The following is a 228123-nucleotide window of genomic DNA, read 5'->3' on the forward strand; positions in this document are numbered from 1 at the left end:
AGCCCCGATAACTCACCGACGTCCGCAGACACCCGCACCACCCCCGGGAAGCACTACGCAGCAGCGTACGCCCGCGAGCTATTGCAACGGCATTGCCTTTAGGGGGTGTTGCGAAAGTCCCGCACAGCACCCCCTGGGCCCTGTCCGGCGGACCCGCCCTAGTCCTTCACCGCCGCCCGGTCCGCCGGGCCCGCCGGTGCCGGGACGGAGACCGCCGCGGAGCCGTCGCCGTCCGTGTTGATCTTCTCGATGACCGCGAGCCGCTCCGGGGTGTCCTCGGGCCGGACGAAGCCGATGAGGATGTAGAGGACCAGCGAGACGGCCAGCGGGATCGAGACCTGGTACTGGAGCGGGACGCCGCCCTCGACGTTCCAGTTGATCGGGTAGTTGACCAGCCAGAAGGCCAGCAGACCCATCGACCAGCTGGTGAGCGCCGCGGTCGGGCCGGAGCGGCGGAACGGGCGCAGCAGGCCCAGCATCATCGGGATGGCGATGGGACCCATGAGCCCGGCCACCCACTTGATGACGACGGTGATGATGTCCTTGAACGTGGGGGAGTTGACCTGCGTGGCCACGGCCATGGACAGCCCGAGGAAGACGACCGTGGTGACCCGCGCGGCGATCAGCCCGCTGCGCTCGCCCCAGGCCCGCGCCCGCTGCGACACCACCGGTGCCACGTCCCGGGTGAAGACGGCGGCGATGGCGTTGGCGTCGGAGGAGCACATGGCCATGGTGTGCGAGAAGAAGCCGACGATCACGAGGCCCAGCAGGCCGTGCGGCAGCAGCTGTTCGGTCATCAGGCCGTAGGAGTCGGACCCGTCCGGCTTCTGCGCCTCGACCAGCAGCGGCGACATCCACATCGGGAAGAACAGGACCACCGGCCAGACCAGCCACAGCACCGCCGACAGCCGCGCGGAGCGCTCCGCCTCGCGCGGGGTGGCCGTCGCCATGTAGCGCTGGGCCTGGTTGAGCATGCCGCCGTTGTACTCGAAGAGCTTGATGAAGAGGAAGGCGAGCAGGAAGACCGTGCCGTAGGGCCCGACGAGCGCCTTGTCGTGGCCCTGGAGGGCCGGTTCGTCCCAGGCGCCGAAGAAGCCGATGCCCTTGTCGTTCAGCTCCAGGACCACCGCGACGAACATCGCGACGCCCGCCAGGAGCTGGATGACGAACTGGCCCAGCTCGGTCAGGGCGTCCGCCCACAGGCCGCCGATCGTGCAGTAGACCGCCGTGATGCAGCCGGTGATGAGGATGCCCTGGTTCAGGGAGACGCCGGTGAAGACGGACAGCAGGGTGGCGATCGCCGCCCACTTGGCGCCCACGTCGACGATCTTCAGCAGCATCCCGGACCAGGCGAGCGCCTGCTGGGTCTTCAGGTCGTAGCGGTTCTTCAGGTACTCCAGCGGGGAGGCCACATGGAGCCGGGAGCGCAGCCGGTTGATGCGCGGCGCGAACAGCTTCGACCCGATCGCGATACCGATCGCGATGGGGAAGGACCAGGTCACGAAGGACGTGACGCCGTAGGTGTAGGCGATGCCGGCGTAGCCGGTGAACATCACCGCGCTGTAGCCCGACATGTGGTGCGAGATACCGGAGAGCCACCAGGGCATCTTGCCGCCGGCGGTGAAGAAGTCGCTCACGTTGTCCACGCGCTTGTGCGACCAGATGCCGATGGCCACCATCACACCGAAATAGCCGATGAGCACGGCCCAGTCGAGCCCGTTCATGTGCGCCCTCCCTGACGTCGACCCGGCGCTCATCGTGGGTGCGTGCACATGGACACGACAAGGCGGCGTAAGGTCAAGGGGACGTAAAATCATTCGGGATGATGGCCTGAGTTCATGTACTTGAACTCATCGCATCAGCTCCCCCGCGTTGACCAGCAACGACTGTCCGGTGATCGCCCGCGCCCTGTCCGAGGCGAGGAACACCGCCGCGTCCGCCACGTCCCCGTCCGTCGCGAGATCGGGCAGCGCCATCCGCTCGGTGAGCCGCCGGAGCACCTCCGGCTCGCCCACCTGCTCGGTGTGCGCCGTGAACTGCACGTACGCCTGCACCGGCGGCCCCCACATCCAGCCCGGCAGTACCGTGTTCACCCGGATCCGGTGCGGGCCCAGCTCGCGCGCCAGCGAGTACATCGCGCTCGTCAGCGCCCCCTTGGACGCCGCGTACGCCGCCTGCCGCACCTGCGAGGGCGCGGCCACGGCCGACTGCGTCCCGATGAACACCACCGAGCCGCCACCCCCCTCCTTCAGCGCCGGCAGGCACGCCCGCGTCATCCTGAGCGTGCCCAGCAGATTGACGTCGAGCACCCCCTGCCAGGTGTCGAAGTCGGCGTCCTCCAGCCCGCCGAAGTAGCTGTCCCAGGCGGCCACATGGACGACCGCGTCCACCCCGCCGAACCGCTCCACCGCCAGCTCCGCCAGCGCCGCGCACTGGTGCTCGTCGGTGATGTCGGTCGCCTGGTACGCCGTGCGCGCCCCCGACGGGTCCACCTCCTCGGCGCTCTTGGCCAGGTTGGCCTCCGTGCGGGCCCCGAGCACCGCGTTCCCCCCGTCGCGCACGACCGCCGCCGCGACCTGGTGCCCCAGCCCCGCGCCGACCCCCGAGACGACGACCGTCCTTCCCGCGAGCAATGACATCTGTGACGGCATCCCGACCCCTCCCGGCTCTGGCGCTCCATCTGACGGAGCGTCAGAGTATGGGCGACCGCAGGAAAGGGGAACAGCGTGAGCGACGACACCACCGCCCGCACCGCCACGAGCGACACCTACGCCGAACTGGCCGCCGTGGGGCCCTACGGGGTCCGCCCCGGCCACGCCCTGATCACCATGGTCGAGCCCCACCCGGGCCACGAGTACGCCTACAACCGCTGGTACGAGGACGACCACTACTACGCCGGCGCCATGGCCATGCCCTGGATGTACGCCGGACGCCGCTGGGTGGCCACCCGGGACCTCCAGCTCCTGCGCTACCCCGAGAAGTCGGCCGTCGCCCAGCCCGTCACCGCGGGGTGCTACATCTCGACGTACTGGATCACCGACGGCCGCTACGCCGAGCACATGAAATGGACCGTGGGGATCAACAAGCGGCTCAACCGGGACGCCCGCGTCTACCAGGACCGCACGCACGTCTTCACCGCGTTCCAGGACCACGAGGTCACCGTCTACCGCGACGGCGCCGCCGGGCCCCGCGACTTCCACGCCCTCGACCACCCCTACGCCGGGCTCGTGGTGGAGGTGATCGACGCCGGATCCGCCGAGCAGCGGCCCGAGTTGCTGGAATGGCTGCGCTCGCGGCAGCTGCCCAAGCGGCTCGCCGGGTCACCGGCCGCGATGGTCACCGTCTTCCGGCCCACCCCGCTGCCGGGGGACCGGATGACGTACGTGAAGCAGGTCGAGGGGGTCGACACCCGGCTGACCCTGCTGTGGTTCCTGGAGAGCGACCCGCGCGAGTGCTGGGAGCGGTACTTCACCGGCCTGGACGCCGCCGTCGACGAAACCGGCCTGGGCCGTACCGAGTTGGTGGCGCCCTTCGTCCCGACGGTCCCGGGGACGGACCGGTACGTGGACCGGCTGCGGTGAGCCCGCTCCCGGTGGAACCGGTCCGCCCCTGGGCCGGACGCGGTCAGCGCTTGGTGTAGATGAAGCCGATCTTGTCGACCTCGTCCCCGGTCCGGCCGTGGAAACCGGCGATCTGCCAGCCGCTCGGCGCGGTCCGGGTCACACAGTCCGAGGTCGTGGTGCCACCGGCGAGGGTGCGGCCCAGACTGGTCGTGAACTTGGCGTAGAACACCCGGGTGTGGTCGTCCTTCACGCCCTGGCACAGGTAGGCCGTCGTCACGTACTCCGTGCTGCCCAGTGTCAGCGAGGACGCGGTGCCGCCGGTCCCGCCGTGGGCGAGCGTGGTGCCGTTCGAGAGCGTCACGTTCAGCTGGTCCACGCGGGATCCGGCGCGCAGCCCGATCGTGGTGGCGCGGGCGGCGGCGGGCACGCTGTCGATGTCGTTGAAGTAGTCGCCGTGCGGCCCGCCGAACTGGTCGCTGAGCTGGAAGGCGGAGTTGCGCGACCAGGTGAAGCCGACGGTCAGCGGGTCGTGGTCGGAGAGCATCAGCCCGTCCGAGGTGAGGAACTTGGCGTGCTCGTTGTTGTACGACGTGGCCGCCAGCGACACCAGCTTGCTGCCCCGGTACAGGACCTTGTCGACGACCTCGCAGGTGTTCGGCACGGTCGTCCCCGTCTGGTCGCAGACCAGTGCGTCACTGCCCTTGGCGGGCGCGCTGCCGCCGCGGATCAGCTGCACCCAGGCGTCGGTCAGCCCGTTGGCCGTGGCGAACTCCGCGATGGTGTCGCCGGAGCGGGTGTAGCGGGTGTTCGTGTCGCCCATGACGACCACCGCGTTGCCCGCGGAGTGGGTCGCGATGAAGTCCGTGAGCTGGCTCAGGTTGTCCGCGCGGGCGGCCAGATCGTCGGCGTTCGTCCCGGCGTTGGTGTGCAGGTTGTAGAAGTCGACGTACACGCCCTCGGCGAGCCGCTCCCGCATGAACGTGAAGCCCTTGGGCGTCAGGCAGTCGCCCGAGCCGTAGGTGCAGGTGTCCCAGCCGGACCGCTCGAAGTCGTCCGTGTCGTAGGCGATCTTCGACAGCGTGTTGAGCCCGCTGCCGATGCCCGCGCCGCCGCTGGTCGCGGTGCGGTAGGCGTGCGCGGTGTCGGCGGCGTAGAGGTAGGCGTGGTAGTTGAAGTCCTCCTGGACGTTGACCACGTCGTACGACGAGATGCGCTCACCGATGGTGGTGGTGCTGGACTCGCGCGGGGTCGGGGCGCTGGAGATGGCCTCGGGCAGGCCCGCGACGTTGTACGTCAGGACGTTGAAGGTGCCCGAGTCGGCGGCCGAGGCGGCGGGGGCCGTCGCGACGAGTCCGCCGAAGGTCGCGGTGACGGCCGCGAGAGCGGCGATGAGTCTGCGCATGGGGAGTTCTCCCGAGGAGAGAGAGGGACGGGGAGCACACGGGGGAAAGCGGTTGCTGGGCAAACCGCTTCAAGTTACCGCCGGTTAGCTTTACTTGTCGTGTCCTCGGCAGAACTTCACAGTGAACGCTGCTCGCCGTGCGGTGGGCCGGACGCGGGCATGGCCGAGCCCCCTCGGCTAGGACGGCGAGCTGGACGAGAGGGCTCTTGGCTGATGCGTGTGAAGTTGTATGACGCTCAGGTCACTTCGGTGGGATCGGTCAGTCCTTCACGGTGGTGACGAAGGCGTTCCACGCGTTCGCGGGGAAAGCCAGGGTGGGTCCGTCCGTCACCTTCGAGTCCCGGACGGCCATCGCGGCCGGAACGGGGGACTTGATCTCGACGCACGCGCCGTTGCCGGTGGAGTACGAGGACTTGGTCCACGTGTCCGTGCTGCCCTGACGAATTGCCATTTCTGCTCCGTATTGCCTGTGATGAGTTGCTCGGTTTGCGCCAACTCTGTTGCTCGATGGCGTGATCGACGCTACTCGCCAACTTGCTCGTACGGAGCAGCCATTCACTCTTCTGGATGGCATATTCCAGGTGGGACTTCCCACTTGACCGTGCAGGGGTGTACGGTTCGCCCCTTACTGACGAGGAACCCTCAACGGGCGTAGTCCTTGGCCACATCCGCGATGAACTGACGCGACTGGTCCACGTTCAACGCCTGTGCCCTCAGGTGCTCGTACATCACGCTGTACTTCTGCACGTCGTTCGGCTTCTCCAGGTACAGGTCGCTGGTCACGCCCTCGATGTAGACCACGCTGGAGTCGGCCGCGTCGGGGAACTCCAGGATCGCGTACTGGCCGTTGATGCCGGGGTGGGCGCCCATCTCGAACGGGATCACCTGCATCGTGACGTGCGGCAGCTGCGACTGCTCGACCAGATGCTCCAACTGGTCCCGCATCATCGACCTGTTGCCGACCATCCGCCGCAGCGCCGCCTCGTCCATCACGGTCCACAACCGGAGCGGGTTCTCCTCGGCGGCGATTCGTTCCTGCCGGCGCATCCGTACCTGGACGCGCTTCTCGATCTCGGCCGGCGGGGTCTCCGGCAGGGCGCCCGCGATCAGCGTCTCGGCATACTGCCGGGTCTGGAGCAGACCGGGGACGACCTGGGGGTCGTAGATCCGCAGACTCGCCGCGTCCGTCTCCAGACCGATGTACACGCTGTACGGCACATCGCCGAACGCGTGCCACCAGCCCTGCTGGCGCGAGTCCTTGGCCATCTGCATCAGCGAGTCGACGATGCGGTGGTCCTCCACCTCGTACACCCCGCACAGGTCGCGGACGTCGCGCTGGCTGATGCTGCGCCGTCCGTTCTCCAGGCGGCTGATCTTCGACTGCGACACCAGCAACCGCTCGGCGACCTCTTCGGCCGTCATGCCCTTGAGCTCGCGGAGCCTGCGCAGCTCCTGGCCCAGCCGACGCCGCCGGACGGTGGGATTGACATTGGTCGCCACGGGAACGTGCACCTCCGGCTGCGGGCCTTCACTGATCTGCCACTTTGCGTATCTGCTGTTGAGCAGATTGCCACCAAGGGGGTTTCTACCGCTGGGAAACGGTGGATATGCGCTGCGCAGACGCAAGTTCGCCATGATCGCGCGGTGTTGGGGCGGTTGTGGGGACCTGTGCGGCGCGCGGGCACGAAAAAACCGCGCGGGGCGACGAGGCCGTGGTGTCGTCCGGACACACGGTCCCGTCGCCCCGCGCGGACCAGCGGCTCCCGATTCCGGGTCTGGGACGCGCCGGGCGGTGCGAGGGGTCGCGGCTCCTCTCGCGCGGTCGTGGAACTGCGGCTCAGTGAGCCACGACACGCGCCATCGGGCTGCGATGAGGCTGTGCCGGAACACCGCGCGCGGGTTCCGCCACCGCCCTGCCGCCGGGGGCGGCCTGACGGCCGGCCGGGGCCGGGTTACGGCGTGGTTGCACGGCCACACCGTTCTGGACGTCCATCACCGCGTGCGCGACGAGGCCGCCCATGGGGTCGTGCCTGATCAGGTCCCGCAGCCGGGACCGAGAGGACCTGCCCTCGTTGCCCGGATACAGGTGCTTGCCGAGGCCGACCGCGTGCGCCAGGGCGGCGAGTGCCGCGGTCCGCGGGTCCGGCGGGACGCCGGTGCGGATCGCGGAATCCAGCCGGGACCTGATCTCCCTGCTGATCGCCGTGTCCGTCGCCTGGTAGCGAGTCGTCGGCAGTACCCCGCACATCTGACCCGGCACGGCGGCGACCATGCCGCACCGCTCCAGATGCGAGAGATACGTCTGGCGCAGCCCGAGACGCGGCCCGCCAATCCAGTGGACCGCCCGCACGGGAGCGCCACGCCTTCGCAGCAACTCCAGTGCGCAGTCCAGTGTCGGATCTCCTGTCGGCCGTGGGGCCACCACGGCGATACGATCCCCGTCAGGGGCTATCCGTCCGGCCAGCGCCAGCTCCACTAGCTGTGCTCCGGCCAGACCGAGGTCGAGCGACTGCGGCTGTGCGGTGGTACCCGTGGTCGGGTCCAACGCCAGCAGCAGAAGCTCCTCCGGAATTGTTCTGCGGCTCCTGCCCATCCATGCCTCCCCGCGTGGATGACAGACAGGGTGACCCCTCTCACATTGGTCTGTCGAGGGTGCGTGACCTCTTTGTAAGGGAACCGGTAGGTATGTCGTTCTCGTCTACCGCAGGAGCCAAGCCCTCACACAGGACACTGGTACATGGTTCGGACAGCGCGGGGGAGCGGTGTCCTGGGCAGGCTGTCGAGACGGGTACACGGGTTTCACGGGTTTAGGAGGCATCGGTGGCGGGCGAGTCCCCCGACAGGTCGAAGCAGCGCGAGTCGTCGGAAGAAGCGACGCCGGGGAGCGCGAGTCCGGTTCCCGAGTCCCGGGACCCCCGCCTCGCGGTGGCCCGCGGAGGCGTGGACACCGCGACGCGCGTCTTCTCGACGCGGGATGCCGCACAGGCGAGGAAGCCGGCGGAACCGGCGGACGGCGACGAGTCCGCCGAGGGCGCCGCCGCCGAGGGCGCCGCCCCCCAGGGGGACACGCGGCTGCGGGCCGCGGCTGCGGCGTGGGTGCGGCCCGGTGACGGCTCGTCCACGGACGCGGCGGACGGCGAGTCCGCCGAGAGCCCCGAGACGGCCGCGGACGGGCCCTCCGGCGGCTCCGGAGCCGGACGGGGTGCCGAGCCCGCCGAGACGCCCGAGGAGGCCGTGACCGACCCGTCGAACACCGACGCGACCGACGGGCCGGGCGACGACTCCGACGCGAGCGACGACGCCGCCGAGGACGCCGGTACGGCGACGGACGGCGAGGCGGCCGGGTCCGACGAGGAGCCGGGCGACGGCGACGACGACCGGACTCCCGCCGCCGGCACGCCCGTTGACGTTCCCGGCGACGCCGGGGAGGCGACGGGCGCCCGGTCCGCCGCTTCCGGCGACACCGAGGCGACCGACGAGCGGCGCGACACCCCCGCCGAGGCCGACGCCGAGGCCGACGACTCCGGCGACGACGCCGACGGCACCGCGACGGACGACCAGGCCGCCACCGCCGCCACCACGGCCGGTGACGGGTCGGGTACGAAGCTCGCCACCGCCACCGCTGCCGCTGCCGCCGAGGACGACGAGCCCGCCGACGGCGCCTCTGCCCCCGACGAGTCTTCCGCCGGTACCCCCGGCACCGGCGACTCGCCCGCCGGCAAGGCCTCCGCGGCCGACGACGAGCCCGCGGACGGCGCTTCCGCCGATGACGCGTCCTCCGCCGGCACCCCGGGTGCCGACGGCGAGCCCGCCGACAGCGCTCCCGACCGTTCCGACCGCACCATGGCGCTCGTCCTCCCGAAGGCGAAGCCCTCCGTGGGAGACGCCCCGCGGACGCCCGATCCGCGGAAGGCCGGCGACGGCGAGGCCGGCGGCGGTCAGGACGCGGCGCCGAAGGCGAAGCCCGGTGAGCGGGTCGACCAGCCGACCACGATGCTCAAGCTGCCGACCCCGGCGGCGGCCCCGGTGCAGCCCCCGGCCGCCGCCCCGAACAGCAAGTTCGTGCCGCTCAAGCCCGACGTCACGCGGGCCGTCCCGCAGGTGGGCCCCGAGCGCACGACGCAGCAGCCGCTGCCGCCGAAGCCCCCGCTCGACCTGCTGGCGGAGCTGACGAACACGCCGCCGCCCGCGGAAACGACCCTGCGGACCACGGTCCGGCGCATCAAGATCTGGACCCCGCTGGTCGTCCTGCTCGCGATCGTGTTTGCGATCGTGCAGGCCGTACGCCCGCTGCCGACCCCCACCCTGAAGCTCACCGCCGCCGACACCTACGCCTTCGACGGCGGCAAGGTCGACATCCCCTGGCCCGCCGACGGCCAGGCCGCGCTCGACGTCCAGGGCATCGGCACCTTCGGTTCCTCCGGCGACCAGAAGCCGGTCCCGATCGCCAGTGTCGCCAAGGTGATGACCGCCTACGTCATCCTCCGCGACCACGAGCTGAAGAGCGGCGCCGCGGGCCCGAAGATCAAGATCGACCAGACCGCCGAGGACCAGTCCGACGCCGGCCAGGAGTCCACCGTCGACGTCACCGCGGGCGACACCATCAGCCAGCGCGAGGCGGTCGAGAGCATCCTCATCGCGTCCGCGAACAACGTGGCCCGGCTCCTGGCCCGCTGGGACGCCGGCTCGGAGAAGGCGTTCGTCGAGAAGATGAACGCCGCCGCCGAGGACCTCGGGATGAAGAACACGACGTACACCGACCCCTCCGGCCTGAACGACACCACCGTCTCCACCGCCGTGGACCAGGTGAAGCTCGCGAAGAAGGCGATGGAGTTCCCGGCGTTCCGCGAGGTCGCCGCGATGATGTCGTACGACGACTACAAGGGCGTCAACCACTCCAACTGGAACCAGCTGGTCGGCAAGAACGACGTCGTCGGCATCAAGACCGGCACCACCAGCTCCGCCCTCGGCAACCTCGTCTTCGCGGCGAAGAAGGACGCGGGCGGTGAGACGAAGACGATCGTCGGCGCCGTGCTGCGCCAGCCCGCGGGCGGCGTGGACAACACGATCCTCAGCGCCGCCCTCACCGCGGGCGACGACCTCATCCGCGCCGCCCAGGACGCGCTGACGTCGGCGACCATCATCAAGAAGGGCGAGGTCGTCGGTTACGTCGACGACGGTCTGGGCAACCACACCGCCGTCGTCGCCACGAAGGACGTCACGGCGGTCGGCTGGTCCGGCCTGACCGTGAAGCTGACCTTCGCCGGTGACGACGTACCGCACACCGCGAAGGCCGGCACCCAGGTCGGCACCCTCACGGTCGGCGACACGGGCGCCGGCGCGGTGAAGGTCCCGGTCGCCCTCCAGACGGACCTGGTCGAGCCGGGCTTCACGGACAAGCTGACCCGCATCGCCTGACCCGCACCGACGCGGAACCGAGCCGCACCCCGCCTACGCCGCCCCACCCGGGCGCCTGTGGGCGGGGTGCGTGCTAGCGTCGCGAATCGGGGCAGGTCACCGGTCGCCCACGACGCGACCGTGAACAGGGCCGGAACAACGAGCGGCCCGCAGAAGAAGACGGGACACGGGGAGTTGCCTTCAGGTGGCCACTGCGGAGCCGACACGCGCAGACGACGCCGACCCGGGCCCGGACACGGGCCCGCCGCCACGCGTGCCCGCGCCGCGTAGCGAGAGCGGGCGGCCGACCGCACCCTCCGAGGCCGAGGCCGAGGCCGAAGCCGGGACCGGGAGCGGTTCGGCGATGCCCGCCGTGCTCCTCGCGCTCCGCGAGCGGCTGCTGCGCCATCCCGTCCTGTCGATGACCGTGCTCTCCGGGGTCCTGCACGTCGTCTGGTTCTTCACCTTCGCCAACAGCGGCGGCGACCTCGCCGCCCAGGACGCGTGGGCGGAGTTCGTCGGACGGCACCCCGACTCGGCGTACAACCTGGCCTGGTACGGCGGGATGCACCCGGTGTCGTACAGCGTGGTGTCGCCGTATCTGATGTCGGTGCTGGGCGTCCGGACGACGATGATGATCGCCGGGACGGTCTCCGCGGGCCTGCTCACCATGGTCCTCATCCGCAGCAGGTCGGTGCGCAACCCGCTGTGGGCGGCGTGCGCCGGGGTCTTCGCGTTCCTGTGCAACGCCGCCTCCGGGCGGGTGACCTTCGGCCTCGGCACGGTCTTCGCGCTGGGCGCGGTCGCGGTGGTGTTCTGCTGGCCGTACAAGTGGCGCTACAAGCGGTGGGCGAAGGCGCTGTGCGCGGCGCCGCTGGCCGCGCTCGCGACGATGGCGTCCCCGGTGGCCGGCCTGTTCGTCGGGCTGGTGGCGGTCGCGCTGTTCCTCCAGAAACGGCGGCCCGGCGCCTGGGCGCTCGGTGTCGCCCCGGCCGCGGTCGTCGCCGTGTCGGCGTGGCTGTTCCCGTTCTCCGGCACCCAGCCGATGGCGTTCGGCTCGGTGATCCTGCCGTTCGCGTACGGCGTGCTGGTGTGCTTCCTGGTGCCCAGGGACTGGCTGACGGTCCGCCTGACGTCGGCCGTGTACGCCCTCGGCGTCCTGCTGGTCTGGCTGATCAGTTCCCAGATCGGCACGAACATCTCCCGGCTGCCCATGCTGTTCGCGGGCGTGGCCCTGGTGGCGGCGCTGCCGTTCGCCGTCCCGCGCAGCCGCCGCTGGTACGCGATCGTGCTGTCCGTCGCCGTCTTCTGCGGCTGGATCGGCTTCAAGTCGGTGGACGACGTCGTCCACACCACCCCGGCCGCCTCCTGGGCCCGCGAGCTGGCCCCCCTGGTCAACGAGCTCCAGCAGGTCGGCGCCGAGAAGGGCCGCGTCGAGGTCGTCCCGGCCCGCTCCCACCGCGAGGCGTCCGCGCTCGCGCCGTACGTCAACCTGGCCCGCGGCTGGAACCGCCAGGCGGACATGGAGCGCAACCCGCTCTTCTACGACGACACCCTCAACTCGGCCAACTACCACGAGTGGCTCAAGCGCTGGGCCGTGCACTTCGTGGTGCTGCCCAAGGACGACCCGGACGGCGACGGCGGCGAACGCGAGCGGGCCCTCGTCCAGCGCGGCATGCCCTATCTGAAGCAGATCTGGGGCGACGCGAACTGGCAGCTCTTCCGGGTCACCGACCCGACCCCGCTCGCCGAGCCCGACGCGGTCGTGGAACGCGCCGAGCAGGGCGAGATGACCCTCCAGGTCAAGAAGGCGGGCCGGGTCCTCATCCGCATCCCCTACTCGCCCTGGCTGAGCATCGTCGACGCCGACGGCAAGAGCCTCAAGGCTCCGGAGGAGACCGACGCCTCCAAGGACCGCCCCGAGGGCGAGCCGAAGACGTACGACAACGTCAACGGCTGCCTGACGGAGACGGAGGAGGACGCCGACGGCGACAAGTGGACCGAACTCCTCGCCCCGACCCCCGGCACCTACCGCCTGGCGGCCCCCTACCAACTCCCCCGGGGCACCCCCTGCCCGGACGAACTCAAGTAACCCCCACCCCCTGCCCCGGCCAAGGGCAGCCGAGCCACCCCCCGCTCACCGGCCTGCCTGCGAGCAGCCGCACCACCCCAGCCCCCCTGCCCCAGCTACAGGCAGCAGTACCGTCCCGGCCGCCCCCACCCCCTGCCCCAGCGGCGGGCAGCCGCGCAGCCCCTCGCCGTCCCCGGCCCACTGGCCTGGCTGCGGGCGGGCGTGCCGCCCCAGCCGCACGCTCCCCCCTGCCCCAGCTGCGGGCAGTCGTGCCGCTAGGGGCGGCACGGGTGGGCGCAGCGGCACCCGGCAGGCGCCGGATGAGCCTCCCCGGCCTCAGCCCTCCCGTGGCTCAGCCTCCCCCGGGGCCTCAGCCCCCTCCGGCCTCAGCCTCCGGTCACCCCGTCACCCCGTCACCCCGTCACCGGGAACGCGATGTCGCACACCGGGTCGTCCGGTCCCGCCGCGTCCCAGTCCGCGAAGTAGATCTCCCGGCAGGGCCCCGCGACCTCCAGTCCCCGCTCCCGCACCCACCGCTCGACCGCCTCGAACGCGGCCAGGATCTGCGGATGCGCGACCTGCGCCTTGCTGATCCGCGTGTACGCGATCCGCAGCGCGGGCTCGACCCGCACCGCGCTCTCCCAGGCCCGCCCGCGCCCGGCCGCCCACGCCCGCGCCGCACCCTCGTCGGCGACCGGCACGCACGACTCGGCGGGCCCGTCGCTCTCCATGCTCACCTCGGAGTGGTAGACGACGAACGGCGCCGCCGTGACACCCCCGCACTCCCGTGAGGCCGCCTCCAGGCGCCCCAGCGAGGCCCCGATCCAGGCGGGCAGCTCGTCCGCCAGCGTGTGCCGGGTCTCGGTGATCACCACCTGGCTCGGCAGATCCGCCGTCCCGACCTCGAACGTCCCGTACATCTCGGAGCTCCTCCCCGACAGTCGTCCACGGAGGTACCCCGCGAGCGCGCGCTGCGAGGCGAACCGGACCTCGGCCGCGTCCCAGTACGCGGCGAGCAGCCCCGCACCCCGCTCGGGCCCGGCCTCCACCAGTTCGGCGATCCGCGCGAGCGGCATGTCGAGCTGGCGCAGCAGGGCCACGAGCCGGGCCCGTTCGGCCTGGTCGGCGCGGTAGTAGCGGTATCCGCTGGCCGCGTCGACGTACGCCGGCGCGAGCAGCCCGAGCCGGTCGTACAGCCGGAGCGCCTTCGCCGAGAGCCGGGCCCGCGCGGCGAACGCGCCGATCGTGAGCAGGCCCTCGGCCGGACGGTCTTCGGTCACCGGATCATCCTCCGTCACCGGGCGGACCGTTTCCGCCCGGTGCGCAGCACGCTCCGCCCTGCCCCAGGGGCAAGGTCAAGCGGCGAGCTGGCCCTCGACGGCGGCCACGAGCTCGGCGGCCTCCGGCTCGGTCTGCGGGGAGAAGCGGGCGACGACGGTCCCGTCCCGGCCGATGAGGAACTTCTCGAAGTTCCAGCGGATGTCCCCGGTGTGCCCCTCGGCGTCGGCGAACGGCACGAGACGCTCGTAGAGCGGGTGCCGGCCCTCCCCGTTGACCTCGACCTTCTCGGTCATCGGGAAGGACACGCCGTACGTGGCCGAGCAGAACTCCGCGATCTCCTCGGCGCTGCCGGGCTCCTGCCCGAGGAACTGGTTGCAGGGCACGCCGAGCACGGTGAAGCCGCGCTGCGCGTACTGGGCGTGCAGCTTCTCCAGGCCGGTGTACTGCGGGGTCAGGCCGCACTTGGAGGCCACGTTCACCACGAGCACGGCCTGGCCGGCGTACTGGGAGAGGTCGGCGGAACCGCCGGTGAGGGCGGCGATGTCGACGGCGAGGGGGCTGTTGCTGTCAGAAGTGGTCATCAACGGATGCTAACGCCGTCACGTCACGCGCTCCCCGGCCGCCCGGACGACCGCCCCCGCGAGGTCGCCGCCCGCCGCCCGGACCAGGACGTCCCCGGCCTCCGTCCGCTCGTACAGCACCGACCGTCCCGACCGCCGCCGCTCCACCAGCCCCGCGTCCAGCAGCACCCGCAGATGGCGGCCCACGGAACCGAGCGCCTGCCCGGTCACGGCGACGAGATGGCTGGTGCTGAGCGGGGAGCCGAGCAGGACCAGCAGCCGGGCCCGGGCGCCGCCGAGCAGCGCCCCGAGCCCCGCGGGGACCGGCGTACGCTCCCGTCCGGCGAGCGCGCCGTCACAGGCGTAGACGACGGCGTACCGCTCGGGCGCCTCCCAGGACACCCAGCCCGCCTTCGGCGTCACCGGCACGAAGACCAGCTCGGCGCCGGAGATCTCGCGCGGCGGGTACTCGTGCAGGTTCACCTGGAGCCGGTTCTCGCCGAGCCACCGCATCGCCCCCGGCCGGATCGCGTCCAGCACCTCCGCCCACCCGCCCCGGGCGACCCGCGCGGTACGGGCGACGACATCCGCCTCCAGCACCCTGCGCCGCCGCTCCCAGTCCGGCTCCACGGTCTCCCGCCACACCCACTCCAGGAGCCGGGCCGCCCGCTCCGGCAGGTCGTCGCGGCCGGCGAGCCGGGCGGGCGGCGGACCGGCGGCGGAGACCGCGAGATGGGCGAGGGCGTCCGCGGGCGCGACGGCACGGACCCGGGCGACCTCCTCCTCGAAGGTCTCGCCCTCGCGCGGGGCGGGCGTCAGGAAGTCCGCGATCCAGTCCCGGCCGAGCCCGGCGCGCACCAGCCGCGCGGTGACGGGATCGGCGGCGAGCCGCGCGCGGTAGGCCGGGAGAGCGCCGTCCAGCCAGGCCCGCTCACCGGGGTGCGCGGCCCGGCCCGCGTGCAGCAGCTTCAGGCTCGCGAAGGTCTCGGCGAGCGGCGAGAGAACGAACCGGCTCCGGGCGAGGGTGTCCGCGTTGACCTGCCACCAGCCCATGCCCCCACCCCACCTTTCGCCTGTGTGCGAAACAGTACGACGGCCGGGCGCGCCCTCGCAGACTCCGGTCCATGCGCAGCTACCGAGCCCTCCTCCGCACCCCCGAGTTCACGCCCTTCTTCCTCTCCTCGGCGCTCCACGTCGCCGCCCAGACGATCGGCGGCCTGGCCCTGGGCGTCCTGGTGTACCGGGCGACGCAGTCCCCGCTGCTCTCGGCGGTGAGCATGTTCGGACCCCAGCTCGCCCAGGTGCTGGGCGCGACCCTCCTCCTGTCCGGCTCGGACCGCCTGCCCCCGCGCGCCGCCCTCACCGGCATCGGCCTGGCCTTCGCCGCCGGTACGGCGCTGCTGGCCCTGCCGGGGCTGCCGCTGCCCGGCGTCTTCGGCGTCCTCTTCCTGCTCGGCCTGGTCGCCTCGCTGGGCGGCGGCGTGCGCTGGGGCCTGCTGACCGAGATCCTCCCCAAGGACGGCTATCTGCTGGGCCGTTCGGTCTTCAACATGAGCGCGGGCCTGATGCAGATCACCGGGTACGCGCTCGGCGGCGCCCTGGTCGCGGCGCTCTCCCCGCGGGCCTGTCTGTTCCTGGCCGCCGCCCTGTACGTCCTGTCCTCCGCCGGTGTCCGCCTCGGCCTCACCGCGCGCCCGCCCCGCGCCCAGGGCCGTCCCTCGGTCCGCGCCACCTGGCGCACCAATGCCGTCCTGTGGTCCCACCGCGAACGCCGCCTCACCTACCTCGGCCTCTGGGTCCCCAACGGCCTCGTCGTCGGCTGCGAGTCCCTCTTCGTCTCCTACGACCCCTCCGGCGTGGGCGTCCTGTTCGCCTGCGCCGCCTTCGGGATGCTCGCCGGGGACGTGACCGTCGGCCGCCTCCTGCCGCCCCGGGTGCGCGCGGGACTGGCGACGCCCCTGCTCCTGCTGCTCGCGGCGCCCTACCCGGTCCTGGCGTCCCGTCCGCCCTTGGCGGTGGGCGGGCTGCTGGTCGCCGTCGCCTCGGTGGGGTTCGCCGCGAGCCTGGTGCAGCAGGAGCGGCTGATGGCCCTGACGCCGGAGGAACTGAGCGGCCACGCACTGGGGTTGCACTCGACGGGGATGCTCACGATGCAGGGGGTGGGGGCGGCGGTGGCCGGGTCCGTGGGGCAGATGTGGTCGCCCGCGGTGGGGATGGCGGTGATGGGCGCGGCCTCGGTGGCGGTGACCGTGGGACTGGGAGCGGCCGGACGGCGTAGGCCGGCCACGGCCCCTGAGCAGGGCGCTCCCGTGGGCACGGCGTCCTGACGTACGGGAAGCGCCCAATCCGCACACTTCCGTTACGACAGGCACCCTTGACAGTGTGCGTACTGTTTCGCGACGTTTGAGCCTCACCGTGCTCACCGCATGCCGAGCGCGGGGCAGGGGCGCGCCCGGTCGGCGTGTCCATGGGGGGAAACCGGGGGGAACTGGGGGCAGCGCCCATGCGGTCCATGAGCAACTCCACGAGCAGTGAGATATCGATCCACAGACCCGAGGAACTGAGCGCGGACCTCCTCGCGGCCTGGCACCGGGTGATGGACGAGTCGCCCGACTTCGGAAACCCGTTCCTTGCCCCGGAGTTCGCGGCCGGCGTGGGCGGACATCGCGGCGGAGCCCGGGTGGCGGTCCTGCACGAGGGCCGGGAACCCGTGGGCTTCTTCCCGTACGAGCGCAACGCGTTCGGCGTCGGCACCGCCATCGGGCTCGGGCTCTCCGACTGCCAGGCGCTCGTCCACCGGTCCGGGGTCACCTGGGACACCGGTGAACTGCTGAGAGCCTGCGGTCTGTCCGTCTTCGAGTTCGATCATCTCGTCGACGAGCAGAAGCCGTTCGGCCGGTTCGTCACCGGGACGTTCGCCTCCCCGGTGGTCGACCTGAGGGGCAACGACGGCACGTATCCCGAGTGGCTGCGCTCCACGTACCCGGGGCTGGCCAAGACCGTCCTGAAGAAGGAGCGCCGGCTCGCCCGCGATCACGGCGAGCTGAGATTCGTCTTCGACGAACGCGACCCCCGGATGCTGCGCCGGCTCATGCACTGGAAGTCCGCGCAGTACCGCCGCACCGGCCGGATGGACCGGTTCGCCCGCCCCTGGATCGTCGAGCTCACCGACCACCTCTTCCAGGTCCGCGAGCCCCACTTCACCGGCGTCCTGTCCGTCGTCTACGCCGGTGACCGTCCCGTCGCCGCCCACTTCGGGCCGACCTCGCGGACCGTGTTCGCCGCCTGGTTCACCGCCTACGACCCCGAACTCCGCTACTACTCACCGGGGTTGATCATGCACCTGCGGATGGCGGAGGCCGCCGGCCGCGACGGGGTCCGGGTGATGGACCTGGGGCGCGGCGACAAGGAGTACAAGGACTGGCTCAAGACCCGTGAGCTGCGCGTCGGCGAGGGCTTCGCGGTCCGTCCGCACCCGGTCGCGGCGGCGCACCGCCTGTGGCGCAGACCGGTGCGCGGACTGCGCAACACGGTCCTGGCCCATCCGCGGCTGCGGGAACCGGCCGACCGGCTGCTGAAGACGGTCGGCGGCCTGCGCTCCCCGGCCACCGCCCCGGTCCGGGCCGAACGCCGCTGACCCGCCACGGCCCCCTCCGCTCCTCCCGGCTCTTCTCTTCACTTCTCTTCTCTTCTCTCCTTGCTCCTCCGCATCCTTCTGCCCGGAAGAGGTGACGATGCCGTACGGATCGCGGCTCGCCGCGACGATGACACGGCGGCTCGGACGGGAGTGCGTCTACACGCCCTCGGCACGCCTTGCCCTGTACCTCGCCCTGCGACGCTGGTGCCGCCCCGGCGGGCGCGTCCTGATGTCGCCCGTCAACGACGACGTCATCCTGTTCGTCGTCCTCGCCGCCGGACTGCGCCCGGTCATGGCCCCGGTGTCCCCGTGGGACGGCAACATCGACCCGGCGGCCGTACCGGAGACCACCTGGCGCGGCCTGGACGCCGTCCTGACCACCAACCTCTACGGCCTGCCCGACCGGCTCGACGAGATCCGGTCCCGCTGCGACCAGTCGGGCATCCCGCTCATCGAGGACGCGGCGCACGCCATCGGCTCCCACGTCGACGGCCGCCCCGTCGGCACCTTCGGGGAGGCGGCGGCCTTCAGCCTCTCCAAGCACGTCGCGGCGATGGCGGGCGGCTTCCTCGCCGTGCCCGACGCCCGCACCCGCCGCGAGCTGGAACGGCTGCGGGACGACCTGCTCACCCCCGGCCGCCTGCGCGCCGACCTGGAGGCGACCCTGCGCCCGCTGGCCCGCTCCACGGTCAAGGCCCTCGGCCTGGTCCGCCCGGCCTGGCGCACCATGCAGCGCCTGGGGCTGCTGGAGCGCGACGCCTTCCGGATGCCGCTGCACGCCCCGCGGCTCGCCCTGAGCGCCCGCCAGGCGCCCGCCCTGCCGCCGTACGACCCCTGGATCCGCGTCGACCTCCACGACTACCGGACCCGCCACGGCAGGCTCGTACGCGCCCAACTAGGGCTTCGCATGGCCCACTTGGACACCGACCTGACCCACCGCCGGGCGGGCGTGACCCTGCTGACCGGTACGCCCTGGGCCTCCCCGGCGCTGCGCGAGCGCTCCGCCCACGACGGCCCGCTCCCGCTGTTCCGGGTGCCGCTCCTGGTCGACGACCGGGACGCGCTCGTGGAACGCCTGGTCACCCATGGCGTGGTGGCCGGCTACCTCTACGACCCGCCCCTGGACGACTACGCGGGCGCCGAGTTCGCCGACCCGTCGCCGGACCCGGCCCCGGCCCGCTGGTTCGCCTCCCACGCGCTGCCCGCGGACCCGCTGCTGGCCCGCAAGATCACCAAGGCGCTGACGAAGGAACGGACGGCCCCGGCGCCCCTGCTCCAGGGAGTCACCGGCCAGGGCGAGGGCGACTCGACGGAGTTCGCACGGCTGTGAGGGGCCCGGAGCCCGCACGGCTGTGGATGTCCGGGGTCCGCACGGACGCGGGGGTCCGGAGGGCATGCGCGCCCTCCGGACCCCCACCGGCTCACCCGCTGCTGCAACTCACGGTGGGCCAGGTGTAGTTGCCGTTGTGCTGGATGGTGACGCCCCAGTTGTTGCCGCTGCCGTTGGGAGTGGCGTTCAGCACCTGGGAGCTGGGGTAGCTGGCGTTGATGTTCCAGGTGGAGAGGACCTTCGCCGGTGACGGCACGTTCATGGTCACCGTCCAGCTGCTCGCTCCGCTGACGGCGACGTTGAGGTTGTACCGGTCGCTCCACGAGGACCCGGCGGACAGCGTCGCCGTGCACCCCGTGGTGCTCGTGCCCGGGGCGACGGCCCGGCCGGTCACCGGAGAGATCGCCCCGGCGCACAGCCCGCGCGAGGCGAGCCCCTGGGCGATGCGGGGGATCGCGGCCAGCGTGTTGGCGGACCAGTCGTGCATCAGGATGATCTGCCCGTTGGTCAGCCGTCCGGCCGCCGCGACGATGGCGTCCGTACTGGCGCCGTTCCAGTCCTGCGAGTCCACGTCCCAGATGATCTCCCTGAGCCCGTAGGCCGCCTCGACCGCCTTCACGGTCGCGTTGGTCTCGCCGTACGGAGGCCGGAACAGCTGGGGTGTTCCTCCTCCCGCGGCGGCGATCGCGGACTGGGTCCGGGAGATCTCCGAGTCGATCTGGGCCTGGGAGAGCGTGGTCAGATGCGGATGGGTGTAGCTGTGATTGCCCACCCACATACCGGCGTCGACCTGCGCCCGCACCCGCGCCGGGTCGGCGGCGGCGTACTGGCCCTGGTTGAACATGGTGGCCCGCAGCCCGTTCTGGGTGAGCGCGGAGAGCAGGGCCGGGGTGCCGGCGGAGGGCCCGTCGTCGAAGGTGAGGCCGACATAGCCGGTGCAGGCGGCGGCCTCGGCGGCGGGCGGGGGAGCGAAGGTGAGGGAACCGGCTACGGCCATGGCGACGACGGCGGCTTTCGCGAGCAGGGGTCGGATGCTCATCGGCGGCCTCAACTCGCCGCACAACTGACGGTGGGCCAGGTGTAGTTGCCGTTGTGCTGGATGGTGACGCCCCAGTTGTTGCCGCTGCCGTTGGGAGTGGCGGTCAGCACCTGGGAGCTGGGGTAGCTGGCGTTGATGTTCCAGGTCGAGAGGACCTTCGCCGGTGACGGCACGTTCATCGTCACCGTCCAGCTGCTCGCTCCGCTGACGGCGACGTTGAGGTTGTACCGGTCGCTCCACGAGGACCCGGCGGAGAGAGTGGCGGAGCAGCTGCTGCCACCCGAACTGCCTTCCCCGACGGTGATGTTGGAGCTGCCGCTGCTCTGGTAGCCCTCGGTCGCCATGATCATGTAGTAGCTGAAGCTGCCCAGGGTCATCCCGGCCCGCGCCCACGCGTCGAAGTGGTTCCCGGTCGTGATCGTCCCGCCGGTCCGCTTCGACTGCCGCACGCTCCAGTACTGGTCGAAGGTCTTGGTGCCCTCGACGGACGGGGCGTTGTAGCGGGTCGTCTTGTAGATGTCGTACGTGCCGCCGTCGCTGGTGACGGTCCCCATGAAGGTGCCCGTGGGCCGGTAGGTGCCCCAGTTGTCGACGATGTAGTACTCGACGAGCGGGTTGGACGTCCAGCCGTAGAGCGCGAGATAGGCGTTCCCGGACGGGTTGAAGGAGCCGGAGTAGGTCACCGACTTCCGCCCGCCGTTGGCCCACCCCTTCCCGGCCACGAAGTTGCCGGTGTTGCTCCAGGCCGTGCTGTAACCGCCCCCGGAGCCGAGGGTCATGGAGACGGTGCCGGGCGCGTCCGTCCAGAACGAGTAGTAGTACCCGTTGTTCGTCCCGGTCTGGTTGGTGGTGACGGTCGTGTCGGCGTGAGCGGTGCCGGGGAGCGCGAGGGCGACCAGGGCGGCCACCAGCAGGGTGAGGAACAGGCGTGCGCGGCTCGGCGGTGAGGTGACTCTGCGTGCTGGTGCGAGGGGGCGTGCGGGTGCGGGTGCGACGTTCATATGGGTCTTTCCTCCTCGTCCTCGATGAGGCCGGTGGGGGCCGGAGGGGGGAGCCCCGTCAACGCCAGCAGTGTTGGCCTGTCCGCGTCAAGTGTCAATGGTTTCGGCGCGGCGGACGAAACGTTCGCAGGTCATTGAAGTGCGACGGCGGACGGCGGGGCCGTGGGGACGGATGATCGACTTTCGATCGTCCGCGTCGAATGTTTCGCAGAATTACCGGTCGAACTTCCTTGCTGCCAGGGGCAGTTGACTCACGCACCATCAACCCTGCGCCGCCGCAAATGGTTCACACCTTTCTGTGACCATTCCTGTTCGCAGAGTTGACGCCCTTCACAACTCCCCCTACTCTCCCCCTACTTTCCGAACATGCGACGGCATTCCGAACGTTTGAGAGGCGAGTGTCGTGTGCATCCTCGGAACCGGCGCGCATGTGGCGTTCAGACCCGCGCGCCGAGCCGAACCGCTCCGGCCGGTCCCTGCCGGGGGCCCCGCCCGTCGCGGGCGCCCGCAGACCGCGGCGGCTCCGGCTCCAGCCACGGCCTCACGGCTGTGCCGTCACCACCTGATGACCCTCACCCCCCTCAATGACGAGAAGAACAGGGAACAATCACCGTGCTCAATCGAAGAGCTGTCCTCACCGGAGTCGCCTCACTCGCCGTTACCCTGTCCGCCTGCGGCAAGGGCGACGGCGGCAGTTCCGCGAGTGATTCCGAGGGTGGTGTCGTCGGCATCGCGATGCCGACCCGCTCCTCAGAGCGCTGGCTCCTCGACGGCAAGAGCATCGTCGAAGGCCTGGAGGACCGGAAGTACAAGGCCCAGCTCGTCTACGGCGACGACGACCCGAAGGCCCAGGTCGCCCAGATCGGGAAGCTGATCACCGCGGGCGTCGAGGCGCTGATCATCGCGGCCATCGACAACAAGTCGCTGAACGGCGTGCTGAAGAAGGCCGCCGCCGCGGGCATCCCCGTGATCGCCTACGACCGCCTCATCCTCGGCACCAAGGACGTCGACTACTACGTCTCGTTCGACAACGAGATGGTCGGCCGTATGCAGGCCCACTACATCATCACGAAGCTCGGCCTGGAGGACGGCGAGAAGGGCCCCTTCAACATCGAGCTGTTCGCCGGATCTCCCGACGACAACAACACCAGGTACTTCTTCGACGGCTCGATGGCCCTCCTCCAGCCGTACCTGGACAACGGGCAGCTGGTCGTCCCGTCCGGCCAGACCGACTTCGAGAAGGTCACCACCCTGCGCTGGGACGGCCCCACCGCCCAGAAGCGCATGGACGGCATCCTCGCCGACACCTACGGCGCCAAGCAGGTCGACGCGGTCCTGTCGCCGTACGACGGCATCTCCCGGGGCGTGCTGGCCGCCCTGTTCTCGGACGGCTACGACACGGCCGCCAAGCCCCTCCCGATCGTCACCGGCCAGGACGCCGAACTGCCCTCCGTGAAGTCGATCATCGCGGGCGACCAGGCGCAGACGGTCTACAAGGACGTCCGCCAACTCGCCTACGCCGCCGTCCTCATGGTCGAGGAGATACTCAACGACCGCGTGGTCTCCGTCGACGACTCCCAGACCTACAAGAACGGCGTCAAGCCCGTCCCCGCGGTCCTCCTCCAGCCCACCAGCATCGACAAGTCCAACTACGTCACCCTGATCAACGACGGCTACTTCACCGAGAAGGAACTCAAGTAGCCGGTCCCCCCGAAGGAAGGCCCCCGCCCGCCGGCCGGGGCCTTCGCCCGCGCGAACCCGCCGCGCTGCCCGGGGCGTCGCGCTCGGCGAGGGGGATCCGTGCGGCATCCACGTGGCATCAGAACGTGCAAGAGGCTCCTCGTCCGACCGGAACGAGGAGCCTCTTCCACGCTGACCTGCTGCATGAGCTGTGCCCCCGGCAGGATTCGAACCTGCGACACCCGCTTTAGGAGAGCGGTGCTCTATCCCCTGAGCTACGAAGGCGGGGGGATCTCGGTGAGACCCGGCGACTAGCGTAGCGGATAAGGGATCGGCGGTGGGTGCGTTCCTGTTCGCGCAGGTCAGGGGCAGGGGCTGGGTCAGGGGCAGGGTCTGGGCGGGGGTGGTGGGCCGGCCGGGTGTGGGTCCCGTGGGTCATGCCGTGGGCACGCGGGTGAACCTTCCCGCTGCGTGGAAGTCCCGTTCGATCGCGTCCGCCGCGGCGCGCAGGTGGGGGAGGAGGGCGGTCACGCATTCCTCCGGGGTCCGGCGCGTGGTGTGCATCGCCGTGTTGAGCGCCGCCACGACCCGGCCCGAGCGGTCGCGCACCGGGACGGCGATGGAGCGCAGGCCGGCCTCCAGTTCCTCGTCGACGAGGGCGTACCCCTGGGCGCGGACGTCGGTGAGGAGCCGGGCCAGCCGCGTCGGGTCGGTGATCGTCCGGGCGGTGAGCGGGGTCAGCGGGCCCAGGGTGCGTGCGGTCACCGGTACGTCGGCGAGGAGCACCCGGCCCATGGACGTGGCGTACGCCGGGAGCCGGGTTCCGACGGTCAGGTTCACGCTCATCACGCGGTTGGTGGCGACGCGGGCCGTGTACTGGATCTCGTCGCCCGCCGGGGTGAGCACCGCCAGGGACGCCGATTCGTGGATGCCGGCCGAGAGCCCGACCAGGTGGGGCGTGGCGATGTCGGCGAGGGAGGTGCGGGCCAGCGGCGGGAAGCCGAGGGAGAGGACCCGGGGGGTCAGGGTGAACGTGCGGTGCTCCGTGGCCCTGACCAGGCCCAGGTGCTCGTAGGTGATCAGGGCCCGGCGGGCGGTGGCCCGGGCGAGGCCGGTGGCCTTGGCGACCTCCGTGAGGGTCAGGGCGGCCCGGCCCTCGCCGAAGGCGGTAAGGACCGTCAGTCCCCGGGCGAGGGACTCGATGAACTCACGGCCCAGTTCCTGCTTGGAGGCGCCCGTCCAGGTCGCCAGGCCGGAGGGGCCCGCGCCCGTGTCGGGAGCGGGGGTGCGCCGCAGTTCCCGTTCCATGTCGGCGACCGCCGCCCGCAGCCGGGGCAGCAGGGTGTCGCGCAGGCCCGCCGCGGTGTGCCGGCTGGTGTGGCTGACGACGCTCGCCGCGCACACGATCCGTCCGGTGCGCGGATCGCGTACCGGTACCGACACCGCGACCAGGCCCGGTTCGATCAGCTGGTCGTCCAACGACCAGCCGTCCGTGCCCGCTTGCTCCGCGCGCCGCTCGAACTCCTCGTCAGGGCCCGCGTGTTCGCGCGGCGGTACGGCGGGAAAGCCGCGGTCCTCGGGGTCCGCCGCCCGGCGCTCGCGCCAGGCCCGCCACTCCCGCTCCGTCCACTCCGTCGCGAACAGGGCGCCGGGCGCGGTGCGTTCGGCGGGCAGCAGGTCGCCGATGCGGAAGCTGAGGGACATCGCGCGGCGGCGCGTGGCCTGGTGGATGAAGCGGATGCCGTCCCGGTCGGCGACGGCCAGCGACACCGACTCGTCGAGTTCGTCGGCCAGTTCGTCGGCGCGGGCGTCGAGCAGCGAGGGCAGCCGCAGCGCGGCGAGATAGGCGTTGCCCAGGTCCATCAGGCCCGGCGTGAGGACCACGTCCCGGCCGTCCAGCCGGACGTATCCCATGCGGGCCAGGGTGGCGGTGATGCGGTCGACCGTGGAGCGGGCCAGGCCGGTCGCCCGTTCCAGGGCGCTCGGGCTGAGGGTGCCGCCCGCCTCGGTCAGCTCCCGCAGCACCGTGATCCCGCGGATCAGCGGGGTGACGGCCTCCGCGGGCACGACGCCGGCCGAACCCCGCTCATCCATGGTGTCCACGGGGTCGACTGCGTCCATGGTCGTCTTGGTCGGCATCGGGTCTCCGGTACGGCGGTACGGCGGTCGCGGGAGCCCTACGGTAATCCGGGAAGCGGGTGATCAGCGCCGCGTCACCCGGACCCGGTGGTCGCCGACGGCGTCCGCCTCCGCCACCGCGATACGGATGCCCTCCTTCCGGTCGACGAACTCCTCGCCCACCGTGAACGGCGCGTCCGACAGCTCGGCGTGGACGTTCGGGCTGCGCGTGCACCCCCCGCTGTCGCGCCGCGAGTCGTAGACCGTCACCGGTCCCATGCCGGTGTCCACGTCCGCGTCGACCTTGTAGATCAGCACCCCGGGGCGGCACACCGCCGCGTCGTTGCCCTCGTGCGTGCGCAGCTCGACGGCGTACCCGGTACGGCCCGACACGGGCACGAACAGGAGCTTCGCGCCGCCCGCGCGGGCCAGCGGGGTCAGCACGTGGTCGGTGGTGCCCGCGCCCGAGACACAGGCGACCTGCGTGGCGTCCAGCCAGCCCAGCTTCCACTTGTGCCAGCCCAGGAGGTCGTTGTCGGCGCCCCAGTCCTCGCTCATGATGTCCCAGTGCCCGACCGCACCGCCGCCCTCCTGGGTGTAGAGGTCGGGCAGCCCGAAGACATGCCCGTTCTCGTGCGGCAGCACCCGGTAGCCGGTCTGCGCGTAGGAGCCGGAGCCGTCGTCCTGACGGGAGTAGACGAAGGACGCGTTGGCCACGGGGACCCCGTCGGCGACCGGGGCGTCCGGATTGCCCGCGAAGGTCACCGACAGGACGGTGTCCAGCGCGGACGGCCCGGCGTTCGGCGTGACGAGCACGTTCAGGAAGTCGTACGACCGGAAGTCCACCTTCGGGTCGGCGGCGGACACGATGTCCTGGACCAGTTCCCGGTAACCGGGGTCGAAGGGCGCACCGCGCTCTATGCCGTACGACGTGAAGGGCTTCGGCATGCGCAGCCAGCCCGGGATGGGGGTCTCGGGGCGGTAGTCGAGACGGCCGTAGGAGCTGGTGCGGAACCAGTCCTGGGTCTGCGGGAAGAACTCGCGGAACCGGTCGAGGGCGTCGCCGGGTCCCTTCGCGTCGGAGAAGTCGATCATCAGGGTGAGGGCGCGGACCGTGCCGGTGGAGCGGGAGTAGCCGCCGGAGGTGGGGACGCCCTCCGACATCTGGATCGCCGAGCCGCCGCGGATCAGACAGGGGCCGTGGGCGGCGGTGCGGGCCAGCGCGACCGGACCGGCGCCCGCCGGCGCCGGCGCCGTGACCAGCCGGCCCGTGCCCGCCGAGGTGCTGACGGCCAGGGTCAGTGCGGTCATGGAGGCGAGGGCGGCGACCCGGCGCGGGCGTATCCGACGGCTGGTCTGCTCCATGCACGGCCCTCTCCGCCACGGCAGCCCCGGTCCACTGGCTGCGCCCTTTCGATCACCCTGGGTCGCGGGGTGCGGGGGCGCGCGCTGGAGCGGCCGAACGTGGGGTTCTGGGATCGGCGGCAGTGATTCAGGTCACATGAAATCTTCCCCTCAACCCGAAATAACCGGGGAGCGTCTCCCCGTTTAGAAGGGTGTTCACCTGAAACGGGGAGTCCCTCCCCGGATCAACCGGCCGACTGATCAAGGAGTACGCCGTGCAGACCGCGACCCCCGTGCAGCGAAAGGTGACCCGGCCGCGCGCCGACGCCCTGCGCAACCGGGAGCGGATCGTCACCGCCGCCCGGGAGATGTTCGTCGAGTTCGGGCCTGACGTGCCGCTCGACGAGGTCGCCCGCCGGGCCGGCGTCGGCAATGCCACGGTGTACCGCAACTTCCCCGACCGCGACGCCCTCGTCCGCGAGGTCGTCTGCTCCGTGATGGACCGCACGGCCGAGGCGGCCGAGGTGGCCGTCGCGGAGAGCGGGGACGCCTTCGAGGCCCTGGAACGCTTCGTGCACATCTCCGCCGACGAGCGGGTCAGCGCGCTGTGCCCGATGATCCAGACCACCTTCGACCAGAACCACCCCGACCTGATGGCGTCGCGTGAACGCGTCGAGCAGCTCGTCGAGGAGCTCATGGAGCGGGCCCGTGCCGCGGGGCAGCTGCGGCCGGACGTCAGCGTCGGCGACCTGATGGTCGTCGTGGCCCAGCTCTCCCGGCCCCCGGCCGGCACCGGCTGCCTCATCGGCGACCGCTTCGTGCACCGCACCCTTCAGCTGTTCCTGGACGGACTGCGGGCCCCGGCCCGCTCCACCCTGCCCGGCACGGCCCTGAGCATGGAGGACCTGCGCCAGTCCTGACAGACCGTTCCCGACTCGACCTCGACCTCGACCTCGACCTGACTCGACCTCGACCTCGACCTGACCTGACTCGACCTGGCTCGACGTGACCTGTCCCGCCGGACCTGATCCATCCGTCCGCGCGCACCGGTCCCGACCGATGATTCCGGTCCCACTCCGCAGTCCCTGCTGAAGGTCCGCACCGATCGCCATCGGCGCCGATCCGTCCCTTTTCACGCCCTTTTTCCGTCACGAAGTCCCGAAGTGGGTATCCCCATGTCTCAAACAGCCTCCAAGGCTCCCGGCGCACCGGCACCGTCCGGTGACGCCAACCGCTGGAAGGCGCTCGTCTTCATCGCGCTCGCCCAGCTGATGGTCGTCCTCGACGCGACCATCGTGAACATCGCCCTGCCCTCCGCCCAGCAGGACCTGGGCATCTCCGACGGCAACAAGCAGTGGGTCATCACGGCCTACGCGCTCGCCTTCGGCGGTCTGCTCCTGTTCGGCGGCCGGATCGCCGACCTGTGGGGCCGCAAGCGCGCCTTCGTCATCGGCCTGGTCGGCTTCGCCGCGGCCTCCGCGCTCGGCGGCGCCGCCACCAACGAGGCGATGATGTTCGGCGCCCGCGCCCTCCAGGGCGTCTTCGGCGCGCTGCTCGCGCCCGCCGCGCTCTCCCTGCTCGCCGTGATGTTCACGGACGCCAAGGAGCGCGCCAAGGCGTTCGGCATCTACGGTGCCATCGCCGGTGGCGGCGGCGCGGTCGGCTTCATCCTCGGCGGTGTGCTGACCGAGTACATGGACTGGCGCTGGACGTTCTTCGTCAACATCCCGTTCGCGGTCATCGCCGCGCTCGGCGCGTACTTCGTCATCCGTGAGCCCGAGGGCGGGCGCAACCGCAACCCGCTCGACATCCCCGGCGTCCTGCTCTCCACCCTGGGCCTGGTCGCGCTGGTCTACGGCTTCACCCGCGCCGAGTCCGAGGGCTGGGGCGACACCACCACCGTCGGCCTGTTCATCGCCTCGGCCGTCCTGCTGATCGCGTTCGTCGTCACCGAGGCCAAGGTCAAGGCCCCGCTGCTGCCGCTGCGCGTGGTCACCGACCGCAACCGCGGCGGCATCTACCTCTCGCTCGGCATCGCCATCATCGCGATGTTCGGCACGTTCCTCTTCCTGACCTACTACCTCCAGGTCATCAAGGGCTACACCCCGATCAAGACCGGCTTCGCCTTCCTGCCCATGATCGCGGGCATGATGGTCGGCTCCACCCAGATCGGCACCCGGCTGATGACCCGCGTCCCGGCGCGGGCGCTGATGGGCCCCGGCTTCCTGGTCGCGGCGGGCGGCATGCTCTTCCTGACCCGGATGGAGATCGGCTCGTCGTACGCCTCGGTCATCCTGCCGTCGATGCTGCTGCTCGGCCTCGGCATGGGTACCGCGTTCATGCCGGCCATGTCGCTGGCCACCCTGGGCGTCGAGCCCCGGGACGCCGGTGTCGCCTCCGCGATGGTCAACACCTCGCAGCAGGTGGGCGGCGCGATCGGCACGGCCCTGCTGAACACGATCGCCGCGTCCGCCACGACCAGCTACATCTCGGACCACATCGCCGGTGCGGGCTCCCGCTCGCAGCAGCAGCTGGTCCAGCTGGAGGGCATGGTCCACGGCTACACGGCCGCCGTCTGGCTCGCCGTCGGCATGCTGGTCCTTGCCGCGGTCATCGTGGTGACCCTGGTCAACGCCGGCCGCCCCGGCTCGACCACGGTCACCGGGTCCGAGGAGGGCGCCGTGGACGAGCTGGCGGTCCCGGTCGTCGCCCACTGACGACGACCGTCCGGTCGTCCCCCTTCGGACGACCTACGGCTGTCCGGTCGTACCCCTTCGGGCCCCGTGCGTACGGGGACGGGGACGCTCCGTACGCACCGCGGCGGACACGACGGTGACGTATCGGGATCTGCCCTGGCTCAGCGGAGCCAGGGCAGATCCGCACCCGCTTCGCTCGGCTGAAGTCCCTCGGCGACGATCTGCATGATCTCGCCGAGGGACTTCTGCTGTTCCGGGGTGAGCCGGTCGAACATGGCCTGGCGCACGGCGCTGACATGACCGGGGGCGGTGCGGCGCAGCACCTCGTGGCCCTCGTCGGTGAGGATCGCGAACTGGCCGCGCTTGTCGGAGGGGCAGTCCTCGCGGCGCACCCAGCCGTTCTTCTCCAGACGCGCGATCGCGTGCGAGAGACGGGACCGGGTGATCTTCGCCTTCATCGCCAGCTCGGTCATCCGCAGTTGCCGCCCGGGTGCCTCGGCGAGGCCGACGAGCAGTCCGTAGTAGATGTGCGGCATACCCGCGTCGCGCTGCAACTGGCGATCGAGGTGGTCCTCGAGAAGGGTGGTGGCATGCATGTAGGAACGCCAGACGAGCTGTTCCTCGGCGGTGAGCCATACGGGGTCTTCGGCCATGTCTCCCACTGTACGAGAAGTCTCCTTGAATCTTAAACAACTCGGGCGTACGGTTGCCTGTGACTGGAAGTTTTAGACTTCAAGTAACTGTCCCTGTCTCGCAGAACACCCTCCGAGGGGAGTCGCGCCATGTCCGCCGCCACTCAGGAACGCATGCCCGCTCTCTATCTCAGTCATGGCGCCCCGCCCCTCGCCGACGACCCGGTCTGGCCCGGCCAGCTCGCGGCCTGGTCCGCCGACCTGCCCCGCCCCAAGGCGATCCTCATGGTCTCCGCCCACTGGGAGGAGGCCCCCCTGGCCATCGGCGCGGTCGACCCCGTCCCGCTCGTCTACGACTTCTGGGGCTTCCCCGAGCACTACTACCGCGTCCGGTACGACGCTCCCGGCGCACCCGGGCTGGCGGAATCCGTACGCAAGCTGCTCCGCACACCCGGCACCCCCGTCCAGGACATCCCCGACCGCGGACTCGACCACGGCGCCTACGTCCCGCTCGTCGAGATGTTCCCGGACGCCGACATCCCCGTCCTGCAGATCTCCATGCCGACCCTCGACCCGGTGAAGCTGATGGAGATCGGGCGGCGCCTGGCACCCCTGCGCGACGAGGGCGTGCTGATCGTCGGCTCCGGCTTCTTCACCCACAACCTCGCCGCCCTGCGGCACACCGGCGGGGGAGTGCCCACCTGGTCCTCGGAGTTCGACGACTGGGGCCGCAAGGCGCTGGAGGCGCGGGACGTGGACGCGCTGCTCGACTTCCTCCACAAGGCCCCCGCCGGCCGCTACGCCCACCCGCGCACCGAGCACTTCGCCCCGCTCTTCGTGACCATGGGGGCGGCCGACGTCTCCGGCGAGCTGGACGCCCAGAAGTCGGTGATCGACGGGTTCTGGATGGGGATGGCGAAGCGGTCGGTGCAGTTCGGCTGAGAATCCGCTGTGAGCAGGGACGGTTCGGCAACCTTCCGGCGGCGCGAACCGTCTTGCTGGGTGTGAGAACGGCCGAAGGCGGCACTCGTCGAGTGTGACGGACCTCTCGAAGGTGCGATGTCCGCAGGGCCGGGGTACCCGCGCCCCAGGGTCTGACCTGCGCCTCCGGGCGCGGCGCCGACGCCGTTCCCGCCATGCGGCCGGACAGGGTACTGCAAGATCAGAAAAATAGGGGGACGGGTTGGGAATTCTGTCCTGATTCCAGTCGTTGTTTCCATCGGATGCAGGGCACCCGAGGAGAGTCCGGAGAGCACCGGACCATCGAGGACCAGGCGTCCAGGACCACCGCCAGCCCACATCGCAAGGGAGCACACGCATGGCAACCCGTGCCGTCGCCCGTCGTCAGTCCGCCTCCGGCGAGGCCGTCGGCAAGGCACGCAGTGTTCGCGCCCACGCCGGCGAGATCGCCGACCGCGACCTGGTCGGCATGTACCTCGACGAGATCGCGCGCACCCCGCTGCTCGACGCCGCCAGGGAGGTCGAGCTCTCCCAGACCATCGAGGCGGGCGTGTTCGCGCGGCAGGTCCTGGACGGAACCGAGGAGTCCAAGGCGGACGCGAGCCGCGAGGAGCTCCAGGCCCTGATCGACGAGGGCGAACGCGCCAAGGACGTCTTCATCCGCTCCAACCTCCGTCTCGTCGTCGCCGTCGCCCGCCGCTACCCGCGTGCCGGGCTGCCCCTCCTCGACCTCATCCAGGAGGGCAACGCGGGCCTGGTGCGCGCCGTCGAGAAGTTCGACTACCGCAAGGGCTTCAAGTTCTCGACGTACGCGACCTGGTGGATCCGTCAGGCCATCACCCGCTCGATAGCCGACCAGTCCCGCACGATCCGGCTGCCCGTCCACCTCGTCGAGGAACTGGGCCGGATCCGCCGCGTCCAGCGCGAGTTCAACCGCGAGCACGGCCGCGAGCCGGAGCCCGCCGAGATCGCGCAGGAGCTGGGCTCCACCCCCGAGCGCGTCACGGACGTCCTCGACTGGGCCCGCGACCCGGTCTCCCTGAACATGCCGGTGGACGACGAGGGCGAGACCCAGTTCGGCGACCTCCTGGAGGACACCTCCGCGGTGTCGCCCGAGCAGTCGGTGCTCACCCTGCTGCGCAGCGAGGAGCTCGACGACCTCATCGGCCGCCTCGACCAGCGCACGGCGTCGATCATCAAGATGCGCTACGGCATCGTCGACGGCCGGGAACGTACCCTCACCGAGGTCGGCAAGGAGCACGGTCTGACCCGTGAACGCATCCGCCAGATCGAGAAGCATGCCCTGCTGGAGCTGAAGAAGCTGGCCCGCGACACCGGGTTCGACGCGGTCGCGTAACCCCTCTCCGGGGTTGTGCGCCGGGTCGCGAAAGCAGGCGCAAACACGGCGGTCCTCCGCCGCTTCAAAAGGCAAGGGCCAGGGAACAAGACTTCAGGGCCCAAGAGTTCGGGTCCCGGACACCGGTCCGGGGCCCACCACGGACCACGTCCCGACGCACTACCCCCCCGGTGCCGGGACCTTCCCCGAGCCGGGCTTCGGCGCCCTCTCCCCCCCCTGGGCGCCGGAGTCCGGCTCTTGCCTTGTCCGGAGACGGGAAGGGGTCCAGGGCCGCGCCGATGAGGGTTCGGGGCCGTGCCGCGGGCGTTTCGGGCACGCTGAAAGGCGGGGCACCCCGTACCTGAACCCCGGGGTGGCCCGCCGAATGGCAGATTGTGTCACAGGGGCATAGCCTGCCGGTGTGAGCAGCCCCACCCCCGCACCGAAACCGACCCCGCCGGTCTCCCTCACGGAGCGGCGCAAGGCGGAGACCCGGATGGAGATCGCCCGGGCGGCGGCAGGGCTCTTCGCCCGGCGAGGACTGCGCGCCACCCGCGCCGAGGACATCGCCCAGGCCGCCGGTGTCGCCCCGCGCACGTTCTACCGCTACTTCGCGACGAAGGAAGAGGCCGTCGCGCCCCTGTACGCCGCGGGCGCCCAGCGCTGGATGGAGGCGGTACGGCAGGCCCCGGCCGGCCTCTCCGTGCCCGAGGCGCTCGAACACGCCGTACGCCGCACCCTGGACCCGGGCGCCGGGGTCTCCGCGGCCTCCTGGGAGTGGGTCCGCACCCTGATCCGCCTGGCGGAGAGCAGCCCCGCGCTCGGCAAGGTGTGGGCGGAGGTGTGCCTGGGGTCGGAGCGGACGCTGGCGGAGGTGCTGCGGGAGCGGGTGGACGCGACCGGGGCCGGGGCCGGGGCCGAGGTCGAGGTCGAGGTCGAGGTCGTGGCTGGGACCGGGGCCGCGACTGCGACTGCGACCGGGGCTGGGACCGGGGCTGGGACTGGGGGCGTCGACAACGTTGCCGATCTGCGGTTCGCCGCCGCCGTGGCGAGCGCGGCCGTGCGGACGGCGGTGGAGGCGTGGGTGGCCGGCGACGCACCGGCCGCCGGGCCACAGGGCCCGGCGCGGCTGGCGGTGCGCAACCTGGGGGCGCTGAAGGGGTTCGCCTGGGAGGGGTCCGCGGAGGAGGCGTCCGCGTAGGGGGTGTGTAGGCGGGGTCCGCGCAGGGCGGTCGTAGGGCCTACGGGGTCGGAGGGGTTCCGGCCCGTACCAGCCGCGACCCCACCTCCCGTACGCACGAGACGAGTTCCGCGGGCTCCTCGACCGTGAAGTCCAGGCCCGTCATGGCGAGCCGGATCGCCATCCAGTCCAGCGCGTCCCCGGTGGTCCCGCTCAGCCGGCACCGCCGCGCGTCCAGCGCCTCGGGCGTCCCCAGCCACGCGGGCACCCGGGCGGCGACGGTCTCGGCGGGCGCGGCGAACGTGACGGCGAAGCGGTACGTCTCCTGCCGCTGGTACATCGACCGACGCAGATACTCGGCCGCGCTCCCGGTGGGCAGCTCGCGCGGGGCGAACCGCGCGCCCGTGGCGAACGGCTCGCTCACCCGGTCGACCCGGAAGGTCCGCCAGTCGGCACGGTCCAGGTCGTACGCCACCAGGTACCAGCGGCGTCCGGTCGAGACGAGCCGGTAGGGCTCCGTCGAGCGGCGCGACTCCGTGCCGTCCTTCGCGCGGTAGGCGAAGCGCAGCCGTTCGTTCCCGGCGATGGCGGAGGCCATGACGGTGAGCGTCTCGGGGGCGATGCTCGCGCCGTCGCCGCTGGTCAGCGGGGTCGTCGCGGCCTGGAGCGTGGAGACGCGGTGGCGCAGCCGGGACGGCAGCACCTGCTCCAGCTTGGCCAGGGCGCGCACGGACGCCTCGTCGACACCGGCGACCGCGTGCCCGGCCCCGGCGCGCAGGCCGACCGCGATGGCGACGGCCTCCTCGTCGTCGAGGACGAGCGGCGGCATCGCCTTGCCCGCGACGAGCCGGTAACCGCCGTCGGCCCCCTTGGTGGCCTGCACGGGATAGCCGAGTTCACGCAGCCGGTCGATGTCCCGCCGGACCGTGCGGCGGGAGACGTCGAGCCGGGCGGCGAGCTCGCCGCCCGGCCATTCGCGGGGCGTCTGGAGGAGGGAGAGGAGCTGGAGCAGCCGTGCCGGGGTGTCCGTCGTCATGGTGCAGAGAATGCCGCAGAACTAGGACACGATCTGGCCTAGTGGGGTTCTAGCTTCTGGGTATGACCTCCACCGAAACCTCAGTGAGCAGGCCGATCGGCTCCGACCGGCGTCGCTGGATCGCCCTCGCGATCGTGATGACCGCGGCGTTCATGGACCTCGTCGACGTCACGATCGTCAACATCGCCATCCCGTCCATCCAGGCCGAGGCGGGCGCCTCCGTCAGCCAGATCCAGTGGATCACGGCCGGCTACGCCCTCGCCTTCGCCGCCGGTCTGATCACCGGTGGACGGCTCGGCGACATCCACGGCCGCAAGCGGCTGTTCCTCCTCGGCGTCGGCGGCTTCACCCTCGCCTCCGCGCTGTGCGGCTTCGCGGCGAACCCGGAGATGCTGGTCGCGGCGCGGCTCCTGCAGGGCGGCATGGCGGCGCTGATGGTCCCGCAGGTCCTGTCGATCGTCCACGCGACGTTCCCGGCGGAGGAACGCGGCAAGGTGTTCGGCCTGTTCGGCGCGATCGTCGGGCTGGGCGCGGTGTCCGGGCCGCTGCTCGGGGCCCTGCTGACCCAGTGGGACATCCTGGGCCTGGAGTGGCGCCCGATCTTCCTCATCAACCTGCCGGTCGGCATCGCCGCGCTGTTCCTCGGCAGCCGCTACATCGACGAGTCCAGGGCCCCGCGGGCCATGAAGCTGGACCTGGTCGGCGTCGCCCTGGTGACCCTGGGCCTGCTCATGCTGCTCTACCCGCTCACCCGTGGCCGCGAGCTGGGCTGGCCGCTGTGGGGGTACGCCTCGATGGCGGGCGCGCTGGTGGTGTTCTCGGCGCTGGTCGCCTACGAGAAGCACAAGACCGCGCGGGACGGCTCGCCCCTCATCGAGCTCTCCCTGTTCCGGGTGAAGAGCTTCGCGGCCGGCGTCGCCGTGCAGACCGTCTTCGGGATCGGCCTCGGCATCTTCTTCCTGGTGTGGACGCTCTACATGCAGGTCGGACTCGGCTGGCGTCCGCTCAAGGCGGGCCTGACCGGCGTGCCGTTCTCCATCGCCGTCTCCACGGCCGCCGGACTGTCCGTGCAGAAGCTGGTGCCGCGCCTCGGCGGCCGTACGGTCCTCCAGACGGGCGCGCTGACCATGGCCGCCGGTGTCGCCCTCTACCTCTGGGAGGCCGAGCGGTACGGCGCCGCCATCGCCCCCTGGCAGATGGCCCTCCCGCTGGTCGTGATGGGCCTCGGCATGGGCCTCATCTTCGCCCCGCTGACCGACATGGTCCTGTCCGGCGTACCGCGCGAGCACGCGGGCTCGGCGTCCGGACTCATCAACACCATGCAGCAGATGGGCAACGCGCTGGGGCTCGGCCTGGTCTCGGTGGTCTTCTTCAACCAGATCCCCGACCGGCTGCGGCCGGACCAGGTGGGACCGGTGTTCGTGGACGCGTTCCAGCACGCGCTGGGCTGGGTCGCGGCCGTGATGGTGGCGATCTTCCTGCTGATGTTCGCGCTGCCGGGGCGGCGTGCGGTGGCCGAGGCCGCGGCGTCGGCGGGCCCGGCGGAGGAGGGCGTGGACGCGGCCGCGGGCGCGCTGCCGGGTGAGGAGGCCCGCCCGGAGCTCGTGCACTGAGGTCTGCTCCTGACGTCTCCGGAACGCCCGGAACGCCTTCGAAGGGCCCGGCACCCGAGGTGGTGCCGGGCCCTTCGGCATGTCCAGATCCGGCCCGGAGGTCCGTTCGTGCCCGAATCGGGTCCGAACCTGTTTACTTTTCGGAAATCCGGACGTAGCCTCCAGGCGAAACCACAAGTTCGGGCACGATCCGGAAGTGGTCGGACAGAGAGCCGGACAGAGAGCCGGACATCGAGCCGGACAGAAGGCCGGACGGCGAGTCGGAGGCGAACGGACATGTACGCACCGGAGCGGCAGCAGGAGATCCTCCGGCTCGCCCGTGACGGCGGCCGGGTGGACGTCGTGTCGCTGGCCGAGGAGTTCCAGGTGACGGCGGAGACGATCCGCCGGGACCTGAAGGCCCTCGACCGCGCCGGCCTCCTGCGGCGCGTGCACGGCGGGGCCATCCCCGCCGGGCGCCTCGACTTCGAGCCGGACCTCGCCGAGCGCGAGACGACGGCGGCCGACGAGAAGGACCACATCGCCAAGGCCGCCGTCGCGGAACTGCCCACCGAGGGCACCCTCATCCTCGACGCCGGCACGACCGTCGCCCGCCTGGCCGCCGCCGTCCCGCTGGAGGCCTCGCTCACCGTCGTCACGCACAGCCTCCCGATCGCCGCCCGCCTCGCCGACCACCCCGGCATCCAGCTCCATCTCGTCGGGGGGCGCGTACGGCACCGCACGCGCGCCGCCGTGGACGCCTGGGCGCTGCGCGCGTACGGCGAGATCCGCGCGGACGTCCTCTTCGTGGCGGCCAACGGCTTCTCCGCCGACCATGGGCTGACCACCCCCGACCTCGCCGAGGCGGCCGTGAAGCGCGCGGCGATCGCCGCCGCCCGCCGGGTGGTGCTGCTGGCCGACTCCGCCAAGCACGGCCAGGAGCACTTCGCCCGCTTCGGCGACCTGAGCGACGTGGACCTGCTGATCACCGACAGCGGGCTGAGCCCCGAAGACGCCGCCGCCATCGAGCGCGGCGGTACGGAAGTAGTGCGCGCATGATCCTCACCGTCACCCCGAACCCGTCCCTCGACCGCACCTACGAGGTCCCCTCCCTGGAGCGCGGCGAAGTCATCCGCGCGACCGGCGAGCGCATGGACCCCGGTGGCAAGGGCGTGAACGTCTCGCGCGCCGTCACGGCCGCCGGGCAGCGCACGGTCGCGGTGCTGCCCCTGGGTGGTGCGCCGGGGGCGCTCGTCGCGGATCTGCTCGACGCGCAGGGCATCGAGGTCGCGCCGGTCCCGGTCGCGGGCGCCACCCGCTCCAACATCGCGCTCGCGGAGTCCGACGGTGTCCTGACGAAGATCAACGCGCCGGGTCCGGAACTCTCGGCCCAGGAGCAGGAACTGCTCCTCGACACGGTGCGCGAGCAGTCGGGGGGCGCGGACTGGATCGCGTGCTGCGGGAGCCTGCCGCGAGGGCTCGCGCCGTCGTGGTACGCCGATGTCGTCGCGCGGGCGCACGCCGGTGGCGCGCGTATCGCGCTGGACACCTCGGGGCGCGCGCTCCTGGAGGCGCTGCGCGAGCGGCCCGACGTGGTGAAGCCGAACGCCGAGGAGCTCGCGGCAGCGGTCGGGCGCCCCCTGGCGACCGTGGGCGACGCCGTGAAGGCGGCCGAGGAGTTGCGCGAGATGGGCGCACACGCCGTGCTCGCGAGCCTGGGCGCCGACGGGCAGCTCCTGGTGGAGGCGGGCGGCACCTGGTTCGGCCACGCGCGTGTGGACGCCGTCCGCAGCAACGTCGGCGCCGGTGACTCCTCCCTCGCCGGTTTCCTCATCGCCGGCGGCACCGGCCCGGACGCGCTCGCCTCCGCGGTCGCGCACGGCGCGGCGGCCGTCCAGCTGCCCGGCAGCGTGATGCCGACCCCGGCCGACCTGGACCACGGCGCCGTGACGGTCACGTCCGAGATCCCCACGGACCGTGTCCTGACGGAGCCGGCGTCATGACGGGCGCCGTGACAGGAGCCGTGACCGGTGCCATGACCGGCGCACGCGCCCGTACGACCGCCCCTGCCCCCGCCCCCGCTCCGGCGGCGCGGTTCCCCGCCGCCTCCCGCGGCACCGCTCCCCACCCCACAGCCCCCCACTGCACCCCCGTCCCCGTCACCACCCCCGCCCACTCCGTTCCATGGGCGATACGCGTGCGAAGGAGCCCGCGATGAGCGACATGATCACCGCGGACCTGGTCGATCTCGACCTGTCCGCCGAGACCAAGGAAGCGGCGGCGCGCGCCCTCGCCGAACGCATGGTGAGCCTGGGGCGGGTGACCGACCTGGAGGGCTTCCTCGCCGACGTCGCCGCGCGCGAGGCCCAGATGCCGACCGGCCTCGACGGCGGCATCGGCATCCCGCACTGCCGCAGCGCCCACGTCACCGAGCCGACGCTCGCCTTCGGGCGCAGCGCCGCCGGCATCGACTTCGGCGCGGCCGACGGTCCCGCCGACCTGATCTTCCTGATCGCCGCTCCCGCCGGCGCGGACGACGCCCATCTGACGATCCTGTCGTCCCTGGCGCGGCAGCTCATGAACGCCGAGTTCACCGACGCGCTGCGCTCGGCGGGCGACGCGGCGGGCGCGGCGGCGCTCATCCGCGGGGACGCGCCCGCGGCGAGCGCCTCTTCGGACTCCGTGGTGGCGTCGGGGGCGGCCTCCGCCGACGCCACCACGGGTGACACGGACCCGGCGCCGGCGCCGGGTGGTGCGGATGCGGACGCGGACGCGGGTGAGGGCGTGGGCGCGAGCGCGAGCGCCGAGGTGGACTCGGGCGCGCGCTCCGACGCGAGCGCCGCGCGGCCCTTCCGTATCGTCGCCGTCACCTCCTGCCCGACCGGCATCGCCCACACCTACATGGCGGCCGAGTCCCTGGAGAACGCGGGCCGGGAGGCGGGCGTCGAGCTCGTCGTCGAGACGCAGGGCTCGGCCGGGTTCACCCGGCTCGACCCGGCCGTCATCGAGGCGGCGGACGGCGTGATCTTCGCCCATGACGTCCCGGTGCGCGACAAGGACCGCTTCGCAGGCAAGCCGACCGTCGACGTGGGCGTGAAGGCGGGCATCAACCGTCCCGCCGAACTCATCACGGAGGTGCGCGGGAAGGCGGCGCGCGGCGAGGTGACGGGCGCCCCCGGGGCCGCCTCCACCCCCGTGGAGCGCGCGGGCGACGAGGGCGACAGCTACGGCACCAAGCTGCGCAAGTGGCTGATGACCGGCGTGAGCTACATGGTGCCGTTCGTCGCGGCGGGCGGTCTGCTGATCGCCCTCGGCTTCGCGATCGGCGGCTACCAGATCAACGAGGCCAAGTCCGTCACCGAGCACTTCGACTGGGGCCAGGTCGACAGCTGGGGCGCGCTGCTCTTCCAGATCGGCGGCGTCGCCTTCGGCTTCCTGATCCCCGTCCTCGCGGGCTACATCGCCTACGGCATGGCGGACCGGCCCGGTCTCGTGCCCGGCTTCGTCGGCGGCATGATCTCCGTCAACATCGCCGCTGGCTTCCTCGGCGGCCTGGTCGCCGGTCTGCTGGCCGGTGGAGTCGTCCTCGCCATCCAGCGGATCAGCATCCCCAAGGTGCTGCGCGGGATCATGCCGGTGGTCGTGATCCCCCTGGTCTCGTCGATCGTCGTCGGCTTCCTGATGTTCATCGTCATCGGCAAGCCGATCGCCGAGGCCCAGAAGGCCATGACGGACTGGCTGAACGGCCTCTCCGGCACCAACGCGATCCTGCTCGGTGTCCTTCTCGGCCTGATGATGTGCTTCGACCTCGGAGGCCCGGTCAACAAGGTCGCCTACGCCTTCGCCACCGCGGGCATCGCCGTGCAGGACCCGAGCGACTCCGCGATGAAGGTCATGGCCGCCGTGATGGCCGCCGGCATGGTGCCCCCGCTGGGCATGGCGCTGGCCACCACGGTCCGCAAGAAGCTGTTCACCCCGACCGAGCGCGAGAACGGCAAGGCGGCCTGGGTCCTCGGCGCCTCCTTCATCTCCGAGGGCGCGATCCCCTTCGCCGCGGCCGACCCGCTGCGCGTCATCCCCGCCTCCATGGCGGGCGGCGCGGTCACCGGCGCGCTGACCATGGCCTTCGGCTCCACCCTGCGCGCCCCGCACGGCGGCATCTGGGTCACCTTCCTGATCGGCAAGCCGTTCCTGTACCTGCTCGCCATCGCGATCGGCACCTGCATCACCGCGGGTCTGGTGATCCTCCTGAAGGGCCTGCGCAAGGACGCCCCCGGCCTGGAGACCGCCGGCGCCGACACGTCCGCCGTCGCCCCGGCGGCCGAGGCGAAGCAGCCCGTGGCGGCCTAGCCCCCGGCCCCGCTCCACCCGTCGCGACGGCCGGCCGCAGCTCCTCCCCGGAGGGCGCAGCGGCCGGCCGTCGCGGTGCTATGTCTCTTTGAGCACCTGTGAGTTGTTCGCACCACCTGCGAGATACATCACGATCCGGGGTCAAAGTCCGGGGTGCTGGTGTCTACTGGGGCGCATGCCTGAGCACGTCTCGATCTACCAGCTGACGGGCCTCGCCGTCCTCGCCCTGGCGACCGTCGTCTGGGCTGTCGGCCTGACCCACGTTCTGCGCCGCACCCGCAACGGAGCCGCCCTGTGGGGGAACGCCACCCCGCTCTCGGCGCTCCCGTACCAGCGGCAGGCCCCTCCGGCCCTGGAGTCCGTCCAGCTCACCGCGGCGGAGCGCGACGCGTTCGCCGGCCTGGTCCGCCAGCTCAACGGCCGCTGACAGCGCCTTACGACATCCCGCGCGCCTCGGTCACGAGACGCGCGCCGCCCGGCGCTCCATCGCGTCCCGGGCCGCGTCCTCGCTGACGTACACCTCGCACATGTGCCGCCCGTCGGGCGTGGCCGTGTGCTCGACCTCCCACAGGGAGACCTCCGCGCCGTCCCGCAGCAGGAACGCGTGCTCGTACAGCGAGAAGCACAACCCGATGCGCCCCGCGCGGCACGGCCGCCCGAACGCCTGCGTGATCTGGTGCGCGAACGCCTCCCGCAGCAGTGCCGCCGTCTCGGCGCCCGGCCGGTCCGGGTTCTCCGCCCGGCGCAGCACCCGGCGCGCGTGATCCGCCGAGTCGTCGGGCACGTACGTGTGCCGGGGCGCGGGCATCGGCGACAACTGCACCATCACCGGCAGCTCGAAGTCCGGGGCGTCCGGAGGCAACGGCAGCCGCGCCGTCGCCGCCCGCAGCTCCTCCTCGTCGACGTACACCTCGTGCTGCGGCTCGCTGCCCGGCGCCGTGTTGTGCACGAGCTCCCAGAACGTGAGCGCCGAACCGTCCGCGAGCAGCCAGGTGTGGCGGTACGTCTCGCGGTGCAGCCCCGCGCTGTGGTGCGCGGAGTGCAGCGAGCTGTCGTGTGCGAGCGCGCAGTCGAGCCGCCTTATGGCCTCGTCAGGCAGTTCGAAGGAGTTCAGCGCGCGACCGAGGAGCCGCGCGAGATGCTCCTCCGGAGACTCGGGCGACTCGCGTGGCTCGTACGCTGCTGTCTCGTACGGAACGCTCAAGGTTTCTCCCGGCGTTGCTGCATGTCACCTTGTGGGTGCATACCGTAGCCCCTCGGTCGGACATCATGTCCGGGAACCGAGAAAACGTGCGCACAGAAAACGCCCAGGCCGCGTGAGAAGTTCCCACGCGGCCCGAAGATCCGTCAAAAGCCGCCGGTCAGACGGCACTTGCGGCGCGACGCCGACCGGACGGCGCATCGGCGCCCGCACGGCGCCCTCCGCTCACGGAACGCCCGCCCGCCGCCCGTCGCGCCCTCACCCGCGGCTCAGACGGCGCTCCCCGCGGTCCACTCGCTCCACGCCATGTTCCACCCGTTGAGGCCGTTGTCCGGCGTCACCGTCTTGTCGGGGGAGTTCTTCACGATCACGACGTCCCCGACGATGGAGCTGTCGTAGAACCACTTGGCGTTCGTGTCCGCCTGCCCGCCCTGCACGTCCTGGAGCCCGACGCAGCCATGGCTGGTGCCCTGCTGCCCGAAGGGCGGATTCCCCTTGTTGTACCAGTAGTTGCCGTGCACGAACGTCCCCGACTGCGTCAGCCGCATCGCGTGCGGCACGTCCGGTATGTCATAGGCGTTGGCGAGCCCGACCGTCCGGCTGTCCATCCGCAGCTTCGCGTACTTCTCCGAGATCACCATCTGCCCGTTGTACGTGGTGAACTCCGCGCTGCCCGCCGAGATCGGCACCGACTTCAGCGTCTTGCCGTCCCGCACGACCGTCATGGTCTGCGTGTTCACGTCGACCGTCGACACCTGCGACCGCCCGATCGTGAACGTCACGACCTTCTCCTGCACCCCGAACACGCCGTTCGCGCCCTCGACACCGTCCAGGTCGATCTTCATCGTGACCTTGGAGCCGGCCTTCCAGTACTCCTGCGGCCGGAAGTCCAGGCGCTGCTCCCCGAACCAGTGCCCGACGACCTGCTGCCCGCTGCTCGACGTCACCGTGATGTGCGACTGCACGGCCTTCTTGTCGCCGATCGCCTTGTCGAAGGTGAACGACACCGGCATCCCGACCCCCACCGTCGTCCCGCCGTCCGGCGTGTACGTCCCGATGAAGCTGTTCTCCTTCGAGACGGTGGTGAACGTCGAGTCCGCCGCCGACGCGCGCCCCTCGGTGTCCTTCGCGCTCGCCGCTATCTCGTACTTGGTGCCGCGCTCCAACTGCTCCTTGGGCTTCCAGCTGCCCCCGTCCGCGGAGAGGGTGCCCGGCACGTCCTGCCCGGTCCCCGCGACGGTCATCTTCACGGTGGTCAGCTCACCCCCGCTGACCTTCACGCCCGTCGCGTTGATCGACGCGCCGGTCGATCCGTCCTTCGCCGAGATGACGATCTTCGCGGACGACGTCCTGGAGGAGTCCCCGCCGCCCTTGCCGTCCTCGTTCCTGGCGTTGGCGTCGCCGCCGCAGGCGGTGAGGGTCAGGGCGCCGACCGCCAGGACGGCGCAGGCCCCCAGTACGCGCCGCGCCGATATGTCAGGCGTTGTCACGAGCTGCTCCCGGTTCGTGTGATGTGCGTGATCCGCTCCGATGCGTGGAGAAAGAGCGAATCCCCGGCCACTCGGGTTCCCTCCGACAGCCGTGAACGCCATCACGTGACAGAACCGGGACAATCACCGGCGCGCGACCCCGCCCGGCACCCCCTACGACGGGACGCGCGCCGCCAAGTCCCCTTCAGGGCAAGGCCGGTCGCCGCCCGCGTCACCGACCCCCGTACAACTCCCCGTACGACAGCCACTCCCCGCCCCCGGCACGCACCGACTCCGCCGCGCGCACCGCCTTCACGATGGCCCGCGTCACCAGATCGGCGCCCGCCTCCAGCAGCTCGTTCAGTGCGAGGGGGTGCTCGGCGTCGAGCGCGCGCCGACCCGTCGCCAGCGTGAACACGGTGTCTCCGTCGTTCAGGAGGTGCACGGGCCGCACGGCGCGCGCGATGCCATCGTGCGCCGTCCCGGCGAGCTTCTGCGCCTGCGCCTTGGACAGGTCCGCGTCGGTGGCCACGACCGCGAGCGTGGTGTTCAGCAGGGGCGGCGCGTTCTTCGCCGCGGTCTCGGCCAGGCGCCGGCGCGCGGCCTCGTGGACCGGCGCCGACGGGTACTCCACCCGCCCCTGGAGCAACTCCCCGTACAGCGCGCCCGTCCCGGGCTCCATCACGGACCCCGCCGCGTTGACCACCACCAGCGCGGCGACCGTGATCCCCGAGCCCAGAACGACGCTCGCGCTCCCGACCCCGCCCTTTATCTGCCCGACCACGGCGCCCGTACCGGCCCCCACGCCTCCTTCGGCCACCCGCGCCCCGGCCTCGCTCGCGGCCGCCGCCTCGACCGCGGCCCGCCCTGTCGCCGCGTCCGGCCTCGCCCGGAAGTCGCCGCCGCGCCCCAGGTCGAAGAGGCACGCCCCGGGCACCACCGGGACGACGTGCGTCGGGTCCTCCCCGACCCGCACCCCGCGCCCCCGCTCCTCCAGCCACGCCATCACGCCGGACGCCGCGTCGAGCCCGTACGCGCTGCCCCCGGTCAGCACGATCGCCTCGACCCGCTGCACGACGTTGCGCGGATCGAGGGCGTCGGTCTCCTTGGTGCCGGGCCCGCCGCCGCGGACATCGACGGCGGCGACGGCCCCGCCTTCCGGGGCGAGGACGACGGTGGTGCCGGTGAGCCAGCCGCCCCCGGTGCGCGTCGCGTGTCCCACGCGCACACCGGCGACGTCCGTCAGAGCGTCAACTGTCATGATCCCAGTCTCGTCCAGAGCCGGCCCGGGCACCGCCGCGGCGCCCCACCCGTCACCTCACGCGACGGGCGCCGTCTCACCGTGCGTTTCGCGCTCCCCGCCCGCCGAGCGCGCCGTGAGCGCCACTCCGACCGCCACCGCGAGCCCCGAGACGATGCCAGCCGCGAGGACGGCCCAGTCGCCGAGGAACGTGCAGAGGATCACCAGGAGCGCTGTGACCGGCAGTACGAGCTGCTGGGCGATCCCGATCTTGAAGTGGCGTGAGTGCAGCGCCCAGACGGTGAGCAGGAACAGCGCCGTCGGCAGGGTCACGGCCGCCGAAGCCGCCAGCGTGGAGATGTGCGCCTTGCCCACGGCCTGCTCGACCGCCACCTCCAGGCCCGCCCCGATCGCCGCCGCCGAGGCGAAGATCAGGTAGTGGCCGTAGCCCCACAGGAACGCCTGCCGGCTGGAGCGCAGATGGCCGTGGATCGGCACCGCGAAGTAGATCCACCAGGCGGAGAAGATGACCAGCAGCCCGCCCGCGGCGATCGGCAGCAGCTCACCGAGCGCGTCGTGCTCGTCCACGGCGGACTTCACGGCGATCGTGGCCGCGGCGATCGTCTCGCCGAGGACGATGATCGTGAGCAGTCCGTACCGCTCGGCGATGTGGTGCGGGTGCCAGGACGTGTTGTAGTCCTTCTCCGCGTACAGCGGCACGCACACCTCGAGGACCGCCATCACCAGGAACACCCAGGGCCGCACGTCCTCGGGCAGCACCACGAGGCCGAGCCAGCCGACCTGGCAGAGCAGCACGCCGGTCGCGTACCGCAGGGCCATCGTCCGTTCCGGGCCCTCGCTCGACAGGGCCACCCGTATCCACTGCGCGGACATGGCGAGCCGCATGATCGCGTAACCCAGCCAGACGGCCAGGAAGTCGTGGTCCTCGAAGGCCCGGGAGATCCCCGCGGCGAGCACCAGCACACCGGCGATCTGGACGAGGGTGACGACCCGGTAGAGCACGTCGTCGTTGTCGTACGCCGACGCGAACCAGGAGAAGTTCATCCACGCCCACCAGATGGCGAAGAAGACCATCGCGTAGTTGAGGATGCCTTCGCCGGCGTGCGACTCGGCGACCGCGTGCACGAGCTGCACGCCCGCCTGCGCGATGGCCACGACGAAACAGAGGTCGAAGAAGAGCTCCAGCGGCGACGCGACCCGGTGGGCCTCGTCGCGTCCGCGGGCGATGAGCCTGCGCAGCGGACTGCTGGATGCGGGCGCGCCGGAGTGCGCCGGGGGCGGAGTCGAACGGGACGTCATGCGTCCAAGCAGATCAGATGCCGCCCCAAAAATCTTGTGAATGGATTCACAAGCGGACGAGGGTCCAAAGGGCCGCAGGAAATCCCAGGTCAGCCGCTGCTTCCGCCGTCCGGGCCCGTCACCCCCGGGACCTTTGTCCCCCGAGTCGGGACCAACGCGGCCCCCGGACCCGCCCGCGCGGGCGTGCAATGGAGCCGTACCGACGAAGCGACGCGGAAGGTCCGGGCCATGACTGCCACCCCTGCGCACACCCCGACCGTCACCCCTGCCAAGGAGACGGCCCTCCCGACAGCCCTCCCGGCGGAGGCCCCCGAGGACGCCTGGAGAGGTTTCCGCGGCGGCCTGTGGCGCGACGCCATCGCCGTCCGAGACTTCGTCCAGAGCAACTACACCCCCTACGAGGGCGACGCCTCCTTCCTCACCGGCCCCACCGAGCGCACCACCCGGGTCTGGAACGAGCTCCTCACGATGTTCCCCACCGAGATCGAACGCGGCGTCCACGACGTCGACGTCACCACGCCCTCGCGCATCGACGCTTTCGCGCCCGGCTACATCGACCCCGCCCTGGACCTGATCGTCGGCCTCCAGACCGACGCTCCGCTCAAGCGCGCCATCATGCCCAACGGCGGCTGGCGCATGGTCGAGAACGCCCTGGCCGCCTACGGCTACGAGCCCGACCCCGCCGTCCGGGAGATCTACACCAAGCTCCGCAAGACCCACAACGACGGAGTCTTCGACGCCTACACGCCCGAGATCCGTGCCTGCCGTTCCTCCGGCATCATCACCGGCCTGCCCGACGCCTACGGCCGCGGCCGCATCATCGGCGACTACCGCCGCGTCGCCCTCTACGGCGTCGACCGGCTCGTCGTCGCAAAGCGAGCGGACAAAAGCGCAGTCGAAGTCGAGTGGCCGAGTGCGGAGGTGATCCAGGAACGCGAGGAAATCTCCGAGCAGATCCGGGCCCTCGAAGAACTCAAGGTCATGGCCCTCTCCTACGGGTACGACATCTCCGGCCCCGCCCGCACCGGCCGAGAGGCCGTCCAGTGGCTCTACTTCGCCTACCTGGCCGCCGTGAAGGAACAGAACGGCGCCGCCATGTCCCTCGGCCGCGTCGACGCCTTCCTCGACATCTACCTCCAGCGGGACATCGAACGCGGCCTGCTCACCGAGACCCAGGCGCAGGAACTCGTCGACGACTTCGTCATCAAGCTCCGCATCGTCCGCTTCCTGCGCACTCCCGAGTACAACGAGCTCTACTCCGGCGACCCCACCTGGGTCACCTGGTCCATGGCGGGCCTCGGCGAGGACGGGCGCCCCCTGGTCACCCGCACCACCTTCCGCGCCCTCCACACCCTCTACAACCTCGGCCCCGCCCCCGAACCGAACCTCACCGTCCTGTGGTCCCCGCGCCTGCCCGAGGCCTTCAAGAAGTACGCCGCCCAGGTCGCCATCGACACCAGCGCCCTGCAGTTCGAGTCCGACGACGTCATGCGCCCCAAGTACGGCGACGACACCGCCATCGCCTGCTGCGTCTCCGCGATGGCCGTGGGCCGGCAGATGCAGTTCTTCGGCGCCCGCGTGAACGTCGCCAAGGCCCTGCTGTACGCCATCAACGGCGGCCGCGACGAGATCTCCGGCAAGACCGTCGTCGAGGGCTTCGAACCCGTCACCGACGAGTACCTCGACCACGACACCGTCCTCGCCCGCTACCGGGCGATGCTCGGCTGGCTCGCGAAGACCTACGTCCACGCGCTCAACGTCATCCACTACATGCACGACAAGTACGCCTACGAGCGCCTCGAAATGGCCCTGCACGACCGGGAGATCCTGCGCACCATGGCCTGCGGCATCGCCGGCCTGTCCGTCGCCGCCGACTCCCTGTCCGCCGTCAAGCACGCGCGCGTGAAGGTCGTCCGCGACGAAACGGGCCTCGCCGTCGACTACGTCGTCGAGGGCGACTACCCGGCGTACGGCAACAACGACGACCGGGCCGACGACCTCGCACGCTGGATCGTCCACGAGTTCATGCAGGAGATCCGCCGCCACCCGACGTACCGCGACGCCGTGCACACCCAGTCGGTCCTGACGATCACCTCGAACGTCGTCTACGGCAAGAAGACCGGCCACACCCCCGACGGCCGCCGCGCGGGCGCACCCTTCGCGCCCGGCGCGAACCCCATGAACGGCCGCGACGAACACGGGTACATCGCCTCGGCGCTCTCCGTCGCCAAGCTCCCCTACGACGACGCGGAGGACGGCATCTCGCTGACCAACACCATCACCCCGGACGCCCTGGGCCGCGCCCCCGGGGAACGCGTCGCCAACCTCTCCGGCGTCCTCGACGGCTACATGGCGAGCGGCGGCTTCCACATGAACGTCAACGTCGTCGACAGGGCGACCCTCCAGGACGCGATGGAGCACCCCGAGCTGTACCCGCAGCTCACGATCCGAGTCTCGGGCTACGCGGTCAATTTCATCCGCCTCACGCGCGAGCAGCAGCTCGACGTGATCAACCGCACCTTCCACGGATCGCTGTAAGGGAGCAGCGCGATGACCACGCCTCTTCCGCCCGCGCCGGGCACGGCGACGCCGGGCGGCGGCACCTCCGCCACGAGGTCCGCCCCGGCCGTCACCCCTGGACCCGCCGGCGCCGCCGGCCGCACCGGCCCCGCCACTCCCGCCGCCGCGGCGATGCGACGCCCGGTGGTCGGCTCGGTCCACTCGTGGGACCTGTCGACCGGCGTCGACGGCCCCGGCACCCGCTTCGTGACGTTCCTGTCCGGCTGCCCGCTGACCTGCCTGTACTGCCACAACCCCGACACCTGGCGGATGCGCGACGGCAAGCGCACCGCGGCCGACGAGATCGTCGCCGAAGCCGGCAAGTACACGCGGTTCATCGCCGCCGCGGGCGGGGGCGCCACCGTCAGCGGGGGAGAGCCGCTGCTCCAGCCCGTCTTCACGGGCGAGCTGCTGCACCGCTTCAAGCATGAACTCGGCCTGCACACCGCCCTGGACACCTCGGGCTTCCTCGGCGTGCGCGCCACCGACGCCCTGCTGCGCGACACCGACCTGGTCCTGCTCGACATCAAGTCCTGGGACCGCGCCACCTACCGGAAGGTCACCGGCCGCCCCCTGGAGCCGACTCTCGACTTCGCCCGGCGCCTCGCCGACCTCGGCAAGGAGGTCCACGTCCGCTTCGTCCTGGTGCCCGGTCTGACCGACGCCCCCGACAACATCGCCGGTGTCGCCGCCTTCGCCGCCTCGCTCGGCAACGTCAGCCGCGTCGACGTCCTGCCCTTCCACAAGCTCGGCGAGGCCAAGTGGCAGGCCCTCGGCCGTCCCTTCCCCCTGCGGGACACCCCCTGCCCCACCCCCGAGCGGACCGCCCTGGCCAGAGGCGTCTTCGAGGCCCACGGTCTGTACACGGTGTGAGCCCTCGCCGGTGCGAGGAGGCCGGACCCCGTTGCCCGCGCCGGGACCCCGGCCGCCGCCAGGGCCGTACCCTGGACGCATGAGCACGACCCCCGACCCCGAGCCGCGCACCCCGAAGCCGTCGCTGATCTTCGGCGACCCGCTGGACCAGCAGTCCTCGGACGACACCGACCGGGGCTGGGGCGAGGCGACCGGCTCGGACAGCGCGGCGGATCTGAAGCGCTTCCTCGACGAGAAGCCGCCCCACCACATCTGAGCCGACCGTACGGCGGCCCGCATCTGAACCGACCGCACGGCGGCCCGCCAGAGCAGACGGACCGCCGTGCCGCCGACCGCTAGCGCTCGCTGTGTCCGGAGCCGCGCTGCGCGACCAGCGCGTCGCGGATCTCCTTGAGGACCTCCAGCTCGGTCACCTCGATGACCTCGTGGGTGCCCTCCTTGGCCTTCCTGCGGGCCTCCACGCGAGCCAGGTACTTCGCCATCGGCAGCACCATCAGGAAGTACACGACCGCCGCCGTGATCACGAAGCTCAGCGTCGCGCCGAGCACCGAGCCCCACAGGAGCTGGATGCCCTGGTCGCCCGAGCAGCTGTCGCTCAGACACGAGCTGTAGCTGTCGAGGTTCTGCGTGCCGATCGCTCCGACGAGCGGATTGATGAGCCCCTTCACCACCGCGTTCACGATGTTGGTGAAGGCGGCTCCGATGACGACCGCCACGGCCAGATCGACGACGTTCCCGCGCATCAGGAAGGCTTTGAAGCCCGCCAAGAGACTCGGTTCCTTCTTCTCGCTCACCTAGGGGACTCTCCTCGCACGCACAGGCTGTGGAACAAACAGTTCCGCAACCTACGTCACCGCGCGCCCAGCGTGTCCAATCAGGTAGCTCGAACGAGGGACTTGACAGCCACTCACTGACGATCCGAAGCGCATGGCTCAACACAGCGTCACCGCCAGCCGTGCCGTCGCGCTCGCCCCGGCCAGACGTGCCGCGGTGGAACGCGGCACCGAGAGCACGACGAGCGCCCCGCTCTCCGCGGCGCCCTCCAACGGCTCCGGCACCTCCTTGACCTGAGCCCCGCGCGCGACCACGAGGGCGTCATCGCCCCTCGCCGACGCCTCCGCCGCGATGACGTCGACCCGGTCTCCGGCCCGCAGCAGCAGAACCGTGGCCGCGTCGGCGATCCGCACCGGCGCCGTCACCATCTCGACCGTGCGCCGCTCCCGCGCCGGTTCGGTCACCGGCTGCCCGCGTGTCCCCTCCGCGCCGGCCGGACCGACCGCCACCAGCGCGGCGGCCGTCACTGCGAGCCCCGCCGCCACCGCACGCCTGCGATGCCTTGCGAGACGGGCCAGTTGATACCGCCCGCCGCGCACCCGCACCGGAGCGAAGTGCGGCACCGCGCACGTCGGGGGCGCGTCGGGCCCCGGCGGATGAGGGCCGAGGGCGGAAGGAGGAGGGAGCGGAGCAGCGGACAGGGGAGGAGGAGAAGCGGATGGGAGACGCGAACCGGATGGGGAGAGAGCGTGGGAAGACAGCGCGAAGGACATGGGAACCACCACCTGACCTGTGACGACGGATCGACCGGCAAGGCCACGATGCGGCCTCGCGCCGAATCCCGCCGGGACAGGTGGACCACCGGCCGATTGTGGACAACTCCGTCACCCGAAGGAGGAGTTCCGCCCCGTTCGTCCGTCAGCCGGCTCCCGGCCCATCCCTCCCGCGACCCGTTCCCGTTCCCGGGCCCGGGAACGGGTCGCGGGAGGGACTGGCCGGGATCACGGCAGTTCGAATCCGGGATCCATGCCGCCCAGTGCCCTGGCGCACAGACAGTCCCGCTCCTCGTTCGACGGCAATGCGGCCACCGCGTCGAACAGCACGCCCCGCAGCCGGTCCACGTTCGCCGCGAACACTCGCAGCACCTCGTCGTGCGAGACGCCCTCTCCGGTCTCCGCGCCCGCGTCCAGATCGGTGACCAGCGTCAACGACGTGTAACAGAGCTCCAGTTCACGGGCGAGCGCCGCCTCGGGATGGCCGGTCATGCCCACCACCGACCAGCCCTGGGCCCGGTGCCACACGGACTCCGCGCGCGTCGAGAACCGGGGCCCCTCGATCACGACCAGGGTCCCGCCGTCCACCGCCTCCCAGTCCCGCCCGCGCGCGGCCTTCAGCGCCGACGCCCGCCCCACCGGGCAGGACGGGTCGGCCAGCGACACGTGCACCACGTGGGGCACGGCCCCGCCGGGCAGCGGCAGCCCGTCGAAGTACGTCCCCGTCCGCGACTTCGTCCGGTCGACGAGCTGATCCGGCACCAGCAGTGTGCCTGGACCGTATTCGGGCCGCAGACCGCCCACCGCGCACGGCCCGAGGATCTGGCGCGCCCCGACCGACCGCAGCGCCCACAGGTTCGCCCGGTAGTTGATCCGGTGCGGCGGCAGATGGTGCCCACGCCCGTGCCGTGGAAGGAAAGCGACCCGTCGGCCCGCGATCTCGCCGAGGAAGAGGGAATCGCTGGGCGACCCGTACGGAGTGTCCACCTGGATCTCGGTCACGTCGTCGAGGAACGAGTAGAAGCCCGAGCCGCCGATCACGCCGATCTCTGCGTTCGCCATGCCCCGCACAGTAGCTGGCCCCGGCACGGAGCCGGGGGCGGCTCAGGAAACGCCGAGGACCCCGTCGTCGTCACGACGACGGGGTCCTGTGAGCGTGAGTCCTCAGGCGGCGGAGGTGTTGCTGCTGCTGGAGGAGGAGCTGCCGCTCGACGGCTTCGAGTCCGACGAGGACGACGACGTCGAGGTGGACGAAGAGGACGTCGACGGCTTCGACGACGCCGGCGAGCTGCTCGACGAGGAGCCGCGGCTGTCGTTCCGGTAGAAGCCGGAGCCCTTGAAGACAATTCCGACCGCGGAGAACACCTTCTTCAGGCGGCCACCGCAGTTCGGGCACTCGGTCAGAGCGTCGTCGGTGAACTTCTGCACCGCCTCGAGGCCCTCGCCGCACTCGGTGCACTGGTACTGGTAGGTCGGCACTGTCTTCCTCCTGGCACTCTCACTCAATGAGTGCTAACGACGGTCCATAGTGACGTATTCCTGAGGATCAGTCCACCGCCACCGGCACGCGGTGACCCACGCCACGTGCGACGGTACGGCTCCGGGACGGCGGAGCGAGCCGCGAACGCAGTGCGAGGAGCGTCGTCAGGGCGATCAGTGTGCCGCCCATCGGGACCAGGAATCCTGCACCGTCCCAGAAGCGGTCCTCCAGCTGACCGGCGACCGTGACGGCGCCGGCCTGCCCGAGAGCCACCGCGCCCGTCAGCCAGGTGAACGCCTCGGTGCGTGCGCCCGCGGGCACCAGACTCTCGACCAGCGTGTAACCGGTGATCAGCGCGGGCGCGATGCTCATGCCGACCAGCAGGCCCAGCCCGGCCAGCGTGAGCACGGAGTGCGCGGCCCACAGTCCGGACGCCGTCAGCGCGAGCGCGCCGTACCCGACCAGCAGGCGCCGCTGCGGGGCGACCTTCCAGGCGATCGCGCCGCACACGACACCGGAGAGCATGTTGCCCGCCGCGAACACTCCGTACAGCACGCCGTTCAGGCCGGGCTCGCCGATCGACTCGGTGAACGCGGCCAGCGAGACCTGCATGCCGCCGAAGACGGTGCCGATGCCCAGGAACGTCACGATCAGCACGCGCACGCCGGGCACCCGCAGTGCCGAGGTGTGCTCCACGCGCGCGTGCCCGTCGGGGGAGACCTCGGGCTGCGTGCTCTTCTGCGCGGCGAACAGCAGACCGCCGACCAGGGTCAGCGCGGCCTCCGTCATCAAGCCCGCGGCCGGGTCGACGGCCGTGCACAGCGCGGTGGCCAGCAGCGGGCCCACGACGAAGGTCAGCTCGTCGGTCACGGACTCGAAGGCCGCCGCCGTGGTCATCAGTGGCGAGCCCTGGAGCTTCACGCCCCAGCGGGCGCGCACCATCGGGCCGATCTGCGGCACCGAGGCGCCCGTTGGCACGGCCGCGACGAACAGCGCCCACAGGGGCGCGTGCGCGAGGGCGAGCGCGGTCAGTGTGAGACCCGACAGCGTGTGCACCAGCACGCCGGGGATCAGCACCGTGCGCTGCCCGTAGCGGTCCGCGAGACGCCCGCTGTAGGGCGCGAACACCGCCATGGAGACGCCGGTGACGGCCGCCGCGGCGCCCGCGGCGCCGTACGAGCCGGTGGTGTGCTGCACGAGCAGCACGATGGAGATCGTCAGCATCGCGAAGGGCTGGCGGGCGGCGAAGCCGGGGAGCAGGAACGTCCAGGCGCCCCGCGTGCGCAGCAGCCGCCCGTATCCCGCGCGGGAGGAGGACGACGGAGCCGGCGTGTCCTTCGACGGCTCGGTGGTGACCGTGGATTCCACGGCCCGTGCCTTTCTGCCGCCTGGTAGCGCGCCCGTGCGGGGGCGCCGAGAGCTGTCCTCTTGCGCGGAACTGCGGTAGATACCGGCGCCTACTGCGAGGGGTCCCGGCCGCCATACGGTCGCGCCAGCTCTGCGTCAGGCAGAGTTGGTTCGATCAGGGTGCGCCTTCATCGTACAGGGATCAATGATCGACGATCCTGTGAAAACGAGCACCATGGCGCCGTTCACCTGCGAATGGCGGGGGTGTGAACTGTGCGAAACACGCCCTTAACGGAACGGCCGGGCACGGCACGGCGCCGTAGGGCGCGGGTGCCGCGCTGTGCGCCCCTCACGATCGCGGCGCGTCCTCGTCCGTGCCCAGCCACCCCGCCAGCTTGCCCCCGTGGCCCACCGCGCGCAGTCGCCTCTCCGCCGCGTCGCGCACCGGGTCCGTGGTGACGACGAGCAGTTCGTCCCCGCGCCGTAGCACCGTCGTGGGCAGCGGGACGAACGACTTCTCGTCGCGGACGACGAGCGTGACGGCGGCACCGGCGGGCAGCCGGAGCTCGTTGACCTCGACGCCGTGCATCCGGGAGCCGTCCGGGATCGCGACGGACAGCAGATGGCCGCGCAGTCGCTCCAGCGGCGCCGACTCGATGCCCAGGTCGGCGGCCTCGGCCCCCTCGCCCAGGCGCAGCTTGCGGGCCAGCCAGGGCAGCGTCGGCCCCTGGACGAGGGTGTAGACGACGACCAGGACGAAGACGATGTTGAAGATGCGGCCGCTGCCGCTGACGCCCTGCACCATGGGGATCGTCGCCAGGATGATGGGCACGGCCCCGCGCAGTCCCGCCCAGGACATGAGGGTCTGCTCCTGCCAGGGCACCCGGAACGGCATGAGGCACGCCACGATGCTCAGCGGGCGCGCCACCATCGTCAGGACCAGGCCGATGACGAGGGCGGGCACCACGTCGTCGCCCAGTTCGTGCGGGGTGACCAGCAGCCCGAGCAGGACGAACATGCCGATCTGGGCGAGCCAGCCGAGCCCTTCGGCGAACCCGCGCGTGGCGGGCCAGTGCGGCAGTTTGGCGTTGCCGAGGACCATGGCGGCGAGATAGACGGCGATGAAGCCGCTGCCGTGCGCGAGCGCGCCCGCGGCGTACGCCGTGACCGCGATCGCCATCACGGCGATCGGGTAGAGACCGGAGGCGGGCAGTGCCACGTGCCTCAGGCCCCAGGAGCCCAGCCAGCCGACCAGGAGGCCGAGGGCGGCGCCGATGGCCAGCTCCAGCAATATCTCGCCGATCAGCACGTACCAGTGCTCGACCGGGCCGGCCGTGGAGAAGGCGACGACCAGGATGACCACCGGGGCGTCGTTGAAGCCGGACTCGGCCTCCAGCGTGCCCGTCACGCGCGCGGGGAGCGGGATTCTGCGCAGCACCGAGAACACCGCCGCGGCGTCCGTCGAGGACACCACCGCCCCGATGATGAGGGCCTGGCGCCAGTCGAGGCCGACCAGGTAGTGCGCGGCCGTCGCCGTGACACCGACGCTCACCGCCGTTCCGGCCAGTGCCAGCGCGGTGGCGGACGGCAGGACGGGTTCGATCTCCTTCCACTTCGTGCCCAGACCGCCCTCGGCCAGGATCACGACCAGGGCCGCGTATCCGATGACCTGGGTCAGTTCGGCGTTGTCGAAGTGGATGTCGCCGATGCCGTCCTGGCCCATGGCGATGCCGATGCCCAGATACACGAGCAGGCTGGGGAGCCCGCTGCGCGAGGAGATCCGGACCGCTGCGACGGCGACGAGCAGGACGAGCGAGCAGACGAGCAGGAGCTGGTTGAGGTGGTGGACGGTCAGCGGCTGTTCCCTTCCCTGACCCAGGCGCATCACGCGCGTGGGCTCACGTACACAGGACACGAAGATGACGGATCTCCGCACCCAAGTACTTCATTACCTTACCTAACTCTTGACGATTTCTTGACGCTAGGCGAGGCAAGATCGAACGCCTGCACGCCCGGGTACCCGACTCCGCGTCAAGTGGCGCAGAGCGCTGCGCCTATGGTTGCTCCAGCGCTCATTCAAGAGGACAGACCGCCCTGCCGCTCGCGTAAGGACAGCAAGGACAGCGATGCCCCCCAACACCACCGCGTCAACGGGTCACAAGCCCGGCAAGTCCGGCCGGAAAAAGGGGCGCAAAGCCCGTCTGATCGTCCTCGTCCTGGTGCTGGCCATCATCGGAGGACTCGCCTACGGCGCCTACTGGTCCATCAGCACCGTGCGCGCCTCCTTCCCGCAGACCAAGGGTTCGATCACGCTCGAAGGCCTGTCGGGACCGGTCGACGTGAAGCGGGACGGCTACGGCATCCCGCAGATCTACGCCTCCACCGACGAGGACCTGTTCATGGCGCAGGGCTACGTCCAGGCGCAGGACCGGTTCTACGAGATGGACGTGCGCCGGCACATGACCTCCGGACGCCTGTCCGAGATGTTCGGCAAGGACCAGGTCTCCGACGACGAGTTCCTGCGCACCCTCGGCTGGGACCGGATCGCGCAGGAGGAGTACGACACCAAGCTGTCGGCCTCCACGAAGAAGTACCTCCAGGCCTACTCCAAGGGAGTCAACGCCTACCTGTCCGGCAAGGACGGCAAGGACATCTCCCTGGAGTACGCGGCTCTCGGCTTCGTGAACGACTACAAGCCAGAGAAGTGGACCCCGGTCGACTCCGTCGCGTGGCTTAAGGCGATGGCCTGGGACCTGCGCGGCAACATGCAGGACGAGATCGACCGCTCCCTGATGACCAGCCGCCTCGGCCCCAAGCAGATCGCCGACCTGTACCCGGACTACCCGTACAGCCGGAACAAAGCGATCGTCCAGGAGGGCCAGTACGACGAGCTCACCCAGACGTTCGAGCAGAACGGCTCCTCGTCCGGCTCAGGGACCTCCGCGAGCGGCTCGACCGGCACGGGCACGTCCACGGCCTCCGAGGCGCTCACGAGCCAGCTCTCGGGCCTCCAGGACGTCCTGGACGACGTACCGACGGCCGTCGGCGTGAACGGCAACGGCATCGGCTCCAACTCCTGGGTCGTCTCCGGCGCCCACACCATCACGGGCCAGCCGCTGCTCGCCAACGACCCGCACCTCACGGCCTCGCTGCCGTCCGTCTGGTACCAGATGGGCCTGCACTGCCGCACCGTCTCCGCGACGTGCCAGTACGACGTCACCGGCTACACCTTCGCGGGCATGCCCGGTGTGGTCATCGGCCACAACCAGGACATCGCCTGGGGCATGACCAACTCCGGTGTCGACGTCACGGACCTCTACCTGGAGAAGCTCTCCGGCGACGGCTACCTGTACGACGGCAAGACGGTGCCCTTCAAGACGCGCGAGGAGACCATCAAGGTCGCCGGCGGCACGTCCAAGAAGATCGTCGTCCGCGAGACCAACAATGGCCCCCTGCTCTCCGACCGCAGTGACGAACTCGTCAAGGTCGGCCAGAAGGCGGGCGTCGAGACCTCCGCGCCCGACCGCGGCGACGGCTACGGCATCGCGCTGCGCTGGACCGCCCTGGACGCCGGCACCACCATGGACGCCGTCTTCGCCATGGACAAGGCCGCCGACTGGGACGACTTCCGCGCCGCGGCGGCCTTGTTCGACGTGCCCTCGCAGAACCTCGTCTACGCCGACAGCAAGAACATCGGCTACACACTGCCCGGGAAGATCCCCACGCGCGGGAAGAACCACGACGGCTCCGTCCCGGCGCCCGGCTGGGACTCCGACTACCGCTGGACCGGCTGGATCCAGCAGGACGAGCTGCCCTACGAGTACAACCCGGAGCGCGGCTACATCGTCACCGCCAACCAGGCCGTGGTCGACGAGGACAAGTACCCCTACACGCTCACCACGGACTGGGGCTACGGCACCCGCAGCCAGCGGATCACCGACCTGATCCAGTCGAAGATCGACGACGGCGGCAAGATCTCCACCGACGACATGCGGCAGATGCAGCTCGACAACAGCAGCGAGATCGCCAAGCTGCTCGTGCCCAAGCTGCTGAAGATCGACATCGACGACAAGGACGTCCGCGAGGCGCAGAAGCTGCTGGAGGGCTGGGACTACACCCAGGACGCCGACTCCGCCGCCGCCGCCTACTTCAACTCGGTGTGGCGCAACATCCTGAAGCTCGCCTTCGGCAACAAGCTGCCCAAGGAGCTGCGCGTCGAGGGCCAGTGCCTGTGGGTCAAGAAGGCCGACAGCACCGGGCCGGTCGACGAGGACACCGACGTCCGCGAGTGCGGTCAGCGCGACGCCGACCAGGCGCAGCCGGACGGCGGCGACCGCTGGTTCGAGGTCGTGCGCAACCTCATGGACGACGAGGACAGCGACTGGTGGAAGACGCCCGCCGGCGTGGGTGACCGCCCGGCCGCCGACAACCGCGACCAGCTCTTCAAGCGGGCCATGATCGACGCCCGCTGGGAGCTGACCTCCAAGCTCGGCAAGGACATCGACACCTGGAGCTGGGGCAGGCTGCACCGCCTGTTCCTGAAGAACCAGACCCTCGGTACCGCGGGCCCCGGCTACCTCCAGTACATCCTCAACCGCGGCCCCTGGAAGCTCAGCGGCGGCGAGGCCACGGTCAACGCGACCGGCTGGAACGCGGCCGGAGGCTACGGCGTCATCTGGGTGCCCTCGATGCGGATGGTGGTCAACCTCGGCGACCTCGACAAGTCGAAGTGGATCAACCTCACCGGCGCCTCCGGGCACGCCTACAGCTCGCACTACACCGACCAGACCGACAAGTGGGCCAACGGTGAGCTGCTCGACTGGTCCTTCAGCAAGGACGCGGTCGACGCGAGCACGAGCGACACCCTGGTCCTGAAGCCGTGACCCGCTGACGGCAGACCACACGAAGGGGCCCTCCACGCACGCGTGGAGGGCCCCTTCGCATGCGTCACACCGCCGGGCCGCCGAAGCGGCGCACGCCCGACGGCGTCACCACCGCGTCCACCGCCCGGTCGTGCGCCTCCACCGGGACGCGCTCCACGACCTCCCGGTCGTAGAGCAGCACCACCAGCGCGGGATGCGTGCCCGCACGCTCCAGCCGGGCGAGCACGCGGTCGTACGACCCTCCGCCGCGCCCCAGACGCATGCCGCGCCCGTCGACCGCCAGGCCCGGGAGCAGGACCGCGTCCGCGGAAACGATGGCGTCGGGCCCGAAGCGTTCGCCCGAAGGCTCGAAGAGTGCCATTTTTCCGCCATGTTGGACGCGCGCCAGGGAGTCGGCGCCCGTGTAGGCACCCCAGTCCAGGTCGTTGTCGGGCAGGAGCGCGGGGAGCAGGACGCGCACGCCCCGCGCGTGCAGCGCGTCCAGCAGCGCGAGCGTGCCGGGCTCGCTCCCCACCGAGACGTACGCCCCCACGGTGCGCGCCCGCGCCAACTCGGGCAGTTCCAGCGCCCGGTCGGCCAGCGCGAACGCCGCCTTCCGCATGTCATCGGCCGTCAACCTGCTCCTCACCGTGAGGATTTCTCGCCGCAACATCGGCTTGTCAGGGTCAGCCGAACGTCCGATGTGGCTCAAAGATCGCTCCTGCCCCGCTTCAATACGCTCATATCAGGTCTTATTAACCGGGGCCTCAGATTCCGAACAAAGGCACCGGATATGGTTGCGGGCATGACTCAGTCGCACCCTCGGATCACCAAGGCTGTCATCCCTGCCGCAGGCCTGGGTACACGGTTCCTGCCGGCGACCAAAGCCACTCCCAAGGAGATGCTGCCGGTCGTCGACAAGCCGGCGATCCAGTACGTGGTCGAGGAGGCCGTCTCCGCCGGCCTCGACGACGTCCTCATGATCACGGGCCGCAACAAGCGCCCCCTCGAGGACCACTTCGACCGCAACTACGAGCTGGAGTCCGCCCTTCAGAAGAAGGGCGACGCCCAACGGCTCGCGAAGGTGCAGGAGTCCAGCGACCTGGCGACGATGCACTACGTGCGTCAGGGCGACCCCCGGGGCCTCGGTCACGCCGTCCTGTGCGCCGCCCCGCACGTGGGACACGAGCCGTTCGCCGTCCTCCTCGGCGACGACCTCATCGACCCGCGCGACCCGCTGCTCAAGCGGATGGTCGAGGTCCAGGAGCAGCGCGGCGGCAGCGTCGTCGCGCTCATGGAGGTCGCGCCCGAGCAGATCCACCTCTACGGATGCGCGGCCGTCGACGCCACCGAGGACGGCGACGTCGTCAAGGTCCACGACCTGGTGGAGAAGCCGTCCGCGGCCGACGCCCCGTCGAACTACGCGATCATCGGCCGCTACGTCCTCGACCCGCACATCTTCGACATACTGCAGCAGACCGAGCCGGGCCGCGGCGGCGAGATCCAGCTCACCGACGCCCTCCAGCAGCTCGCCGCGGACGAGAAGGTCGGCGGCCCGGTGCACGGCGTCGTCTTCAAGGGCCGCCGCTATGACACCGGAGACCGTGGCGACTATCTGCGTGCCATTGTCAGACTCGCGTGCGAACGTGAAGACCTGGGCCCGGACTTCCGGACCTGGCTTCGCAGTTTCGTAGCCGAGGAGATGTAGCAACGTTGAGCAACGCCGCGCCGCGCACCACCGGCCAGGACCGTCTCTGGTCGGTGGACGAACACCTGGAGGACATCCTCGCGACCGTCCGCCCCCTCGAACCCATCGAGCTGCAACTCCTCGACGCCCAGGGCTGCGTCCTGGTCGACGACGTCATGGTGCCGGTCTCCCTGCCGCCGTTCGACAACAGCTCCATGGACGGGTACGCGGTACGGGTCGCCGATGTCACGGGCGCGAGCGAGGCGCGGCCCGCCGTCCTGGACGTCGTCGGGGACGTCGCGGCGGGCCAGTCCGAACTGCTCCACGTCGGCCCCGGCCAGGCCGCCCGCATCATGACCGGCGCCCCGCTGCCGCCCGGCGCCGAGACCGTCGTCCCCGTCGAGTGGACCGACGGAGGCCTCGGAGAGGGCCCGGTCACCGGCATGCGCGCCCGCGCCCAGGCCCCCGACCTCGCCGAGGGCCAGGTACGCGTGTACCGGCCCGCCGAAGCACGCGCGCACGTGCGCGCGGCGGGCAGCGACGTACGCGAGGGTGACCTCGCCCTCGCGGCCGGCACAGTCCTCGGCCCGCCCCAGATCGCCCTGCTCGCCGCGATCGGCCGCGGCACGGTTCGCGTACGCCCGCGCCCGCGCGTGGTCGTCATGTCCACCGGCAGCGAACTCGTCCAGCCCGACGAGCAGTTGACCGGCGGCCAGATCTACGACTCCAACAGCTTCGCCCTCACCGCCGCTGCCCGTGACGCCGGCGCCATCGCCTACCGCGTGGGCGCCGTCGCCGACGAGGCCGAGACGCTGCGCTCCACCATCGAGGACCAACTCGTCCGCGCCGACCTCATGGTCACCACGGGCGGGGTGAGCGTCGGGGCGTACGACGTCGTCAAGGAGGCGCTGACGTCCCTCGGGGAGGAGGACGCAGAGGGTGACGGTGACGAGGGCGAACAGGGACCGGCGCGCGGGGTCGACTTCCGCAAGCTCGCCATGCAGCCCGGCAAGCCCCAGGGGTTCGGCTCCGTCGGCCCCGACCGCACCCCGCTGCTGGCGCTCCCCGGCAACCCCGTGTCGTCGTACGTCTCCTTCGAGCTGTTCGTGCGGCCCGCGATCCGCACCCTCATGGGGCTCACCGCTGTGCACCGGCCGCGCACGCGCGCGACGCTGACCACCGGCAAGGCGCTGACCTCGCCGAAGGGGCGCCGTCAGTTCCTGCGCGGGACGTACGCCGACGGCACGGTGACGCCCGTCGGCGGCGCCGGCTCGCACCTCGTGGCGGCCCTCGCCCGCGCGGACGCGCTGATCGTCGTACCGGAGGACGTGGAGTCCGTCGAACCCGGCGCCGAGGTCGAGGTGGTCCTGCTCGGCTGAGTGCTCCTGGTTGGCGGTACCGTGTCGCGCACGACAGGCCCGCGCGCGCCGCACCGCGCAGAGCCGTGACCGGGAGCGCCGCACAGCATGAGTACGCAGGACCGACTGACGCACATCGACGAGGCGGGGGCCGCCCGCATGGTCGACGTATCCGGGAAGGACGTGACCGCGCGCACCGCCCGCGCCAGTGGCCGCGTCCTCGTCTCGCCCCGCGTGATCGAACTGCTGCGCGGTGAGGGCGTCCCCAAGGGCGACGCCCTCGCCACCGCGCGGATCGCGGGCATCATGGGAGCCAAGCGCACCCCCGACCTGATCCCGCTGTGCCACCCTCTGGCGGTCTCGGGTGTGAAACTGGATCTGTCGGTCGCGGACGACGCCGTGGAGATCCTGGCCACCGTCAGGACCACGGACCGCACGGGCGTCGAGATGGAGGCGCTCACCGCGGTCTCCGTCGCCGCGCTCACCGTGATCGACATGGTCAAGGCGGTCGACAAGGGAGCGGTCATCACGGACGTGCGCGTGGAGGAGAAGACCGGCGGCAAGTCGGGCGACTGGAGCCGGGCGTGAGCGCCGGGGCGCACGAGTCCGTGCGCGCGCCCTACCGCGCGCTCGTCGTCACCGCGTCCAACCGCGCCGCCGCCGGTGTCTACGAGGACAAGGGCGGCCCGCTGATCGCCGAGGGCCTCAGGGGCTTCGGGTTCACCGTCGAGGGGCCGCAGGTCGTGCCCGACGGGGACCCCGTGGAGGCGGCGCTGCGGGCCGCGGCCGACGCCGGGTACGACGTCGTCGTCACCACCGGCGGCACGGGCATCTCGCCCACCGACCGCACCCCCGAGGCGACCCGCGCCGTCATCGACCACGAGGTGCCGGGCATCGCGGAGGCCATCCGGGCGTTCGGACGGGACAAGGTGCCGACCGCCGCGCTGTCCCGGGGACTGGCCGGGGTCGCGGGGCGCACACTGATCGTCAACCTGCCGGGTTCCACCGGTGGGGTGAAGGACGGACTGGCCGTCCTGGAGCCCCTGTTGGTCCACGCCGTCGACCAGCTCCGCGGCGGCGATCACCCGAGACCCGGCGCAGCCACTGGGGGTGCGAGCTGAACAGCCCATCCTGGCCCGTCGTGCTGCGGGACGGCGATGTCGTCCTCCGGCCGATAAGGCTGCGCGACCAGCGGGCCTGGCGCGAGGTCAACCGGCGCAACCGCGACTGGCTGCGCCCCTGGGAGGCGACCATCCCGCCGCCCACCCCCAGCGGGCCGATCGCCCACCGGCCGACCTACCGGCAGATGGTGCGGCACCTGCGCTCCGAGGCGAACGCGGGCCGGATGCTGCCCTTCGTCATCGAGTACGAGGGCCGTCTCGTAGGCCAGTTGACCGTCGCCGGGATCACCTGGGGATCGATGTGCTCGGGCCACATCGGCTATTGGGTGGACGAGTCGGTGGCCGGCCGCGGGGTGATGCCGACCGCTGTCGCGCTCGTCGTGGACCACGGTTTCCGGACCGTTGGTCTGCACCGCATCGAGGTCTGCATTCGCCCCGAGAACGGGCCCAGCCGACGGGTCGTGGAGAAACTCGGATTCCGCGAGGAGGGGCTCAGGCCCCGTTATCTCCACATCGACGGCGCCTGGCGGGACCACCTCGTCTTCGCGCTCACGGCGGAAGAGGTGCCGGAAGGGCTGCTCGCCCGATGGCGGCGGGCACGTGCGCGGAAGGCTCCGCACAGCTCCCCGGGGAACCCCGCATAGCCCAGGAACCCAGAAAATTGAATAAATGTTCGAGAATGATCGAACGGAGGCCGTCTCCGGGCATTAAATTCGCCCGCTCGGCGGCCCGCTGATCGCATCGTTCACAAAAAAAGCTCGAAATATCAGCCAGATCGTGCGACACACCGGCCCAATTGGCAGATGGCCTCACGCAAACCCCTCTACCGTGTGAGGCGTGAGCAGCAGCGGCCTCATCTACGCAGTCATTGTCGGGGCCTGGGCCGCCTACTTGGTGCCGATGTGGCTCCGTAGGCAGGACGAGCTGAACGAGGCCCGTCCGACGGAACGCTTCAGCACAGCCATCCGGTTGCTGTCCGGACGGGCGGGCATGGAGCGTCGGTACGCCAAGGACCTGCGGGCGCGCTCCACCGACGAGGAGGAGCCCAGCGCCGTCGACCCGGACGCGGTCACCGATTCGGTGGACGTCCGGGCCTTCGCCATGCCTCCGACGCGCCCGCAGGTGCGCGCGGACATCCCGGCGCGCGCGGAAGCGCAGGCGCCGGCTCCGGCACAGGCGCAGGCACCAGCACGTAAGGAAGTGACGCGCGAACCGGCGCGGGCGAGACCGGCCGAGCCGGCGCCCGCGCCACGCAGCGCCCCGGCGCAGGCATCGGCCTCCGCGCCCGCGCGCAAGCGTGTACCGGCCGCGCGGCGCACGCCCGCCTCGGAAGCCGCCGCGGCTCGCGCCCGGCGCACCAAGGTGCTCGCGCGCCGCAGGCGCACCACCGTGATGCTCTTCATCGGCTTCACGCTCGGTGCGGTCGTCGCCGCCGTCGGCGGGCTCGCGTTCCTGTGGGCGCCCGGCGTGCCCGCCGTCCTGCTCAGCGGGTACATCGCCTACCTGCGCACCCAGGAACGGCGCCGCTTTGCCTACCAGATGGACCGGCAGCGCGCCGAGGCCGCCGCGCAGCGGCTGAAGGAGCGCGCGCGCCAGCCGCGCAGGCGCCCCGCCGCCGAGGCCCCCGCCGACGCCGACGAGCCGGACGAGGGACCAGAGGCCGAGCAGGACACCGGTCTGTCGGCGCTCGCCGCGGACCGGCGCGCCCTCGTCGAGCAGACCGACCACGCCGAATGGGTGGACCAGCAGCGTGAGCGGCAGCGGCGCCCCGGGCACGGGGACAGCTGGGACCCGGTCCCGGTGCCGCTGCCCACGTACGTGACCGCGCCGGTCGCGCCGCGGGCGACCTCGGACGTGGACCTCGGAGCGCCGGACGCGTGGAGTTCGGCGCGGTCGAGCTCGGTGGGCGACCGTGAAGGACGTGGCGCCGAGACCGGCGCCGGGCAGCACGGGCACGACGCCGTGACCGCGGACGCCGTCACCGGCGACGAGGCGGCGGGCGCGGAGGACACGGCGGACGGGGTCGACGGCGACGGACGCAGCGACGCCCGTCGGGCCGCCTCCGCGCGCCGGTCGCGGGAGCGGGGACGCACGCCGCTCTTCGACCAGTACGAGGACGGCGAGCGGCCCCGCGCCGCCAACGAGTAGGACGGCGGGGCCCGGAGCCGCCCACCCGCCCGACCTGGGTGGGCCTCCGCCCGGGGGGCCGGGGAACGGATTTCCAAGCACCCCGATCAGGGTGCTAGAGTTTCACTCGTTGCAAGGGCCTGTGGCGCAGTCTGGTAGCGCACCTCGTTCGCATCGAGGGGGTCTGGGGTTCAAATCCCCACAGGTCCACACAACATGAAGGGCCCGTTCCTGGGAATCAGGAACGGGCCCTTTGCCATGTCCGGAAGTGACGGTGAAGCGCCAGGCCCGCCGGGAGCACCGCCGCGACGACGGCCAGGGCGGCACACGCGGCGGTGACCGAGGCGAGTTCCGGCCAGGGCAGCCGGATCGCGACCGGCGCCGATTGGAGGGCCAGGGCGCTCCCCATGCCGCCGAGGTTCAGGACGGTCACCAGGAGACCCAGGAGCGCGCCCGCCGCGACCACCGTGAGGGCCTCCGCGGCGACCAGACGGAGGACCTGACCGGTCGTGGCGCCGACGAGGTGCAGGGAGACCAGTTCGCGGGTGCGGTCGGCGGTGGCCATCAGCAGGGTGTTGACGAGGGAGATCGCCGTGTACAGGAGGGCGATCCCGAGGACCAGGAGGAGGCCGAGACGGGTCGGCCCGTCGGCGTCCGTGAAGCCTGCCGTGGGGTAGGACGCCCGTAGCCACGCCTCCCGGGACAGGACCTTCGCGTCCGTCGCCGCGACGGCCTGACGCAGGGCCCGTTCCGTCGAGCGGCCCGGCCCCGGCCCCGTCTCCGTCACCTTCACGTCGACCCGGTCCACGGGCGCGCCCGCGATGTTCGCAGGGGTCACGTACACCCCGTTGCCGCCTGTGCCGACCGGCATCACCGCCGCGATGCGCAGCGACTTGGAGGTGCCGTCGCCGAGCCGGACGGTGACGCGGGAGCCGACCGTGTGCCGCTCCCACTCCTCGTTGACGACGATCGAGTCGTCGTCCAGGTCGGCGAGACGGCCCGCCGCCAGGGGAAGGCTCGTCGTCGCGGCCAGGAGGCCGGGATCGGCAGCGTGCGCCTCGGACCCGACCAGGGCCACGCCCTCCTCCAGGACGTGGACGGAGCCCGACGACAGCGGGGAGACCGTGGTGCCCGGGACCGCGCGCAGACGGCCGAGCGTCCGGGCGGTGAAGCCCGCCTGGGACGTCACCACGAAGTCGGCCCGCGTCCGCTCCCGCGCCTCCGCCGCGCGGGCGGCGTCCAGGGTGGCCGTGGCGCCGAGGAGGGAGCCGGTGAGGGCCACCGTGACCAGGACGGGGGCGGCGAGGGCCGAGGTGCGACGCAGGGCGGCCGTGGTGTTCTCGCGGACCAGCACGCCCCGCGGGGCCAGCAGCCGGAGCAGCGGAAGGAGCGGGAGCGGTGACAGCAGGGCCGTCGCCGTGATGAGGAGCATCGGGCGGCTCACGTACGTCTTGCGGTGCAGGAGGTCGCCCGGGTCCGTCAGCAGCGCGAAGGCCAGGGTGAGTGCCGCCGTCGCCAACAGGGCCGCCCCGCACAGCAGTCGGCCCCGGGTCAGGGGGCGTTCCTCGGCCGACGCCTCGCGCAGGGCCTGCGTCGCCGGGATGCGGCCGGCCCGGAAGGACGCGGCCGTCGCGCCGGACAGTGCCACCGACAGACCGGTCCAGAAGGCGAGTTGGTACGGCCACACCAGGCCGTCGCCGATCGTGAACCAGGCGGGCGCGACGCCTCCCGCCACCAGCCGTGCCGCCAGCCACGGGGCGGCGTACGCCCCCAGCGCACAGCCGGACACGGACGCCGCCACGCCCACGACGAGCGCCTCCGCAAGAACCGTCCGGCGGATCTGCCCCGGTGTGGCACCCGCGGCGCGCAGCAGGCCGAACTCACGGCGGCGCTGCGCCACCGTGAACGCGAACGTCGACGCCACGACGAACACGGCGACGAAACCGGTCACGCCGCCGGCCGTCCCGAACAGGGCGTTGAGCGTCGTGGCCGCCTCCGCGTCACTCTCCGGGGCGGCGCGCGCGACCGCGGCGAGCGCCAGGCCCATGACCGCGAGCAGGGTCACCCCCAGGGACAGGGCGACGAAACTGCCCGTAAAGGCGGTCCAACGGCAGCGCAGCGTGCGCAGAGCGAGGATCAGCACGAGGACACCCCCGCGCCGCACACCACCGAGCCGCACGCCCCCGCGCCGTGCCCTCCCGATCCGCACGCCCCCGCGCCGCTCCGCACGGCTCGCGCGCCACCCGCTCCGCCGTCCCCGCCCTCCCCGTCGCCCTCCCGCGGACTCTCCAGCGTCGCCATACGCGTCGCGATCTCCGTCGCGGGCGCCCCCGCCGCCTCCCCGTGCACCCGCCCGTCCACCAGGAACACGACACGGTCGGCGTACGACGCGGCCACCGGGTCGTGCGTGACCATGACGATCGTCGCCGCCTCCGTGTCGGCCGACGCGCGCAGCAGACGCAGCACCTCCCCGCCCGTGCGGGAGTCCAGCGCACCCGTGGGCTCGTCCGCGAACAGCACCTCGGGGCGGGTGACCAGGGCGCGGGCCACGGCGACGCGCTGCTGCTGGCCGCCGGAGAGCCGGGAGGGCCGGTGCCGGGCCCGGTCGCCCAGGCCGACCCGGTGCAGCGCCTCACGCACGCGTGCCCGCGACACCCGCCGGCCGGACAGGCGCAGCGGCAGGGCCACGTTCTGCTCGGCGGTCAGGGAGGGCAGGAGGTTGTACGACTGGAAGACGAAGCCGACGCGTTCGCGGCGCAGCAGCGTCAGGCGGCGTTCGCTCAGACCGGTGAGTTCCGTGTCACCGATGCGCACCGAGCCCGAGGTCGGCCGGTCCAGGCCGGCCGCGCACTGCAGCAGCGTCGACTTGCCCGAGCCGGACGGGCCCATGACCGCCGTGAACGTGCCGCGCGCGAAGGCCAGCGAGACGTCGTCCAGGGCGGTCACGCCGCCGTCGCCCCGGCCGTACCGGCGGCTGACGGAGGTCAGCCGGATCGCGTGGCGGGTGGTCTGTGTCATCTGCCCTGTCATCTGCCCTCTTCAGGTCCGGGAGTGGGGAGAGGGCTCCACGAAACCCTTCCGCCGCCCCTCGGCGCAGTGCGGCGGAGGGGAGACCTGGGGGTGGGGCCAGGCATACCCCCGTGCTCCGGCTGGACCGATTCCCCTGGCCCGTCCGGCCTCCTACCGTGATCGGCATGACGGTGTGGCAGGCGCTGGGCACGCGCGCGTATCTGAGATCGGCGTGGCCGTGGCGGTCGCTCGCGTTCCTCGTGAGCGGGGCGCTGTTCGGCGCGGTCGTGCTCGTGGGGATCGTCAGCGGCGCGGTGGTGGGCGGGGCGCTCGCCGTCGTGCTCGTCGGGTTGCCGCTGCTGCTGCTGACCGCGCTGGCCGGCATCCCCGTGGCCGCCGTCGAGCGCCGTAGGCTCCGGCTGGCCGGGGGCGCGCCCGTGCTGCCCGCGCGGCATCGCACGCCGGACGCGCCGGGGTTGGCGCGGTGGCTGTCGACCCGGCTCAAGGAGGGCGCCACCTGGCGCGAGCTGGCGTACGCCGCTCTCCTCGCGCTCGTGCTGTGGCCGCTCGACGCGCTCGCCGTCCTCTTTGCCGCCGGAGTACCCCTGTTCATGCTCGCGACCCCGGCGCTCGTCGCCGTCGACGGCGAGGCGAAGGTGGTCAAGCTGGGGACCGTGAGCACACTCCCCGGGGCGTTCGCGGTGGCGGGCGCCGGAGTGGTGCTGATCGCGACCGGGGTGTACGCCCTGGGCGCCTTCGCGGGAGCGCGCGCCGAGTTCGCGCGCCTCATGATCGCGCCCCCGGCGCGCCCCGACGACAGCGCGCGCGTCGCCGAACTCGTCCGCTCCCGCGTCCGCCTCGTCGACGCCTTCGAGGCGGAGCGCCGCCGCATCGAGCGCGACCTGCACGACGGCGCCCAGCAACGGCTCGTCGCCCTCACCATGACCCTCGGCCTCGCCCGCCTCGACACGCCCCCCGACAGCCTTCTCGCCGACCAGCTCGCCAAGGCGCAGGGCGAGGCCGAGAAGGCGCTCGCGGAACTGAGGGAGCTCATCCACGGCATCCACCCCAAGGTTCTCGCCGACTACGGTCTGGAAGCCGCCGTCGCCGACGCGGCCGACCGCAGCGCGGTCCCGGTGGACGTCCGGCTCGACCTGCCGGGCCGGCTGCCCCGCCCCGTCGAGAGCGCCGCGTACTTCGTCGTCTGCGAGGCGCTCGCCAACGTCGACCGGCACAGCGGGGCGAGCCGGGCCGTGATCGGCGGGGGACACGGCGACGGGCGGCTGACCCTGGAGATCGGGGACGACGGGAGGGGCGGCGCGGACGGGGCGAACGGCACCGGGCTCCTCGGTCTCGCCGACCGGTTGTCAGTGCTCGATGGCAGACTTTTCCTGTCCAGCCCACCGGGCGGACCGACCCTGTTGAGAGTGGAGATCCCGTGCCCGCCGACCGAGCCCTGCGCATAGTCCTCGCCGAGGACAGCGTGCTGCTGCGCGACGGACTCGTCGGTCTGCTCACGCGGTTCGGGCACGAGGTCGTCGCCGCTGTCGGAGACGCGGACGCCCTGCGCGCGGCCGTCGGCGAGCACACGCCGGACGTGGTCGTCACCGACGTCCGGATGCCGCCGGGCTTCCAGGACGAGGGACTGCACGCGGCGGTGCGGCTGCGGGAGGAACGGCCCGGCCTGCCGGTGCTGGTGCTCAGCCAGTACGTGCAGCGGGAGTACGCCGCCGAGCTGCTCGACTCCGGGGACGGCGGCGCCGTCGGCTATCTGCTCAAGGACCGGGTGGGCCAGGTCGAGCAGTTCGTGGACGCGCTGCGCGAGGTCGCCGCCGGGGGCACGGTCGTCGACCCCGAGGTCGTGCGCCGGCTTCTGCGCCGAAGACGGGATCCGCTCGCCCGGCTCAGCCCCCGCGAGCGCGAAGTGCTGGCGCTCATCGCCGAGGGCCGGTCCAACAGCGCGATAGCGAAGGAGCTCGTCGTGTCCGAGGCGGCCGTCGGCAAGCACATCGGCTCGATCCTCGCCAAGCTGGACCTGCCGCCCGCCGACGACACCCACCGCAGGGTTTCGGCGGTCCTCGCCTACCTCAGGGCCTGACCGCCGGCGGCACAGAGCCTCAGAGCCCGACGGGCGGCACGGAGCCTCGGGGCCTCACCGGCCGCACACGCCTCAGAGCCCGACCGGCGTCACAGCGCCTTCGCGTAGCAGCGGCTCGACTCGTAGTCCCGGTAGTAACCGAACTTGTCGCACGGCTCGTACCCGCTCGACACGTACAGGGCGATCGCCTCGGGCTGCTTGTCGCCGGTCTCCAGGACCATGCGGAGCCGGCCCGCCGCCCGCGCGTCCTCCTCCAGCGCCCCGAGGATGCGCCGGGCCAGGCCCAGGCCGCGCGCCTGCTCGATGACGAACATGCGCTTCAGCTCGGCGTCCCCGTCGCTGTAGCCCTCGTCGTTCGCGTCCTGGGCGCGCCAGCCGCCGGTGGCGACGGGGCTGTCGTGCTCGTCGTACGCGATGAGGTACACGCCGTTCGGGGGCTCGAAGTGCGTCGGGTCCAGGTGGGTGGCGTCGCCGCCGTCGCCGTAGCGGACGGCGTACTCGGCCTGGACCTCGTCGTTGAGCTTGACGGCGTCGGGGTGGTCGAACGAGACGGGGCGTACATCCATGCGAAAACGGTATACCAGCGAAAGAGCGAGGTGAGAGGGCGTGAGGGAGGCCGGGCGGCCGGTCGTCCCGCGCGACCTTCCGATACATGATCGAAAACCGGACCAGGTCCAGGCTGAAGGTAGGGTGCCGGGGTGCTGACTGTGACGACCGCGAATGTGAACGGGCTCCGTGCCGCCGCGAAGAAGGGCTTCGTGGAGTGGCTGGCGGACACCTCCGCCGATGTGATCTGCCTCCAGGAGGTGCGCGCCGAGCCGCAGCAACTGCCCGAGGAGGTCCGCGCCCCCGAAGGCTGGCACGTCGTGCACGCGCCCGCCGCCGCCAAGGGCCGCGCCGGGGTCTCCCTCTACACGCGCCGTGAGCCCGACCGGGTCCGTGTCGGCTTCGGGTCGGAGGAGTTCGACGGCAGCGGACGGTACGTCGAGGCGGACCTGCCGGGTGTGACGGTCGCCTCCCTCTACCTCCCCTCCGGGGAGGTCGGCACCGAGCGGCAGGACGAGAAGGTCCGGTTCATGGACGAGTTCCTCGTCCACCTCAAGGAGCTGCGCGAGCGGTCCGCCGCCGACGGCCGTGAGGTCGTGGTCTGCGGCGACTGGAACATCGCCCACCAGCAGGCCGACCTCAAGAACTGGCGCGCCAACCAGAAGAGCTCCGGGTTCCTGCCCGAGGAGCGGGCCTGGCTGGGCCAGGTCCTGGACGCGGCCGACGGCGGGTACGTCGACGTCGTACGGGCGCTGCACCCGGACGTGGAGGGGCCCTACTCGTGGTGGTCCTACCGGGGGCGGGCCTTCGACAACGACAGCGGATGGCGCATCGACTACCACGTCTCCACGCCGGGCCTCGCGGACAAGGCGGTCAAGGGGTTCGTGGAGCGCGCGGCCACGCACGCCGAGCGCTGGTCCGACCACGCGCCGGTGACGGTGGTCTACGACCTCTAGAGGCCCCCAGGGGGCCGTTCCTCCTCGGCCGCGCCCTGCCGCAGCCGCCGGTCGAGCGCCAGGGACAGTTCCGCCTCCACCACGCTGCGCGCGAGCGGACGCAGCCGCTGGAGGTCGCCCGGGGTGCCGTGGCGCAGGATGACGTCGGCGAAGTCGTCGGCCATGGCGTCCACATGGGCGCGCACCCGGGCGCCCGCCGCCAGCACCTCCGCGAGGGGGATGCCCTCGCGGACCAGCGCGGAGGAGACGTCCAGCAGGCGGCGGCTGACGTGGACGATGTCGTCGCCGTCGGTGCCGAGGTAACCGAGGTCGAGGGCGGCGGCGAGGTTCTCGGCGGTGACCTGGCCCTCGAAGCGGGCGGCGAGCTCCTCGGGGGTGAGCCGGACCGGCTCCTCCTCGGTGGGCGGGGCGACGCCGAGCACGTCCGCCACGTCCCGGCCGTGGTCGAGGGCCTCGGCCAGCTCCGCGATGCCGGTGAGGGTGTGGCCGCGTTCCAGAAGCGCCGCGATCGTGCGCAGCCGGGCCAGGTGATGGTCGTCGTACCAGGCGATACGGCCCTCGCGGCGGGGCGGCGGGATCAGTTTGCGCTCCCGGTAGAAGCGGACCGTGCGGACCGTGATGCCCGCCAGCTCGGCCAGCTCCTCCATGCGGTACTCGCGCCTGTCCGCCACCTTGTCTGCCACGCCCGCACCCTACGTCGTGCCACGTCCCTCGTGCCGCCCTCCCGGGACACCGCGGCGTACTGCCGGTAACTTCCTCGCTCCCGACCCCTACCCATCAGTACGGAGCTGTCCTACCCTCCCATTGCGCCAGTGTTCACTGGCGGAGTCGCAGCGGGAAGGGCATCGGCATGGCCGAACAGGAGCATGTGCGGGTGGCGGTGATCGGGTCGGGCTTCGGCGGGCTCGGGGCCGCCGTACGGCTGCGGCGGGAGGGTGTCACCGACTTCGTCGTGCTGGAGCGCGCCGGCAGCGTGGGCGGCACCTGGCGGGACAACAGTTATCCGGGATGCGCGTGCGACGTGCCCTCCCACCTGTACTCCTTCTCCTTCGCGCCCCACCCCGACTGGCCGCGCACCTTCTCCGGGCAGGAGCACATCCGGGCCTATCTGGAGCACGTCACGGACGTCTTCGGGCTCCGGCCGCACATCCGGCTCGACTCCGAGGTCAAGCTGATGACCTGGGACGCCGAACGGCTCCGCTGGGACATCGAGACCAGCAGCGGACGGCTCTCCGCCGACGTCGTCGTCTCCGCGACCGGGCCGCTGTCCGACCCGAAGATCCCCGAGATCCCCGGGCTCGACTCGTTCCCCGGCAAGGTCTTCCACTCCGCGCGCTGGGACCACGAGTACGACCTGCGCGGCAAGCGGGTCGCCATGGTGGGCACCGGCGCCTCCGCGATCCAGATCGTGCCCGCGATCCAGCCGCTCGCGAGCTCCGTCACCCTCTTCCAGCGCACCCCGCCCTGGGTCATGCCCCGCATGGACCGTGCCATCAGCGGTGCCGAGCGCGCCCTGCACCGGACGCTGCCCTTCACGGCCAAGGCGCGCCGCGGACTCCTGTGGGGCATCAGGGAGTTGCAGGTCCAGGCGTTCACCAAGCACCCGGGCGAACTCGGCTTCGTGGAGAAGCTGGCGAAGGCCAACATGTCCCGCGCCATCAAGGACCCGGCCCTGCGCGCCAAGCTCACCCCCGACTACCGCATCGGGTGCAAGCGCATCCTGCTGAGCAGCACCTACTACCCGGCGCTCGCCCAGCCCAACGTGGACGTCGTCGCCTCCGGGCTGCGCGAGGTCCGCGGGTCCACGCTCGTCGCGGCCGACGGCACCGAGGCCGAGGCCGACGTGATCGTCTTCGGCACGGGCTTCCACGTCACCGACATGCCGATCGCCGAACGCGTCGTCGGCGCCCAGGGGCACACCCTCGCCGAGGCCTGGAAGGACGGCATGGAGTCGCTGCGCGGCGCCTCCGCCGCCGGATTCCCCAACTGGATGACGATCATCGGCCCCAACACCGGGCTCGGGAACTCCTCGATGATCCTGATGATCGAGTCCCAGCTGAACTACCTGGCCGACTTCGTGAAGCAGCTGGGCGCCATCGGCGGTCGCGCCGCCCTGGACGCCCGCCCGAGCGCCGTCCAGGCATGGAACCGCCGGGTGCAGCAGCGCATGGAGCGCACGGTGTGGAACACCGGCGGCTGCACCAGCTGGTACCTCGACGCGAACGGCCGCAACACCACCGTCTGGCCGGGCACCACGACCGAGTTCCGGCGCGCGACGCGCCGCGTGGACCTCGCGGAGTACGAGGTGCTGCGTGCCACGGGCGGGAACACCGCGGACGGCAGTGCCGCGGACGACACGACCGAGAAGGTGGACGCGTGAGCCGACTGATGTCCGTCTCCTCCGGGCCCTACGCCCCGCCCGTCCCCGTCCGTGAGCTCACCGCCGTCTCCGCCGACGGCGCCCGCCTCCACGTCGAGGTGCACGGCGGCGACGGCGCGCCCGCCGTCGTCCTCGCCCACGGCTGGACCTGCTCCACGGCCTTCTGGGCGGCCCAGATCAGGGACCTGGCCGCCGACCACCGGGTCATCGCCTACGACCAGCGCGGCCACGGGCGCAGCCCCGCGAGCCCCGCGTGCAGCACCGAGGCGCTCGCGGACGACCTGGAAGCCGTCCTGGAGGCCACGCTCGCGCCCGGGGAGAAGGCCGTGATCGCCGGCCACTCGATGGGCGGGATGACCGTGATGGCGGCGTCCGGGCGCGCGGCGTTCCGGCGGCACGCCGTCGCCGTCCTGCTGTGCAGCACCGGTTCCTCGCGGCTGGTCGCCGAGTCCACCGTCGTACCGATGAGGCCCGGGCGGTTCAGGACCTGGCTGACCCGGCAGGTGCTCGGCTCGCGGGCGCCGCTCGGACCCGTCACGCCGGTGGCCCGCCGCGTGCTCAAGTACGGGACGATGGGCCCGGGTTCGGCGCCGCACATGGTGGAGGCGTGCGCGCGGATCGTGCACGCCTGCCCGCGCAAGGTGCGCCACGCCTGGTCGCGGGTGCTCGACGGGCTCGAACTCGGCGACGGCGTGCGGGAACTGACGGTCCCGACGGAGGTGGTCGTCGGGACCGCCGACCGGCTCACCCCGCCGGTGCACGCGCGGGAGCTGGCCGCCGCGCTGCCGCACTGCGTGGGCACCACCGAACTCCCCGGGATCGGCCACATGACGCCGATCGAGGCACCGGAGCTGGTCACCGCCCGGATCCGGGAACTGGTGACGACGTACGCGACGATCAAGGAGGGCGCATGAGCAGGGTCAGTCTCGAAGGACAGGTCGCCGTCGTCACGGGGGCCGCGCGCGGTGTCGGCGAGCTGCTCGCGCGCAAGCTGTCCGCGCGCGGGGCGAGCGTCGCGCTCGTCGGCCTCGAACCGGACGCCCTCAAGCAGGTCTCCGAGCGGCTGCACGGCGACAGCGACCACTGGTACGCCGACGTCACCGACCACGAGGCGATGGCCCAGGTGGCGCGGGAGGTCAAGGAGCGGTTCGGGAAGGTCGACATCGTCGTCGCCAACGCCGGCGTGGCGACCGGGGGCCCGTTCGTGGACTCCGACCCGGTCGCCTGGCGGCGGGTCATCGAGGTCAACCTGATCGGCTCGGCGGTCACCGCGCGCGCGTTCCTGCCGGTGCTGATGGAGAGCCGCGGCTATCTGCTCCAGATCGCGTCGCTGGCCGCCATCACCCCGGCCCCCATGATGAGCGCGTACTGCGCGTCCAAGTCCGGCGTCGAGGCGTACGCGCACAGCCTGCGCGCCGAGGTCGGCTTCAAGGGCGTACGGGTCGGCGTCGGCTATCTCTCCTGGACCGACACGGACATGGTGCGCGGCGCCGACCAGGACGACGTGATGCGCGAGCTCAGGCAGCGGCTGCCGTGGCCGTCGAACAAGACGTACCCGCTCGGTCCGGCCGTGGACCGGATCGTCGCCGGGATCGAGCGCCGCTCCAGCCATGTGTACGGCCAGTGGTGGCTGCGCGGCATGCAGGGCGTGCGCGGCTATCTGCCGGCGATCATCGGGACGGTCGGGCAGCGCGAGATGCGGCGGTTCGGGGACCGGCTCGAAGGGATGCGCTCGGGGCTCGTCGGAGCGGGCGGACAGGCCGACGAACAGGCGCGTGTCACGCACGGTGACTGATCGACATGCGCTGGGTGTCCGGCCGTGTGAATCTGGTCGAGGCCCCGGCTAGGGGCACATCCCCACACCCCCCACGGGAGTGAACCCACATGGGTATGAAGGACCAGTTCCAGGACAAGGCCGAGCAGTGGCAGGACCAGGCCAGGCAGAAGGCCCAGGAAGCCCAGGACCGGATGCCGCAGCGCGGCCAGCGGCGTGACGAGGAGACGGAGCGCCTCCAGCAGGAGGAGCAGGACCGTCTCGACCAGGACTACGACGCCTGACGCGACACACCGCAGCACGGAGAGGGCGCCCCTGACGAGGGGCGCCCTCTCCCGCGTCCCGCGCCCGCTTCCCCCGCCTCGCGCCCGCGCCCTTTCCCGCGCCCGCGCCTTTTCCAGCACCCGCGCGCGGGCGCACGCTCTTTCACGCGCGCTCCCGATTCCGAACACGCGCCCCCGCGCGAGCCGTTCACGGACGCGGCGGCAGCTTCGGCCTCGACCGGTCCGGCACGTCCGAGTAGTCCGGTGCCGTCGCGGGCGGGTCCGTGGCCAGCAGGTCCACCGCGAGCCGCACCGCGTCGTCCAGCTGCGCGTGCCGCCCCTCCGCCCAGTCCAGCGGGGTGCGCAGCACCTCCAGGTCGGGTGTCACGCCCCGGTTCTCCACCGACCAGCCGTACGCGTCGAACCAGGCCGCGTTCATCGGCACCGTGATCACCGTGCCGTCGCCGAGCTGGTGCCGCCCCGTCATGCCGACGACGCCGCCCCAGGTGCGCTGGCCGACGACCGGCCCGAGCTTCAGCAGCTTGAACGCGGCCGTGATCATGTCGCCGTCGGAGGAGGTCGCCTCGTCCGCGAGGGCGACCACGGGCCCCCGGGGCGCGTTCGAGGCGTACGACACCGGCTGGGCGTCGCGCGTCAGGTCCCAGCCGAGGATCGTGCGCGTCAGCTTCTCGATCACCAGCTCGCTGATGTGGCCCCCGGCGTTGCCGCGCACGTCGACGATGAGCGCCGGCCGTGACACCTCCAGGCGCAGATCGCGGTTGAACTGGGCCCAGCCGGAGCCGCCCATGTCGGGGATGTGCAGATAGCCGCACCGGCCGCCGCTCAGCTCCCGCACGACCGCCCGGCGTTTGGCCACCCAGTCCTGGTACCGCAGGGGCCGCTCGTCCAGCAGCGGCACCACCGCCACCCGACGGGGCGGGCCGTCCCCCTCGGCCGAGGTGAACGTCAGCTCCACCGTCGTCGCGCCCGCCCCGGCGAGCAGCGGGTAGGGGCCCGTCAGCGGGTCCACCGGGCGGCCGTCGACATGGGTGAGCACCGCGCCCTCGCGGATGCCCGTGCCGGCCAGCGGGGAGCGGGCCTTGGAGTCGGAGGAGTCGCCCGGCAGGATGCGCCTGACGGTCCAGCGGCCGTCCCGGCGGACCAGGTTGGCGCCCAGCAGGCCCTGGCGGCGCTGGTAGTGCGGCGGGCCCTCGTTGCGGCGCGCGGGGGTGACGTAGGCGTGGGAGGTGCCCAGTTCGCCGAGGAGCTCGCGCAGCAGATCGGCGAACTCGTCGGGGGAGGAGACCCGTTCGACCAGCGGACGGTACTGGGCGAGCACCGCGTCCCAGTCGATGCCGCACATCCCCGGGTCCCAGAAGTAGGCGCGGATGAGACGGCCCGCCTCCTCGTAGGACTGGCGCCACTCGGCGGGCGGGTCGACGTCGTGGAGGATGCGGCGGGCGTCGATCCACACGGTCGAGTCGCTGTCGCCGGACTCGGTGGCGGGCACCGCGCGCAGGTCGCCCTCGTCGACCACGACCAGCCGCGAGCCGTCGCCGCTGACCGCGAACCAGTCGAGGTGGTCGATGAGTTCGGACTTCTTCGCCTTGGTGATGGAGAAGTGCTCCAGGGTCGGGCGCCCGCTGGTGTCGTCCGGGTTGGCGAAGGTCTCGCCGAGCGCGCCGGAGATCGGCCAGCGCAGCCAGACCAGCCCGCCGCCCGCCACCGGGTGCAGCGCCGAGTACTTGGACGCGGTCACCGGGAACGGCGTCACCCGGCTTGCCAGGCCCTCGATCTCCACGGTGACGGTCGTGCCGTCGCCCGGGTCGTCCTCGGCGGGGTCGAGCCCGCCCGCCGCGGGGCGGCCCTCCGGGGTCAGGGCGAACGGGGAGGGGGTTGCCGAGGAGAGCGGGACCAGGTACGGGCGGCAGCCCAGCGGGAAGGACAGGTCGCCGGTGTGCACGTCGTACACGGGGTCGAAGCCGCGCCAGGACAGGAAGGCGAGGTAGCGGCCGTCGCTGGTGAACACGGGGTTCTCGTCCTCGAAGCGGCCGTTGGTCACGTCGACGATCAGCCGGTCCTGGGGGCCCGTGCGGGAGATCCGGGTCAGCTTGATCTGCCGCAGCGAGCGCCCGATGCCCGGGTGCGACCAGGTCAGCCACGCCCCGTCCGGGGAGAAGGCGAGGTCGCGCACGGGGCCGTTGACGGACCGGACGAGCTCGGTGACCTCGCCGTCGGAGTCCTCGCCGACGTCCAGGAGGAGGAGCCGTCCGTCGTGCGAGGCGAGGGCCAGCCGCTCGCCCTGGGGGTCACAGACCATCTCCAGGACCCGGCCCAGCGCGCCCGAGGCCATCCTGCGCGGCTCGCGGTCGCCCGTCGCGCGGGGCAGGTGGGCGACCTCGACGGCGTCCTCGCCCTCCGCGTCGGTGACGTAGGCGACCTGCCCGAGCGAGCCGAGCATCTCCGGGAGGCGGACCCGGACGCCCGGGGTGTCGGCGATGGTCCGGGCGGGGCCGTCCCGGTGGGTCAGCCAGTACAGGCTGCCGCGGACGACGACGGCGCTCGCCCGGCCGGTCTCGTCGACGGAGACGCCGTCCACGTGCTGGGCCGCCGGGACCTGGTAGGTGCGGCGCCCCGCGCGCGGGCCGCTCAGCCGGACGTCCAGCCTGCGCGGCCTTCCCGAGGGGGACAGGTCGTCGACGAGCCACAGGTCGCCCGCGCACTGGTACACCACCCGGGTGCCGTCGCCGGAGGCGTGCCGGGCGTAGAAGGCGTCGTGGTCGGTGTGCCGGCGCAGGTCGGAGCCGTCGTGCGCGCAGGAGTAGAGGTTGCCGACGCCCTCGTGGTCGGAGAGGAAGGCGATCCGGCCGGCGACGAACATGGGGGAGTGGAGATGGCCGTCGAGGTGCTCCAGGAGCCGGTGGCCGTGCAGCCACAGGCGGCCCGTCGCGCCGCCCCGGTAGCGCTTCCAGCCGGCCGGTTCGTGCGGCGGGGTGCCGGTGAGCAGGAGGGTGCGGCGGTCGCCGTCGACGTCGGCGACCTGGAGGTCGGAGACCGGGCCCCAGGGGAGCTTGCGGCCGGGGTCGCCGTCGGTGGGCACCTTGTAGGCCCAGGTGAAGTACGAGAAGGGCTCGCCGTGCGAGGCGACGGCGAGGATCTGCCCCTCGGGGGTCCAGCCGCAGACCTGGGTGTCGGCGGAGCCCCAGTAGGTGAGCCGGCTGCCGGGGCCGCCTTCCACGTCCACCAGATGGATCTCCGGGACCAGGCTGCGCCAGCTCGTGTACGCGATGTGGCGGCCGTCGGGCGAGAACCGCGGATGGCCCACCTTGGTGCGGTCCACGGTGAGCCGCCAGGCTCGGTCCGCCCCGTCCACGGGGGCCAGCCACAGATCGTCCTCGGCCACGAAACACAACAGGTCGCCGCTCAGGTGCGGCAGGCGCAGATAGCTCACCTCCCCATGCTTTTCCGGGGGATGGACCGGAGCAACTTATGAAAAATGGCTCAACGCGGGAACGGGCCGGGAAGGTGCCCCGGAAGGGCGTGAGACACGACACGTACGAAACGGTTTCGTTTCGAACGGGGGTGCGCTACATTCGTCACGTACGAAACAGTGTCGTTCGCAGTCTCTGAGTGGGAGCGGGAGGCGGAATCATGACTGAGCTCGCAACGGTGCGTCGCAGTCGGATCACGCCCGAGCGCGAGGCCGAGCTGTACGGCGCGGTGCTCGACCTGCTCCGCGAGGTCGGTTACGACGCGCTCACCATGGACGCCGTCGCCGCCCGCACCAAGTCCAGCAAGGCCACGCTCTACCGCCAGTGGGGCGGCAAGGCCGAACTGGTGGCGAAGGCCGTCCGGCACTCCAAGCCGGGCTCCGGCCACCTGGGCGACATCGACACCGGGTCGCTCAAAGGCGACCTGCACGCGCACACCCTGCGCTCGGACGACTGCGAGATGGAACAGAACTCCGCGCTGATGCGAGCTCTGGCCATGACCGTCCACACCAACCCGGACCTCCTCTCCGCGTTCCGCGAACACCTCGTGGAGCCCGAGATCGCGGAGTTCCGCAAGGTGGTGCAACGTGCCATCGACCGGGGCGAGGTCCGTGCGGACAACCCGGCGATCGAGTACGTGATGCACATGATGCTCGGCGCCTTCGTCGCCCGGACGCTCCTGGAGGAGCAGCCGCCGACCCAGGCCTACCTGATCTCGTACATCGACGCCGTGGTCCTCCCTGCCCTCGGCATCACCGAGTAGCACCCTTCCCCACCTCAAGCCCCACCTGACGTATCCGCTCACGTCGTCGGGCCGATCAGCCCTGCCACCCACCGGGCCGATCACCCCTGCCCCGAACACCCCACGACCTGACCAGGAGTACGCCTCCGTGGCCACTTTCCTCTATCGGCTCGGCCGGCTGGCCTTTCGCCGACGGCACTTCGCCGCCCTCATATGGATCGCGCTGCTGACCCTCGCCGGTGTCGGCGCGGCCAGCGCCCCGACCGCCGGATCGACCTCCTTCTCGATCCCCGGCACCGAGGCCCAGAAGGCCTTCGACCTGCTGGAACAGCGCTTCCCCGGGATGAGCGCCGACGGCGCGACCGCCCGGGTCGTCTTCCAGGCGCCCGACGGCCAGAAGATGACGGACGCCGGCAACAAGGCGATCGTCGAGAAGACCGTCGACGCCCTCGGCGACGGCTCCGAGGTCGTCTCCGTCGCCGACCCCTACAAGGCGGACGCCGTCAGCGAGGACGGCACGATCGCCTACTCCTCGGTGTCCTACAAGGTCTCCGGCATGGAGCTGGAGGACTCCTCGCGCGAGGCGCTGGAGGACGCCGCCCAGCAGGCCCGGGACGCCGGACTGACCGTCGAGGTCGGCGGTGACGCCCTCCAGACCACGCCCGAGACCGGCGCCACCGAGGTCATCGGCATCGCGGTCGCCGCCGTAGTCCTCGTCATCACCTTCGGCTCGCTCGTCTCGGCCGGGCTGCCGCTGCTGACCGCGCTCATCGGCGTCGGCATCGGCGTCTCCACGATCACCGCGCTGGCCGGCGCGCTCGACCTCGGCTCCACCACCTCGACGCTGGCCATGATGATCGGCCTCGCCGTCGGCATCGACTACGCCCTGTTCATCGTCTCCCGCTACCGCGCCGAACTCGCCGAGGGCCGCGAACGCGAGGACGCGGCCGGACGCGCCGTCGGCACCGCCGGATCGGCCGTCGTCTTCGCCGGCCTCACCGTCGTCATCGCGCTGGTCGGTCTGTCCGTCGTCAACATCCCGATGCTGACGAAGATGGGCATCGCCGCCGCCGGCACCGTTGTCATCGCCGTGCTGATCGCCCTGACGATGATCCCGGCGCTGCTCGGCTACGCGGGCCGCAAGGTCAGGCCGGCGGGCGAGAAGGGCAAGCTGCTCGGCCGGCGGCGGAAGGCCCGGGACTCCGCCGGGCCCGCGAAGCCCAACATGGGCACCCGCTGGGCCAGCTTCGTCGTCCGCCGCCCCCTCGCCGTCCTGCTGCTCGGCGTGATCGGCCTCGGCGCCGCCGCGATCCCGGCCGCCTCCCTGGAACTGGGCCTGGGCGACGACGGCTCGCAGCCCACGTCCACCACCCAGCGCCGCGCCTACGACCTGCTCTCGGACGGCTTCGGGCCCGGCTTCAACGGGCCGCTGATGGTCGTCGTCGACGCCAAGGACAGCACCGACCCGGACGCCGTGTTCACCCAGGTCGGCGACGAGATCAAGGGCCTGAAGAACGTCGTCACCGTCACCCCGGCCGCGCCCAACAAGGCTGGTGACACCGCGACCATCACCGTGATCCCGGACTCCAAGCCGTCCTCGGTCACCACCGAGGACCTGGTGCACGCCATCCGCGACGCGGGCACGGACATCAAGGCCGACACCGACGCGAACGTCCTCGTCACCGGCTCCACGGCGATGAACATCGACGTCTCGCAGAAGCTCAACGACGCGCTGATCCCCTATCTGATCCTGGTCGTGGGCCTGGCGTTCCTGCTGCTGATCGTGGTCTTCCGCTCCGTCCTCGTCCCGCTGAAGGCGGCCCTGGGCTTCCTGCTCAGCGTCATGGCGGCGCTCGGCGCGGTCGTCGCCGTCTTCCAGTGGGGCTGGTTCGCCGGCCTGCTGGGCGTCGAGGAGACCGGTCCGGTGATGTCGATGATGCCGATCTTCATGGTCGGCGTGGTCTTCGGCCTCGCCATGGACTACGAGGTGTTCCTCGTGACCCGGATGCGCGAGGCCTACGTCCACGGGGAGAAGCCCCAGCAGGCCATCGTCACCGGCTTCCGGCACGGCGCCCGGGTCGTCACGGCCGCCGCCGTGATCATGATGGCCGTCTTCGCCGGGTTCATCGGCTCCTCCGAGTCGATGGTCAAGATGATCGGCTTCGGCCTCGCGATCGCCGTCTTCTTCGACGCGTTCGTGGTCCGCATGGCGATCGTCCCGGCCGTCCTCGCCCTGCTCGGCCGCCGCGCCTGGTGGCTGCCGAAGTGGCTGGACCGCGCCCTGCCCAACGTCGACGTCGAGGGCGAGGGGCTGCGCGCGCAGGACGGCCCCGGCCACCGCGACGACGACAAGGAGCTCGCGCACGCCTGATCCGGGACGGGTTGCGTGCGGGGAGAGCCGGGGTCCGCCCCGGCTCTTCTCGCACGTCAGGGCGATTGTCAGTGGCGGGGTCTAGCGTGAGGGACATGACCACACTCCAGGCACGACCCGGCACGGCCCTCCTCGTGATCGACGTCCAGAACGGCGTCGTGGGTGGGGCCCACCACCGCGACACCGTCGTCGCGCACATCGGCTCCCTGATCGAGCGGGCCCGCGCCGAGGGCGTCCCGGTCGTCTGGGTCCAGCACTCCGACGACGAACTGACCCAGGGCAGCCAGGATTGGGCGTACGTGCCCGAGCTGACCCGCGCCGACGGCGAGGCCCTCGTGCACAAGAGCTACGGCGACTCCTTCGAGGCCACCGATCTGGAACAGGTCCTCGCGGACGCCGCCGTCGGCCATCTCGTGGTGACCGGCGCCGAGTCCGACGCCTGCATCCGCTCCACGATCCACGGCGCCTTCACCCGCGGCTACGACGTCACACTCGTCTCCGACGCGCACACCGCAGGCGACAAGAGCGCCTGGGGCGCCCCGCCGGTGGACCAGGTCATCGCCCACACCAACCTGTACTGGGGCTTCCAGTCGGCGCCCGGACGCACCGCGGAGGTGACGGAGACCAAGGACGTGTCCTTCGCCGCCCCCGCGTGACCGGCGTCCCCGCGTGACCCCGCGGTCCCGGAGCGATCCGCGGGACCCGCGTGACCGCCGCCCTCGCGTAACCCGTTCGCCTGTGCGCTACACGTACCGCTAGCGTGCCCCGCATGACGACGACAGCCCAGACCGACGCCGAGGGCGGCGGAGCGCACCCCCTGTTCGCCGAGGCCCTGCGGGAGAAGGGCCTCGACGAACTGACCGCCCGGGTCCGCCGCTTCCCGGACGCCACCCGCACCGCCGCCGAGGCCGCCGCGGCGGTCGGCTGCGAGCTGAGCGAGATCTGCAAGTCGCTGATCTTCGCCGCCGACGGGGTCCCGGTGCTCGTCCTCATGGACGGCGCGTCCCGGGTGGACGTGGAACGGGTGCGCGAGGAACTCGGCGCGGGCAAGGTCACCCGGGCCGACGCCGGAGTCGTCCGGGAGACCACCGGGTACGCCATCGGAGGCGTACCGCCCTTCGGGCACCGCACCCGGACCCGGGTGCTCGCCGACCGCTCGCTGCTGGAGCACGAGGTGGTGTGGGCCGCCGCGGGCAACCCGCACGCCGTGTTCCCCATCGCGCCCGAGGACCTCGTCGCCCACGCGGGCGCCACGCTCGTGGATGTGCGCGAGCGCACCTCGTGACCCCGGGGGTCGCCGCGGCCGTCCTGGTCGCCGCGGTGACGCACGCCTGCTGGAACGCGATCGCGCACCGGATCACCGACAAGCTCGTCGGGTTCACGCTCATCGCGGGCGGCGGCATGCTGATCGGGCTGGCCATGGCGCCGTTCGTGCCCCTGCCGCCCGCCGGTGCCTGGCCGTATCTGCTCGTCTCCTCGGCCCTGCACATCGTGTACTACGCGCTGCTGATGACGTCGTTCCGGCTGGGCGACTTCGGGCAGGCCTACCCGATCGCGCGCGGCACCGCGCCGCTCGTCGTCACCCTGTTCGCCGCCCTCTTCGCGCACGAGGTGCCGGACGGCTGGGCCGCCGCCGGGATCGCCCTGTCCTGCGCGGGGCTCACCGGCGTGGCCGTGTGGGGGCTGCGCGGGCGGCGCCCGAACTGGGCGGCGATCCGGGCCGCGCTCGCGACCGGGCTGGCCATCGCGGCGTACACCGTCGTCGACGGGCTCGGGGCGCGGGCGTCCGGGGCGCCCTTCGGGTACATCGCCTGGCTGATGGTCGTGCAGGGAGGCGTGATCCCGGCGTACGCCGTGTGGCGCTGGCGCGGGCGGACCGTCGAGACGCTGCGGCCGGTCGCCCTGCTCGGACTGCTCGGCGGGTTCCTGTCGGTGGCCGCGTACGGGCTCGTGCTGTGGGCGCAGACCAAGGCGGAACTCGCACCGGTCGCGGCCCTGCGGGAATCGTCCATCATCGTCGGCGCGGCCATCGGGGCCGTGCTGTTCAAGGAGCGGTTCGGGGCGCCCCGGATCGTCGCAGCCGGCCTCCTGGTGGTCGGAATAGGACTGATGCTGCACACGGGTTAGCGCATCCCGACCGGAGTTGATCGATCGTCGGACGGGCGCGGTCCGCTGGCTAACCTGAGCCCCATGGGCGGCGTCTTCATCAACTACCGCAGGGGCGAGCACACCGGGACCGTCGAGGGCCTCGACCTGGAACTGGCCCGGTACTTCGGCCGCGACCAGGTCTTCCTCGACAGCCCCTCCCTCCTGCCCGGCCAGCGGTACGCGGACACGCTGGCGGAGCGCGTCGCGGACTGCGACGTCCTGCTCGCCGTCCTCCACCCCGGCTGGGCCGAGAGCCGGGACGAGGCCGGGGTGCGGAGGCTCGACGAGCCGCGGGACTGGGTCCGCCGGGAGATCCAATGGGCCCTGGAGAGCGGCAGGTTCGTCGTCCCGGTCCTGCTCGACGGCGCCCGGATGCCCGCCGCGTCCGAGCTGCCCGAGACGATCCGCGCCCTCGCCGGACGCAACGCCCTCCGGCTGCGCGAGGCCCACTGGGCCGCCGACCTCGCCGCCCTGGTCGCCGCCGTGGAGGGTGAGGTCGGCACCGGCTGGACGCCCGAAGCGGCACCCGAAGCAGCCGGGAGACGCCCCGGCCGGTGGCTCGGCGTGCTCACCGGGCTCGCCGCCTGCGCGCTGCTCGCGGGCCTGCCCGCCGTGCCCCAGGACGACGACTGGGCGGGCACCGACGTCCTGCCGTACACCCTGACCGCCGCCCTGATGTGCTGCGCGCTGCTGACCGCGCCGCTCGTCGCGGTCACCGCCGTACGGCTGGTGAGGCGCTCCGTCGACGGGCTGGAGCGCGAGCTGCACGCGGTGCGGCACCGCACCTACATCCGGCTCACCTGGCCGATCGGCCTCGGCGTCATCCTGCTCGGCGGATATGGGGCGCTCCGTGGCGACCAGGGGATGGCGGTGGCGCTGCCGCTGCTGCTGGTCCTCGCCGTGGCGGTCGCGCGGGCCGCCGTCACCGACATCCGGCTGCGCCGGCGCGACGCCGCCCTGTGGGCCCGCTGGCCGCACCGGCTGCCCGACCGGGTCTCCGGGGCGGTGCTGCGGCGCGCGCTCGCCCGGCTCCATGTGCGCCTCGACGGGATGTCCGCGCCCCTCTCGCGGGAGCAGCGGGAGAAGGCGCACTGGGAACTCGGCGACATCGGCGGGGCCGCCGACCGCGTGACCGCCGAGGCGGGCCGCACCCGGCGCGGCTGGCTGTGCGCGGACCACCCCTGGCTGTGCGCGCTCTACGTCCTGTGGCTCGCGCTGACCGGCGGGCTGCTCGCGGCGTCGGCCGTGGCCTTCGCGGGGGAGGGGCTCGGGACCGTGCGGCGGTACGTCGTCCTCGGGGCGGTCGTCCTCGTCGCCCTCGTGCTCGCGCTGGCCACCGTGGAGATCTCCTTCCGCCACCAGCGACGGCAGCGGCGCGAGCTGGTCCGCCAGATCACCGGCCTGCGCGCGGCCCTGACCGCCCGCGTCACCGAGCTGACCCGCCCGCCCCGCACCAAGCCGACCGCCCCGGCGGCCCGGCCGGAGGAGTACGCGGAGCCGGACTAAGCCCTGCCGGGGGATCGTGCCGCGGTCGGGAGGGTCCGGCCCTGGCCGTCGGGGCGGCGGTGGGCGCACCCTGGAAGGAGTTCTTCCGGAGGTGATCGTCATGGCGCACACCACTGTGGGCTGGCACATCGAGCTGGAGTTCCAGGAGGACGGCGAGCGCACCCGGGCGGTGGCCCTGGTGCGGCTGCCCGACGGCACCGAGGTACGGGCCCACGGGCACGCCAGCCGGCACCAGGTCGACGCCGACCAGCCGAGGGTCGGCGAGGAGATCGCGGGCGCCCGCGCGCTGAACGAGATCGCCATGCGTCTGCTCACCAAGGCGCACGACGAGATCGACGAGGCGTCGGGGCGCACGTCCCACCCGCTGCACGTCTGACTCAGACCAGCGCGGCGCGCACCGCCTTGACCAGGGCCTGGGCGCGCGGGTCCGCCGTGACCGTCTTGCGCAGACCGTTGGTCACGTAGCCGAAGGCGACGCCGCTGTCCGGGTCGGCGAAACCGAGGGCGCCGCCGCGGCCCGGGTGGCCGAAGGAGGTGGGGCCGAGGAACGGCGAGGCGCTGCCGTGCAGCATGTAGCCGAGACCGAAACGGGTGTTGATCACCAGGACGCGGTCGGGTCCTGCGGACTCCTCGGCGCGGGCCCGCTCGACGGTCCCCGGCGCGAACAGCCGCACACCGTCCACGTCGCCGATCAGCGCCGCGTAGATCCGGGCCAGCCCGTCCGCGGTGGCGATGCCGTTCGTCGCGGGCAGGGCGGCGGCCCGGTACGCGGGGTCGTTCTGGTCGGGGAACGGGGTGATCGCGGCGAAGGCGCGGTGGGTGAGGGACGCGGGGTCGGTGTAGGCGTCGGTCACCGAGCGCTTGGGCCGCATCCGCAGCGCGGCGCCGCCTTCGGGCGCCTCGATCCGGCCCACGCGCCCCGCTCGCGCGGCGTGCGCCCCGGGCAGCCCGAGCCAGAAGTCCGCGCCGAGCGGTCCGGCGATCTCGGCCGCGATCCACTCGCCGGCGCCCCGGCCCGTGACCCGGCGGACGAGCTCGTCGAGCATCCAGCCGTAGGTGAGGGCGTGGTAGCCGTGGTCGGTGCCCGGCTCCCAGGCGGGGCTCTGGGCCGCGACCGCCTCGGGGCCCCGCCGCGGGTCCAGCGCCTGTTCGGGCGTGAGCGGACGGTCCAGGGCCGGGAGCCCCGCCCGGTGGTTCAGCACGTGCCGGACCAGCACCCGCTCCTTGCCGCGCGTCTTGAACTCCGGCCAGTACGCGCCGACCGGCGCGTCCAGGTCCAGCTGCCCGCGCTCGGCGAGCATCAGGGGGACGGCGGCGGCGACGCCCTTGGTCGCGGAGCGCACGATCTGCGCGGTGCCGTGCTCCCACGGCTCACCGCCGTCGACGTCCTTCGTCCCGGCCCACAGATCGACCACCCGGCGTCCGTCGCGGTAGACGACGACGGCCGCGCCCCGGTCCCCGAGCTGCTCGAAGTTGCGTACGAACGCCTCCCTGACCGGCTCGAAGCCCTCGGCCACCGCACCGTTCACGTCCACGTCCGTGCTCCTCCTGCCGTCCCGGGCGCCGATGGGCGCGCCTGTATCACCCAAGCAGGATCGTCACGTCGATGTTCCCGCGGGTCGCGTTCGAGTACGGGCACACCGCGTGCGCCGCGTCCACCAGCTTCGCGGCGATGTCCTGGTCGAGGACCGGCAGGGAGACGCTGAGGGCGACGGCGAGGCCGTAGCCGCGGCTCCGGTTGGGGCCGAGGCCCACCTTCGCGGCGACCGTCGAGCCCGACAGGTCGTAGCCCTCGCGGTTGCCGACGAGGATGAGCGCGTTGTGGAAGCAGGAGCTGTACCCGGCGGCGAAGAGCTGTTCCGGGGTGGTGCCGTTGCCGTCCCCGCCCAGCTCCGGCGGCATCGCGACCTTCAGCTGGATCTGGCCGTCCTGGCTGGTGACGAAGCCGTCCCGGCCGCCGTGCGCGGTGGCCTCCGCGACGAACATGATCTTCGTCGGACGGGTGTCGAGGGCGTCGACGTCGGTATCACTCATGGCTGACCCCCCAGAGAACGAGCGCGCGGAGAACGGGTGTGCGCGAGTACATCGTGCACAAGGTACCTGCGAGTAGGAAACGGGTGGACGGCCAGGGGGTGGCGACCGCGGGTAACAGCAGAGGGGAGGGGCCCGTGGGGTCGGAAGGGGCGCTCGGAGTCAGAAGGGGCGCTCGGCGGCCGTTCGCGCCCGGTGTGTGAGCTGCCACAACTCCTCGCGCAACCGCGCCACGTCCGCGCCGTCGAGCCCGGTCGCCGTCTGCAAGGCGCTCGGGACGCGCGCCGCGCGCTCCCTCAGCTCCTCCCCGCGCCCCGTGCACGCGATGAGCACCGAGCGCTCGTCATGGGCCGCGCGCTCCCGGCGCACCACCCCCGCGCTCTCCAGCCGCTTGAGCAACGGCGACACCGTGCCGTAGTCCAGCCGCAGCGCCGCGCCCAGCTCCTTGACGGTGGTCTCACCGCGCTCCCAGAGCACCAGCAGGACGAGGTACTGGGGGTAGGTGAGCCCCAGCTCCTCCAGCACCGGACGGTACGCGGCCGTCACGGCGCGCTGCGCGGCGTACAGCGCGAAGCAGAGCTGGTCGTCCAGGAGCAGCGACCCGGTGGCCGCCCGCTCGTCCTCGTCCCGGTTCGTCACGCGCCCATTGTCAGGGACGCCCCGCCGCCCCGGGCACCGAACGCGGATCGAAGCCGTAGGGCAGTTCGAGGCGGTGGGCGCGCATCAGCGTGTCGTCGCCGAGGAGTTCGGCCGTCGGGCCGTCGGCCGCGATGACGCCGTCGCTCAGGATCAGGGACCGCGGGCACAGCTCCAGGGCGTACGGCAGGTCGTGCGTGACCATGAGGACCGTGACGTCCAGCGAGCGCAGGATGTCGGCGAGTTCACGCCGGGAGGCGGGGTCGAGGTTGGAGGACGGCTCGTCCAGGACGAGGATCTCCGGCTCCATGGCGAGCACCGTCGCCACGGCCACCCGGCGCCGCTGCCCGAAGGACAGGTGGTGCGGCGGCCGGTCCCTGAACTCCGCCATGCCGACCTGGGCCAGCGCCCGGTCCACCCGGGCCTCCAGCTCCGCGCCCTTCACGCCCGCCGCGGCCGGGCCGAAGGCGACGTCCTCGCGCACGGTCGGCATGAACAGCTGGTCGTCGGGGTCCTGGAAGACGATCCCGACCCGGCGCCTGATCTCCGCCATGTGCCGCTTGTCCACGGGCAGTCCGGCCACCCGCACGCTGCCCGCCCCGGCGGTGAGGATGCCGTTGAGATGGAGCACGAGGGTCGTCTTGCCGGCGCCGTTCGGCCCGAGCAGCGCGACCCGTTCACCGCGCGCGACGGAGAAGTCCACCCCGAACAGGGCCTGATGCCCGTCGGGGTAGGCGTAGGCGAGGCCGGAGACCTCCAGAGATGCAGTCACAGCGTCCATCCCAGCAGACATACGACAAGAGCCGCACCCGGCAGCACGCACGCGTACGTCCACTGCGCGCGCGACGCGGTCACCTCGTCGATGACCGGCATCGAACCGGCGTACCCGCGGCTCACCATGGCCAGGTGGACGCGCTCACCGCGTTCGTAGGAGCGGATGAACAGGGCGCCCGCGGACTTCGCGAGCACGCCCCAGTGGCGCACCCCGCGCGCCTCGAACCCGCGCGACTCCCGGGCGATCCGCATGCGCCGCATCTCGTCGGTGATGACGTCGCCGTAGCGGATCATGAAGGACGCGATCTGCACCAGCAGCGGCGGCAGCCTCAGGCGCTGGAGGCCGAGCAGGAGTTCGCGCAGCTCGGTGGTGGCGGCCAGGAGCACCGAGGCGGCGACGCCCAGGGTGCCCTTGGCCAGGACGTTCCAGGCGCCCCACAGCCCGTTCACGCTCAGGGACAGCCCGAGCACCTCGACGCGCTCGCCCTCGGCGACGAACGGCATGAGCACCGCGAACGCGACGAACGGCACCTCGATCAGCAGCCGCCGCAGCAGGAACCCGGCGGGCACGCGGGCCACGTACGCGACCGCGCCCAGCAGCACGGCGTACAGCGCGAACGCCCACATCGCCTCGCGCGGGGTGGAGACCACGACCACCACGAAGGCGAAGACCGCGGCGAGCTTGGTGTGCGGCGGGAGGCCGTGCACGGGGGAGTGCCCGTGCCGGTAGAGCCTGTGCGCGTGCCCGGCGCCCATCAGACGGTCGACGTGCCGGCCGGGGAGACGTCCCGCGCGTCACGGCGCCGCCGCACCGCCCAGAAGACACCCGTGCCCGCGACGATCGTCACACCGACGCCGATGACACCCGCGAGACCGCCGGACAGCCGGGCGTTCTCGACGTCCTTGACGCCGTAGTCGGCGAGCGGGGAGTCGGCGGCGGCGTGCTCCTCGACGTTCGCGTCGATGCCCTTGTCGGAGGCGACCTTCTCCAGGCCGTCGGGGTTCGCGGAGGCGTAGAAGCTGACGACACCGGCGAGGAGGAGCGAGGCGGCGAGACCCGCCAGCCACACCTTGCGCGGGGAACGGGCCGCCACGGGGGCCGGCTCGGGCGCGCCGGCGTCCACCAGCTCGCCGTTCACCCGCAGCTGGAGCTTCCGCGTCAGGCCGCGCGCCCCGTGCACCAGGTCCGGGCGCACCGCGATGACCGCGCCGACCGTCAGGGCGGTGATGACCGCCTCGCCGAGGCCGATCAGGACATGCACCCCGACCATGGCCGTCGCGACCTTGCCGATGGGCACGTCGGTGGTGCCGCCGACCCAGTAGATGAGCGTGAAGGCGATCGCCGCGCCCGGCACGGAGAGCAGGGCGGCCACGAAGGAGGCGACGGTGACGGTCCGGCGGCCCTGCGGCAGCACCCTCACCAGCAGCCGGAACACCGTGTACGCCACGACCGTGGTCACACAGGCCATGACGGTGATGTTCACGCCGAGCGCGGTCAGGCCGCCGTCCGCGAAGAGGATGCCCTGCATCAGCAGGACGACCGCGACGCACAGGATTCCGGTGAAGGGGCCGACGAGGATCGCGGCCAGCGCCCCGCCCAGCAGATGGCCGCTCGTCCCCGCGGCGACGGGGAAGTTCAGCATCTGCACGGCGAAGATGAACGCGGCCACGAGTCCGGCCAGCGGCGCGGTCCGCTCGTCGAGCTCGCGGCGCGCGCCGCGCAGGCTCACGGCGACGGCTCCGGCGGCGACCACACCGGCCGCGGCGGAGACAGGGGCGTTGATGAATCCGTCAGGCACATGCACCCGTAGATGATGCGGCTTATTGCGAAGGCATTGCAAGAGCGAGTGGCTCGTACGTCACGCATGTGAGACGGCCCACGCCCCGGCTGTGAGATCCCTGGCAGCCGATCCGCGTCCGGGAGCGCTCCCGCGGAAATGTGCGACATTGGAGAGGAAGCGGATGCACAGATTTCGCACAGGTCACTGACTGTAAGGGGCCGTCCGATGTCCGTAGTCGAACAGTACGCGCGCGCTCACATCGTCACGGACGCCGACGACGAGATCGCCGATCCCGAAGCCGTTCCCGTCGTGCTGCGCTACGACCCGGACGCCGACCCCCGCACCGTCCGCGTCGGCCTGCCCGGCCCCCACGAGTGGGCCTTCGAGCGGGCGCTCCTCGAACAAGGGCTCAGGGCGCCGGTCGAGGCGGGCGACGTCCGCGTGTGGCCCTGCGGCCGGGTCCAGGCCGTCGTCGAGTTCCACTCCACCCAGGGTGTCTCGGTGGTGCAGTTCGACTCCAAGGCCCTGCTGCGCTTCCTGCGCCGCACCTACACCGCCGCCCCGGTGCGCGGGTCAGCCGCCGCCCAGCTTCAGAAGTGACGCCACGATCGGACCGGCCGTGTCACCGCCGTGCCCGCCGGCCTGCACCACACCGGCCGCGGCCAGGTCGCCCCGGTACGCGGTGAACCAGCCGTTGGGCTTCTTCTGCCCGTCGACCTCCGCCGAACCCGTCTTGGCGCCGACGGTGCCGTAGACCCCCGACATCGCCTCGGCCGCCGTGCCGTAGGCCGCGGTGTACGCCATCAGCTCGCGCAGCTGGGACAGGGTGCCCGCGGACATCGTGCGGGAGGCCGTCGCCAGGGTGCGGTCGTCGACCTCCGGCGAGACGAGGTACGGCTGCCTGAAGACACCCGACTCGACGGTCGCCGACACCGACGCCATGTTCAGCGGGTTCATCCGCACCCCGCCCTGGCCGATCAGCGAGGCCGCCATCTGCGCCTTCGACTGCACCGGGACGCTGCCGTCGAAGGTGGGCACCCCGACCGCCCAGTTGTTCATCGACAGCCCGAAGACCTGCTGGGCCTGCTGGGTCAGGTCGTCGTCGTCCAGCTCGGGCGCCTGGCTGATGAAGGCGGTGTTGCAGGAGCGGGCGAAGCTCGCCTTGAAGGTGCCGCCCTTGATCTGGAACTTGTCGTCGTTCTGGAACTTCCAGCCGCCGTACGTGAAGTACTTCGGGCACGGGTGCGCCTTGTCCGCCGACGCGAGGTCCTTCTCGATCAGCAGGGAGGAGGTGACCACCTTCATCGTCGAGCCGGGCGCCAGGGAGCCCTGGAAGGCCACGTTGAAGCCGTTGCCCGCGTTGGCCACGGCCAGGATCTCGCCGGTCGAGGGACGCAGCACCACGACCGACGACCGCGCCTTCTTCGCGACCTGTGCCTCGGCCGCCGCCTGGAGCTTCGGGCTCAGCGTCGTCCGCACGGTGCCCGGCGTGCCCTCGCTCAGCTCCAGCAGGGTCTTGTCGGACAGCTTGTCCGCCTTGGACTCCTTGCCCCGGACCACCTGGAGCTCGACACCCGCCGTGCCGCCGGCCTTCTTGCCGTACTTCTCGCGCAGCCCGTCCAGGATCGAGCCCAGCGACGGGTAGGTGTCGTCGGTGAGCTCGCCGCCGTCCCGGTCGAGGGCCTTGATCGGCGGAGTCCCGGACTCGCCGGTGACCAGCTTGTCCCCGTCCTTCAGGTCGGGGTGGACGATCGCCGCGTGCCACTCGACCCGGGGCTCGCCGGTCGTCTTGTCCCGCACGACGGTCAGCGAACTCTCGTACGCCAGCGGCTTGCCGGTGCTCGCGTCGGCCGTGGCACCGCCGGTGGGCGTGGCACCGCCGGTGGGGGTGGCGCTCGCGGTCGCGTCCGCGGGCTGGTACGACACCGTGGCCTTCACGGAGAAGGGCACCTTGCCGCCGGTGCGCGTGCCCTGGGTGAGGGTGACGTCCGTGACGTGGGCGTCCTTGGTGTAGCCGGTGAGCAGGGAGGTGGCCGCCGCGGAGTCGCTGGTGACGGCCGCCGCCTCGGCGACCTTGCCCTGCTGCCAGGCGGTGAGGAACGTGCGCGCCGCGGTGTTCACCTCGGTCGCGGACAGCGGGCCCGTCTTGATCTCGGACTTGGCGTCGGCGGCGGTCGTGGCCGTACGGTCCCCGGCCGCCGGGCCGCCGTACAGGGCGTACCCGGCGAGGCCGACGCCGCCGACGGCCAGGGCGATGACCCCGCCGATCATCGCGGGCCGGTTCGTCTTCCGTCGCTCGGCGACGCGCCTTCTCTTGCCCACAGCCTCTGTTCCTCCGCGAATCCCCGGGGTCCCCGACGCCCTCTCCCGTCCCAACGACGGCAACCACCCTAGAGTCCCGTGCTGTGGGGGTGAGTTCGGCGTGACTTCGGCCACCGGTCACGTGACGTCGGCCACTTGTCGCCCGTCTCGTCGTCTGCCGTCTGCCGTCTGCCGTCTGCCGTCTAGCCGTCCGGCGCCGGCCGTCTCGTGGTCCGGCGCCGGCCGTCTCGTCGTCTCAGCCGCGTCTCAGCCGCCCGCCTGGAGGATGGCCCGCACGATCGGGCCCGCCGCGTCGGAGCCGTGACCGCCCCGCTCGGTCATGGCCGCCGCCGCGACGTCGTCACGGAACCCGGTGAACCAGCTGTTGGACGTGGCCTCGCCGTCGACCTCGGCGGAGCCGGTCTTGGCGCCGATGTCCCCGCCGAGCCCGGACATCACGGCCTGGGCGGTGCCCTGCGTGGCCGTCAGCCGCATCATCTGCTTGAGCTGCGAGGCGGTGCTGTACTTCAGCCCGTCCGCGCTGGCCAGCTCACGGTCGTCGAGCCCCGGCGCGACCAGGTAGGGCTGGTGGAAGGCGCCGGTGATCGCGGTCGCCGTCACGGACGCCATGTTCAGCGGGTTCATCGTGACCTGGCCCTGGCCGATGGCGTTCGCCGCCCGGTCCGGGCCGCTGACGGCGGGGACGCTGCCGTCGGCGGAGGAGATGCCGGTCTTCCAGTTGTCGCGGCCGAGCCCGAACTTGTCCTCGGCTTCCTGGGTCAGCGACTCGTCGGTGAGCGGCTTCTCGTCGATCAGCTTGATGAAGGCCGTGTTGCAGGAGCGCAGGAAGCTGTTGGCGAGCGTCGCCCCCTCGTTCGGCTTCATGTCCGTGAGGTTGTGGAAGGTCTGGCTCTGCCAGACCGCGGTGTCCGGGCAGGGCGCCGGGCCGTTCATCGACGTCACGCCGTTGTCGATGAGCATCGCCGAGGTGACGATCTTCATCGTGGAGCCCGGGGCGACCTTGCCCTCGAAGGCCGCGTTGAACCCGTCCTCGCGGTGGTTGGCGACCGCCAGGATCTCGCCGGTGCTCGGCTTCACGGCCACGACCGACGACTCGGCGTACTTCGTGACGGCCTTCTCGGCCGCGGCCTGGGCCGCCGGACTGATCGTCGTCCGCAGCCTGCCCGCCTCGCCCTTCGACAGGGTCAGCAGCGAGCTGTCGGGCGAGCCGTCGGCGTCGTGGCGCACGTACAGCTCGACCCCCGGGGTGCCGCCCGCCTTGCCGCCGTACTTGGCGCGCAGGGCGTCCAGGACGGGCGCGAGGGACGGGTACTTCCGCGCGGTCAGGACGGTGCCGTCGCGGCCCAGCGCCTCGATGGGCGGGGCCGAGGACGAGCCGGTCACCAGGTGGTCGAGGTTCGTGCGCAGCCCCGGATGCACCACCGACGGCTTCCAGTCGACCAGCGCCCGCCCGGAGGTCTCCCCGCGCACCACGGTCAGCTCGCTCTTGTACGACAGCGGCTTGGACACGCCCTCGTACGACACCGTCGCCTTCACCGTGAACGGGACGGTCCTGCCCTGCGCCGTGCCCGGGGTGATCCTCACGGAGCCGATGTGCGCGTCCTCGCCGTACTCGGTGAGCAGCGTGCGCGCCGCGGCGTCGTTGTTCGTGAACGTCGCCGCGGTGCCCGGCGATCCCTTCTCCCAGGCCGCGAAGAACTTCCCCGACGTCTCCTCGACCTCGTCCGCGCCGGGCGGCCCGGACCTCGCCTCGGAACCGCCCGCCCCGCCGTTCAGCGCGGACACGATGTTGAACACGCCGTACCCGGCCCCGCCGACCATCACGGCGAACACACCGCCGATGACGGCGGTCCTGACCCCCTTGCCCATGGAACTGATCCCCTCCCCGTAATCAGTCCTCGCACTGTAAGTGGCCTGAGCGAAAACTGTGGAGGGTGTTTCCTTTTGGTGTTCCCGTTGGTGACCGAAGCGAGACCGGTTCGTGGTCCAGACCTGTCAGGGAGCGCTAGACCCAGGTGTCCAGCCACATCCGTGAACGCCAGTCCTCGATCGGGATGGCCTGGCCGGTGTAGATCGGCCAGAAGTAGATGAAGTTCACCCTTGAGCAGGCGCGATCCATCCCGACCAGCGGGTTTCGTCGCCGACTGCTTGCCCGCAGGTCCGTCGGGCCGTCCCTGGGCCGTCAGGTTGGCCGCCGCTGCTGACGCTAGAACCAAGGGCAGTTGGGTACGGCTGTGCGCTTGACCCTGTACTTGCCCACTACCTTTGACCCTGCGGGACGCCCCTTCAAGCCTGGCGCGTCTCCCGAGACGTTCGACAACGCCTCATCCTGCTCCTTGGGGAGCAGGAGGACGTGGACCCAGAAGTAGCCACCTTCGTCCCCCTTCTTGTTCCCGATGCCGAACAGCCCGGTGTGCCATGTCTTCTCTTCCCCCTCTTTGGCTCGCTGGAGGCTCCAGTACCCATCGGTTCCAGGCTCGCCGTCCACGTCGCGGTTGTTGGCCACCCAGATGCCGTACCCGCTGGGAACGCTTCCCTTGCCTGACACGGTCAAGCAGGCGTTGATGGGCAGCTCGCCGCTCAATGGGAGGGAATTGCCGCCGATCTTGGTGACGGTAATCCCTTCTGTGGAAATATTCTTGGCGTCCGCCGGGGAAATCTCCGTTTCCGGGTCGGGCCAAGCTAGTGCGGTTCCAGCCGTGGTAATCACCGCTAGAAGTCCTAGCAGCAGGTTGCGCTGAAGGATTGGGTGCCTGCCTGGTCGCAGCCACGCCCATGCCGCGAGGATGGCCCCCAACCCGAACGTTGCAGCCGAGGCGGGGGCGATCCAGTCGGCGGCGGAGCTGGAGAAGTGGTCAGCCAGCAAGCCTGCCGCCCCTAGGGCTACCCCGGCGACTGCGCATGCGGTGTTGATCTTTGCGTGTCTCGATGTGTTCACAGCGGTCTGTCTAGTGCTAATCCCGCGATGAAAAACCTGGTTCCGGTGGCCTGTAACTACAGTGTGACGGTAGCGTCAAATTTTGTTACTTTCTGTTCTGTAAGTTTCGTCTATTGAATTACGTGTTCGAATTTCACTGGTTGGCATCAGGTGCGTGTATGTCCGAAGAGTGAACCCCGGATCGCTGTGCCCGAGGTACGAGCTCAGGGCCCGGATGCTCTCCCCGGAGTCCAGCAAGACGGACGCGTAGAAGTGTCTGAGCGCGTGCATGCCGTCCTCGGGTGCTGATGCGTACCGCTTTCCTGGCTCGCGTGTCGGGATTATGCCCACGGCGGCCAGGGAGGCTTTCCAGTGATGCTCGTTGAAGTTACTCACCCGAACGTGGCCGTTTCCGGGCCCGCTGAAGAGTAGCCGCTTCGTCACGAGCGGACCGTCTGGAGTGCGCCACGGAAGCGTAATTTGGACGGGAGCGAAGGCTTTCGAGTGGTCGCGCAGGGCAGCGGCTACAGCGGTCGGAAGTGGTATGTCCCGGACTTTTCCGCCTTTTGGAAGGGCGAACACGTACTTACCTCGGATTCGTTTGAGTTGATGCTCTACGGCCAACCAACCTCCCTCGAAATCTATTTCTTCCACTGAGAGGCCAAATATCTCACCTTGCCGCAGCCCGCACCCTGCGCCCGCGTCTACAGCAGCCCTATACCTGTGAGGGAGAGCGGCGCGCACGCTGAATACTTGTGAGGGCGTCCACGGGTTGACTCGCGGTTTTCCGGGCTTCGGTAGTTTGACTGTCCGGGCATGACAAGGGTTTTTGCTCAACAGCCCGTCCTCGACTGCCGCGCTCAGCGCTGCAGAGACGGTCCCGACGATGATGCGGCGGTGCGACTCGGCCGGCACGGTGTCTTCCAGTGCGGAGATCCAGGCACGGATGTGCTCAGGCTGGAACGAGCCGAGTGGGCGGGATCCGATGTGGGGGTAAGCGTGAAGCCGGAGCCGACGCTCCGCAGCCTCACGGCTGTTGATCTCGCCAGTGTGCGCCTTGACCCAGCGTTCGGCATACTGCCGGAACGTGGTGCGCGCGGTGCGCGGGTCGATGTACTGACCGCGCGACATGTCAGCCTCGATGTTCGCAAGCCATTGCTTGGCGAGCCGTAGTTCCTTGTCTCGGAACGACTTGCTCTTCTCGGTGCCGTCCGGGCCGACGTACCGGGCGCGGTAGCGCAGGCCCGTTCCGTGGCGGTCGCTCATCACCTTGACGGGCTTGCCGTTGGATGCAGTCTCGGTCTTGTACCAGCGGTCCTGTATATGGCCAGCCATTTGAGGCGGGTCCCTTCTGGGCGTGAAAGAGGGAGGGCCATGGTGGTGGCCCTCCCCGGGGAGTTGGGTGGTGCGGGGTGCTGTGGTGTTAGACGGCGGCCTGGTCCTCGTTCTTGCGTTGGGTGACGTAGGCGTGCACGTCGGTGGGGTCGTAGCGGAGGTGTTTGCCGATGCGGAAGCCGGGGGGTCCGGTGCGCTTCTTGCGCCACTGGTAGACGGTTTCGAGGGGTACTTCGAAGATCTCGGCGATGTCGTCGGGGGTGAGGTAGCGGTCCGGGAGGCCCGCGCGGAGGGTGGCTCGGGGGTCGGTTCTGGTGGGGGCGGGTGCGCTCACTGGGTCCTCCGCGAGTTGGAAAAACATTGCGTTGAGTCGCGACTCATCGGCACTCAGCGGCTCTCAGAGGGGCGTTGAGACGCGATGAGTCGCGACTCAGGCAAATGTGGTTCGGACATGGTGAGCGTGATCCCGGTGTAGGTGACCACCTGCCGGCCGTACTCGTCGCGGGGCCGGGAGCGGGCGAGTTGGGGGATGACGGAGAGCAGGTTGCGGCCGAAGACCTGTTTGGTGCCGGGGCGCACTCCGTTGTCCTCGGCCCAGTCGCGCCAGACCGACCAGAGGGCGTCCACGGGCACGGAGCAGGTGGGTCCGGTGGTGCAGCGTTCGCGGATGAACGCAGACGTGGGTGAGGCGGTGTCCTGCATGGTGGTGACCGCTTCGCGGCTGGAGGCGGGTTCGGTGATCCGGCCCGTGTGCTGGAGGCGGGCGAGTCCTTCGAGGGCCCAGTTGAGGATGCCGGGCATCTCGGCGGTGAGCCGGTCGAAGAGGGTGGGGTCTTCCTTGCCCAGCCAGGACACGCGCATGTTGAGCAGGACGAAGCGGCGGGCGATGACTCCGGAGGAGTCGCCGAAGTGCGGCAGTTCGTTGGACAGGATCACCAGCCGGGTCGGGAGCTTGCCGGTCCACACGGCGCGGTACTTGCGGTCGATGTCGATGGTGTCCTCACCCGAGATCGTCAGCAGCCGTTCCACTACTTGGCTGTTGTCGTTGCCGGACAGTCGGGCGTCGGAGATGACCGCGAGCGGCTTGCCGACCAGCGTGGACAGACCGAAGTTCGTGCCCAGTCCCGCGAGGGTGGGTCCGGCGAGATTCTCCTTGCCGACGAGTTCCTTGAGGACGCGGGCGATGGTGCCTTTGCCGGAACGGGACGGGCCGACGATGAGCAGAATCTTCTGCTGGTCGGTGCGGCCGGACAGGACGTAGCCGAACCACTCCTGGAGAGCGGCGACGGCGTCGGGGTCCTCGGGCCAGATCTGCGCCAGGAAGCGTTCCCACGTCGGTGCACTGGCGTGCGGGTTGTAGGCGAAGGGGACGGAGACGAGGTTGAAGAAGCCGGGCCCGTGCGGCAGCAGCGCCCGGTCCCCAATCCTGAGCAGCCCGTTCGCGCACGCCACCAGCGGCCCGCCATCGGCCGCGCCGGCGGCGTTGCTGTCGATCCAGGCGGGAGCGTCCGTCTCGGTCGGCAGCAGGGTGATGGCTCCCAGGGCGTCGAGCAGGTTGCTGATCTTCTGTTTGGTGGGGGCCCAGTCGCGTTCCTCGAACTCGCCGTCCTTGACCGGGGCGCGGTAGACGACGTGTTCCAGGCGGGTGTACATGGCTGCGCGTACCTGGGCTTCGTCCAGCTCGCGCCAGCAGGTTCCCGTCCAGCGCATCCAAGACGCGCGCCAGCGCCGGCACACCAACTGCCCCTCTTCGGTCTGCCAGTCGGGCAGCAGGCGGCGGGCGACGGCGAGAGGGTTGGACGGCGGGGGGAGTTCCTCGCTCACGTCGTGGTCGGGGCGGGTGTCCATCATGCTGCGGTCCTCCCTTCCTGCGGGGTGCGCAGCGGGCAGCGTGCGGGGTGGTCGGCATGGTCGGCGATCAGGGCCAGTACGCGGCGAGCGCCGGACACGCGACGGTTGCGGCCGCACTCGCACGTCGACGTCGCCGACGGAGTCACGCCGTGGGGCGCGACGATGTGCAGCATGGCCACGACGTACCGGCCGTCACCCGGGCGCGGGTCAGAGCCAACGGCAATGGGGACGCCCTCACGGGCGACGCCTTCCGGCACGCCCACGGTCGACGGACCTGCGGTCTGCTGGGCGTCCGGCGAGTCGTCGGGGGTGCCGGGGATGCTCTTCAGGGAGGGGCGGGGAGGGGTGCTCATGCCGCGTCCCTCCGTGCGGAGTTGCGGGCGATGGACCAGTTGAGGGCGCTGCGGAGAGTGGACCGGCACTCGGCGACGGTGAGTCCGGCCCCCTCTCCCGCCTCCTGAAGAGCCTGCTCGACTACGTGCCGGGGGAGGTCGCCCCACGCGACGAACCGTCCCAGGGCGCGTGCGGCCCGGAACAACGCCCCCTCACGCCGCCCCGGTTGAGCCATGGCGACGTTGCGCACCTCTTCGGCGAGCGCTACATCCGCGTATCGGCTGGATTGCCCCGCTACGGCTACTGAAGGGGCATGAGAGGGCTTGAGGGCGGGTTGCAGGATGCTTTGGAGCCATGGGGGCAGTGAGGCAGGCTCAGGGCCGCACAGCGCTTCGTAGGGTCCGGCGGGGGTGATACTGCCCGCGGCGACGACGTACCCGCCCCACGTCCGGGTGTCCACCAACTCCCCGATGGTTCCTGCCGTGTTGGCGAGCCGGACGCCGGCGGGAGCGGTGAAGTACAGGTGCTGGCCGCCGCTCGCGGTCCGCACCCGGTAGGTGGTGGGGACGGCCTGTCCGGCGCGCTCGCAGAGCACCGTGAAGGAAGTCGCGCCGTCAGGCGCCCCTTTCGGCTCTTGGGGCTTGGGCATGTCCAGGTCGATGACCAGCAGGCCGGAAGGGCCGGTGGCGATACCGACGTTGAACGGCGCCCGCGACCAGGCCGCACGGATGCGGTCGGGGTCGGTGGTGGCGCGCTGCTCCCACTTCAGATGCCCGCTCGCACACGCCCCGGTGAGGGGGCAGGACGTCTGGCCGTGCAGGGCGGGCCGCTTGGTTCCCGGACACAGGGGGAAGACGTGCCAACCGTGTCCGGCGGCGGCGAGCGCGGCCCGCAACAGGTGGTCGCTCATGCCGCCGCCCCCAGAGTGAAGGGGTGGGCGGTGGCGAGGAAGGCGCGTCCGATCCACGCGGTGTAGGCGGGCGGGAGCGCCTCACGCAGACGGAGGTGATCGGTGGACCAGCCGATGCCCTTGGCGTCCTGGATCTCCCGGACGGTTGCCTTCCCGCCCCCTTCTCCGTAGGCGGCGACATACGGTCCGTCGCGGTAGACGCCGTGGCGCCAACCGCGCACGTAACCACGATGCTTGGGATGCGCGGGCTGCACGGTGGTCCAACCGCCCAGTTCGAAGTAGCGGTGCATGAGGACGGAGAGGCCGAACTGTTCCCCGCACAGCCGGACGTCCTTGCGGACCTCGGAGCCGGCCACGTTCTCCATCACGAAGGGTCGGCCGGTGGCTTCCAGCGCGGCCCGGGTGGGGGCGATGAGCCGGGGGTAGGTGCGGCCGATCGCCGTGTTGCGTGCGGCGTTGGTGCCCTTGGTCGGGGCGCCCTCTCCCTGGCAGGGCGGGGAGGCGTGGATGAAGTCGTACTCGTGCCCGTGCGCGTACAGGTACTCGATCGCGTCGCCCTGGTGGAAGACGTCACCGCAGTAGTCCGGCTGGGCTTGGATGTCGACGCCGGTGACGTGGCAGTTGCCGAACGCGCGCCGGTAGCCGGCGGTGGCGCCGCCGATGCAGCAGAACACGTCCAGGACGCGCAGGGGTTCGAGCAGGGCGAGCAGTCGCCCGATGTCGGGTCGATAGGTCATGCTGGAGGACTCCAGTTCCTTGATGGGTGACTGGCTGACAAGGGCGACCCCGCGACTTTGGCGAGATGCAGGGGTCGCCCTTGGCGTTGCTACTGGTGGTTGTCGGTGCGGGCCCACACGCCGCGGGTGGTGGTGTGGGTGTGGTGCTGTTCCTGGTGGACGGGTCCGCTGTAGTGCTGGTGGATCTCGGGGGCGGGCCGGGCCCTGGCGGCGAGGCGGGCGAGGGCGAGCACGAGGGCGGTGGGGGTGCCGAAGACGAGTCCGCAGACGATCGGGTCGGCGAACTGCGAGACGTACATCAGCGCCGCGGCGGTGCCGCCGACCATGGTGGTGGCGGTGCCGCCGGCGAGCATGAGGACGCTCGCGTCGGTGGCGCCCTGGCTCATCGGCGCCCGTCCCGGCTGCACCACGGGCGGGTTGCTGCCGTGGGCGGGGATCGGGCTGTGGTCGCGGTAGGTGGTGGGGGTTTCGGGGGTGGGCCGGTAGGCGTCGGCGATGATCCGGCGCGCTTCGGCGTCGGCGTCCGTCTCGCTCAGGACCACGGACGGGCCGTCGGGGGTGTGGTGGGGTTCGGTCATGGTCGGGGTGTCTCCCGTCAGTTGCCGAGTGCGGTGGTGGCGTGGGCGAACGCGGCGACCAGGTCGCGGATGGGGTCGTAGGCGCCGGTCCCGGCGGTGAAGAACCCGAACAGGAACAGGACCAGGGCGGCCCCTCCCCCGGCGGACCGGGTCTTGACGGCCAAGGCGGATGCGGCGCCGAAGAGCAGGACGGCGGACAGGTTGAAAACCATCGGGGTGCCTTCCGGTCAGGGGGTGTCGGTGCCAGCGCGGTAGATGCGGGCCCACCGGTTGTAGAGCCAGCGACCGACCCGGATGCGCTTGCCGGTGGCGTGGCAGCGGCGGCAGTCCTTGCCGCGCTTCGGCCGGCCTTTGCGGTCGTGCTTGAGGGCGTGGCCCATGCCGTGGCAGCGGCGGCAGTCGCCGAACGGCGAGGCCGCACACACAGCGATGTAACACAGTGTGACGCCGAGGGTGAGGGTGATAGCGAGCAGGGCGAAGCTCATGGAGGGCCCTCCGGGCGGGTTTCAGGGGTTTCCGCAGGTGGGCCGCTATCCGCTAGCGGCCTGATCAAAGCAGGTTCGGGGTGCTAGCGGGGCCGCTAACGTTAGCGGGGTGTGCCGCTAGCGCTAGCGGCCCCGCACGGTCAGCCCGCGTCCCGGTTTCCGTCACGCTCCGCAATCGCGGCGGTGATGTGGGAGCGGTCGATACCGCGCCGGTTGACCACCTTGCCGTTGACCCGCCGCCCCACCTGAATCGTGGTCACGCCGTGGGGCTTCAGCGCGGCGGCGAGCCCTTCGGGGTCCCATCCGTCGTAGACGTCCTCGCGCAGTTCCGCGAGCCGCGCGACGACGGTCTCGGACCACACCTTCGGCTCGCCTGCGGGAACGACGGCGAGGATGTCGCGCAGCAGGTCATAGCCACTGGACACGGGCTCGGGTGCCTCGCCGAGAGCGTGCCCGGACAGGAGTCCGGCCTTCTCGCGTGCCCTGCGGGCGCGGGCGGCGATGTCGTCGGCGCCCTGGCCGTCGACGTAGACGGACCGCACGATCCGGGCGTCGGAGCCTTCACCGACGAAGTAGTGGATGCCCTTGTCGCCCCAGGCGAACATGGTCGCCCGCACGCCTCGCTTGTAGGCGGACGTGCCGAGCACCATGTCGTTCTCCAACTGGCCCATGACCTTCAGGCACCAGCGCGCGGACGCGTTCGCGCTGATCCCGGTGGGCAGGGCTTTGGCGTCCGGGCGCTGCGTGGCCAGCAGCAGCACGATCCCGGTGGCCGGACCGCGCTTGACCAGGTCGGTCGCGATCTCCTCGAACTCCTTGGCGTGCTCGGGGTGCTCGAACAGCACCTGGCACTCGTCCACCCCGATCACGATCGGGTGCAGCCCCAGGGAGCGCTTGTCGGCGAGAGCGCTGGTCACCTTCGATTCCGGGCAGATGTCGCGGGGCAGGGAGCGGATCACCTTGGTGCGGCGGCGCAGTTCCTCGCGCAGCGCCCGGAAGTCGTTCAGGCAGTAGGTGATGGACTCGTCGTCGTCCCCCGCAGCATGCCGGTGCGAGACCGCGTCACCCACCGGGTCAAGGTCGCCCGTGCCCTTCATGTCGTAGGTGTGCAGTTCCGCCCGGGGGTCCAGTGCGGCGATGAGCAGCAGCAGGCGGAGCAGGAACGTCTTGCCCATGCGGGGGATCGCGCCGATGACGCCGGCGATGTACATGAGGGTGGCTTCGACCCAGCGTCCGCGCTGGTCGGTGCCGTAGGCGACCGGCTTGAACAGGTCCACCGAACCCGCCCTGAGCAGCGGCCACTTGGGCTGCTTCGCGCGGGACATGTCCTGGTCGCCGACCCACAGCACGAGGTGCCCGGTGTGCTCTTCGGTGACCGCTTCGGGCCACACGCAGCCGAGCGGGCGGCGCAGACCGGAAGCGAGCCGGTCGCGGCGCTCGATGACGTCGGTGACGGTGACGCCGTAGGGGAGGTTGCCCTGAGCGCGCCAGCCGGGACCGTCGCGGGTGATGGGGGCGGTGAACTCGAACCCGTCACGCCCCTTGCCCTGCGCCTGGTTGATCGCGGGGATGCCGAGCGCTCCGAGCGCGCGCAGCACGATGTCACTGGTGAGCTTGACCGCCGTGGGCAGTTCCACAGCCCTGTGGACAACCGGGGCGTCCGCCTTGCCGCCGGCGCCGCCGAGCGCCATCACGACCGCGCTCACCGACAGGGCTTGCAGCCAGCCGGGGGCCAGGACGTAGACGGCGAGCGCGGCACCCAACCCGATGAACAGCGCGAGCACCGCGACGAGAGTGCGCAGTCGGACGCGTCCGTCGCGCTGCCGCGACAGCTTGAGGTACTCGGCAGCGTCCTCGCGGCGGACGGCGGCGAGGCGGACGGGTTCGCCCTCACGGTCGGCCACCCACCGCACCGTGCCCCCGATGAACCGGGCGGCGCCGGTCGGGGCCTGGAAGGCGAGACGGACGGCGTAGACCGGAGTGCGCAGGGCGTGGTAGCCGGCGGCGTGCGTGTAGTGACGGGCCACCCAACCGGTCGCGGTGCGCAGTTCGGCGAGCGAGCGCAACCACACCGGCACCACCTCCCGGCGGTGCGCGCCGGCGAGGCGACCGAGGTAGCCCGGACCCATCGCCCTGGGGGTCGGCTGGTCGACCTTCACGGGCACGCTCGGGTCGCCCGACTCGATGCCCGAACGGTCGGGCTCGGAGTCGGGCGACCGGTCGGCGCCGGGGTCGGTGGTCGGGTCGGCCGACTCGGAACGGGCCGACCGTGCCTTGTCCAAGTCGACTACCTCACCGCCGGGGTCGGGGTGGGAGTCGGCGCGCATTTCGGCTTCGAGTCGGTTGAAGAGTTCGTTGTCGTCGTCGGGGTGCTTCACTGAAAGTCCCTTCCAATGGGAGAAAAGGCGGGGCCGGTCCGTCGCTGTAGGAGGTGGGCGGACGGGCCCCGCCGGCTCGTGATGCAGGGGTGTTCAGGCGGCGCGCTGTTCGTCGGGGTAGGCGCAGGGCACGCACATGCCGAGCGAGCCGGGGATCACGTATCCGGCATCGAGTCGGCAGACCGGGCAGGTGCGGCGGGCTCGCATCGCCTTGGCGAGCGCGGCATACCGGCCCGGCGTCATCGGCCGGACCGGCTTGGCACGGTCGACCCGGTACAGGTAGGCGACCAGCGGGCCGCGCCGGTAGCGCGGACGCAGCACCTGAGCCGCGACCGGCTGCCCACCGGGGCGCAGCCCGCACGCGCGGAGTTGACGGCGGGTGGCGAGACCGTTGGGGGCGTAGCGCCACGGGTAGGTCGGTATGCCGTACTGCGTCCCGGCCGGGTCGTAGCACTTGCCGTAGGTGGCGACCATCAGCCCGCCACCCCCACCACGGGCCCGGCGGACTGTGCGCCGGTGCGTCCGGCGCGGCGGCCGGTGACGGTGGCGAACAGCCAGCCGAGCCCGGCCCGGCGGATGCCGGCACGGCCTTGCTTGGCCGCGTACATCGCCTCATCCGCCCGCCGCAACAACCCCGACAGATCATCGCCAGGGAAGTCCGCGGCACGGACCCAGCCGAGCGAGACCGTGGTCCGCACGTCCGGGTCCTGGCCGTCGACGGGACGGGCGAGGACGTGATGGAGCAGGGGGAGGACGCCGGCGGTCAGTTCGTGGTCGTCGAGCAGGACCGCGGCGAACTCATCGCCCCCGAGCCTGCCCACCACCCCGGACGACCCGACGTGGTGGGCGAGCCGCTCGGCGACCGCCTTCAACAGGGCGTCTCCGGCGGCGTGCCCGAAGTGGTCGTTGATGTGCTTGAACTTGTCGACGTCGGCGAGGACAACCACCGCGCGCGGGTCCCGGAGCAGGACGCTCGCGCGGCGGGTGAAGCCGTCCCGGGTGCGTAACCCGGTGAGCGGGTCACGGCGGGCGGTGTTCAGGCAGCCTCGCAGCCACCACACATGCACCACCCACCCCACCGTGAGGGGCAGGCTGGCGAGCAGGACCGTGGCCAGGGTGCTCACGCCGCCACCCCCTCAGCACCGGCGGACACGACCACCGGGCGCAGAACGTTGGCGGCGTCGGTCCGTTCGGCGAGCAGGAAGTCACGCACCTGCCGAGCCGGACGCGAACCGCAGTGCAGCGCCTTGCGCAGCGCTTCGGCATTGATCCCGGCATCCGGCCAGTCCGCCGTAACGGTGCGGGCTTCGGCGAGCAGATCAGCCGAACTGCGCTGCACCGCAGGCGCCTTGCTCTTCGCGGGGGTCCGGCGGCGCGGTGCCTTGGGCGTCTCCTGCTTCGGCGGCTCCGGGGTCTGCTCGGGTTCCGGGCCGGGGGGCGTGTCGGTGGCGGCGGGGGCGAGGTCGCCCATGCGCAGCATCACGCGCTCGCGCCGGGGAGTCTTCCAGCGCCAGGCAATGACGCCGTACTGCTCGTGCAGGTCCGCACGGGCCAGCAGGCGTTCCCGCTCGACGGCGAGCGCGTCGCTGTAGGAGGTGACCTCCCACAGCGTCATGCGCCGCCACAGCGCGAACGTCGACAACGGCGCCAGCATCCACCGCGAGAAACGGATCTTGTCCATCCGCCGGCCGGTGACCGCCCCGATACGCACGGCGTAGACGTGCGCGCCGATCTCGGAGAACACCACCCACAGCAGCGGCATCGTGCCGTGCGCCACCTTCGCCGACAACGAGTGACCGGCCGCAATGTTCAGCCAGCACGTCACCAGCGTCAGCACCCACGGCACGAACCGCACCCACCCAAGCGCCATGTCCATCCGGATCAACAGCAGGTTGGCCAGGGTGAACACCGGGATCGCGATGTCGATCGCGACGGGCAGGGTGCGCGGGTTGCTGAACCCCCACCGCGCCGCGGCAAGAGACACAGCGTCGAACGAGGAATACAGGCCCAGGGCGCCGACCGCCGCAGCGGCGAGCGCCCCGAGCCCGGCAAGGCCGATCTCCGGGCGGCTCAGCTTGGGGACCGCCGCGCGGGCGGGGGCGGGAGTCTCGGTGCTCATGACGTCTCGCCCTCTTCCGAAGCCTCAAGGTGGGCGTCCATCAACGCGGCCTCCACGTCGACAACCTCGCCGTCAACGATCCGGTCGTAGACGCCCTGGCTCGCCAGGAACATCCGATCCTCGAAGGTGAGGTCCTCACTCACGCCGCACCACCCGTCGCACCGGCCGTGCGGTTGGCCAGCGCACGCCGCGCGGCCAGCACCCGCCGACGGGCCCGGCGGATACGCCGGCTGTCCAACTCGGTCGGGGTGCGGCCGATGGTGATGATCTGCGCGTCGAGCAGGTCAACGCCCGCCAGGATCAGCGGAAGCTCCCGCTCGATCGCGTCCAACTCCGCCGCCGTCGGCTCCAACGAGAAGTCGGCGAACGGCATCCAGTCGTCGGACGCCGTAACAATGCCCTGAGCAGTAACGATGTGTTCCATTGGGTCGTGGTCCTCTCACACAGGAACGGCCCGAACAGCGCCCTCGGTGTTCCAGCACCGGGGGCGCACGCCGTTGAAGTCGGTAGATCCGGCTCCCCGCGCTCCCGTCCGTCCCTCAACCGCAGACGCGGAACGAGGTACGGACGGGAGAGGCAGCCGGCCGCAGCGTCAGGCGCTGCGAAGCCAGAGCGGACCGGATGAAGGAGGGCGCCGCCGGCCGGTCCATTACGGCGGCGCCCTGGTATGTCGTCGGCTCACGCCGACCTCCCGCGAATCGCAGGGACACGGCTTTCGTCGGTACGCCGTTGCCACAGCGGACCGACCCCGAGCCGGGAACGTCGGGTGCGTCATCGTTACTGCTCTGACGCCAGCAGGGCAGCGCGCGGTAGGTGGCACCACGTGCGGTTGACCTCCCGGAAGGAAGGGATGATCCGCGCGAGTGTTCTCCAGAGCTGACGCACAGGGCAGGACGCATTCACCTGCCACGAAGTGGCTGCCGTGGCCGTTACCCGGGCCACTGCGGGGACAGGGCTGAAAACCTGTCAACTGACACTCTGTTGAGTTCTCAATCGATGCGCGCTCACTTCGTACTTGCTCCCTGCGGAGCGTTCCTCCGGGCGCATCTCTAGACTGGACCGGTGGACCGGTCCAGTCAAGTCCTAAGTCTCCCGGGCGGGTTGTCGAGGTGTCATTTGTGCTGCCCAGAGTGCTGACGGTCCATGAAAAAAGCTGGACCGGCGGACCGGTCCAGCTTCCTTATGGGTCACTCTGGCTTACATCGCATACGTCTCCACTTGCTCAAAATGAGGGGCGGGGGTCACGCCCTCTTCGCAGACGAGTGGGCGACCGTCCTGGTCGTAGGCCGTGTGCAGAACTACGGCAACCGCCGTCTGTTCGGGCAGGCCCAGGTGATGGGCTTCGATCTCGGTTGCCAGTCGAACCGTTGTGACGTCCACCCCTTCGGCGGGGAAGCGGCCCGTCTGTCGACGCACGTAGCGGGTTGTCCCTTCCGGGATTGGTGCGGTCTGCGCCAGCCGGGGTGAGGCTTCCGCGATCTCGGGCGGGAACCATGCTTCGGCATAACTGTGTGGACTCCCGTCGGGGAGCTGAAGGATTCGAACGCGTCGCAGGGCGGAGATTCCAGAGGTCAGGCCCAGCACATTGGCCACTCGCTCCGGGGGCTCCGCCCAATCCGGCTCACCTACTCGCAGGAAGGGCATGCCGCCGGTCACGCGGGCAGATCCCGCCCGCCGCGCGCCCGCAGGTCGTGCGACCGGTGTCTCTGTCACGACGAAGCCTGTCCCCTGCTTGGCCACAACCACGCCGTCATTCCGCAGGACATCCAGGGCCTTGACTGTGGTCGCGCGCGACACTGACCACTGTTCCGCCAGATCGCGCCCGGACGGCACGACGTCGCCAGGCCCGAACTCGCCGGCCGCGATGCGCGCGCGTAGCGACTCCGCGATCTCCTCGTACTTCAGTAGCGCCATGGCTGCCTCTCTATGCCGGTCTCCTTGCTGGACTGGTCCACCGGTACACATCATACTGCGGTTATGTCGAATTTCGGATTGGCTCCGTCCGTTCTGCGGTTCTACGGCGAGACTGTCGACGAGAGCCGCCGCCTGCACCGCTCGGCGGACGGTCGTCTTGAGCTGGCTCGTACCAAGGAGTTGTTGCGCCGCTTCCTTCCCCCGGCGCCCGCCACAGTGCTGGATGTGGGCGGCGGCGCGGGAGTCCATGCTGAGTGGCTGGTCGGAGACGGGTACGCGGTGACACTGGTTGACCCCGTGCCCCGCCATGTCCAACAGGCGTCAGCTATCTGCCCGGCAGCACTCGGGGACGCGCGGGACCTGGAAGCGGCCGATCGCAGCTTTGACGTGGTTCAGCTACTTGGGCCCCTCTACCACTTGCCCGACCCTGCTGACCGTTGTCAGGCGCTCGCGGAGGCGCGGAGGGTAGTGAGGCCCGGTGGACTGGTAGCAGCAGCCGCGATCAACCGATACGCCTCCCTCTTCGAGCACGTTACGTACGCCCACTTGCACACGGACCGCATGCAGGGGCCTGTGTCGAAGATCCTTCGGACTGCTGTCCACGATGGCGAACACTTCACCCTGGCCTACTTTCACCGGGCAGAGGAATTGGCCGATGAGCTTCGGAACTCTGGGCTTACCGACGTGCAGGTTTTCGGCGTCGAGGGTCCTGCTTGGTCTTTGGTCAAGGCCGTTGAGCAGCAGCCGGGAGACGGGCCTACCGATGAGCTGATTGCTTCTGCCATGACTGCCGCGCGGATGGCTGAGCCGTACCCGGAGTTGCTAGCGGCGAGTTCGCATCTCTTGGCGATTGGCCGCGCCCCCGTCGCGTAACCAGGGGGCGTGAAATCGGACCCGTTCCCCCAGGTGTCCCCAAGAGGGGGATTGGGAAGGAGATTGCAGGTCAGGGGCGCCCAATGTGGGCCGCTGTAAATCTCACTGGAGCACCTCGCTATCTGGTGGGAGCGGCCAACGCCTTCTGTGCTCCTGCAACAAAGCTGTCCCGCAGGCTGTCAACGATGCCCGATGCGGCCCCATACCGGCGGAGGACTTCGTCTAGGGCTAGACCTGGGTGCCGCAGGGAATCCGCCTCTTGGAGCATCGCCTCATAGATGGCCTGCGCCAGGTTCGCCATGTCATCGGGGCCAGTGATTGCCACCGTGGTCGCACATCTCTGCAACGCTGTCAGGCTGACATTTGCAGGTGCCCATAGCTCCCTGCGATCAATGCCCTCGCGCCATTCCGGCGACATGCGGACGGTAGTGATCGGACCGAGCTCTGACTGCACAGCGTCCCGCTGGTCGAGGAAACTTGCGTAGGCTGCCCGGCGTTCGTCGCGCAAGCGGTGTCGCACATCAGCGGCCTCTTGATCTGCCACCTGGCGACGGGTCGATCGGGCCTGCACGAAGGCTCCTCCCAGCGCCCCCAGCAGCGTGCCTGCGATCCCCAGCGCGGATGCCCAAACGGCTGCGTTTCCTTGATCCATGCGTCACATCATGCCGCCGGAAGCGTGCTACGCGCAGGGCGTTGACGGCCGTGCCATCGGCCTAGCATCGGTGCTTCTAGCCGGGCCCCGTCCGAGGGTGGCCCAGAACGACCGCTAACGGCCGTCAATGACCAAGAGGGCGCGTCAGGACACCGCCCCCTCTTGGTCTGTCCGCCCAGCTAGACCCAGGTGTCCAGCCACATCCTCGATCGGGATGGCCTGGCCGGTGTAGATGGAAGTTGCCGTTGCTGGCCCATTAGCCAGACAGGATTTGCAAGTTTAGGACGGAGTAAATATTACGCTCGCGTCCGCCAGCGAATATTACCCTGGTTGCCTCTACTTCTGCTTGGACTCGCCGGTTGAGAAATCTTTCGAGCTGACCCGTTAGCTCATCATCGGTGCTCGCCCGAATAAGCTCACCACTGTCAGTGCGGATCTCGACTTTTCCTTGAAAGGAACTCGCTGACCCTAGCCACCCTACGACGGTGATCGTTTCGGCTTCGGTGAACTCGCTGTGCTCGCACAGGTAGCGAACCCTCTGGACACCTGTAGGCGTCCAGTTGCTTTCGCGGACGCCGCCACTCTGTGTGTGCCAATAAACGCGTACGCCGACGCCGGCATCTGTTAGTCCGGCTGTGAGCAGGCCGATATGCTTCGTTGCTCTCTGGCCAAGGGGGGCCAGTTGTTCCGCCAAGACTTCATCCGAAAGGCCTGCGCCTTCCGAAAGGTCGGCGATGTCAAGCACCTTGTCGATGGCCTCATCGAGAACAGTTCGGAGATCGCCAAAAGAATCCCCGAAGAGATTGTCTTGACCTGCTTCAACTGATGGCCCCAACATCGCTACACCGAAAGACGAGGGGAAAGTTGCTGCCGCGCTCAATGCAGTAGCTTCGCGAATGTCGCGCGGAATTGACGCAAATGTTGTCGGTCGGCCCGTTAGGGCTTGGGCGACAGCAGAGACGGACTCTTGTAGATTGGTGAGGAATGAACCAAGGGTGGAAACAGGCACCATATGCCCGGTAGTTGCCGCGCCGGTCAGCGCTACCTCAAGGCGGCGCCGCGCCTGCTCTGCCCTTGACTCAACGGTCTTCAGGAGTCGATTACGCTGAATAGTCGCAAATTCGGCTGGAGTGCTCGGCTTGTCGCGAGCGTCGTGCGTGCGGTTGTTACGGATGCGCCTCATCCACTCGCGAAGTGCAATTTTGTCCGATGGGTCGGGCATGGGCATGTTCGGTGTTGGTGTCACAGCAGCACCTCCACATACCCTCGACGCAGCACTTCAGGAACAGACTGGGCGGACGATGGCTTGATGCACTGCCATACCTCATCGTAGAGGCCCAAGTCTCGGAAAGACTGTTTTGAATCTGGGCTGAGGAGGCTGGGCACCATCTGGGAGACGGGCACTCTCTCAGGAAGGCGCACCAGATGGGCATCGACGCGCATCCCTTGCTCGACACACCAAGCCCGGAGAGTTAGATCATCTAGGTCCGTCAGGGTCTCGCGATCCAAGCGGTCGTAGGCGTGGGCGTTCAACAGGTACGTCACGTCCACATCGCTGGGGTCGGGTTTGCTGCTCACGAAGCTACCTCCGACCCACATGCGACTGATCTCCCCCGTGAACGCTTCGACCGCCGTGCGGTGCTGAGTCCATTCTTCCCAGATTTCGCGTCGAACTTCAGAGCCTGTGGATTCCACAAGCGCTGTGTACAACTCGGCTAGGGAAGCTCCGTAACGGCCGGGTGGCAGCAGGCCCGTCGTCGGGTCAAGCCCAGGCAAGCACGTCAAGATTACCGATCCCCCCTTGTCCTTGATCGGACTGCTGATCGTAGCCAAGTTGTCCCCTCTTGTGACCGTTGTTGCCCGATCCCGTTACCGCCACGTTCCTGCTCTGTGATCACAGGTGTTGGGGTCACACCCTCGATATGGACGAGGCGTGGGCGATGAGCGTTCCCCTCCGGGGCAGGGGACTGATTGCTGCTGGTTGGACGAGCGTGGGTAGGCCTACGTGGCCAGTGAATTGCCGGAGTCCAGGTCCGGGCCGTCCTCGGGCCGTCCGAAGGTGGCCCGGGACGGCCACTAACGACTAACAACGACTGGGAGGGCGCGACCAGCTGTCGCGCCCTCCCAGTCGTTGTTGCAGCTAGACCCAGGTGTCCAGCCACATCCGGGACCGCCAGTCCTCGATCGGAATGGCCTGGCCGGTGTAGATGGGCCAGAAGTAGATGAAGTTCCAGGCGATCAGCAGGACCAGGACGCCCGCGCCCGTCGCGCCGGCCACCCGGCGGGTGTCGGAGGAGCCGGGCGGGCCGATGATCGCGCCGATCATCATCGCGACGGCGAGGCAGAGGAAGGGCAGGAAGACGACGGCGTAGAAGAAGAAGATCGTCCGCTCCTGGTACAGGAACCAGGGGAGGTAGCCCGCCGCGATGCCGCAGGCGATGGCGCCCGCGCGCCAGTCGCGGCGGAAGAACCAGCGCCACAGCACGTAGAGGATCGCGAACGCGGCGGCCCACCACAGCAGGGGCGTGCCGATGGCGAGGACCTCGCGGGCGCACTTCTCGGCGGCGTCGGCGGGGCAGCCGTCCTTGCCGGGGGCCGGGGACTCGTAGAAGTACGAGACGGGGCGGCCGTCGACGATCCAGCTCCACGGGTTGGACTGGTAGGTGTGCGGCGAGTGCAGGCCGACGTGGAACTCGTAGACCTGGTGCTCGTAGTGCCACAGGCTGCGCCACCAGTCGGGGAACAGCCAGGACCAGTCGCTGTTCTTCCCGTCCGTCACGGCCCAGTTGCGGTAGTAGCCGCCGGAGCCGTCCGTGGGGGAGAGGATCCAGCCGATCCAGGAGACGAGGTAGGTGACGACCGCGACCGGGACCGTCGCCAGGAAGGCCAGGCCCACGTCCCGCTTGAGGACCGCCAGGTACGGGTGCCGGGCGCCCGCCACCCTGCGGGAGCCGACGTCCCACAGGACCGCCATCACGCAGAACGCGGCGAGGACGTAGAGGCCGTTCCACTTGGTGCCGATGGCCAGGCCCAGCATCAGACCGGCCAGCCAGCGCCAGGGGCGCCAGCCGAGGCGGGTGGTCTCGGCGATGTGCGCGTCCGGGCGGACCAGCCCGTCGGGGCCGGCCGGCAGCGCCGCCGCGAGTTTCTCCCGTGCCCTGTCGCGGTCCACCACCAGACAGGCGAACGCCGCCAGCACGAAGAACATCAGCACGCCGTCGAGCAGCGAGGTGCGGGCCATCACGAAGGCAAGCCCGTCCACCGCCATCAGGGTGCCCGCCAGGCAGCCGAGGAACGTGGAGCGGAAGATACGGCGGCCCACGCGGCACAGGACGAGGATCGACAGCGTGCCGAGCAGCGCGGTCATGAACCGCCAGCCGAACGGGTTGAAGCCCCAGATCAGCTCGCCGAGCCCGATCACGTACTTGCCGACCGGCGGATGCACGACATAGGCGGCGTCCGTCGGGATCGACACATGGCCGTTCGTCGACAGGATCAGATCGTTGGCGTTCTTGTCCCAGTTGACCTCGAAGCCGCGGTGGACGAGCGCCCAGGCGTCCTTGGCGTAGTACGTCTCGTCGAATATCACCGCCTTGGGGCTGCCCAGGTGCCAGAACCGGATCACCCCGGCGAAGAGCGTGACCAGCAGCGGCCCGCCCCAGCCGGACCAGCGCACGATGCGGTCGACCAGCGCTTTCGGGAGGCCGAGCGCCGCCCACATGCGCGGGTCGGGCGCGTTGTACGGCGGTACGAGCCGGTCGCGGACATCGCTTCTGGGGCCCGCCGTGTAGCCGAAACGGCGCAGCCGCTGCTGCCACGACGGCCGCTGGTCCTGCGGTGGCTGGCCCTGCCGGGTGTCCGTGTGGGACGCGGTACTGGTCACCGCGCCATCGTAGGGAACAGGTCTGTGGGAGTCCCGTGGATGGGGGCTGCGAGGATGGAAACGTGACAGGAACCCTTGTTTTGGCAGGCACCCCCATCGGCGACACCGCGGACGCCCCGCCCCGGCTGGCCGCGGAACTGGCCGGTGCGGACGTCATCGCCGCCGAGGACACCCGGCGCCTGCGACGCCTCACCCAGGCGCTCGGGGTGACCCCCACGGGCCGGGTCGTGTCGTACTTCGAGGGCAACGAGTCGGCGCGTACGCCGGAGCTGGTCGAGGAACTGGCGGGCGGCGCGCGGGTGCTGCTGGTCACGGACGCGGGGATGCCGTCCGTGTCCGACCCCGGGTACCGGCTGGTGGCCGCCGCCGTCGAGCGGGACATCAAGGTCACCGCGGTTCCCGGGCCGTCCGCCGTGCTGACCGCGCTCGCGCTGTCGGGGCTGCCCGTGGACCGGTTCTGCTTCGAGGGGTTCCTGCCGCGCAAGGGCGGCGAGCGGCTCTCGCGGCTGCGGGAGGTCGCCGGGGAGCGGCGCACGCTCGTGTACTTCGAGGCCCCGCACCGCCTCGACGACACCCTCGCGGCGATGGCGGAGGTGTTCGGCGCGGAGCGCCGCGCCGCCGTCTGCCGGGAGCTGACGAAGACGTACGAGGAGGTCAAGCGCGGTCCGCTGGCGGAGCTGGCGGCGTGGGCGGCCGAGGGCGTGCGCGGGGAGATCACCGTCGTCGTGGAGGGGGCGCCCGAGAAGGGCGAGCAGGACCTGAGCGCGGAGGAGCTCGTGCGGCGCGTGCGGCTGCGCGAGGAGGCGGGGGAGCGCCGCAAGGAGGCGATCGCGGCCGTCGCGGTCGAGGCGGGCCTGCCCAAGCGGGAGGTCTTCGACGCCGTGGTGGCGGCCAAACAGGCAGGGCTGTGAAGAGCTGGTGAGAGTGGCGGCAAACCCCCTGTGAGCAGGGCGCTTCTCCTCTGAGCGTGCGCCCCACGGACAGGCAAAGCGCGACGGCCGAAGGCAAAGCGCAGCCCTCGCCGGACAGGCCGATTTGCAAGGAAAGTCCAAATCGGATCCAACAGAGGACAGGTCTGCTGCATTCGTGCCGCGGGAGGCGTCCACTGGACTCGGGGACGCACCCGTCCCCACCGGTCCAGCGGAATCCGAGGAGCTGGCATGGGTGAGATCGCAGGGCAGACCGCCGCGCTGCGTCGTGGCGCCACCGCCGTCGTCCACGAGTCGTATTCCTTCGCCTGCATGCGCTGCGGGCACGGCTGGGAACAGTCGTACGAGATAGAGCACCACACCGACGCCGACGGTCGTGACTTCGTGATCTACGTGACGGGCAGCCAGGTCGTCCCGTCGCCGCTGACGAAGCCCACGTGCCTGAACTGCGACGGCCACGTCGTGCGGATCATGCGGGCGGGGCAGGTGTCCTCGGTGCTGGACGCGGCGCGCCGGCAGCGGCGTCCCGTCGCCGTCGTCGCGCCGGCCGACGCGTCCGAGGCGCCCGGGACGCCTGAGGTTCCCGAGGTGCCCGCGCAGACCCGTGGCCGCGCCCACTGGCATCTGTCCGATCTGCTGCACCCCTTCCACCGCAAGGCGAGCTGAGGCAGCCCCCGGCTCGCCGCCTCCCCGGTGAGGGAGGCGTGCCCCGGTCACGGAAACGGCCCTTTCGTAGGATCGGGGCATGCCTTCCTCCTCCGGCCCGTCCGACGCCGGCTCCGGCCCGTCCGACAAGAACGCCGCGCCGCCGCTCCCGGAACCCCTCCGGGTCGCCGTCGCCGACTCGCACACCCACCTCGACATGCAGTCCGGCACGGTGGAGGAGGCCCTGGCCAAGGCCGCGTCGGTGGGCGTGACGACCGTCGTCCAGGTCGGCTGCGACCTGCGCGGCTCGCGCTGGGCCGCCGAGACCGCCGCGGCGCACGACGCCGTCCACGCGACCGTCGCCCTGCACCCCAACGAAGCGCCGCGCATCGTCCACGGCGACCCCGACGGGTGGTCCCGGCAGGGCGCGCGCCAGGCGGGGGGCGCGGGGGCGCTCGACGAGGCGCTCGCCGAGATCGACCGCCTCGCCGCACTCCCCCAGGTCAAGGGCGTCGGCGAGACCGGACTCGACTACTTCCGCACCGGCCCCGAGGGCAAGGACGCACAGGAGCGCTCCTTCCGCGCCCACATCGAGATCGCCAAGCGGCACGGCAAGGCGCTCGTCATCCACGACCGCGACGCCCACGCCGACGTGCTGCGCGTGCTGAAGGAGGAGGGCGCCCCCGAGCGCACCGTCTTCCACTGCTACTCCGGCGACGCCGAGATGGCCGAGATCTGCGCCCGCGCGGGGTACTTCATGTCCTTCGCCGGCAACGTCACCTTCAAGAACGCCCAGAACCTGCGCGACGCCGTCGCCGTCGCCCCCCTGGAGCTGCTCCTGGTCGAGACGGACGCGCCCTTCCTGACGCCCGCGCCGTACCGCGGACGGCCCAACGCGCCCTACCTCGTTCCGGTCACGGTCCGCGCGATGGCCGCCGTGCGCGGGGTCGACGAGGACGTCCTGGCGACGGCACTCGCCTCGAACACGGCACGCGCGTTCGGATACTGACCCCTTCGAGCGTCACGCCTCGTAGCCGCGTCGCTTTGGAGAGTGACGGCTGCTCCGCTAGGTTCTGTGGGCCCGATCCGGACCCCCCTGGGCCCTCTGGACCCTCCGGCCCCTGGAGCGTGTCGGCGTGAGCAGCTATCAGACGTTTGAGGCGTACGGCGGTCCGAGCGAGCCGTACGCCGCCGGACCCGGCCCCGGTCCCGGCCCGGGTCCCGGCGCCGCCTACGACCCGCACGCCGCGGAGACGCTGGCGTACGGCGCGGCCGTGCCGGTGATGCCGTACCCGGACACGTACCGCCCCGCGTACGACCTGCCGGGGCGCGAGCATCCCGCGCACGACCCGCACGACCTCCCCGCGCCCCCGACGGAGCCCGTGCCCGCCCCGCGCGCCGGCGCGGAGGGGCGGTCCGAGCGCCGTAAGCGCGCGCGGGGCGCCGAGCGCGCGGACAACGCGATGCGCCGCCTGGTCCCGCAGGCGCTGGTCGTCGCGTTCCTCGCCGGCGGCACCACCGCCTTCGTCGCCAAGGACAAGGCGATCGAGTTGACCGTCGACGGTCACCCCCGCACGCTCCACACCTTCGCGGACGACGTCACCGAACTCCTCGCCGACGAGGGCGTCCAGGTGGGGGCGCACGACGTGATCGCACCCGCCCCCGGGACGGCGCTGAGCAGCGGCGACGAGATCGCCGTGCACTACGGGCGCCCCGTACGGCTCACGCTCGACGGCGAACAGCGCGAGGTGTGGACGACGGCGCACACGGTGGACGGGGCGCTCAGGCAGCTGGGGGTGCGCGCGGAGGGCGCGTACGTCTCCACCTCACGCTCCCGGCGCATCGGACGCGAGGGCCTCGCGCTGGACGTGCGCACCGAGCGCGCCGTCACCGTTATGGCCGACGGCCGCGCCCGCACCGTCCGCACCAACGCGGCGACCGTGGGCGAGGTCGTCCAAGAGGCCGGCATCACCCTGCGCGGCCAGGACACCACCTCCGTCCCGCCCGCGAGCTACCCGCGCGACGGCCAGACGGTCACCGTGCTGCGGATCACCGGCACCAAGGAGGTCCGCGAGGAGGCGATCCCGTTCCGCGTCGAGCGCACCGAGGACGCGTCCCTCTTCAAGGGCACCGAGGTCGTCGAGCACGCCGGACGCAACGGGCTGCGCCGGGTCACGTACTCCCTGCGCACGGTCAACGGCGTCCGGCAAAGACCGCGCCTGGTCAGGTCCGAGCTGGTCAGGGAGCCGAGCACACAGATCGTGAAGGTGGGCACCAAGCCGATGCCCACGTCCGTGCAGGGTGCGGACGGCCTGAACTGGCAGGGCCTCGCCACCTGCGAGTCCGGCGGCCGGCCCGACGCGGTCGACCCCTCGGGGACGTACGGCGGCCTGTACCAGTTCGACACCCGCACCTGGCAGGGCCTCGGCGGCAGCGGCCGTCCCCAGGACGCCCCGGCGGCCGAGCAGACCTTCCGCGCCAAGAAGCTCTACGTACGGCGCGGCGCGAGCCCCTGGCCGCACTGCGGGGGCCGGCTGCACGGGTGAGCGGCGGCGGGGGCTCCGGCGGGGGACGGCGGCGGCCGGTGCCACGGGACCGGCCCCGTACCCTTGTCCCGTGACCAGCAGCCCCGTCCCCGACGCCCTTCTCGGCCCCGCCGACGTCCGTGAACTCGCGGAGGTCCTCGGTGTGCGGCCGACCAAGCAGCGCGGGCAGAACTTCGTCATCGACGCCAACACCGTCCGCCGCATCGTCCGCACGGCGCAGGTACGGCCGGACGACGTCGTCGTCGAGGTCGGACCCGGGCTCGGTTCGCTCACCCTCGCGCTGCTGGAGGCCGCCGACCGGGTGACCGCCGTCGAGATCGACGACGTCCTCGCGAGCGCGCTGCCCGCGACCATCGCCGCGCGCATGCCCGAGCGGGCCGGACGGTTCGCGCTGGTGCACTCGGACGCGATGAAGGTCACCGAACTGCCGGGCCCCGCGCCCACCGCGCTCGTCGCGAACCTGCCGTACAACGTCGCCGTACCGGTGCTGCTGCACATGCTCGCCACCTTCCCGAGCATCGAGCGCACGCTCGTGATGGTGCAGGCGGAGGTCGCCGACCGGCTCGCCGCCGCCCCCGGCTCGAAGGTGTACGGCGTGCCGTCCGTCAAGGCGAACTGGTACGCCGAGGTCAAGCGCGCCGGGTCCATCGGCCGCAATGTGTTCTGGCCCGCGCCGAACGTGGACAGCGGCCTGGTGGCGCTGGTCCGGCGGACCGAGCCGATCCGGACCACCGCCTCGCAGCGCGAGGTGTTCGCGGTCGTCGACGCCGCCTTCGCCCAGCGCCGCAAGACGCTGCGTGCCGCGCTCGCCGGCTGGGCCGGGTCCGCCGCCGCCGCGGAGGCGGCCCTCGTCGCCGCCGGGGTCTCGCCGCAGGCGCGCGGGGAGTCCCTCACCGTCGAGGAGTTCGCGCGGATCGCCGAGTCCGCGCCGTCCCGGTCGACGACCCCCGAAACCCCGGCGAAGGAGTCCGAGTAAGTGACCGTCACCGTCCGCGTGCCCGCCAAGGTCAACGTCCAGCTCGCGGTCGCCGCCGCCCGGCCCGACGGTTTCCACGACCTGGCCAACGTCTTCCTCGCCGTGGGCCTGTACGACGAGGTCACCGTGACCCCGGCCGACGCGCTCCGTGTGACGTGCCAGGGACCGGACGCCGCGCTGGTCCCCCTCGACACCACCAACCTTGCCGCGCGTGCCGCGATCGCCCTCGCCGGACGGTACGGGCGCAGCCCGGACGTCCACGTGCACATCGCCAAGGACATCCCCGTCGCGGGCGGCATGGCCGGCGGCAGCGCGGACGGCGCCGGCGCCCTCCTGGCCTGCGACATCCTGTGGGGAACCGGCGCCTCACGCGCCGAACTCCTGGACATCTGCGCCGAACTGGGCAGCGACGTGCCCTTCAGCCTGGTCGGCGGAGCGGCCCTGGGCACCGGACGCGGGGAGAAACTCACCCCGCTCGACGTCGGCGGCACCTTCCACTGGGTCTTCGCGATGGCCGGGCGCGGCCTGTCGACCCCGGCCGTGTTCCGCGAGTTCGACCGCCTCACCGCCCACACCGACGTCCCCGAACCGGTCGCCTCCGCCGCCCTGCTGGACGCCCTCGCCCAGGGCGACCCGGACGCGCTGGCCGCCGCCGTCTCCAACGACCTCCAGCCCGCCGCCCTCTCCCTCTTCCCGGAACTCGCCGACACCCTCGCCGCCGGACGCGCCGCGGGCGCGCTCGCGGCCCTGGTCTCCGGCTCAGGACCCACCACCGCGTTCCTCGCCCCCGACCCCGAGAGCGCCGAGAAGATCGCCCAGGCCCTGCGGACCTCCGGCACCTGCCGGACCGTACGCACCGCCTCCGGCCCCGCACCCGGCGCCACCGAGGTCACCCGGCACTGACGACCGCCGGGGACCGGTGCGCGGCAAGGGGCGTCGGCGCTCCCGACTACCCTGGAAGGTCGATCGTCCCCCTCGTCAGGAGAGAAATGGCCGTCAACCTGGTCAATGTCGAGAACGTCAGCAAGGTGTACGGCACCCGTGCGCTGCTGGACGGTGTCTCGCTCGGCGTCTCCGAGGGCGACCGGATCGGCGTCGTGGGCCGCAACGGCGACGGCAAGACGACCCTGATCCGCATGCTGGCCAAGCTGGAGGAGGCCGACACCGGCCGCGTCACCCACTCCGGCGGACTGCGCCTCGGCGTCCTGACCCAGCACGACTCGCTGGACTCGACGGCCACCGTCCGCCACGAGGTCATCCGGGACATGGCCGACCACGAGTGGGCGGGCAACGCCAAGGTCCGCGACGTGCTGACCGGACTGTTCGGGGGACTGGACCTGCCCGGCTTCCCGCAGGGGCTCGACACCGTCATCGGCCCGCTCTCCGGCGGCGAGCGGCGCCGGATCGCGCTCGCCAAGCTGCTCATCGAGGAGCAGGACCTGATCGTCCTCGACGAGCCCACGAACCACCTCGACGTCGAGGGCATCTCCTGGCTCGCCCGGCACCTGCGCGAGCGCCGCTCCGCGCTCGTCTGCGTCACCCACGACCGCTGGTTCCTCGACCAGGTCTGCACCCGCATGTGGGACGTGCAGCGCGGTGACGTCTTCGAGTACGAGGGCGGCTACTCCGACTACGTCTTCGCCCGCGCCGAGCGGGAGCGGATCGCCGCGACGGAGGAGGTCAAGCGGCAGAACCTGGTCCGCAAGGAGCTGGCCTGGCTGCGCCGCGGCGCCCCCGCGCGCACGTCCAAGCCGCGCTTCCGCGTGGAGGCCGCCAACGAGCTGATCAAGGACGTGCCGCCGCCGCGTGACAGCAGCGAGCTGATGAAGTTCGCCTCCTCGCGGCTCGGCAAGACCGTCTTCGACCTGGAGGACGTGACCGTCCAGGCCGGGCCCAAGGTGCTCCTCAAGCACGTCACCTGGCAGCTCGGCCCCGGCGACCGTATCGGCCTGGTCGGCGTCAACGGCGCGGGCAAGACCTCGCTGCTGCGCGCCATGGCCCAGGCCTGGCGCACCGAGGGCGAGACCCAGCCGGTGGGCGGCAAGGTCGCCGTCGGCAAGACGGTCAAGCTGGCCTACCTCTCCCAGGAGGTCGCCGAACTCGACCCCGCCCTGCGGGTCCTGGAGGCCGTCTCGGCGGTGCGCGAGCGCGTCGACCTCGGCAAGGGCCGTGAGATGACCGCCGGGCAGCTGTGCGAGACGTTCGGCTTCTCCAAGGAGAAGCAGTGGACGCCGGTCGGCGATCTCTCCGGCGGTGAGCGGCGCCGGCTCCAGCTGCTGCGGCTGCTGATGGACGAGCCGAACGTCCTCTTCCTCGACGAGCCGACCAACGACCTCGACATCGAGACCCTGACCCAGCTGGAGGACCTCCTCGACGGCTGGCCCGGCTCCATGATCGTGATCTCCCACGACCGGTTCTTCGTCGAGCGCACCACGGACCGGGTGTTCGCGCTGCTCGGCGATGCCGCCCTGCGGATGCTCCCGCGCGGGATCGACGAGTACATCGAGCGGCGCCACGCGATGGAGGCGGCGGCGACGGCGTCCGCCCCCGCCGGGCAGAAGGCGGGCGCGCAGAAGTCCGGCGCGCAGAGTGCCGTACCGGAGAAGAGCGCCGCCGACCAGCGGGCCGCGAAGAAGGAACTCCAGAAGATCGAGCGGCAGTTGGACAAGATCTCCGAGAAGGAGACCAAGCTCCACACCCAGATCGCCGAAAGCGCCACGGACTTCGCGAAGGTGGCCGAACTGGACGCCATGCTGCGTGATATGGCCGGTGAGCGGGAGGAACTGGAGCTGCGCTGGCTGGAACTGGCCGAGGACGCGTGACGGCGCGTGAGCGCGCGGCGGGGCGCGTGAAGGCTGGGTGAAGGCGCGTAACAGGGGCATCACGGACCGGTCCTCCCTTGGGTACAGGGGGCGATCGGTCCGTTTTGTTGTCAGTGCCGGGTGATAGAAAGGGCCGTCTGAGAAGTCTGAGAACTGGCTAAAAATCAGTGAACTAGGGGGAATGCGCTGATGACCCAGCCGCCGCCACCGCCCAACCAGCCGCCGGGTTTCGGCGCGCCGACCCCTCCGCAGCAGCCGCCGCAGCAGCCGCAGCCCGGCTACGGCTATCCGCAACAGCAGCCCGGCCAGCCCCAGCAGCAGCCGGGGCCCTACGGCCAGCCGCCGCAGCAGCCGGGCCCGTACGCCCAGCCGGGCCCCTACGGCCAGCAGCCCGGGCCCTACGGCCAGCCCCAGCAGCCGGGCCCCTACGGCCAGCCCGGGTACGGCTACCCGCCGCAGCCGCAGTACCCCGGCGGTGCGCCGGCGGGCGGACCCGGCGGCTCGCGCAACCCGTTCAAGGGCAAGCCGGGTCTCGTCATCGCGGCGGCCGTGGCGGGCCTGCTGGTCGTCGGCGGCACCGTGTGGGCCGTGACGAGCGGCGGCGACGAGGACAAGCCGGTCGCCAAGGAGAGCAGCAGCCCCACGGCGACCGCCTCCGACGACCCGGTCAACCCCGGTGACGGCTCGGGCGACGGCGACGGCGGGCAGGAGGACCTGAACGCGGGCCGCCAGGCCGGCGAGGCGAAGGTCCTCTGGTACAAGGAGGCCCCGGACGCCCCCGGCAGCGGCGCCGACGCCCCCGGCATGTGGATCACCGACAAGACCGCGGTGAAGGCGGCGTACAAGCAGCTGTTCGCGTACGACGTCGGCGACGGCAAGCCCACCTGGGACCCGGTCACCTTCCCGCAGAAGATCTGCGCGGTCACCCCGCAGCAGACCGCCGCCGACAAGATCGTCGTCGCCTACATGAGCGGCAGCACCGACCGCGCCAAGTGCAACCAGCTCCAGGAGATCGACCTCGCCACCGGCGCGAAGGGCTGGACCGCCGAGGTCGCCGACGGAGACCTCTTCGACAGCACCCTCCAGCTCGAACTGTCCATCGCCGGAAAGACGCTGATGGCGGGCCGCTCGATGTCGGGCACGGCGTACGACGTGACGACCGGCAAGAAGCTCTACGACAAGAAGAAGTACGGCGAGGCCTGCTTCCCCGGCGCCTTCGCGGGCGGCACCAAGCTCATCGTGGTCTCCTCCTGCGACGCCGCGGGCGACAACGAGCACGACGAGGTGCAGGAGCTGGACCCGGCGACCGGCAAGGTCAAGTGGACCCAGAAGTTCGACAAGGGCTGGCGGGTCGCCCGCGCCTACTCCGTCGACCCGGTCGTCATCTACAGCACCAACGAGGACAAGAACGCCTGGAACATCTCCACGTTCTCGGCCACCGGCAAGTTCCGCTCCCAGGTCGTCGTCGACGAGGACTTCGCGCCCGCCTGCGACTGGGCCATCTTCGCCCGCGACCTGACGGGCTGCACGGGCGCGGTCGTCGACGCGGACACGCTGTACCTGCCGACCAAGGCGACCGCCGCGGCCAACGAGATCGTCGCGATCGACCTCGCCACCGGCAAGGAGAAGTGGCGGGTCAAGTCCCCGGCCGAGGAGTCGATGCTGCCGCTCAAGGTCGAGGGCGGCAAGCTCATCGCCTACGTGGACCCGTCGTACGACGCGGGCGGCCGGGTCGTCTCCGTCGCGACGTCCGGCACGGACCACAAGCCGGTCGAGCTGCTCCGGAACCCGGCGGGCGCCGCCGCTGTCGAGCGGGGCTTCTACTCCAAGGACATCGACTGGGTCGGCGGGGTCTTCTACCTGTCGACGACCCGGCTGACCGGCGACGACGACGCGAAGGAGAAGTTGATGCTCGCCTATGGCAAGTAGCCCTTCCCTCCGCCGCCCCGTCCGCCGCCCCCGCTCCCCGAGGTGACCCCGCCATGACCCAGCCGCCCCCGCCCCCGCCGAACCAGCCGCCCGGCTTCGGCGCCCCGAAGGACCAGCCGCCCCAGCCCCAGCCCCCGGCCCAGCAGCCGGGCTACGGCTACCCCCAGGCACCCCAGGCACCCCAGCCCCCGCAGGCTCCGCAGACCCCGCCGCCCGCGGCCCCCGCGACGCCTCCGACGCCCCCGGCGGGCTACGGCTACCCGGGTCAGCAGCCGGAGCAGCCGCAGCCGCCGTACGGCCAGCCGCAGCCGCCGAACCCGTACAGCCAGCCCACCCAGCCCTACGGCCAGCCCCATCCGTACGGTCAGCCCAACGCGTACGGCCAGCAGCCCGGGTACGGCTATCCGCAGCAGACGATGCCGATGCAGCCGCAGCCCGCCCCGGGCGGCGGCCGGAAGATCAACCCGCAGCTGGCGATCATCGTCTCGGCGGTCGTCGCGATCGCGCTGATCGTCGGCGGCGGCCTCTGGTACGCCTCCTCCGGCGACGACTCCAAGAAGGACGACACCGCCGGCAGCAGTGGCGGCACCGGCGGGGGCGGCGACGAGAAGGGCGACACCGGCGGCACATCGGGCAAGGGCGAGGAGAAGGTCCCGGCCAACACCGCCGCCTCCGTCCTCTTCCAGGTCCCGCAGCCCAAGCCGCCCCAGGACACCACGTACACGGTGAACGGCTCCTGGCTGACCGACACGGTCTACGCCAAGAGCGGCATCGCCGAGGTCGTCGGCTACGACCCCGCCAAGGGCACCGAGCTGTGGACGGTGAAGCTGCCCGGCCCGGTCTGCGAGGCCAGCCGGCACGCCACGGAGGACGGCTTCACGGCCATCGCGTTCGAGCCGAAGATGCCCACGAAGGACAGCACGGCCGGGTGCAGCCAGGTCGGGGCCATCGACCTGAACACGGGCAAGCTGCTGTGGACGAAGACCGGCAAGAGCGGTGACCGGCTGATCAACTGGGACAACGTCACGGTCAGTGCGGGCACCGTCGCCACCGGCAGCACCAGCGGCGGCGCCGCCTGGGACATCAAGACCGGCAAGTCCCTGTGGACCCCGAAGCCGACCGACACCTGCTACGACGCCGGTTACGGCGGCGGCGAGAAGCTCGTCGCGGTCCGCAAGTGCGGTCATTACGGCAACCGCGAGCTCTCGATCCAGACCATCGACCCGGCCTCCGGGAAGGTGATCTCCGAGTACAAGATGTCCCAGGGCATCGAGTACGCGAGCGTCGTCTCCACCGAGCCGCTCGTCGTGGCCGCCGAGGTCGGCGAGGTCGAGGGTGCCCAGGGCATCTCCGACGTCTTCGCCATCGACAACAAGACCGGAAAGCTGCGCTCGCACATCTCGGTCCCGGCCGACCGCTTCACCGCCCGCTGCGACGGCATCACCCGCATCGAGTACTGCAAGATGGTCGTGGTCGGCAACGACCGCCTCTACCTGCCCACCGAGGAGCGCGAGACCGACAGCGAGACCTACAGCCGGACCAACGAGATCGTCTCCTTCGACCTCGCCACCGGCAAGGAGACCGGTCAGCGCGCCGACGCGGGCGACGGCTACTCGATCACCCCGCTGCGCATGGACGGCGCCAACCTCCTCGCCTACAAGCGCCCTCCGTACGACAAGGGCGGCCAGGTCGTGAGCATCGACGGCGGCACCTTCAAGGAGACGAAGCTGCTGGAGAACCCGTCGACGGACACGGTCCGGGACGTGGAGACGAGCATGCTCCCCGATTACTCCGAACTCCTCTACAAGGACGGCCGGTTCTTCATGTCCCAGGTCTACGCGAGCGATTTCGGCAGCAGTTCGGGCGACAAGGAGTACCTGGCGGTCGCGTTCGGCGCGAAGTAGTCGTCCACGGTCGCTTCCGTACGGCCCCGTCCCTGCTCAGGGGCGGGGCCGTTCGCGTACCGCTCATCACCCTCGAACACACAGAAATTCCGTCGATCCGGGGCACTTCTCACCAGTAGGGGGAGCGCAACGTCGAACAAGCGTGTAGCTTCCGGGGGCATGAAGAGCGGGGGGAGCCGGGGTGGGGCTTTCGCCCGTGCGGACCAGTGGGCATCCATAGTGAGGCATCCGATGGGATCCATTGGGGGGACTGGGGGGTTGCTCAATGGGAGTACGGCTCATGGTGGTCGACGACCACCGATTGCTCGCCGAGGCGCTGGCCTCGGCACTGAAACTGCGCGGCCACCGGGTGCTCGCCGCGGCGGCACCGGCGGCGGGGGCGGCGGAACTGGTGATCACCCGGGCGCCTGAGGTGTGCCTGCTGGGCACCGCGACCCCGGCCGAGCCCGGCATGTTCGACCCGGTCGTCAAGATCAAGCGGGACCGTCCGCAGGTGGCCGTCCTGGTCCTGGGCCCGGTACCGAGTCCGCGCGGCATCGCGGCGGCCTTCGCGGCGGGCGCCTCCGGGTACGTCCGGCACGACGAACGGATAGAAGGTGTCGAACGCGCCATCATGAAGGCCAGGGCGGGCGAGGCGGCGGTCGCCCCGCAGCTTCTCCAGGGCGCCTTCAGCGAGTTGCTCAACCCGGCGGCCCAACCGGACGACGAGGGCCAGCGGTTGCTCCAGATGCTCACCCCGCGCGAGGTCGAGGTCCTGGTCCGTGTCGCCGACGGCGAGGACACCCGGCTGATCGCCGCGGGCATGGGCATCGCCCCGTCGACGGCCCGCACCCATGTCCAGCGGGTCCTCATGAAGCTCGGCGTGGGCTCCCGCCTGGAGGCGGCGGCCCTCGCGGCCCGCACGGGTCTGCTGGACCGGGCGGGCCCGGTGCCGCACCCGTCGTCCGCGGAGCCGCACTCCTGACCGACGCGGACCCGGCCCCGCACGTGGCCCGACACGGACGCGGTCGCGACCGCGCCGCGTACGGAAGGGGGCCGGGGTCTCCGTGGACCCCGGCCCCCTTCGCTCCGCGACGGGCCTACGCGCCGGGCTCCTTGCCGGGCTCCTCGCCCTCCGCCGCCTGCGGCGCCGGCGGCTGCGTGGGGCGCAGCTTCAGCCAGACCAGGAAGAAGACGCCGAGGATCAGCATCCCCAGCCCCGTCCAGAGGTTGATGTTGACGCCCTCGGCCTTGTCGAGGGTCGCGTCGGACGGGTTGACGCCGGCGAGGGTGACGATGACGCCGTACAGGACGAACAGGCCGCCGATGATGCGCCGCAGGTCGAAGATGCGGGCGGCGGTCGCGGACCGGGCCTCCAGCTCGGTGACCTCGCGGTGGACGTCCTGCTCCGGGTGTTCGTGGTGGTCGGACATGGTTCCTCGATCCTCCCGGGATCAGAACGAGAACGGGATGTAGCAGGCGGCGGCCAGGACGATCGCGCCCCAGCCCAGCAGGGCCGGCCTGCGGTACCAGGCGTCGTCGCCCTCGGCGGGTGCCTCGGACATGCCAGGGGAGCGGGTGCCGTAGACCAGGCCCTGGAGTTCCGCCGCGGGCTTGGGGGCGGTGAACAGCGACACCGCGAACATGACCACCGCGCCCGCCACGAAGCCGACGATCGCCGAGACGAAGTTGGCGCCCTGGTCGGAGGGGATGTCGACGATGCCCTGCTTGTAGATCCAGAAGTAGTTGAGCATCGCGGCGACCGTGCCCGCCAGCAGGCCCCAGAATCCGGACTTCGCGGACGCCCGCTTCCAGAACATGCCGACGATGAAGACCACGAACATCGGCACGTTGAAGAAGCTGAACAGGGTCTGGAGGTAACTCATGATGTTGGAGAAGGAGGAGGCCAGGAAGGCCGTCCCGACCGACGCCACCACACCGATCACCGTGATCCAGCGGCCGAAGCGGACGTAGTACGCGTCCTCCTCGCCCTTTCTGACGTACCGCCCCCAGATGTCGTTGGTGAAGACGGTGTTGAAGGACGACACGTTGGCCGCCATGCCCGCCATGAACGCCGCCAGCAGTCCGGTGACCGCGATGCCGAGCACACCGTTGGGCAGCAGCTGCTCCATCAGGTAGGGGATCGCGTCGTTGTACTGGTAGCCCGACTCGGCCGTGCCGAAGCCGGGGATCAGGGCCGCCGCGGTCAGGCCCGGGATCATCACCAGGAAGACGATGAAGATCTTGGGGTACGCCGCGATCAGCGGGGTCCGCTGGGCCGCGCTGAGGTTCTTCGCCGACAGGGCGCGCTGCACCTCGGCGAAGTTCGTCGTCCAGTAGCCGAAGGACAGGACGAACCCGAGGCCCAGCACGATCGTCAGCCAGTTCGCGCCGAGCGGGTTGTCGCTGCCGATGCCGGTGCCGCCCCAGGCCGAGGTGAAGTCGGCGCCGTGCTGCTGGTCGAGGGTGCTGGTCAGGCCGTCCCAGCCGCCGACCTTCTTCAGCCCGAGGACCACGATCGGGATGAGGGCCGCCAGGATCACGAAGAACTGGAGGACCTCGTTGTAGATGGCGGAGGACAGCCCGCCGAGCGTGATGTACGCGAGCACGAACGCGCCCGCGACCACGATCGCCACCCACTGCGGCCAGCCCAGCAGCGCCTCGACGACGATCGCGAGGGCGTACAGGTTCACCCCGGAGATGAGGATGGCGGCGAAGGCGAAGAGCGCGGAGCTCAGCAGGTGCGCCCACTTGTCGAAGCGGAGCAGCAGCATCTCGGGGACCGAGCGCACCTTGCTGGAGTAGTAGAAGGGCATCATCACCAGGCCCAGGAACACCATCGCCGGGATGGCGCCGATCCAGTACCAGTGCACGGTGTAGACGCCGTACTGCGCGCTGTTCGCGGCCATGCCGAGGATCTCGGTGGCGGCCAGGTTCGCGGAGATGAAGGCGAGGCCGGTGATCCAGGCGGGCAGCGAGCGGCCGGAGAGGAAGAAGTCGAGGCTGGTCCTCACCGATCTGCGGGCGGCGAACCCGATGCCGAGGACCACGACGAAGTAGATCGCCAGGATCGTGTAGTCGAGCCAGTTCGTGGGGAGACGGAGCTCGGCTGCCTGGAATGTCACTTGTGTGGGGGTTTGCATGAGGGTAAGTGAACCCTTTCGATGACGTTCTCTGTTTGATTCTGGTGGTGACGTCGCTGTCGGGTTATGGTTATATGTGTTTAGTTATGTTTGAGTGAAGGAGTCCGGCGGTGAAGAAGACCTCGACCCGGCTGGCCGACGGTCGCGAGCTCATCTACTACGACCTGCGTGACGACACCGTCCGCGACGCGGTGGACCGCCGCCCGCTGGAGCGGACCGTCACCACCTCCGAGATCCGGCGCGATCCGCTGCTCGGCGACTCGGTCGCGGTCGCCTCGCACCGGCAGGGCCGCACCTACCATCCGCCCGCCGACGAGTGCCCCCTGTGCCCGTCGCAGGGCGACCGGCTGAGCGAGATCCCCGACTCGTCGTACGACGCCGTCGTCTTCGAGAATCGTTTCCCCTCGCTGGCCGGGGACTCCGGGCGCTGTGAGGTGGTCTGCTTCACCTCCGACCACAACGCGTCCTTCGCCGACCTCACCGAGGAGCAGGCGCGCCTGGTCCTGGAGGCGTGGACGGACCGGACGTCCGAGCTGTCCCATCTGCCCTCCGTCGAACAGGTCTTCTGCTTCGAGAACCGCGGTGCCGAGATCGGTGTGACCCTGGGACATCCCCACGGGCAGATCTACGCGTACCCCTTCACCACCCCCCGTACCGCCCTGATGCTGCGCCAGGTGGCGCAGCACAAGGAGGCCACCGGCGGCGAGAACCTCTTCGACGCCGTCCTGGAGCGTGAACTCGCCGAGGAACGGGTCGTCCTGGAGGGTGAACACTGGGTCGCCTTCGTGCCCTACGCGGCGCACTGGCCCTACGAGGTCCACCTGTACCCGAAGCGCCGTGTCCCCGATCTGCTCGGGCTCGACGAGGGCGCGCGCTCAGAGTTCCCCAAGGTTTATCTGGAACTCTTGAGGCGCTTCGACCGGATCTTCGGGGAGGGCGAGCCCGCCACGCCGTACATCGCCGCCTGGCATCAGGCGCCGTTCGGCGCGCTGGAGGAGTTCGAGGGCGTCAACCGTGACGACTTCGCGCTCCACCTGGAGCTCTTCACCATCCGACGCACTACCGGCAAGCTGAAGTTTCTCGCGGGTTCCGAGTCCGGGATGAACGTGTTCATCAACGACATCCGGCCGGAGGCCGCGGCCGAGCGACTGCGAGAGGTAGCGAGTTCATGAGCGGTAAGTACCTGGTGACGGGTGGCGCGGGGTACGTCGGCAGCGTGGTCGCCCAGCATCTGCTGGAAGCGGGCCACGAGGTCGTCGTCCTCGACAACCTCTCCACCGGCTTCCGCGAGGGCGTCCCGGCCGGCGCCACCTTCGTCGAGGGCGACATCCGCGACGCCGGGAAGTGGCTGGACGCATCCTTCGACGGCGTGCTGCACTTCGCCGCGTTCTCGCAGGTCGGCGAGTCGGTGGTGAAGCCCGAGAAGTACTGGGACAACAACGTCGGCGGCACGATGGCCCTGCTCGGCGCGATGCGCGAGGCCGGGGTCCGCAGGCTCGTCTTCTCCTCCACGGCCGCCACCTACGGCGAGCCCGAGGAGGTCCCGATCGTCGAGACCGCGCCCACGAAGCCGACCAACCCCTACGGCGCCTCGAAGCTCGCCGTCGACTTCATGATCACCAGCGAGGCGCACGCGCACGGCCTCGCCGCCGTCTCGCTGCGCTACTTCAACGTCGCGGGCGCCTACGGCGCGCACGGCGAGCGCCACGACCCCGAGTCCCACCTGATCCCGCTGGTCCTCCAGGTCGCGCAGGGCCGGCGCGAGGCGATCTCCGTCTACGGCGACGACTACCCGACCCCGGACGGCACCTGCGTGCGCGACTACATCCATGTCGCGGACCTCGCCGACGCCCATCTGCTCGCGGTCGAGGCCGCGACCCCGGGCGAGCACCTGATCTGCAACCTCGGCAACGGCGAGGGCTTCTCGGTCCGTCAGGTCATCGAGACCGTCCGCCAGGTCACCGGGCACCCGATCCCCGAGGTCGTCGCGCCCCGCCGTGACGGCGACCCGGCGACCCTGGTGGCCTCGGCCGCCAGCGCCCGCGAGAAGCTGGGCTGGAACCCGACCCGCGCGGACCTCGCGGGGATCGTCGCGGACGCGTGGGAGTTCGCGCAGAACATCTCTAGGGAGCAGTAGTGGGCGCTGAGCAGGTGCGCGACGGTTTCGTGGCGCTCTACGGGACCGAGCCGGAGGGTGTCTGGGCGGCACCCGGCCGCGTCAACCTCATCGGTGAGCACACCGACTACAACGACGGCTTCGTGATGCCCTTCGCGCTGCCGCACACCGCGGTCGCCGCGGTCTCGCGCCGCGACGACGGCGTCCTGCGCCTGCACTCCGCGGACGTCGAGGGCGGCCTCGTGGAACTGCGCGTCGCGGACCTCGCCCCCGAGACCGACCGGGGCTGGACGGCGTACCCGGCGGGTGTGGTCTGGGCGCTGCGCGAGGCCGGTCACGCCGTGACCGGCGCCGACGTCCACCTCCACTCGACGGTGCCGACCGGCGCGGGCCTGTCGTCCTCGGCGGCCCTGGAGGTCGTGGTCGCGCTCGCCCTGAACGACCTGTACGAACTGGGCCTCCAGGGCTGGCAGCTGGCCCGTCTGTGCCAGCGCGCCGAGAACGTCTACGTCGGCGCGCCCACCGGCATCATGGACCAGACCGCGTCCGCGTGCTGCCAGGAGGGCCACGCCCTCTTCCTGGACACCCGTGACCTGTCCCAGAAGCAGATCCCGCTGGACCTGGCCGCCGAGGGCATGCGCCTGCTGGTCGTCGACACCCAGGTCAAGCACTCCCACAGCGAGGGCGAGTACGGCAAGCGGCGCGCGGGCTGCGAGCGGGGCGCGGCCCTGCTGGGCGTCGACGCGCTGCGGGACGTGCCCTACGCGGACCTCGACGCGGCGCTGGCCCGGCTCGGCGACGACGAGGAGGCGGTCCGCCTGGTCCGCCATGTCGTCACCGAGGACGAGCGGGTCGAACGGGTCGTCGCCCTGCTGGAGTCTGGCGAGACCCGCGCGATCGGCCCGGTGCTGGTCGCGGGGCATGCCTCGCTGCGCGACGACTTCCGCATCTCCTGCCCGGAGCTGGACCTCGTCGTGGACACCGCGCTGGGCGCGGGCGCGCTCGGCTCCCGGATGACCGGCGGCGGCTTCGGCGGCTCGGCGATCGTCCTGGCCGAGGTCGCCGACGTCGACACCATCACCAAGGCCGTCGAGGAGGCCTTCGCGGCGGCCGGGTTCACCGCGCCGCGCGTCTTCGAGGCGGTACCCGCGGCCGGAGCCCGCAGGCTCGTCTGAGGACATCGCCCGAGGCCCCGCGTCCCTTCGAAGGGCGCGGGGCCTTTTCGGTCCTGCCGCATGACTTCACGCCAGTTCAGGCAAGACGCTTCGTCAGCGTGTACTCCGTGATCCCCGGCGGATAGTCCGGGATCACGCACACCACGCCGTACCCCTGTTTCTCGTAGAACGCGGGCGCCTGGAAGTCCCAGGTCTCCAACCGGGCCGCGGTGCAGCCCCGTTCGTCCCGGGCGACGCGCTCCGCCTCCGCAAGCAACTGCGAACCCAGGCCGGTTCCCCGGGCGCGCCCGTCGACCCACAGGTAGGTGACGTGGAGCCAGGTCGTCCACGAGTGGCCGACCAGTCCGCCGGCCAGGTCCCCGGTGTCGTCCAACGCCCAGACGTGGAGCGGACGTTCGCGTTCACCTGGTGTTCCGCGCAGGGCGCGGAGCACGGGGGAGGCCGCGGTGTTGGTCTCGCGCAGCCGCGTACGGAGAAGATCGCGCCGGGATTTGTCGACTTCTGTCTCAATGCGAAACATGCGGCTCACGATAAACGCGTCGGTCAGCCAGTTCTGCAAATTACCTTCCGCTCCTGCCCCCCGGCCGTACCCTGATGAACAGCACCGGTGGGGGCCGGTGCTGATCAGGGGGCGAGACAGTCGGGTACGACGCCCGAAGCGGGGGTAGCACTTCACGCACGGCGGCGGTCGTGCGAGCCATCGCGTTTCGGACGTCGTACCCGCGCAGGTCTTTTCCGTCTCCCGACAATGGGGTAATCCCCTGCTCTTGAAGAGAGCTTGGGGAAGGGGGTTTCGTGGTTCGCATCCGAGTCCTGGTCGTCGACGACCATCGCATCTTCGCCGAGTCGCTCGCCGCCGCCCTGGCCGCCGAGCCCGACGTCGACGTGTCCGCCGCGGGCAGTGGTCCCGCGGCGCTGCGCAGCCTGGAGCGGGCGGCGGCGGAGGGCCGCCGCTTCGACGTGCTGCTCGTCGACGCCGATCTGGGCGGGAACGTCCAGGGCATCAGGCCCGCCGTACCCGTCCAGGAGGGCGGGGAGGACGGCGTGGTCGACGGCATATCGCTGGTGGCCGGGGTGCGTTCGGCGCAGCCCGGCGTCCGGATCGTCGTGCTCGCCGAGAAGGACGACCCGCGGCGTGCCGCGCTCGCCCTCCAGGCGGGGGCGTCGGGCTGGGTCGCCAAGGACTGCTCGCTGTCACGGCTGTTGACCGTCATACGAGGGGTCCTGCGCGACGAGACGCATCTGCCGCCCGCCCTGCTCACCGGGGTGCTGCGGGAGCTGACCGCCGCGCGCAAGCACCGCACCGAGAGCGAGCGCCTGGTGGAGTCCCTCACGCCGAGGGAGCGCGAGGTGCTGCGCTGCATGGTCGCCGGACTGGGCAGAAAGGCCGTCGCCGAGCGGCTGTTCCTGTCCCCGCACACCGTCCGCACCCATATGCAGAACGTGCTGGGCAAGCTGGGCGTGCACTCCACCCTGGCGGCCGTCGCGCTGGCCCGCCGGGCGGGCGTGGGGCCGGTCGACCTAGCCGGGGATGTTGTCGAACGGGGCGGTCAACTGGCGTAGCAGACCGGCCAGTTCACCGCGCTGGGCGCGGGAGAGCTCCGCGAGGATCGCGCGTTCCTGGTCCAGCAGACCCGCCAGGGCCTGGTCCGCGCGGTCCTGGCCCTCCGCCGTCAGCCGCACCAGCACACCGCGCCGGTCGCTGGGGTCCGGCAGGCGTTCCACCAGGCCCTTCTTGGCGAGCCGGTCGATGCGGTTGGTCATCGTGCCCGAGGTCACCAGGGTCTGTGTCAGCAGCTGCCCCGGGGAGAGCTGGTACGGCGTGCCCGCGCGCCTCAGCGCCGTCAGGACGTCGAACTCCCAGGGCTCCAGGCTGTGCTCGGCGAAGGCCAGCCGACGCGCCCGGTCCAGGTGTCGGGCCAGCCTGCTCACACGGCTGAGCACCTCGAGCGGTTCCACGTCGAGGTCCGGGCGCTCCCGGCGCCACGCAGCGACCAGCCGATCGACCTCGTCCTCCATGACGATCAGTGTAGTGGTTGTGTCGATGTGAAGTCTCTTGATATCGAGCTTCTTGACATGAAGAGATTACGGGCGGGAGAGTGGACGTCATGACGACTTGGGACCCCGCCCAGTACCTGCGGCACGCCGACCACCGCGCACGCCCCTTCACCGACCTCCTCGCCCGTGTCCCTGACCCGCGCGGCGAGCGCCCTCGCATCGCCGACCTCGGCTGCGGCCCCGGCAACGTCACGGCCCTGCTCGCCGCCCGCTGGCCCACCGCCGACATCACCGGGTACGACAACTCGCCCGAGATGCTCGACCGGGCCCGCGCCGAGCACGCGGGCCCCACCCCGGGCGGCGGCACCCTCGGCTTCGCCCCCGCCGACGCCCGCACCTGGACGCCGGACGGCGCGCACGACCTGATCGTCAGCAACGCCACGCTCCAGTGGGTCCCCGGCCATGCGGACCGGTTCGCGGACTGGATCGGCGCCCTCGCGCCCGGCGGCACCTTCGCCTTCCAGGTCCCCGGCAACTTCGGCGCCCTCAGCCACCGGCTGATGCGTGATCTCGCCGAGAAGGCCGGGCTCGGCGGCCTCCTGCGCCACGAGGACGCGGTGCTGACCCCGCAGGCGTATCTGGAGCACCTCACGGCCCTCGGCTGCGCGGCCGACGCGTGGGAGACGACGTACGTCCATCTGCTGGCCGGCGAGGACCCGGTCCTTGACTGGGTCAAGGGCACGGGCCTGCGCCCGATCCTGACCGCGCTCGACGACGACCCCGGGGCACGCGACGCGTTCCTCGACGACTACCGGGCCGCCCTGCGCACGGCCTATCCGGGCGGCGCCCACGGGACCCCGTTCCCCTTCCGCCGGGTCTTCGCGGTCGCCCGCAAGGAGGGCTGAGCCGGTGATCGCCGCCGTCGACCACGTCCAGCTCGCCGCCCCGCCCGGCTCCGAGGACCGGCTCAGGGCGTACTACGTCGGCACCCTCGGCATGACGGAGATCCCCAAGCCGCCCGCCCTCGCCGCCCGCGGAGGCTGCTGGTTCCGGGCGGGCGCCGTCCAGCTCCACCTCGGCATCGAGGCCGCGTTCCGCCCCGCCCTCAAGGCCCACCCCGGCCTCCGTGTCGACGGCATCGACGGCTACGCGGCCCGCCTGGAGGCGCGCGGCGCCGCCGTCACCTGGGACCCGGCCCTGCCGGGCCACCGCCGCTTCTTCTCCTACGACCCGGTCGGCAACCGGCTGGAATTCCTGGAACCGGGTGTTTGAGCCGCCGCGAACGGATCACCCGCCGGGACGACAGCAGATCTCGGATACGGGAGTGAGTGACGTGGCGAAGGACGAGAAGGTCCGGGCGAAGACCGAGCAGGCCAAGGGCAAGGCCAAGGAGGCCATGGGCCGCATGGCCGGCAACGAGCGGATGACCGCCGAGGGCCGGGCCGACCAGGCCAAGGGCGACGTCCGCCAGGCGAAGGAGAAGGCCAAGGACGCCTTCAAGCACTAGGGAGGCCTCAAGCACTAGGGAGGCCTCAAGCACTAGGGAGGCCTAGGCCTCAAGCACCGAGGGCGCCTTTCCAGCGTGGAGGCGCCGAGGGTGCGCCGATCACCGAGCGCGGGCGGAGTCGCCCGCGCTCAGGCCTTTCTGCGCCCTATCAGGTGCGGCTTGGCCTCCATGCCGTCCAGGCCGTGCCAGGCCAGGTTGACCAGGTGGGCGGCGACCTCGGCCTTGCGGGGGCGGCGGACGTCCAGCCACCACTGGCCGGTGAGGGCGACCATGCCGACCAGGGCCTGGGCGTAGAGGGGGGCGAGCTTGGGGTCGAAGCCCCGGCTCTTGAACTCACGGCCCAGGATGTCCTCCACCTGCGTCGCGATGTCCGAGATCAGCGAGGCGAAGGAGCCCGTGGACTGCGGGATGGGGGAGTCGCGGACCAGGATGCGGAAGCCGTCCGTGTACTCCTCGATGTAGTCGAGGAGCGCGAAGGCCGCCTGCTCGCACAGCTCGCGCGGGTGCCCGGCCGTCAGGGAGCTGGTGACCATGTCCAGCAGGCGCCGCATCTCGCGGTCCACGACCACCGCGTACAGCCCCTCCTTGCCGCCGAAGTGCTCGTACACCACCGGCTTGGACACCCCGGCCTTCGCCGCGATCTCCTCCACCGACGTGCCCTCGAAGCCCTTCGCGGCGAACAGGGTGCGACCGATCTCCAGCAACTGGGCACGGCGCTCGGCACCCGTCATCCGGGTCCGGCGGACACGGCGCTGCTTCTCATTGCTCGGGGTGCTGCTGGAGTCGGTCGCCACGGCGTCAATCATGCCGCCTCGGCCGTCTCCTTCCGGCGTCGGGCGCCTTCTTCACCGGTGTTGCGGCGGGAATCGATACGTGAGCGTGACGGCCAGCGCACGTCGTAGGCCCAGCCGGCCAGCTCGAACCAGCGGATCAGCCGGGCCGAGGAGTCGACCTGGCCGCGCATCACCCCGTGGCGCGCCGACGTCGGGTCGGCGTGGTGCAGGTTGTGCCAGGACTCGCCGCAGGACAGCACCGCGAGCCACCACACGTTGCCCGAGCGGTCCCGCGACCTGAACGGGCGCTTGCCGACCGCGTGGCAGATCGAGTTGATCGACCAGGTCACGTGGTGCAGCAGGCAGACCCGGACCAGGGAGCCCCAGAAGAAACCGGTGAACGCGCCCCACCAGGACATCGTCACCAGACCGCCGATCACGGCCGGCAGGGCCAGGGACAGCATCGTCCAGTAGATGAAGTGCCGGGAGATCCGCCGGATCGCCGGGTCCTTGATCAGGTCCGGCGCGTACTTGTCCTGCGGTGTCTGCTCCTCGTCGAACATCCAGCCGATGTGGGCCCACCACAGGCCCTTCATCAGCGCCGGGACGGTCTCGCCGAAGCGCCAGGGGGAGTGCGGGTCGCCCTCCGCGTCGGAGAACTTGTGGTGCTTGCGGTGGTCCGCGACCCAGCGGACCAGCGGTCCCTCGACCGCCATCGAACCCATGATCGCGAGAGCGATCCGCAGCGGGCGCCTGGCCTTGAAGGAGCCATGGGTGAAGTAGCGGTGGAAGCCGATCGTGATGCCGTGGCAGCCGAGGTAGTAGAAGAAGACCAGCAGGCCGAGGTCCAGCCAGCTCACGCCCCAGCCCCAGGCCAGCGGCACCGCCGCGAGCACGGCGAGGAACGGGACGGTGATGAAGAGCATCAGCGTGATCTGTTCGATCCCGCGCTTCTGCTCCCCGCCCAGCGTGGCGGAGGGCGTGGGTGTTCCGTCGGTCCCCTTCGGGGCGTCTTCGATCACATCGGAACTTGTGGTCATTGGGGCGTCCCCTGTGGGGTTTCGAGGGTTGAGACAGATGCCGCGGACATTCCTACGGTTCCGTAACCTACGGCGTCGTAAGTATGGCAGCGGGTGCGACCACGGCAAGAGGCCGACAAGCCCGACAGCCTGCGCCTCCGGGTCGACACCTATCCTGGAGTCGGTCGGACAGCGCGGTCCGCTCTCTTTTCTTCCCGGATGTCAGGGCCGTATGCGGCGAGCCGCCGCGCGACCCGGCGCCCGGGTTCCCTCCCGGACGAGCTTCAACACTGCAAGGAGCCGCACCTGTGAGCAGTGCCGACGACCAGACCACGACGACCAACAGTGAGCTGCGCGCCGACATCAGGCGACTCGGTGATCTCCTCGGCGAGACCCTCGTCCGGCAGGAGGGCCCCGAGCTGCTGGAACTGGTCGAGAAGGTCCGCCGCCTCACCCGCGAGGACGGCGAGGCCGCCGCCGAGCTGCTGCGGGGCACCGAACTGGAGACCGCCGCCAAGCTGGTGCGCGCCTTCTCCACCTACTTCCACCTCGCCAACGTCACCGAGCAGGTCCACCGGGGCCGCGAGCTGCGCGCCCGCCGCGCCGCCGAGGGCGGTCTGCTGGCCCGCACCGCCGACCGGCTCAAGGACGCCGACCCCGAGCACCTGCGCCAGACGGTCGCCCACCTCAATGTTCGTCCGGTGTTCACGGCCCACCCCACGGAGGCCGCCCGCCGTTCGGTCCTCAACAAGCTCCGGCGCATCGCCACGCTGCTGGAGACCCCGGTCATCGAGGCCGACCGCCGCCGCTACGACACCCGTCTGGCCGAGAACATCGACCTGGTGTGGCAGACCGACGAACTGCGCGTCGTCCGCCCCGAACCGGCCGACGAGGCCCGCAACGCCATCTACTACCTCGACGAACTGCACGCCGGTGCCGTCGGCGACGTCCTGGAGGACCTGACGGCGGAGCTGGAGCGCGTCGGCGTCACCATGCCCGACGAGACCCGCCCGCTGACCTTCGGCACCTGGATCGGCGGCGACCGCGACGGCAACCCCAACGTCACCCCCCAGGTGACCTGGGACGTCCTCATCCTCCAGCACGAGCACGGCATCAACGACGCCCTGGAGATGATCGACGAGCTGCGCGGCTTCCTCTCCAACTCCATCCGCTACACCGGCGCCACCGAGGAACTCCTGCAGTCCCTCCAGCTCGACCTGGAGCGCCTCCCGGAGATCAGCCCCCGCTACAAGAGGCTCAACGCCGAGGAGCCCTACCGGCTCAAGGCCACCTGCATCCGGCAGAAGCTGGAGAACACCAAGACCCGCCTCGCCAAGGGCATCCCGCACGAGGACGGCCGGGACTACCTGGGCACCAGCGAGCTGCTCCAGGACCTCACCCTGATCCAGACCTCGCTGCGCGAGCACCGCGGCGCCCTGTTCGCCGACGGCCGGATGAACCGCACCATCCGCACCCTCGCCGCCTTCGGCCTCCAGCTCGCCACCATGGACGTCCGCGAGCACGCCGACGCCCACCACCACGCCCTCGGCCAGCTCTTCGACCGGCTCGGCGAGGAGTCCTGGCGCTACGTCGACATGCCCCGCGAGTACCGCGCCAAGCTGCTCGCCAAGGAGCTGCGCTCCCGCCGCCCCCTCGCGCCGACCCCGGCGCCCGTGGACGCGGCCGGCGAGAAGACCCTCGGCGTCTTCCAGACCGTCAGGCGCGCCCTGGAGGTCTTCGGGCCCGAGGTCATCGAGTCGTACATCATCTCGATGTGCCAGGGCGCCGACGACGTGTTCGCCGCCGCCGTACTGGCCCGCGAGGCCGGGCTGCTCGACCTGCACGCGGGCTGGGCGAAGATCGGCATCGTGCCGCTGCTGGAGACGACCGACGAGCTCAAGGCCGCGGACACCATCCTGGAGGACATGCTCTCCGACCCGTCCTACCGGCGCCTGGTCGCGCTGCGGGGCGACGTCCAGGAGGTCATGCTCGGCTACTCCGACTCCTCCAAGTTCGGCGGCATCACCACCTCGCAGTGGGAGATCCACCGCGCGCAGCGCCGGCTGCGCGACGTCGCCCACCGTTACGGCGTGCGCCTGCGGCTCTTCCACGGCCGCGGCGGCACCGTCGGCCGCGGCGGCGGCCCTTCGCACGACGCGATCCTCGCCCAGCCCTGGGGCACCCTGGAGGGCGAGATCAAGGTCACCGAGCAGGGCGAGGTGATCAGCGACAAGTACCTGGTGCCGTCGCTGGCCCGGGAGAACCTGGAGCTGACCGTCGCGGCCACCCTCCAGGCCTCCGCCCTGCACACCGCGCCCCGCCAGTCCGACGAGGCGCTCGCCCGCTGGGACGCCGCGATGGACGTCGTCTCGGACGCCGCGCACGCCGCGTACCGCAGGCTCGTCGAGGACCCGGACCTGCCGACGTACTTCCTCGCGTCGACGCCGGTGGACCAGCTCGCCGACCTGCACCTGGGCTCGCGCCCCTCGCGCCGCCCCGGCTCGGGCGTCTCGCTCGACGGCCTGCGCGCCATCCCGTGGGTGTTCGGCTGGACCCAGTCCCGGCAGATCGTCCCCGGCTGGTTCGGCGTCGGCTCCGGGCTGAAGGCGCTGCGCGAGGCGGGCCTGACGGCGACATTGGGAGGAGAGGGCGTGCTCGACGAGATGCACGAGCAGTGGCACTTCTTCCGCAACTTCATCTCCAACGTGGAGATGACGCTCGCGAAGACGGACCTGCGCATCGCCCAGCACTACGTCGACACCCTCGTGCCCGACGAGCTCAAGCATGTCTTCGACGCCATCCGCGCCGAGCACGAGCTGACGGTCAGGGAGGTGCTCAAGGTGACCGGCGAGGCCGAACTCCTCGACGCCACCCCGGTCCTGAAGCAGACGTTCACCATCCGCGACGCCTACCTCGACCCGATCTCCTACCTCCAGGTCGCCCTGCTCAAGCGGCAGCGCGACGCGGCGGCCTCCGGCGACCAGCCCGACCCGCTGCTCTCCCGCGCCCTGCTGCTCACCGTCAACGGTGTCGCGGCGGGCCTGCGCAACACCGGCTGACGCTCCGGTACGTACGGCGATGCCCCCGGACCCTCGCGCGAGGGTCCGGGGGCATCGCCGTACGCGAGGGTCGGCGTGGTGCGTCAGATCACCGCGAAGGCCGCCGTGAGCAGGGCGATCCCGGAGGCCGCCAGGATCTTGCCGAGGCGGGGGCGTCGGAGTCCGCCCGCGACCACGACCGAGGCCAGGAGCAGCGCGCCGCCCAGGGGGACCCACGCGTAGAGCACTCCGGCCGGGCCGGAGCGGACCACCTCGTCACTGCCCGGCTTGACGACGACCGTGTACGTCTCGCCCTTCGCGACGGCGACCGTCTTCGCGATGGCGACCCGCTGCCGGGCCGTCGACCCCGACGAGACCGGTGTGTAGGGCCCGGTGCAGACGTCGTGATCGCAGCGGGTCACCTCGATCGTGCCGCTCTCGCGGCCCTTGGTGAGCATCACGTACTGCGCGGTGCCCCAGGACGCCCACACGCCCGCGATCATGATCAGCGCCGTGACCGTGCCCATCGCCGCCAGCCGGCCGAGGCGCAGAGCGGTGGCCGAGGCCTGACGGGAGGGGGCGGCAGTGGCGGGCATGGCCGGGATCATTGGCCATGCCCGCACAGCGCGTCAAACGCGGTGGGCGACAAGTCAGGAGTTGTACGTGCTTTGCGCCCGCTCCAGGCCCTCGGTCACCAGACACTCCACGGCGTCCGCTGCCCGGTCCACGAAGTAGTCGAGTTCTTTGCGCTCGGCGGAGGAGAAGTCCTTCAGCACGAAGTCGGCGACCTGCATCCGCCCCGGCGGTCGCCCGATCCCGAACCGCACCCGGTGGTACTCCGCGCCGAACGCCTTCGTCATCGACTTCAGCCCGTTGTGCCCGTTGTCCCCGCCGCCCAGCTTCAGCCGCAGCACCCCGTAGTCGATGTCCAACTCGTCATGGACGGCCACGACGTTGGTGACGGGCACCTTGTAGAAGTCCTTGAGCGCGTTCACCGGCCCGCCCGACAGGTTCATGTACGACGTCGGCCTGGCCAGGACCACCCGGCGGCCGAGCGGTCCCGGCGGCCCGATCCGTCCCTCCACGACCTGCGCCTGCGCCTTCCCCGCCCGCTTGAACTTCCCTCCGATCCGCTCGGCCAGCAGATCGGCCACCATGAAGCCGACGTTGTGCCGGTTCATGGCGTACTCGGGGCCGGGGTTGCCGAGGCCGACGATCAGCCAGGGCGCGTTCGGGTCGGTCGTCACGTCCATGTCTCCCTTGATACGCACCGGCCGCCGCTCCCGTACGGAAGCGGCGGCCGGCGAACGACGATGCGGAGGCGATCAGGCCTCGGCGCCCTCGGAGCCCTCGGCGTCGGCCTCGGGGGCCTCCTCGGCCTGCGCGGCCAGGACCTGGAGGACGACGGTGTCACCGTCGACGGCCAGGGTCGTGCCGGACGGCAGGGTGATGTCCTTGGCGAGGACGGAGGCGCCGGCCTCCAGGCCCTCGACGGAGACGGTGACACCCTCGGGGATGTGGGTGGCCTCGGCCTCGACGGGCAGCGCGTTGAGCACGTGCTCCAGCAGGTTGCCGCCGGCGGCCAGCTCGCCCTCGGCGTGGACCGGGATCTCGACGTTGACCTTCTCGCCGCGCTTGACCAGCAGCAGGTCGACGTGCTCCAGGTAGCCCTTGATCGGGTCGCGCTGGACGGACTTCGGGATGGCGAGCTCGTTGCCCTTGCCCGCGATGTCCAGGGAGATCAGGACGTTCGGGGTACGCAGGGCGAGCAGCAGCTCGTGGCCCGGAAGCGTCAGGTGCAGCGGGTCGGAACCGTGGCCGTAGAGCACACCGGGAACCTTGGCGTCACGACGGATACGGCGGGCGGCACCCTTACCGAACTCGGTACGGGTCTCGGCGGCGATCTTCACCTCGGACATGATCACTCCTCGTATGGGTGAGAAACGGACAAGGTCACCCGGCCACGAACGGCCTGCTACGAAGAGCGCGTCGATAACGGACAACCGACCTGAACCAACAGGTACGGCCTCCCTCGCCGAGCAACTGGTGCAGTCTACTCGGCGAGGAGGCCGTCGGAAAAATCGATCAAGCACAACCCCGTACGGGAGGGCACGGGGCCGCGCGTGATACCTACTGCTCGTCGAACAGGCTCGTCACCGAGCCGTCCTCGAACACCTCGCGCACCGCGCTGGCGATGGTCGGCGCGATGTCCAGGACGGTGAGCTTGTCCAGGTCGCGGGCGAACTCACCCGGGGTCGGCAGCGTGTTCGTGAAGACGAACTCGCTCACCCGGGAGTTCTTCAGCCGGTCCACGGCCGGGCCGGAGAGCACACCGTGCGTCGCCGTCACGATGACGTCCTCCGCGCCGTGCGCGAACAGCGCGTCCGCGGCGGCGCAGATCGTGCCGCCCGTGTCGATCATGTCGTCGACCAGGACGCACACCCGGCCCTCGACCTCACCGACGACCTCGTGGACGGTGACCTGGTTCGCCACGTCCTTGTCGCGCCGCTTGTGCACGATCGCCAGCGGCGCGCCGAGGCGGTCGCACCAGCGGTCGGCCACGCGCACGCGCCCGGCGTCCGGGGACACGACCGTCAGCTTGTCCTTGTCGACCTTCGCGCCCACGTAGTCCGCGAGCAGCGGCAGCGCGAAGAGGTGGTCGACCGGGCCGTCGAAGAAGCCCTGGATCTGGTCGGTGTGCAGATCGACGGTCAGGATGCGGTCCGCACCGGCGGTCTTCATCAGGTCGGCGATCAGACGGGCCGAGATCGGCTCACGGCCGCGGTGCTTCTTGTCCTGCCGGGCATAGCCGTAGAACGGCACGATGACCGTGATGGAGCGGGCCGACGCGCGCTTGAGCGCGTCGATCATGATGAGCTGCTCCATGATCCACTTGTTGATCGGAGCCGTGTGGCTCTGGATCAGGAAGCAGTCGGCGCCGCGCGCGGACTCCTGGTACCGGACGTAGATCTCGCCGTTCGCGAAGTCGAAGGCCTTCGTCGGGACGACCCCGACACCCAGCCGCTGGGCGACCTCCTCGGCAAGCTCGGGGTGGGCGCGGCCGGAGAAGAACATCATCTTCTTCTCGCCGGTCGTCTTGATCCCGGTCACAGCACTGTCTCCTCAGAGGTGTCTCAGCCGGCTGACGGGAGACCTCGCCGCTGGGCGCGGCGGGCCGTTCCGGCCGACGGGGTGCGGGTGTGCACTTATCACGGTACGACGACTTTGGCGCACCTGTTTCCGGTCAGTCCTCGTTCGCGCCGTCCCGGGCGGCGGTCTCGGCGGCCTTCGCCGCCGCGCTCCCGGGACGCTTGCGGGCCACCCAGCCCTCGATATTCCGCTGCTGGCCACGGGCCACGGCCAGCGAACCGGGCGGTACGTCCTTGGTGATGACGGAGCCGGCGGCGGTGTACGCGCCGTCCCCGACCGTGACAGGCGCCACAAACATGTTGTCCGAACCCGTCCGGCAGTGCGACCCGACGGTGGTGTGGTGCTTGTCCTGTCCGTCGTAGTTCACGAACACGCTCGCGGCGCCGATGTTGGTGTGGTCGCCGATCGTCGCGTCACCGACGTAGGACAGGTGCGGGACCTTCGTCCCCTCGCCGATGGAGGCGTTCTTCGTCTCGACGTACGTCCCGATCTTGCCCTTGGCGCCGAGCCGGGTGCCGGGGCGGAGGTAGGCGTAGGGGCCCACGGTGGCGTTCTCGCCGATGTGCGCGCCGTCGGAGACGGTGTTGTCCACGCGGGCGCCGGCGCCGACGACGGTGTCCTTGAGCCGGGAGTGCGGGCCCACCTCGGCGCCCTCGCCGACGTGGGTGGCGCCGTGCAGCTGAGTGCCGGGGTGGACGGTGGCGTCCCGGCCGAAGGTGACCGTCACGTCGACCCAGGTGGTCGCCGGGTCGATCACGGTGACGCCGTCGAGCATCGCCCGGTGCAGCAGCCGGTCGTTGAGGGTGCGGCGGGCCTCGGAGAGCTGCACCCGGTTGTTGATGCCGGCGATCTCGCGGTGGTCGGCGGCGACGGACGCGCCGACGCGGTGCCCGGCCTCGCGGAGGATGCCGAGGACGTCGGTGAGGTACTCCTCGCCCTGCGAGTTGTCGGTCCTGACCTTGCCGAGTGCGTCGGACAGGAGCTGTCCGTCGAAGGCGAAGACCCCGGAGTTGATCTCCCGGATCGCACGCTGCGACTCGGTGGCGTCCTTGTGCTCGACGATCGCGGTGACGGCGCCGGCGGCACCCTCGCGCACGATGCGCCCGTAGCCGGTGGCGTCGGGCACCACGGCGGTCAGGACGGTGACGGCGTTGCCGTCGGTGGTGTGGGTGTGCGCGAGGGCGCGCAGGGTCTCACCGGTGAGGAGAGGGGTGTCGCCGCAGACGACCACGACGGTTCCGTCGACGACCCCGCCGAGCTCCTCCAGGCCCATCCGGACGGCGTGGCCGGTGCCGTTCTGCTCGGCCTGCACGGCGGTGCGCACGTCCGGGTCGACGCCGCCCAGGTGCGCGACGACCTGCTCGCGCGCGTGGCCCACGACGACGACCAGGTTCTCGGGGTCCAACTCGCGGGCTGCGGCCAGTACATGGCCCACGAGACTGCGTCCGCAGATCTCGTGCAGGACCTTGGGTGTGGCCGACTTCATACGGGTGCCCTCACCCGCTGCGAGAACGACGACGGCTGCCGGGCGGTTGGCGCTCACGGGATGCCCTTCGGCTGTGGAGGGGGTGGGGTGGACATCCGCAGGATACCGGGGTGTTTCTTGGGGGACATGAGTGTGGGCCCTGACTGACCTGTCAGGGCCCACACCCGTGTAACGCTCTTGTCGTGCCACTTCTGGTCCAGTGGCTCCCCCGCCAGGACTCGAACCCGGACAAATGGCACCAAAAGCCACGGTGCTGCCAATTACACCACGGGGGATCATTCCCGGCGGGACCCGACAAGTCGTCAGGCCGCCGAGTGGCGACCCCTACTATGCCGTACCCGGTGCCCTGCGTGCGACGGTGCGAGCCGGGGCCCGGCCGCTCCGCCCGAGGGGGCGGAATGATCACTTCCGGGGGCGAACGGTGTCCGTATCGGCAGTTCGAGAAAAATCGGGTGGTTTCGCTTCCGCCCGGTCCTCGTCCGTGGTGTAGCCCAGACCACAAAACTCACCGGAAAACGCGCACCCGCCGCCCGTAGGCTGGAGTCATGACCACGACGGGGGAAGACCACGCCGCGGGCCGGACCGGGCCCTGGTGGTGGGAGAGGTGGCGCAGTGCGGCACTGGACATGGGCCTCGCGCTCGTGTCCGTACTGGAGTGCGCGGTCGAGGGGTACGACTTCGCCGGGGACGCCGGGATCCCGGCCGCGGCGGGGATCGTCTTCGGGATGCTGGCGGGGTCGGCGCTGCTCGTGCGGCGCAAGTGGCCGATCGCGGTCGTGCTCGTCTCCATCGCCATCACCCCGGCCCAGATGGGCTATCTGATGGGCATCGTCGGCCTCTACACCCTCGCCGCCTCCGAACTGCCCCGGCGGATCATCGGCTCGCTCGCCGGGATGTCCTTCGTGGGCATGCTCATCGTGATGTTCGTCCGGGTGCGGCAGAGCACCGAGACCAACAACAGCGACCTGGGCGGCTGGTTCGTGCCGTTCGCCGCCGTCGCCATCTCCATCGGCCTCACCGCGCCCCCGCTCCTGCTCGGCCTGTACGTCGGTGCCCGGCGCCGTCTGATGGAGAGCCTGCGCGAACGCGCCGACTCCCTGGAGCGCGAGCTCCAGCTGCTCGCCGAACGCGCCGAGGAACGCGCCGAGTGGGCGCGCAACGAGGAACGCACCCGGATCGCCCGCGAGATGCACGACGTCGTCGCGCACCGGGTGAGCCTGATGGTCGTACACGCCGCCGCCCTCCAGGCCGTCGCCCGCAAGGACCCCGAGAAGGCCGTCAAGAACGCCGCGCTGGTCGGGGACATGGGGCGGCAGGCCCTGACCGAGCTGCGGGAGATGCTCGGGGTGCTGCGCAGCAAGGAGAGCGTCGCCCTCACGCGGGACGCCGTGCCGCTGGCCGCGGTGCGGGTCGCCGCGGCGGCCGCCGCGTCCCGGGCCGCCGACGAGTCGGCCGACGGGCCCTGCCTGTCCGAGCTGGAGGAACTCGTCGGGCAGTCGGCCGCCGCCGGGATGGTCGTCGATCTGACGGTCGAGGGGGCGGCCCGCGCGTACACCTCCGTGATCGAGCAGACCGCCTACCGCGTGGTGCAGGAGGCGCTCACCAACGTCCACAAGCACGCCGCCGGCGCCAAGACGTACGTCCGGCTCGCCCACCGGGTCTCCGAGATCGCGATGCAGGTGGAGAACGAGCCGCCGCCGGAGCTGGGGGTCGCCTCCTCCGCGCGGCTGCCCTCCGGGGGCAACGGCCTGGTCGGGATGAAGGAGCGGGTCGTCGCCCTCGGCGGCGTGTTCGTGTCGGGGCCGACGGACGCGGGGGGTTTCCGGGTGTCGGCGGTCATTCCGTCGGCGTAGGGTCCGCCCGCCTGTTCGCCCCCGGCCGGGGCGGCTCAGCCCGCGGTGAGCCGTACCGGCTCGATGCCCGAGACGAGCGCCGCCAGGGCCTGGTCGATGTCCTGGCCGAGATACCAGTCGCCGGTGTGGTCGAGCGCGTAGGCGCGGCCCGCGCTGTCGATGGCCAGCAGGGAGCCGTTGTCCGTCTCGGTGCCCAGGGGGCAGACGTCGGCGTCGAGGGCGCGGCCGAGGTCGCCGAGCGTGCGGGCCATGTGGAGGCCGTGCAGCGGGTCGAGGTGCAGCCGCGCGGGGGCCACCTGGCGGCCGGGACCGGTGGGGGCGAGGTGCAGGCCGCCGAACTCCGCCCAGGCCTCGATCGCGGCGGGGAAGACGGCGTGCCGGTGGCCCGCGGGGGAGGCGTGGTCGCGCAGGGTGTCGGCCCAGATCTCCGCCTGCTTGATGTCCCATCGTCCGGGTTGCCAGCCGGCGGCGCGCAGCGCCGCGTCGACCGGTACGGGAAAGCGCGTGCTGGAGGTGCGGTCGGGGTGCATCTGCCCTTCGATCGTCGACGTCATGGTCGTGGTGCTGGTGGTGCTGGTGGTGCTCGTGGTGCTGGTGCGTGTGCTGCGGGTGGCGCTTGTCGTGCGGGGGGTGCTGCCGGTGTTTCTGGTGTTGGTCGTGCTGTTCGTGCTGGTGGGGCTCGCGGTGTCGGTGGTGCTCGTGGTGCTGGTGGTGGTGCGGGTGGTGCCGTGGTGTTCGTGCCGGGTGGGGCGGGTGGTCCTGGTGGGGTGGGGTGTCAGTCGCCGGCCGCCGCCGGGTCGACGATGCGTACGCCGAAGTGGGCGCTGAGCGCCGTGCAGGCGCGGCACGGCGAGGCGAAGCCGCCGTGCAGGGGGTCGCCGTCCTCACGGATGCGACGGGCGGTGAGCTTGGCCTGCTTGAGGGCCTTGCGGGCCTCGCCGTTGGTCATCGGCTTGCGGGCGGCCCGCTTGCTGCGCGCCTCGTCCACGGCGGCCAGATGACGGGAGATGAGGATCGTCTCGGCGCACCGGCCGGTGAAACGGTCGCGCTGGGTGCTGGTGAGCGCGTCGAGGAAGTCCTGGACGAGCGGGTGCAGCGGCGGTGCCTGGTCGCCGCGCGCGGCGGTGCTGGTGAGCGTGGCGCCGCGGACGGAGAGGGCGGCGGCGACGGTGGGGAGTATGCCGTCCCGGCGGTGGCGGAGGGCGGGCACGGCGGCCGCCTGGGTGGCGCTCCAGCCGACCCGGGGGTCGCCCGAGCCGCCTGTGTGCGGTGCCGGACGCGGTGCCGAGTGCGGTGCCGAATGCGGTCCCGTCTGCGTCGTATTCATGATCATCATCCCCTCCGAGCATCCCCCCGGACGACACAGAGTGCCAAACGCCGTGGCTGCTGCGGAAGCTGGGGCGCCACGACACGCCCGGGCCGGGGCGTGCTGTCACGGCGGGCTGACGGCCTGTCGACGGCGTGTCACGGAAGCGGAGGACGGCTGACCGGTGCCCGGTGACCGGTGTCGTCGTACCGCATAGGCTGTCCGCACCCGCATGTGTGCGGTCGGCTGTACGGGCGTGGCGCGTGTGTCGCCTAGCGCGTATGTGCGACTGCCGCGCGCGGTCGACGCGTCGGTCGATGTGTCGCAGAAGTCGCCTACGGACTGGGGCGCGCCGGGGCCGGAGGGAGCCGGACGTCGCGGGCCGTACAGAGTGCCGCAGGGGGCAACCGCCATGACGACAGGTCGGCTCGGGCAGAAAGCCGCGCCGCCGAACGCGGCCTATGCCGGGCAGGTCGTGCACTTCCCGGACCCGGTCCGGGCGGCCCGGCACCCCAGAGGGGTGCGGGTGGACGAGCACGGCTATCCCGACTTCTCGGCCTACGCGCGCGCGGCGGCGGAGATCGCCGAACCGCCCGAGGGCTTCGGCGTCGACGAACTGCGGCTCACGGACTACGTCTCGGCGAACGCCGTGATGGCCGCCGCCGGCCACGAGCTGTGGGACACCGTGCCCTCCGTGGCCACCCCGCACGGCTGGACCTGGCACCACGCGGTCGGCTCCCGGCGGCTGGAACTGGTCCCCGTCGACGTCAAGGCGCTGCTGCGGCACCACGGCGGTGTCGCCACGGCCGCCGTGGACCACACCAAGCGCGGTACCCGCCCGCTCCAGGAGACCCGGCCCGCCCACTTCGGACTGCCGAAGTCCGGCGCCGCGGTGTCGGAGTCGCAGGTGCTGGGCGTCGAGGAGGAGCTCGGGTACCGGCTGCCGGGCGCCTACCGCTCCTTCCTCAAGGCCGCCGGCGGCTGCGCGCCCGTCGGCACGGCCCTCGACCCCGAACTCGGACTCCTGGTCGACCAGCCGTTCTTCACGGTGCGCGACGAGGCGGCCGTCAACGACCTCGTCTACGTCAACAAGTGCCTGCGCGACCATCTGACCAAGGACTACCTCGGCGTCGGGTTCGTCCAGGGCGGCCTGCTCGCCGTGAAGGTCAAGGGCGACAGCATCGGCTCCGTCTGGTTCTGCGCCTACGACGACGCCCGTGACGTCGATCCCTCCTGGGCGCCCGCGGAGCGCGTCGAGCGGCTGCTGCTGCCGTGCGGCACGGACTTCGACGCGTTCCTGTCCCGGCTGGCCGGCTCTCCGCCGGAGCTGGAGACGGTGGCGAATCTGATGGTGGACGGCGGGTTCGCCCGGTCCGTCCCGGTGGCCTCGGCCTCGCCGGTGGGGGAGTGACTTCGACGATGGTGACGTTCGCACAGGCGCAGGAGCGCGCCGAAGAGTGGATCAACGGAGACGTGCCGTCGTACCAGCACCGCGAGGTGCGGGTACGCGAGTTCGAGCTCGGGTTCGTGCTGTGGGCGGAGGACCGCGCGGACGGGCCCCGCTCCGACGGCGGCGCCCAGCGGCTGGTCATCGCCCGTGACAGCGGTGAGGCCACCCTGTGGCCCGCGCTGCCCGTCGGCGAGGTGATCCGGCGGTACGAGGAGGAGTACGGGCGTCCCGACGACGCCGACGACGCGGTCTCGGACGCGCCCGCGCCCGCCGCCCGGGTCGATCTGAACCAGACCTCGTTCCTGCTGACTCCTCCGGAGTGGTTGCAGGAGGCCGCGGATCAGATGGGGATTCCGGACCGCCGGACCGGGGCCGGGACGGATGGGGTCGGCAGGACTGGCGGGACTGGCGGGACTGGCGTTGGGACCGGTGCCGGTGCCGGAGTCGGGGCTGGTTCTGGTGCCGGGACCGGGGCTGCGGCTGCTGCTGGGGTCGGGGCTGGTTCTGGTGCCGGGGCCGGGGCTGCTTCGGGGGCTCTGCCCGAGACGCAGGCCGGGGTGCCGGTCTCCGCGCCGGGGGCGCCCGTCGGGAACAGTGCGCCCGGTGTGCCCGCCGGGGCCACCCCCTGGACCGGCACGGACACCAACGCCGACATGGGCGACGACCGTTCCGTCCCGCTGCCCGCGACCGTGTTCGCCCCGCCGCTGAGCGGCTCCGACGACGAGCTTCCCCCGCACGCGACGCCGCCGGACGCGCAGACCGCGCTGATGTCGGGCGGCAGTCAGCTTCCGCCCACGGCGGTGTCACCGGCGCTCGGTACGCCGCATGCGCCGGGGGCGCCCGCGCAGGGCGTGCCGGGTGCGCAGGGTGTGCCGGGGGTTCCGGGTGCGCCGGGGGTTCCGGGTGGGCCGCAGGGCAGTACGCCGCCGCCCGTGCCGGGTCCTCCTTCTTATGGCTATCCGCAGGGTCCGCCGTCGGCCGGCGGTGTGCCTGGTGCCGGTGGTGTGCCGGGTGGTGCACCCGGTGGTGCGGGCGGTGGTGCGGGCGGTGGTGCGGGCGGTCCCGGTGCGCCGGGGCAGCCGCTCGCGGCGCACGCCGGTGACATCGCCGACGCCGCGACGAGCAAGGCCGCGCCGCCGCCGCGTCGCGCGCGGGGCGGCGCGAATCCTCCGCCTCCGCCGGGCGTGCCTGGCGCGCCGGGCGCGCGGCCGGGGGGTACGCCTCCGCCTGCGCCGCCCGCGCCGGGGGTGCCGGGTGCACCTGGGGCGCCCGGTGTACCGGGTGCGCCGGCCGGTGGGTATGTGCCGACGCAGCTCGTGTCCTCGCTCGGGCCCGACGGACCGGGGGGCGCGCCTGCCGGTCCGGGCGCCCCGCCTGTTCCGGGCGCGCCCGGCGCGCCCACGCCGCCTGGCGCTCCCCAGCCCCCCGGCACGCCGCCGGGTGGGGTGCACCATGCCGCGACGATGCTGGCGGGCCCGGGGCCCATGGGCCCTGGTGGGGGCGCGTCGCAGCCGCCGAACGCCCCGGGTGTTCCTGGAGCGCCGGGCGCACCGGTGCCTCCGGGCGCCCCGGGTACGCCTCCCGCGCCGGGCGCGCAGGGAGCCGTTCACCACGCGGAGACGATGCTGGCCGCGCCCCCCGTGGGCGGCCCCGGCGCGCCTCCGCCGCCGCAGGCCCCCGGCGTTCCCGGTATGCCCCCGGGCGCGATGCAGCCTCCGCCGCCCCCGCAGCCGATGCCGGGTCAGGGGCCCGCGTACGGCTATCCGCAGCAGACGCAGCCGACCGTCGGCCCCGGCTACCAGGCCGTGTTGCGCTACCGCGCGCAGGACGGCTCCGAGCAGCAGCTGATCCGGCGTTCGGCGCCGGGCACGCCGCACCCGGAGTGGCAGATCTTCCACGAGCTGCGGGCGATGAACGTGCCGCCGGACCAGGTGCTGGAGCTGCACACGGAGCTTGAGTCGTGCGAGCTGCCGGGTGCGTACTGCTCGCGGATGATCCGCGAGCAGTGGCCCCAGGCGCGGCTCGCGAGCATCGCGCCGTACGGCACGGACCACGCGAGCCGGCAGCAGGGGATGCAGCAGCTGCTGGCCCATCAGGGTGAGTTGCACCAGGTGGCCGACGGCCCCGCGCGCCCGGCGCCGGTGCGCGCGCCGCTGCCGCCGGTGCAGGCGGCGCCGCCGATCCCGCCGGAGGGTGTGGCGCAGGAGCTGGCGGGCGCGTTCGGGCCGGGGATCTTCCGGTTCGAGCAGGTCGCGGTGTCGCGCCAGGGTGTGCCGCCGGTCGTGGCGCACTCGCTGGTGGTGGCGGGTCTGCCCGCGGACATGGGCCCCTTCTTCTGGGCGCAGGCCCAGCCGGGTCGCCCGGTGCCGACGCTGGCCGAACTGGCGCAGGAGCGCGGCGTGCAGCCCGCCCCGGACGCCGGCTCGTACCTCGTCATGGGCAGCGACTTCGGCAAGGCGATCTGCGTGCAGTACGGCACCGCGAACATCGTCGCCGTGCCGGTGGAGGCGGGGCCCGGCGGAGGCGCCGTGCCGCCGCAGTTCGTGAACACGGGTCTGCCCGAGTTCCAGCGCTGCCTCGCCCTCCTCGGGCGGATGTGGCGGCTGCGCTTCGGTCTCAACCAGGAGCAGGCGGGCCGCTGGACGGTCGATTTCCAGGCCCAGTTGGCCTCGCTCGACCCGGCCGCACTCGGTTCGCCCGAGAGCTGGTGGTCGGTGCTGCTGGAGCAGATGTGGGACGGCCTGCTGTAGCGCGCGGGACGTCGTAGGCGCTGACGAGAGGCGGGTCCGGTCGGACGACCGGACCCGCCTTCGTGCTGTCCGGGAGCGTGCGGCCGTGACCTACCTGCGGAGTGTCGCGTTATGCACTCTTATCCCCGATACATCAAGATGTGCGCGAAATCATCATTTCGCGTCCTTTCGATGGAGAGGGGTTCCCGGATGAGCGGCACATCTGCCTCGTCCCACGGCTTCGTGGCCGTTCGAAAGCGTGGCTACCGTCCCGAACGGGTCGACGCGTTCCTCGCGGCGCTCTCCGAGGACCGCGACGCCTCCTGGGAACGCGCCGCCCGGCTCACCGTGCTCGCCAGGGAGATGGAGGCGGAGCTCGCGGGTCTGCGCGAGGCCGTCGCACGGCTCGGCCCACAGACGTACGAGGTCCTCGGGGAGCGGGCGCGCCGGATCTTCGAGCTCGGTGGCGAGGAGGCCGCCGCCGTGCGCGACGGCGCGCAGGACGAGGCGCAGCGCCTCGCGAAGGCGGCGCAGGCGCGCGCGAACAGCGTGCACGACGCGGCACAGGCGCACGCCGACTCCGTACGCGCCGATGCGGAGGAGCGGGCGCGGCAGCGGCTGCTGGCCGCGCGCGCCGAGGCGGACGAGGTACGGGTCCTCGCCCGGCGTGAGGTGAAGGAGGGGCGCACGGAGGCGCTCGAAGCGCTGCGCGAGGTGCGGCAGCGCACCACCGGCATGCTCGCCGAACAGGCCAGGGAGCACACGGAGCGCTGGGCCGCCGCGGAGCGCGAGGAGACCGAACGCGCCGCCGCGTTCGACGCCCGCCATGCCGAGCGGGTCGCCCGCGCGGAGGCCGCGCTGTCCGACGCCAAGCAGGCGTTCGCCGACGCGGAGGACTCCACCCGCCGCCGTCAGGAGGAGGCACGCGCGCGTGCCGCCGAGGTCGTCGCCGAGGCGCACGTCCGCGAGGAGCGCGTCGCCCGCGACACCGAGCGCGTGCTGCGCGAGCACGGGGAGCGCTGGGACGAGGTGCGCGCCCACATGGACCACGTGCGCAGCAGCCTGACCTCTCTGACGGGCCGGGCACCCGCCGAGTGACCCCGCGTCAGGGCGCCTGGAGCGCGCGCCGGTAGCGCAGGGCGGGACGGCCGACGAGGATCTCGTGGCCGACGGAGGTGAACGCGTTGCGTTCGAGCACGCGCCGGGAGCCGGTGTTGTCGAGGGCGGCGACCGCGCCGAGCGACGTCAGCGCGTACGCCGTCCCCGCCAGCCGGCAGACCTCGGCGACCGCCTCCGTGGCCACCCCGCGGCCCGCCGCCCGTTCGGCGATCCGGTACCCCAGCTCGGCGCCGCCGTCGGTGACGTCGACCAGGTTCACGCGCCCGAGCAGGCGCCCCTGTTCGTCCGTCACCACGTGGAAGTGGCAGACCCCGGCGTCCTGTTCGGCCAGCCGCTCGCGGTGGAGGTCGAAGAACCCGGCGAAGAACGCGTCCCCGCGGTCGGACACCGAACGCGCGAAGTACTCCCGGTTCTCCCGCTCGAAGGCCAGCACCGCCTCCGCGTGATCGGCCCTGAGCCGTTCCAGCCTCACCATGGGCGGCACCCTACGCAGTCACCGGTCCTGGATCACCGGGAATTTCCGCGGCGCCAGGAGCAGCAGCACCAGGAACGCCAGCGCCGCCGCGCCCGCCGCCCCCAGGTACACGGCGTGGACGGCGTCCGCGACGGCCCGCCGCAGCGTCTCGGAGCCGCCCGCGGTGTCCATCGCGCGCGTGACGGAGTCCAGGTCGCCGGCCCCGCCCAGCCGCGAGGCGAGCACCCCGTTGGCGACGGCGCCGAACAGGGCCGCGCCCACGGTCTGTCCGGTCTGGCGGCAGAAGAGGACGGACGCCGTCGTCGTACCGCGTTCCTCCCAGACGACCGTCGACTGCACGCCCACGATCAGCGGCAGCTGGAACAGGCCCAGGGCGGCGCCGAGGCCCAGCATCAGGAGGGTGGGCTGCCAGGCCTCGCCGGGGTAGGGCAGCAGGGGGAAGGACACCAGCAGCAGGGACGCCGCGCCCATGCCGAGCATCGCCGTGTTGCGGAAGCCGATGCGCCGGTACACGTGCTGACTGAGCGCGGCGGACACCGGCCAGCTCAGCGTCCACACGGTGAGCACGAACCCGGCCGCCACCGGGGCGAGTCCGAGGACCGACTGGGCGTACGTCGGCAGGAAGACCGTCGGGGCCACCATGAGCAGGCCCAGGGCGCCGAGGGCCAGGTTGACCGCCGCGATGGTCCTGCGCCGCCACACCCAGCCCGGGATGATCGGCTCGGCGGCGCGCCGCTCGACCAGGACGACGACCCCGGCGAGCGCGAGTCCCGCGGCGAACAGGGCGAGCGAGGGCGCCGACAGCCACGGCCAGGCGACGCCGCCCTGGACCAGGGCCGTCAGCAGGACGCCGCCGCACGCGAACACCGCGAGGGCGCCCGCCCAGTCGACCCGCGCGCGCGTGGCGGGCTTCTCGCGCCGCGGCTCGTGGAGATGACGGACGATCAGCCACAGCGCCACGGCGCCGACGGGGAGGTTGACGAGGAAGATCCAGCGCCAGCCCGCGTACGCCGCCAGCAGGCCGCCCACGCCCGGTCCCGCGACCGCGGAGACCGCCCAGACCGTGGAGAGCTTGGACTGGATCTTCGGGCGCTCCTTGAGCGGGTACAGGTCCGCGGCGAGCGTCTGGACGGTGCCCTGGAGAGCCCCGCCGCCGAGGCCCTGGACGATCCGGAAGGCGATGAGCGCGCCCATGTTCCACGCCACCGCGCACAGCAGCGAGCCCAGTAGGAACAGCGCGGAGCCCGCGATCAGCACCGGCTTGCGGCCGAAGGTGTCGGACAGCTTGCCGTAGACCGGGAGCGTCACCGTCACGGCCAGCAGATAGCCGGAGAACAGCCAGGAGAAGACCGAGAAGCCGCCGAGGTCGCCGACGATCTGCGGGACGGCCGTCGACACGATCGTGGAGTCCAGCGCGGCCAGGGCCATCGCGAGCATCAGCGCGGCCACGACGGCGCCCCGCGCGCGTGGGGCCGTCGCGGGGTCCGGCGGCCCGGTGTCTATGCCGGAGTCCGCCTTGTTCTCCCCCTGGTCCACGGGGTCCCCCTGATCCACGGGATTCCTTTCCCCCTGCATCTATCTGCCGCCGAACACCTTCTCACTTGACCCTCACGTCGCGGCAGGGGCCAGGCTGAGCGGGCCGGAGCGGGACCGCCGGGTGGAGCCGACCCCTAGATCGGGTCCACCCGGGGGTGGACCGCCCCTAGGGGTAGCTCCTCACCAGGGCTCGGGGAGGGTTCGTACCCCTGGAGGAGGAGAAGGGGCCAGGGTCGTCCTTAACCTGGCTTTATGCCGCTGGGGGGCGGCTGACCGGCCTCACGGGGGTGGGGTTTTCCCCCGCACAAGACTGCGCTGCGCACCAGCGCGCGGGACCCCCTTCCGGCACCAGACTCGACGACGTACCGCAGCGCACGACCCACCGCATCACGTGTTCCGGCTCGGCGCGCGACCTACCGCAGTACCTGACCCACCGCAGCATCCGACCCATCTGCTGACCGACATAGGAGAATTACCGTGACATCGGCTGTGACCATCACCAGGCACGGGGGTACTGGAGGGACTACGGCCGTTGCCGCGCGGGCGCGGCAGGTCGTGAAGGCGTACGGGTCCGGTGAGACCCGCGTCGTCGCCCTCGATCACGTGGACGTGGACATCGCACGCGGGCAGTTCACCGCGATCATGGGCCCCTCGGGGTCCGGCAAGTCCACCCTCATGCACTGCCTCGCCGGACTCGACACCGTGACGAGCGGTCAGATCCACCTGGACGAGACCGAGATCACCGGGCTGAAGGACAAGAAGCTCACGCGGCTGCGCCGGGACCGGATCGGGTTCATCTTCCAGGCGTTCAACCTGCTCCCGACGCTGAACGCGATCGAGAACATCACGCTCCCCATGGACATCGCCGGGCGCAAGCCCGACAAGGAGTGGCTCGCGCGGGTCGTCGAGACGGTCGGACTGTCCGACCGGCTCAAGCACCGGCCCACCCAGCTCTCCGGCGGCCAGCAGCAGCGCGTCGCCGTGGCCCGCGCCCTCGCCGCCCGCCCGGAGATCATCTTCGGTGACGAGCCCACCGGAAACCTCGACTCGCGCGCGGGCGCCGAGGTCCTGGGCTTCCTGCGCCGCTCGGTGGACGACCTCGGCCAGACCATCGTGATGGTCACGCACGACCCGGTCGCCGCCTCCTACGCGGACCGTGTCCTGTACCTCGCCGACGGCCGGATCGTCGACGAGATGTACAAGCCGACCGCGGACGCCGTCCTGGACCGCATGAAGGACTTCGACGCGCGGGGGCGTACGTCATGACCGTCATGAAGACCTCGATGCGCAACTTCTTCGCGCACAAGGGACGCATGGCCCTGTCGGCCATAGCCGTCCTGCTGTCGGTGGCCTTCGTCTGCGGGACGCTGGTCTTCACGGACACCATGAACACCACCTTCGACAAGCTCTTCGCGGCCACGTCCTCCGATGTCACGGTGAGCGCCAAGGGCGCCTCCGACAGCGGCGAGACGACCTCCGACACCGGCAAGCCGCCCGTCATACCCGCCTCCGTCGTCGGCGAGGTGCGGGGCGCGCAGGGCGTGAAGTCGGCCGAGGGGACCGTCTTCTCGACCTCCGTGACCGTCGTGGACGCCGACAAGGACAGTCTGTCGCCGTCCAGCGGCGCCCCGACCATCGTCGGCAGCTGGAACGGCAACGACGCCCGCACCATGGAGATCACCTCCGGTGCCGCGCCCAAGGGCCCGGACCAGGTGATGGTCGACGCCGACACCGCCGACAAGCACCACCTGAAGCTCGGTGACGAGCTCGGCGTGATCAGCGCCGTGGGCACGCACACCGCGAAGATCTCCGGCATCGCCGACTTCCAGGTCACCAACCCCGGCGCGGCCATCTTCTACCTGGACACGAAGACGGCCCAGGAGACGCTCGTCGGCGAGAGCGGTGTCTTCACCAACGTCAACGTCACGGCCGCCGCCGGCACCACCGACGCGCAGCTCAAGAAGAACGTCCTCGCCGCGACCGGCGGCGACTACAAGGTCCAGACCGCCAAGGAGACGGCCGACGCCAACCAGAAGGACGTCGAGGGCTTCATGAACGTCATGAAGTACGCGATGCTCGGCTTCGCCGGGATCGCCTTCCTCGTCGGCATCTTCCTGATCATCAACACCTTCTCGATGCTGGTCGCCCAGCGCACCCGCGAGATCGGCCTCATGCGGGCCATCGGCTCCTCCCGCAAGCAGGTCAACCGGTCGGTGCTGGTGGAGGCCCTGCTCCTGGGCACGTTCGGCTCCGTCCTCGGCGTCGGCGCGGGCGTCGGGCTCGCCATCGGCCTGATGAAGATCATGGGCTCCATGGGCATGGAACTCTCCACCCAGGACCTCACGGTCGCCTGGACGACCCCCGTGGTCGGCCTGGTGCTGGGCGTGGTCGTCACCGTGCTCGCCGCCTGGCTCCCGGCCCGCCGCGCGGGCAAGGTCTCGCCCATGGCCGCCCTCAGGGACGCCGGCGCTCCCGCCGACGCCCGGGCCGGAGCCGTCCGCGCCGTCCTCGGCACGCTGCTGACCGCGGGCGGCGGCTACGCGCTCTATCTGGCCGCGTCCGCCGACAAGGCCAAGGACGGCTCCCTGTGGCTCGGCCTCGGCGTGGTCCTCTCGCTCATCGGCTTCGTCGTGATCGGCCCGCTGCTCGCCGGTGGCGTGGTGCGGGTCCTGGGCGCCGTCGTCCTGCGGGTCTTCGGCCCCGTCGGGCGCATGGCCGAACGCAACGCGCTGCGCAACCCGCGCCGTACCGGTGCCACGGGCGCCGCCCTGATGATCGGCCTCGCGCTCGTCGCCTGCCTCTCGGTCGTCGGCTCGTCCATGGTGGCCTCCGCGACGGACCAGCTCGACAAGACCGTCGGCACGGACTTCATCATCCAGTCCGACAGCGGGCAGATGATCACGCCGGCCGCCGTGAAGGCCGTCAAGGACACCCCCGGTCTCTCCGGGGTCACCGAGTACAAGATCACCGAGGCCGACTACACCACCCCTGACGGCAAGACCCTCAAGGACACCGACATCACCGCCGCCGACCCGTCCTACGCGACGGACCTGCGCACGGAGACGGTCGCCGGCAACCTCGCCGACGCCTACAAGCCCGACTCGATGTCCGTCCACGAGAAGTTCGCCGAGGCCCACGGCATCCACCTGGGCTCCACGATCAAGGTCGCCTTCAAGGACGGCGCCACGGCGAACCTGACCGTCCGCGCCATCACCAGCAGCGACGTGGTGATCGACGCCGGCTCCAAGTACATCTCGATCGCGACGCTCGCCAAGTACGTCCCGGCCGACAAGATGCCCCTGGACCAGCTGGTCTTCGCCAGCGCCGAGGACGGCAAGCAGGACGCCGCGTACACGTCGCTGAAGTCGGCGCTGCACGACTACCCGCAGTACAGCGTCCGGGACCAGACCGACTACAAGGAAGCCCTCAAGGACCAGATCGGCCAGCTCCTCAACATGATCTACGGCCTGCTGGGCCTCGCGATCATCGTCGCCATCCTGGGTGTCGTGAACACCCTGGCGCTGTCGGTGGTCGAGCGGACCCGGGAGATCGGTCTGATGCGGGCCATCGGCCTCTCGCGCCGCCAGCTGCGCCGCATGATCCGCATGGAGTCGGTCGTCATCGCCCTCTTCGGCGCGCTGCTCGGCCTCGGCCTGGGCATGGGCTGGGGCGCCACCGCCCAGAAGCTGCTCGCCCTGGAGGGCCTCAAGGTCCTGGAGATCCCGTGGCCGACCATCGCCGCGGTCTTCATCGGCTCGGCCTTCGTGGGCCTCTTCGCCGCCCTGATCCCGGCGTTCCGCGCGGGCCGGATGAACGTGCTGAACGCGATCGCTACGGAATAGCCGATCCGACGGGGGAACGGGCGCCCGGCGCCGAGAAGTCACGGGGGACTTCTCGGCGCCGGGTCTTTTGCGCGCGCTCGCTCCCTTCAGGCCGTCCGGCGCTTGAGGACGAGGCCTGTTCGGGGCCGACAGCGGGGTCCGGGGGCGGCAGTCCCCAGGGGACGGGAACGGGACGGGCGGCGGGGGCGGGAAAGGGCCACCCGGACCCCACGGCCGCCGCCCACCCCGGCCCCACCGCACCCGGGGGTTGTCCACAGCCCCCGGCAAGCGCGGCAGCGCCGACGTACGCTGGAGACCCCCCGGCCGGTCACCGCGTCGGGCCCTTCGCGTTGCCCACCCCCCTGCCAGCCCCGCCACCCAGGACGGAAGCGCCCCCTCCATGAGCCTGCACGGTCTGCTCGACGCCGTAGTCAAGGACACCGCCCTCGCGGAAGCGATCACCGCGGCCGCCGACGGCAACCGGATGCACGTCGACCTGGTCGGCCCCCCGGCGGCCCGCCCCCTGGCGATCGCCGCTCTCGCGCGGGAGGCCTCCCGCCCCGTCCTCGCGGTGACGGCGACGGGCCGCGAGGCGGAGGACCTGGCGGCGGCCCTGCGCTCGCTGCTGCCCCCCGCGGGCGTCGTGGAGTACCCCTCGTGGGAGACGCTCCCGCACGAGCGCCTCAGCCCGCGCAGCGACACCGTGGGCCGCCGTCTCGCCGTCCTGCGCCGCCTGGCCCACCCGCGCGAGGACGACCCGGAGACGGGTCGCGTCTCGGTGGTCGTGGCCCCTGTGCGATCGGTGCTCCAGCCGCAGGTCAAGGGGCTCGGCGACCTGGAGCCGGTGGCCCTCAGGAGCGGCGGGACCGCGGACCTGAACCAGGTGGTGGACGCGCTCGGCGCCGCCGCCTACGCGCGCGTGGAGCTCGTCGAGAAGCGCGGCGAGTTCGCCGTGCGCGGCGGCATCCTGGACGTCTTCCCGCCCACGGAGGAGCACCCCCTCCGCATCGAGTTCTGGGGCGACGACGTCGAGGAGATCCGCTACTTCAAGGTCGCCGACCAGCGCTCCCTGGAAGTCGCCGAGCACGGCCTGTGGGCGCCGCCCTGCCGCGAACTGCTCCTCACCGACGACGTCCGCACGCGTGCGCGTGCCCTCGCCGAACAGCATCCGGAGCTCGGCGAACTGCTCGGCAAGATCGCCGAGGGGATCGCCGTGGAGGGCATGGAGTCCCTCGCCCCGGTGCTCGTCGACGACATGGAGCTGCTGCTCGACGTCCTGCCGCAGGGCTCCATGGCCGTCGTCTGCGACCCGGAGCGGGTCCGCACGCGCGCCGCCGACCTGGTGGCCACCTCCCAGGAGTTCCTCCAGGCGTCCTGGGCGGCCACGGCGGGCGGCGGCGAGGCCCCCATCGACGTCGGCGCGGCCTCCCTGTGGTCCATCGCGGATGTCCGGGACCGGGCGCGCGAGCTGGAGATGATGTGGTGGTCGGTGTCGCCGTTCGCCGCCGACCTCGACCTGGACGCCGACACCCTCAAGCTCGCGATGCACGCCCCGGAGACCTACCGCGGCGACACCGCGCGGGCCCTCGCCGACACCAAGGGCTGGCTCGCTGACGGCTGGCGCACGGTCTTCGTGACCGAGGGCCACGGCCCCGCCGCCCGCACCGTGGAGGTGCTCGGCGGGGAGGGCATCGCCGCCCGCCTGGACGTGGAACTGGGCGAGATCGCCCCCTCCGTCGTCCATGTCGCGTGCGGTTCCATCGACTACGGCTTCGTCGACCCCGCCCTCAGGCTCGCCGTCCTCACCGAGACCGACCTGACCGGGCAGAAGGCCGCCGGCAAGGACGGCGCCCGGATGCCGGCCCGCCGCCGCAAGACGATCGACCCGCTCACGCTGGAGACGGGCGACTACATCGTCCACGAGCAGCACGGCGTCGGCCGCTACATCGAGATGGTCCAGCGCACCGTCCAGGGCGCCACACGCGAGTACCTCGTCGTCGAGTACGCCCCCGCCAAGCGCGGCCAGCCCGGCGACCGCCTGTACATCCCCACCGACCAGCTCGAACAGATCACCAAGTACGTCGGTGGCGAGGCCCCCACCCTGCACCGCCTCGGCGGCGCCGACTGGACCAAGACGAAGGCCCGCGCGAAGAAGGCGGTCAAGGAGATCGCCGCGGACCTCATCAAGCTGTACAGCGCGCGCATGGCCGCCCCCGGCCACGCCTTCGGCTCGGACACCCCCTGGCAGCGCGAGCTGGAGGACGCCTTCCCGTACGCGGAGACCCCCGACCAGCTCACCACCATCGCCGAGGTCAAGGACGACATGGAGAAGTCGGTCCCGATGGACCGGCTGATCTGCGGCGACGTCGGCTACGGCAAGACGGAGATCGCCGTCCGCGCCGCGTTCAAGGCGGTCCAGGACGGCAAGCAGGTCGCCGTGCTGGTGCCGACGACCCTGCTGGTGCAGCAGCACTTCGGGACGTTCAGCGAGCGCTACTCGCAGTTCCCGGTCAACGTCCGCGCGCTGAGCCGCTTCCAGACCGACACGGAGGCCAAGGCCGTGCTGGAGGGCCTCAAGGAGGGGTCGGTGGACGTCGTCATCGGCACCCACCGCCTGTTCTCCTCCGAGACCAAGTTCAAGGACCTCGGCCTGGTCATCGTCGACGAGGAGCAGCGCTTCGGCGTCGAGCACAAGGAGCAGCTGAAGAAGCTGCGGGCCAACGTCGACGTCCTGACCATGTCGGCCACGCCCATCCCCAGGACGCTCGAAATGGCCGTCACGGGCATCCGCGAGATGTCGACGATCACCACGCCCCCGGAGGAGCGCCACCCGGTGCTCACCTTCGTCGGCCCCTACGAGGAGAAGCAGATCGGCGCCGCGATCCGCCGTGAACTCCTGCGCGAGGGCCAGGTCTTCTACATCCACAACCGTGTCGAGTCGATCGACCGCGCGGCGGCCCGGCTGCGCGAGATCGTCCCCGAGGCGCGTATCGCGACCGCCCACGGCCAGATGTCGGAGTCGGCCCTGGAACAGGTCGTCGTCGACTTCTGGGAGAAGAAGTTCGACGTCCTCGTCTCGACGACGATCGTCGAGTCCGGCATCGACATCTCCAACGCGAACACCCTGATCGTGGAACGCGGCGACAACTTCGGCCTGTCCCAGCTCCACCAGCTGCGCGGCCGGGTGGGCCGCGGCCGGGAGCGCGGCTACGCCTACTTCCTGTACCCGCCGGAGAAGCCGCTGACGGAGACGGCCCACGAGCGGCTGGCCACGATCGCCCAGCACACCGAGATGGGCGCGGGCATGTACGTCGCCATGAAGGACCTGGAGATCCGCGGCGCGGGCAACCTCCTCGGCGGCGAACAGTCCGGTCACATCGCGGGCGTCGGCTTCGACCTCTACGTCCGCATGGTCGGCGAGGCGGTCGCCGACTACCGGGCCTCGCTGGAGGGCGGCGTGGAGGAGGAGCCGCCGCTGGAGGTCAAGATCGAGCTGCCCGTCGACGCCCACGTCCCCCACGACTACGCCCCCGGCGAGCGGCTGCGCCTCCAGGCGTACCGCTCGATCGCCTCCGCGAACACCGAGGAGGACATCAAGGCCGTGCGCGAGGAACTCGTCGACCGCTACGGCAAGCTGCCCGAGCCGGTGGAGAACCTCCTCCTGGTCGCGGGCCTGCGCATGCTCGCCCGCGCGTGCGGCGTCGGCGAGATCGTCCTCCAGGGCACCAACATCCGCTTCGCGCCGGTGGAGTTGCGGGAGTCGCAGGAGCTGCGCCTCAAGCGGCTGTACCCGGGCACGGTCATCAAGCCGGCCGCCCACCAGATCCTGGTGCCCCGTCCGAAGACCGCGAAGGTCGGCGGGAAGCCGCTGGTCGGACGGGAACTGCTGAGCTGGGTGGGCGAGTTCCTGGCGTCGGTCCTGGGGTCCTGACGGCGGGGCCCCGGTTTCGCCGGGTGCCGGTCTCCCCGGGGCGGTGAGGGTGCGGGCCGTGGCCCGTGCCCTCAGGGCCGCCCGAACAGGGTCGCCGCCAGCGTCCGGAACACCTCCTCGGGGTCCCGCTCGCCCACCGCCCCGTCCAGGTTGCGGCTCAGCAGCAGCGTGGCGAAGCCGTGGGCGAGGGACCAGGCGGCGATCCCGGCGAGGCGGGTGTCGACGCCGTACTCCTCGGCGCGGACCGGGGCGACCGCACCGCGCAGGGCGTCGGTGGCGAGGGCGCGGGCCGTGACGAGTTCCAGGTCGTCGGGGCGCAGCAGCTCGGGGGCGAACATCACCTGGAAGTGCGCGGGGTGCTCACGGGCGAACCGGACGTAGCGCACCCCGGCGTCCTTGAGGTCCGCGGCCTCGCCGATCGTGGTCGCGAGCAGCCCGAACCCCTCCGCGGCGATCGCCGTGAGCAGCCCGGCGCGGTCCTTGAAGTGGTGGGCGGGCGCGGCGTGCGAGACACCGGCCCGGCGGGCGAGGTCGCGCAGGCTGAGCGCGGCCGGCCCGTCCGCGCCGATGACGTCCAGCGCGGCGGCGAGGATCGCGCGCCGCAGATCGCCGTGGTGGTAGGAGCGCCGCTGGGCCGCGGGCGTATCGGTGGGGGCCATGCGGTTCAGCGTACGCACAATCTAGGCATTGACAAGTTGCGGCCGGGCGGGCAATCTAGTCAGTGTCAAGTTGGGTGGAGGTCCGCGCACGGCGACGAGGGGGTACGTCATGTCCGAGTACGACGGTGGGGGCGCGCCGGGAGGCGAGGCCGACGTGGAGCCGGCCCGGGTGCGCCAGCTCTGGCATCTGCTGGAACCGCTGCACGCGGTGCTGTACTACGCGCCCGAGGTCTTCGAGGAGGCGGCGGCGCTCGGCTACGGCACGAAGGACCGCTGGCCCAGCTACTTCCCCCTCCGCGCGGCACCGTTGGGCGCGGTGGGCGCCGGGCGGGTGGCCTCGGCCTTCTACAGCTTCAGCCCGCGCATGGTCGCCGAGCACATGGAGGCGGCGTGGACCGTCGCGAGCCCCGAGGAGGTGCTGGCGGCGCGGCTGCGGGGGATCGACCGGGCGTACCGCGCGATACTCGGCGACCGCGTCGACGCTCCCGGACTCGCCGAGGCCGCCGCCCTCGCCCGGCGCGCCGCGGAGGCGGTGGACACCGCGGGACGCCCGCTGGCCGCGGCCAACGCCGAGCAGGCCTGGCCGACGGCGCCCCACCTCCAGCTCTGGCAGGCGGCGACGATCCTGCGCGAACACCGTGGCGACGGCCATCTCGCCGCGCTGCTGACCGCCGGCCTCGGCCCCGTCGAGTCGCTCGTCTCCTTCGCGGGCATAGGCGCCGCGTCCGTCGAACGGTTCGAGAGCCGGGGCTGGAGCGCGACGGAATGGGACGCCGCGCGCGACCGCCTGGCCGCCCGGGGACTGCTCCACCCGGACGGGACGGCCACGGAGGAGGGGCACGCCCTGCGCCGCCGCGTCGAGCAGGACACCGACCGGCTCGCCGCCCGGCCCTGGCGGGTGCTCGGGCACGCCGGCACCGACCGGCTCGTCGAACTCGTCGGCGACTACTGGGTGGCGGTGCTCTCCTCCGGCCTGCTCCCCTCGGAGACGACGCTGGGCATAGGCAAGGTCTGAGACGGAGGCCGGCACGGAAGAGCCGTGGCTCGTGGCCCGCGGCTCCCGGCGGTGCGCGGAACAGGTGAGGCCGCCCCCGGAGGACTGGCCTCCGGGGACGGCCTCGGGCCGAAGGTGGGTTCCTCCGTGGGCCTGAGGGCTACGGCTGTTCGGGCTTGTCGCGGTTCATGCCCATCGCGCCCTCGATCTTCTGCTGCGCGTCGTCGACCTGGCTCTCGTACTTGTTGCCCGTCTTCTCGTTGACCTTCTTCTCCGCCATGTCGGACATGCTCTTGGCCTTGTCCTGCATCTGGCGGTTGCTCTTGAACCTGTCGAAGATGCCCATCCAGAGCTCCTTCCGGAGGTGACTCGAACCGACGATACGCCCGACTCGCGAGGTATGCCCCTTGAGGCCCTATATGGTCTGGACCTCTCCGCCGCTACGGTGAGAGCTGGCACGGCCCCGCTGAGCGGGGCGGAACAAGGGAACAAGGGGAGGGGCGCACCGTGATGCGTCGGAGGGGTGGGGCGGCGGGCGCCGCGGCGATGATCGGCATGGTCGTCCTGGGAGGTCTGCTCGCCGGGTGCGAAGGCGTCGATCTGCCGACGGACGGCGAGCCGTCCGGCGCGGGACCGGCCGTCGGATCAGGCCGCGCCGTGAGCCCCTTGGACAACCCGGACGGGACCAAGCCCGGCCTCGCCGCCATCACCACGGACGCCGACCGGGCGCGTGCCCGCGAAGTGATCGAGAAGGTGGAGACCAAGGGCCGCGGCCCCAAGACGGGCTACGACCGCGACGAGTTCGGCTACGCCTGGAAGGACAACGCCCCCGGCGGCATCCCCTTCTCGCGCAACGGCTGCGACACCCGCAACGACCTGCTCAAGCGGGACGGGGAGGACGTCCGCTTCCGGTCCGGCTCGGACTGCGTCGTCGCCTCCATGACCCTGGCGGACCCGTACACCGGAAAGGAGATCGACTGGGTCAAGTCCCGTGCCACGACGGTGCAGATCGACCACGTCATGCCGCTGTCCTACGACTGGCAGATGGGCGCCTCCCGCTGGGACAAGGGCAAGCGCGAGGACATAGCCAACGACCCGCTCAACCTGATCCCGGTCGACGGCCCGACCAACGGTTCCAAGAGCGACTCCGGCCCCGCGTCCTGGCTGCCCCCAAGCAAGGTCATCCGCTGCTCGTACGCGGTGCGCTTCGCGCAGGTGGCGCTGAAGTACGACCTTCCCGTCACCTCGGCGGACAAGGAGACGATGCTCAAGCAGTGCGGCGGCTGAGCACGGTCACGAGCACGGCCCACGGCCCGTTGCGGCGGGCCGCGGGCTGCCGGGAGCCGGTCATCCGCCCAGGGCGTCGAGGTCGAGGACGTCACCGCTCGGCTTGTGGGCCGGGACGGGCTTCCCGAAGTCGCTGAGGGTGAGGGAGCCCGGGTCCTTCGCGGACTCGCTGTCCACGCGCAGGACATAGGGCTCGCCCTCGGTGGCGACGTACACCTTCAGACGGTCCTTGCCGTCCTGTTCGTGCAGGACGATCGCGGGGGTGCCGTCGACGGTGGCCGTCTCGCCGCGCCGGGCGTCCGACGCGGTGTCCTCGGCGTCGCCGAGCACCGTGTCCAGGTCGCAGAAGCCCGCGATGTCCTGGGCGTCCTCGCCCTTCGCGGACATCTTGGTCCACTTCCCGGCGAGCAGGGAGACGGCCGCGTCCACGTCCGCCGCGGGCTCGCCCTTGCTCTGGGCGCGCAGGAACTTCTCGTCGTACTTCATGTAGACGGTGTCGCCGGTCTTGATGAGTTCGGCCTCGCCCTGGCCGCTGAAGCTCATGGTGCCGGCGCAGTCGCCCTTCTTGTCGAGGGCCATGTCGATGGTGATGGTGCCGCCGGATTCGTCGTCGGGGACGTCGCCGGTCATGCGCAGCGACGAGGCGCCGGTGGTGGCCTTGGTGGCCCGGTCCATGATCTCGGCGCCGGTGAGTCCGGCGAACGCTTCCTTCTCCTTGCTCAGCGGACTGGACGTGGCGCTCCCGCCCGGCTTGCCGTCGCTCTTGCGGGAGCCGTCCGTCTGTCCGGACTGGCAGGCGGTGAGGCCGACGGTGGCCGCGGTGGCCAGGCAGAGAGCGGCGAGCGTGGTGCGACGCATGGTGATTCCCCCGTGTCTGAGGTGATGAGGTGATGAGGTGGTACGGCGCTGCGGGCCGGGCCGGTGTCAGCCGGACTTCTTCCAGTCCGAGCAGCCGGTGGTCTTGAAGTAGGCGTCCGAGGCGCTGATGGTGACGACGGCGGAACCGGTCACGTTGTTGTTGGCGATGATCGAGTCGAGGCCGTGCTCGGCGTCCTTGGTGCGCTCCCAGTAGCACATGTCGTCCTCGTTGCCGGCGGACCGGTAGGTGCCGGGGGCGATGTCCACGCCGACTCTCAGCATTCCGGCGTCGCCGCTCGCCCCGGTGGCGGGTGAGCCGCCCTCGGCCTTGGTGCCGACGGCCTCCCAGTCGTTGCAGTCACTCGACTTGAAGAGCTTGTCGGTGGCCTTGACGGTGACGTAGCTGGTGCCGGTGACGTTGTCGTTGGCCAGGAGCGAGTCCATCTCGCCGGAGGCGTCCTTGGCGCGCTCCCAGTAGCACATGCCGTCGGTGTTGCCGGTGGTGCGGTAGGTGCCGGGCTTCACGTCCGTGCCGACCTGGAACTCGCCGTCGCCGTCGAACGCCGCCTTCTTCTCCTCGGCGGCCTTCGCCGGCTCCTTCTCGCCCCCGCTCTTCGTCTGCCCGGACGCCGAAGAGCTCTTGCCGCTTCCGTCGGAGCCGCTGTCGCCGTCGCCGGAGTTCGCCGACACGGCGCCGATGACGACGATCCCGACCACGGCCCCGAGTGCGATCTTGCCCTTCATGCCCATGAATCTGTCCCCTCCCCGTACGGCGACGGCCTCTGCTCGGCCGACGCTCGTTCGCTGGGTCAATAAGAGCATGCTGTGTGAACCGAGTCAACACGATTCACGGGCATGGTTGTGTACACGTGCGTGAAGGGGTAGATCTTGCGTACGGCGTTATGCTCGGCGTCACACGCGGAGCGCAGGGGTGACGAGGGGAGCGGGCCGGTGCAGGACAACGCGACAGAGGTGACCGCCGCCGGGATCGCGCGGCTCGCCGGGGTCGGCCGCGCGGCCGTCAGCAACTGGCGGCGCCGTCACGCCGACTTCCCCAAGCCGGTCGGCGGCACCGAGACCAGCCCGTCCTTCGCTCTCGCCGAGGTCGAGGCATGGCTGCGCGAGCAGGGCAAACTCGCCGAGGTCCCGCTCCGTGAACGCGTCTGGCAGCAGCTCGCCGGCCACCCCGAGGGCCCGGTCGCCGCGCTCACCCACGCCGGCTGCCTGCTCCTGCTGATCCACGACCGCCCCACCGTGTGGCTGGACGTGAGCGCGGGCTCCGACGCCCGGCTGGCGGAGACGCTCCCGGGCGCGCTGAAGGACGTGCTCACCGCGCGCTTCGGACCGGAGCGGACCGAGCCCGCCGGCGCGCGGGACGGGGGTGTTCACAGCGGCGCCGACCCGTCCGCGCCCACGCCCGCGCACTCCGCCGTGCCCACGCCCACCGGCGCACACCTCGCGCCCTCCGTGCCCCTCCTGCGCGGCGCCGCCGAGCTCGCCGCCGAGACGGGCGCCCGGCAGACCTTCGAGTTCCTGCTCGGCCGTCACCTCGACGCCAACCCGCGGCAGTACACGCTCACGCCCGCCGAACTCGCCCGGCTCATGGCCACCCTCGCCGGCCCCGCCCGCACCGTCCTCGACCCGGCCTGCGGCACCGGCGCCCTGCTGCGCGCCGTCACCGCCCGCGCGGACCAGGAGCTGTACGCCCAGGACAGCGCGCCCGACCTCGCCGCCCTCACCGCGCTGCGGCTCGCCCTGCACGCGCGCTCCGGCGTGCACGGCGCGGGCGGCGACTCCCTGCGCGCGGACGCCTTCCCACGCCTGCGCGCCGACGCCGTCCTCTGCCACCCGCCGTTCAACGAACGCAACTGGGGCCACGACGAACTCGCCTACGACCCGCGCTGGGAGTACGGCTTCCCCGCCCGCACCGAGTCCGAGCTGGCCTGGGTGCAGCACGCGCTGGCCCGCCTCAAGGACGGCGGCACGGCCGTCCTGCTGATGCCGCCCGCCGCCGCCTCGCGCCGCTCAGGGCGCCGTATCCGCGCCGATCTGCTGCGCCGGGGCGCACTGCGCGCGGTGGTCGCGTTGCCCGTGGGCGCCGCGCCCCCCTACAACATCCCGCTGCACCTGTGGGTGCTGCGACGGCCGGAGAAGGCGCCCGCGCAGCCCGAGCTGCTGCTCGTCGACACCGGGCAGTTCGCCACCGAGGGGCGCGGCGGCCCGGACTGGCGGGCCGTCAAAGAGGCCGTCGTGGACGCCTGGAGCGCCTTCGACCGCACCGGCACCCTGACCGAGCGCCCCGGACTCGCGCGCGCCCTGCCGGTCATCGACCTCCTCGACGACGACGTGGACCTCGCGCCCGCCCGGCACCTCCCGCCCCCGGCGGTCGCCGACGGCGCGCAGGCGCTCACGGAGATGCGCGAGCGCCTCGGCGAGACCCTGCGCCTGACCGCGGACCTCACTCCGGCACCCGCCGACCTCGCGCACGCCGCGCGCTGGCCCCTCACCACCATCGGCGAACTCGCGCGCGGGGGAGCCCTGCTGATGCGCACCGGCGGAAACGGCGGCCCCGCGCGCGTGCCCGTCCTCACCGACCACGACGTCCTCGCCGGCACCGCGCCCTCCGGCACGCTTCCCGAGAGCGACGAGGAGGCGGTGCTCGTCGAACCGGGCGATGTCGTCGTGCCCGTGCTCGGCGGCGGTTCGGTGGCGCGCGTGATCGACGACGCGACGGGGGGCGCCGCCCTGGGGCGCAACCTCGTGCTGCTGCGCCCCGAACGCGCCGCGCTCGACCCCTGGTTCCTCGCCGGCTTCCTGCGCGGCACCGCCAACAACCGTCAGGCCAGCAGCTACGCCTCCACCGCGACCCGCCTCGACGTGCGCCGTCTCCAGCTGCCCCGGCTCCCGCTCGACGAACAACGGCGCTACGGCGCGCGCTTCCGCGCCCTCGACGAGTTCGAGCAGGCGCTGCGGCGCGCGGGCCGGCTCGGGCAGCAACTCGTGCGCGGGATGTACGACGGACTCACCGACGGCACGGTCGCCCCCGACTGACCGGAAGGCAGGCTTCCGTGTCTCCGCCGTGACCTGCGCCGCCGTACGAGGAGATCGGCCCGACAACAGTTCGGTACAACCCAGGACCGCACGCGGTTGTCGGCCTATACGCTCGCCTAGTACGCCCACCTCAGGCACCAGGAGCTGTCATGCATGGCCACGGCTACACGCAGCCGTCGAAGCAACCACCGCCCACGGCATGGTTGGTCTTCCTGCGCGTGCTGTTCGTGGTGCTGGCGATCTTCACCATCGGCCTGCTGTCGTGGGCCATGCTGCTGCGCCTCGCGGTGGTGACCCGCAGGACCCTCGACTGGATCCTGTTCGGAGCCTCCCTCGTCACCCTCGCGCTCGCGCTCTTCCTGGTGGGCACCGAACCCGGCGACGAGATCCACACCACGGGCGGCTGGACGGGCATGGCCCTGCTGTTCGGCACGCTGGTCGGCGCGATCGCGTACTACCTCGCCGCGGACGTACGCCACTTCCACCAGCTCCGCTACGGCGCCGTCTACGGCGGCCAGGCCCACGCCCCGGCGTACGGCTACCCGCAGCCGCACACGCCGTACAACGCGACGACCGTGCCGCAGACCCCGGCGCCCATGCCGCCCCAGCCGCACACCCCGCGCGCGGACGTACCCCCCGCGCCCCACCAGGCGCCCGTCACGCCCCCGCCGCCGCAGCGCCCCGCCCCCGCCCGCATCGACCAGGTGCGCGCCGAACTCGACGAACTCAGCGACTACCTGCGCCGGCACGACGGCAACCACGAGGGCGGAAGGTGACCGTGACGACAGGACGTGTCGTCGCCGGCCGCTATGAACTGTCCACGCTCATCGGGCAGGGCGGCATGGGCCAGGTCTGGACGGCGTACGACGGACGGCTCGACCGGCGCGTGGCGGTGAAGCTGTTGCGCCCCGACAAGGTCGCGGGCCAGGAGGCCGAGGAACTGCGCCGCCGCTTCGTCCGCGAGTGCCGGGTCACCGCCCAGGTAGACCACCCGGGCCTGGTCACCGTGCACGACGCGGGCAGCGAGGGCGAGGAACTGTTCCTCGTCATGCAGTACGTCGACGGCGCGGACCTCTCCGACCACCTCGCCGAGCACGACCCGTACCCGTGGCCCTGGGCGGTCGCCGTCGCCGCGCAGCTGTGCGCCGTGCTCAGCGCCGTGCACGCCGTGCCGATCGTCCACCGCGACCTCAAGCCGCGCAACGTGATGGTGAAGCAGGACGGCACCGTCACCGTCCTCGACCTCGGCGTCGCGTCGGTCATGGACACCGACACCACCCGCCTGACCCACACCGGGTCGCCCATCGGCTCGCCCGCCTACATGGCGCCCGAGCAGGCCATGGGCGGTGCCGTCGGCCCGTACACCGACCTGTACGCCCTCGGTGTCCTGCTGCACGAACTCCTCAGCGGAGACGTCCCGTTCTCCGGCTCGACGGCGCTCGGCGTGCTGCACCGGCACCTGTACGAGCCCCCGGTGCCCGTGCGCCGCATCCGCCCCGAGGTGCCCGAGGCGCTCGAAGCGCTCGTGCTGCGCCTGCTCGCGAAGGACCCGCAGCACCGTCCCGCGTCCGCGCAGGAGGTGTATGAGCACCTGGAGACGCTCCTGCCCGCGCGCGGGACGCCCACCGGAGCGCCTCTGGACCCCACGCGCCCCTTCCTGCGCCCGCACGCCCCCTGGCCGGACCGCGCCCGCACCCCCGCGCCCCAGCCCGCCCCCGCCACCCCGGTCGCACCCGCCGCCGAGAAGCCGGACGTCGCGCGCGCCGTCGACGAGGTCAAGCGGCTGCTCGGCGAGGGGCGCATCACCCAGGCCGTCGACATCCTCGGCGCGATCCTGCCCGCCGCCGCCGAACAGCATGGCGAGCACTCCCCGGTCGTGCGCACCCTGCGCAAGCAGTACGCCGCGACCCTCATGGACGACGGCCAGTACCGGCGCGCGCTGCCCGAACTGCGCCGTCTCGCCGACGAACGCGCCGCCGAGGCCGGTCACGCCGACCCCCAGTCCCTGCGCTTCCGCCATGACGCCGCCCTGTGTCTGGAGCAGCTCGGCGAACCCGCGGCGGCCCTCGCCGAGTACCGCGCGCTGCTGCCGTACTACGAGAACCAGTACGTCTCCGGCGACCTGGACCTCGCCCATGACGTCCGCCGCCGCATCGGTCTTCTCCTGCTCGCCCTCGGCGACCGGGCCGCGGCCCGCGACACGCTGGTCCGGCTCGTCCACGACGTCGAACGCCTGCACGGCCCGGGACATCCGCTCGCGGCGGAGGTCAGGCGCACCCTGGAGTGGCTGGGGCAGGTGCGCGGCTGAGGCGCGGCGGTGCCCGAAGTCCTGGTGAATCGTTGGTCGAATGGGTTGGCCACAGCCCGCCCACTGCCTACCATCGATCACCGCAGGACTTTGTGCACCGCCGCACAAGCTCTCCTCGGGAGGTTTCCTTGCACCGCCGTCGTCGCACCGCGCTCCTCCTCTCCGCCGCGATCGCCGCGGCCCCGCTCCTCACCGCCTGCGCGAACGACGCGCATCCCGGTGCGGCGGCCGTCGTCGGCGGTCAGCGCATCACCGTCGCGCAACTGGAGACCCGGGTGAACGAGGTGCGCGAGGCCCAGCGTGCCGCGGTACCGGACGACGCCCAGTACACGCAGGCCATCGCCAAGACCGGCACCCTCGCGCGCGACACCCTGCACGGCATGGTCCTGGACCGGGTGCTGCACCGCGCCGCCGAGGACGCGGGCATCACCGTCACCCGCAAGGAGATCCAGGCCATGCGCACGGGCCTGGAGCAGCAGGCGGGCGGCTCCAAGGCGCTCAAGTCGGCCTGGCTCCAGCAGTACGGCATCGCCCCCGAGCGCCTCGACGAGAACCTCCGCCTCCAGCTGGAGGCCCAGAAGCTCGCCGCCGTCCTCGGCACCGACACCAGCCAGCCCGCCTTCTGGGCCGCGCTCTCCAAGGCGTCCAAGGAACTCGACGTCGACCTCAACCCCCGCTACGGCAGCTGGGACGTGGAGAAGAGCAGCCGCGTCGACGCGAAGACCCCGTGGGTGCGCGAGGTCACGGCGTCGGGAACCCAGCAGACGACCTGAGGCGGCACGCCGGGGGCGGCGGAACGGTACGGCACCGCCCCCGATCCCCGACCTGTGGACGACCGTGCACCGCCCCCGATCCCCAACCTGTGGACGACCGTGCACCGCCCCCGTCCACAGGCCCGTCCGCCCGCCCTGTGGACAACTCAGGCCCTGTCGGCGCGGTGGGTTACGTTCGGACCGTGAACGCAACCAGCCCCGAGGCCGCCACCGGCCGCATCGTCCTGCTGACCACCAGCCACCGCGTCGCGCCCGGCCTGCTGTCCTGGCCCGCGTGGCAGGCGCTGCACGCCGCCGACCGGGTGCTGTGCGCGGACGGCGCCCACCCGCAGCTCCCGTATCTGCGCGAGGCGGGCACCGCGGTGGACGAGGCGTCGCCGAGCGCCGAGGAACTGGTGGCGTACTGCGCGGGCGGACGCACCGCCGTGGTCGTCGCCACCGGCGAGGGCGACCCCGCGCTCACCGACGGCCTCGCCCGTCTCGCCGGCTCGGGCCGCACGGCCATGCCCGAGCTGGAACTCCTCCCCGCCTCCTACGACCTCCCCGGCGCCCGGCTCCTCGACCTCGTCCAGGTCATGGACCGCATCCGCGCCGAATGCCCCTGGTCCTCGCAGCAGACCCACAAGGGCCTGGCCAAGTACGGCATCGAGGAGGCCTACGAACTCGTCGAGGCCATCGAGGACGGCGACCGCGACGAACTCCGTGAGGAACTCGGCGACGTCCTCCTCCAGGTCGTCTTCCACGCCCGTATCGCCGAGGAGGACCCGGACGCCCCCTTCTCCGTCGACGACGTCGCCGGCGGCATCGTCGCCAAGCTGATCCACCGCCATCCGCACGTCTTCGGCGACGCCACCGCCACCACCCCCGAGGAGGTCAAGGAGCACTGGCTGCGCACCAAGGCCGTGGAGAAGCGCCGCACCTCCGTCACCGAGGGCATCCCGCTGGGCCAGCCCGCTCTCGCCCTCGCCGCGAAGCTGTCCTCCCGGGTACGCACGGCGGGCCTCGACGTCCCGCTGCCCGGCGCGCACGGCATCGGCTACGACCTGCTCGCGCTCGCCGTGCGAGCGGAAGAGGCCGGCGTCGACCCGGAGGCGGCCCTGCGCAGCGCGGCCCGCGCCTACCGTGACGCCGTCCTGGCCGCCGAGGGGCACACCGCCTAGCCCGGGATAACGTCGCCGGGTGACCCACCAGCCCCCCGCCGAGCCCACCGACACCACCACTGCCGACGCCACCACTGCCGAGGCGACCGCACCCGCCGAGCCCACCGCCCCCGCCGAGGCGACCGCGCCCGGCACCCCCGCCACCGAGGGAATCGCCGCCGGCACCCCCACCGCCCCCGAACTCTTCACCTGGGAGTTCGCCACCGACCCCTACCCCGCCTACGCCTGGCTCCGCGAGCACGCGCCCGTGCACCGGACGAGGCTGCCGAGCGGGGTGGAGGCCTGGCTGGTCACGCGGTACGCCGACGCCAAGCAGGCGCTCGCCGACCAGCGGCTCAGCAAGAACCCCGCGCACCACGACGAGCCCGCGCACGCCAAGGGCAAGACGGGGATCCCGGGGGAGCGCAAGGCGGAGCTGATGACCCATCTGCTCAACATCGACCCGCCGGACCACACCCGGCTGCGCCGCCTGGTGAGCAAGGCGTTCACCCCGCGCCGGGTCGCCGAGTTCGCGCCGCGGGTCCAGGAACTGACGGATCAGCTGATCGACCGCTTCGCCCGGGAGGGGAGCGCCGACCTCATCCACGACTTCGCGTTCCCGCTCCCCATCTACGCCATCTGCGACCTGCTCGGCGTCCCCCGCGAGGACCAGGACGACTTCCGCGACTGGGCGGGGATGATGATCCGGCACGGTGGCGGGCCCCGGGGCGGGGTCGCGCGGTCGGTGAAGAAGATGCGCGGCTATCTGCTGGAGCTGATCCACCGCAAGCGTGAGGCCCTGCCGGCCGAACCCGCCCCCGGCGAGGACCTCATCTCGGGTCTCATCCGCGCCTCCGACCACGGTGAGCACCTCACCGAGAACGAGGCCGCCGCGATGGCGTTCATCCTGTTGTTCGCGGGCTTCGAGACGACCGTCAACCTCATCGGCAACGGCACCTACGCCCTGCTCACCCACCCCGGCCAGCGTGCCCGCCTCCAGGATTCGCTGGCCGCGGGCGAGAACGCGCTGCTGGAGACCGGCGTCGAGGAACTCCTGCGCTACGACGGCCCCGTGGAGCTGGCGACCTGGCGCTTCGCGACCGAGCCGCTCACCGTCGGCGGGCAGCGGATCGCCCCCGGAGACCCCGTGCTCGTCGTCCTCGCGGCGGCGGACCGGGACCCTGAGCGGTTCGCCGAGCCCGACACCCTCGACCTGTCCCGCCGTGACAATCAGCACCTCGGCTACGGGCACGGCATCCACTACTGCCTCGGCGCCCCGCTGGCCCGGCTGGAGGGGCAGACGGCGCTCGCCACCCTCCTGACCCGGCTCCCCGACCTCCGACTCGCGGTGGATTCGGCCGATTTGAGGTGGCGCGGAGGTCTCATCATGCGCGGGCTGCGGACGTTGCCGGTGGAGTTCACGCCGACCCGCGGTCCGAACCCGTAGGCCGTTTCGGGCCAACTCGGGCAGTGGAACCGGCCTTTGCAAACATGACACACCCTCAACTCTGTGATCTTCACGTGATCCTCGCGGCATTAACTTGTGACAAGTGATCGAATGCCTATACGTTCACGGATCAGCGCGGCGTCGAGTCCCACTCGTCGCGCGGATCACCGCTGTCTCGTGAAAGGCCCCCGCATGCTCTCCGGGAACGGTCGTCACCGTCGCCCCCGTCAGGCTCCGGCGCTCCTCGTCGCGGCCGGTGTGACGGGCTCCGCCATCGCGATCCCCCTGCTCGGCGCGGGCGCCGCGAGCGCGGCCGACGGATCCACCTGGGACCAGGTGGCCCAGTGCGAGACGGACGGCTCCTGGAGCGCCAACGACGGCGACGGCGAGTACGGCGGGCTGAACCTGTCCCAGGAGGACTGGGAGGAGTACGGCGGCCTCGACTACGCCCCGAGCGCCGACCTGGCCAGCCGCAACCAGCAGATCGCCGTCGCCGAGAAGGTCCTCGCGGACCAGGGCGTCGGGGCCTGGGGCGCCTGCGGGCTGCTCAACGGCCTCGGCCACGACGACGCCACCGCCGATGTCGACACCGGTGTGGCGAGCGGCTCCCCCTCGGCCGACGAGTCCGAATCCTCTGATTCATCCGACTCATCCAGTTCCTCCGGTTCCTCCGGTCTGTCGAACTCCACGGGGTCCCCGGACTCCGGCGCCTCGGCCGACGAGGACGCCGACGCCTCCGCCTCGCCCGAGACCTCCGCCAGTCCGGACAAGTCCGCCAAGTCGGACAGTTCCGCGTCGGATTCCGAGCAGTCGCAGTCGCCGGACGGCTCGCCCACGATCCCCGCGAACGAGGGCGAATCGGACAACTCCTGGCAGGAGGGCGGCTCTTCGGGCCTGGTCGACATGAGCGACCTCGGCTCCTCGGAGGCCACCACCAAGATCGCCGGAAAGCACCGCGGCGCGCAGGCCGAGGAGAGCGCGTACACCGTCCGCGAGGGCGACACCCTGGCCTCCATCGCCGACTCCCTTGGCCTCGACGGCGGATGGCGTCACCTGTACGCGCTGAACAAGGGCGTCATCGGGTCCGACCCCAGCGCCATCGCTCCCGGTCAGAGCCTTGTGGTCGGTATCGGACAAGCCGCTGAATAGGCCGCGAATGGGCGGGAGTTCACGTCACACTTCGCGCTGAATGTCCGGTTTGGTGAAAGTGTGGGATGAGTCTCAGAAGCCCTGATCGTCTTTGAAATTCGCCGGATCCCGTGTCTACGGTCATCACCGCTCGTCACCACGGGCCCCGGCTGCCGCAACGCCGAATCCTGCCAGCGGCCGTACGGGAACAGTCGTCGCGTCAAGCGCCGTAGGCAGGAGCGGGGGACCCAAGGTAAGTGCCCCACCGGGCAGTCGACGGTGGTGGCTTGGGGTGTAGCCGTGCCGCGCGAGAGCGGGGCACGACCGGGCAACTCAACCGGCCCGAACCCGACAGCTCACCTCGCAGGCGTCGGTGAGGGGATCCACCATGCTGTTTTCCGGCAAGGGCAAGCACCGTCGTCCGTCCAAGGCCACCCGCGTCGCCGCGCTCGCCGGCGTCACCGGTGTCGCCATCGCCGCCCCGCTGATGGCGGCCGGCACGGCCTCCGCCGCCACCGCCTCCGAGTGGGACACCGTCGCCCAGTGCGAGTCCGGCGGCAACTGGTCCATCAACACCGGCAACGGCTACTACGGCGGCCTGCAGTTCTCGGCCTCCACCTGGGCCGCGTACGGCGGCACCGCCTACGCCTCCACCGCCGACCAGGCCAGCAAGTCCCAGCAGATCGAGATAGCCGAGAAGGTCCTCGCCGCGCAGGGCAAGGGCGCCTGGCCGAGCTGTGGTGTGGGCCTGTCCGGCGCGAGCTACACCGGTTCCAGCAGCTCGTCCTCCAGCGGCAGCTCCAGCAGCACCGGCTCCTCCTCCTCTTCCTCGAACAGCGGTTCCACCGCTCGGTCGACGGAGCAGCAGAGCGCGTCCCGCTCCACCGAGCGCGAGGCCGCCAAGAAGACCGTCTCCACCCCGACCGGCAAGAAGGTCAAGAAGGGCGACGGCGAGTACAAGGTCGTCAAGGGCGACACCCTCTCCTCCATCGCGGAGAAGCACAAGGTCAAGGGCGGCTGGCAGAAGCTGTTCAAGCTGAACGAGGACATCGTCGACGATGCCGACTTCATCTACCCGGGCCAGCAGCTGCATCTGAAGTAATCCTCAGCTGAACCACAGTGCCCTCACATCCGTGGTCCTCATACTGAAGGCCTCGTGAGGGTCCCCCCGTCCCCACGGGCTCCCCGCTCCGGTGCGTGTTCCCCCGTACGCATCGGAGCGGGGTTTTTTCATGCGGGCGCACGTGACCGTCTTTGTTCAGTTCAGAAACAATTTACTCTCGGTTTCGTCCACAGGTCGGTCCACGCGGTGGCCGATGCCCCGGAGCCGGTTAGGCTCTAGTCGCAAGGCCCACGTGGCCCCGCACCAACAGCGTCACATCCCAAGAAGGAGATGCTCGTGCCGTCCATCGACGTCGTCGTAGCCCGGGAAATCCTCGACTCGCGAGGCAACCCCACCGTCGAGGTCGAGGTCGGCCTCGACGACGGCAGCACGGGTCGTGCCGCCGTTCCGTCCGGCGCCTCCACCGGTGCCTTCGAGGCCATCGAGCTGCGTGACGGCGACCCGAACCGCTACCAGGGCAAGGGTGTCGAGAAGGCCGTCCTCGCCGTCATCGAGCAGATCGGCCCGGAGCTCGTCGGCTACGACGCCACCGAGCAGCGCCTGATCGACCAGGCCATGTTCGACCTGGACGCCACCGACAACAAGGGCTCGCTCGGCGCCAACGCCATCCTCGGCGTCTCCCTGGCCGTCGCCCACGCCGCCTCCGAGGCCAGCGACCTGCCGCTCTTCCGCTACCTGGGCGGCCCGAACGCGCACCTGCTGCCCGTTCCGATGATGAACATCCTCAACGGTGGGTCGCACGCCGACTCCAACGTCGACATCCAGGAGTTCATGATCGCCCCGATCGGCGCGGAGTCCTTCTCCGAGGCGCTGCGCTGGGGCACCGAGGTCTACCACACCCTCAAGAAGGTCCTGAAGAGCAAGGGCCTGTCCACCGGCCTCGGCGACGAGGGCGGCTTCGCCCCGAACCTGGAGTCCAACCGCGCCGCGCTGGACCTCATCCTCGAAGCGATCAAGGAAGCCGGTTACATCCCCGGCGAGCAGGTCGCCCTCGCCCTCGACGTCGCCGCCACCGAGTTCTACAAGGACGGCACCTACCAGTTCGAGGGCAAGTCCCGCTCCGCCGCCGAGATGACGGAGTACTACGAGGAGCTCGTGGCGGCCTACCCGCTCGTCTCCATCGAGGACCCGCTGTTCGAGGACGACTGGGCCGGCTGGAAGGTCCTCACCGACAAGCTGGGCGACAAGGTCCAGATCGTCGGCGACGACCTCTTCGTCACCAACCCCGAGCGCCTGGCCCGCGGCATCGACGACGGCGCCGCCAACGCGCTGCTCGTCAAGGTGAACCAGATCGGCTCGCTCACCGAGACCCTGGACGCCGTGGAGCTCGCCCAGCGCAGCGGCTTCAAGTGCATGATGTCCCACCGCTCCGGCGAGACCGAGGACGTCACCATCGCCGACCTGGCCGTCGCCACCAACTGCGGCCAGATCAAGACCGGCGCCCCGGCCCGCTCCGAGCGCGTCGCCAAGTACAACCAGCTGCTGCGCATCGAGGAGATCCTCGACGACGCCGCGGTGTACGCCGGTCGCTCGGCTTTCCCCCGCTTCAAGGGCTAAGCCTCAGTCAAGTCGTCCGTACGTCCCCGTACCCGGTCCCGTACCGTGTGCGGGGACGTACGCGCGTGTGTGAAGGAGAGACTGGGACATGGCCGTCAAGGACCGGGACCGTTTCTCCACCGCGACCAGGATCCGGATCCTCGGCGAGCAGACCGCCGCCCGGGTCTACCGCTCGCAGACCCGCCGCCAGGCCCGCCGCTCGCGCCTCACCGGCCGTGCCGCGCTGCTCGCGCTCGTCCTGTGCTCGCTGATCGTGGCGCTCGCCTACCCCATAAGGCAGTACGTCTCGCAGCGCGCCGAGATCTCCGACCTGGAGCGGCAGAAGCAGCAGGCCCAGCAGCGCGTCGAACAGCTGCGCGACCTCAAGGCCCGCTGGCAGGACGACGCCTACGCCGAGCAGCGCATCCGTGAGCGGCTGCACTACGTGATGCCGGGGGAGACGGGCTTCGTCGTCGTCGACCCGGGCGCCGCCCAGCAGTCCCGCGCCCGGCAGGGGGCGGCCGACCGCCCCTGGTACTCCAATGTCTGGGACGGCGTCGACAAGTCCGACGCCTACGACCAGTGACCTGACCCAACAGAGAGACAGCTTCCGACGCATGGAAACGCCCCCGCCGTCCACCCCGCGCACCGAGCCCGTCGACGCCGACGTCGAGGCCTTCAAGCAGCAGCTCGGGCGCCCGCCGCGCGGACTGCGCGCCATCGCGCACCGGTGCCCGTGCGGGCAGCCGGACGTCGTCGAGACGGCCCCGCGGCTGCCGGACGGCACGCCGTTCCCGACGCTGTACTACCTGACGTGCCCGAAGGCGAACTCCGCGATCGGCACGCTGGAGGCGAACGGCGTGATGAAGGAGATGACCGAGCGGCTCGGCACCGACCCCGGGCTCGCCGCCTCCTACCGCGCCGCCCACGAGGACTACGTCCGGCGCCGTGACGAGATCGAGGAGCTGAAGGGCTTCCCGAGCGCGGGCGGCATGCCGGACCGGGTGAAGTGCCTGCACGTCCTGGTCGCCCACTCGCTGGCCGCGGGGCCCGGGGTCAACCCGCTGGGCGACGAGGCCCTCGCGATGCTGCCCGAGTGGTGGCGCAAGGGGTCCTGCGTGACCCTCGCCGAGAAGGGGGAGGACGCCCAGTGACCCGGGTCGCCGCCGTCGACTGCGGTACCAACTCCATCCGTCTCCTCGTCGCCGACGCGGACCCCGCCACCGGCGAACTCGTCGACCTGGACCGCCGGATGACGATCGTGCGGCTCGGCCAGGGCGTCGACCGCACCGGGCGGCTCGCCCCCGAGGCGCTGGAGCGGACCTTCGCGGCCTGCCGGGAGTACGCGGCCGTCATCAAGGAGCACGGCGCCGAGCGGCTCCGCTTCGTCGCCACCTCCGCCTCCCGGGACGCCGAGAACCGGGACGAGTTCGTGGCCGGGGTGCTGGACATCCTCGGTGTCGAGCCCGAGGTCATCTCCGGCGACCAGGAGGCCGAGTTCTCCTTCACCGGCGCGACCCGGGAACTGGCGGGCGCCGACCACCTCGCCACGCCCTACCTCGTCGTCGACATCGGCGGCGGTTCCACGGAGTTCGTCGTCGGCGACGACCACGTCCGCGCGGCCCGCTCCGTCGACATCGGCTGCGTGCGGATGACGGAGCGCCACCTCGTCCAGGACGGCGCCGTCACCGACCCGCCCTCCGCGGACCGGGTCGCCGCCGTGCGCGCCGACATCGAGGCCGCCCTCGACCTCGCCGAGGAGACCGTCCCGCTGCGCGCGGCACGCACCCTGGTGGGCCTGGCCGGGTCGGTCACGACCGTCTCCGCGATCGCGCAGGAGCTGCCCGGGTACGATTCCGCGCGCATCCACCACTCCCGTGTCGGCCTCGACAAGGTCCGGGAGATCACCGAATGGCTGCTGCGCTCCACCCATGCCGAGCGCGCCGCCGTCCCCTCCTTGCACCCGGGGCGCGTGGACGTGATCGCCGCGGGCGCCCTCGTCCTGCTGTCGATCATGGAGCGGATCGGCGCGGCCGAGGTGGTCGTGAGCGAACACGACATCCTCGACGGAATCGCCTGGAGCATCGCGTAACCGGCTGTCCGAGGACGTCCGGCCCCGATGCCCGCCCCGACACCCCTTCCGGCACCCCTCCCGGCGGCTCCGCCGACGCCCCTCCCGGCGATCTCCCCGCCTCTCCAACGAGCAGGTCGGACGGCGTATGAGCGGCTTCCGAGAGGGTCGCGGGGGCCCTCGGAGGGGACCCGTCGAGAAAGTTCGTGAAGTTCTTCACAAGGAATTGGGCCCCGTCGGGCGAGGAATGTGCCCCGGTTGGCCCTTCCGGGGGCCCGACACCCGTGTGAACATGTTCAAAACGGTGGGTTGCGGACCTCGGGCGAGGCTGTCGGGAGGGTGGCCCGGAGGTCCCTCACAGAGCCCTCGGAGCGGCAGAGAGGCAGCTCACGCGGCATTGACAACGGGTCGCCCTACACGCTGGTTCCCGTTTCGCGCCATGATCTGGATCACGAGGGCCGCGGAGAATAGCACACCCCTCGGACAAGCTTGTGAAGGGGCGCACGAGCGACCCCCCTGGGGCGGGTGGATACTCGATGGCATGAGCACCACGGAGCGTCCCAGGATCCTCGTAGTAGGCGGTGGGTACGTAGGCCTGTACGCAGCTCGGCGCATTCTCAAGAAGATGCGCTACGGCGAGGCGACCGTCACGGTCGTCGACCCCCGGTCGTACATGACCTACCAGCCCTTCCTCCCCGAAACCGCCGCCGGCAGCATCTCCCCGCGCCACGTCGTCGTCCCGTTGCGACGCGTGCTGCCCAAGGCGGAGGTCCTCACCGGCCGGGTCACCACCATCGACCAGGACCGCAAGGTCGCCACGGTCGCCCCGCTGGTCGGCGAGGCGTACGAGCTGCCCTTCGACTACCTGGTCATCGCGCTCGGCGCGGTCTCCCGCACCTTCCCGATCCCCGGCCTCGCCGAACAGGGCATCGGCATGAAGGGCATCGAGGAGGCCATCGGTCTGCGCAACCACGTGCTGGAGCAGCTCGACAAGGCCGACTCCACCACCGACGAGGAGATCCGCCGCAAGGCGCTCACCTTCGTCTTCATCGGCGGCGGTTTCGCCGGCGCGGAGACCATCGGTGAGGTCGAGGACATGGCCCGCGACGCGGCCAAGTACTACACCAACGTGTCCCGCGAGGACATGCGGTTCGTCCTCGTCGACGCCGCGGACAAGATCCTGCCCGAGGTCGGCCCCAAGCTCGGCCAGTACGGCAAGGAGCACCTGGAGAGCCGCGGTGTGGAGATCTACCTCTCCACCTCGATGGACTCCTGCGTCGACGGCCACGTCGTGCTGAAGAACGGCCTGGAGGTCGACTCCAACACGATCGTGTGGACCGCCGGCGTCAAGCCCAACCCGGTGCTCTCGCGCTACGGCCTCCCGCTCGGCCCCCGCGGCCACGTCGACACCCAGCCGACCCTCCAGGTCCAGGGCTCCGACTACATCTGGGCCGCCGGCGACAACGCCCAGGTCCCGGACGTCGCCGCCCGCAAGGCCGGTGTCGAGAACGCCTGGTGCCCGCCCAACGCCCAGCACGCGCTGCGTCAGGCGAAGGTCCTCGGTGACAACGTCATCTCCGGCATGCGGGGCTTCCCGCAGGCGGAGTACTCGCACTCCAACAAGGGTGCGGTGGCGGGCCTCGGCCTCCACAAGGGCGTCGCGATGATCGTCATGGGCAAGATGAAGATCAAGGTCAAGGGCCGTCTCGCCTGGTACATGCACCGTGGCTACCACGGTCTGGCCATGCCGACCTGGAACCGCAAGATCCGCGTCTTCGCCGACTGGACCCTCGCGATGTTCCTCAAGCGCGAGGTCGTCTCCCTCGGCGCCCTGGAGACTCCCCGCGAGGAGTTCTACGAGGCCGCCAAGCCGGTGCCCGCCGAGCCCAAGCCGGAGAAGACCGAAGCCAAGGCCTCCTGACCTCCGGTCACCCCTGACCCCCGGTCGGGTCCCCGGCCCTCGGCCGCCGAACGAACCGAAAGACCTTCCGCCTCCGTGGTGCGGGAGGTCTTTCGGCGTTCCCGAGTCCCGTGCGGCGCTCCGGACGTCGTACACATGTGCGTGGTCCATACAGTTGTTTTGCCGAGTCGTGACGCCGCGTCGGGACTGCGAGCGCCTCCGGCCAGTGTTTACGTAGGTGGACAATTCCGGGATCCTCGTCACGGAGGTGTGCGCCATGGCTGACGCCGCGCTGCGGCTCAAGACCCTCTTCGAACAGCTGCTGGGAGCCCCGCTCCCGGTCCGCATCCACGCGTGGGACGGCTCGCAGGCGGGACCGCCGGGCGCTCCGGCGCTGGTCGTCCGCAACCGCCGCGCGCTGCGGCGCCTGCTGTTCAAACCCGGCGAGGTCGGCCTCGCCCGCGCCTGGGTCTCCGGCGACCTCGACATCGAGGGCGACCTCTACACCGCGCTCGGCCTGATCTCCGGGCTCGTCTGGCAGCGCGACGACGACTCCAGGACCCTCGTCGAGGCGCTGCGCGACCCCGCCGTGCGCTCCGCCGCGCGCGGCCTGGTGGGGCTCGCCGGGCTCCCGCTGCCGCCCGCCCCGCCCCCGGAGGAGGTCCGCCGACGCCGCGGCCACCTCCACACCCGCCGCACCGACCGCAGCGCGATCAGCCACCACTACGACGTCGGCAACGACTTCTACGAGATCGTCCTCGGCCCGTCGATGGTCTACTCGTGCGCCTACTGGGAGTCCCCGGACTCCACCCTGGAGCAGGCCCAGCACGACAAGCTCGAACTCGTCTGCCGCAAGCTGGGCCTGACCCCCGGTCAGCGGCTCCTCGACGTGGGCTGCGGCTGGGGCTCGATGGCCGTGCACGCCGCCCGCGAGCACGGCGTGAGCGTCGTCGGCGTCACCCTCTCCCAGGAGCAGGCGGCGTACGCCCGCAAGCGCGTCGCCGACGAGGGACTGACCGACCGGGTCGAGATCCGCGTCCAGGACTACCGTGACGTCACGGACGGGCCCTACGACGCGATCTCCTCCATCGGGATGGCCGAGCACGTGGGCGCCGAGCGGTACCTGGAGTACGCCCGGGACCTGTACGCCCTGCTCAGACCCGGCGGGCGGCTCCTCAACCACCAGATCGCGCGCCGCCCGCAGGGAGACGAGTCCTCCTACCGGCTCGACGGGTTCATCGACGCCTACGTCTTCCCCGACGGCGAGCTCGCCCCCGTCGGGACCACCGTCACCCAGCTCGAACGCGCCGGGTTCGAGGTGCGGGACGTCGAGTCGATCCGCGAGCACTACGCCCTGACCCTGCGCCGGTGGGTGGCCCGCCTGGAGAAGGACTGGCCGCGCGCGGCCGGGCTCGCCGGAACGGGCCGCGCCCGCGTCTGGCTCCTCTACATGGCCGCCTGCGCGCTCGCCTTCGAGACCAACCACATCGGCGTCAACCAGGTCCTTGCCGTCCGTACACCGCCCTCCGGCAGCTCGGGCCTGCCCCTCAGGGCCCGCACCTGGAACTGACGCGAAGGGCCCGCCACCTGACGGTGGCGGGCCCCTCACGGTCGCGGCGCTACTCGGACTTGATCGCGCCGAGCATGTTCAGACGGGCCGCGCGGCGGGCCGGCCACAGGGCGGCCAGGACACCGACGAGGGCCGCGCCCAGCAGGAAGAGCGCCATCCTCGTCCAGGGCAGGACGAGTTCGTAGGTCGCCATCTTCGTGCCGAGCAGCTCACCGGCGGCCCAGCCGAAGAACACGCCCAGGCCGATGCCGAGGACACCGCCGAACAGGGAGATCACCAGCGACTCCAGGCGGACCATCCGCTTGATGCCCCGCCGGTCCAGGCCGATCGCGCGGAGCATGCCGATCTCCTGCTGCCGCTCGAAGACGGACATCGCGAGGGTGTTGACCACCCCGAGGACGGCGACGACCACCGCCATCGCCAGCAGGCCGTAGACCATGTTCAGGATCAGCGTGAACATCGACGCGATGCTGTTCGACAGGTCCTGCTTGTCCTGGACCTTGATCGCCGGGTTGGAGCCGAGGGCCTTCTCCAGCGCGTCCTTGGCGGTGTCGGAGGCGCCGCCGGACGTCTTCACCATGACCTGCATGTCGGCCGGGTCCGTGAGATGCGGGGTGAGCGTCGAGTTGTCCAGCATGATGCCCCGGATCATCTCGTTGCCCTCGTACACCCCGGCGACGGTCAGCCGCTGCCGCTTCCCGTCCTCGTAGTACACGGTGAAGTCCGAACCGGCCTTCCAGCCGCGCGACGTGGCGGTGTCCTCGTCGACGACGACCTGGCTGCCGGCCACCTCGAAGGTGCCGTCCTCGACCTTGAGGTCGGTCAGTTCGCCGATGGTGGAGCCGGTGACGCCGGTGAGGTACTCCGTCTCGCCGCCGATCCGGGAGGGCGCGTTGCGCAGAGGGCTGACGGCGGTGACGCCGTCGACCTTCCCCAGTTTCCTCTCCACGTCCGGGGAGAGCTCGTTGCCGTTGGCCATCGAGACGACGTAGTCCGCGCGGATCGCGGCCGAGGCCATCTTGTCGATCGACTTCTGGAGGCTGCCCGCCATCACCGTCATGCCGGTGATCAGGGTCAGCCCGATCATCAGCGCGGACGCGGTGGCGGCCGTACGGCGGGGGTTGCGGACCGAGTTCTGGCGGGCCAGCTTGCCCGCCGTGCCGAACAGCCGGAGGACCGGCGCGGCGGCGCCGATCAGCGGCCGGGACAGCAGCGGCGTCAGGATGAACACGCCGATGATCAGCAGGACCGCGCCCAGGCCCATGGGAGCCTGGCCGTCCGAGCCGTCCATCGAGGTGGCGGCGAGGACCACCGCGACACCGGCGCCCGCGAACAGCGCGCCGAGCGTGTTGCGCAGCACCAGCGACTTCGTGGTGGCCTGCGCGTGCACGCTGCTCATCGCGGCGACCGGCGGGATCTTCGCGGCCCGGCGGCCCGGCAGCCACGCGGCCAGCATGGTGATCAGGACACCGACCGCGAGGGCGGCGGCGACCGTGCCGGAGCTGATGACCAGCGGCCCGTCCGGGACGGTCGCGCCGAGCGTGCCCATCAGCGAGCGCAGGCCCGCGCCGATGCCGATGCCCGCGACGAGCCCGGCCACGCCCGCGACCGCGCCCACCACGAACGCCTCGATCAGCACCGACCGGGTGACCTGGCGGCGCGAGGCGCCGACCGCGCGCAGCAGCGCCAGCTCCTTGGTGCGCTGGGCGACCAGCATGGTGAAGGTGTTGGCGATGATGAACGTGCCGACGAACAGGGCGATCCCGGCGAAGGCCAGCAGCCCCTGCTTCAGCCCGGACATCGACGAGGCGATCGACTCGGCCTGGTCGTCCGCGAGCTGACGGCCCGTCGTGGTCTCCACGGCATCGGCGGGCAGCGCCTTGTCGAGGGCGGCCTTCAGCGTGGCCTGGGAGGTCCCGGCGGCGGCCTTCACGTCGATCTCGTCGTAGGTGCCCGCCTTGCCGAACAGCTTCTGGGCGGTGGCCGTGTCGAACAGGGCGAGCGAGCCGCCCGCGGCCACGTTGCCGTCGTCGGTGGTGAAGATCCCGGTGATGACGGGCGCGAGGACGGGGCCGTCGACGGAGAGGCGCAGGGTGTCGCCGACCTCGTAGCCGGCGCGCCGCGCGGTCTCGGAGTCGATGGCGACCTCGTTCGCGCCGTGCGGTGCCGCACCCGAACTCAGCGGGTACCGGGGGTCCTTGTCGCCCCAGTAGTTCCCGCCCTGCGACTGGAAGCCGTCGCCGATGAGCTTGCCGTCCTGGTCGGCGATGGCGGTGAAGCCGGTGACCACGCCGATCGCGGAGGCGGCGCCCGGCACCCCGGCACTCCGGTCGAGCAGGTCCTGGGTGAGCTCGTGGGCCGAACCCACGGTGTTCCCCTCGCTCTCCCGGTAGTCGGCCCGTACGGCGACGTCGACCTGGTCGTAGCCCTTGGCCGAGCTGTTCTGGAAGGCGTGGGAAAGGGTGTTGGTGAAGACGAGCGTCCCGGACACGAAGGCCACGCCGAGCATCACGGCGAGCACGGTCATCAGCAGCCGGGCCTTGTGCGCGAGGACGTTGCGCAGGGCGGTGCGGAACATCAGGAGGTCCGGCCCTTCGCGTCGAATCGCTTCATGAAATCGAGGACGTTCTCGGCGGTCGGCTTGTACATCTCGTCCACGATCCGGCCGTCGGCGAGGAAGACGACCCGGTCCGCGTAGGCGGCGGCCACCGGGTCGTGGGTCACCATCACCACGGTCTGACCCCACTCCCGTACGGAGTTGCGGAGGAAGCCGAGCACCTCCGCGCCGGAGCGGGAGTCGAGGTTGCCGGTCGGCTCGTCGCCGAAGATGATCTCGGGCCGGGAGGCCAGGGCGCGGGCCACGGCGACGCGCTGCTGCTGGCCGCCGGAGAGCTGGGAGGGCCGGTGGGAGAGCCGGTCGGACAGGCCCACCATCCGGATCACCTGGTCCAGCCACTCCTTGTCGGGCTTGCGGCCCGCGATGTCCATGGGGAGCGTGATGTTCTCCAGGGCGGTCAGCGTGGGCAGCAGGTTGAACGCCTGGAAGATGAAGCCGATCTTGTCCCGGCGCAACTTGGTGAGCTGCCGGTCCTTCAGGGAGCCCAGCTCGGTGTCGCCGATGCGCACCGACCCGGAGGAGAAGGTGTCCAGCCCGGCCACGCAGTGCATCAGCGTCGACTTGCCGGACCCCGAGGGGCCCATGATCGCGGTGAACTCGGCCTGCCGGAACTCGGCGGAGACCCGGTCGAGGGCGACCACCTGGGTCTCGCCCTGTCCGTAGATCTTCGACAGATCCGTGGCGCGCGCGGCCACGGAGGTGGTCCGGCCGGCGACGGGAGTGGTGGTCACGGGTGAGCGCTCCTTGGGGGTGACGACGGATGCGAGGCCGATATCCATCGTTCCTGTGCCGTACGGCGATGGAGTCAGCCGCAGTTCCCGTTCCGGGGGCAGACTCGGGGCTGACCGGGGCGTGCCGTGTCATACCTGGGGATGACGGTGAGGTCCCCCGTACGCAGGGGACGTCGAGAACAGGTGGAGCCCCCTGGTTGAGACGGTGAAATTCCGTCATTCCGCACGCGCGCGCGTGCGTCGCGCGCAAGGCTATTGGCAAGTGCGGATGGCGTCTGCCGCGGGCTGATGCACCCTCAGACGTCAATAAAATAAGACAACATCGGGTCCACTCGTCCGCTGATCGGGGGACGTACCCCGATAGGCTCGGGTACCTCGACGCGGAGCCCATGGCCTGCCCGGATGGTGGAATGCAGACACGGCGAGCTTAAACCTCGCTGCCCCTCGCGGGCGTACCGGTTCAAGTCCGGTTCCGGGCACCTCCGACCTCTTTCAGGAGGCGTAGGCAGCTACCGCTTTCGGCGGAGTCCTCCGTTCAGTACCGAGCGTCCGCCGCCGTCCTCGTCCCGACCGTTGACACGGGACGCGGCCCGGCGCAGACTCCTCGAAGGTTTGTGGTGAAGAAAATTTCACCACACGAACAAGCAGGCAAGCGAACAGAGGGGTTCGTCCATGCGCACCACCGTCGGCATCATCGGAGCCGGCCCGGCCGGCCTCCTCCTCGCCCGGCTCCTGCACAATGCCGGCATCGACTCCGTCGTCCTGGAGTCGCGCGACCGGGCCTACGTCGAGCAGCGCCAGCGCGCCGGAATCCTGGAGCAGGGGACCGTGGACGTGCTGCGGGCCGCCGGCGCCGGGGAGCGGATGGACCGCGAGGGCCTGCGCCACGACGGGATCGAGCTCCGGTACGAGAGGAAACGGCACCGCGTCGACTTCCCCGCGCTCACCGGCGGCCGGTCGGTGACGGTGTACGCCCAGACCGAGGTCTGCAAGGACCTCATCGCCCTCCAGCTCAAGGAGGGCGGCCCGCTGCTGTTCGAGGCCGAGGCGCTGGCCGTGGAGGGCGCCGACACCGACAGCCCCCGGGTCCGGTTCCGGCACGAGGGCCGTGAGGACGTCCTGGAGTGCGACTACGTCGTCGGCTGCGACGGGTTCTGGGGGGTGGCCCGCAAGGCGATCCCCGAGGAGCTGACCCGTGTCTTCGAGCGCACGTACCCCTTCGGCTGGCTCGGCATCCTCGCCGACGTCGCCCCCTCGCACGACGAGCTGGTCTACGCCCGCCACGACCGCGGCTTCGCCCTGCTGTCCATGCGCTCGCCCTCGGTCTCCCGCCTCTACCTCCAGGTCCCCGAGGGTACCGACGCCGAGTCCTGGGGCGACGCGGAGATCTGGGACGAGCTGGAGCGCCGCTTCGAGACCGCCGACGACTGGCGCCTGGAGCGCGGCCCCATCACCCAGAAGTCCGTCACCCCCATGCGCTCCTACGTCCACGAGCCCATGCGGCACGGCCGCCTCTTCCTCGCCGGTGACGCTGCTCACATCGTGCCGCCGACCGGCGCCAAGGGGCTGAATCTGGCCGTCGGCGACGTCGTCACCTTCGCGCGGGCGCTGACCCACCGGACGGAGACGGGCTCGGCGGAGCTGCTCGACGCCTACTCCGAGACCTGCCTGAAGCGGGTGTGGCAGGCCGAGCGGTTCTCCTACGACATGACGACCTCCCTGCACCCCGACCCGGACGCCACGCCCTTCGAGGGCCGCCTCCAGGTCGCCCGCCTGGACCGGATCACCCAGTCGTCCGCCGCCGAGACGGACCTCGCCGAGGGGTACACCGGGTTCGCCTTCTAGTGGCCGGCGCGAGCGGCCGGGCGCGCGGTGGATCTCCGCCCGGTTCCGGCCATGTCCCGGCTTGGTCATGATTCGGCCCCGCCGTGGCTGGGAATCAAGGGGCCGCGTAGCGTGTTTCGCGTCACGACAAGGGAAAGATCCTCCCCAAGCACTAGGGTCATTCCTTTGCCTACCTATTACTCTTGAGCCAAGGCCCACACACGGTGGCCATGGAGGAGTGAAATGAGGAGCAGCAACCCGGTCTTCTCGCGACGGGGGTTCAGCCGCGACAACGGCTACGCGGGCTTCAACGCCCAGCCGCAGGCCGGGGGCGCAGCCGTAGGCACGCAGGGCAATCCTTACGCCCAGCCGCAGGCGGGCAACCCGTACGCGCAGAACCCCTACGCGCAGAACCCTTACGCCCAGCAGGACCTTCAGGGCGGCGCCCCGCCGCAGGCCCCGGTCACCACCGGCCGTATGACGATGGACGACGTCGTCATGCGCACCGCCACGACCCTTGGTGTGCTCGTCGTCACCGCCGCGCTCGCCTGGGCGCTGCTGCCGGTCGACGACGCGAACATCGGCCGGTCGTACGGCATCGCCATCGGTGCCGCGCTGGTCGGCATGGTGCTGGCGCTCGTCCAGTCCTTCAAGCGCAAGGCCTCGCCCGCGCTGATCGTCTCGTACGCCGCGTTCGAGGGTGTCTTCCTCGGCGTGGTCTCCAGCGTGGTCGACAACCGCATCGCGAGCGGCGCGGCCATGCAGGCCGTGATCGGCACCCTCGCGGTGTTCGTCGCGGTGCTGGTCGCCTATCGGGCCGGCTGGATCCGCGTCAACCGCCGTTTCTACGGCTTCGTGATGGCGGCGGCGCTCGGCTTCGTCCTGCTGATGATGGTGAACCTGCTGTTCTCCGTCTTCGGCGGCGGTGACGGCCTCGGCTTCCGCAGTGGCGGCCTCGGCATCGTCTTCGGCATCATCGGCGTCCTGCTCGGCGCCTGCTTCCTGGCCCTCGACTTCAAGCAGGTCGAGGACGGCATCGCCTACGGCGCGCCGAAGGAAGAGGCCTGGCTGGCGGCGTTCGGTCTGACGATGACGCTGGTCTGGATCTACCTCGAGTTCCTGAGGCTCATCGCGATCCTCAACAGCAGCGACTAGTTCACGCCAGGTGCGTGAAAGGGCCCCGGGTCTCGACCCGGGGCCCTTCGTCGTCTGTACGGGCCGTGCCGTGCCCAGCGTGTGCGCGTCAGAGGAACTTGCGCGCCGCCCTCCTCAGGTCGTACTCGTGGATGATCGCCTTCGCGTGGCCGTACGCGAGGTTGTGCTCGTGGCGGAGCCAGCTCACTTTCTCCTCGAAGCGGAAGAGAGCCGGGCCTTCTTCTACCGTGCGGAGCCAGTCGGACACTTCACGACCGGTGCAATGGGGGATGCGGGCGAGCAAGTTGCGGTGGGTCTCCTCGGAGAGGACGTGGGACATCGGCGCCTCCGGACGCAAAGGGGATGTAAGCCGGTCCTTCAGGTCACCGTGCCTGAGCGTTGGCCTGTTGGCAACAGTGCGGGTGCGGAGCGTACGGTGGCCGCGTGGTTGATACGACGCCCCTGACTGCCGCCGTGGATCACTTCGCCGACCGGTTGCGGGCCGCGCCGCAGAGCCGGCTCCAGCGAGGCGCGGCGGCCGAAGCGCTGGGTCTGGCCAGGGAGTTGTCCCGCCGGGCGCAGATCATCGAGGACCCCTCGGGCGAGCCCCGCGAGATGCCGGACGCGGGCATGTTCGCCGCCGCCGACCAAGTCACGGTGGCCGTGCACGACTTGGCCCTCGTCCTTCAGGACGAGGGCCAGATCGAGGAAGCGGTACGCCTGGTGGCGGAGGCGCAGAAGCGCGCCGGGGTCTAGGGACCGGGGTCTAGAGGCTCGCTATGACCCGGTCGGCCAGGATGTACACGTTCTCCCCGCCGCACGCGAAGGTCAGCGTGTAGGCGCCGGAGACGCCCGAGCCGCCGAGCAGGACCGGGGTCTCGCCCGCGGTGAGGGCCGCGGCGAGGCGTTCCGCCGTCTCCTTGTGGCCCGGGGTCATGCACAGCGTCGTGCCGTCGGCGAAGACGTAGACGTCGAGGGTGCCGAGCGGGCCGGGGCGGACGTCGGCCAGTTCGACGCGGTCGGCGGCGAGTTCCTCCAGGGTGGCCACCGTGCGCTCATGGTCGTTCACGACCGGCGACTGGACCGGCACGAAGTCCGGGTGCGAGGGGTGGCGGCGGCGGGCGGCGGCCAGTTCGGCGGACTCCCCGGCGAACTCGTCGTCGACACCCGGCTCGGTCACCGGCTCCAGATGCTCCAGGCCCACGAAATCGGCCTGGCGGGGCAGGAACAGCTCGCTGTCGGGCAGGCCGAGCAGCATCGGGGCCTCGGAGGCGTCACGCGACTCCTGGGCGGCCCAGAAGGCGCGCGCCTCGGCGAGTTCCCGCTCGCGTTCCTCCGCGAGGGCCTCGGCCACGGCGGCGCGTATCTCATCGGCGTCGGCGGAGAGACGGGCGGCCGGCACGAAACCGTGCGCGGCGGCTGCCGCACTGGTCTCGGCGAGCCGTGTGTGCAGGGCGGCCACCTGGCGGCGCAGCTTCAAGAGGGTGCGCAGGACGGCGACGCCCACGGCGCCCGTGGCGGCCGTGGTGACCAGCAAAGCGATCGGCATGGCGCTCACTGACGTACTCCCGGTTCAAAGTCGACCCCCGACTTCCTACATCAGCTTGAAGGGCGGACTATCCCGCTGTCAGTGCGTAACGTCACGAAACGGACAGGACTTTGGGCCCGGGGTTTAGTGTGAGAACCACTCTGACCTGCGTAAATCCCTACGGGGAGGGAGATAGGTCACATCCTGGGGGAGATTGGATCACAAAACGGCCCAGAACCCTTTGGTTTCAAGGGTTCCGGGCCATTGCCTCACGGCGGGTGCTCGGGCGACTACGTTCGGCACCGGGCCGAAAGCGACACCCGGGGCGTCAACTGTCCTAGCTGAGGCGCTCGATGACCATGGCCATGCCCTGGCCGCCGCCGACGCACATCGTCTCCAGACCGAACTGCTTGTCGTGGAACTGGAGGGAGTTGATCAGCGTGCCGGTGATCCGGGCGCCGGTCATGCCGAAGGGGTGGCCGACGGCGATGGCGCCGCCGTTGACGTTCAGCTTCTCCAGCGGGAGGCCCAGCTCGCGCGCGGAGGGGATCACCTGGGCGGCGAACGCCTCGTTGATCTCGGCCAGGTCGATGTCCTCGATGGTGAGCCCGGCCCGCTTCAGGGCCTGCTGGGACGCCTCGACCGGGCCGAGGCCCATGATCTCGGGGGACAGGCCCGAGACGCCGGTGGAGACGATCCGGGCGAGCGGGGTCAGGCCCAGCTCGCGGGCCTTGGTGTCGCTCATGACGACGACCGCGGCGGCGCCGTCGTTGAGCGGGCAGCAGTTGGCGGCGGTGACGAGCCCGTCGGGACGGAAGACCGGCTTGAGGCCCTGGACCCCCTCCAGGGTGACGCCGGCGCGCGGACCGTCGTCCTTGCTGACGACCGTGCCGTCGGGCAGCGTGACCGGGGTGATCTCCCGCTCCCAGAAGCCGTTCTTGATGGCTTCCTCGGCGAGGTTCTGCGAGCGGACGCCGAACTCGTCCATGTCCTGGCGGGTGACGCCCTTGAGGCGGGCGAGGTTCTCGGCGGTCTGGCCCATCGCGATGTAGGCGTCGGGGACGAGCCCGTCCTCGCGCGGGTCGTGCCAGGAGGTGCCCTCCTGTGCGGCGACCTCGGCGGTGCGGGCCTCGGCGTCGGCGAAGAGCGGGTTGTGCGTGTCGGGCAGGGAGTCGGAGTTGCCCTTCACGTACCGGGAGACCATCTCGACGCCGGCCGAGATGAAGACGTCGCCCTCGCCGGCCTTGATCGCGTGCAGCGCCATCCGGGAGGTCTGGAGCGAGGAGGAGCAGTAGCGGGTGATCGTGCAGCCCGGCAGGTGGTCCATGCCCATCTGCACGGCCACGATCCGGCCCAGGTTGTTGCCCTGCTCGCCGCCGGGCAGGCCGCATCCGAGCATCAGGTCCTCGATGTCCCGCGGGTCCAGCTCGGGCACCTTCGCCAGCGCCGCCTGGATGACCGTCGCGGTCAGGTCGTCCGGGCGCAGGTCCTTGAGGGAGCCCTTGAAGGCGCGGCCGATGGGGGAGCGGGCGGTCGAGACGATCACGGCTTCGGGCATCACGGCTCCATGGGCGTATCTACGGTGACGGGCAGGGCTGCTTGGGAAGTTACCCGTACGTATGGCCAGGGTCACGGGGGCGGCGGTGTGACCCTGGCCGCAGTTTTCTAAGCGCTTGCTTTTCTCGGTGTCCGGCTGCCCCGGCCGCCCGGCGGCCCGCCCCGCCTCAGACGCCCGAGGCGCTCGGGGACGACGGCGCGGCGTCCGGTTCCTGCACCCGCCGCCTGCGCCGCCGCTTGAGCAGCGCCCAGGGGCCGCGCGGCCCGGTCGGCATCGCCGCGGTGACCTCCGTACCGGCCTCGGCGGCGGCCTCCGCGGCGGCGCGGGCGACCGGCAGGAAGCCCTCGCGGCGGGCCGCGTCCGGGCGCTCCTCGTCGGCCGGCCACAGCCCGAGGGCCGCGCAGACCGTCGGCAGGACCGCCATGGCCGCCGTCGCGTACCCCTCCGCCGAGGGGTGGTAGTTGTCCGGGCCGAACAGCTCGCGCGGGTTCGCCTCGAACTCCGGGCCCAGCAGATCGCCCAGCGACACCGTCCGGCCGCCCTGCTCGACGGCGCCGATCGTCTGGGCGGCGGCCAGCTGGCGCGAGGCCCGCCGGGCCAGCCAGCGCAGCGGCTGCTGCACCGGCTCGATCGTGCCCAGGTCGGGACAGGTGCCGACGACGACCTCCGCACCGGCGGTGCGCAGCCGTCGTACCGCCGCCGACAGATGCCGCACCGAGCGGGTCGCGGGCATGCGGTGGGTGACGTCGTTCGCCCCGATCATGATCACGCAGACGTCGGGCACCTGGTCGCAGTCCGCGAGCGCCAGCGGCACCTGGCGGTCCAGATCGTCGGAGCAGGCGCCGGGCAGCGCCACGTTGCGCAGCAGCACCGGCCGTTCCGCGACCGCCGCGAGCCCCGAGGCCAGCAGGGCGCCCGGGGTCTGGCCGCCGCGGTGCACGCCCTGTCCCGCCGCCGTGGAATCACCCAGCATGGTCAGCCGCAGCGGCGGCTCACCCGGGGTGGAGTAGCCGAGACCGTACAGTCCGCCCGCGTTCGGCACATGCGGCGCCGAGCCCCGGCCGCCGCCCCGCACCTGCCGCTTGGCGAACTGCACCTCGGCCAGCACCAGACCGACGGCGGCGGCACCGACCAGCCCGATCCCGCCACCGCCGTACGCCGCGCCCGCCGCGATCCGCCGGGCCACCCGCGCCCTCGACATGCTCGTCATACGTCGCCACCACCTCCCTCGTTGCCGTACATCCACTCCTTGCCCCGTACGGACCGTGGTCCAATCTCAACGAGGAGTGAACTGCCACCAAGGGGCCGTAGGCTGGCGGAACCACTACGACCACATCTTTTGCAGCATCCGGAGACAACGGTGCAATTCCACGACTCGATGATCAGCCTCGTCGGCAACACCCCGCTGGTGCGGCTCAACAACGTCACCCAGGGGATCCAGGCGACCGTCCTGGCCAAGGTGGAGTACTTCAACCCCGGCGGTTCTGTGAAGGACCGCATCGCGCTGCGCATGATCGAGGCGGCGGAGGAGAGCGGCGCGCTCAAGCCCGGGGGCACGATCGTCGAGCCGACCAGCGGCAACACCGGCGTGGGCCTGGCCATCGTGGCCCAGCAGAAGGGGTACAAGTGCATCTTCGTGTGCCCCGACAAGGTGAGCACCGACAAGATCAACGTCCTGCGCGCGTACGGCGCCGAGGTCGTGGTCTGCCCGACCGCCGTGGACCCCGAGCACCCGGACTCGTACTACAACGTCTCCGACCGCCTCGTCCGTGAGACGCCGGGCGCCTGGAAGCCGGACCAGTACTCCAACCCCAACAACCCGCTCTCCCACTACCACTCCACCGGCCCCGAGCTGTGGGAGCAGACGGAGGGCAGGATCACCCACTTCGTCGCGGGCGTGGGCACCGGCGGCACCATCTCCGGCACCGGCCGCTACCTGAAGGACGCGAGCGAGGGCCGGGTCCAGGTCGTCGGCGCCGACCCCGAGGGCTCCGTCTACTCCGGCGGCTCGGGACGGCCGTACCTCGTCGAGGGCGTCGGTGAGGACTTCTGGCCGACCGCCTACGACCGGACCGTCGCCGACGAGATCGTCGCCGTGTCCGACAAGGACTCCTTCCAGATGACCCGGCGCCTGGCCAAGGAGGAGGGCCTCCTGGTGGGCGGCTCCTGCGGCATGGCGGTCGTCGCGGCGCTGCGCGTGGCCGAGCGCCTCGGCCCGGACGACGTCGTGGTCGTGCTGCTGCCGGACAGCGGGCGCGGCTATCTGTCGAAGATCTTCAACGACGAGTGGATGGCCGACTACGGCTTCCTGGAGAACGAGGGCCCCAGTGCCCGCGTCGCCGCCGTCCTGGACCACAAGGAGCACGGCGCCATCCCCTCCCTCGTCCACATGCACCCGGACGAGACGGTCGGTGAGGCCATCGAGGTGCTGCGCGAGTACGGCGTCTCGCAGATGCCGATCGTGAAGCCGGGCGCCGGCCACCCCGACGTCATGGCCGCCGAGGTCATCGGCTCCGTCGTCGAACGCGAGCTGCTGGACGCCCTGTTCACCCAGCGGGCCTCCCTCCAGGACCCGCTGGAGAAGCACATGTCGGCGCCGCTGCCGCAGGTCGGCTCCGGTGAGCCGGTCGGCGACCTGATGCAGGTGCTCGGCGCGGCCGACGCCGCGATCGTCCTCGTCGAGGGCAAGCCCAAGGGCGTGGTCAGCCGTCAGGATCTGCTGGCTTTCCTCGCGACGGGCGGCAAGTGACGGCGAACGTCCGGTGAACGGCGGGTGCCGTGGGGAAACTTGCGGTCGGTGGACTTCGCGGAAGTGGTACGAGCGTGTCACGTCCACGCAGCACCCGCTTAACACGGGTCCGGCACATTAGTGGGTGTCGGCAGGGCGGGAGCGGCTCCCCGCCCCAGCCGGCGCCGAACGTCCAAGGACCTCCGGAGCGGCTCCCGGACCTCCAAGGACGCCGGACGTCGCACCAGGCCTGACCAGGTCGACGTCCTCCGCGGGGACCGCCGTCGTCCCGCCCCCCAGTGATGGGGGTGCGGCGGTCCCCGCGCATATCTCTTTCCCGGGAACCCCTCGGCGCTCAGCGGTCCCGCTCAGTCCTCCCAGCGGTCCCCGTCCTTGCCGCGCCCCTCGTGGCGGCGGCCGAACAGCCCCGGGTTGGTGCGCACCGCCTGGAAGGCGTTGACACCGACGATGCCCGCCCACGCGGCCAGCAGCCCCGGCAGATGCGCCACGCCGCCGCCGATGGCGGACAGCGGGATGGCGAGGACCAGCGAGACGATGCCGAAGCCGAAGCGTTCGCCCCAGGAGTCGGTGGGCCTCGGCGAGCGCGAGCCCCGGGCCACCACCATCTGCTGCTCGGCGAGCTGGCGCCGTACCCGGCGCTCCACGGCGCCGTCGATGCGCTGGTCGACCTTCTCCAGGAACGAGTCGACCAGTGCGGACTCGTACTCCTCGCCCAGTTCCCTGCGGGCCTGCAGGGTGGCGTTGAGTTCCTTCTTCAGCTCGGCGTCCCGCGCGTCCATTCCCGTCATGCGTCCCACGGTAGGCAGCCGCCAGGTCCCCCGCACTGGGGTTAGCCCCCGTGTTCGGGGTCGGGGGTGCCGGGGTGGTCCCGGCACCCGTGTGCGGCGATGGCCGGGGCGTGCTCGGCCGGCCGCGCGCGGGGTGCGCGGCCCGTGCGGCGCGGCGCTCGCGGGCCGGGGCGGCCGGCGACGGTCGTGAACGGGTGGCGCCCCGCGGGTCGTCGCCGCTCCCGCCCCCGCACGGGCGGCGGTGCCGGGCCCCCGCACGGCTGTGGCACCGCCCCGGTCGGGCTGTCCGATCGGCGTCGGCCCCGGCAGGGGCGGGGGGACCGGGGTGGGTCAGGTCAGCAGGCCGTGTTGCTTCGCGTAGCTCGCCGCCACGTCCTCGGGGTCCTTCTTGTCCTTGTCCACCTGGCGGTTGAGCTCGGTGAGCTGGGCGGTGGTGAGGACGTTGCCCAGGCGCGCGAGGGCCTTGCGGACGGTGGAGTCGGCGACCCGGTCGGCGATGAGCGGGACCACGTGCTGGCCCGGGACGAGGTTCTCGGGGTCGGTCAGGACGACCCAGTCGTTGGCCTGGATGTCGGTGTCGGTGGTGAAGAGGTTCGCCACGTCCACGTCGCCCTTCTTCAGGGCGGCCTTGACCAGCGGGCCGGAGGAGTCGAGGGACTTGAACTCCTTGAACTCCACGCCGTACACGTCCTTCAGGCCCACGGCGCCCACCTCGCGCTTCTTGACCTCGGGCGCCGCGCCGATGACCAGCTCGCCGTTGTGCTTGCTCAGGTCGGCCAGCGAGGTCAGGCCGTACTTCTTCGCCGTCGCCCGGGTGACGGCGAACGCGTCGGAGTCCTCCGCCATGCCGTACGGCAGGATCTGGAGCCCGGCCGGGAGGGCGACGGCCAGCGCGTTCTGCATCTCGCCCTCCTCCGTGGCCTTCGACTTCGGGGCCAGGTAGTGCAGCAGGGCGCCCTGGTACTCGGGCAGGAGGTCGATGTCGCCGCCCTTGAGCGCGGGGATGAGGATCTCCCGGGTGCCGAGGTTGGGGCGGACGGTGACCTTCACCCCGGCCGCCTCCAGGACGGCCGCGTAGAGGTGGCCGAGGACCTGGTTCTCGGTGAAGTTGGCGGTGCCGATGGTGACCCCGTTCTCGCTGGAGCCGCCGCCGGAGGAGGAGCCGCCCTGGCCTTCCAGGGAGGTGATGCCGCCCGCGCAGGCGGACAGGGCGGGGACGGAGGCCGCCGCGAAGAGGCCGCCGAGGAGGGTGCGTCGGTTCATCGGGTCGGACCCCTAAGCAGTGCGGTGGCGGAAGAGGAAGCGCTGGAGGGCGGAGAGCGCGAGGTCGAGGACGACGGCGGTCGCGGCGACCAGCACCGCCCCGCCCAGCACCTGGACGAGGTCCCGCTGGGCCAGCCCGTCGAACACGTACCGGCCCAGCCCGCCGAAGGAGACGTACGCCGCGATGGTCGCCGTGGCGACGACCTGGATGAGCGCGAGCCGCAGCCCGGTCATGACCAGGGGCAGCGCGAGCGGGAGTTCCACCTGGAACAGGACCTGGTGGCCGCGCATGCCCTGGCCCTTCGCCGCGTCCCGGACGTCCGGGTCCACGGCGGTCATCCCGGCGTAGGTGTTGGTGACGATGGCCGGGACCGCGAGGGCGACCAGCGCGACGTACACAGGGAGCATCGACAGGCCGCCCGCGAGGAAGACCAGGACGACCAGGCCCACGGTCGGCAGGGCGCGGCCGAAGGAGGCGAGGTTGATGGCGAGGAAGGCGCCCTTGCCGGTGTGCCCGATCAGCAGGCCGAGCGGCAGGCCGATCGCGGCGGCGACGAGGGTGGCGAGCAGCGAGTACTGGAGGTGCTCGGCGAGCCGGTGGGCGATGCCGTCGGAGCCGGTCCACTGGGCGGAGCCGGTCAGCCAGGCGCCGAGGTTCCTGAACAGCTCGTCCATGTCAGGCAGCCCTCCTCTTCCACGGGGTGAGCACGTACTGGAGGGCGACGAGCAGCGCGTCCGCGATCACGGCGAGCAGGAGGGTGAGGACCACTCCGGCGATCACCGGGGTCGGGAAGTCGCGCTGGAAGCCGTCGGTGAAGAGCTGGCCGAGGCCGCCGTCGCCGATGTAGGTGGCGACGGAGACCAGCGAGATGGACATCACCGTCGCGATCCGCACGCCCGCCATGATCACCGGCAGGGCGAGCGGGAACTCGACGGTGAGCAGGGTGCGCAGCGGGCGGGTGCCCATGGCCTTGGCGGCCTCCTTGGTCCTCGCCGGGACCGAGTCGAGGCCCTCGACGGTGTTCCGCAGCAGCACGACCAGCGTGTAGACGGTCAGGCCGATGACCGTGGTGGTCCGGGTCAGACCGCTGACCGGGAGCAGCAGCACGAAGATCGCGATCGACGGGATCGTGAACAGGACGTTGGAGACGCCGAGCAGGAAGCCGCGCAGCGGGCGGATCCGGTGGGCGATCACCGCGAGCGGGAGCGAGATCAGGACGCCGAGGAACACGGCGGTCAGGGCGGCCTGGAGGTGGGAGAGGGTCAGGGTGGTGAGGTCGTCGGTGTGGTCGCCCATCCACGACCAGTCGATCGTCATGCCGCCACCCGGGCCTCGGCGTGGGCCTGTCCCGCGTGGGTGTGGACGTCCTCGCGGGAGGAGACGCCGGTGAGGAGGCCGTCGCCGTCGACGCGGGCGACCAGGCCGGTGGGGGAGGCGAGGGACTCGTCGAGGGCGGCGAGCAGGGAGTCCCCGTCCGTCAGGGGCCGCAGGGGCAGTTCGGTGCCCTCGGAGCTCCAGTGCAGGGGCCTGCGCCGCTCGTCCAGGACGAGGGTCCAGGTGCCGCCCTCGGGGGCCGCGCCCTGGGGCACCCCGGCCAGGGTCCGCAGGGACAGCAGCTTCAGGCCGCGTTCGGCGCCGAGGAAGTCGGCGACGAAGTCGTCGGCGGGCCGGGCCAGCAGTTCGGCGGGGGCGGCGCACTGGACGAGATGGCCGCCGGTGCGGAAGACGGCGATGCGGTCGCCGAGCCGGACCGCCTCGTCGATGTCGTGGGTGACGAAGACGATGGTCTTGTTCAGCTCCTTCTGCAGACGCAGCAGTTCGTCCTGGAGCTGGGTGCGCACGACCGGGTCGACCGCGCCGAAGGGTTCGTCCATCAGCAGCACCGGCGGGTCGGCGGCGAGCGCGCGGGCGACGCCGACGCGCTGCTGCTGGCCGCCGGAGAGCTGGTGCGGGTAGCGCCGGCCGGCGTCGGCGGAGAGGCCGACGGTCTCCAGGAGTTCGGCGGCGCGGGCGCGGGCCCTGCGGCGGCCGTGCCCCAGCAGCAGCGGGACGGTCGCGATGTTGTCGAGGACCGTGCGGTGCGGGAAGAGGCCCGCCTGCTGGATGACGTACCCGATGGAGCGGCGCAGTTCGGCGGCGTCCTGCCGGGTGACGTCCTTGCCGCCCACCTTGATCGTGCCGGAGGTCGGCTCGACCATACGGTTGACCATGCGCAGGGTGGTCGTCTTGCCGCAACCGGAGGATCCGACCAGGACGGTCACACCGCCCTCCGGCATCTGGAGGGAGAGGTCGTGGACCGCTGTCGTGCCGTTGGGGAAGCGCTTGTGGACCGCGTCGAACTGGATCATGAGATGTCCCTTGCCCGGCTGTATAACGTCATGCAGAGTTCTTGGTAGCTGAATAGGTTGTCAACGGGTTGAGGTAAATCCGAAGGAACGGATGACCGAAAGGTGAGATGGAATGTCGGGATTGAGGGGAGTTTGGGCTTGATGTCGTCTCGGATCGTGGACGCGCCGGAACCCGTGCACACCGGCCTGGTCGTCCTCGACGGGATCGGGCTGGGCGTCGCCGATGTCGTACGGCTCGCCGACGGCACCGCCCGGCCGGTGCCCGGGACCGAGGCCGTGAAGCGGGTGGGCGAGTCCTGGGACGCCGCCCGGCAGATCGCCGCGACCGGACGCGTCTACGGCCGCTCCACCGGCGTCGGCGCCAACCGGAACGAACCCGTGCCGACCGAGGCCGCCGCCGAGCACGGGCTCAGGCTGCTGCGCAGCCACGCCGGCGCCATCGGCGAGGAACTGCCCGCCCGGCAGGTCCGCGCCATGCTCGCCGTGCGCGCCAACCAGCTCCTCGCGGGCGGCGCCGGACTGCGGCCGACCGTGGTGAGCGCCCTGTGCGAGGCGCTGGAGAGCGGGGCGTACCCGGTCGTCAACGAGTTCGGCTCGGTCGGCACCGGCGACATCGCCGCCCTCGCCCAGGCCGGTCTCGCACTCGCCGGGGAGCACGCCTGGAAGGGCGTCGCCCCCGCACCCCAGCCCCTCGACAACAACGACGCCCTCGCCTTCATCAGCAGCAACGCCCTCACCCTCGGCCAGTCCGCGCTCGCCCTGCACGAACTGCGCGGGCTGCTGGAGGCCACCCAGGTCGTCGGCGCGCTCTCCCTGCTCGCCGTGGACGGCTCCCACGAGGCGTACGCCGCCCCCGTGCACGCCGCCCGGCCGCACCGCGGCAGCGGCGAGGTGGCCCGGCGGATGCGGGAGCTGATCGGCGCCGACGAACGGCCCACCCCGCCGCTCGGCCGGATCCAGGACCCCTACGGCTTCCGCTGCCTGCCGCAGATCCACGGCCCGGCCCACGACGCGGCCGACGCCCTCGAAGCGGTCCTCACCGTCGAGATCAACGCCGCCGCCGAGAACCCCCTCATCACCCCCGAGGACATGGCCGCCTACCACCACGGCGGCTTCTACCAGGCCCAGCTCGCCCTGGCCCTGGACCACTTCCGGCTCGCCCTGACCCAGGTGGCCCGGCTCTCCACGTCCCGTCTGTCCACCCTCAACGAACCCGCCTACACCCGGCTGCGGCCCTTCCTCGCCGACCACGAGCCCGCCTCCTCCGGCGTGATGATCCTGGAGTACGCCGCCGGGGCCGCCCTCGGTGATCTGCGGGCCTTCTCCGCCCCCGCCTCCCTCGGGCACGCTGTACTCTCCCGAGGCGTCGAGGAACAGGCCAGCTTCGCCTCGCTCGCCGCCCGCCAGACCCTGCGGGCGTGCGGTGCGTACCGGCTCGTCGTCGGCTGCGAACTCGTCGCCGCCGTACGGGCGTTGCGCCAGCGCGACCTGGGGCCCGACCCGGAGCTCCCGGTCGGGCGGGCGCTGGAGCTGGCCCTCGCGGTGCTCGACGAGGACCAGGCCGACCGGCCGCTCACCGACGACGTGAGCGCCGCGGCGCGACTGCTCGACCGGTTCACGCGGATCTGGAGGGGGAACGAGGCATGAGCACGGAGAGCGAGAAGGGTGCCGTGGACACCGCGGCCGGGCGGCTGCAAGCCCTGTTCGAGGGGCACCGGCTCACCCCGACCCAGCGGCGCATCGCCCACAGCATGGTCCGGCGCGCCGCCGACGTGCCGTTCCTGTCCAGCGTCGAGCTGGCCGAACTCGCCGGTGTCAGCCAGCCGTCCGTGACCCGCTTCGCGGTCGCCCTCGGCTTCGACGGCTACCCCGCCCTGCGCAGACACCTGCGCGAGGTCGCGCCCGCCGAGCAGAACGCGGCCACCGCCTCGTACAACGCGTACCAGCAGGCCGTCGAGGCCGAGATCGAGAACCTCAGGCATCTGGCCGAGGTGCTCGCCGACCCGCGGCCCGTGCAGCGGGCCGGGCGGGTGCTCGCCGCCTCCCGGCCGCTGCCCGTCCTCGGCCTGCGCGCCGCCGCCTCCCAGGCCTACGGCTTCGCCTACTTCGCCGCCAAGGTCCATCCCGACGTCCGGCTCCTCGACGAGGGCGGCACGATGGTCCACGACCGGATCGACGCCGCCGTGCGCGCCGGGGCCACCGCGCTGCTGTGCTTCGCGCTGCCCCGGCACCCGCGCGAGGTCGTCGACACCCTCGGGTACGCCAAGGGGGCCGGACTGACCGTGGTGACGGTCGCCGACTCCGCGTTCGCGCCCGTCGCCAAGGTCTCCGACCTGCTGCTCCCGGCCGCCGTCGGCACCGGGCTCGCCTTCGACACCGCCTGCGCGCCGATGCTGCTGGGGCGGGTCCTGCTGGAGGCGATGTGCGACGACCTGCCGGACGCGCAGGCCCGGCTGGAGGAGTTCGACGCGAAGGCGGCGGCGGGCGGCCTGTTCGTCGAGTGACCGGCCCGCGCGTGCGTTAAGGCTCGTCTCACGTTCGCTCACTAGCCTGCCCCGACAGGACTGTGCCGGGACGAGCAGGAGGCGGAACGTGGCACGCGCAGATCGCAGAGCTCAGGGGCTGGCCCGGGTGGCCGTCGTCGTCCGCGCCGGAGCGGCCCCGCTGTGGTGGGCCGGGGTGTTCGCGGCGGGCGTCGGCCTGCTGGTCCCCGGGCTGACCGGGCGGCGCATCGGGGTGATGGCGGGAGCCGCGCTGTTCCTCGTCGCCGCTGCCGTCGTCGCCTGCGTCCGCCGGGGCCGCTACACGGCGCTCGGGCGCGGGGCCTCGCGGGCCGGGCGGCACGACGTGCTCCAGGACCGGGCCGTGACCGTGCGCAACTGGCGCCACGGGCACCGCTGGTGGCTGCTGCTGGGCTGGCTGCTGGCGCTCGGCGCCAACTTCGCCGTGCCCGTCGCGGGCGGGCTGCTGCTCGCCGGGACCGGCGCCGGGCTGCGGCTGAAGGCGGCCTGGCTCGGGCGGCGCGAGCGGTCCGAGGACGCGCTGTGGTGGGTGCGGGTCGACTGGCTGGACGCCCGCGCGGGGCGCCCCGTCGGCAAGGCGGTCAGGGGCTACCGCGGCACGGGCGTCGCGGCGGGCGACGCGGCCCCGGGCGGGGCGCGCCGCCGCGCCGCGGCACTGGTCTGAGCGGACCGGGAGCGGCCCGCGGGGACCGGGGTCAGACCTCCAGGTCCTCCTCGATCCGCTTCAGCTGGTGGCGGGCCATCGCGAGGTTCGCCCGCTTGGCGTCCAGCACCAGGTACAGGAACAGCCCGTTGCCGCCCCGGCCGCTGATCAGCCGGATCAGATGGAACTGGTCGGACAGGGTGATCAGGATGTCCTCGATCGCCCCCTTGAGGCCGAGGTGCTCCATCGTGCGCATCTTGGCGCGGATCACGTCGGTGTTGCCCGCGGCGGCGACGTTCAGGTCGAAGCCCTTGCTGCCGCCCATCGTGCCGAGCGCCATCCCGCTGGTGTAGTCGACGAGGGCGACTCCGGTCGCGCCCTCGATGGAGGCGAGCGCTTCCTTCAGGCAGGTTTCGGTGTTGGCCATGGGTGATGCTCCTTCACTGGGTGAATACCCGGGTTCAACTCTCGGTGGATGTCCGCGCGTTGGCCGTACGAGGCGGGCGCGCGGTTCTGGATCTGGCGGTGGTGGTCCTGGGAGCGGCGGCGGGCTTCACGGGCGGCTCGACCGGGGTGCGGGAGTCGACGAGCTCCCCGATCCGGATGCCCGAGCGGCGGCCCTCCAGATGGAGCCGGCCCACGGTGACCCGGTCCTGGGCGAGCAGGGTCAGCACGGCGGTGCGGCCCGCGCTGTACGTCGCCACGTAGCCGTAGGCGCAGCGCACCGCCAGCTCCCGGAAGTCGCCCTGCCCGGCGGTGTCCGCCAGCCGTACGGCGATCCCGAGCGCGGCGGCGGTCAGGGCGGCCATGCTCTCGGGCTCGACGCCCGGGGTGTCCTGGGCGAGGACGAGGCCGTCCACCGTGGCGGCGAGGGCGCCGGTCAGATACGGCACCCGGCTGCGCAGCCGGCGCAGCTCGTCCAGGATCTCCGGTTCGGCCGCCATCAGGTCTCTCCTCTCGGCGCGGGCCCTCTGTCGGTCAAAGGGACTCCAGCGCATCCCTGAGCCTCTTCAGCAACGTGATGTCGGGGTCGGTGGACTGGGGTGGTGTCACGGGCCGCGGGGCGCCGCAGGTGACGAGGCCCGCCGCCGCGAGCCGCCGGACGTCCACCAGGGTGTGGAACGCCGGGCGGCCGATGGCGCGGGCGATGTCCGGGGCCGCGCGGACGCCGTCCACCCGGTCCAGGACCGCCCGTTGCCGGGCCGTGAGGGAGGGCGCGCCCAGGGAGCTCGCCCGGTGCAGCGGGGCGTGGTCCGACGCGGGGTCGGGCCAGACGCGGTGCAGCAGGTCGCGGCGGCGCAGCGTCTCGTGCTCCAGCGCGGCCACGGCCACCGGGTGCACGCCCGGCGCCTCCTCCGCGCCCACGTACCGGAACCGGCCCGGGCTGCTGCTCGGGGACAGGGCGAAGTAGGCCGCGTCGTACAGGGCTTCGAGATGGCTGAGCTCCAGCTCGCCCCGGGTCAGCAGGTTGCGTTCGGCGAGCAGCAGGGCGGCGCCGGTGACGCCCTGGGCCTGGGCGACGGCCTGGTGCCAGGTGTCGGCGTCGAGGGTGCCGCGGGCGGTGAGCAGTTCGCCGAGGCCGGGCGCCTCGGGGCTCTCGGCGTGCACCACCCGCCCCTCGGCGAGGTGCAGGGTGCCCCGTTCGCGGACGAGGACACCGGTGGCCCGCTCGGCGGCGAGCCGGGTCAGCATCGGCGAGACGCCGCCCCAGGCCCGGTCGCGGGCCTCGGCCTTGTCCCGTACCGGCAACCGGGGAGGTGGCGTGGTGGTCACCGCCGTCATCCCAGTACCAGCCGTCCGGTCATCTCGCCCAACCTGATGCGGGCCAGCGCGAGATTGCCCTCCACGCGGGCCAGCCACAGGTGGAGGAAGACGCTGCTGTCGAAGGACGTCCGCACGAACCGCAGGACGTGGTAGCTGTCGCGGTTGCTGATGATCACGTCCTCGACGGGCGGATCCTCCTCGGAGCCGTCGGGCGCGAACGCCCGCTGCTCGGCCGCCAGCCGGGCCAGCTCGGCCACCTCGGCGGCGGCCGTCTCCAGATCACCCCCCGGTGACTCGCCCACGGTGCCCAGGGCGAGCCCGCTCGTCCAGTCGACGAGCGAGGCTCCCCGGGCACCGGGCAGTTGCATGACTTCCAGCAGACACTCGTCGATACCGGGCACCGTGGATTCCCCTCCCGCCTGGGGTTCGGCTGAGTGACGCCGAAACTACGCACCGTGTGGGCGGGGGGTGAGGATTCCGGCATTTTCCGGTGGAACATGCGGCGGGGTGGGTAGGGTGGGTCGACTGAGCTGCTTTTCGGATCAGTTGACCCGGATGTCCCGCGTGCCCGTCAACGGCGCATTGTGTCGCCCAGGGTGGTGAGCGCCGAGGCGTGCGCCCCTCCGGACTCCGCCACGATCTCGTCGAGCGTCTGCGGCGAGCGGACCGTGGCGAACGCGACCCCGCCGGCGCCGTCCGGCGCGAACCCGTACACGCCGGGCCGGGCGAGGGAGTTGTACGCGTAGTGGTGCGCGAAGCAGTACGCCCCCGTGTCCGGCACCGCCGCGTGGTCGCCCTGCTCCAGCAGCGGCAGTGCCCGCCCCTCGGCCAGCAGGTCGCCCGAGAAGCACGCCGGACCGGCGACGTCCTGCACCACCTCGGGGCCCGCCTTGGGCCGCCCCTTCGCGTCGTACGCGGCGACCCGCAGCGGCCACGACCCCGGCAGGTACACCGTCCGCGTCGCCACCTGCACGCCCGCGTGCGTCACCGCGACGGGCCGCCCGCCCGCGCTCTTGGCGTACTCGACCCGCGCCACGATCGTGCCGTGCGCGGCCAGCAGCGACCGGCCGAACTCGGTCACCAGTCCGTACCGTCCGTCGAGCAGCCCCGGCACCGTCTCGCGCAGCAGCCGGGCGTAGGCGGCGTACGTCGGTGTCGTCTCGTCCGATCCGTAGTTCACCGGGAGTCCGCCGCCGATGTCGATGGTGTCGATCTGGCGCCGCCCCAGACGCCGGTTGATCTCCTCGGCGAGCGTGTACGCCTCCGCGACGCCCCGCGCCATCAGGGCGAGCGGCACGCCCTGCGAGCCGGTGTGCGTGTGCAGCCGGGTCAGCCACGGGCGCTCGGCACAGGCGCGCACGACCCACTCGCGCGCGCCGGGGTCGGTCAGGGCCACCCCGAACTTCGAGGTCGCCGTGGCCGTCGAGGTCGCCCCGATGGAACCCCCGCCGACCTGCGGGTTGACCCGGATGCCGATCGGCGAGCGGCTCGGCGCCGAGTCCATCAGCGCGTCGACGCGGGCCAGCTCCTGCGGGTTGTCCGCGTTCACGGCGATGCCCAGCGCCAGCGCCTCCCGCAGCTCGGCCGGGGTCTTCGCGGGCGAGTCCAGCACCGTCCGCTCCGGCGGCATCCCCGCCGCCCGCGCCAGCGCCAGCTCGCCCGGGCTCGCCACCTCCGCGCCGATACCGGCCTCCCGCAGCAGCCGTACGACCGCCACCAGGGGGGTCGCCTTCACCGCGAAGGCGTGCAGCACCGGCGTGCCGGGCGCGGTGACCGCGTCGAAGGCCGCGCGCAGCTCGGCGGCCGACTCCCGGATGCCGGTGACGTCCAGGAGGCCGACGACGGGGGAGCCCGGCGTCAGCAGCCCCTGTTCCACCGCCGCCCGGACCGCCTCGTCCCGCCGCGCCGCGCGCCTCGTGTCCCCGTGGTCCATGCCGTCCCCCGTCTGCTCGTCGTCCGGGCCCATGCATCCAGCCAAACATCCGTTCCCGCCCGATGCCGAGGGGTGGCCCTATTGACTAGGTCTATTCAGGAAGCCAGGATGTGAATAACGACAGCAACAACCTGAGCAGCGGCCCACCAGGAGGCAGACCATGTCAGGACCCCGCCCCGTACGAGCCCCGCGCGGTACGGAACTGAGCGCCCTGGGATGGCAGCAGGAAGCCGCCCTGCGGATGCTCCAGAACAACCTCGACCCCGAGGTCGCCGAGCACCCCGACAAGCTCGTCGTCTACGGCGGCACCGGCAAGGCAGCCCGCGACTGGCGCTCCTACGACGCGATGGTCCGCACCCTGCGCACCCTCAAGCAGGACGAGACGATGCTCGTCCAGTCCGGCCGCCCCGTCGGCGTCATGCAGACCCACGAGTGGGCCCCGCGCGTCCTGATCGCCAACTCCAACCTCGTCGGCGACTGGGCCAACTGGGAGGAGTTCCGCCGCCTGGAGGCCCTCGGCCTCACCATGTACGGCCAGATGACCGCCGGTTCCTGGATCTACATCGGCACCCAGGGCATCCTCCAGGGCACCTACGAGACCTTCGCCGCCGTCGCCGCCAAGAAGTTCGGCGGCACCCTGGCGGGCACCATCACCCTCACCGCCGGCCTCGGCGGCATGGGCGGCGCCCAGCCGCTGGCCGTCACCATGAACGACGGCGTCGCGATCTGTATCGACGTCGACCCGCGCGCCATCGAGCGCCGCATCGAGCACCGCTACCTGGACGTCCGCGCCGACTCCCTCGCGCACGCCCTCCGACTCGCCGTCGAGGCCCGCGACGCCCGCCGCCCGCTCTCCATCGGCCTGCTGGGCAACGCCGCCGAGCTGCTGCCGCGGATGCTCGCCGAGGGCGCCCCCATCGACATCGTCACCGACCAGACCTCCGCCCACGACCCGCTGGCCTATCTGCCGGTGGGCGTGGACTTCGAGGACATGGCCGACGCGGCGGCCAAGGACCCGGCGGGCTTCACCACCCGCGCCCGGGAGTCGATGGCCCGGCACGTCGAGGCCATGGTCGGCTTCATGGACGCCGGCGCCGAGGTCTTCGACTACGGCAACTCCATCCGCGGCGAGGCCCAGCTCGCCGGCTACGACCGCGCGTTCGCCTTCCCGGGCTTCGTCCCCGCCTACATCCGCCCGCTCTTCTCCGAGGGCAAGGGCCCCTTCCGCTGGGCCGCCCTGTCCGGCGAGGCGTCCGACATCCACAAGACGGACAAGGCGATCCTCGACCTCTTCCCCGAGAACGAGTCGCTGCACCGCTGGATCAAGCTGGCCGGCGAACGCGTCCACTTCCAGGGCCTGCCCGCCCGCATCTGCTGGCTCGGCTACGGCGAACGCGACAAGGCCGGCGAGCGCTTCAACGACATGGTCGCGAGCGGCGAGCTGGCCGCCCCGCTGGCCATCGGCCGCGACCACCTCGACTGCGGCTCCGTCGCCTCCCCCTACCGCGAGACCGAGGCCATGCTCGACGGCTCCGACGCGATCGCCGACTGGCCGCTGCTCAACGCCATGGTCAACGTCGCCTCGGGCGCCTCCTGGGTCTCCCTCCACCACGGCGGCGGCGTCGGCATGGGCCGCTCGATCCACGCCGGCCAGGTCACCGTGGCCGACGGCACTCCGCTGGCCGGCGAGAAGATCCGGCGCGTGCTCACCAACGACCCCGGCATGGGCGTCATCCGCCACGTCGACGCGGGCTACGACATCGCCGAGTCCGTCGCCGACGAGCGCGGCGTACGGGTGCCGATGCGCGAGGGTGACGACGCGTGACCCGGACGTCCCGGGGCAGCTCGTTCCACACCATGTGGCGCGAGTTGCTCCCCATCGGCCGGCACCCCGATTCCCGCGGTTACCGCCGCTACGCCTGGACCGGCGCCGACGCCGAGTGCCGGACCTGGTTCAAGGAGCAGGCCGAGGCCCGCGGGCTGGCCTACGAGGTCGACCGCAACGGCAACCAGTGGGCCTGGCTCGGCGACCCGCGCGCCGGGGACGCCGTCGTCACCGGCTCGCACCTCGACTCCGTGCCCGACGGCGGCGCCTACGACGGGCCCCTCGGCGTGGTGTCCTCCTTCGCCGCGCTCGACGAACTCCGCGCCCGCCGCACCGAGTTCACCAAGCCCCTCGCCCTCGTCAACTTCGGCGACGAGGAGGGCGCCCGCTTCGGACTGGCCTGCGTCGGCTCCCGGCTGACCGCCGGGCAGCTCACCACCGAGGCCGCCCACCGGCTCACCGACGGCGACGGCGTCAGCCTGCCGAGGGCCATGGAGGCCGCCGGGTACGACCCCGACGCCATCGGCCCGGATCCCGAACGGCTCGCCCGCATCGGCGCGTTCGTCGAACTCCACGTCGAGCAGGGCCGCGCCCTGGACCTGTCCGGCGACCGTGTCGGGATCGCCAGCGCCATCTGGCCGCACGGCCGCTGGCGGTTCGACTTCCGCGGCCAGGCCAACCACGCCGGCACCACCCGGCTCGCCGACCGGCGCGACCCGATGCTGTCCTACGCCGAGACCGTGCTCGCCGCCCGCCGGGAGGCCGAACTCGCCGGTGCCGTCGCCACGTTCGGCAAGATCTCCGTCGAACCCAACGGCGTCAACGCGATCCCCTCCCTGGTGCGCGGCTGGCTCGACTCCCGCGCCGAGGACCAGGCCGCCCTCGACACCGTCGTCGGCGGCATCGAGAAGGCCGCCCGCGCCTACGCCGACGCGCACGGCATCGACCTCGACGTCGTCCGGGAGTCCTTCACCCCCGTCGTCGAGTTCGACCACGCCCTGCGCGACGAACTGGGCCGCATCCTCGGCACGGACCGCGACGCCGCCCTGTCCGTGCCCGTGCTCGGCACCGGCGCCGGACACGACGCCGGAATCCTCTCCGGGAGCGTCCCGACCGCCATGCTGTTCGTACGCAACCCCACCGGCGTCTCGCACTCCCCGGCCGAGTCCGCGACCGAGGACGACTGCGTGGCCGGGGTGCTCGCCCTCGCCGACGTACTGGAAGGACTGGCCACCACGTGACGACGTACTGGCTGGAGCACGCCTGGCTCGACACCCACGTCGAGCCGGGCGTGGCCGTCGAGGTGACCGACGGCCGCATCACCGCCGTCCGCACCGACACGCCCGCGCCGCCCCCCGGCGCCGAGATCCTGCGCGGACTCACCCTCCCCGGGCTCGCCAACGCCCACAGCCACGCCTTCCACCGCGCCCTGCGCGCCACCGTGCAGGTCGGCTCCGGGACCTTCTGGACCTGGCGCGAGATCATGTACTCCTTCGCCGACCGGCTCACCCCGGACACCTACCGGGACCTGGCGCGGGCCGTCTACGCCGAGATGGCGCTGGCGGGCGTGAGCGCCGTCGGCGAGTTCCACTACGTCCACCACGCCCCCGGCGGCACCCCCTACGCCGACCCCAACGCCATGGGCGAGGCCCTCGTCGAGGCCGCCGCCGACGCCGGTATCCGGATCACCCTCCTCGACACCGCCTATCTCTCCTCCGGCTTCGGGCAGCCGCCCGACAGCCACCAGGCGCGCTTCTCCGACGGCACGGCCCACGCCTGGGCCGAACGCTGCTTTGCCCTCAAGGACCGCGACCACGCGCGGATCGGGGCGGCGATCCACTCCGTGCGGGCCGTCCCCGCCGACCAGTTGGAGACCGTCGCCCGCTGGGCCGAGGAACGGGGCGCCCCGCTCCACGTCCACCTCTCCGAGCAGACCGCCGAGAACGACGCCTGCCGCGCGGCCCACGGACGCACCCCCACCCGGCTCCTCGCCGACCACGGCGTCCTCGGCCCCCGCACCACCGGCGTCCACAGCACCCACCTCACCGACGAGGACATCGCCCTGCTCGGCGGCTCCGGCACCGGCACCTGCATGTGCCCGACCACCGAACGGGACCTCGCCGACGGCATCGGACCGGCCGTCGCCCTCCAGCGGGCCGGCTCGCCGCTCTCCCTCGGCTCCGACAGCCACGCCGTCATCGACCTGTTCGAAGAGGCCCGCGCGATGGAGCTGAACGAACGCCTGCGCACCCGCACCCGGGGCCACTGGACGGCCGCCGCCCTGCTGCGCGCCGCCTCCGCCGACGGCCACGCCGCCCTCGGCTGGGACGACGCCGGCACCATCGAGCCCGGCGCGCTCGCCGACCTCACCACCGTCGCGCTCGACTCGGTCAGGACCGCGGGCCCGCTGCCCCGGCTCGGCGCCGAGACGGCCGTCTTCGCGGCGAGCGCGGCGGACGTACGCCACACGATCGTGGGCGGACGGCACGTCGTACGGGACGGGGCGCACACGCTCGTGCCCGATGTGCCCCGCGCGCTGGCGCACGCCATCGAAGCCCTCCGCGCCTGACGACACCCCACGAGGACGCCATGAGCAGCAGCACCGGCAGCACGGCCATCACCGGCATCGCCGCACTGGTCACCAACTCCCCCTCCCTCGGCGACGGTTCGCCCCTCGGCCTGATCCAGGACGCGGCCGTCGTCATCGAGGGCGACCGGGTCGTGTGGACCGGTGAATCGGCCGCGGCACCCGCCACCGACCACCGGATCGACGCCGGGGGCAGGGCGGTCGTCCCCGGCTTCGTCGACTCGCACTCCCACCTGGTCTTCGCGGGCGACCGCACCCAGGAGTTCAACGCCCGCATGTCCGGCCGCTCCTACAGCGCGGGCGGCATCCGCACCACCGTCGCCGCGACCCGCGCCGCCACCGACGAGCAGCTGGAGGCGAACCTCACCCGCTATCTCGCCGAGGCCCTGCGCCAGGGCACCACGACCTTCGAGACCAAGTCCGGCTACGGCCTGACCGTCCACGACGAGGCCCGCGCCCTGCGCATCGCCGCCGCCCACACCGAGGAGGTCACCTACCTCGGCGCGCACATCGTCTCCCCGGACCTCGCCGACGACCCGGCCGCCTACGTCGCGCTCGTCACCGGCGAGATGCTCGACGCCTGCGCCCCGTACGCCCGGTGGATCGACGTGTTCTGCGAGAAGGGCGCCTTCGACGGCGACCAGGCCCGCGCGATCCTCACCGCGGGCCGGGCCAGGGGCCTGCACCCGCGCATCCACGCCAACCAGCTCTCCTACGGCCCGGGCGTCCAGCTCGCCGTCGAACTGGACGCGGCGAGCGCCGACCACTGCACCCACCTCACGGACGCGGACGTCGACGCCCTCGCGAGCGGGAACACCGTCGCCACGCTCCTGCCCGGCGCCGAGTTCTCCACCCGGGCTGCGTGGCCCGACGCCCGCCGGCTGCTCGACGCGGGCGTCACCGTCGCCCTGTCGACCGACTGCAACCCGGGCTCGTCGTTCACCTCGTCGGTCCCGTTCTGCGTCGCGCTCGCGGTGCGCGACATGGGGATGACGCCCGACGAGGCGCTCTGGTCGGCCACGGCGGGCGGCGCGGCGGCCCTGCGCCGGGACGACATCGGGCATCTCGCGCCGGGCGCGCGGGCCGACCTCGTCCTGCTCGACGCGCCGAGCCATGTCCACCTCGCCTACCGGCCCGGGGTGCCCCTGGTCAGCGGGGTGTGGCGGGCGGGCGAACGGCTGGTGTGAGCGTCACTCGGCCGGGGGCCGCCGCGTCCGGATGGTCAGCGGGTTGACGAAGTCGCCCTGGCCGCCGGCGTACTGGCGCTCGTGGAAGCGCTGGCCGGCGCCCGAGCCGTACATCCGGAAGAACCACTTGCTCTGCCAGGCCTCCTGCGCGACGCTCAGGGCGTTGTACTCCGCCACGGCCTTGGCGCGGGTGGTGGCGGCCAGTTCCTGGATCATCTCGATGATCCGCTCGCTCTCGAACCGGCCCTTGGGCGTTCTGCCCTCCTTGTTGCGGAACCAGCCGACGGTTTTCCTCCGGTACGCGTCGAGGAGTTTGGCCTCCAGGTCCTGCATCGCCTTCTGCGCCTGCTGGTTGCGGGTGTAGTTCTCCAGCGTCACCCAGTCGTTGCCGTCGCCGCTGCGGGCGACGACGCCGGCGAAGTGGTAGTTCCACACGTCCACGTCCGAGTGGTCGGTGGACGTCGTGCCCGGCGCGGCGGTCGCGTAGTCGATCTTCTGGTCGCTGCCGATCGACAGCGTGGCGAACGCCTCGCCCACCTCGGGCCGGGCGTGGTTGTTGACGCCCAGCTCCTGGGCGGCGGCGTCGGAGGCGGCGGGGTCGGTGCGCAGGGTGCTGCCGTACCGCTCCGCCGCCGAGTTGCCGGGAGCGGGGTTCCCGGTCGGCGCGTGGACCGCCGCGGTGAGCCGCTCGGCGATCGCGGTGCCCTGGTCCTGGCTCCAGGGCGCGGTCTCGTCGGTGGTGGTGCCCTGGAGCGCGATCTCCATGGCGTAGGTGCCGATCACCTTGCGGGCCACGTCGATGCACTGGTGCTTGACCAGGTCGGCGAAGCCCTCGGCCCTGGCCCGGTCCTCCTCCCCGTTGACCACGGGGGTCACCCGCTTCAGCTCGCCGCCCGCGGTCCGGACGGAGCCGCCGGACTGCACCAGCGTGTAGGCGCTGCCGCGGGCCAGGAGATCCGCGTTGGCCTGGGTGAACGCCTGCTGGGAGGCGTAGAACTCCTTGGGTTCGCGGTCCGTGTCGTGCACGGCGAGCGTGCCGTCGTCCGAGATCAGCAGGGAGACGTCGAACGGCTGGTGCATCCGGATGTCCATGTGGTCGACCAGCGGCACGTCGGCGCGGGCGTCCGCCTTCGCGGGATCGACCTGGGCCTTGATCAGCTTGTTGGGGGACTCGCCGGGGCGCAGCACGGCCTCCGAGCCCTGTGTCAGGAAGTGGTCGACCCCCTTGGTCCGGTTCGGGTGCTGCGCCGCGCTCTCGCCCGTCACGCCGGTGACCCGGCCCCCGGTCGTGTACCGCTGCACGGCGGTCGGCCCGCCGGTCCCGCCCGAGGGCCGGGGAAGCGCCCGCCGCACGTCCGGCACGGGCCCCGCCAGCGCCCGCGTGGCGTTCGCCTCGGCCGCCCGCTCGAACCGGTCCCCGGGGTCGCTGACGGCGAGCCCGTCGCCGTGGTCGGTGCCGGAGACGGGGCCCTGCCGCTGCTGGATGACATGGGTCAGCTCATGGGCGAGCGTGTGCCGGTCCCCGCCGCCCGACCCCACGACGATGTGGCTGCCGGACGTGTAGGCGCGGGCCCCGATCTCCCGGGCGGAGGCGCGGGCCGCGTGGTCGGTGTGCAGCCGGACGTCGGAGAAGTCCGCGCCCAGGCGGGCCTCCATCTCGCCCCGCACCCCGTCGTCCAGAGGGCGCCCCGAGCCGCGCAGCACGTCGTGCACGGCGGACCGCTGGACGGCCGCCGGGCCCGCCGCCGCGTGCCCGCAGTCCGGTCCGTGCGCGTGCCGCTCCGCCTCCCCGCCGCCGTGCCCGGCCCTGCGGAGCATCTGCACGACGGCGGCGTTGCCCGTGGCGCGCTGCCGGGCGAGCAGCTCCGACGCGCCCGCGGCGAGCACCGGCCCCGGGGTCCTGGAGGACTGAGGAGCCTGCCGGGCGGCCGGCTGCCGCGTCGGTGCGTCGTCTCGGCGTCGTGGGGCGTGCATGGGTCTCCTTCGCGTCCCGGGAGCGCTCCAGCCACATCTAAGGCGCGGGCGCGGGCGCGGCAAGGGCCCCGGGGGCAGCGCGGGGGCACGGGGTGCCGCCCTTTCGGACCCGTCACTCCTCCAGGGTGAGCCCCCGGCGCAGCCGGACCAGGGTCCGCGACAGCAGCCGTGACACGTGCATCTGGGAGATGCCCAGCTCGTCACCGATCTCCGACTGGGTCAGTCCGGCGACGAAGCGGAGGGAGAGGATCTTCCGGTCCCGGGCGGGGAGCTGGGCGATCAGGGGTTTCAGGGACTCCACGTACTCGATGCCTTCGAGCCCGTGGTCCTCGTACCCGATCCGGTCCGCGAGGGCGCCCTCGGAGTCGTCCTCCTCCGGCTGCGCGTCCAGCGACGAGGCGGTGTACGCGTTGGAGGCGGCCATGCCCTCCACGACCTCGTCCTTCGTCAGCCCGAGCCGCTCGGCGAGTTCGCCCACGGTCGGCGCCCGGTCCAGCTTCTGGGCCAGTTCGTCACCGGCCTTGGCGAGGTCGAGGCGGAGTTCCTGGAGGCGGCGCGGGACGCGCACGGACCACGAGGTGTCGCGGAAGAAGCGCTTGATCTCGCCGATGATGGTCGGCATCGCGAAGGTGGGGAACTCCACGCCGCGGCTCAGCTCGAAGCGGTCGATCGCCTTGATCAGGCCGATGGTGCCGACCTGGATGATGTCCTCCATCGGCTCGCTGCGGGAGCGGAACCGGGAGGCGGCGAACTTGACCAGGGCCAGGTTGAGTTCGACGAGCGTGTTGCGGACGTACGAGTATTCGTGGGTGCCCTCCTCCAGCGACTCCAGGCGCGCGAAGAGGGTCTTCGACAGGGCCCGTGCGTCCACCGGCCCCACCTCGTCGAACGGGGGGATCTCCGGGAGCCCGGCGAGGAGGTCGTCCGTGTCGGGACCCGCTGGGGTGTCCCGCGCGATGGGATCCAGATGTTCCGGGGGGGAAGTCGACGTCGCCTCTTGGGTATGCGGTGCGTCGAGCCGGGGTGACATGATGTCCTCCATCGTTCTCGGCATAAGGCTGCCGAAGCCATGCGTGCACTGCGGTGTGCGGCGCCTCCAAAGCCGGCCGTGTCGAGTACGTGTCCTTACTAGCCCTACCCGCTTTCACAGCCCGGTCGCAAGTGGCTTCCGTTCATAAATGTCCGTTTATGTACGGTTGTTCGGGCGTCGGGGTGTGTGGAGAAGGCGTAGTGTTCGAGGGCGTCAGGAACAGCCCCGACATCGGGAGAGAGAGACGGCATGGACCGCGGGACGGTCGGCAGCGCACAGTCTGGCCGGCTTCTGGTCGAGGTGCGGGAAGAGGGCGCCAGCGCCGTCGTGACTCCGGCGGGTGAGCTCGATCACCACACCGCCGATCTGTTGCGCGAGCCACTGGACGCCTGTCTCGCCAAGGGCTTCAACCGCCTGGTGGTCGACTGTTCGCGCCTGGAGTTCTGCGACTCCACGGGGCTGAACGTCCTGCTCGGCGCCCGGCTGAAGGCCGAGGCGGCGGGGGGCGGGGTCCATCTCGCGGGGATGCTGCCGGTGGTGGCGCGGGTCTTCGAGATCACCGGCGCCGACGCGGTCTTCACCGTGCACGACACCCTCGCCGAGGCCCTGGCGGACGACTCGGGCTGAGCCGGGCCCTCCGGGTCCGCCGCCCCCGACGGACGGGCCCGCGCAGGGGAGCGTGACGGGGATTTCGTGTGCGTCACACCCATCCGGCCCGAAACGGGGGGTGTTCCGGCGGCCCGGTAGGGCAGGAGACATCCTGAACGTCGGGCGGAGAACGGTGATGTGCCGCATCGTGACGGATGACGTGACCATTGAAATCATGAACTGGTGAATCGGTGAGGTGAAGCGCTGATGAGCAGCACCCGGCCTTACTCGCCGGGCGACCGTGGCCCGGAGGAGGCCGACGGCGCTTCCGGGACGTCGGAAGGGGGCGGCGCCGTGTCCGAGGGGTCCGCGACGACGGCGGCGACGGGCCGGCAGGTCCGCAGACTCGACCTGGACGGCGCGAGCGCCGTCGTGCCGCTCGCCCGTGACTTCGCCCGGGACGCGCTGCACGCGTGGGGCTGGCTGCCCGCCGCCTCCGCGGACCAGCGGGCCGCCTCCGAGGACGTCCTGCTGGTCGTCTCCGAGCTGATCACCAACGCCTGTCTGCACGCCGAGGGGCCGGACGAGATGGCGATCGCCTGCGACGGCAAGGTCATCCGGATCGAGGTCGCCGACCGCGGGACCGGTGAGCCGGCGCCCCGCACCCCGCACCGCGCGGGCCGTCCCGGCGGGCACGGCATGTTCATCGTCCAGCGGCTCTGCCTGGACTGGGGCGTCGTGCGCACCCCCGGGGCGGCGGGCAAGACGGTGTGGGCGGAACTCCAGGCTCCGGGGGAGAGCACCCCGGGTCCGGGCTGAGACGCAGGTCACATTTCCGGATGTCACATCCGGGCCGGGCTCGCCCGTCGTACGTGTGAAGCGCACGACAACGGCAGAGGAGCTCACCGTGGAACCCCGTCTGAACCCCTTCACCAACCCGGTCGCCGGCAAGGTTCTCAAGCACCTCGTCGGGGCGGGGCAGGCCCTCGCGGACTCGACGCTGCCGGCCGCGACCCGGGAACTGGTGCGGATCCGGGCCAGCCAGATCAACGGCTGCGGGTTCTGCCTCGACATGCACACCAAGGACGCGACCGCCGCCGGCGAGACGCCCCAGCGCCTGTTCCTGGTCGCCGGCTGGCGCGAGGCGAAGGTGTTCACCGACGCCGAGCGCGCCGCTCTGGAGCTCGCCGAGCAGGGCACGCGGATCGCCGACGGGACGGGCGTCCCCGAGGAGGTCTGGCGCAACGCCGCGAAGCACTACGACGAGGCCGAACTCATGGCCCTCGTCACCGAGATCGCCCTCATCAACGCCTACAACCGTCTCAACGTCATCCTCCAGATGCCGGCCGGCGACTACGAGCCGGGCATGTTCGCCCACTGACCGGTCCCCCAGGAGCCCGGCCGCCCCCTGCGGGGCACGGCCGGGCTTTCGCATGCCCGCCCTGCCCCGAAGGGCCACCCCCTAGACGCCGAACGGCTTCGCGTACCGCACCGTGCCGCCCGGCAGCGGACGCGCCGCGTCCAGGGTGAGGGCCATCAGGGCCTCGGCCGGGACGTCGAAGGAGACGCCGATGCCGTGGCGGAAGGCGGGGGTGAAGCCGAAGCGGGGGTAGTAGGCGGGGTGCCCGAGGACGACGACGTGGGGTTCGGCCCGGTCACGGGCGGCGGCCAGCGCGGCGCGGACGGCGGCGGTCCCGGCGCCCTTCCCCTGGTGGGCGGGCAGCACGGCGACGGGGCCCAGGCACAGCGCCGGGGCGTCGCCGACATGGCAGCGGGTCAGCAGGGCGTGGCCGACGACCGTGCCGTCGTCCGGATCGGCGACGACCAGGGAGAGCCCGTCGAGCCAGGCGCCGTCCGCGCGCAGCGCCTCGACGAGGTCGGCCTCCAGCGGGGTGTCGAAGGCCGCGAGATCCACCGCGCGGATCGCGGGTGCGTCGGCGTCGGTCTCGGTGCGGGTGAGCCATGCGGCGCGAGAGGTCATGCGCCCAGGATGGGCCATCGGCACCGGCCCGCCCGGAAGTTACCCGGGGTAGCCGAAGAGGCGGCGCCTCCACGCGAACACCCGTCCGCGCCCGCCGGATCGTCACAACTCCGGTCCGCGCCTTGTCTTCCCTCCTCGCGACCCCGGGCGTACCTTGACGGCCGATCTGATGTGCCGTCAGGAACCGGCCATGGCGCAGGAGTCAGGGCAACGAGCAAGGGAGCGCAACCGTGTCGTACCGAAATCGAACCGCAGCGCTCGCGTCCGCCGCGGCCCTGGCCGGCTCGGCGGTGCTGCTGGCCGCCCCCGCCGCGCACGCCGAGGTCGTCGACGTGAAGTACCAGTGCAAGACGCCGATCGGCGACAAGAGCGCGGTCTCGCCCATCGACATCAAGGGCGTCAAGAGCGGCAGCGGCTACAAGCTCACCATGTCCTGGCAGAAGGGCGTCTCCTCCAGCCCGGTCGACCTCGGCAAGGGCGCGATGAACCCGAGCGCGGTGATCGAGCTGGGCGGCGCGGACAGCGGCACGGTGAGCGTGACCGGCGCCGCCAACCAGGCCGTCATCCCCGCCAACACCCCCATCAAGATCAACGACCTGACCGGCACCTACACCCCGAAGAAGACCGGCAAGGTCACCTTCACCGCGGGCGTCCTCACCATCAAGGCGCTCGGCACGACCACCACCTGCACCCCCACCAACGACCCCGGCGCCTCTCTCACCCTCGACGTCACCGCCGCGGGCGGCACCGCCGACGACAGCGGCACGCAGAGCGGCTCCGGCGACACCCTCCCGCAGACCGGCCCCGAGGACTCGGCCGTCGCGCTCGGCACCCTCGGCGGCACCGTGCTGCTGCTCGGCGCGGCGGGCACCCTGTGGCTGACCCGGAGGCACCAGGCGGCCCGCCGCTGAACCGACCGCGCACGAAGCTGGAGCCGCCGATGCCGTCCCCCGTCCGTGTCCTGGGCCTCGCCGTCCTGCTCTCCTCGACCCTCGTCCCGGTCGCGTCGGCCGCCGAGGGGTGGTCGGCCGCGCCCGCGGGCGGCGCGCGGCCGTCGTTCTACGCCGAGGGCGGGCCCGGCACGGTCCTCCAGGACACCCTGGCCCTGACCAACCCCACCGGCCGCCCGGTCGACGTCACGCTGCGCGCCGAGGGCGCCCGCGTCACCTTCGCCGGGACCGGCTCCGGCGTACGGCTGGCCGCGCACGCCCGCACGGAGGTCCCGTTCACGGTCGTGGTCCCGGCCGGCGACACCACCGCGCGGATCGTCGCCCGCGCCGGGGACGGCCGCACCCGGGCCGTGCCCCTGCACCTGCGCGCCGCCGTGCCCGCCCTGTCCGCGCTCACCGTCGAGCATCTGACGGTCCACTCCGACCGCCTCACCTATGAGCTGGTCAACCGCGGCACCACCGCCCTGTCCCCGCGGCTCGCCGTGCGCGCCGACGGAGTCCTCGGCCCGGTCCTGGACCGTGCCCCGCGCGCGCTCCCCGTCGAACTCGCCCCGGGCAGCCGCACCGAGCTGAGCGAACCCTGGGACCGGCCCGCGCTGGACGCCGTCGAGATCCGCCTGACGGTCACCGCGCCCGGCGGAGCGCACGACACGGCGACCGCGTCGGCCCGGACCGCGCCCTGGGGCGCCGCGGCGGTCCTCGCGGGGACGGCGGCGACGGGCGGCGCGCTGATCGTCCTGCGGAGGCGGCGGTCCTCGCGGGCGCGGCGGCGGGAGGCCCGTGGGGCCGAACCTCTGGGCGGGGAAGTCGAGCTGACGGGAGCGGTGTCGTGAAGCTGCGGGTCCTGGTGGTGCTGGCGGCGCTGCTCGCGCTGGTCTCGGTGCCGGCGGCGCCGGTCCTCGCGGCCGAGGGGCCCGCCGTGAAACTGTCCACGTCACAGGCGGGGACCGGGGGTTCGCTCACCGTCACGGGGAGCGGCTGGCGCTCCGAGGCACTGCTGATGATCCTGATCTGCGGCCAGGCGGTGCCCGCGCGGGGCGTGCCCGGCGGCACCAACTCCTGCGCCAACGCGGACGGCCGGGCCGTCACCACGGACGCGAAGGGCGCCTTCCGCAAGAAGCTTCCGGTCGCCGAACCGCCCGTGCCGTGCCCCTGTGTCGTCCACGTGGCGACGGTGACCGGCGCGAAGGCGGAGGCCGACGCCGTCCTCCAGGTCGCCGGACACGCGGTGGAGCCGCTGCCCGCCGAGACCTCGGACGGGCGGCTTTCGGTCCTCAGCGACACCCGGCTCGACGGCTCCGGCGGGCTGCTGACCTGGTTCGGCGCGCCGCCCGCCCGCACCCTGGTCCTCACCGTCGGCAACGTCGGCACCTCCGAGGTCAAGGACCCGGTCTTCCAGGTCGGCACCTCCCACGGGGTGTTCGCGCCGCAGTGGGAGGAGCAGCGCTGGCGCGGCACGGTCGCGCCCGGCGGGAAGGCCAGGATCGAGCTGCCCGTCGAACTCACCGGCGGCGCCCACGGCGACTACACGGTCTCCCTGAAGTACGGCGGCAAGGTCCTCGCCGAGCAGCCCTGGGGCGTGGGCCGTCCCTGGGGCGTGACCCTGTTCTGGATCCTGGTCTTCGTGGTCGTGCCCGCCGCCCTGTACCGCGTCGGCATGGCCGTCGTCGACCGGGTCCGCCCGCACCGCCCGGGCCGCTCCCGCGCCCGCCCCCGGACGCCGGTCCGGCTGCGGCTGCCCGACCTCACCCTGCGGCTGCCCGGGGCGCACGCCCCCGCCGAGCGGCCCGCCGCCCCCTCGACCCTGCCGTGGTTCACCCCGGACTCCGATCCGGGCACCGCCGGCCGGCTCTCCGCACCGCACGACGACAGCCCTCCGACTCCCACCAGAAAGGGATCCACGTGAGAAGGAAAAGGAGAGTCACCGCGGCCCGCGGAGGCAGAGTCGCCCTCGCGCTCTGCGGCGCGGGCGTCCTGATCGGGGTGGCCGCGTCCCCCGCCCTGGCCGCCGAGGTCGCCTACGCCACCCGGTGCGTCCCGCCCGCCGCCTCCGGGCTCGACCCCGTCGAGGGCACCACCAAGGTCGAGATCACCGCGCCCGCGACCGCGAAGGTCGGCGACGAGATCGAGGTCGTGTGGAAGTTCGTGCAGGCCGCGTCGAAGAACCCGGACCTGATCGACCTCCCGGCCGACTCGGTCAAGCCGTCCGGGGTGCTCAAGGCCGCGGGCGCGCAGAGCGCGGACATCGCGATGACGGGCTCGCAGGAGAACCCGGCCATCCCCAAGGGCGGCGCCATGGTGCTCTCCGACATGAAGGGCACCCTGAAACTCACCACGGCCGGTGAGCTCACCCTCACCCCGGACGCCTACACCGTCACCGCCTACGGCACGAACACCGAGTGCGCCCCCACGGAGACGGTCCAGCAGGCCGCGACCGTCGACGTCGAGGAGGGCGACGGCACCTCGTCACCGAGCCCCACGCCCAGTGACACGGCCACCGAGAGCCCGACGCCCTCCGAGGACCCGACACCGACGGCCACCGGGTCCGACGACGGCGGCCAGACCGACTTCACCGGCAAGCAGGTCGACATCCCCTACACCTGCGACTCCCCGCTGGGCGAGAAGAAGGCCACCTCCACGATCCAGATCGACGCCAAGAAGGACGGCGGGAGCTACGGCCTCACCGTCCAGTTCAAGAACTCGCCCATGGACAGTCCCGCCGACATCCCGGCCGACTCCGTCAAACCGTCCATGGAGGTCGTCCTCGGCGGCGCCGACGAGGGCTCCGTGCACGTCGAGGGCCCCACCAACCCCGAGCCCATCAAGACGGGTGACCCGATCGAGATCACCGACCTGACGGGCACGTACAAGCCGGGCGCGACCGGCGAGTCCACCCTGTCCCCGGGCGTCCTGACCATCGAGGCGCTCGGTACGACGACCACCTGCACGCCGGACGAGACGGCCGTGTCGCTGACGCTCGACACCACCGAGCAGGAGGGCGGCGCCTCGGGCGGCACCTCGGGCGGCTCCGGCACCTCGGGCTCCACGACCGGCGGCGACCTCGCGGAGACCGGCGCGGAACACGACGGCGCCCTCAAGGCCCTCGGCCTGGTCGCCGGGACGGCGGTCCTGCTGGGAGCGGCGGTCTTCACCTTCCTGCCGGGCCGCAGGACCCGCTGAGGCACCCCGCCGCACACACGGAAAGGGGCCGCCGGAACCCGATCGGGTTCCGGCGGCCCCATTCCGTGCGGGGGAGGGCTTGTGGGCTAACGGACGCTGCCCATGAGCTCCTTGACCTTGTTGCGGTACATCCACACCGCGACACCGGCGGCCACGGCGAGCACGGCCTCCAGGGTCACGACACCCGTCTTGTTCAGGTCGACGCCCGCGATGGAGAGCAGACCCGTGGTCGCGTCACCGGCGGTGACCGCCAGGAACCAGACACCCATCATCTGCGAGGCGTACTTGGCCGGAGCCATCTTCGTCGTCACCGACAGACCCACCGGCGACAGCAGCAGCTCACCGACGGTCTGGACGAAGTAGATCGCCACCAGCCACATCGCGGCGGCCTTGTGACCGTCCTCGGCGATCGACAGCGGCGCGAGGAAGAGGAAGAAGGACGCGCCGACCAGGACGAGACCGGAGGCGAACTTCACGACCGTGCTCGGTTCCTTGCCGCGCCGGTTCAGGGCCAGCCAGAACCAGGCGAAGACCGGGGCCAGCGCCATGATCAGGACCGGGTTGACCGACTGGTACCAGGAGACCGGGAACTCCCAGCCGAAGACGGTGTTCTTGGCCGAGGAGTCGGCGAAGATCGAGAGCGTGGAGCCGCCCTGGTCGTAGATCATCCAGAAGACGGCCGCGGCGACGAAGAACCAGATGTACGCCGACATCGACTTCTGCTCGGTGCCGTCGAGGTCCTTGTCGCGCTTGATCCGGATCAGCACCAGCGCCGGGATGACGACACCGAGGATGGTCAGCGGGACCAGGATCCAGTTCAGCGTGTAGTGGCCGGAGAAGCCGACGATCGCGTAGAACACGACGGCGACGGCGGCCCAGAAGGCGGCCTTGCGCAGCGTCGAGGTCTTCTCCGCGGCGGACAGCGGCGTCGGGACGACGCTGGAGCGCTCCGCCAGGTGGCGCGAGCCGATCAGGAACTGGCCGAGGCCGAGGGCCATGCCGAGCGCGGCGAGCGCGAAGCCCAGGTGCCAGTTGACGTTCTCACCGATGGTGCCGATCACCAGCGGCGCGGCGAACGCGCCCAGGTTGATGCCCATGTAGAAGACGGTGAAGCCGCCGTCGCGGCGGGCGTCGTCCGGACCGTCGTAGAGGTGGCCCACCATCGTGGAGATGTTGGCCTTCAGCAGACCGGAGCCGATCGCCACCAGGCCGAGACCGGCGTAGAACGTGCCGGAGTTCGGCAGCGCCAGGGTCAGATGACCGAGCATGATCACCGCGCCGGCGACGGCGACGGTCTTGCGCGGGCCCCAGACCCGGTCGCCGAACCAGCCGCCGGGCATCGCGAGCAGGTACACCAGCGAGACGTACACGGAGTAGATCGCGGTCGCGGTCGCGGCGCTCAGGTGCAGGCCGCCCGGGGCGACGAGGTACAGCGGGAGGAGAGCCCGCATGCCGTAGTAGGAGAAACGCTCCCACATCTCGGTCATGAAGAGAGTGGCCAGTCCGCGGGGGTGGCCGAAGAAGGTGCGATCGGTGCCGGGGGTGCCCGGGCGGGCCGAGTCCTTCGTCAGGCTGGACGCCATGGTCGTTCCTTGCTGGTCGGGACGCGCGGCTGGTGAGCGGATGCGCGCCCGGTGGTCGCCGTCCCCTCCTGGGGGCCCGGCCACGGGTCGTTCCTTCCGAGGCTGGCGGAGCCAGCCCGCACACAAAAGAGACCTTCAGCGTCAAATGATTGCCAAAGGTCCCCGTGCTGCTAAAGGCATTCGAAACACCATACGACAGCACAGCGCCCGAAATGGAAGGACTTGAGATCTGGATCACAGGTGAACGGGGAACCGTCCACACCTTTTCCAAGGTCCTTACCAGGCTCTCACCTCGCAGACATTGGTTCGTACCACTACGCCCCATGGTAAGAATCACGGCCTGGCGATCACACCGTTCCTTCCGGCAGGGGCGGTCTACCATCAGCTCATGACCCGTGTACTGCTCGCCGAGGACGACGCGTCCATCTCGGAGCCGCTGGCCCGCGCCCTGCGCCGGGAAGGGTACGAGGTCGAGGTGCGTGAGGACGGACCCACCGCGCTCGACGCCGGAATGCAGGGCGGCGTCGACCTGGTCGTGCTCGACCTGGGGCTGCCCGGCATGGACGGCCTCGAAGTGGCCCGCCGGCTGCGGGCCGAGGGCCACGCCGTGCCGATCCTCATCCTGACCGCGCGCGCCGACGAGGTGGACACCGTCGTCGGTCTCGACGCGGGCGCCGACGACTACGTCACCAAGCCCTTCCGGCTCGCCGAACTCCTCGCCCGGGTCCGGGCCCTGCTGCGGCGCGGCGCCGCCGAGCCCGCGCAGCCGCCCGCCACCCACGGCGTGCGGATCGACGTCGAGTCGCACCGTGCCTGGATGGGCGAGGAGGAACTCCAGCTCACCGCGAAGGAGTTCGACCTGCTGCGGGTGCTGGTGCGCGACGCGGGCCGGGTCGTCACCCGCGACCAGCTGATGCGCGAGGTCTGGGACACCACCTGGTGGTCCTCCACCAAGACCCTCGACATGCACATCTCCTGGCTGCGCAAGAAGCTCGGCGACGACGCGGCCAACCCCCGCTACATCGCCACCGTGCGCGGCGTCGGCTTCCGCTTCGAGAAGAGCTAGCCGACCCCCGTGCGCCGCCGCCTCATCCAGTCCACGCTCGCCGTCGTCCTCGTCGTCATCGCGGTCTTCGGTGTGTCCCTGGTCATCGTCGAGACCCGCACCATCAGCAACAGCGCCCAGGAACGCGTCGACTCCGAGGCGGTGCGGCTGGCCAGCATCATCGACAGCAGGCTGCTGGGCGACCAGACCGTCGACGCGCAGGTCCTGCGGGACCAGGTCGCGGGGGAGCGGTACGCCGTCATCCGCATCCCCGGCAAGCCGGCCATCGAGGTCGGCACCGAGCCCACCGGCGAGGCCATCACCGCCACCGAGAAGGGCGAGGAGGGCGAGACGGTCACCGTCCAGGAGCCCCGCACGACGGTGACCCGGGAAGTGGGCCGCACCCTTCTCATCATCGGCGCGGTGGCCCTGCTCGCGGTGATCGCCGCCGTCCTGCTCGCCGTACGGCAGGCCAACAAGCTCGCCTCACCGCTGACCGACCTCGCCGAGACCGCCGAACGCCTCGGCTCCGGCGACCCCCGGCCCCGGCACAAGCGGTACGGCGTGCCCGAGCTGGACCGGGTCGCGGACGTCCTCGACTCCTCCGCCGAGCGCATCGCCCGGATGCTCACCGCCGAACGGCGCCTGGCCGCCGACGCCTCCCACCAGCTGCGCACCCCGCTGACCGCGCTGTCCATGCGGCTGGAGGAGATCACCCTCACCGACGACCCGGACACGGTGAAGGAGGAGGCGACGATCGCCCTGACCCAGGTGGAACGCCTCACGGACGTCGTCGAACGGCTGCTCACCAACGCCCGCGACCCGCGCACCGGCTCCGCCGTCTCCTTCGACCTCGACGAGGTCATCCAGCAGCAGCTCGCCGAGTGGCGTCCCGCCTACCGCAGCGCGGGCCGCGCCATCGTCAGCTCCGGCAAGCGCCACCTCCAGGCGGTCGGCACGCCGGGCGCGGTCGCCCAGGTCCTCGCCGCGCTGATCGAGAACTCCCTGATGCACGGCGGCGGCACCGTGGCCCTGCGCACCCGTGTCACCGGCAACCAGGCGGTCATCGAGGTCACGGACGAGGGCCCCGGCGTCCCCGCCGACCTCGGCGCGCGCATCTTCGAACGGGCGATCAGCGGCCGCAACTCCACGGGCATCGGCCTGGCGGTCGCCCGGGACCTCGCCGAGGCGGACGGCGGGCGCCTGGAGATGCTCCAGGCCCAGCCGGCGGTGTTCGGCCTCTTCCTCTCCCGGACCCCCCTGAACAACGCCGCAGCCACGGACAGGGAACCCACGGTCCGCTGACCCGAGCCCCACCGGGGGCGCGGGGAACGGCGCGAGAAACCACGACGGCGGGTCGGCCGGGGGACGGTTTCCGGGGGCGCGGGGAACGGCGCGAGAA

General features: G+C 71.6%; 204 protein-coding genes, 4 tRNA genes and 1 riboswitch. Of the genes, 107 read left to right on the plus strand and 101 right to left on the minus strand.

The window, feature by feature from the left end:
* Positions 1 to 158: 158 nt before the first annotated feature.
* On the minus strand, positions 159 to 1724 hold the full coding sequence (locus tag ACIPSE_RS37520; RefSeq protein ID WP_401672000.1) for a sodium:solute symporter family protein: 1566 nt from the start codon (positions 1722 to 1724) through the stop codon (positions 159 to 161).
* Positions 1725 to 1850: 126 nt separating this feature from the next.
* Positions 1851 to 2639, minus strand: coding sequence for an SDR family oxidoreductase (locus tag ACIPSE_RS37525; RefSeq protein WP_401672002.1), 789 nt, complete (start codon positions 2637 to 2639; stop codon positions 1851 to 1853).
* 87 nt (positions 2640 to 2726) lie between these two features.
* Here ACIPSE_RS37525 and ACIPSE_RS37530 point away from each other — a divergent pair, with 87 nt between their 5' ends.
* Complete coding sequence (locus ACIPSE_RS37530; RefSeq protein WP_401672005.1) at positions 2727 to 3581, plus strand: hypothetical protein; 855 nt, start codon at positions 2727 to 2729, stop codon at positions 3579 to 3581.
* 43 nt (positions 3582 to 3624) lie between these two features.
* Here the strand turns inward: ACIPSE_RS37530 and ACIPSE_RS37535 are convergent, their stop codons facing one another.
* From ACIPSE_RS37535 to ACIPSE_RS37550, 4 genes are all read right to left on the minus strand, one after another.
* Complete coding sequence (locus ACIPSE_RS37535; RefSeq protein WP_401672007.1) at positions 3625 to 4965, minus strand: jacalin-like lectin; 1341 nt, start codon at positions 4963 to 4965, stop codon at positions 3625 to 3627.
* Positions 4966 to 5224: 259 nt separating this feature from the next.
* A complete protein-coding gene (locus tag ACIPSE_RS37540; RefSeq protein WP_401672009.1) occupies positions 5225 to 5416 on the minus strand; it encodes a DUF397 domain-containing protein in 192 nt (63 codons plus the stop codon).
* Positions 5417 to 5607: 191 nt separating this feature from the next.
* Positions 5608 to 6465 (minus strand): helix-turn-helix domain-containing protein, encoded by an 858-nt coding sequence (locus ACIPSE_RS37545; protein ID WP_401672011.1) that lies wholly within the window; start codon positions 6463 to 6465, stop codon positions 5608 to 5610.
* Between the two features lie 337 nt (positions 6466 to 6802).
* Positions 6803 to 7558, minus strand: a complete 756-nt coding sequence (locus tag ACIPSE_RS37550; RefSeq protein WP_401672014.1) for a GPP34 family phosphoprotein — start codon at positions 7556 to 7558, stop codon at positions 6803 to 6805.
* Positions 7559 to 7785: 227 nt separating this feature from the next.
* Between ACIPSE_RS37550 and ACIPSE_RS37555 the strand changes: the two genes are divergently transcribed.
* Both ACIPSE_RS37555 and ACIPSE_RS37560 read left to right on the plus strand, forming a co-directional pair.
* A complete protein-coding gene (locus ACIPSE_RS37555) occupies positions 7786 to 10383 on the plus strand; it encodes a serine hydrolase (RefSeq protein ID WP_401672016.1) in 2598 nt (865 codons plus the stop codon).
* Positions 10384 to 10567: 184 nt separating this feature from the next.
* Positions 10568 to 12454 (plus strand): MFS transporter, encoded by a 1887-nt coding sequence (locus ACIPSE_RS37560; protein ID WP_401672018.1) that lies wholly within the window; start codon positions 10568 to 10570, stop codon positions 12452 to 12454.
* A gap of 392 nt (positions 12455 to 12846) precedes the next feature.
* On the opposite strand, the gene ACIPSE_RS37565 is transcribed toward ACIPSE_RS37560, so the two are convergent.
* The 3 genes from ACIPSE_RS37565 to ACIPSE_RS37575 are packed head-to-tail and all read right to left on the minus strand — an operon-like array spanning position 12847 to position 15327.
* On the minus strand, positions 12847 to 13731 hold the full coding sequence (locus ACIPSE_RS37565) for a MerR family transcriptional regulator (RefSeq protein WP_401672020.1): 885 nt from the start codon (positions 13729 to 13731) through the stop codon (positions 12847 to 12849).
* Positions 13732 to 13788: 57 nt separating this feature from the next.
* Positions 13789 to 14295, minus strand: a complete 507-nt coding sequence (locus tag ACIPSE_RS37570; RefSeq protein WP_401672022.1) for a glutathione peroxidase — start codon at positions 14293 to 14295, stop codon at positions 13789 to 13791.
* 18 nt (positions 14296 to 14313) lie between these two features.
* Complete coding sequence (locus tag ACIPSE_RS37575) at positions 14314 to 15327, minus strand: ArsR family transcriptional regulator (RefSeq protein ID WP_401672024.1); 1014 nt, start codon at positions 15325 to 15327, stop codon at positions 14314 to 14316.
* A 71-nt stretch (positions 15328 to 15398) separates the two neighbouring features.
* Between ACIPSE_RS37575 and ACIPSE_RS37580 the strand changes: the two genes are divergently transcribed.
* From ACIPSE_RS37580 to ACIPSE_RS37590, 3 genes are all read left to right on the plus strand, one after another.
* Positions 15399 to 16601 carry an MFS transporter gene (locus ACIPSE_RS37580; protein ID WP_401672027.1) on the plus strand — a complete coding sequence of 401 codons (1203 nt, stop codon included), beginning with the start codon at positions 15399 to 15401 and terminating at the stop codon, positions 16599 to 16601.
* Between the two features lie 176 nt (positions 16602 to 16777).
* Positions 16778 to 17911: a GNAT family N-acetyltransferase gene (locus ACIPSE_RS37585; RefSeq protein ID WP_401672029.1), complete on the plus strand. Its 1134-nt coding sequence runs from the start codon at positions 16778 to 16780 to the stop codon at positions 17909 to 17911.
* A 97-nt stretch (positions 17912 to 18008) separates the two neighbouring features.
* Positions 18009 to 19241 carry a DegT/DnrJ/EryC1/StrS family aminotransferase gene (locus ACIPSE_RS37590; RefSeq protein WP_401672031.1) on the plus strand — a complete coding sequence of 411 codons (1233 nt, stop codon included), beginning with the start codon at positions 18009 to 18011 and terminating at the stop codon, positions 19239 to 19241.
* Positions 19242 to 19332: 91 nt separating this feature from the next.
* Here the strand turns inward: ACIPSE_RS37590 and ACIPSE_RS37595 are convergent, their stop codons facing one another.
* Together ACIPSE_RS37595 and ACIPSE_RS37600 are read right to left on the minus strand one after the other, a co-directional pair.
* Positions 19333 to 20238: a polysaccharide deacetylase family protein gene (locus ACIPSE_RS37595; RefSeq protein ID WP_401672534.1), complete on the minus strand. Its 906-nt coding sequence runs from the start codon at positions 20236 to 20238 to the stop codon at positions 19333 to 19335.
* Positions 20239 to 20288: 50 nt separating this feature from the next.
* On the minus strand, positions 20289 to 21281 hold the full coding sequence (locus ACIPSE_RS37600; RefSeq protein ID WP_401672033.1) for a glycoside hydrolase family 11 protein: 993 nt from the start codon (positions 21279 to 21281) through the stop codon (positions 20289 to 20291).
* A gap of 612 nt (positions 21282 to 21893) precedes the next feature.
* Between ACIPSE_RS37600 and chvE the strand changes: the two genes are divergently transcribed.
* Complete coding sequence (gene chvE, locus ACIPSE_RS37605) at positions 21894 to 22982, plus strand: multiple monosaccharide ABC transporter substrate-binding protein (protein ID WP_401672036.1); 1089 nt, start codon at positions 21894 to 21896, stop codon at positions 22980 to 22982.
* 191 nt (positions 22983 to 23173) lie between these two features.
* Here chvE and ACIPSE_RS37610 read toward each other — a convergent pair.
* From ACIPSE_RS37610 to ACIPSE_RS37620, 3 genes are all read right to left on the minus strand, one after another.
* A tRNA-Arg gene (locus tag ACIPSE_RS37610) sits at positions 23174 to 23246 on the minus strand.
* 150 nt (positions 23247 to 23396) lie between these two features.
* On the minus strand, positions 23397 to 25100 hold the full coding sequence (locus ACIPSE_RS37615; protein ID WP_401672039.1) for an IclR family transcriptional regulator C-terminal domain-containing protein: 1704 nt from the start codon (positions 25098 to 25100) through the stop codon (positions 23397 to 23399).
* A gap of 63 nt (positions 25101 to 25163) precedes the next feature.
* Complete coding sequence (locus tag ACIPSE_RS37620) at positions 25164 to 26444, minus strand: M6 family metalloprotease domain-containing protein (protein WP_401672041.1); 1281 nt, start codon at positions 26442 to 26444, stop codon at positions 25164 to 25166.
* Positions 26445 to 26698: 254 nt separating this feature from the next.
* Between ACIPSE_RS37620 and ACIPSE_RS37625 the strand changes: the two genes are divergently transcribed.
* Positions 26699 to 27343, plus strand: coding sequence for a TetR/AcrR family transcriptional regulator (locus ACIPSE_RS37625; protein ID WP_401672043.1), 645 nt, complete (start codon positions 26699 to 26701; stop codon positions 27341 to 27343).
* 255 nt (positions 27344 to 27598) lie between these two features.
* The gene (locus tag ACIPSE_RS37630) at positions 27599 to 29140 is read left to right on the plus strand and encodes an MFS transporter (protein WP_401672046.1); all 1542 of its coding nucleotides are present in this window, start codon (positions 27599 to 27601) and stop codon (positions 29138 to 29140) included.
* Between the two features lie 140 nt (positions 29141 to 29280).
* Here the strand turns inward: ACIPSE_RS37630 and ACIPSE_RS37635 are convergent, their stop codons facing one another.
* Positions 29281 to 29772, minus strand: a complete 492-nt coding sequence (locus ACIPSE_RS37635) for a MarR family winged helix-turn-helix transcriptional regulator (protein WP_401672048.1) — start codon at positions 29770 to 29772, stop codon at positions 29281 to 29283.
* A 129-nt stretch (positions 29773 to 29901) separates the two neighbouring features.
* Between ACIPSE_RS37635 and ACIPSE_RS37640 the strand changes: the two genes are divergently transcribed.
* The 3 genes from ACIPSE_RS37640 (at position 29902) to ACIPSE_RS37650 (ending at position 33248) form a co-directional block, all read left to right on the plus strand.
* Complete coding sequence (locus ACIPSE_RS37640) at positions 29902 to 30693, plus strand: dioxygenase (protein WP_401672050.1); 792 nt, start codon at positions 29902 to 29904, stop codon at positions 30691 to 30693.
* 376 nt (positions 30694 to 31069) lie between these two features.
* A complete protein-coding gene (locus ACIPSE_RS37645) occupies positions 31070 to 32068 on the plus strand; it encodes an RNA polymerase sigma factor RpoD/SigA (RefSeq protein ID WP_401672053.1) in 999 nt (332 codons plus the stop codon).
* Positions 32069 to 32468: 400 nt separating this feature from the next.
* Positions 32469 to 33248: a TetR/AcrR family transcriptional regulator gene (locus ACIPSE_RS37650; RefSeq protein ID WP_401672055.1), complete on the plus strand. Its 780-nt coding sequence runs from the start codon at positions 32469 to 32471 to the stop codon at positions 33246 to 33248.
* Between the two features lie 40 nt (positions 33249 to 33288).
* On the opposite strand, the gene ACIPSE_RS37655 is transcribed toward ACIPSE_RS37650, so the two are convergent.
* Positions 33289 to 34263, minus strand: coding sequence for a helix-turn-helix transcriptional regulator (locus ACIPSE_RS37655; protein ID WP_401672058.1), 975 nt, complete (start codon positions 34261 to 34263; stop codon positions 33289 to 33291).
* Positions 34264 to 34325: 62 nt separating this feature from the next.
* Between ACIPSE_RS37655 and ACIPSE_RS37660 the strand changes: the two genes are divergently transcribed.
* The 5 genes from ACIPSE_RS37660 to ACIPSE_RS37680 all read left to right on the plus strand — a co-directional run bounded on the left by ACIPSE_RS37660 (position 34326) and on the right by ACIPSE_RS37680 (position 40632).
* Positions 34326 to 35876, plus strand: coding sequence for an MFS transporter (locus tag ACIPSE_RS37660; protein ID WP_401672060.1), 1551 nt, complete (start codon positions 34326 to 34328; stop codon positions 35874 to 35876).
* 276 nt (positions 35877 to 36152) lie between these two features.
* The gene (locus ACIPSE_RS37665) at positions 36153 to 36914 is read left to right on the plus strand and encodes a DeoR/GlpR family DNA-binding transcription regulator (protein WP_401672063.1); all 762 of its coding nucleotides are present in this window, start codon (positions 36153 to 36155) and stop codon (positions 36912 to 36914) included.
* The gene (gene pfkB / locus ACIPSE_RS37670) at positions 36911 to 37858 is read left to right on the plus strand and encodes a 1-phosphofructokinase (protein WP_401672066.1); all 948 of its coding nucleotides are present in this window, start codon (positions 36911 to 36913) and stop codon (positions 37856 to 37858) included. The genes ACIPSE_RS37665 and pfkB overlap by 4 nt, the downstream gene beginning before the upstream one ends.
* A gap of 211 nt (positions 37859 to 38069) precedes the next feature.
* Positions 38070 to 40205: a fructose-specific PTS transporter subunit EIIC gene (locus tag ACIPSE_RS37675; protein WP_401672068.1), complete on the plus strand. Its 2136-nt coding sequence runs from the start codon at positions 38070 to 38072 to the stop codon at positions 40203 to 40205.
* 175 nt (positions 40206 to 40380) lie between these two features.
* Positions 40381 to 40632, plus strand: a complete 252-nt coding sequence (locus tag ACIPSE_RS37680) for a hypothetical protein (RefSeq protein WP_401672071.1) — start codon at positions 40381 to 40383, stop codon at positions 40630 to 40632.
* Between the two features lie 30 nt (positions 40633 to 40662).
* On the opposite strand, the gene ACIPSE_RS37685 is transcribed toward ACIPSE_RS37680, so the two are convergent.
* From ACIPSE_RS37685 to ACIPSE_RS37700, 4 genes are all read right to left on the minus strand, one after another.
* Positions 40663 to 41409, minus strand: a complete 747-nt coding sequence (locus tag ACIPSE_RS37685) for a DUF6227 family protein (protein ID WP_401672073.1) — start codon at positions 41407 to 41409, stop codon at positions 40663 to 40665.
* Between the two features lie 266 nt (positions 41410 to 41675).
* Entirely contained in the window at positions 41676 to 42896 is a 1221-nt protein-coding gene (locus ACIPSE_RS37690) for an Ig-like domain-containing protein (RefSeq protein WP_401672075.1), read from the minus strand.
* A 211-nt stretch (positions 42897 to 43107) separates the two neighbouring features.
* Positions 43108 to 44136: a P1 family peptidase gene (locus tag ACIPSE_RS37695; RefSeq protein WP_401672078.1), complete on the minus strand. Its 1029-nt coding sequence runs from the start codon at positions 44134 to 44136 to the stop codon at positions 43108 to 43110.
* 57 nt (positions 44137 to 44193) lie between these two features.
* Positions 44194 to 45435, minus strand: coding sequence for a low temperature requirement protein A (locus ACIPSE_RS37700; protein WP_401672080.1), 1242 nt, complete (start codon positions 45433 to 45435; stop codon positions 44194 to 44196).
* A 228-nt stretch (positions 45436 to 45663) separates the two neighbouring features.
* On the opposite strand from ACIPSE_RS37700, the gene pflB reads away from it, so the two are divergent.
* The 3 genes from pflB (at position 45664) to ACIPSE_RS37715 (ending at position 49123) form a co-directional block, all read left to right on the plus strand.
* Positions 45664 to 47973 carry a formate C-acetyltransferase gene (pflB, locus tag ACIPSE_RS37705; protein ID WP_401672082.1) on the plus strand — a complete coding sequence of 770 codons (2310 nt, stop codon included), beginning with the start codon at positions 45664 to 45666 and terminating at the stop codon, positions 47971 to 47973.
* 153 nt (positions 47974 to 48126) lie between these two features.
* Complete coding sequence (gene pflA / locus ACIPSE_RS37710; protein ID WP_401672537.1) at positions 48127 to 48867, plus strand: pyruvate formate-lyase-activating protein; 741 nt, start codon at positions 48127 to 48129, stop codon at positions 48865 to 48867.
* Positions 48868 to 48946: 79 nt separating this feature from the next.
* Complete coding sequence (locus ACIPSE_RS37715; protein ID WP_401672084.1) at positions 48947 to 49123, plus strand: hypothetical protein; 177 nt, start codon at positions 48947 to 48949, stop codon at positions 49121 to 49123.
* A gap of 79 nt (positions 49124 to 49202) precedes the next feature.
* Here ACIPSE_RS37715 and mscL read toward each other — a convergent pair whose 3' ends face one another.
* The 6 genes from mscL to ACIPSE_RS37745 form a co-directional block, all read right to left on the minus strand.
* Complete coding sequence (gene mscL / locus ACIPSE_RS37720; RefSeq protein WP_401672087.1) at positions 49203 to 49661, minus strand: large conductance mechanosensitive channel protein MscL; 459 nt, start codon at positions 49659 to 49661, stop codon at positions 49203 to 49205.
* Positions 49662 to 49799: 138 nt separating this feature from the next.
* A complete protein-coding gene (locus ACIPSE_RS37725; RefSeq protein WP_401672539.1) occupies positions 49800 to 50342 on the minus strand; it encodes a hypothetical protein in 543 nt (180 codons plus the stop codon).
* Between the two features lie 300 nt (positions 50343 to 50642).
* Complete coding sequence (locus ACIPSE_RS37730; RefSeq protein WP_401672089.1) at positions 50643 to 51476, minus strand: S-methyl-5'-thioadenosine phosphorylase; 834 nt, start codon at positions 51474 to 51476, stop codon at positions 50643 to 50645.
* A gap of 102 nt (positions 51477 to 51578) precedes the next feature.
* The gene (locus ACIPSE_RS37735) at positions 51579 to 51893 is read right to left on the minus strand and encodes an FmdB family zinc ribbon protein (RefSeq protein ID WP_401672092.1); all 315 of its coding nucleotides are present in this window, start codon (positions 51891 to 51893) and stop codon (positions 51579 to 51581) included.
* A gap of 67 nt (positions 51894 to 51960) precedes the next feature.
* Positions 51961 to 53262: an MFS transporter gene (locus tag ACIPSE_RS37740; protein ID WP_401672095.1), complete on the minus strand. Its 1302-nt coding sequence runs from the start codon at positions 53260 to 53262 to the stop codon at positions 51961 to 51963.
* Between the two features lie 328 nt (positions 53263 to 53590).
* A complete protein-coding gene (locus tag ACIPSE_RS37745) occupies positions 53591 to 55126 on the minus strand; it encodes a potassium/proton antiporter (RefSeq protein ID WP_401672541.1) in 1536 nt (511 codons plus the stop codon).
* A 241-nt stretch (positions 55127 to 55367) separates the two neighbouring features.
* Here ACIPSE_RS37745 and ACIPSE_RS37750 point away from each other — a divergent pair, with 241 nt between their 5' ends.
* Positions 55368 to 58124 (plus strand): penicillin acylase family protein, encoded by a 2757-nt coding sequence (locus ACIPSE_RS37750; protein WP_401672097.1) that lies wholly within the window; start codon positions 55368 to 55370, stop codon positions 58122 to 58124.
* A 64-nt stretch (positions 58125 to 58188) separates the two neighbouring features.
* Here ACIPSE_RS37750 and ACIPSE_RS37755 read toward each other — a convergent pair whose 3' ends face one another.
* Positions 58189 to 58776 carry a 5-formyltetrahydrofolate cyclo-ligase gene (locus tag ACIPSE_RS37755; RefSeq protein WP_401672099.1) on the minus strand — a complete coding sequence of 196 codons (588 nt, stop codon included), beginning with the start codon at positions 58774 to 58776 and terminating at the stop codon, positions 58189 to 58191.
* A 132-nt stretch (positions 58777 to 58908) separates the two neighbouring features.
* On the opposite strand from ACIPSE_RS37755, the gene galU reads away from it, so the two are divergent.
* From galU to ACIPSE_RS37790, 7 genes are all read left to right on the plus strand, one after another.
* A complete protein-coding gene (galU, locus tag ACIPSE_RS37760; protein ID WP_401672102.1) occupies positions 58909 to 59811 on the plus strand; it encodes a UTP--glucose-1-phosphate uridylyltransferase GalU in 903 nt (300 codons plus the stop codon).
* Positions 59812 to 59816: 5 nt separating this feature from the next.
* Complete coding sequence (gene glp, locus ACIPSE_RS37765; protein WP_401672105.1) at positions 59817 to 61169, plus strand: gephyrin-like molybdotransferase Glp; 1353 nt, start codon at positions 59817 to 59819, stop codon at positions 61167 to 61169.
* 87 nt (positions 61170 to 61256) lie between these two features.
* Positions 61257 to 61736 carry a cyclic pyranopterin monophosphate synthase MoaC gene (moaC, locus tag ACIPSE_RS37770; protein WP_401672107.1) on the plus strand — a complete coding sequence of 160 codons (480 nt, stop codon included), beginning with the start codon at positions 61257 to 61259 and terminating at the stop codon, positions 61734 to 61736.
* Positions 61721 to 62269, plus strand: coding sequence for a molybdenum cofactor biosynthesis protein B (locus tag ACIPSE_RS37775; protein WP_401672543.1), 549 nt, complete (start codon positions 61721 to 61723; stop codon positions 62267 to 62269). The genes moaC and ACIPSE_RS37775 overlap by 16 nt, the downstream gene beginning before the upstream one ends.
* A gap of 20 nt (positions 62270 to 62289) precedes the next feature.
* Positions 62290 to 62913, plus strand: coding sequence for a GNAT family N-acetyltransferase (locus ACIPSE_RS37780; RefSeq protein ID WP_401672110.1), 624 nt, complete (start codon positions 62290 to 62292; stop codon positions 62911 to 62913).
* A gap of 193 nt (positions 62914 to 63106) precedes the next feature.
* Positions 63107 to 64417, plus strand: a complete 1311-nt coding sequence (glpR, locus tag ACIPSE_RS37785; protein WP_401672112.1) for a gephyrin-like molybdotransferase receptor GlpR — start codon at positions 63107 to 63109, stop codon at positions 64415 to 64417.
* Positions 64418 to 64532: 115 nt separating this feature from the next.
* Positions 64533 to 64606 (plus strand) — tRNA-Ala (locus ACIPSE_RS37790).
* A 28-nt stretch (positions 64607 to 64634) separates the two neighbouring features.
* Here ACIPSE_RS37790 and ACIPSE_RS37795 read toward each other — a convergent pair.
* Together ACIPSE_RS37795 and ACIPSE_RS37800 are read right to left on the minus strand one after the other, a co-directional pair.
* Positions 64635 to 66539, minus strand: coding sequence for an FtsX-like permease family protein (locus ACIPSE_RS37795; protein WP_401672114.1), 1905 nt, complete (start codon positions 66537 to 66539; stop codon positions 64635 to 64637).
* The gene (locus tag ACIPSE_RS37800) at positions 66533 to 67414 is read right to left on the minus strand and encodes an ABC transporter ATP-binding protein (protein ID WP_401672116.1); all 882 of its coding nucleotides are present in this window, start codon (positions 67412 to 67414) and stop codon (positions 66533 to 66535) included. Before ACIPSE_RS37800 ends, ACIPSE_RS37795 begins: the two co-directional genes overlap by 7 nt.
* 176 nt (positions 67415 to 67590) lie before the next feature.
* Here ACIPSE_RS37800 and ACIPSE_RS37805 point away from each other — a divergent pair, with 176 nt between their 5' ends.
* Both ACIPSE_RS37805 and ACIPSE_RS37810 read left to right on the plus strand, forming a co-directional pair.
* Positions 67591 to 68871, plus strand: coding sequence for a sensor histidine kinase (locus ACIPSE_RS37805; protein ID WP_401672118.1), 1281 nt, complete (start codon positions 67591 to 67593; stop codon positions 68869 to 68871).
* Positions 68844 to 69503, plus strand: coding sequence for a response regulator (locus tag ACIPSE_RS37810; RefSeq protein ID WP_401672120.1), 660 nt, complete (start codon positions 68844 to 68846; stop codon positions 69501 to 69503). The genes ACIPSE_RS37805 and ACIPSE_RS37810 overlap by 28 nt, the downstream gene beginning before the upstream one ends.
* Positions 69504 to 69592: 89 nt before the next feature.
* On the opposite strand, the gene ACIPSE_RS37815 is transcribed toward ACIPSE_RS37810, so the two are convergent.
* Entirely contained in the window at positions 69593 to 70069 is a 477-nt protein-coding gene (locus ACIPSE_RS37815) for a GNAT family N-acetyltransferase (protein ID WP_401672122.1), read from the minus strand.
* A 132-nt stretch (positions 70070 to 70201) separates the two neighbouring features.
* On the opposite strand from ACIPSE_RS37815, the gene ACIPSE_RS37820 reads away from it, so the two are divergent.
* On the plus strand, positions 70202 to 71005 hold the full coding sequence (locus ACIPSE_RS37820) for an exodeoxyribonuclease III (RefSeq protein WP_401672125.1): 804 nt from the start codon (positions 70202 to 70204) through the stop codon (positions 71003 to 71005).
* Here ACIPSE_RS37820 and ACIPSE_RS37825 read toward each other — a convergent pair.
* Positions 71002 to 71652 carry a MerR family transcriptional regulator gene (locus ACIPSE_RS37825; RefSeq protein WP_401672545.1) on the minus strand — a complete coding sequence of 217 codons (651 nt, stop codon included), beginning with the start codon at positions 71650 to 71652 and terminating at the stop codon, positions 71002 to 71004. The two genes, ACIPSE_RS37820 and ACIPSE_RS37825, sit on opposite strands and share 4 nt — an antisense overlap.
* Positions 71653 to 71855: 203 nt before the next feature.
* Here ACIPSE_RS37825 and ACIPSE_RS37830 point away from each other — a divergent pair, with 203 nt between their 5' ends.
* The 4 genes from ACIPSE_RS37830 to ACIPSE_RS37845 all read left to right on the plus strand — a co-directional run bounded on the left by ACIPSE_RS37830 (position 71856) and on the right by ACIPSE_RS37845 (position 75443).
* On the plus strand, positions 71856 to 73385 hold the full coding sequence (locus tag ACIPSE_RS37830; protein WP_401672127.1) for a flavin-containing monooxygenase: 1530 nt from the start codon (positions 71856 to 71858) through the stop codon (positions 73383 to 73385).
* Positions 73382 to 74299: an alpha/beta fold hydrolase gene (locus ACIPSE_RS37835; RefSeq protein WP_401672129.1), complete on the plus strand. Its 918-nt coding sequence runs from the start codon at positions 73382 to 73384 to the stop codon at positions 74297 to 74299. Before ACIPSE_RS37830 ends, ACIPSE_RS37835 begins: the two co-directional genes overlap by 4 nt.
* The gene (locus tag ACIPSE_RS37840; RefSeq protein WP_401672131.1) at positions 74296 to 75180 is read left to right on the plus strand and encodes an SDR family oxidoreductase; all 885 of its coding nucleotides are present in this window, start codon (positions 74296 to 74298) and stop codon (positions 75178 to 75180) included. Before ACIPSE_RS37835 ends, ACIPSE_RS37840 begins: the two co-directional genes overlap by 4 nt.
* An 89-nt stretch (positions 75181 to 75269) precedes the next feature.
* Positions 75270 to 75443 (plus strand): hypothetical protein, encoded by a 174-nt coding sequence (locus tag ACIPSE_RS37845; RefSeq protein ID WP_401672134.1) that lies wholly within the window; start codon positions 75270 to 75272, stop codon positions 75441 to 75443.
* Positions 75444 to 75630: 187 nt separating this feature from the next.
* Here ACIPSE_RS37845 and ACIPSE_RS37850 read toward each other — a convergent pair whose 3' ends face one another.
* Positions 75631 to 78873 (minus strand): S41 family peptidase, encoded by a 3243-nt coding sequence (locus ACIPSE_RS37850; protein WP_401672137.1) that lies wholly within the window; start codon positions 78871 to 78873, stop codon positions 75631 to 75633.
* Between the two features lie 200 nt (positions 78874 to 79073).
* Here ACIPSE_RS37850 and ACIPSE_RS37855 point away from each other — a divergent pair, with 200 nt between their 5' ends.
* The 7 genes from ACIPSE_RS37855 to ACIPSE_RS37885 all read left to right on the plus strand — a co-directional run bounded on the left by ACIPSE_RS37855 (position 79074) and on the right by ACIPSE_RS37885 (position 86056).
* A complete protein-coding gene (locus tag ACIPSE_RS37855) occupies positions 79074 to 79676 on the plus strand; it encodes a TetR/AcrR family transcriptional regulator (RefSeq protein WP_401672139.1) in 603 nt (200 codons plus the stop codon).
* Between the two features lie 127 nt (positions 79677 to 79803).
* Positions 79804 to 82026 carry an MMPL family transporter gene (locus tag ACIPSE_RS37860; protein ID WP_401672141.1) on the plus strand — a complete coding sequence of 741 codons (2223 nt, stop codon included), beginning with the start codon at positions 79804 to 79806 and terminating at the stop codon, positions 82024 to 82026.
* Positions 82027 to 82121: 95 nt separating this feature from the next.
* Positions 82122 to 82682, plus strand: a complete 561-nt coding sequence (locus ACIPSE_RS37865; RefSeq protein WP_401672143.1) for an isochorismatase family protein — start codon at positions 82122 to 82124, stop codon at positions 82680 to 82682.
* A gap of 113 nt (positions 82683 to 82795) precedes the next feature.
* On the plus strand, positions 82796 to 83311 hold the full coding sequence (locus ACIPSE_RS37870) for a YbaK/EbsC family protein (RefSeq protein WP_401672145.1): 516 nt from the start codon (positions 82796 to 82798) through the stop codon (positions 83309 to 83311).
* Positions 83308 to 84153 (plus strand): EamA family transporter, encoded by an 846-nt coding sequence (locus ACIPSE_RS37875; RefSeq protein WP_401672148.1) that lies wholly within the window; start codon positions 83308 to 83310, stop codon positions 84151 to 84153. Before ACIPSE_RS37870 ends, ACIPSE_RS37875 begins: the two co-directional genes overlap by 4 nt.
* Positions 84154 to 84216: 63 nt before the next feature.
* Positions 84217 to 85680, plus strand: coding sequence for a toll/interleukin-1 receptor domain-containing protein (locus tag ACIPSE_RS37880; RefSeq protein ID WP_401672150.1), 1464 nt, complete (start codon positions 84217 to 84219; stop codon positions 85678 to 85680).
* A 100-nt stretch (positions 85681 to 85780) separates the two neighbouring features.
* Positions 85781 to 86056, plus strand: coding sequence for a DUF1876 domain-containing protein (locus tag ACIPSE_RS37885; protein WP_401672153.1), 276 nt, complete (start codon positions 85781 to 85783; stop codon positions 86054 to 86056).
* Position 86057: 1 nt separating this feature from the next.
* Here the strand turns inward: ACIPSE_RS37885 and ACIPSE_RS37890 are convergent, their stop codons facing one another.
* The 6 genes from ACIPSE_RS37890 to ACIPSE_RS37915 form a co-directional block, all read right to left on the minus strand.
* On the minus strand, positions 86058 to 87215 hold the full coding sequence (locus tag ACIPSE_RS37890; protein ID WP_401672155.1) for a serine hydrolase domain-containing protein: 1158 nt from the start codon (positions 87213 to 87215) through the stop codon (positions 86058 to 86060).
* Between the two features lie 46 nt (positions 87216 to 87261).
* Entirely contained in the window at positions 87262 to 87714 is a 453-nt protein-coding gene (locus ACIPSE_RS37895) for an organic hydroperoxide resistance protein (RefSeq protein ID WP_401672157.1), read from the minus strand.
* Positions 87715 to 87873: 159 nt separating this feature from the next.
* On the minus strand, positions 87874 to 88350 hold the full coding sequence (locus ACIPSE_RS37900; RefSeq protein ID WP_401672159.1) for a MarR family winged helix-turn-helix transcriptional regulator: 477 nt from the start codon (positions 88348 to 88350) through the stop codon (positions 87874 to 87876).
* Between the two features lie 10 nt (positions 88351 to 88360).
* Positions 88361 to 89128 (minus strand): energy-coupling factor ABC transporter ATP-binding protein, encoded by a 768-nt coding sequence (locus ACIPSE_RS37905; protein ID WP_401672161.1) that lies wholly within the window; start codon positions 89126 to 89128, stop codon positions 88361 to 88363.
* Complete coding sequence (cbiQ, locus tag ACIPSE_RS37910) at positions 89116 to 89877, minus strand: cobalt ECF transporter T component CbiQ (RefSeq protein ID WP_401672164.1); 762 nt, start codon at positions 89875 to 89877, stop codon at positions 89116 to 89118. The genes ACIPSE_RS37905 and cbiQ overlap by 13 nt, the downstream gene beginning before the upstream one ends.
* Positions 89877 to 90926: an energy-coupling factor ABC transporter permease gene (locus ACIPSE_RS37915; protein WP_401672166.1), complete on the minus strand. Its 1050-nt coding sequence runs from the start codon at positions 90924 to 90926 to the stop codon at positions 89877 to 89879. Before ACIPSE_RS37915 ends, cbiQ begins: the two co-directional genes overlap by 1 nt.
* Positions 90927 to 91127: 201 nt before the next feature.
* Here ACIPSE_RS37915 and ACIPSE_RS37920 point away from each other — a divergent pair, with 201 nt between their 5' ends.
* The gene (locus ACIPSE_RS37920) at positions 91128 to 91502 is read left to right on the plus strand and encodes an SsgA family sporulation/cell division regulator (protein ID WP_401672168.1); all 375 of its coding nucleotides are present in this window, start codon (positions 91128 to 91130) and stop codon (positions 91500 to 91502) included.
* Here ACIPSE_RS37920 and ACIPSE_RS37925 read toward each other — a convergent pair.
* From ACIPSE_RS37925 to ACIPSE_RS38015, 19 genes are all read right to left on the minus strand, one after another.
* Positions 91476 to 93224, minus strand: a complete 1749-nt coding sequence (locus ACIPSE_RS37925) for a penicillin-binding transpeptidase domain-containing protein (protein WP_401672170.1) — start codon at positions 93222 to 93224, stop codon at positions 91476 to 91478. The genes ACIPSE_RS37920 and ACIPSE_RS37925 overlap by 27 nt on opposite strands.
* Positions 93225 to 93470: 246 nt before the next feature.
* Entirely contained in the window at positions 93471 to 95093 is a 1623-nt protein-coding gene (locus tag ACIPSE_RS37930; RefSeq protein WP_401672172.1) for a penicillin-binding transpeptidase domain-containing protein, read from the minus strand.
* Between the two features lie 337 nt (positions 95094 to 95430).
* Complete coding sequence (locus ACIPSE_RS37935) at positions 95431 to 96162, minus strand: hypothetical protein (RefSeq protein WP_401672175.1); 732 nt, start codon at positions 96160 to 96162, stop codon at positions 95431 to 95433.
* Positions 96163 to 96237: 75 nt separating this feature from the next.
* The gene (locus ACIPSE_RS37940; protein WP_401672178.1) at positions 96238 to 97476 is read right to left on the minus strand and encodes a tyrosine-type recombinase/integrase; all 1239 of its coding nucleotides are present in this window, start codon (positions 97474 to 97476) and stop codon (positions 96238 to 96240) included.
* Positions 97477 to 97564: 88 nt separating this feature from the next.
* Positions 97565 to 97837, minus strand: a complete 273-nt coding sequence (locus ACIPSE_RS37945) for a helix-turn-helix domain-containing protein (protein WP_401672181.1) — start codon at positions 97835 to 97837, stop codon at positions 97565 to 97567.
* 26 nt (positions 97838 to 97863) lie between these two features.
* Entirely contained in the window at positions 97864 to 99327 is a 1464-nt protein-coding gene (locus ACIPSE_RS37950; protein ID WP_401672184.1) for a phage/plasmid primase, P4 family, read from the minus strand.
* Positions 99324 to 99680 carry a hypothetical protein gene (locus tag ACIPSE_RS37955; RefSeq protein WP_401672187.1) on the minus strand — a complete coding sequence of 119 codons (357 nt, stop codon included), beginning with the start codon at positions 99678 to 99680 and terminating at the stop codon, positions 99324 to 99326. Before ACIPSE_RS37955 ends, ACIPSE_RS37950 begins: the two co-directional genes overlap by 4 nt.
* Positions 99677 to 100570, minus strand: coding sequence for a bifunctional DNA primase/polymerase (locus ACIPSE_RS37960; RefSeq protein ID WP_401672189.1), 894 nt, complete (start codon positions 100568 to 100570; stop codon positions 99677 to 99679). The genes ACIPSE_RS37955 and ACIPSE_RS37960 overlap by 4 nt, the downstream gene beginning before the upstream one ends.
* Positions 100567 to 101307: a DNA methylase gene (locus ACIPSE_RS37965; protein WP_401672191.1), complete on the minus strand. Its 741-nt coding sequence runs from the start codon at positions 101305 to 101307 to the stop codon at positions 100567 to 100569. The genes ACIPSE_RS37960 and ACIPSE_RS37965 overlap by 4 nt, the downstream gene beginning before the upstream one ends.
* 89 nt (positions 101308 to 101396) lie before the next feature.
* Positions 101397 to 101885 (minus strand): hypothetical protein, encoded by a 489-nt coding sequence (locus ACIPSE_RS37970; RefSeq protein ID WP_401672193.1) that lies wholly within the window; start codon positions 101883 to 101885, stop codon positions 101397 to 101399.
* A gap of 17 nt (positions 101886 to 101902) precedes the next feature.
* Entirely contained in the window at positions 101903 to 102097 is a 195-nt protein-coding gene (locus ACIPSE_RS37975; protein WP_401672196.1) for a hypothetical protein, read from the minus strand.
* 15 nt (positions 102098 to 102112) lie between these two features.
* Positions 102113 to 102370, minus strand: a complete 258-nt coding sequence (locus ACIPSE_RS37980) for a hypothetical protein (protein WP_401672198.1) — start codon at positions 102368 to 102370, stop codon at positions 102113 to 102115.
* 140 nt (positions 102371 to 102510) lie between these two features.
* The gene (locus tag ACIPSE_RS37985; protein ID WP_401672201.1) at positions 102511 to 104748 is read right to left on the minus strand and encodes a cell division protein FtsK; all 2238 of its coding nucleotides are present in this window, start codon (positions 104746 to 104748) and stop codon (positions 102511 to 102513) included.
* A gap of 93 nt (positions 104749 to 104841) precedes the next feature.
* Positions 104842 to 105222, minus strand: coding sequence for an RRQRL motif-containing zinc-binding protein (locus ACIPSE_RS37990; protein ID WP_401672203.1), 381 nt, complete (start codon positions 105220 to 105222; stop codon positions 104842 to 104844).
* Positions 105222 to 105872, minus strand: coding sequence for a GGDEF domain-containing protein (locus ACIPSE_RS37995; protein WP_401672206.1), 651 nt, complete (start codon positions 105870 to 105872; stop codon positions 105222 to 105224). The genes ACIPSE_RS37990 and ACIPSE_RS37995 overlap by 1 nt, the downstream gene beginning before the upstream one ends.
* Complete coding sequence (locus ACIPSE_RS38000; protein WP_401672208.1) at positions 105869 to 106867, minus strand: DUF2637 domain-containing protein; 999 nt, start codon at positions 106865 to 106867, stop codon at positions 105869 to 105871. Before ACIPSE_RS38000 ends, ACIPSE_RS37995 begins: the two co-directional genes overlap by 4 nt.
* Complete coding sequence (locus ACIPSE_RS38005) at positions 106864 to 107010, minus strand: hypothetical protein (protein ID WP_401672211.1); 147 nt, start codon at positions 107008 to 107010, stop codon at positions 106864 to 106866. The genes ACIPSE_RS38000 and ACIPSE_RS38005 overlap by 4 nt, the downstream gene beginning before the upstream one ends.
* Positions 107007 to 107291, minus strand: coding sequence for a DUF6284 family protein (locus ACIPSE_RS38010; protein ID WP_401672212.1), 285 nt, complete (start codon positions 107289 to 107291; stop codon positions 107007 to 107009). The genes ACIPSE_RS38005 and ACIPSE_RS38010 overlap by 4 nt, the downstream gene beginning before the upstream one ends.
* A 773-nt stretch (positions 107292 to 108064) precedes the next feature.
* Entirely contained in the window at positions 108065 to 108781 is a 717-nt protein-coding gene (locus tag ACIPSE_RS38015) for a GntR family transcriptional regulator (protein WP_401672214.1), read from the minus strand.
* A 63-nt stretch (positions 108782 to 108844) separates the two neighbouring features.
* Between ACIPSE_RS38015 and ACIPSE_RS38020 the strand changes: the two genes are divergently transcribed.
* Entirely contained in the window at positions 108845 to 109654 is an 810-nt protein-coding gene (locus tag ACIPSE_RS38020; protein WP_401672216.1) for a class I SAM-dependent methyltransferase, read from the plus strand.
* A 118-nt stretch (positions 109655 to 109772) separates the two neighbouring features.
* Here ACIPSE_RS38020 and ACIPSE_RS38025 read toward each other — a convergent pair whose 3' ends face one another.
* The 4 genes from ACIPSE_RS38025 to ACIPSE_RS38040 form a co-directional block, all read right to left on the minus strand.
* Positions 109773 to 110306, minus strand: a complete 534-nt coding sequence (locus tag ACIPSE_RS38025; protein WP_401672218.1) for a hypothetical protein — start codon at positions 110304 to 110306, stop codon at positions 109773 to 109775.
* Positions 110307 to 110562: 256 nt separating this feature from the next.
* Positions 110563 to 111534, minus strand: coding sequence for a hypothetical protein (locus ACIPSE_RS38030; RefSeq protein ID WP_401672221.1), 972 nt, complete (start codon positions 111532 to 111534; stop codon positions 110563 to 110565).
* A gap of 14 nt (positions 111535 to 111548) precedes the next feature.
* A complete protein-coding gene (locus tag ACIPSE_RS38035; RefSeq protein ID WP_401672223.1) occupies positions 111549 to 112139 on the minus strand; it encodes a DUF6932 family protein in 591 nt (196 codons plus the stop codon).
* A gap of 307 nt (positions 112140 to 112446) precedes the next feature.
* Complete coding sequence (locus ACIPSE_RS38040; protein ID WP_401672225.1) at positions 112447 to 114189, minus strand: dolichyl-phosphate-mannose--protein mannosyltransferase; 1743 nt, start codon at positions 114187 to 114189, stop codon at positions 112447 to 112449.
* A 62-nt stretch (positions 114190 to 114251) separates the two neighbouring features.
* Between ACIPSE_RS38040 and rsmI the strand changes: the two genes are divergently transcribed.
* The 10 genes from rsmI (at position 114252) to ACIPSE_RS38090 (ending at position 126904) form a co-directional block, all read left to right on the plus strand.
* Positions 114252 to 115100, plus strand: a complete 849-nt coding sequence (rsmI, locus tag ACIPSE_RS38045; protein WP_401672228.1) for a 16S rRNA (cytidine(1402)-2'-O)-methyltransferase — start codon at positions 114252 to 114254, stop codon at positions 115098 to 115100.
* 249 nt (positions 115101 to 115349) lie between these two features.
* Positions 115350 to 115784 (plus strand): hypothetical protein, encoded by a 435-nt coding sequence (locus ACIPSE_RS38050; protein ID WP_401672231.1) that lies wholly within the window; start codon positions 115350 to 115352, stop codon positions 115782 to 115784.
* Between the two features lie 79 nt (positions 115785 to 115863).
* Complete coding sequence (locus ACIPSE_RS38055; protein ID WP_401672233.1) at positions 115864 to 116772, plus strand: TatD family hydrolase; 909 nt, start codon at positions 115864 to 115866, stop codon at positions 116770 to 116772.
* Positions 116773 to 116899: 127 nt separating this feature from the next.
* Positions 116900 to 118309, plus strand: a complete 1410-nt coding sequence (locus ACIPSE_RS38060) for a ubiquitin-like domain-containing protein (RefSeq protein ID WP_401672236.1) — start codon at positions 116900 to 116902, stop codon at positions 118307 to 118309.
* 70 nt (positions 118310 to 118379) lie between these two features.
* Positions 118380 to 119285, plus strand: a complete 906-nt coding sequence (rsmA, locus tag ACIPSE_RS38065) for a 16S rRNA (adenine(1518)-N(6)/adenine(1519)-N(6))-dimethyltransferase RsmA (protein ID WP_401672239.1) — start codon at positions 118380 to 118382, stop codon at positions 119283 to 119285.
* Entirely contained in the window at positions 119286 to 120188 is a 903-nt protein-coding gene (locus ACIPSE_RS38070; protein WP_401672241.1) for a 4-(cytidine 5'-diphospho)-2-C-methyl-D-erythritol kinase, read from the plus strand. It abuts the gene before it with no gap.
* 86 nt (positions 120189 to 120274) lie between these two features.
* Complete coding sequence (locus ACIPSE_RS38075) at positions 120275 to 122107, plus strand: ABC-F family ATP-binding cassette domain-containing protein (protein ID WP_401672243.1); 1833 nt, start codon at positions 120275 to 120277, stop codon at positions 122105 to 122107.
* 189 nt (positions 122108 to 122296) lie between these two features.
* Positions 122297 to 124036, plus strand: a complete 1740-nt coding sequence (locus ACIPSE_RS38080; RefSeq protein ID WP_401672245.1) for a PQQ-binding-like beta-propeller repeat protein — start codon at positions 122297 to 122299, stop codon at positions 124034 to 124036.
* A gap of 53 nt (positions 124037 to 124089) precedes the next feature.
* Positions 124090 to 125940: a PQQ-binding-like beta-propeller repeat protein gene (locus tag ACIPSE_RS38085; RefSeq protein ID WP_401672247.1), complete on the plus strand. Its 1851-nt coding sequence runs from the start codon at positions 124090 to 124092 to the stop codon at positions 125938 to 125940.
* Positions 125941 to 126205: 265 nt separating this feature from the next.
* Positions 126206 to 126904, plus strand: a complete 699-nt coding sequence (locus ACIPSE_RS38090; protein ID WP_401672250.1) for a LuxR C-terminal-related transcriptional regulator — start codon at positions 126206 to 126208, stop codon at positions 126902 to 126904.
* A 115-nt stretch (positions 126905 to 127019) separates the two neighbouring features.
* Here ACIPSE_RS38090 and ACIPSE_RS38095 read toward each other — a convergent pair whose 3' ends face one another.
* Positions 127020 to 127352: a hypothetical protein gene (locus ACIPSE_RS38095; RefSeq protein WP_401672253.1), complete on the minus strand. Its 333-nt coding sequence runs from the start codon at positions 127350 to 127352 to the stop codon at positions 127020 to 127022.
* A 21-nt stretch (positions 127353 to 127373) separates the two neighbouring features.
* Positions 127374 to 129062 (minus strand): sodium:solute symporter family protein, encoded by a 1689-nt coding sequence (locus tag ACIPSE_RS38100; RefSeq protein ID WP_401672255.1) that lies wholly within the window; start codon positions 129060 to 129062, stop codon positions 127374 to 127376.
* 110 nt (positions 129063 to 129172) lie between these two features.
* Between ACIPSE_RS38100 and galT the strand changes: the two genes are divergently transcribed.
* From galT to galK, 3 genes are read left to right on the plus strand one after another with little or no spacing between them, the layout of a single operon-like run.
* Positions 129173 to 130234: a galactose-1-phosphate uridylyltransferase gene (galT, locus tag ACIPSE_RS38105; RefSeq protein ID WP_401672258.1), complete on the plus strand. Its 1062-nt coding sequence runs from the start codon at positions 129173 to 129175 to the stop codon at positions 130232 to 130234.
* Positions 130231 to 131199, plus strand: coding sequence for a UDP-glucose 4-epimerase GalE (galE, locus tag ACIPSE_RS38110; protein WP_401672260.1), 969 nt, complete (start codon positions 130231 to 130233; stop codon positions 131197 to 131199). The genes galT and galE overlap by 4 nt, the downstream gene beginning before the upstream one ends.
* Positions 131199 to 132353: a galactokinase gene (gene galK, locus ACIPSE_RS38115; protein WP_401672263.1), complete on the plus strand. Its 1155-nt coding sequence runs from the start codon at positions 131199 to 131201 to the stop codon at positions 132351 to 132353. Before galE ends, galK begins: the two co-directional genes overlap by 1 nt.
* Before the next feature lie 76 nt (positions 132354 to 132429).
* On the opposite strand, the gene ACIPSE_RS38120 is transcribed toward galK, so the two are convergent.
* Positions 132430 to 132885 carry a GNAT family N-acetyltransferase gene (locus ACIPSE_RS38120; RefSeq protein WP_401672548.1) on the minus strand — a complete coding sequence of 152 codons (456 nt, stop codon included), beginning with the start codon at positions 132883 to 132885 and terminating at the stop codon, positions 132430 to 132432.
* A gap of 263 nt (positions 132886 to 133148) precedes the next feature.
* On the opposite strand from ACIPSE_RS38120, the gene ACIPSE_RS38125 reads away from it, so the two are divergent.
* Positions 133149 to 133916: a LuxR C-terminal-related transcriptional regulator gene (locus ACIPSE_RS38125; RefSeq protein WP_401672266.1), complete on the plus strand. Its 768-nt coding sequence runs from the start codon at positions 133149 to 133151 to the stop codon at positions 133914 to 133916.
* Here ACIPSE_RS38125 and tamR read toward each other — a convergent pair.
* Positions 133875 to 134372 carry a MarR family transcriptional regulator TamR gene (gene tamR, locus ACIPSE_RS38130; RefSeq protein ID WP_401672269.1) on the minus strand — a complete coding sequence of 166 codons (498 nt, stop codon included), beginning with the start codon at positions 134370 to 134372 and terminating at the stop codon, positions 133875 to 133877. The two genes, ACIPSE_RS38125 and tamR, sit on opposite strands and share 42 nt — an antisense overlap.
* An 89-nt stretch (positions 134373 to 134461) precedes the next feature.
* Here tamR and ACIPSE_RS38135 point away from each other — a divergent pair, with 89 nt between their 5' ends.
* From ACIPSE_RS38135 to ACIPSE_RS38145, 3 genes are all read left to right on the plus strand, one after another.
* Positions 134462 to 135256, plus strand: a complete 795-nt coding sequence (locus ACIPSE_RS38135; RefSeq protein WP_401672272.1) for a trans-aconitate 2-methyltransferase — start codon at positions 134462 to 134464, stop codon at positions 135254 to 135256.
* Between the two features lie 4 nt (positions 135257 to 135260).
* Complete coding sequence (locus ACIPSE_RS38140; RefSeq protein ID WP_401672274.1) at positions 135261 to 135623, plus strand: glyoxalase; 363 nt, start codon at positions 135261 to 135263, stop codon at positions 135621 to 135623.
* Between the two features lie 61 nt (positions 135624 to 135684).
* On the plus strand, positions 135685 to 135858 hold the full coding sequence (locus ACIPSE_RS38145) for a CsbD family protein (RefSeq protein ID WP_401672551.1): 174 nt from the start codon (positions 135685 to 135687) through the stop codon (positions 135856 to 135858).
* A gap of 128 nt (positions 135859 to 135986) precedes the next feature.
* Here the strand turns inward: ACIPSE_RS38145 and ACIPSE_RS38150 are convergent, their stop codons facing one another.
* Positions 135987 to 136664: a TetR family transcriptional regulator gene (locus ACIPSE_RS38150; protein WP_401672277.1), complete on the minus strand. Its 678-nt coding sequence runs from the start codon at positions 136662 to 136664 to the stop codon at positions 135987 to 135989.
* Positions 136661 to 137671, minus strand: coding sequence for an acyl-CoA desaturase (locus ACIPSE_RS38155; RefSeq protein ID WP_401672280.1), 1011 nt, complete (start codon positions 137669 to 137671; stop codon positions 136661 to 136663). The genes ACIPSE_RS38150 and ACIPSE_RS38155 overlap by 4 nt, the downstream gene beginning before the upstream one ends.
* A gap of 287 nt (positions 137672 to 137958) precedes the next feature.
* Here ACIPSE_RS38155 and ppc point away from each other — a divergent pair, with 287 nt between their 5' ends.
* Positions 137959 to 140709, plus strand: a complete 2751-nt coding sequence (ppc, locus tag ACIPSE_RS38160) for a phosphoenolpyruvate carboxylase (RefSeq protein WP_401672283.1) — start codon at positions 137959 to 137961, stop codon at positions 140707 to 140709.
* A gap of 83 nt (positions 140710 to 140792) precedes the next feature.
* Here ppc and ACIPSE_RS38165 read toward each other — a convergent pair whose 3' ends face one another.
* The 6 genes from ACIPSE_RS38165 to ACIPSE_RS38190 all read right to left on the minus strand — a co-directional run bounded on the left by ACIPSE_RS38165 (position 140793) and on the right by ACIPSE_RS38190 (position 145599).
* Positions 140793 to 141296, minus strand: coding sequence for a hypothetical protein (locus ACIPSE_RS38165; RefSeq protein ID WP_401672285.1), 504 nt, complete (start codon positions 141294 to 141296; stop codon positions 140793 to 140795).
* Between the two features lie 42 nt (positions 141297 to 141338).
* Positions 141339 to 141941 carry an aminoacyl-tRNA hydrolase gene (gene pth / locus ACIPSE_RS38170; protein WP_401672287.1) on the minus strand — a complete coding sequence of 201 codons (603 nt, stop codon included), beginning with the start codon at positions 141939 to 141941 and terminating at the stop codon, positions 141339 to 141341.
* Positions 141942 to 142013: 72 nt separating this feature from the next.
* Complete coding sequence (locus ACIPSE_RS38175; RefSeq protein WP_401672289.1) at positions 142014 to 142607, minus strand: 50S ribosomal protein L25/general stress protein Ctc; 594 nt, start codon at positions 142605 to 142607, stop codon at positions 142014 to 142016.
* 211 nt (positions 142608 to 142818) lie between these two features.
* Complete coding sequence (locus ACIPSE_RS38180) at positions 142819 to 143799, minus strand: ribose-phosphate diphosphokinase (RefSeq protein ID WP_401672291.1); 981 nt, start codon at positions 143797 to 143799, stop codon at positions 142819 to 142821.
* A 133-nt stretch (positions 143800 to 143932) separates the two neighbouring features.
* Positions 143933 to 145381, minus strand: a complete 1449-nt coding sequence (glmU, locus tag ACIPSE_RS38185) for a bifunctional UDP-N-acetylglucosamine diphosphorylase/glucosamine-1-phosphate N-acetyltransferase GlmU (protein WP_401672293.1) — start codon at positions 145379 to 145381, stop codon at positions 143933 to 143935.
* Between the two features lie 143 nt (positions 145382 to 145524).
* Positions 145525 to 145599 (minus strand) — tRNA-Gln (locus tag ACIPSE_RS38190).
* Between the two features lie 270 nt (positions 145600 to 145869).
* On the opposite strand from ACIPSE_RS38190, the gene ACIPSE_RS38195 reads away from it, so the two are divergent.
* Complete coding sequence (locus tag ACIPSE_RS38195) at positions 145870 to 147177, plus strand: sensor histidine kinase (RefSeq protein WP_401672296.1); 1308 nt, start codon at positions 145870 to 145872, stop codon at positions 147175 to 147177.
* A 35-nt stretch (positions 147178 to 147212) separates the two neighbouring features.
* On the opposite strand, the gene ACIPSE_RS38200 is transcribed toward ACIPSE_RS38195, so the two are convergent.
* On the minus strand, positions 147213 to 147707 hold the full coding sequence (locus ACIPSE_RS38200; protein ID WP_401672553.1) for an SUKH-3 domain-containing protein: 495 nt from the start codon (positions 147705 to 147707) through the stop codon (positions 147213 to 147215).
* A gap of 22 nt (positions 147708 to 147729) precedes the next feature.
* On the opposite strand from ACIPSE_RS38200, the gene ACIPSE_RS38205 reads away from it, so the two are divergent.
* Entirely contained in the window at positions 147730 to 148005 is a 276-nt protein-coding gene (locus ACIPSE_RS38205) for a hypothetical protein (RefSeq protein ID WP_401672298.1), read from the plus strand.
* Here the strand turns inward: ACIPSE_RS38205 and ACIPSE_RS38210 are convergent.
* The gene (locus ACIPSE_RS38210) at positions 147953 to 148513 is read right to left on the minus strand and encodes a YwqJ-related putative deaminase (RefSeq protein ID WP_401672301.1); all 561 of its coding nucleotides are present in this window, start codon (positions 148511 to 148513) and stop codon (positions 147953 to 147955) included. The two genes, ACIPSE_RS38205 and ACIPSE_RS38210, sit on opposite strands and share 53 nt — an antisense overlap.
* Positions 148514 to 148895: 382 nt before the next feature.
* On the opposite strand from ACIPSE_RS38210, the gene ACIPSE_RS38215 reads away from it, so the two are divergent.
* The 3 genes from ACIPSE_RS38215 to ACIPSE_RS38225 all read left to right on the plus strand — a co-directional run bounded on the left by ACIPSE_RS38215 (position 148896) and on the right by ACIPSE_RS38225 (position 153760).
* Positions 148896 to 149894 (plus strand): HNH endonuclease, encoded by a 999-nt coding sequence (locus tag ACIPSE_RS38215; RefSeq protein WP_401672303.1) that lies wholly within the window; start codon positions 148896 to 148898, stop codon positions 149892 to 149894.
* 8 nt (positions 149895 to 149902) lie between these two features.
* Positions 149903 to 152683, plus strand: a complete 2781-nt coding sequence (locus ACIPSE_RS38220; protein WP_401672305.1) for an SUKH-4 family immunity protein — start codon at positions 149903 to 149905, stop codon at positions 152681 to 152683.
* A gap of 189 nt (positions 152684 to 152872) precedes the next feature.
* Positions 152873 to 153760: a cellulose-binding protein gene (locus ACIPSE_RS38225; RefSeq protein WP_401672308.1), complete on the plus strand. Its 888-nt coding sequence runs from the start codon at positions 152873 to 152875 to the stop codon at positions 153758 to 153760.
* 7 nt (positions 153761 to 153767) lie between these two features.
* Here the strand turns inward: ACIPSE_RS38225 and ACIPSE_RS38230 are convergent, their stop codons facing one another.
* Together ACIPSE_RS38230 and ACIPSE_RS38235 are read right to left on the minus strand one after the other, a co-directional pair.
* Entirely contained in the window at positions 153768 to 154256 is a 489-nt protein-coding gene (locus ACIPSE_RS38230; protein WP_401672310.1) for a GNAT family N-acetyltransferase, read from the minus strand.
* Between the two features lie 18 nt (positions 154257 to 154274).
* On the minus strand, positions 154275 to 155810 hold the full coding sequence (locus tag ACIPSE_RS38235; RefSeq protein WP_401672312.1) for an MFS transporter: 1536 nt from the start codon (positions 155808 to 155810) through the stop codon (positions 154275 to 154277).
* A 459-nt stretch (positions 155811 to 156269) separates the two neighbouring features.
* Here ACIPSE_RS38235 and ACIPSE_RS38240 point away from each other — a divergent pair, with 459 nt between their 5' ends.
* The 3 genes from ACIPSE_RS38240 (at position 156270) to mfd (ending at position 163544) form a co-directional block, all read left to right on the plus strand.
* The gene (locus ACIPSE_RS38240) at positions 156270 to 157058 is read left to right on the plus strand and encodes an ABC transporter ATP-binding protein (RefSeq protein WP_401672314.1); all 789 of its coding nucleotides are present in this window, start codon (positions 156270 to 156272) and stop codon (positions 157056 to 157058) included.
* Positions 157055 to 159634 carry an ABC transporter permease gene (locus tag ACIPSE_RS38245; protein WP_401672316.1) on the plus strand — a complete coding sequence of 860 codons (2580 nt, stop codon included), beginning with the start codon at positions 157055 to 157057 and terminating at the stop codon, positions 159632 to 159634. Before ACIPSE_RS38240 ends, ACIPSE_RS38245 begins: the two co-directional genes overlap by 4 nt.
* A gap of 379 nt (positions 159635 to 160013) precedes the next feature.
* The gene (mfd, locus tag ACIPSE_RS38250) at positions 160014 to 163544 is read left to right on the plus strand and encodes a transcription-repair coupling factor (protein WP_401672319.1); all 3531 of its coding nucleotides are present in this window, start codon (positions 160014 to 160016) and stop codon (positions 163542 to 163544) included.
* A 71-nt stretch (positions 163545 to 163615) separates the two neighbouring features.
* Here mfd and ACIPSE_RS38255 read toward each other — a convergent pair whose 3' ends face one another.
* Positions 163616 to 164203: a TetR/AcrR family transcriptional regulator gene (locus tag ACIPSE_RS38255; RefSeq protein ID WP_401672321.1), complete on the minus strand. Its 588-nt coding sequence runs from the start codon at positions 164201 to 164203 to the stop codon at positions 163616 to 163618.
* Between the two features lie 109 nt (positions 164204 to 164312).
* Here ACIPSE_RS38255 and ACIPSE_RS38260 point away from each other — a divergent pair, with 109 nt between their 5' ends.
* Entirely contained in the window at positions 164313 to 165218 is a 906-nt protein-coding gene (locus ACIPSE_RS38260; protein ID WP_401672323.1) for a hypothetical protein, read from the plus strand.
* Between the two features lie 139 nt (positions 165219 to 165357).
* Here the strand turns inward: ACIPSE_RS38260 and ACIPSE_RS38265 are convergent, their stop codons facing one another.
* Positions 165358 to 165543 (minus strand): antitoxin, encoded by a 186-nt coding sequence (locus tag ACIPSE_RS38265; RefSeq protein WP_401672325.1) that lies wholly within the window; start codon positions 165541 to 165543, stop codon positions 165358 to 165360.
* A gap of 164 nt (positions 165544 to 165707) precedes the next feature.
* Between ACIPSE_RS38265 and ACIPSE_RS38270 the strand changes: the two genes are divergently transcribed.
* Entirely contained in the window at positions 165708 to 166484 is a 777-nt protein-coding gene (locus ACIPSE_RS38270; RefSeq protein ID WP_401672327.1) for an HNH endonuclease family protein, read from the plus strand.
* Positions 166485 to 166544: 60 nt separating this feature from the next.
* Here ACIPSE_RS38270 and ACIPSE_RS38275 read toward each other — a convergent pair whose 3' ends face one another.
* A complete protein-coding gene (locus ACIPSE_RS38275) occupies positions 166545 to 167342 on the minus strand; it encodes a hypothetical protein (RefSeq protein WP_401672329.1) in 798 nt (265 codons plus the stop codon).
* Positions 167343 to 167408: 66 nt separating this feature from the next.
* Complete coding sequence (locus tag ACIPSE_RS38280) at positions 167409 to 168092, minus strand: hypothetical protein (RefSeq protein WP_401672331.1); 684 nt, start codon at positions 168090 to 168092, stop codon at positions 167409 to 167411.
* A gap of 201 nt (positions 168093 to 168293) precedes the next feature.
* On the opposite strand from ACIPSE_RS38280, the gene ACIPSE_RS38285 reads away from it, so the two are divergent.
* The 14 genes from ACIPSE_RS38285 (at position 168294) to ACIPSE_RS38350 (ending at position 185388) form a co-directional block, all read left to right on the plus strand.
* On the plus strand, positions 168294 to 170393 hold the full coding sequence (locus ACIPSE_RS38285) for an N-6 DNA methylase (RefSeq protein ID WP_401672334.1): 2100 nt from the start codon (positions 168294 to 168296) through the stop codon (positions 170391 to 170393).
* A 149-nt stretch (positions 170394 to 170542) separates the two neighbouring features.
* Complete coding sequence (locus ACIPSE_RS38290) at positions 170543 to 171169, plus strand: hypothetical protein (RefSeq protein ID WP_401672336.1); 627 nt, start codon at positions 170543 to 170545, stop codon at positions 171167 to 171169.
* A gap of 38 nt (positions 171170 to 171207) precedes the next feature.
* Entirely contained in the window at positions 171208 to 172701 is a 1494-nt protein-coding gene (locus ACIPSE_RS38295) for a protein kinase (protein WP_401672555.1), read from the plus strand.
* A 128-nt stretch (positions 172702 to 172829) separates the two neighbouring features.
* Positions 172830 to 173474, plus strand: coding sequence for a SurA N-terminal domain-containing protein (locus ACIPSE_RS38300; protein WP_401672338.1), 645 nt, complete (start codon positions 172830 to 172832; stop codon positions 173472 to 173474).
* 182 nt (positions 173475 to 173656) lie between these two features.
* A complete protein-coding gene (locus ACIPSE_RS38305; protein ID WP_401672341.1) occupies positions 173657 to 174634 on the plus strand; it encodes a nucleoside triphosphate pyrophosphohydrolase in 978 nt (325 codons plus the stop codon).
* 151 nt (positions 174635 to 174785) lie between these two features.
* Positions 174786 to 176060: a cytochrome P450 gene (locus tag ACIPSE_RS38310; RefSeq protein ID WP_401672558.1), complete on the plus strand. Its 1275-nt coding sequence runs from the start codon at positions 174786 to 174788 to the stop codon at positions 176058 to 176060.
* Between the two features lie 192 nt (positions 176061 to 176252).
* Positions 176253 to 177209 (plus strand): transglycosylase family protein, encoded by a 957-nt coding sequence (locus ACIPSE_RS38315; RefSeq protein ID WP_401672343.1) that lies wholly within the window; start codon positions 176253 to 176255, stop codon positions 177207 to 177209.
* A gap of 194 nt (positions 177210 to 177403) precedes the next feature.
* A riboswitch (cyclic di-AMP (ydaO/yuaA leader) is annotated at positions 177404 to 177573 on the plus strand.
* 3 nt (positions 177574 to 177576) lie between these two features.
* On the plus strand, positions 177577 to 178290 hold the full coding sequence (locus ACIPSE_RS38320; protein ID WP_401672346.1) for a transglycosylase family protein: 714 nt from the start codon (positions 177577 to 177579) through the stop codon (positions 178288 to 178290).
* Positions 178291 to 178581: 291 nt separating this feature from the next.
* Positions 178582 to 179868 carry a phosphopyruvate hydratase gene (gene eno, locus ACIPSE_RS38325; RefSeq protein WP_401672349.1) on the plus strand — a complete coding sequence of 429 codons (1287 nt, stop codon included), beginning with the start codon at positions 178582 to 178584 and terminating at the stop codon, positions 179866 to 179868.
* A gap of 88 nt (positions 179869 to 179956) precedes the next feature.
* The gene (locus ACIPSE_RS38330; RefSeq protein ID WP_401672352.1) at positions 179957 to 180433 is read left to right on the plus strand and encodes a septum formation initiator family protein; all 477 of its coding nucleotides are present in this window, start codon (positions 179957 to 179959) and stop codon (positions 180431 to 180433) included.
* 31 nt (positions 180434 to 180464) lie between these two features.
* Positions 180465 to 181001, plus strand: coding sequence for a DUF501 domain-containing protein (locus ACIPSE_RS38335; RefSeq protein ID WP_401672355.1), 537 nt, complete (start codon positions 180465 to 180467; stop codon positions 180999 to 181001).
* Entirely contained in the window at positions 180998 to 181939 is a 942-nt protein-coding gene (locus ACIPSE_RS38340; protein ID WP_401672357.1) for an exopolyphosphatase, read from the plus strand. Before ACIPSE_RS38335 ends, ACIPSE_RS38340 begins: the two co-directional genes overlap by 4 nt.
* A 520-nt stretch (positions 181940 to 182459) precedes the next feature.
* Positions 182460 to 183839 carry an NAD(P)/FAD-dependent oxidoreductase gene (locus ACIPSE_RS38345; protein WP_401672360.1) on the plus strand — a complete coding sequence of 460 codons (1380 nt, stop codon included), beginning with the start codon at positions 182460 to 182462 and terminating at the stop codon, positions 183837 to 183839.
* Between the two features lie 256 nt (positions 183840 to 184095).
* Positions 184096 to 185388: a class I SAM-dependent methyltransferase gene (locus tag ACIPSE_RS38350; RefSeq protein WP_401672363.1), complete on the plus strand. Its 1293-nt coding sequence runs from the start codon at positions 184096 to 184098 to the stop codon at positions 185386 to 185388.
* A 49-nt stretch (positions 185389 to 185437) separates the two neighbouring features.
* Here the strand turns inward: ACIPSE_RS38350 and ACIPSE_RS38355 are convergent, their stop codons facing one another.
* The gene (locus ACIPSE_RS38355; protein WP_401672366.1) at positions 185438 to 187966 is read right to left on the minus strand and encodes an ABC transporter permease; all 2529 of its coding nucleotides are present in this window, start codon (positions 187964 to 187966) and stop codon (positions 185438 to 185440) included.
* Positions 187966 to 188736, minus strand: a complete 771-nt coding sequence (locus ACIPSE_RS38360) for an ABC transporter ATP-binding protein (RefSeq protein WP_401672368.1) — start codon at positions 188734 to 188736, stop codon at positions 187966 to 187968. Before ACIPSE_RS38360 ends, ACIPSE_RS38355 begins: the two co-directional genes overlap by 1 nt.
* Positions 188737 to 189132: 396 nt before the next feature.
* Between ACIPSE_RS38360 and ACIPSE_RS38365 the strand changes: the two genes are divergently transcribed.
* From ACIPSE_RS38365 to ACIPSE_RS38375, 3 genes are all read left to right on the plus strand, one after another.
* Positions 189133 to 189215 (plus strand) — tRNA-Leu (locus ACIPSE_RS38365).
* Between the two features lie 193 nt (positions 189216 to 189408).
* On the plus strand, positions 189409 to 190581 hold the full coding sequence (locus ACIPSE_RS38370) for a 4-hydroxybenzoate 3-monooxygenase (protein ID WP_401672371.1): 1173 nt from the start codon (positions 189409 to 189411) through the stop codon (positions 190579 to 190581).
* A 222-nt stretch (positions 190582 to 190803) separates the two neighbouring features.
* On the plus strand, positions 190804 to 191715 hold the full coding sequence (locus tag ACIPSE_RS38375; RefSeq protein WP_401672373.1) for a Bax inhibitor-1/YccA family protein: 912 nt from the start codon (positions 190804 to 190806) through the stop codon (positions 191713 to 191715).
* 88 nt (positions 191716 to 191803) lie between these two features.
* On the opposite strand, the gene ACIPSE_RS38380 is transcribed toward ACIPSE_RS38375, so the two are convergent.
* Positions 191804 to 192034: a DUF4287 domain-containing protein gene (locus ACIPSE_RS38380; RefSeq protein ID WP_401672376.1), complete on the minus strand. Its 231-nt coding sequence runs from the start codon at positions 192032 to 192034 to the stop codon at positions 191804 to 191806.
* A gap of 104 nt (positions 192035 to 192138) precedes the next feature.
* Here ACIPSE_RS38380 and ACIPSE_RS38385 point away from each other — a divergent pair, with 104 nt between their 5' ends.
* On the plus strand, positions 192139 to 192450 hold the full coding sequence (locus tag ACIPSE_RS38385; protein WP_401672378.1) for a hypothetical protein: 312 nt from the start codon (positions 192139 to 192141) through the stop codon (positions 192448 to 192450).
* A gap of 10 nt (positions 192451 to 192460) precedes the next feature.
* Here ACIPSE_RS38385 and ACIPSE_RS38390 read toward each other — a convergent pair whose 3' ends face one another.
* From ACIPSE_RS38390 to ACIPSE_RS38400, 3 genes are all read right to left on the minus strand, one after another.
* Positions 192461 to 193243, minus strand: coding sequence for a hypothetical protein (locus ACIPSE_RS38390; protein WP_401672560.1), 783 nt, complete (start codon positions 193241 to 193243; stop codon positions 192461 to 192463).
* A gap of 316 nt (positions 193244 to 193559) precedes the next feature.
* Positions 193560 to 194780: an acetyl-CoA C-acetyltransferase gene (locus ACIPSE_RS38395; protein WP_401672380.1), complete on the minus strand. Its 1221-nt coding sequence runs from the start codon at positions 194778 to 194780 to the stop codon at positions 193560 to 193562.
* A gap of 166 nt (positions 194781 to 194946) precedes the next feature.
* Complete coding sequence (locus ACIPSE_RS38400; RefSeq protein ID WP_401672383.1) at positions 194947 to 195990, minus strand: SGNH/GDSL hydrolase family protein; 1044 nt, start codon at positions 195988 to 195990, stop codon at positions 194947 to 194949.
* A 150-nt stretch (positions 195991 to 196140) separates the two neighbouring features.
* Here ACIPSE_RS38400 and ACIPSE_RS38405 point away from each other — a divergent pair, with 150 nt between their 5' ends.
* Positions 196141 to 197529 carry a cystathionine beta-synthase gene (locus tag ACIPSE_RS38405; protein ID WP_401672385.1) on the plus strand — a complete coding sequence of 463 codons (1389 nt, stop codon included), beginning with the start codon at positions 196141 to 196143 and terminating at the stop codon, positions 197527 to 197529.
* Between the two features lie 347 nt (positions 197530 to 197876).
* Here ACIPSE_RS38405 and ACIPSE_RS38410 read toward each other — a convergent pair whose 3' ends face one another.
* The 5 genes from ACIPSE_RS38410 to ACIPSE_RS38430 all read right to left on the minus strand — a co-directional run bounded on the left by ACIPSE_RS38410 (position 197877) and on the right by ACIPSE_RS38430 (position 201929).
* Positions 197877 to 198308: a hypothetical protein gene (locus ACIPSE_RS38410; RefSeq protein WP_401672562.1), complete on the minus strand. Its 432-nt coding sequence runs from the start codon at positions 198306 to 198308 to the stop codon at positions 197877 to 197879.
* Between the two features lie 339 nt (positions 198309 to 198647).
* A complete protein-coding gene (locus ACIPSE_RS38415) occupies positions 198648 to 199580 on the minus strand; it encodes an ABC transporter substrate-binding protein (RefSeq protein ID WP_401672387.1) in 933 nt (310 codons plus the stop codon).
* A 12-nt stretch (positions 199581 to 199592) separates the two neighbouring features.
* Positions 199593 to 200255: an ABC transporter permease gene (locus tag ACIPSE_RS38420; RefSeq protein WP_401672389.1), complete on the minus strand. Its 663-nt coding sequence runs from the start codon at positions 200253 to 200255 to the stop codon at positions 199593 to 199595.
* 1 nt (position 200256) lies between these two features.
* The gene (locus ACIPSE_RS38425) at positions 200257 to 200898 is read right to left on the minus strand and encodes an ABC transporter permease (protein ID WP_401672391.1); all 642 of its coding nucleotides are present in this window, start codon (positions 200896 to 200898) and stop codon (positions 200257 to 200259) included.
* A complete protein-coding gene (locus ACIPSE_RS38430) occupies positions 200895 to 201929 on the minus strand; it encodes an ABC transporter ATP-binding protein (RefSeq protein WP_401672393.1) in 1035 nt (344 codons plus the stop codon). Before ACIPSE_RS38430 ends, ACIPSE_RS38425 begins: the two co-directional genes overlap by 4 nt.
* Before the next feature lie 141 nt (positions 201930 to 202070).
* On the opposite strand from ACIPSE_RS38430, the gene ACIPSE_RS38435 reads away from it, so the two are divergent.
* The 3 genes from ACIPSE_RS38435 (at position 202071) to ACIPSE_RS38445 (ending at position 205115) form a co-directional block, all read left to right on the plus strand.
* On the plus strand, positions 202071 to 203576 hold the full coding sequence (locus tag ACIPSE_RS38435) for an aromatic amino acid ammonia-lyase (protein ID WP_401672394.1): 1506 nt from the start codon (positions 202071 to 202073) through the stop codon (positions 203574 to 203576).
* Positions 203573 to 204433 (plus strand): MurR/RpiR family transcriptional regulator, encoded by an 861-nt coding sequence (locus ACIPSE_RS38440; RefSeq protein ID WP_401672395.1) that lies wholly within the window; start codon positions 203573 to 203575, stop codon positions 204431 to 204433. Before ACIPSE_RS38435 ends, ACIPSE_RS38440 begins: the two co-directional genes overlap by 4 nt.
* Before the next feature lie 88 nt (positions 204434 to 204521).
* Positions 204522 to 205115, plus strand: coding sequence for a hypothetical protein (locus tag ACIPSE_RS38445; protein ID WP_401672397.1), 594 nt, complete (start codon positions 204522 to 204524; stop codon positions 205113 to 205115).
* 31 nt (positions 205116 to 205146) lie between these two features.
* On the opposite strand, the gene ACIPSE_RS38450 is transcribed toward ACIPSE_RS38445, so the two are convergent.
* The 5 genes from ACIPSE_RS38450 to ACIPSE_RS38470 form a co-directional block, all read right to left on the minus strand.
* Positions 205147 to 205521 carry a hypothetical protein gene (locus ACIPSE_RS38450; protein WP_401672398.1) on the minus strand — a complete coding sequence of 125 codons (375 nt, stop codon included), beginning with the start codon at positions 205519 to 205521 and terminating at the stop codon, positions 205147 to 205149.
* Between the two features lie 34 nt (positions 205522 to 205555).
* Positions 205556 to 206038, minus strand: coding sequence for a roadblock/LC7 domain-containing protein (locus ACIPSE_RS38455; protein WP_401672399.1), 483 nt, complete (start codon positions 206036 to 206038; stop codon positions 205556 to 205558).
* Between the two features lie 34 nt (positions 206039 to 206072).
* On the minus strand, positions 206073 to 206876 hold the full coding sequence (locus tag ACIPSE_RS38460; RefSeq protein WP_401672402.1) for a transcriptional regulator: 804 nt from the start codon (positions 206874 to 206876) through the stop codon (positions 206073 to 206075).
* Positions 206873 to 207259, minus strand: coding sequence for a hypothetical protein (locus tag ACIPSE_RS38465; protein WP_401672403.1), 387 nt, complete (start codon positions 207257 to 207259; stop codon positions 206873 to 206875). Before ACIPSE_RS38465 ends, ACIPSE_RS38460 begins: the two co-directional genes overlap by 4 nt.
* A 170-nt stretch (positions 207260 to 207429) precedes the next feature.
* A complete protein-coding gene (locus ACIPSE_RS38470; protein ID WP_401672405.1) occupies positions 207430 to 208824 on the minus strand; it encodes a diaminopimelate decarboxylase in 1395 nt (464 codons plus the stop codon).
* Between the two features lie 127 nt (positions 208825 to 208951).
* Between ACIPSE_RS38470 and hutU the strand changes: the two genes are divergently transcribed.
* From hutU to hutI, 4 genes are read left to right on the plus strand one after another with little or no spacing between them, the layout of a single operon-like run.
* Positions 208952 to 210616 (plus strand): urocanate hydratase, encoded by a 1665-nt coding sequence (gene hutU / locus ACIPSE_RS38475; protein ID WP_401672408.1) that lies wholly within the window; start codon positions 208952 to 208954, stop codon positions 210614 to 210616.
* A gap of 32 nt (positions 210617 to 210648) precedes the next feature.
* Entirely contained in the window at positions 210649 to 211857 is a 1209-nt protein-coding gene (locus tag ACIPSE_RS38480) for an allantoate amidohydrolase (RefSeq protein ID WP_401672564.1), read from the plus strand.
* Positions 211854 to 213185 (plus strand): formimidoylglutamate deiminase, encoded by a 1332-nt coding sequence (locus tag ACIPSE_RS38485; protein WP_401672410.1) that lies wholly within the window; start codon positions 211854 to 211856, stop codon positions 213183 to 213185. The genes ACIPSE_RS38480 and ACIPSE_RS38485 overlap by 4 nt, the downstream gene beginning before the upstream one ends.
* Before the next feature lie 20 nt (positions 213186 to 213205).
* Positions 213206 to 214390: an imidazolonepropionase gene (gene hutI, locus ACIPSE_RS38490; RefSeq protein ID WP_401672412.1), complete on the plus strand. Its 1185-nt coding sequence runs from the start codon at positions 213206 to 213208 to the stop codon at positions 214388 to 214390.
* A 3-nt stretch (positions 214391 to 214393) separates the two neighbouring features.
* On the opposite strand, the gene ACIPSE_RS38495 is transcribed toward hutI, so the two are convergent.
* Entirely contained in the window at positions 214394 to 216364 is a 1971-nt protein-coding gene (locus ACIPSE_RS38495) for a DUF4157 domain-containing protein (RefSeq protein ID WP_401672416.1), read from the minus strand.
* Positions 216365 to 216476: 112 nt separating this feature from the next.
* The gene (locus ACIPSE_RS38500) at positions 216477 to 217406 is read right to left on the minus strand and encodes an RNA polymerase sigma factor SigF (RefSeq protein WP_401672419.1); all 930 of its coding nucleotides are present in this window, start codon (positions 217404 to 217406) and stop codon (positions 216477 to 216479) included.
* A gap of 237 nt (positions 217407 to 217643) precedes the next feature.
* Here ACIPSE_RS38500 and ACIPSE_RS38505 point away from each other — a divergent pair, with 237 nt between their 5' ends.
* The 3 genes from ACIPSE_RS38505 to ACIPSE_RS38515 all read left to right on the plus strand — a co-directional run bounded on the left by ACIPSE_RS38505 (position 217644) and on the right by ACIPSE_RS38515 (position 219363).
* Positions 217644 to 218021: an STAS domain-containing protein gene (locus tag ACIPSE_RS38505; protein WP_401672422.1), complete on the plus strand. Its 378-nt coding sequence runs from the start codon at positions 217644 to 217646 to the stop codon at positions 218019 to 218021.
* Between the two features lie 228 nt (positions 218022 to 218249).
* A complete protein-coding gene (locus ACIPSE_RS38510) occupies positions 218250 to 218801 on the plus strand; it encodes an ATP-binding protein (RefSeq protein WP_401672424.1) in 552 nt (183 codons plus the stop codon).
* 88 nt (positions 218802 to 218889) lie between these two features.
* Positions 218890 to 219363, plus strand: coding sequence for a carboxymuconolactone decarboxylase family protein (locus ACIPSE_RS38515; RefSeq protein ID WP_401672426.1), 474 nt, complete (start codon positions 218890 to 218892; stop codon positions 219361 to 219363).
* Positions 219364 to 219444: 81 nt separating this feature from the next.
* Here the strand turns inward: ACIPSE_RS38515 and ACIPSE_RS38520 are convergent, their stop codons facing one another.
* Positions 219445 to 219963, minus strand: coding sequence for a GNAT family N-acetyltransferase (locus ACIPSE_RS38520; protein ID WP_401672428.1), 519 nt, complete (start codon positions 219961 to 219963; stop codon positions 219445 to 219447).
* Positions 219964 to 220193: 230 nt separating this feature from the next.
* On the opposite strand from ACIPSE_RS38520, the gene ACIPSE_RS38525 reads away from it, so the two are divergent.
* The 4 genes from ACIPSE_RS38525 to ACIPSE_RS38540 are packed head-to-tail and all read left to right on the plus strand — an operon-like array spanning position 220194 to position 224093.
* Positions 220194 to 220874, plus strand: coding sequence for an LPXTG cell wall anchor domain-containing protein (locus ACIPSE_RS38525; RefSeq protein ID WP_401672431.1), 681 nt, complete (start codon positions 220194 to 220196; stop codon positions 220872 to 220874).
* Between the two features lie 29 nt (positions 220875 to 220903).
* On the plus strand, positions 220904 to 221746 hold the full coding sequence (locus ACIPSE_RS38530; protein WP_401672434.1) for a hypothetical protein: 843 nt from the start codon (positions 220904 to 220906) through the stop codon (positions 221744 to 221746).
* Positions 221747 to 221757: 11 nt separating this feature from the next.
* On the plus strand, positions 221758 to 222819 hold the full coding sequence (locus ACIPSE_RS38535; RefSeq protein ID WP_401672566.1) for a hypothetical protein: 1062 nt from the start codon (positions 221758 to 221760) through the stop codon (positions 222817 to 222819).
* Positions 222816 to 224093: a hypothetical protein gene (locus ACIPSE_RS38540; RefSeq protein WP_401672437.1), complete on the plus strand. Its 1278-nt coding sequence runs from the start codon at positions 222816 to 222818 to the stop codon at positions 224091 to 224093. Before ACIPSE_RS38535 ends, ACIPSE_RS38540 begins: the two co-directional genes overlap by 4 nt.
* Positions 224094 to 224179: 86 nt before the next feature.
* Here ACIPSE_RS38540 and ACIPSE_RS38545 read toward each other — a convergent pair whose 3' ends face one another.
* Positions 224180 to 225676 carry an oligopeptide:H+ symporter gene (locus ACIPSE_RS38545; RefSeq protein WP_401672439.1) on the minus strand — a complete coding sequence of 499 codons (1497 nt, stop codon included), beginning with the start codon at positions 225674 to 225676 and terminating at the stop codon, positions 224180 to 224182.
* A 388-nt stretch (positions 225677 to 226064) separates the two neighbouring features.
* On the opposite strand from ACIPSE_RS38545, the gene ACIPSE_RS38550 reads away from it, so the two are divergent.
* A complete protein-coding gene (locus ACIPSE_RS38550; RefSeq protein ID WP_399135875.1) occupies positions 226065 to 226742 on the plus strand; it encodes a response regulator transcription factor in 678 nt (225 codons plus the stop codon).
* Between the two features lie 9 nt (positions 226743 to 226751).
* Positions 226752 to 228026 carry an ATP-binding protein gene (locus tag ACIPSE_RS38555; protein ID WP_401672442.1) on the plus strand — a complete coding sequence of 425 codons (1275 nt, stop codon included), beginning with the start codon at positions 226752 to 226754 and terminating at the stop codon, positions 228024 to 228026.
* Positions 228027 to 228123: the final 97 nt, after the last annotated feature.

Source organism: Streptomyces sp. NPDC090106, assembly GCF_044747265.1.
Classification (GTDB): Bacteria; Actinomycetota; Actinomycetes; order Streptomycetales; family Streptomycetaceae; genus Streptomyces.

Excerpts from the sequence above, each read along its gene's own strand:
- ACIPSE_RS37550 (WP_401672014.1), bottom strand. The coding sequence starts at position 7,558 with ATGGGCAGGAGCCGCAGAACAATTCCGGAGGAGCTTCTGCTGCTGGCG.
- ACIPSE_RS37955 (WP_401672187.1), bottom strand. The coding sequence starts at position 99,680 with ATGAGCACCCCTCCCCGCCCCTCCCTGAAGAGCATCCCCGGCACCCCC.
- ACIPSE_RS38090 (WP_401672250.1), top strand. The coding sequence starts at position 126,206 with ATGGGAGTACGGCTCATGGTGGTCGACGACCACCGATTGCTCGCCGAG.
- ACIPSE_RS37600 (WP_401672033.1), bottom strand. The coding sequence starts at position 21,281 with ATGAACGTCGCACCCGCACCCGCACGCCCCCTCGCACCAGCACGCAGA.
- ACIPSE_RS38380 (WP_401672376.1), bottom strand. The coding sequence starts at position 192,034 with ATGTCCCACGTCCTCTCCGAGGAGACCCACCGCAACTTGCTCGCCCGC.
- ACIPSE_RS37630 (WP_401672046.1), top strand. The coding sequence starts at position 27,599 with ATGTCTCAAACAGCCTCCAAGGCTCCCGGCGCACCGGCACCGTCCGGT.
- ACIPSE_RS37855 (WP_401672139.1), top strand. The coding sequence starts at position 79,074 with ATGACTGAGCTCGCAACGGTGCGTCGCAGTCGGATCACGCCCGAGCGC.
- ACIPSE_RS38225 (WP_401672308.1), top strand. The coding sequence starts at position 152,873 with ATGAGCGGCACATCTGCCTCGTCCCACGGCTTCGTGGCCGTTCGAAAG.
- ACIPSE_RS37575 (WP_401672024.1), bottom strand. The coding sequence starts at position 15,327 with ATGGGCTGGTGGCAGGTCAACGCGGACACCCTCGCCCGGAGCCGGTTC.
- ACIPSE_RS38055 (WP_401672233.1), top strand. The coding sequence starts at position 115,864 with ATGCCTTCCTCCTCCGGCCCGTCCGACGCCGGCTCCGGCCCGTCCGAC.
- ACIPSE_RS38015 (WP_401672214.1), bottom strand. The coding sequence starts at position 108,781 with ATGGCGCTACTGAAGTACGAGGAGATCGCGGAGTCGCTACGCGCGCGC.
- ACIPSE_RS38335 (WP_401672355.1), top strand. The coding sequence starts at position 180,465 with ATGGAAACGCCCCCGCCGTCCACCCCGCGCACCGAGCCCGTCGACGCC.
- ACIPSE_RS37680 (WP_401672071.1), top strand. The coding sequence starts at position 40,381 with ATGCCTGAGCACGTCTCGATCTACCAGCTGACGGGCCTCGCCGTCCTC.
- ACIPSE_RS38255 (WP_401672321.1), bottom strand. The coding sequence starts at position 164,203 with ATGGCCCCCACCGATACGCCCGCGGCCCAGCGGCGCTCCTACCACCAC.
- ACIPSE_RS38545 (WP_401672439.1), bottom strand. The coding sequence starts at position 225,676 with ATGGCGTCCAGCCTGACGAAGGACTCGGCCCGCCCGGGCACCCCCGGC.
- ACIPSE_RS37700 (WP_401672080.1), bottom strand. The coding sequence starts at position 45,435 with ATGACGTCCCGTTCGACTCCGCCCCCGGCGCACTCCGGCGCGCCCGCA.
- ACIPSE_RS38200 (WP_401672553.1), bottom strand. The coding sequence starts at position 147,707 with ATGCACCCCGACCGCACCTCCAGCACGCGCTTTCCCGTACCGGTCGAC.
- ACIPSE_RS37620 (WP_401672041.1), bottom strand. The coding sequence starts at position 26,444 with ATGGAGCAGACCAGCCGTCGGATACGCCCGCGCCGGGTCGCCGCCCTC.
- ACIPSE_RS38410 (WP_401672562.1), bottom strand. The coding sequence starts at position 198,308 with ATGGACGCGCGGGACGCCGAGCTGAAGAAGGAACTCAACGCCACCCTG.
- ACIPSE_RS37580 (WP_401672027.1), top strand. The coding sequence starts at position 15,399 with ATGCGCAGCTACCGAGCCCTCCTCCGCACCCCCGAGTTCACGCCCTTC.
- ACIPSE_RS37940 (WP_401672178.1), bottom strand. The coding sequence starts at position 97,476 with ATGGCTGGCCATATACAGGACCGCTGGTACAAGACCGAGACTGCATCC.
- ACIPSE_RS37535 (WP_401672007.1), bottom strand. The coding sequence starts at position 4,965 with ATGCGCAGACTCATCGCCGCTCTCGCGGCCGTCACCGCGACCTTCGGC.
- galU (WP_401672102.1), top strand. The coding sequence starts at position 58,909 with ATGACTCAGTCGCACCCTCGGATCACCAAGGCTGTCATCCCTGCCGCA.
- ACIPSE_RS37695 (WP_401672078.1), bottom strand. The coding sequence starts at position 44,136 with ATGACAGTTGACGCTCTGACGGACGTCGCCGGTGTGCGCGTGGGACAC.
- tamR (WP_401672269.1), bottom strand. The coding sequence starts at position 134,372 with ATGGAGGACGAGGTCGATCGGCTGGTCGCTGCGTGGCGCCGGGAGCGC.
- ACIPSE_RS38075 (WP_401672243.1), top strand. The coding sequence starts at position 120,275 with ATGGCCGTCAACCTGGTCAATGTCGAGAACGTCAGCAAGGTGTACGGC.
- ACIPSE_RS37615 (WP_401672039.1), bottom strand. The coding sequence starts at position 25,100 with ATGCCGACCAAGACGACCATGGACGCAGTCGACCCCGTGGACACCATG.
- ACIPSE_RS38375 (WP_401672373.1), top strand. The coding sequence starts at position 190,804 with ATGAGGAGCAGCAACCCGGTCTTCTCGCGACGGGGGTTCAGCCGCGAC.
- ACIPSE_RS38165 (WP_401672285.1), bottom strand. The coding sequence starts at position 141,296 with ATGATCCCGGCCATGCCCGCCACTGCCGCCCCCTCCCGTCAGGCCTCG.
- ACIPSE_RS38290 (WP_401672336.1), top strand. The coding sequence starts at position 170,543 with ATGCATGGCCACGGCTACACGCAGCCGTCGAAGCAACCACCGCCCACG.
- ACIPSE_RS38030 (WP_401672221.1), bottom strand. The coding sequence starts at position 111,534 with ATGCCCATGCCCGACCCATCGGACAAAATTGCACTTCGCGAGTGGATG.
- ACIPSE_RS37970 (WP_401672193.1), bottom strand. The coding sequence starts at position 101,885 with ATGACCGAACCCCACCACACCCCCGACGGCCCGTCCGTGGTCCTGAGC.
- ACIPSE_RS38000 (WP_401672208.1), bottom strand. The coding sequence starts at position 106,867 with ATGAGCACCGAGACTCCCGCCCCCGCCCGCGCGGCGGTCCCCAAGCTG.
- hutI (WP_401672412.1), top strand. The coding sequence starts at position 213,206 with ATGAGCAGCAGCACCGGCAGCACGGCCATCACCGGCATCGCCGCACTG.
- ACIPSE_RS37990 (WP_401672203.1), bottom strand. The coding sequence starts at position 105,222 with ATGGTCGCCACCTACGGCAAGTGCTACGACCCGGCCGGGACGCAGTAC.
- ACIPSE_RS38455 (WP_401672399.1), bottom strand. The coding sequence starts at position 206,038 with ATGGCGGCCGAACCGGAGATCCTGGACGAGCTGCGCCGGCTGCGCAGC.
- ACIPSE_RS38470 (WP_401672405.1), bottom strand. The coding sequence starts at position 208,824 with ATGGGCCCGGACGACGAGCAGACGGGGGACGGCATGGACCACGGGGAC.
- ACIPSE_RS37815 (WP_401672122.1), bottom strand. The coding sequence starts at position 70,069 with ATGGATGTACGCCCCGTCTCGTTCGACCACCCCGACGCCGTCAAGCTC.
- ACIPSE_RS38440 (WP_401672395.1), top strand. The coding sequence starts at position 203,573 with ATGAGCACGGAGAGCGAGAAGGGTGCCGTGGACACCGCGGCCGGGCGG.
- ACIPSE_RS38370 (WP_401672371.1), top strand. The coding sequence starts at position 189,409 with ATGCGCACCACCGTCGGCATCATCGGAGCCGGCCCGGCCGGCCTCCTC.
- ACIPSE_RS37800 (WP_401672116.1), bottom strand. The coding sequence starts at position 67,414 with ATGACACAGACCACCCGCCACGCGATCCGGCTGACCTCCGTCAGCCGC.
- ACIPSE_RS38460 (WP_401672402.1), bottom strand. The coding sequence starts at position 206,876 with ATGACGGCGGTGACCACCACGCCACCTCCCCGGTTGCCGGTACGGGAC.
- ACIPSE_RS38025 (WP_401672218.1), bottom strand. The coding sequence starts at position 110,306 with ATGGATCAAGGAAACGCAGCCGTTTGGGCATCCGCGCTGGGGATCGCA.
- ACIPSE_RS38425 (WP_401672391.1), bottom strand. The coding sequence starts at position 200,898 with ATGACGATCGACTGGTCGTGGATGGGCGACCACACCGACGACCTCACC.
- ACIPSE_RS38350 (WP_401672363.1), top strand. The coding sequence starts at position 184,096 with ATGGCTGACGCCGCGCTGCGGCTCAAGACCCTCTTCGAACAGCTGCTG.
- ACIPSE_RS37895 (WP_401672157.1), bottom strand. The coding sequence starts at position 87,714 with ATGAGTGATACCGACGTCGACGCCCTCGACACCCGTCCGACGAAGATC.
- ACIPSE_RS37885 (WP_401672153.1), top strand. The coding sequence starts at position 85,781 with ATGGCGCACACCACTGTGGGCTGGCACATCGAGCTGGAGTTCCAGGAG.
- ACIPSE_RS38210 (WP_401672301.1), bottom strand. The coding sequence starts at position 148,513 with ATGATGATCATGAATACGACGCAGACGGGACCGCATTCGGCACCGCAC.
- ACIPSE_RS37975 (WP_401672196.1), bottom strand. The coding sequence starts at position 102,097 with ATGGTTTTCAACCTGTCCGCCGTCCTGCTCTTCGGCGCCGCATCCGCC.
- ACIPSE_RS38420 (WP_401672389.1), bottom strand. The coding sequence starts at position 200,255 with ATGGACGAGCTGTTCAGGAACCTCGGCGCCTGGCTGACCGGCTCCGCC.
- ACIPSE_RS38095 (WP_401672253.1), bottom strand. The coding sequence starts at position 127,352 with ATGTCCGACCACCACGAACACCCGGAGCAGGACGTCCACCGCGAGGTC.
- ACIPSE_RS38395 (WP_401672380.1), bottom strand. The coding sequence starts at position 194,780 with ATGCCCGAAGCCGTGATCGTCTCGACCGCCCGCTCCCCCATCGGCCGC.
- ACIPSE_RS37950 (WP_401672184.1), bottom strand. The coding sequence starts at position 99,327 with ATGATGGACACCCGCCCCGACCACGACGTGAGCGAGGAACTCCCCCCG.
- ACIPSE_RS38195 (WP_401672296.1), top strand. The coding sequence starts at position 145,870 with ATGACCACGACGGGGGAAGACCACGCCGCGGGCCGGACCGGGCCCTGG.
- ACIPSE_RS38175 (WP_401672289.1), bottom strand. The coding sequence starts at position 142,607 with ATGTCCGAGGTGAAGATCGCCGCCGAGACCCGTACCGAGTTCGGTAAG.
- ACIPSE_RS38155 (WP_401672280.1), bottom strand. The coding sequence starts at position 137,671 with ATGACCACAAGTTCCGATGTGATCGAAGACGCCCCGAAGGGGACCGAC.
- ACIPSE_RS38085 (WP_401672247.1), top strand. The coding sequence starts at position 124,090 with ATGACCCAGCCGCCCCCGCCCCCGCCGAACCAGCCGCCCGGCTTCGGC.
- pflB (WP_401672082.1), top strand. The coding sequence starts at position 45,664 with ATGACTGCCACCCCTGCGCACACCCCGACCGTCACCCCTGCCAAGGAG.
- ACIPSE_RS38315 (WP_401672343.1), top strand. The coding sequence starts at position 176,253 with ATGCTCTCCGGGAACGGTCGTCACCGTCGCCCCCGTCAGGCTCCGGCG.
- ACIPSE_RS37980 (WP_401672198.1), bottom strand. The coding sequence starts at position 102,370 with ATGAGCTTCGCCCTGCTCGCTATCACCCTCACCCTCGGCGTCACACTG.
- ACIPSE_RS37805 (WP_401672118.1), top strand. The coding sequence starts at position 67,591 with ATGACGGTGTGGCAGGCGCTGGGCACGCGCGCGTATCTGAGATCGGCG.
- ACIPSE_RS38435 (WP_401672394.1), top strand. The coding sequence starts at position 202,071 with ATGTCGTCTCGGATCGTGGACGCGCCGGAACCCGTGCACACCGGCCTG.
- ACIPSE_RS38450 (WP_401672398.1), bottom strand. The coding sequence starts at position 205,521 with ATGGCCAACACCGAAACCTGCCTGAAGGAAGCGCTCGCCTCCATCGAG.
- ACIPSE_RS38520 (WP_401672428.1), bottom strand. The coding sequence starts at position 219,963 with ATGACCTCTCGCGCCGCATGGCTCACCCGCACCGAGACCGACGCCGAC.
- ACIPSE_RS37675 (WP_401672068.1), top strand. The coding sequence starts at position 38,070 with ATGAGCGACATGATCACCGCGGACCTGGTCGATCTCGACCTGTCCGCC.
- pflA (WP_401672537.1), top strand. The coding sequence starts at position 48,127 with ATGCGACGCCCGGTGGTCGGCTCGGTCCACTCGTGGGACCTGTCGACC.
- ACIPSE_RS38280 (WP_401672331.1), bottom strand. The coding sequence starts at position 168,092 with ATGGGCATGAAGGGCAAGATCGCACTCGGGGCCGTGGTCGGGATCGTC.
- ACIPSE_RS38320 (WP_401672346.1), top strand. The coding sequence starts at position 177,577 with ATGCTGTTTTCCGGCAAGGGCAAGCACCGTCGTCCGTCCAAGGCCACC.
- ACIPSE_RS38430 (WP_401672393.1), bottom strand. The coding sequence starts at position 201,929 with ATGATCCAGTTCGACGCGGTCCACAAGCGCTTCCCCAACGGCACGACA.
- ACIPSE_RS38390 (WP_401672560.1), bottom strand. The coding sequence starts at position 193,243 with ATGCCGATCGCTTTGCTGGTCACCACGGCCGCCACGGGCGCCGTGGGC.
- ACIPSE_RS38275 (WP_401672329.1), bottom strand. The coding sequence starts at position 167,342 with ATGCGTCGCACCACGCTCGCCGCTCTCTGCCTGGCCACCGCGGCCACC.
- ACIPSE_RS38050 (WP_401672231.1), top strand. The coding sequence starts at position 115,350 with ATGGGTGAGATCGCAGGGCAGACCGCCGCGCTGCGTCGTGGCGCCACC.
- ACIPSE_RS37920 (WP_401672168.1), top strand. The coding sequence starts at position 91,128 with ATGTCCGTAGTCGAACAGTACGCGCGCGCTCACATCGTCACGGACGCC.
- ACIPSE_RS38270 (WP_401672327.1), top strand. The coding sequence starts at position 165,708 with ATGCGTCGGAGGGGTGGGGCGGCGGGCGCCGCGGCGATGATCGGCATG.
- cbiQ (WP_401672164.1), bottom strand. The coding sequence starts at position 89,877 with ATGGGCGCCGGGCACGCGCACAGGCTCTACCGGCACGGGCACTCCCCC.
- ACIPSE_RS38345 (WP_401672360.1), top strand. The coding sequence starts at position 182,460 with ATGAGCACCACGGAGCGTCCCAGGATCCTCGTAGTAGGCGGTGGGTAC.
- ACIPSE_RS38500 (WP_401672419.1), bottom strand. The coding sequence starts at position 217,406 with ATGGAGGACATCATGTCACCCCGGCTCGACGCACCGCATACCCAAGAG.
- ACIPSE_RS37845 (WP_401672134.1), top strand. The coding sequence starts at position 75,270 with ATGGGTATGAAGGACCAGTTCCAGGACAAGGCCGAGCAGTGGCAGGAC.
- ACIPSE_RS38400 (WP_401672383.1), bottom strand. The coding sequence starts at position 195,990 with ATGACGAGCATGTCGAGGGCGCGGGTGGCCCGGCGGATCGCGGCGGGC.
- ACIPSE_RS38100 (WP_401672255.1), bottom strand. The coding sequence starts at position 129,062 with ATGCAAACCCCCACACAAGTGACATTCCAGGCAGCCGAGCTCCGTCTC.
- ACIPSE_RS37635 (WP_401672048.1), bottom strand. The coding sequence starts at position 29,772 with ATGGCCGAAGACCCCGTATGGCTCACCGCCGAGGAACAGCTCGTCTGG.
- ACIPSE_RS38020 (WP_401672216.1), top strand. The coding sequence starts at position 108,845 with ATGTCGAATTTCGGATTGGCTCCGTCCGTTCTGCGGTTCTACGGCGAG.
- ACIPSE_RS38265 (WP_401672325.1), bottom strand. The coding sequence starts at position 165,543 with ATGGGCATCTTCGACAGGTTCAAGAGCAACCGCCAGATGCAGGACAAG.
- ACIPSE_RS37655 (WP_401672058.1), bottom strand. The coding sequence starts at position 34,263 with ATGACGACGGACACCCCGGCACGGCTGCTCCAGCTCCTCTCCCTCCTC.
- ACIPSE_RS38260 (WP_401672323.1), top strand. The coding sequence starts at position 164,313 with ATGTCCGAGTACGACGGTGGGGGCGCGCCGGGAGGCGAGGCCGACGTG.
- eno (WP_401672349.1), top strand. The coding sequence starts at position 178,582 with ATGCTCGTGCCGTCCATCGACGTCGTCGTAGCCCGGGAAATCCTCGAC.
- ACIPSE_RS37880 (WP_401672150.1), top strand. The coding sequence starts at position 84,217 with ATGGGCGGCGTCTTCATCAACTACCGCAGGGGCGAGCACACCGGGACC.
- ACIPSE_RS37930 (WP_401672172.1), bottom strand. The coding sequence starts at position 95,093 with ATGGGCAAGGGGGTCAGGACCGCCGTCATCGGCGGTGTGTTCGCCGTG.
- ACIPSE_RS37585 (WP_401672029.1), top strand. The coding sequence starts at position 16,778 with ATGCGGTCCATGAGCAACTCCACGAGCAGTGAGATATCGATCCACAGA.
- ACIPSE_RS37660 (WP_401672060.1), top strand. The coding sequence starts at position 34,326 with ATGACCTCCACCGAAACCTCAGTGAGCAGGCCGATCGGCTCCGACCGG.
- ACIPSE_RS38550 (WP_399135875.1), top strand. The coding sequence starts at position 226,065 with ATGACCCGTGTACTGCTCGCCGAGGACGACGCGTCCATCTCGGAGCCG.
- ACIPSE_RS37825 (WP_401672545.1), bottom strand. The coding sequence starts at position 71,652 with ATGGAGGAGCTGGCCGAGCTGGCGGGCATCACGGTCCGCACGGTCCGC.
- ACIPSE_RS37865 (WP_401672143.1), top strand. The coding sequence starts at position 82,122 with ATGACCACACTCCAGGCACGACCCGGCACGGCCCTCCTCGTGATCGAC.
- ACIPSE_RS37715 (WP_401672084.1), top strand. The coding sequence starts at position 48,947 with ATGAGCACGACCCCCGACCCCGAGCCGCGCACCCCGAAGCCGTCGCTG.
- ACIPSE_RS38330 (WP_401672352.1), top strand. The coding sequence starts at position 179,957 with ATGGCCGTCAAGGACCGGGACCGTTTCTCCACCGCGACCAGGATCCGG.
- ACIPSE_RS38530 (WP_401672434.1), top strand. The coding sequence starts at position 220,904 with ATGCCGTCCCCCGTCCGTGTCCTGGGCCTCGCCGTCCTGCTCTCCTCG.
- ACIPSE_RS38215 (WP_401672303.1), top strand. The coding sequence starts at position 148,896 with ATGACGACAGGTCGGCTCGGGCAGAAAGCCGCGCCGCCGAACGCGGCC.
- ACIPSE_RS38150 (WP_401672277.1), bottom strand. The coding sequence starts at position 136,664 with ATGATTGACGCCGTGGCGACCGACTCCAGCAGCACCCCGAGCAATGAG.
- ACIPSE_RS38355 (WP_401672366.1), bottom strand. The coding sequence starts at position 187,966 with ATGTTCCGCACCGCCCTGCGCAACGTCCTCGCGCACAAGGCCCGGCTG.
- ACIPSE_RS37960 (WP_401672189.1), bottom strand. The coding sequence starts at position 100,570 with ATGAGCGACCACCTGTTGCGGGCCGCGCTCGCCGCCGCCGGACACGGT.
- ACIPSE_RS37570 (WP_401672022.1), bottom strand. The coding sequence starts at position 14,295 with ATGACCACTTCTGACAGCAACAGCCCCCTCGCCGTCGACATCGCCGCC.
- ACIPSE_RS37905 (WP_401672161.1), bottom strand. The coding sequence starts at position 89,128 with ATGGACGCTGTGACTGCATCTCTGGAGGTCTCCGGCCTCGCCTACGCC.
- ACIPSE_RS38080 (WP_401672245.1), top strand. The coding sequence starts at position 122,297 with ATGACCCAGCCGCCGCCACCGCCCAACCAGCCGCCGGGTTTCGGCGCG.
- ACIPSE_RS37540 (WP_401672009.1), bottom strand. The coding sequence starts at position 5,416 with ATGGCAATTCGTCAGGGCAGCACGGACACGTGGACCAAGTCCTCGTAC.
- ACIPSE_RS37750 (WP_401672097.1), top strand. The coding sequence starts at position 55,368 with ATGCCCCCCAACACCACCGCGTCAACGGGTCACAAGCCCGGCAAGTCC.
- ACIPSE_RS37945 (WP_401672181.1), bottom strand. The coding sequence starts at position 97,837 with ATGTTTTTCCAACTCGCGGAGGACCCAGTGAGCGCACCCGCCCCCACC.
- ACIPSE_RS38230 (WP_401672310.1), bottom strand. The coding sequence starts at position 154,256 with ATGGTGAGGCTGGAACGGCTCAGGGCCGATCACGCGGAGGCGGTGCTG.
- ACIPSE_RS38505 (WP_401672422.1), top strand. The coding sequence starts at position 217,644 with ATGGACCGCGGGACGGTCGGCAGCGCACAGTCTGGCCGGCTTCTGGTC.
- ACIPSE_RS37870 (WP_401672145.1), top strand. The coding sequence starts at position 82,796 with ATGACGACGACAGCCCAGACCGACGCCGAGGGCGGCGGAGCGCACCCC.
- ACIPSE_RS37520 (WP_401672000.1), bottom strand. The coding sequence starts at position 1,724 with ATGAACGGGCTCGACTGGGCCGTGCTCATCGGCTATTTCGGTGTGATG.
- pth (WP_401672287.1), bottom strand. The coding sequence starts at position 141,941 with ATGGACGTGACGACCGACCCGAACGCGCCCTGGCTGATCGTCGGCCTC.
- ACIPSE_RS37965 (WP_401672191.1), bottom strand. The coding sequence starts at position 101,307 with ATGACCTATCGACCCGACATCGGGCGACTGCTCGCCCTGCTCGAACCC.
- ACIPSE_RS37840 (WP_401672131.1), top strand. The coding sequence starts at position 74,296 with ATGAGCAGGGTCAGTCTCGAAGGACAGGTCGCCGTCGTCACGGGGGCC.
- ACIPSE_RS37525 (WP_401672002.1), bottom strand. The coding sequence starts at position 2,639 with ATGTCATTGCTCGCGGGAAGGACGGTCGTCGTCTCGGGGGTCGGCGCG.
- ACIPSE_RS38415 (WP_401672387.1), bottom strand. The coding sequence starts at position 199,580 with ATGAACCGACGCACCCTCCTCGGCGGCCTCTTCGCGGCGGCCTCCGTC.
- galE (WP_401672260.1), top strand. The coding sequence starts at position 130,231 with ATGAGCGGTAAGTACCTGGTGACGGGTGGCGCGGGGTACGTCGGCAGC.
- ACIPSE_RS37640 (WP_401672050.1), top strand. The coding sequence starts at position 29,902 with ATGTCCGCCGCCACTCAGGAACGCATGCCCGCTCTCTATCTCAGTCAT.
- ACIPSE_RS38495 (WP_401672416.1), bottom strand. The coding sequence starts at position 216,364 with ATGCACGCCCCACGACGCCGAGACGACGCACCGACGCGGCAGCCGGCC.
- ACIPSE_RS38510 (WP_401672424.1), top strand. The coding sequence starts at position 218,250 with ATGAGCAGCACCCGGCCTTACTCGCCGGGCGACCGTGGCCCGGAGGAG.
- ACIPSE_RS38480 (WP_401672564.1), top strand. The coding sequence starts at position 210,649 with ATGTGGCGCGAGTTGCTCCCCATCGGCCGGCACCCCGATTCCCGCGGT.
- ACIPSE_RS38220 (WP_401672305.1), top strand. The coding sequence starts at position 149,903 with ATGGTGACGTTCGCACAGGCGCAGGAGCGCGCCGAAGAGTGGATCAAC.
- ACIPSE_RS37595 (WP_401672534.1), bottom strand. The coding sequence starts at position 20,238 with ATGGCCGTAGCCGGTTCCCTCACCTTCGCTCCCCCGCCCGCCGCCGAG.
- ACIPSE_RS38205 (WP_401672298.1), top strand. The coding sequence starts at position 147,730 with ATGGTCGTGGTGCTGGTGGTGCTGGTGGTGCTCGTGGTGCTGGTGCGT.
- ACIPSE_RS38010 (WP_401672212.1), bottom strand. The coding sequence starts at position 107,291 with ATGGAACACATCGTTACTGCTCAGGGCATTGTTACGGCGTCCGACGAC.
- ACIPSE_RS37665 (WP_401672063.1), top strand. The coding sequence starts at position 36,153 with ATGTACGCACCGGAGCGGCAGCAGGAGATCCTCCGGCTCGCCCGTGAC.
- ACIPSE_RS37730 (WP_401672089.1), bottom strand. The coding sequence starts at position 51,476 with ATGGCGAACGCAGAGATCGGCGTGATCGGCGGCTCGGGCTTCTACTCG.
- ACIPSE_RS37830 (WP_401672127.1), top strand. The coding sequence starts at position 71,856 with ATGGCCGAACAGGAGCATGTGCGGGTGGCGGTGATCGGGTCGGGCTTC.
- pfkB (WP_401672066.1), top strand. The coding sequence starts at position 36,911 with ATGATCCTCACCGTCACCCCGAACCCGTCCCTCGACCGCACCTACGAG.
- mfd (WP_401672319.1), top strand. The coding sequence starts at position 160,014 with ATGAGCCTGCACGGTCTGCTCGACGCCGTAGTCAAGGACACCGCCCTC.
- ACIPSE_RS37745 (WP_401672541.1), bottom strand. The coding sequence starts at position 55,126 with ATGCGCCTGGGTCAGGGAAGGGAACAGCCGCTGACCGTCCACCACCTC.
- moaC (WP_401672107.1), top strand. The coding sequence starts at position 61,257 with ATGAGTACGCAGGACCGACTGACGCACATCGACGAGGCGGGGGCCGCC.
- ACIPSE_RS37590 (WP_401672031.1), top strand. The coding sequence starts at position 18,009 with ATGCCGTACGGATCGCGGCTCGCCGCGACGATGACACGGCGGCTCGGA.
- hutU (WP_401672408.1), top strand. The coding sequence starts at position 208,952 with ATGTCAGGACCCCGCCCCGTACGAGCCCCGCGCGGTACGGAACTGAGC.
- ACIPSE_RS38245 (WP_401672316.1), top strand. The coding sequence starts at position 157,055 with ATGACCGTCATGAAGACCTCGATGCGCAACTTCTTCGCGCACAAGGGA.
- ACIPSE_RS37755 (WP_401672099.1), bottom strand. The coding sequence starts at position 58,776 with ATGTTGCGGCGAGAAATCCTCACGGTGAGGAGCAGGTTGACGGCCGAT.
- ACIPSE_RS38135 (WP_401672272.1), top strand. The coding sequence starts at position 134,462 with ATGACGACTTGGGACCCCGCCCAGTACCTGCGGCACGCCGACCACCGC.
- ACIPSE_RS37645 (WP_401672053.1), top strand. The coding sequence starts at position 31,070 with ATGGCAACCCGTGCCGTCGCCCGTCGTCAGTCCGCCTCCGGCGAGGCC.